207 protein-coding genes, 1 other RNA gene and 6 pseudogenes (1 of these 214 cut by a window edge) are annotated in these 230,686 nt (G+C 33.3%); 120 read left to right on the top strand and 94 right to left on the bottom strand.

Annotated features, from left to right (window positions below):
* A protein-coding gene (locus tag AMQ68_RS09840) for an efflux RND transporter permease subunit (RefSeq protein WP_054510458.1) crosses the window boundary here: on the top strand, positions 1–1,624 show its 3' portion. 1,568 nt of this gene lie to the left of the window's left edge; only the last 1,624 of its 3,192 coding nucleotides appear in the window; its start codon lies beyond the left edge, outside the window; its stop codon occupies positions 1,622–1,624.
* Positions 1,596–3,053 carry a TolC family protein gene (locus AMQ68_RS09835; RefSeq protein ID WP_054510457.1) on the top strand — a complete coding sequence of 486 codons (1,458 nt, stop codon included), beginning with the start codon at positions 1,596–1,598 and terminating at the stop codon, positions 3,051–3,053. The genes AMQ68_RS09840 and AMQ68_RS09835 overlap by 29 nt, the downstream gene beginning before the upstream one ends.
* Positions 3,054–3,300: 247 nt before the next feature.
* Here AMQ68_RS09835 and AMQ68_RS09830 read toward each other — a convergent pair whose 3' ends face one another.
* A complete protein-coding gene (locus AMQ68_RS09830; protein WP_123905654.1) occupies positions 3,301–3,552 on the bottom strand; it encodes a hypothetical protein in 252 nt (83 codons plus the stop codon).
* 283 nt (positions 3,553–3,835) lie between these two features.
* On the opposite strand from AMQ68_RS09830, the gene AMQ68_RS09825 reads away from it, so the two are divergent.
* A complete protein-coding gene (locus AMQ68_RS09825; RefSeq protein ID WP_054510455.1) occupies positions 3,836–5,557 on the top strand; it encodes an AraC family transcriptional regulator in 1,722 nt (573 codons plus the stop codon).
* Positions 5,558–5,564: 7 nt separating this feature from the next.
* Here the strand turns inward: AMQ68_RS09825 and AMQ68_RS25075 are convergent.
* From AMQ68_RS25075 to AMQ68_RS09705, 24 genes and pseudogenes are all read right to left on the bottom strand, one after another.
* A pseudogene (locus AMQ68_RS25075) lies at positions 5,565–5,873 on the bottom strand (RHS repeat-associated core domain-containing protein); the annotation flags it as partial.
* A gap of 286 nt (positions 5,874–6,159) precedes the next feature.
* Positions 6,160–6,648: a hypothetical protein gene (locus AMQ68_RS09820; RefSeq protein ID WP_054510454.1), complete on the bottom strand. Its 489-nt coding sequence runs from the start codon at positions 6,646–6,648 to the stop codon at positions 6,160–6,162.
* A gap of 18 nt (positions 6,649–6,666) precedes the next feature.
* Positions 6,667–7,122, bottom strand: coding sequence for a hypothetical protein (locus AMQ68_RS09815; RefSeq protein WP_054510453.1), 456 nt, complete (start codon positions 7,120–7,122; stop codon positions 6,667–6,669).
* A 318-nt stretch (positions 7,123–7,440) separates the two neighbouring features.
* A pseudogene (locus AMQ68_RS25600) lies at positions 7,441–7,757 on the bottom strand (RHS repeat-associated core domain-containing protein); the annotation flags it as partial.
* 188 nt (positions 7,758–7,945) lie between these two features.
* Positions 7,946–8,362, bottom strand: a complete 417-nt coding sequence (locus tag AMQ68_RS09805; RefSeq protein WP_054510451.1) for a hypothetical protein — start codon at positions 8,360–8,362, stop codon at positions 7,946–7,948.
* The gene (locus AMQ68_RS09800; RefSeq protein WP_054510450.1) at positions 8,362–10,176 is read right to left on the bottom strand and encodes an RHS repeat-associated core domain-containing protein; all 1,815 of its coding nucleotides are present in this window, start codon (positions 10,174–10,176) and stop codon (positions 8,362–8,364) included. The genes AMQ68_RS09805 and AMQ68_RS09800 overlap by 1 nt, the downstream gene beginning before the upstream one ends.
* Before the next feature lie 214 nt (positions 10,177–10,390).
* A complete protein-coding gene (locus tag AMQ68_RS09795) occupies positions 10,391–11,095 on the bottom strand; it encodes a hypothetical protein (RefSeq protein ID WP_123905653.1) in 705 nt (234 codons plus the stop codon).
* 8 nt (positions 11,096–11,103) lie between these two features.
* Positions 11,104–11,334, bottom strand: a complete 231-nt coding sequence (locus AMQ68_RS09790) for a hypothetical protein (protein WP_054510448.1) — start codon at positions 11,332–11,334, stop codon at positions 11,104–11,106.
* Positions 11,331–12,239, bottom strand: a complete 909-nt coding sequence (locus AMQ68_RS09785) for an RHS repeat domain-containing protein (RefSeq protein ID WP_082384011.1) — start codon at positions 12,237–12,239, stop codon at positions 11,331–11,333. Before AMQ68_RS09785 ends, AMQ68_RS09790 begins: the two co-directional genes overlap by 4 nt.
* Positions 12,240–12,398: 159 nt before the next feature.
* Complete coding sequence (locus AMQ68_RS09780) at positions 12,399–12,764, bottom strand: hypothetical protein (protein ID WP_123905652.1); 366 nt, start codon at positions 12,762–12,764, stop codon at positions 12,399–12,401.
* Positions 12,765–12,781: 17 nt separating this feature from the next.
* Positions 12,782–13,720: pseudogene (locus tag AMQ68_RS09775) on the bottom strand (RHS repeat-associated core domain-containing protein); the annotation flags it as partial.
* Positions 13,721–14,486: 766 nt separating this feature from the next.
* Positions 14,487–15,410 (bottom strand): annotated as a pseudogene (locus AMQ68_RS09765) (RHS repeat-associated core domain-containing protein); the annotation flags it as partial.
* A gap of 311 nt (positions 15,411–15,721) precedes the next feature.
* Positions 15,722–16,105: a hypothetical protein gene (locus tag AMQ68_RS09760; protein ID WP_054510442.1), complete on the bottom strand. Its 384-nt coding sequence runs from the start codon at positions 16,103–16,105 to the stop codon at positions 15,722–15,724.
* 9 nt (positions 16,106–16,114) lie between these two features.
* Complete coding sequence (locus AMQ68_RS09755) at positions 16,115–19,750, bottom strand: DUF6443 domain-containing protein (protein WP_054510441.1); 3,636 nt, start codon at positions 19,748–19,750, stop codon at positions 16,115–16,117.
* A gap of 105 nt (positions 19,751–19,855) precedes the next feature.
* Positions 19,856–22,693: a hypothetical protein gene (locus AMQ68_RS09750; protein ID WP_123905651.1), complete on the bottom strand. Its 2,838-nt coding sequence runs from the start codon at positions 22,691–22,693 to the stop codon at positions 19,856–19,858.
* 215 nt (positions 22,694–22,908) lie between these two features.
* A complete protein-coding gene (locus AMQ68_RS09745; RefSeq protein WP_054510439.1) occupies positions 22,909–24,531 on the bottom strand; it encodes a T9SS type A sorting domain-containing protein in 1,623 nt (540 codons plus the stop codon).
* A 284-nt stretch (positions 24,532–24,815) separates the two neighbouring features.
* The gene (locus tag AMQ68_RS09740; RefSeq protein ID WP_054510438.1) at positions 24,816–25,547 is read right to left on the bottom strand and encodes a porin family protein; all 732 of its coding nucleotides are present in this window, start codon (positions 25,545–25,547) and stop codon (positions 24,816–24,818) included.
* A 121-nt stretch (positions 25,548–25,668) separates the two neighbouring features.
* Positions 25,669–26,958 (bottom strand): TolC family protein, encoded by a 1,290-nt coding sequence (locus AMQ68_RS09735; protein WP_054510437.1) that lies wholly within the window; start codon positions 26,956–26,958, stop codon positions 25,669–25,671.
* A 3-nt stretch (positions 26,959–26,961) separates the two neighbouring features.
* On the bottom strand, positions 26,962–30,054 hold the full coding sequence (locus AMQ68_RS09730; RefSeq protein ID WP_054510436.1) for an efflux RND transporter permease subunit: 3,093 nt from the start codon (positions 30,052–30,054) through the stop codon (positions 26,962–26,964).
* A gap of 18 nt (positions 30,055–30,072) precedes the next feature.
* Positions 30,073–31,227 carry an efflux RND transporter periplasmic adaptor subunit gene (locus tag AMQ68_RS09725; protein ID WP_241775093.1) on the bottom strand — a complete coding sequence of 385 codons (1,155 nt, stop codon included), beginning with the start codon at positions 31,225–31,227 and terminating at the stop codon, positions 30,073–30,075.
* A 310-nt stretch (positions 31,228–31,537) separates the two neighbouring features.
* Positions 31,538–34,240 carry a magnesium-translocating P-type ATPase gene (mgtA, locus tag AMQ68_RS09720; protein WP_054510435.1) on the bottom strand — a complete coding sequence of 901 codons (2,703 nt, stop codon included), beginning with the start codon at positions 34,238–34,240 and terminating at the stop codon, positions 31,538–31,540.
* A gap of 100 nt (positions 34,241–34,340) precedes the next feature.
* A complete protein-coding gene (locus AMQ68_RS09715; protein WP_054510434.1) occupies positions 34,341–35,045 on the bottom strand; it encodes an MgtC/SapB family protein in 705 nt (234 codons plus the stop codon).
* Positions 35,046–35,141: 96 nt separating this feature from the next.
* Positions 35,142–36,509, bottom strand: a complete 1,368-nt coding sequence (locus AMQ68_RS09710; protein WP_054510433.1) for a cell wall metabolism sensor histidine kinase WalK — start codon at positions 36,507–36,509, stop codon at positions 35,142–35,144.
* Entirely contained in the window at positions 36,509–37,189 is a 681-nt protein-coding gene (locus AMQ68_RS09705) for a response regulator transcription factor (protein ID WP_054510432.1), read from the bottom strand. Before AMQ68_RS09705 ends, AMQ68_RS09710 begins: the two co-directional genes overlap by 1 nt.
* Positions 37,190–37,348: 159 nt before the next feature.
* Between AMQ68_RS09705 and AMQ68_RS09700 the strand changes: the two genes are divergently transcribed.
* Positions 37,349–38,035 carry a hypothetical protein gene (locus tag AMQ68_RS09700; RefSeq protein WP_054510431.1) on the top strand — a complete coding sequence of 229 codons (687 nt, stop codon included), beginning with the start codon at positions 37,349–37,351 and terminating at the stop codon, positions 38,033–38,035.
* 58 nt (positions 38,036–38,093) lie between these two features.
* On the opposite strand, the gene AMQ68_RS09695 is transcribed toward AMQ68_RS09700, so the two are convergent.
* Together AMQ68_RS09695 and AMQ68_RS09690 are read right to left on the bottom strand one after the other, a co-directional pair.
* Positions 38,094–38,678 carry a DUF3109 family protein gene (locus AMQ68_RS09695; protein ID WP_054510430.1) on the bottom strand — a complete coding sequence of 195 codons (585 nt, stop codon included), beginning with the start codon at positions 38,676–38,678 and terminating at the stop codon, positions 38,094–38,096.
* Positions 38,679–38,685: 7 nt separating this feature from the next.
* Complete coding sequence (locus tag AMQ68_RS09690) at positions 38,686–39,591, bottom strand: DUF6427 family protein (protein ID WP_054510429.1); 906 nt, start codon at positions 39,589–39,591, stop codon at positions 38,686–38,688.
* A 42-nt stretch (positions 39,592–39,633) separates the two neighbouring features.
* Between AMQ68_RS09690 and AMQ68_RS09685 the strand changes: the two genes are divergently transcribed.
* Positions 39,634–39,867, top strand: coding sequence for a hypothetical protein (locus tag AMQ68_RS09685; protein WP_054510428.1), 234 nt, complete (start codon positions 39,634–39,636; stop codon positions 39,865–39,867).
* 75 nt (positions 39,868–39,942) lie between these two features.
* On the opposite strand, the gene AMQ68_RS09680 is transcribed toward AMQ68_RS09685, so the two are convergent.
* The 6 genes from AMQ68_RS09680 to AMQ68_RS09655 all read right to left on the bottom strand — a co-directional run bounded on the left by AMQ68_RS09680 (position 39,943) and on the right by AMQ68_RS09655 (position 43,954).
* The gene (locus AMQ68_RS09680; protein WP_054510427.1) at positions 39,943–40,389 is read right to left on the bottom strand and encodes a universal stress protein; all 447 of its coding nucleotides are present in this window, start codon (positions 40,387–40,389) and stop codon (positions 39,943–39,945) included.
* Between the two features lie 60 nt (positions 40,390–40,449).
* The gene (locus tag AMQ68_RS09675; RefSeq protein WP_054510426.1) at positions 40,450–41,055 is read right to left on the bottom strand and encodes a fumarylacetoacetate hydrolase family protein; all 606 of its coding nucleotides are present in this window, start codon (positions 41,053–41,055) and stop codon (positions 40,450–40,452) included.
* A gap of 367 nt (positions 41,056–41,422) precedes the next feature.
* A complete protein-coding gene (locus AMQ68_RS09670; protein ID WP_054510425.1) occupies positions 41,423–41,980 on the bottom strand; it encodes a hypothetical protein in 558 nt (185 codons plus the stop codon).
* Positions 41,981–41,989: 9 nt separating this feature from the next.
* Positions 41,990–42,388, bottom strand: a complete 399-nt coding sequence (locus AMQ68_RS09665) for a DUF2007 domain-containing protein (protein WP_054510424.1) — start codon at positions 42,386–42,388, stop codon at positions 41,990–41,992.
* Between the two features lie 4 nt (positions 42,389–42,392).
* Entirely contained in the window at positions 42,393–43,157 is a 765-nt protein-coding gene (locus AMQ68_RS09660; RefSeq protein ID WP_054510423.1) for a 3'-5' exonuclease, read from the bottom strand.
* 83 nt (positions 43,158–43,240) lie between these two features.
* Positions 43,241–43,954: a phosphatidylcholine/phosphatidylserine synthase gene (locus tag AMQ68_RS09655; RefSeq protein WP_054510422.1), complete on the bottom strand. Its 714-nt coding sequence runs from the start codon at positions 43,952–43,954 to the stop codon at positions 43,241–43,243.
* A gap of 115 nt (positions 43,955–44,069) precedes the next feature.
* Between AMQ68_RS09655 and AMQ68_RS09650 the strand changes: the two genes are divergently transcribed.
* The 17 genes from AMQ68_RS09650 to AMQ68_RS09570 all read left to right on the top strand — a co-directional run bounded on the left by AMQ68_RS09650 (position 44,070) and on the right by AMQ68_RS09570 (position 61,577).
* On the top strand, positions 44,070–46,001 hold the full coding sequence (locus AMQ68_RS09650; RefSeq protein ID WP_054510421.1) for an LTA synthase family protein: 1,932 nt from the start codon (positions 44,070–44,072) through the stop codon (positions 45,999–46,001).
* A gap of 151 nt (positions 46,002–46,152) precedes the next feature.
* A complete protein-coding gene (locus tag AMQ68_RS09645; protein ID WP_054510420.1) occupies positions 46,153–46,569 on the top strand; it encodes a DUF2147 domain-containing protein in 417 nt (138 codons plus the stop codon).
* A 101-nt stretch (positions 46,570–46,670) separates the two neighbouring features.
* The gene (locus AMQ68_RS09640; protein WP_054510419.1) at positions 46,671–47,168 is read left to right on the top strand and encodes an RNA polymerase sigma factor; all 498 of its coding nucleotides are present in this window, start codon (positions 46,671–46,673) and stop codon (positions 47,166–47,168) included.
* A 1-nt stretch (position 47,169) separates the two neighbouring features.
* Positions 47,170–47,772, top strand: coding sequence for a hypothetical protein (locus tag AMQ68_RS09635; RefSeq protein ID WP_054510418.1), 603 nt, complete (start codon positions 47,170–47,172; stop codon positions 47,770–47,772).
* Between the two features lie 106 nt (positions 47,773–47,878).
* Positions 47,879–48,859, top strand: coding sequence for a pyruvate dehydrogenase complex E1 component subunit beta (locus AMQ68_RS09630; protein ID WP_054510417.1), 981 nt, complete (start codon positions 47,879–47,881; stop codon positions 48,857–48,859).
* 116 nt (positions 48,860–48,975) lie between these two features.
* On the top strand, positions 48,976–50,970 hold the full coding sequence (locus AMQ68_RS09625; RefSeq protein ID WP_054510416.1) for a KUP/HAK/KT family potassium transporter: 1,995 nt from the start codon (positions 48,976–48,978) through the stop codon (positions 50,968–50,970).
* Positions 50,971–51,037: 67 nt separating this feature from the next.
* The gene (locus AMQ68_RS09620) at positions 51,038–51,511 is read left to right on the top strand and encodes a Fur family transcriptional regulator (RefSeq protein WP_047399628.1); all 474 of its coding nucleotides are present in this window, start codon (positions 51,038–51,040) and stop codon (positions 51,509–51,511) included.
* 3 nt (positions 51,512–51,514) lie between these two features.
* Complete coding sequence (locus AMQ68_RS09615; protein ID WP_054510415.1) at positions 51,515–53,263, top strand: OstA-like protein; 1,749 nt, start codon at positions 51,515–51,517, stop codon at positions 53,261–53,263.
* Between the two features lie 306 nt (positions 53,264–53,569).
* Positions 53,570–54,430, top strand: coding sequence for a hypothetical protein (locus AMQ68_RS09610; RefSeq protein WP_054510414.1), 861 nt, complete (start codon positions 53,570–53,572; stop codon positions 54,428–54,430).
* A gap of 1 nt (position 54,431) precedes the next feature.
* Positions 54,432–55,256 (top strand): hypothetical protein, encoded by an 825-nt coding sequence (locus AMQ68_RS09605; protein WP_054510413.1) that lies wholly within the window; start codon positions 54,432–54,434, stop codon positions 55,254–55,256.
* A gap of 41 nt (positions 55,257–55,297) precedes the next feature.
* Entirely contained in the window at positions 55,298–56,026 is a 729-nt protein-coding gene (locus AMQ68_RS09600; RefSeq protein ID WP_054510412.1) for a hypothetical protein, read from the top strand.
* A 252-nt stretch (positions 56,027–56,278) separates the two neighbouring features.
* A complete protein-coding gene (locus AMQ68_RS09595) occupies positions 56,279–57,181 on the top strand; it encodes a hypothetical protein (protein WP_054510411.1) in 903 nt (300 codons plus the stop codon).
* Positions 57,182–57,185: 4 nt separating this feature from the next.
* Positions 57,186–58,013, top strand: a complete 828-nt coding sequence (locus AMQ68_RS09590; protein WP_054510410.1) for a hypothetical protein — start codon at positions 57,186–57,188, stop codon at positions 58,011–58,013.
* Positions 58,014–58,015: 2 nt separating this feature from the next.
* Entirely contained in the window at positions 58,016–58,792 is a 777-nt protein-coding gene (locus AMQ68_RS09585) for a hypothetical protein (protein ID WP_054510409.1), read from the top strand.
* 145 nt (positions 58,793–58,937) lie between these two features.
* Positions 58,938–60,113, top strand: a complete 1,176-nt coding sequence (locus tag AMQ68_RS09580) for an aspartate aminotransferase family protein (protein ID WP_054510590.1) — start codon at positions 58,938–58,940, stop codon at positions 60,111–60,113.
* Between the two features lie 190 nt (positions 60,114–60,303).
* Positions 60,304–60,690 (top strand): START-like domain-containing protein, encoded by a 387-nt coding sequence (locus AMQ68_RS09575; RefSeq protein WP_054510408.1) that lies wholly within the window; start codon positions 60,304–60,306, stop codon positions 60,688–60,690.
* A gap of 77 nt (positions 60,691–60,767) precedes the next feature.
* The gene (locus AMQ68_RS09570) at positions 60,768–61,577 is read left to right on the top strand and encodes an aminotransferase class IV (RefSeq protein WP_054510407.1); all 810 of its coding nucleotides are present in this window, start codon (positions 60,768–60,770) and stop codon (positions 61,575–61,577) included.
* Positions 61,578–61,907: 330 nt separating this feature from the next.
* On the opposite strand, the gene AMQ68_RS09565 is transcribed toward AMQ68_RS09570, so the two are convergent.
* Entirely contained in the window at positions 61,908–62,456 is a 549-nt protein-coding gene (locus AMQ68_RS09565; RefSeq protein ID WP_054510406.1) for a YqgE/AlgH family protein, read from the bottom strand.
* 24 nt (positions 62,457–62,480) lie between these two features.
* Between AMQ68_RS09565 and pdxH the strand changes: the two genes are divergently transcribed.
* Complete coding sequence (gene pdxH / locus AMQ68_RS09560) at positions 62,481–63,122, top strand: pyridoxamine 5'-phosphate oxidase (RefSeq protein ID WP_054510405.1); 642 nt, start codon at positions 62,481–62,483, stop codon at positions 63,120–63,122.
* A 127-nt stretch (positions 63,123–63,249) separates the two neighbouring features.
* Here the strand turns inward: pdxH and AMQ68_RS09555 are convergent, their stop codons facing one another.
* A complete protein-coding gene (locus tag AMQ68_RS09555) occupies positions 63,250–63,564 on the bottom strand; it encodes an HU family DNA-binding protein (protein WP_054510404.1) in 315 nt (104 codons plus the stop codon).
* 398 nt (positions 63,565–63,962) lie between these two features.
* Here AMQ68_RS09555 and panD point away from each other — a divergent pair, with 398 nt between their 5' ends.
* From panD to AMQ68_RS09510, 9 genes are all read left to right on the top strand, one after another.
* Positions 63,963–64,313: an aspartate 1-decarboxylase gene (gene panD, locus AMQ68_RS09550; protein ID WP_054510403.1), complete on the top strand. Its 351-nt coding sequence runs from the start codon at positions 63,963–63,965 to the stop codon at positions 64,311–64,313.
* A 3-nt stretch (positions 64,314–64,316) separates the two neighbouring features.
* Entirely contained in the window at positions 64,317–65,387 is a 1,071-nt protein-coding gene (locus tag AMQ68_RS09545; protein ID WP_054510402.1) for a lysylphosphatidylglycerol synthase transmembrane domain-containing protein, read from the top strand.
* 187 nt (positions 65,388–65,574) lie between these two features.
* Positions 65,575–66,150 carry a TerD family protein gene (locus AMQ68_RS09540; protein ID WP_054510401.1) on the top strand — a complete coding sequence of 192 codons (576 nt, stop codon included), beginning with the start codon at positions 65,575–65,577 and terminating at the stop codon, positions 66,148–66,150.
* Between the two features lie 32 nt (positions 66,151–66,182).
* The gene (locus AMQ68_RS09535; protein ID WP_054510400.1) at positions 66,183–66,860 is read left to right on the top strand and encodes a TerD family protein; all 678 of its coding nucleotides are present in this window, start codon (positions 66,183–66,185) and stop codon (positions 66,858–66,860) included.
* Positions 66,861–67,499 (top strand): VWA domain-containing protein, encoded by a 639-nt coding sequence (locus AMQ68_RS09530; protein ID WP_054510399.1) that lies wholly within the window; start codon positions 66,861–66,863, stop codon positions 67,497–67,499.
* The gene (locus AMQ68_RS09525; protein ID WP_054510398.1) at positions 67,499–68,137 is read left to right on the top strand and encodes a VWA domain-containing protein; all 639 of its coding nucleotides are present in this window, start codon (positions 67,499–67,501) and stop codon (positions 68,135–68,137) included. Before AMQ68_RS09530 ends, AMQ68_RS09525 begins: the two co-directional genes overlap by 1 nt.
* A gap of 20 nt (positions 68,138–68,157) precedes the next feature.
* Positions 68,158–69,201, top strand: a complete 1,044-nt coding sequence (locus tag AMQ68_RS09520; RefSeq protein WP_054510397.1) for a TerY-C metal binding domain-containing protein — start codon at positions 68,158–68,160, stop codon at positions 69,199–69,201.
* A complete protein-coding gene (locus AMQ68_RS09515; RefSeq protein ID WP_054510396.1) occupies positions 69,201–70,577 on the top strand; it encodes a PP2C family serine/threonine-protein phosphatase in 1,377 nt (458 codons plus the stop codon). The genes AMQ68_RS09520 and AMQ68_RS09515 overlap by 1 nt, the downstream gene beginning before the upstream one ends.
* A 2-nt stretch (positions 70,578–70,579) precedes the next feature.
* Complete coding sequence (locus AMQ68_RS09510) at positions 70,580–72,091, top strand: helix-hairpin-helix domain-containing protein (protein ID WP_054510395.1); 1,512 nt, start codon at positions 70,580–70,582, stop codon at positions 72,089–72,091.
* A gap of 27 nt (positions 72,092–72,118) precedes the next feature.
* Here AMQ68_RS09510 and AMQ68_RS09505 read toward each other — a convergent pair whose 3' ends face one another.
* The 4 genes from AMQ68_RS09505 to tyrS all read right to left on the bottom strand — a co-directional run bounded on the left by AMQ68_RS09505 (position 72,119) and on the right by tyrS (position 75,046).
* Positions 72,119–72,556 carry an N-acetyltransferase gene (locus AMQ68_RS09505; RefSeq protein WP_054510394.1) on the bottom strand — a complete coding sequence of 146 codons (438 nt, stop codon included), beginning with the start codon at positions 72,554–72,556 and terminating at the stop codon, positions 72,119–72,121.
* A 25-nt stretch (positions 72,557–72,581) separates the two neighbouring features.
* Positions 72,582–73,244 carry a hypothetical protein gene (locus tag AMQ68_RS09500; RefSeq protein WP_054510393.1) on the bottom strand — a complete coding sequence of 221 codons (663 nt, stop codon included), beginning with the start codon at positions 73,242–73,244 and terminating at the stop codon, positions 72,582–72,584.
* Between the two features lie 5 nt (positions 73,245–73,249).
* On the bottom strand, positions 73,250–73,771 hold the full coding sequence (locus tag AMQ68_RS09495; RefSeq protein WP_054510392.1) for a 3'-5' exoribonuclease: 522 nt from the start codon (positions 73,769–73,771) through the stop codon (positions 73,250–73,252).
* Positions 73,772–73,846: 75 nt separating this feature from the next.
* On the bottom strand, positions 73,847–75,046 hold the full coding sequence (gene tyrS, locus AMQ68_RS09490) for a tyrosine--tRNA ligase (RefSeq protein ID WP_054510391.1): 1,200 nt from the start codon (positions 75,044–75,046) through the stop codon (positions 73,847–73,849).
* A 552-nt stretch (positions 75,047–75,598) separates the two neighbouring features.
* On the opposite strand from tyrS, the gene cobA reads away from it, so the two are divergent.
* Entirely contained in the window at positions 75,599–76,393 is a 795-nt protein-coding gene (gene cobA / locus AMQ68_RS09485; protein WP_054510390.1) for a uroporphyrinogen-III C-methyltransferase, read from the top strand.
* Between the two features lie 27 nt (positions 76,394–76,420).
* On the opposite strand, the gene AMQ68_RS09480 is transcribed toward cobA, so the two are convergent.
* The 11 genes and pseudogenes from AMQ68_RS09480 to AMQ68_RS09430 form a co-directional block, all read right to left on the bottom strand.
* Positions 76,421–77,860, bottom strand: a complete 1,440-nt coding sequence (locus AMQ68_RS09480; RefSeq protein ID WP_054510389.1) for a rubredoxin — start codon at positions 77,858–77,860, stop codon at positions 76,421–76,423.
* Positions 77,861–77,864: 4 nt separating this feature from the next.
* Positions 77,865–81,383 (bottom strand): nitrate reductase, encoded by a 3,519-nt coding sequence (locus AMQ68_RS09475; RefSeq protein WP_054510388.1) that lies wholly within the window; start codon positions 81,381–81,383, stop codon positions 77,865–77,867.
* Between the two features lie 663 nt (positions 81,384–82,046).
* Complete coding sequence (locus AMQ68_RS09470) at positions 82,047–83,309, bottom strand: alginate export family protein (RefSeq protein WP_054510387.1); 1,263 nt, start codon at positions 83,307–83,309, stop codon at positions 82,047–82,049.
* 43 nt (positions 83,310–83,352) lie between these two features.
* A pseudogene (locus tag AMQ68_RS09465) lies at positions 83,353–84,830 on the bottom strand (nitrate/nitrite transporter).
* Positions 84,831–84,995: 165 nt separating this feature from the next.
* Positions 84,996–85,655: a response regulator transcription factor gene (locus tag AMQ68_RS09460; RefSeq protein ID WP_054510386.1), complete on the bottom strand. Its 660-nt coding sequence runs from the start codon at positions 85,653–85,655 to the stop codon at positions 84,996–84,998.
* 145 nt (positions 85,656–85,800) lie between these two features.
* Entirely contained in the window at positions 85,801–87,606 is a 1,806-nt protein-coding gene (locus AMQ68_RS09455; protein ID WP_054510385.1) for a type IV pili methyl-accepting chemotaxis transducer N-terminal domain-containing protein, read from the bottom strand.
* A 12-nt stretch (positions 87,607–87,618) separates the two neighbouring features.
* Positions 87,619–88,203, bottom strand: a complete 585-nt coding sequence (locus AMQ68_RS09450; protein WP_054510384.1) for a DUF4202 domain-containing protein — start codon at positions 88,201–88,203, stop codon at positions 87,619–87,621.
* Positions 88,204–88,238: 35 nt separating this feature from the next.
* Entirely contained in the window at positions 88,239–88,616 is a 378-nt protein-coding gene (gene nirD / locus AMQ68_RS09445) for a nitrite reductase small subunit NirD (protein WP_054510383.1), read from the bottom strand.
* Positions 88,617–88,714: 98 nt separating this feature from the next.
* Positions 88,715–91,228: pseudogene (gene nirB / locus AMQ68_RS09440) on the bottom strand (nitrite reductase large subunit NirB).
* A 172-nt stretch (positions 91,229–91,400) separates the two neighbouring features.
* Positions 91,401–92,315, bottom strand: a complete 915-nt coding sequence (locus AMQ68_RS09435; protein ID WP_054510382.1) for a hypothetical protein — start codon at positions 92,313–92,315, stop codon at positions 91,401–91,403.
* 532 nt (positions 92,316–92,847) lie between these two features.
* Positions 92,848–95,505 carry a glycoside hydrolase family protein gene (locus AMQ68_RS09430; RefSeq protein ID WP_054510381.1) on the bottom strand — a complete coding sequence of 886 codons (2,658 nt, stop codon included), beginning with the start codon at positions 95,503–95,505 and terminating at the stop codon, positions 92,848–92,850.
* Between the two features lie 70 nt (positions 95,506–95,575).
* On the opposite strand from AMQ68_RS09430, the gene AMQ68_RS25310 reads away from it, so the two are divergent.
* Positions 95,576–95,737, top strand: coding sequence for a hypothetical protein (locus AMQ68_RS25310; RefSeq protein ID WP_160317984.1), 162 nt, complete (start codon positions 95,576–95,578; stop codon positions 95,735–95,737).
* Between the two features lie 11 nt (positions 95,738–95,748).
* Here AMQ68_RS25310 and AMQ68_RS09425 read toward each other — a convergent pair whose 3' ends face one another.
* From AMQ68_RS09425 to AMQ68_RS09405, 5 genes are all read right to left on the bottom strand, one after another.
* Positions 95,749–96,783: a hypothetical protein gene (locus AMQ68_RS09425; protein WP_054510380.1), complete on the bottom strand. Its 1,035-nt coding sequence runs from the start codon at positions 96,781–96,783 to the stop codon at positions 95,749–95,751.
* Positions 96,774–99,548: a peptidoglycan DD-metalloendopeptidase family protein gene (locus tag AMQ68_RS09420; RefSeq protein WP_054510379.1), complete on the bottom strand. Its 2,775-nt coding sequence runs from the start codon at positions 99,546–99,548 to the stop codon at positions 96,774–96,776. The genes AMQ68_RS09425 and AMQ68_RS09420 overlap by 10 nt, the downstream gene beginning before the upstream one ends.
* Positions 99,549–99,561: 13 nt before the next feature.
* Entirely contained in the window at positions 99,562–100,065 is a 504-nt protein-coding gene (locus AMQ68_RS09415) for a DUF4280 domain-containing protein (RefSeq protein WP_054510378.1), read from the bottom strand.
* A 46-nt stretch (positions 100,066–100,111) separates the two neighbouring features.
* Entirely contained in the window at positions 100,112–101,170 is a 1,059-nt protein-coding gene (locus AMQ68_RS09410; protein ID WP_054510377.1) for a hypothetical protein, read from the bottom strand.
* 515 nt (positions 101,171–101,685) lie between these two features.
* A complete protein-coding gene (locus AMQ68_RS09405; protein ID WP_054510376.1) occupies positions 101,686–104,061 on the bottom strand; it encodes a TonB-dependent receptor in 2,376 nt (791 codons plus the stop codon).
* An 84-nt stretch (positions 104,062–104,145) separates the two neighbouring features.
* On the opposite strand from AMQ68_RS09405, the gene AMQ68_RS09400 reads away from it, so the two are divergent.
* Together AMQ68_RS09400 and AMQ68_RS09395 are read left to right on the top strand one after the other, a co-directional pair.
* Entirely contained in the window at positions 104,146–104,754 is a 609-nt protein-coding gene (locus AMQ68_RS09400) for a Crp/Fnr family transcriptional regulator (RefSeq protein WP_241775092.1), read from the top strand.
* A gap of 61 nt (positions 104,755–104,815) precedes the next feature.
* A complete protein-coding gene (locus AMQ68_RS09395) occupies positions 104,816–105,826 on the top strand; it encodes an NAD-dependent epimerase/dehydratase family protein (protein WP_054510374.1) in 1,011 nt (336 codons plus the stop codon).
* 23 nt (positions 105,827–105,849) lie between these two features.
* On the opposite strand, the gene AMQ68_RS09390 is transcribed toward AMQ68_RS09395, so the two are convergent.
* The 3 genes from AMQ68_RS09390 to ampC form a co-directional block, all read right to left on the bottom strand.
* On the bottom strand, positions 105,850–106,479 hold the full coding sequence (locus AMQ68_RS09390) for a hypothetical protein (RefSeq protein WP_054510373.1): 630 nt from the start codon (positions 106,477–106,479) through the stop codon (positions 105,850–105,852).
* Between the two features lie 103 nt (positions 106,480–106,582).
* Positions 106,583–106,969, bottom strand: coding sequence for a VOC family protein (locus tag AMQ68_RS09385; protein WP_054510589.1), 387 nt, complete (start codon positions 106,967–106,969; stop codon positions 106,583–106,585).
* A gap of 212 nt (positions 106,970–107,181) precedes the next feature.
* Entirely contained in the window at positions 107,182–108,387 is a 1,206-nt protein-coding gene (ampC, locus tag AMQ68_RS09380; protein ID WP_071254752.1) for a class C beta-lactamase, read from the bottom strand.
* 219 nt (positions 108,388–108,606) lie between these two features.
* On the opposite strand from ampC, the gene AMQ68_RS09375 reads away from it, so the two are divergent.
* Positions 108,607–109,167 carry a TetR/AcrR family transcriptional regulator gene (locus tag AMQ68_RS09375; protein ID WP_054510372.1) on the top strand — a complete coding sequence of 187 codons (561 nt, stop codon included), beginning with the start codon at positions 108,607–108,609 and terminating at the stop codon, positions 109,165–109,167.
* A 41-nt stretch (positions 109,168–109,208) separates the two neighbouring features.
* Positions 109,209–110,606, top strand: a complete 1,398-nt coding sequence (locus tag AMQ68_RS09370) for an MFS transporter (protein WP_054510371.1) — start codon at positions 109,209–109,211, stop codon at positions 110,604–110,606.
* Between the two features lie 266 nt (positions 110,607–110,872).
* Here AMQ68_RS09370 and AMQ68_RS09365 read toward each other — a convergent pair whose 3' ends face one another.
* The 9 genes from AMQ68_RS09365 to AMQ68_RS09325 all read right to left on the bottom strand — a co-directional run bounded on the left by AMQ68_RS09365 (position 110,873) and on the right by AMQ68_RS09325 (position 117,675).
* Positions 110,873–111,073, bottom strand: coding sequence for a YqaE/Pmp3 family membrane protein (locus AMQ68_RS09365; RefSeq protein WP_054510370.1), 201 nt, complete (start codon positions 111,071–111,073; stop codon positions 110,873–110,875).
* A gap of 64 nt (positions 111,074–111,137) precedes the next feature.
* Entirely contained in the window at positions 111,138–111,521 is a 384-nt protein-coding gene (locus AMQ68_RS25430) for a tetratricopeptide repeat protein (protein ID WP_054510369.1), read from the bottom strand.
* 38 nt (positions 111,522–111,559) lie between these two features.
* Positions 111,560–112,399 carry a prolyl oligopeptidase family serine peptidase gene (locus tag AMQ68_RS09355; protein ID WP_054510368.1) on the bottom strand — a complete coding sequence of 280 codons (840 nt, stop codon included), beginning with the start codon at positions 112,397–112,399 and terminating at the stop codon, positions 111,560–111,562.
* A gap of 44 nt (positions 112,400–112,443) precedes the next feature.
* Positions 112,444–112,890 carry a nuclear transport factor 2 family protein gene (locus AMQ68_RS09350; RefSeq protein WP_054510367.1) on the bottom strand — a complete coding sequence of 149 codons (447 nt, stop codon included), beginning with the start codon at positions 112,888–112,890 and terminating at the stop codon, positions 112,444–112,446.
* A 114-nt stretch (positions 112,891–113,004) separates the two neighbouring features.
* A complete protein-coding gene (locus AMQ68_RS09345) occupies positions 113,005–113,553 on the bottom strand; it encodes a GNAT family N-acetyltransferase (RefSeq protein WP_054510366.1) in 549 nt (182 codons plus the stop codon).
* 12 nt (positions 113,554–113,565) lie between these two features.
* The gene (locus AMQ68_RS09340) at positions 113,566–114,228 is read right to left on the bottom strand and encodes a hypothetical protein (RefSeq protein ID WP_054510365.1); all 663 of its coding nucleotides are present in this window, start codon (positions 114,226–114,228) and stop codon (positions 113,566–113,568) included.
* Between the two features lie 62 nt (positions 114,229–114,290).
* A complete protein-coding gene (locus AMQ68_RS09335) occupies positions 114,291–115,022 on the bottom strand; it encodes a bifunctional 2-polyprenyl-6-hydroxyphenol methylase/3-demethylubiquinol 3-O-methyltransferase UbiG (RefSeq protein WP_054510364.1) in 732 nt (243 codons plus the stop codon).
* A 24-nt stretch (positions 115,023–115,046) separates the two neighbouring features.
* A complete protein-coding gene (locus AMQ68_RS09330; RefSeq protein WP_054510363.1) occupies positions 115,047–115,463 on the bottom strand; it encodes a hypothetical protein in 417 nt (138 codons plus the stop codon).
* A gap of 193 nt (positions 115,464–115,656) precedes the next feature.
* Positions 115,657–117,675 (bottom strand): M3 family metallopeptidase, encoded by a 2,019-nt coding sequence (locus AMQ68_RS09325; protein ID WP_054510362.1) that lies wholly within the window; start codon positions 117,673–117,675, stop codon positions 115,657–115,659.
* A 179-nt stretch (positions 117,676–117,854) separates the two neighbouring features.
* Between AMQ68_RS09325 and AMQ68_RS09320 the strand changes: the two genes are divergently transcribed.
* Positions 117,855–118,358, top strand: a complete 504-nt coding sequence (locus tag AMQ68_RS09320) for a DUF2867 domain-containing protein (protein WP_071254768.1) — start codon at positions 117,855–117,857, stop codon at positions 118,356–118,358.
* Positions 118,359–118,592: 234 nt separating this feature from the next.
* Positions 118,593–119,126 carry an SRPBCC family protein gene (locus tag AMQ68_RS09315; RefSeq protein WP_071254751.1) on the top strand — a complete coding sequence of 178 codons (534 nt, stop codon included), beginning with the start codon at positions 118,593–118,595 and terminating at the stop codon, positions 119,124–119,126.
* A 38-nt stretch (positions 119,127–119,164) separates the two neighbouring features.
* Here AMQ68_RS09315 and AMQ68_RS09310 read toward each other — a convergent pair whose 3' ends face one another.
* A complete protein-coding gene (locus AMQ68_RS09310; protein WP_054510360.1) occupies positions 119,165–119,527 on the bottom strand; it encodes a DUF805 domain-containing protein in 363 nt (120 codons plus the stop codon).
* 87 nt (positions 119,528–119,614) lie between these two features.
* Between AMQ68_RS09310 and AMQ68_RS09305 the strand changes: the two genes are divergently transcribed.
* The 4 genes from AMQ68_RS09305 (at position 119,615) to rimM (ending at position 121,964) form a co-directional block, all read left to right on the top strand.
* Positions 119,615–120,064, top strand: coding sequence for a hypothetical protein (locus tag AMQ68_RS09305; protein WP_054510359.1), 450 nt, complete (start codon positions 119,615–119,617; stop codon positions 120,062–120,064).
* Between the two features lie 123 nt (positions 120,065–120,187).
* Positions 120,188–120,700, top strand: coding sequence for a nitroreductase (locus AMQ68_RS09300; RefSeq protein ID WP_054510358.1), 513 nt, complete (start codon positions 120,188–120,190; stop codon positions 120,698–120,700).
* Between the two features lie 144 nt (positions 120,701–120,844).
* Positions 120,845–121,411, top strand: a complete 567-nt coding sequence (locus tag AMQ68_RS09295) for a 30S ribosomal protein S16 (RefSeq protein WP_054510357.1) — start codon at positions 120,845–120,847, stop codon at positions 121,409–121,411.
* 10 nt (positions 121,412–121,421) lie between these two features.
* A complete protein-coding gene (rimM, locus tag AMQ68_RS09290; protein ID WP_054510356.1) occupies positions 121,422–121,964 on the top strand; it encodes a ribosome maturation factor RimM in 543 nt (180 codons plus the stop codon).
* 75 nt (positions 121,965–122,039) lie between these two features.
* Here the strand turns inward: rimM and AMQ68_RS09285 are convergent, their stop codons facing one another.
* The 3 genes from AMQ68_RS09285 to AMQ68_RS09275 all read right to left on the bottom strand — a co-directional run bounded on the left by AMQ68_RS09285 (position 122,040) and on the right by AMQ68_RS09275 (position 125,569).
* On the bottom strand, positions 122,040–123,686 hold the full coding sequence (locus AMQ68_RS09285) for a serine hydrolase (RefSeq protein ID WP_054510355.1): 1,647 nt from the start codon (positions 123,684–123,686) through the stop codon (positions 122,040–122,042).
* A 153-nt stretch (positions 123,687–123,839) separates the two neighbouring features.
* On the bottom strand, positions 123,840–124,643 hold the full coding sequence (locus AMQ68_RS09280; protein WP_054510354.1) for an AraC family transcriptional regulator: 804 nt from the start codon (positions 124,641–124,643) through the stop codon (positions 123,840–123,842).
* Positions 124,643–125,569 (bottom strand): hypothetical protein, encoded by a 927-nt coding sequence (locus tag AMQ68_RS09275; protein WP_054510353.1) that lies wholly within the window; start codon positions 125,567–125,569, stop codon positions 124,643–124,645. The genes AMQ68_RS09280 and AMQ68_RS09275 overlap by 1 nt, the downstream gene beginning before the upstream one ends.
* 106 nt (positions 125,570–125,675) lie before the next feature.
* On the opposite strand from AMQ68_RS09275, the gene AMQ68_RS09270 reads away from it, so the two are divergent.
* The 4 genes from AMQ68_RS09270 to rpoN all read left to right on the top strand — a co-directional run bounded on the left by AMQ68_RS09270 (position 125,676) and on the right by rpoN (position 130,161).
* Complete coding sequence (locus AMQ68_RS09270) at positions 125,676–126,350, top strand: hypothetical protein (RefSeq protein ID WP_054510352.1); 675 nt, start codon at positions 125,676–125,678, stop codon at positions 126,348–126,350.
* 4 nt (positions 126,351–126,354) lie between these two features.
* Complete coding sequence (locus AMQ68_RS09265; protein WP_054510351.1) at positions 126,355–126,954, top strand: CDP-alcohol phosphatidyltransferase family protein; 600 nt, start codon at positions 126,355–126,357, stop codon at positions 126,952–126,954.
* 135 nt (positions 126,955–127,089) lie between these two features.
* The gene (gene asnS, locus AMQ68_RS09260; RefSeq protein WP_054510350.1) at positions 127,090–128,538 is read left to right on the top strand and encodes an asparagine--tRNA ligase; all 1,449 of its coding nucleotides are present in this window, start codon (positions 127,090–127,092) and stop codon (positions 128,536–128,538) included.
* Positions 128,539–128,697: 159 nt separating this feature from the next.
* Complete coding sequence (gene rpoN / locus AMQ68_RS09255; RefSeq protein ID WP_054510349.1) at positions 128,698–130,161, top strand: RNA polymerase factor sigma-54; 1,464 nt, start codon at positions 128,698–128,700, stop codon at positions 130,159–130,161.
* Between the two features lie 133 nt (positions 130,162–130,294).
* On the opposite strand, the gene AMQ68_RS09250 is transcribed toward rpoN, so the two are convergent.
* The 4 genes from AMQ68_RS09250 to AMQ68_RS09235 form a co-directional block, all read right to left on the bottom strand.
* On the bottom strand, positions 130,295–131,323 hold the full coding sequence (locus AMQ68_RS09250) for a hypothetical protein (RefSeq protein WP_054510348.1): 1,029 nt from the start codon (positions 131,321–131,323) through the stop codon (positions 130,295–130,297).
* 521 nt (positions 131,324–131,844) lie between these two features.
* Positions 131,845–133,467 carry an AMP-binding protein gene (locus AMQ68_RS09245; RefSeq protein WP_054510347.1) on the bottom strand — a complete coding sequence of 541 codons (1,623 nt, stop codon included), beginning with the start codon at positions 133,465–133,467 and terminating at the stop codon, positions 131,845–131,847.
* Between the two features lie 61 nt (positions 133,468–133,528).
* Positions 133,529–134,203, bottom strand: coding sequence for a hypothetical protein (locus tag AMQ68_RS09240; protein ID WP_054510346.1), 675 nt, complete (start codon positions 134,201–134,203; stop codon positions 133,529–133,531).
* On the bottom strand, positions 134,196–134,687 hold the full coding sequence (locus AMQ68_RS09235; RefSeq protein WP_054510345.1) for an RNA polymerase sigma factor: 492 nt from the start codon (positions 134,685–134,687) through the stop codon (positions 134,196–134,198). Before AMQ68_RS09235 ends, AMQ68_RS09240 begins: the two co-directional genes overlap by 8 nt.
* Before the next feature lie 154 nt (positions 134,688–134,841).
* Here AMQ68_RS09235 and rnpB point away from each other — a divergent pair.
* From rnpB to AMQ68_RS09225, 3 genes are all read left to right on the top strand, one after another.
* An RNA gene (gene rnpB, locus AMQ68_RS10500) (RNase P RNA component class A) lies at positions 134,842–135,165 on the top strand.
* 40 nt (positions 135,166–135,205) lie between these two features.
* Entirely contained in the window at positions 135,206–135,520 is a 315-nt protein-coding gene (locus AMQ68_RS09230; RefSeq protein WP_054510344.1) for a hypothetical protein, read from the top strand.
* A complete protein-coding gene (locus AMQ68_RS09225; protein ID WP_369678634.1) occupies positions 135,403–136,098 on the top strand; it encodes a PKD domain-containing protein in 696 nt (231 codons plus the stop codon). Before AMQ68_RS09230 ends, AMQ68_RS09225 begins: the two co-directional genes overlap by 118 nt.
* Before the next feature lie 28 nt (positions 136,099–136,126).
* On the opposite strand, the gene AMQ68_RS09220 is transcribed toward AMQ68_RS09225, so the two are convergent.
* Positions 136,127–136,996, bottom strand: coding sequence for a PPK2 family polyphosphate kinase (locus AMQ68_RS09220; RefSeq protein WP_054510342.1), 870 nt, complete (start codon positions 136,994–136,996; stop codon positions 136,127–136,129).
* Positions 136,997–137,127: 131 nt separating this feature from the next.
* Complete coding sequence (locus AMQ68_RS09215; protein ID WP_054510341.1) at positions 137,128–137,595, bottom strand: DUF1573 domain-containing protein; 468 nt, start codon at positions 137,593–137,595, stop codon at positions 137,128–137,130.
* Positions 137,596–137,723: 128 nt separating this feature from the next.
* Between AMQ68_RS09215 and AMQ68_RS09210 the strand changes: the two genes are divergently transcribed.
* The 6 genes from AMQ68_RS09210 to AMQ68_RS09185 all read left to right on the top strand — a co-directional run bounded on the left by AMQ68_RS09210 (position 137,724) and on the right by AMQ68_RS09185 (position 144,242).
* On the top strand, positions 137,724–140,339 hold the full coding sequence (locus AMQ68_RS09210; RefSeq protein WP_054510340.1) for a valine--tRNA ligase: 2,616 nt from the start codon (positions 137,724–137,726) through the stop codon (positions 140,337–140,339).
* Positions 140,340–140,423: 84 nt separating this feature from the next.
* Complete coding sequence (locus AMQ68_RS09205; RefSeq protein ID WP_054510339.1) at positions 140,424–141,059, top strand: DUF4241 domain-containing protein; 636 nt, start codon at positions 140,424–140,426, stop codon at positions 141,057–141,059.
* 82 nt (positions 141,060–141,141) lie between these two features.
* Complete coding sequence (locus AMQ68_RS09200; RefSeq protein ID WP_054510338.1) at positions 141,142–142,032, top strand: ribokinase; 891 nt, start codon at positions 141,142–141,144, stop codon at positions 142,030–142,032.
* Between the two features lie 89 nt (positions 142,033–142,121).
* Entirely contained in the window at positions 142,122–142,967 is an 846-nt protein-coding gene (locus tag AMQ68_RS09195) for an alpha/beta hydrolase (protein ID WP_054510337.1), read from the top strand.
* A complete protein-coding gene (locus tag AMQ68_RS09190) occupies positions 142,964–143,608 on the top strand; it encodes an HD domain-containing protein (RefSeq protein WP_054510336.1) in 645 nt (214 codons plus the stop codon). Before AMQ68_RS09195 ends, AMQ68_RS09190 begins: the two co-directional genes overlap by 4 nt.
* 40 nt (positions 143,609–143,648) lie before the next feature.
* Entirely contained in the window at positions 143,649–144,242 is a 594-nt protein-coding gene (locus tag AMQ68_RS09185; RefSeq protein ID WP_071254750.1) for a hypothetical protein, read from the top strand.
* Between the two features lie 46 nt (positions 144,243–144,288).
* Here AMQ68_RS09185 and AMQ68_RS09180 read toward each other — a convergent pair whose 3' ends face one another.
* Together AMQ68_RS09180 and AMQ68_RS09175 are read right to left on the bottom strand one after the other, a co-directional pair.
* Complete coding sequence (locus tag AMQ68_RS09180) at positions 144,289–145,179, bottom strand: DUF72 domain-containing protein (protein WP_054510335.1); 891 nt, start codon at positions 145,177–145,179, stop codon at positions 144,289–144,291.
* Between the two features lie 101 nt (positions 145,180–145,280).
* The gene (locus tag AMQ68_RS09175) at positions 145,281–147,362 is read right to left on the bottom strand and encodes a T9SS type A sorting domain-containing protein (RefSeq protein WP_082384009.1); all 2,082 of its coding nucleotides are present in this window, start codon (positions 147,360–147,362) and stop codon (positions 145,281–145,283) included.
* Between the two features lie 432 nt (positions 147,363–147,794).
* Here AMQ68_RS09175 and AMQ68_RS09170 point away from each other — a divergent pair, with 432 nt between their 5' ends.
* Positions 147,795–150,980 carry a TonB-dependent receptor gene (locus tag AMQ68_RS09170; protein WP_054510333.1) on the top strand — a complete coding sequence of 1,062 codons (3,186 nt, stop codon included), beginning with the start codon at positions 147,795–147,797 and terminating at the stop codon, positions 150,978–150,980.
* A gap of 119 nt (positions 150,981–151,099) precedes the next feature.
* On the opposite strand, the gene AMQ68_RS09165 is transcribed toward AMQ68_RS09170, so the two are convergent.
* The 3 genes from AMQ68_RS09165 to AMQ68_RS09155 form a co-directional block, all read right to left on the bottom strand.
* A complete protein-coding gene (locus AMQ68_RS09165) occupies positions 151,100–151,468 on the bottom strand; it encodes a hypothetical protein (protein WP_054510332.1) in 369 nt (122 codons plus the stop codon).
* A gap of 230 nt (positions 151,469–151,698) precedes the next feature.
* Entirely contained in the window at positions 151,699–153,360 is a 1,662-nt protein-coding gene (locus AMQ68_RS09160; RefSeq protein WP_054510331.1) for a ribonucleoside-diphosphate reductase subunit alpha, read from the bottom strand.
* 433 nt (positions 153,361–153,793) lie between these two features.
* Entirely contained in the window at positions 153,794–154,768 is a 975-nt protein-coding gene (locus AMQ68_RS09155; protein ID WP_054510330.1) for a ribonucleotide-diphosphate reductase subunit beta, read from the bottom strand.
* Between the two features lie 427 nt (positions 154,769–155,195).
* Between AMQ68_RS09155 and AMQ68_RS09150 the strand changes: the two genes are divergently transcribed.
* The 7 genes from AMQ68_RS09150 to bla all read left to right on the top strand — a co-directional run bounded on the left by AMQ68_RS09150 (position 155,196) and on the right by bla (position 163,239).
* Complete coding sequence (locus AMQ68_RS09150; protein ID WP_054510329.1) at positions 155,196–155,885, top strand: ABC transporter ATP-binding protein; 690 nt, start codon at positions 155,196–155,198, stop codon at positions 155,883–155,885.
* 88 nt (positions 155,886–155,973) lie between these two features.
* Complete coding sequence (locus tag AMQ68_RS09145; RefSeq protein ID WP_054510585.1) at positions 155,974–157,203, top strand: ABC transporter permease; 1,230 nt, start codon at positions 155,974–155,976, stop codon at positions 157,201–157,203.
* Positions 157,204–157,323: 120 nt separating this feature from the next.
* On the top strand, positions 157,324–158,595 hold the full coding sequence (locus AMQ68_RS09140; protein ID WP_054510328.1) for an ABC transporter permease: 1,272 nt from the start codon (positions 157,324–157,326) through the stop codon (positions 158,593–158,595).
* Between the two features lie 7 nt (positions 158,596–158,602).
* On the top strand, positions 158,603–160,027 hold the full coding sequence (locus AMQ68_RS09135) for a hypothetical protein (protein WP_054510327.1): 1,425 nt from the start codon (positions 158,603–158,605) through the stop codon (positions 160,025–160,027).
* A gap of 16 nt (positions 160,028–160,043) precedes the next feature.
* On the top strand, positions 160,044–161,243 hold the full coding sequence (locus AMQ68_RS09130; RefSeq protein ID WP_054510326.1) for an efflux RND transporter periplasmic adaptor subunit: 1,200 nt from the start codon (positions 160,044–160,046) through the stop codon (positions 161,241–161,243).
* Positions 161,244–161,430: 187 nt separating this feature from the next.
* Positions 161,431–161,997 (top strand): hypothetical protein, encoded by a 567-nt coding sequence (locus AMQ68_RS09125; protein WP_054510325.1) that lies wholly within the window; start codon positions 161,431–161,433, stop codon positions 161,995–161,997.
* Positions 161,998–162,486: 489 nt separating this feature from the next.
* The gene (bla, locus tag AMQ68_RS09120) at positions 162,487–163,239 is read left to right on the top strand and encodes a subclass B1 metallo-beta-lactamase (RefSeq protein ID WP_054510584.1); all 753 of its coding nucleotides are present in this window, start codon (positions 162,487–162,489) and stop codon (positions 163,237–163,239) included.
* Here bla and AMQ68_RS09115 read toward each other — a convergent pair whose 3' ends face one another.
* Positions 163,240–163,614 carry a Fur family transcriptional regulator gene (locus tag AMQ68_RS09115; protein WP_054510324.1) on the bottom strand — a complete coding sequence of 125 codons (375 nt, stop codon included), beginning with the start codon at positions 163,612–163,614 and terminating at the stop codon, positions 163,240–163,242. It lies immediately after the preceding gene.
* A 143-nt stretch (positions 163,615–163,757) separates the two neighbouring features.
* On the opposite strand from AMQ68_RS09115, the gene AMQ68_RS09110 reads away from it, so the two are divergent.
* From AMQ68_RS09110 to AMQ68_RS08940, 35 genes are all read left to right on the top strand, one after another.
* Positions 163,758–164,657 (top strand): NAD(P)/FAD-dependent oxidoreductase, encoded by a 900-nt coding sequence (locus AMQ68_RS09110; RefSeq protein ID WP_054510323.1) that lies wholly within the window; start codon positions 163,758–163,760, stop codon positions 164,655–164,657.
* Positions 164,658–164,782: 125 nt separating this feature from the next.
* Positions 164,783–165,109 (top strand): helix-turn-helix transcriptional regulator, encoded by a 327-nt coding sequence (locus AMQ68_RS09105; protein WP_054510322.1) that lies wholly within the window; start codon positions 164,783–164,785, stop codon positions 165,107–165,109.
* Positions 165,110–165,167: 58 nt separating this feature from the next.
* Positions 165,168–165,641, top strand: a complete 474-nt coding sequence (locus AMQ68_RS09100) for a DUF6428 family protein (RefSeq protein ID WP_054510321.1) — start codon at positions 165,168–165,170, stop codon at positions 165,639–165,641.
* An 18-nt stretch (positions 165,642–165,659) separates the two neighbouring features.
* Positions 165,660–166,280, top strand: a complete 621-nt coding sequence (locus AMQ68_RS09095) for a low molecular weight phosphatase family protein (RefSeq protein ID WP_054510320.1) — start codon at positions 165,660–165,662, stop codon at positions 166,278–166,280.
* Positions 166,270–167,304: an ACR3 family arsenite efflux transporter gene (gene arsB, locus AMQ68_RS09090; protein ID WP_054510319.1), complete on the top strand. Its 1,035-nt coding sequence runs from the start codon at positions 166,270–166,272 to the stop codon at positions 167,302–167,304. The genes AMQ68_RS09095 and arsB overlap by 11 nt, the downstream gene beginning before the upstream one ends.
* A gap of 133 nt (positions 167,305–167,437) precedes the next feature.
* On the top strand, positions 167,438–168,703 hold the full coding sequence (gene glyA, locus AMQ68_RS09085; RefSeq protein WP_054510318.1) for a serine hydroxymethyltransferase: 1,266 nt from the start codon (positions 167,438–167,440) through the stop codon (positions 168,701–168,703).
* A gap of 57 nt (positions 168,704–168,760) precedes the next feature.
* The gene (locus AMQ68_RS09080) at positions 168,761–169,219 is read left to right on the top strand and encodes a regulatory protein RecX (RefSeq protein WP_054510317.1); all 459 of its coding nucleotides are present in this window, start codon (positions 168,761–168,763) and stop codon (positions 169,217–169,219) included.
* A 50-nt stretch (positions 169,220–169,269) separates the two neighbouring features.
* Positions 169,270–170,358: a DegT/DnrJ/EryC1/StrS family aminotransferase gene (locus tag AMQ68_RS09075; RefSeq protein ID WP_054510583.1), complete on the top strand. Its 1,089-nt coding sequence runs from the start codon at positions 169,270–169,272 to the stop codon at positions 170,356–170,358.
* A 128-nt stretch (positions 170,359–170,486) separates the two neighbouring features.
* The gene (locus AMQ68_RS09070; RefSeq protein WP_054510316.1) at positions 170,487–172,415 is read left to right on the top strand and encodes a nucleoside-diphosphate sugar epimerase/dehydratase; all 1,929 of its coding nucleotides are present in this window, start codon (positions 170,487–170,489) and stop codon (positions 172,413–172,415) included.
* Between the two features lie 36 nt (positions 172,416–172,451).
* Positions 172,452–173,270 (top strand): polysaccharide biosynthesis/export family protein, encoded by an 819-nt coding sequence (locus AMQ68_RS09065; protein WP_054510315.1) that lies wholly within the window; start codon positions 172,452–172,454, stop codon positions 173,268–173,270.
* Between the two features lie 68 nt (positions 173,271–173,338).
* Positions 173,339–174,640, top strand: coding sequence for a nucleotide sugar dehydrogenase (locus AMQ68_RS09060; protein WP_054510314.1), 1,302 nt, complete (start codon positions 173,339–173,341; stop codon positions 174,638–174,640).
* Positions 174,641–174,661: 21 nt separating this feature from the next.
* Positions 174,662–177,034 (top strand): polysaccharide biosynthesis tyrosine autokinase, encoded by a 2,373-nt coding sequence (locus tag AMQ68_RS09055; RefSeq protein WP_054510313.1) that lies wholly within the window; start codon positions 174,662–174,664, stop codon positions 177,032–177,034.
* Positions 177,035–177,167: 133 nt separating this feature from the next.
* Positions 177,168–178,481, top strand: a complete 1,314-nt coding sequence (locus tag AMQ68_RS09050; RefSeq protein WP_054510312.1) for an oligosaccharide flippase family protein — start codon at positions 177,168–177,170, stop codon at positions 178,479–178,481.
* A 53-nt stretch (positions 178,482–178,534) separates the two neighbouring features.
* On the top strand, positions 178,535–179,173 hold the full coding sequence (locus AMQ68_RS09045) for a DapH/DapD/GlmU-related protein (RefSeq protein ID WP_054510311.1): 639 nt from the start codon (positions 178,535–178,537) through the stop codon (positions 179,171–179,173).
* Between the two features lie 71 nt (positions 179,174–179,244).
* The gene (locus tag AMQ68_RS09040; RefSeq protein WP_082384008.1) at positions 179,245–180,615 is read left to right on the top strand and encodes an O-antigen polymerase; all 1,371 of its coding nucleotides are present in this window, start codon (positions 179,245–179,247) and stop codon (positions 180,613–180,615) included.
* A complete protein-coding gene (locus AMQ68_RS09035; protein WP_054510309.1) occupies positions 180,605–181,699 on the top strand; it encodes a glycoside hydrolase family 99-like domain-containing protein in 1,095 nt (364 codons plus the stop codon). Before AMQ68_RS09040 ends, AMQ68_RS09035 begins: the two co-directional genes overlap by 11 nt.
* Before the next feature lie 12 nt (positions 181,700–181,711).
* Positions 181,712–182,836 carry a glycosyltransferase family 4 protein gene (locus tag AMQ68_RS09030; protein WP_054510308.1) on the top strand — a complete coding sequence of 375 codons (1,125 nt, stop codon included), beginning with the start codon at positions 181,712–181,714 and terminating at the stop codon, positions 182,834–182,836.
* Positions 182,836–184,056 carry a glycosyltransferase gene (locus AMQ68_RS09025; RefSeq protein ID WP_054510307.1) on the top strand — a complete coding sequence of 407 codons (1,221 nt, stop codon included), beginning with the start codon at positions 182,836–182,838 and terminating at the stop codon, positions 184,054–184,056. Before AMQ68_RS09030 ends, AMQ68_RS09025 begins: the two co-directional genes overlap by 1 nt.
* A 151-nt stretch (positions 184,057–184,207) precedes the next feature.
* Positions 184,208–185,242 (top strand): polysaccharide biosynthesis protein, encoded by a 1,035-nt coding sequence (locus tag AMQ68_RS09020; protein ID WP_054510306.1) that lies wholly within the window; start codon positions 184,208–184,210, stop codon positions 185,240–185,242.
* A gap of 9 nt (positions 185,243–185,251) precedes the next feature.
* Complete coding sequence (locus AMQ68_RS09015; RefSeq protein WP_054510305.1) at positions 185,252–185,677, top strand: WxcM-like domain-containing protein; 426 nt, start codon at positions 185,252–185,254, stop codon at positions 185,675–185,677.
* Positions 185,677–186,795: an NAD-dependent epimerase/dehydratase family protein gene (locus tag AMQ68_RS09010; RefSeq protein ID WP_054510582.1), complete on the top strand. Its 1,119-nt coding sequence runs from the start codon at positions 185,677–185,679 to the stop codon at positions 186,793–186,795. The genes AMQ68_RS09015 and AMQ68_RS09010 overlap by 1 nt, the downstream gene beginning before the upstream one ends.
* Positions 186,796–186,815: 20 nt before the next feature.
* Positions 186,816–187,949: a non-hydrolyzing UDP-N-acetylglucosamine 2-epimerase gene (gene wecB, locus AMQ68_RS09005; RefSeq protein ID WP_054510304.1), complete on the top strand. Its 1,134-nt coding sequence runs from the start codon at positions 186,816–186,818 to the stop codon at positions 187,947–187,949.
* Complete coding sequence (locus AMQ68_RS09000; protein ID WP_198408881.1) at positions 187,937–189,166, top strand: glycosyltransferase family 4 protein; 1,230 nt, start codon at positions 187,937–187,939, stop codon at positions 189,164–189,166. Before wecB ends, AMQ68_RS09000 begins: the two co-directional genes overlap by 13 nt.
* Positions 189,167–189,208: 42 nt before the next feature.
* A complete protein-coding gene (locus AMQ68_RS08995; RefSeq protein ID WP_054510303.1) occupies positions 189,209–189,436 on the top strand; it encodes a hypothetical protein in 228 nt (75 codons plus the stop codon).
* Entirely contained in the window at positions 189,437–190,183 is a 747-nt protein-coding gene (locus tag AMQ68_RS08990; protein ID WP_054510302.1) for an SDR family NAD(P)-dependent oxidoreductase, read from the top strand.
* 5 nt (positions 190,184–190,188) lie between these two features.
* A complete protein-coding gene (locus tag AMQ68_RS08985) occupies positions 190,189–191,187 on the top strand; it encodes a 3-oxoacyl-ACP synthase III family protein (protein ID WP_054510301.1) in 999 nt (332 codons plus the stop codon).
* 1 nt (position 191,188) lies between these two features.
* The gene (locus tag AMQ68_RS08980) at positions 191,189–192,148 is read left to right on the top strand and encodes a GNAT family N-acetyltransferase (protein WP_054510300.1); all 960 of its coding nucleotides are present in this window, start codon (positions 191,189–191,191) and stop codon (positions 192,146–192,148) included.
* Positions 192,145–192,984, top strand: a complete 840-nt coding sequence (locus tag AMQ68_RS08975; protein WP_054510299.1) for a polysaccharide deacetylase family protein — start codon at positions 192,145–192,147, stop codon at positions 192,982–192,984. The genes AMQ68_RS08980 and AMQ68_RS08975 overlap by 4 nt, the downstream gene beginning before the upstream one ends.
* Positions 192,984–193,877, top strand: coding sequence for an NAD-dependent epimerase/dehydratase family protein (locus AMQ68_RS08970; RefSeq protein ID WP_185113395.1), 894 nt, complete (start codon positions 192,984–192,986; stop codon positions 193,875–193,877). Before AMQ68_RS08975 ends, AMQ68_RS08970 begins: the two co-directional genes overlap by 1 nt.
* The gene (locus tag AMQ68_RS08965; RefSeq protein WP_054510298.1) at positions 193,877–194,839 is read left to right on the top strand and encodes a glycosyltransferase family 4 protein; all 963 of its coding nucleotides are present in this window, start codon (positions 193,877–193,879) and stop codon (positions 194,837–194,839) included. The genes AMQ68_RS08970 and AMQ68_RS08965 overlap by 1 nt, the downstream gene beginning before the upstream one ends.
* A 20-nt stretch (positions 194,840–194,859) precedes the next feature.
* Complete coding sequence (gene rfbC, locus AMQ68_RS08960) at positions 194,860–195,405, top strand: dTDP-4-dehydrorhamnose 3,5-epimerase (protein WP_054510297.1); 546 nt, start codon at positions 194,860–194,862, stop codon at positions 195,403–195,405.
* A gap of 94 nt (positions 195,406–195,499) precedes the next feature.
* Positions 195,500–196,801 (top strand): 30S ribosomal protein S12 methylthiotransferase RimO, encoded by a 1,302-nt coding sequence (gene rimO, locus AMQ68_RS08955; protein WP_054510296.1) that lies wholly within the window; start codon positions 195,500–195,502, stop codon positions 196,799–196,801.
* A 411-nt stretch (positions 196,802–197,212) separates the two neighbouring features.
* Positions 197,213–197,872, top strand: a complete 660-nt coding sequence (locus tag AMQ68_RS08950; protein WP_054510295.1) for a hypothetical protein — start codon at positions 197,213–197,215, stop codon at positions 197,870–197,872.
* Positions 197,873–197,887: 15 nt separating this feature from the next.
* Positions 197,888–198,631, top strand: coding sequence for a hypothetical protein (locus AMQ68_RS08945; protein WP_054510294.1), 744 nt, complete (start codon positions 197,888–197,890; stop codon positions 198,629–198,631).
* A gap of 520 nt (positions 198,632–199,151) precedes the next feature.
* Positions 199,152–199,523 (top strand): septal ring lytic transglycosylase RlpA family protein, encoded by a 372-nt coding sequence (locus AMQ68_RS08940; protein WP_054510293.1) that lies wholly within the window; start codon positions 199,152–199,154, stop codon positions 199,521–199,523.
* A gap of 45 nt (positions 199,524–199,568) precedes the next feature.
* On the opposite strand, the gene AMQ68_RS08935 is transcribed toward AMQ68_RS08940, so the two are convergent.
* From AMQ68_RS08935 to AMQ68_RS08920, 4 genes are all read right to left on the bottom strand, one after another.
* Positions 199,569–200,333, bottom strand: coding sequence for an exodeoxyribonuclease III (locus AMQ68_RS08935; RefSeq protein WP_054510292.1), 765 nt, complete (start codon positions 200,331–200,333; stop codon positions 199,569–199,571).
* Between the two features lie 78 nt (positions 200,334–200,411).
* Positions 200,412–201,956 (bottom strand): bifunctional response regulator/alkaline phosphatase family protein, encoded by a 1,545-nt coding sequence (locus tag AMQ68_RS08930; RefSeq protein ID WP_054510291.1) that lies wholly within the window; start codon positions 201,954–201,956, stop codon positions 200,412–200,414.
* Between the two features lie 259 nt (positions 201,957–202,215).
* Positions 202,216–203,856: a S41 family peptidase gene (locus AMQ68_RS08925; protein WP_054510290.1), complete on the bottom strand. Its 1,641-nt coding sequence runs from the start codon at positions 203,854–203,856 to the stop codon at positions 202,216–202,218.
* A gap of 130 nt (positions 203,857–203,986) precedes the next feature.
* A complete protein-coding gene (locus AMQ68_RS08920) occupies positions 203,987–204,760 on the bottom strand; it encodes an NYN domain-containing protein (RefSeq protein ID WP_054510289.1) in 774 nt (257 codons plus the stop codon).
* A gap of 217 nt (positions 204,761–204,977) precedes the next feature.
* Here AMQ68_RS08920 and AMQ68_RS08915 point away from each other — a divergent pair, with 217 nt between their 5' ends.
* The 8 genes from AMQ68_RS08915 to AMQ68_RS08880 all read left to right on the top strand — a co-directional run bounded on the left by AMQ68_RS08915 (position 204,978) and on the right by AMQ68_RS08880 (position 212,846).
* The gene (locus tag AMQ68_RS08915; RefSeq protein ID WP_054510288.1) at positions 204,978–206,195 is read left to right on the top strand and encodes an HD domain-containing protein; all 1,218 of its coding nucleotides are present in this window, start codon (positions 204,978–204,980) and stop codon (positions 206,193–206,195) included.
* Positions 206,196–206,275: 80 nt separating this feature from the next.
* Complete coding sequence (gene lpxD / locus AMQ68_RS08910; protein ID WP_054510287.1) at positions 206,276–207,307, top strand: UDP-3-O-(3-hydroxymyristoyl)glucosamine N-acyltransferase; 1,032 nt, start codon at positions 206,276–206,278, stop codon at positions 207,305–207,307.
* The gene (locus tag AMQ68_RS08905; RefSeq protein ID WP_054510286.1) at positions 207,300–208,697 is read left to right on the top strand and encodes a bifunctional UDP-3-O-[3-hydroxymyristoyl] N-acetylglucosamine deacetylase/3-hydroxyacyl-ACP dehydratase; all 1,398 of its coding nucleotides are present in this window, start codon (positions 207,300–207,302) and stop codon (positions 208,695–208,697) included. Before lpxD ends, AMQ68_RS08905 begins: the two co-directional genes overlap by 8 nt.
* Positions 208,698–209,492 carry an acyl-ACP--UDP-N-acetylglucosamine O-acyltransferase gene (lpxA, locus tag AMQ68_RS08900; RefSeq protein ID WP_054510285.1) on the top strand — a complete coding sequence of 265 codons (795 nt, stop codon included), beginning with the start codon at positions 208,698–208,700 and terminating at the stop codon, positions 209,490–209,492.
* Between the two features lie 27 nt (positions 209,493–209,519).
* Positions 209,520–210,086 carry an elongation factor P gene (gene efp / locus AMQ68_RS08895; RefSeq protein WP_054510284.1) on the top strand — a complete coding sequence of 189 codons (567 nt, stop codon included), beginning with the start codon at positions 209,520–209,522 and terminating at the stop codon, positions 210,084–210,086.
* A 207-nt stretch (positions 210,087–210,293) separates the two neighbouring features.
* Positions 210,294–211,196 (top strand): LpxD N-terminal domain-containing protein, encoded by a 903-nt coding sequence (locus AMQ68_RS08890; RefSeq protein ID WP_054510283.1) that lies wholly within the window; start codon positions 210,294–210,296, stop codon positions 211,194–211,196.
* Between the two features lie 92 nt (positions 211,197–211,288).
* Positions 211,289–212,161 (top strand): succinate--CoA ligase subunit alpha, encoded by an 873-nt coding sequence (gene sucD / locus AMQ68_RS08885; RefSeq protein ID WP_054510282.1) that lies wholly within the window; start codon positions 211,289–211,291, stop codon positions 212,159–212,161.
* 16 nt (positions 212,162–212,177) lie between these two features.
* A complete protein-coding gene (locus tag AMQ68_RS08880; RefSeq protein ID WP_054510281.1) occupies positions 212,178–212,846 on the top strand; it encodes a porin family protein in 669 nt (222 codons plus the stop codon).
* A 79-nt stretch (positions 212,847–212,925) separates the two neighbouring features.
* Here AMQ68_RS08880 and AMQ68_RS08875 read toward each other — a convergent pair whose 3' ends face one another.
* The 3 genes from AMQ68_RS08875 to AMQ68_RS08865 form a co-directional block, all read right to left on the bottom strand.
* Positions 212,926–214,236 carry an ABC transporter permease gene (locus AMQ68_RS08875; protein ID WP_054510280.1) on the bottom strand — a complete coding sequence of 437 codons (1,311 nt, stop codon included), beginning with the start codon at positions 214,234–214,236 and terminating at the stop codon, positions 212,926–212,928.
* Positions 214,237–214,240: 4 nt separating this feature from the next.
* Positions 214,241–215,152 carry an ABC transporter ATP-binding protein gene (locus tag AMQ68_RS08870; protein ID WP_054510279.1) on the bottom strand — a complete coding sequence of 304 codons (912 nt, stop codon included), beginning with the start codon at positions 215,150–215,152 and terminating at the stop codon, positions 214,241–214,243.
* A 105-nt stretch (positions 215,153–215,257) separates the two neighbouring features.
* Complete coding sequence (locus tag AMQ68_RS08865) at positions 215,258–215,608, bottom strand: T9SS type A sorting domain-containing protein (RefSeq protein WP_054510278.1); 351 nt, start codon at positions 215,606–215,608, stop codon at positions 215,258–215,260.
* A gap of 119 nt (positions 215,609–215,727) precedes the next feature.
* On the opposite strand from AMQ68_RS08865, the gene hemB reads away from it, so the two are divergent.
* The gene (gene hemB, locus AMQ68_RS08860) at positions 215,728–216,717 is read left to right on the top strand and encodes a porphobilinogen synthase (protein WP_054510277.1); all 990 of its coding nucleotides are present in this window, start codon (positions 215,728–215,730) and stop codon (positions 216,715–216,717) included.
* A gap of 46 nt (positions 216,718–216,763) precedes the next feature.
* On the opposite strand, the gene AMQ68_RS08855 is transcribed toward hemB, so the two are convergent.
* Positions 216,764–217,492 (bottom strand): hypothetical protein, encoded by a 729-nt coding sequence (locus tag AMQ68_RS08855; RefSeq protein WP_054510276.1) that lies wholly within the window; start codon positions 217,490–217,492, stop codon positions 216,764–216,766.
* Between the two features lie 198 nt (positions 217,493–217,690).
* On the opposite strand from AMQ68_RS08855, the gene lptB reads away from it, so the two are divergent.
* The 4 genes from lptB (at position 217,691) to AMQ68_RS08835 (ending at position 221,740) form a co-directional block, all read left to right on the top strand.
* The gene (gene lptB, locus AMQ68_RS08850; RefSeq protein ID WP_054510275.1) at positions 217,691–218,500 is read left to right on the top strand and encodes an LPS export ABC transporter ATP-binding protein; all 810 of its coding nucleotides are present in this window, start codon (positions 217,691–217,693) and stop codon (positions 218,498–218,500) included.
* Between the two features lie 35 nt (positions 218,501–218,535).
* Positions 218,536–218,751, top strand: a complete 216-nt coding sequence (locus AMQ68_RS25595) for a hypothetical protein (RefSeq protein WP_054510274.1) — start codon at positions 218,536–218,538, stop codon at positions 218,749–218,751.
* 104 nt (positions 218,752–218,855) lie between these two features.
* On the top strand, positions 218,856–220,664 hold the full coding sequence (locus AMQ68_RS08840) for an ABC transporter ATP-binding protein (RefSeq protein WP_369678627.1): 1,809 nt from the start codon (positions 218,856–218,858) through the stop codon (positions 220,662–220,664).
* A 125-nt stretch (positions 220,665–220,789) separates the two neighbouring features.
* A complete protein-coding gene (locus AMQ68_RS08835; protein ID WP_054510273.1) occupies positions 220,790–221,740 on the top strand; it encodes a YafY family protein in 951 nt (316 codons plus the stop codon).
* Positions 221,741–221,871: 131 nt separating this feature from the next.
* On the opposite strand, the gene AMQ68_RS08830 is transcribed toward AMQ68_RS08835, so the two are convergent.
* Entirely contained in the window at positions 221,872–222,363 is a 492-nt protein-coding gene (locus AMQ68_RS08830; protein WP_054510272.1) for a DinB family protein, read from the bottom strand.
* 685 nt (positions 222,364–223,048) lie between these two features.
* Here AMQ68_RS08830 and AMQ68_RS08825 point away from each other — a divergent pair.
* The 4 genes from AMQ68_RS08825 to AMQ68_RS08810 all read left to right on the top strand — a co-directional run bounded on the left by AMQ68_RS08825 (position 223,049) and on the right by AMQ68_RS08810 (position 226,628).
* Positions 223,049–223,618 (top strand): cob(I)yrinic acid a,c-diamide adenosyltransferase, encoded by a 570-nt coding sequence (locus AMQ68_RS08825; protein WP_054510271.1) that lies wholly within the window; start codon positions 223,049–223,051, stop codon positions 223,616–223,618.
* Positions 223,608–224,255, top strand: a complete 648-nt coding sequence (locus AMQ68_RS08820; RefSeq protein WP_054510578.1) for a thiamine diphosphokinase — start codon at positions 223,608–223,610, stop codon at positions 224,253–224,255. Before AMQ68_RS08825 ends, AMQ68_RS08820 begins: the two co-directional genes overlap by 11 nt.
* The gene (locus AMQ68_RS08815) at positions 224,252–225,127 is read left to right on the top strand and encodes a tyrosine-protein phosphatase (RefSeq protein WP_054510270.1); all 876 of its coding nucleotides are present in this window, start codon (positions 224,252–224,254) and stop codon (positions 225,125–225,127) included. Before AMQ68_RS08820 ends, AMQ68_RS08815 begins: the two co-directional genes overlap by 4 nt.
* A 109-nt stretch (positions 225,128–225,236) precedes the next feature.
* Positions 225,237–226,628: a decarboxylase gene (locus tag AMQ68_RS08810; protein WP_054510269.1), complete on the top strand. Its 1,392-nt coding sequence runs from the start codon at positions 225,237–225,239 to the stop codon at positions 226,626–226,628.
* Between the two features lie 153 nt (positions 226,629–226,781).
* On the opposite strand, the gene AMQ68_RS08805 is transcribed toward AMQ68_RS08810, so the two are convergent.
* A complete protein-coding gene (locus AMQ68_RS08805; RefSeq protein WP_054510268.1) occupies positions 226,782–227,441 on the bottom strand; it encodes an HAD family phosphatase in 660 nt (219 codons plus the stop codon).
* Positions 227,442–227,613: 172 nt separating this feature from the next.
* Here AMQ68_RS08805 and speB point away from each other — a divergent pair, with 172 nt between their 5' ends.
* From speB to AMQ68_RS08790, 3 genes are all read left to right on the top strand, one after another.
* On the top strand, positions 227,614–228,468 hold the full coding sequence (speB, locus tag AMQ68_RS08800; RefSeq protein WP_054510267.1) for an agmatinase: 855 nt from the start codon (positions 227,614–227,616) through the stop codon (positions 228,466–228,468).
* A 68-nt stretch (positions 228,469–228,536) separates the two neighbouring features.
* Positions 228,537–229,397, top strand: coding sequence for a methylated-DNA--[protein]-cysteine S-methyltransferase (locus AMQ68_RS08795; protein WP_054510266.1), 861 nt, complete (start codon positions 228,537–228,539; stop codon positions 229,395–229,397).
* A 188-nt stretch (positions 229,398–229,585) separates the two neighbouring features.
* Entirely contained in the window at positions 229,586–230,194 is a 609-nt protein-coding gene (locus AMQ68_RS08790; RefSeq protein WP_054510265.1) for an alpha-ketoglutarate-dependent dioxygenase AlkB, read from the top strand.
* Positions 230,195–230,392: 198 nt separating this feature from the next.
* Here AMQ68_RS08790 and AMQ68_RS25305 read toward each other — a convergent pair whose 3' ends face one another.
* The gene (locus tag AMQ68_RS25305; protein WP_160317983.1) at positions 230,393–230,533 is read right to left on the bottom strand and encodes a hypothetical protein; all 141 of its coding nucleotides are present in this window, start codon (positions 230,531–230,533) and stop codon (positions 230,393–230,395) included.
* Positions 230,534–230,686: the final 153 nt, after the last annotated feature.

The following is a 230,686-nucleotide window of genomic DNA, read 5'->3' as shown; positions in this document are numbered from 1 at the left end:
TACAAAAGGTGCAGGGAAATATGAGAAGTTACTGAATAAAACGGTGACTAAAAAAGCATTTACATTGCCATTATTATTGGCTTTTTGTGTGGGAACTTTCTTCCTGAGCAACTCGCTTCCTTCAGGATTTATTCCAAGTGAAGATCAGGGGATGATCTATGCGATTATTCAGACACCTCCGGGTTCTACCTTAGAAAGAACAAACCAGATTGCCAAAGAATTATTGAAAGAATCTGAAGATATTGACGGCGTACAGTCTGTTTCTTCATTGGCAGGGTACGAGATCTTGACGGAAGGTACAGGTTCCAACTCAGGGACTTGTTTGATTAACCTTAAAAGCTGGGAAGACCGTAAAGAATCTGCGGCAGAGATTATAGAAAAGCTTGAAGAAAAGGCTAAAAATATTCCGGGAGCCAATATTGAATTCTTCCAGCCACCATCCATTCCGGGGTATGGAGCCGCAGGTGGTTTTGAGCTTCGTCTTTTAGATAAAGCAGGAAGTGGAGATTATCAGAAAATGGAGAAAGTAAGTAATGACTTTGTAAAGGAACTGAAAAAACGTCCTGAGCTGGGTTCTGCCTTCACCTTCTATTCTGCGAGTTTCCCTCAGTATATGTTGAAGATCGATAATGATCTGGCAGAGCAAAAAGGCGTTACTATTGAAAATGCGATGGATAACCTTTCTAATTTAATAGGTTCCAACTATGAAACCAGTTTCATCCGTTTCGACAGACCTTATAAAGTGATTGTTCAGGCAGGTCCGCAATATAGAGCGTTGCCAAGTGACTTATTAAAGTTATATGTTAAAAATAATAAAGATCAGATGGTTCCGTATTCAGATTTTATGCATTTAGAAAAAGTGTATGGTTTATCTGAGATTACGAGACATAATATGTATAACTCTTCTGAGGTGAGTGGTACTCCTGCACCGGGCTACAGTTCCGGACAGGCGATTGCGGCCATTCAGGAGGTTGCTGATAAAACACTTCCGAGAGGCTTTGGGATCGACTGGGCAGGGATCTCAAAAGATGAGGTAAGCCGTGGAAATGAAGCAGTGTATATCTTCTTAGTATGTTTAGGGTTTGTTTATTTAATTCTTGCCGCTCAGTATGAAAGTTTCATCCTTCCGTTACCGGTAATTCTATCGTTGCCAACGGGTATTTTCGGAGCTTTCTTATGTTTGAAATTATTAGGATTAGAAAACAACATTTATGCGCAGGTGGCGATGGTCATGTTGATTGGTCTTTTAGGTAAAAATGCCGTATTGATCGTTGAATTTGCCGTACAGAAGAAGGCAGAAGAAGGAATTCCAATCGTGCAGGCAGCTATTGAAGGGGCTACAATCCGTTTTCGTCCGATCTTGATGACTTCATTTGCATTTATTGCAGGTTTGATTCCATTGGTAATGGCAACGGGGCCGGGTGCAACAGGAAACCGAACAATTGGTACAGCAGCAGCAGGAGGAATGTTAATCGGAACTATTTTCGGATTGATGATTATTCCTGGATTGTATTACATCTTCGGAACAATTGCAGATAAGTCTAAACTGGCAAAATATGAAGAAGAAAATCCTCTAACAGAACAAACAGAACCTTATGAACACGATGGAAAATTTGAAGACTAAAAGTATGATCACAGCCATCGCTTTATCGCTTGTTGTAGCAAGTTGTAAAGCGCCGATGGCGACCGTTATAAAAGATGAGGTTAAAACAAATATACCTCAAAACTTCCAGCAGGAAGAGCAGCAAGATGCCAATAACAACAGTGGAACGACCCCTTGGAGACAATTTTTTACGGATCCTAATTTGGTGAGTTTAATTGAAACAGCTTTAAAAAACAATCAGGAGCTGATGATCACTTTGCAGGAAATTGAAATTGCAAAAAGTGGGGTATTGGCGAAAAAAGGAAGATTAACACCAACGGTTTCTGCAGGAATAGGAGCCGGAGTGAAAAAAGCGGGGCGTTATACCAGTGAAGGAGCCGGTGATGCCACCACAGAGATTGAACCTGGAAGAGAAATGCCCGATCCGCTTGGGAATTTTGAAGGAGGCCTAACAGCCAACTGGGAAATTGATATCTGGAAAAAACTGAGAACGGAAAAAGAATCTGCAGTAGCACATTATCTTTCTACGGTTGAAGGAAAAAACTTTGTTCTTTCTAATCTTATTGAGGAAGTTGCCGATAATTATTACGACTTATTGGCGTTGGATAATCAGTTGGATATTATTCAGCAATATATTAAGCTTCAGCAAAAAGCGCTGGAGATTTCTAAAATTCAGAAAGAGGCGGCAGCTGCTACAGAATTAGCGGTGAAAAAGTTTGAAGCTGAATTGGCAAAATCAAAAGCGTCGGAATACACGATTCGTCAGAGTATTACTGAAAAAGAAAATCAGATCAATGCGCTTTTGGGAAGGTATCCTCAAACGATCGTAAGAACGAAGGAAAGCTTTATGTCTACCATTCCGCAGACTGTTTATACAGGAATTCCGTCACAATTATTGGCGAACCGTCCGGATATTAAACAAGCTGAGTTAGAATTAAAATCATCAAAACTGGATGTAGAAGCGGCTCGAAAAGAGTTTTATCCTTCATTGGAAATTTCTGCAACCTTAGGATTAGAAGCTTTTAAGCCTTCTTATTTAGTGAAGTTACCGGAATCATTGGCTTCAAGTTTAGTCGGAGAATTGGCCGGACCACTTATTAATAAAAGTGCCATTAAAGCAAATTTCCAAACGGCTGATGCCAGACAGATTCAAGCATTGTATGAATATGATAAAACAATTCTGAATGCGTATCTGGATGTGGCAAATTTGATGTCGAAAGTAAAAAACATAGATCAGTACTATCAGCTAAAGTCTCAGGAAACAAAGGCTTTGGATGAGTCTATCGATATTGCGAATCAATTATTCCGAAATTCAAGAGCAGATTATCTGGAAGTTCTTTTGAACCAAAGAGATGCTTTAGATGCCAAAATGGAATTGGTTGAAGCAAAACAAAAACAGCTGAGTACAGTTGTGGATATTTATAAGAGCTTAGGCGGAGGCTGGAAGTAATTATAAATCATTAATGTTTTAATAAGAAAAGAGGCTGCCTGCAATAGACAGTCTCTTTTCGATTATTATAGACGTTGATTTGGTAAAAGTGAGGTAAAAAGGGCCCAGCTAAACTGAACCCTTGCAATTCATTTGCAAAATAAAGCAACTAAATTATATGTTTTCATGGTTACTAGTTTTTATCATCTTAAAATTTAAAAAGGATATTTGGCTTGCATTGTCTAAGATTAAGATGATAATTCGGTTGTTAGTTTTTGGTTCTCCAGTGGGTTCCGTTTTTTACAGGAGGGTCTACTTCTACAAGATCAGGTTTTATTTTGATGTTGTTTGAGGCAGTCTCTGCTTCGGTTTTACCGGATACTTCTTTATTTATATTTATAATCGTGTTTTTCTCTGCTGTAAATTCATTGTCGTTGTCTTGCCTGCAAGATCCTAAAGTCATAGATAAAATGGGTATCGCTATTAATGAAAATATTTTTATTGAGATAATCTTTTTCATAAAATTTCAATTTTAAAAGGTTATCCCGGCCAGGTTTTCGATTTGAATTCTGGGTTCGAAATTATCCTCATAAATCGATATAAAAAAGCACTTGTTGTCACTATTCGGAAATTAAGACGTCCTTATTTACGAATTAGGACATATTTATTGTATTGATAATCAATTGTTTAATTATTTATTTTAAAGCTTGATGAATATTGATATTAATTCATCAGCGAATGATAAAATTTCATGGATTTTCTGTATTTTTGGATGAAAATTATATAGCGATTAACAATTAAAAGTGATTAAAAAACTACTATTTATATTTCCTTTAGTAATTTTTCAACTTTTTCTTTCTCAGAAAGGATATAGTGACTATTATAAATTGAGGGCAAAATATGAGAATTTCGAAGAAAATGATGCGAAGGCATTTCCCTTTATTCAACCTTATATCAACAAAGCAAAAAAAGAGAAGAACTATGAAAAACTGGTTCAGGGGTATAAAGACGCCGTTTTTTATGCGGTTTCCAAAGAGAGAAAACTGATCTACGCTGACAGTACAATCTGGGCTGCGAAATTATCTGAAAATAAAGATCTCATAAGTATTGCTTACCTTGAAAAAGGGGTGGTGTACTATTACCATTATAAAAAATACCAGCAGGCGCTGAATGAATATCTGTTGGCGTATGAATATTCAAAAGATACCCAAAATGAGTTTTTAAAATATCAGAATATATATCATATCGGCGTTGTTAAAAGTTACCTGGGATACTATCAGGAAGCTTCAGAATTATTCAAACAATGTATTGATCATTACAGTATTCAGGCAAAATCAAATCTGCATCCTAACGAGATTTTCAATAATAAAAAAGGGTATTTGAATAGTTTGCGACAGTTAATTATCTGTTACCGACATTTAGGCAAAAACAAAGAAGCAGATTCCGCAGTAGAAACCGGATTATCGGAAGTTGGAAATAATAAAGAGTATGCTCAGGAAAAAGGATATTTTCTTTTGTCTAAAGGAATTTCCAGTTATAAGAAAAATGAATACGGCGATGCCATAGAAAGTTTTAGGCAATCTTTAATTCCTGTTAAAAACAGTGATGATTTTGCGTGGCTGTCTGTAGATTATTTTTACATGGGGAAAAGCTACCTTGGGTTGAAAAATAATTCGGAATCTATTTCATACTTCAAAAAAGTAGATTCTATCTTTCAAAAAAATCAGTTTATTCTTCCTGAATTAAGGGAGAATTATGAATTACTGATCAATCATTATAAGAAAGAAGGAGATAAGGAGCAGCAGCTTTATTTTACAGGTCAGTTGCTAAAAGCAGACAGTATTATTTCAAAAGATTTTATATACCTGTCTTCGAAAATCCACAAAGAATACGATACCAAAACTTTATTGGACGAGAAAAATAAACTGGAGAAAGCGAATTCCTGGGGAAGCTTTATCATTGTCGGTTTGGTGATTCTTGCAGGAGCTTTGGTAATTCTATTAATCATAAGATACAGAAGAGAGAAAGATATTCAGCGGAAATATATTCTATTGGAAGAGAAATTTTCATCCCATCATAATGCATCAGAAACACCACTTCCAATTGTTGAAGATAAAAGAATAGGCCTGGATGAAGGAAAAATTGAAGAGCTCCTCAAAAAACTAAAATCATTTGAAGACAAAAAAGAATTTACCCAAAAAGGATTAACCATTAATAAGCTGGCGGGTCAAATGGGAACTAATTCCAACTATCTTTCTCAGGTCATCAATGATTGTAAAGGAATGAATTTCAATAAATACCTGAGCGAATTGAGAATTAATTATATCACCAATTTGCTATTTGAGAATAAAGAATACCTTAAATACGGTATTGAAACACTAGCCAAAGAATGTGGGATTGCCTCAAGACAGAACTTCTCTGATCTTTTCTATGAACTCAACGGAATCCGTCCCACCGATTTTATCCGAAAAAGAAAACAGGAACTGGATAGTAAGAATAATTTTACAGGTTTGAATCCTGTGTAGATATTTTTTAAAGCTTAATTCTTCGGAATTGAGCTTTTTTATTAGGTTTGAAAATGAAATAAATAGAGTATAGAGATTTTTTTATCTTAAATGTGAATCTGGTTAAACTTATCAAAGTAAAATTGTATTTGCATATCCAAGGCGAGAACCTTCTCATCTGTTCCGCTAACGCATCTACAACGCCCCATCTTCCAAGATCCGGCATATACAATCTCGCTCCATAATCGTACATGCCACTTTCCTGTAATTCTTTCCCGTTGTATTTATAATTAAAATACCCTCCTAAATTACTTTTAGCAGCTCCGATATGGTTTAATCCAAAGGGGTAAAAGTTATTGGTATCGGTAACCTCAAGAACGCCTGCGCTTTTTTTTGCAAAACTTACGACTAAATATAATTATTATTTTTAAATTTTTCTATCACTAACTCTAAAACACTTGTTATGATCCTCAATCATTTAAATATGTTTTTTTAGACAAAAAAAAATCAGAGTAGATAATTTTTACTCTGATTTTTAGATTTATAGGTTGAAGTTTTATTTGAATTTCAATGAGTTAGTGTTTGGGAATGTTCTCGTCACTAACTTTGGAACATTATCCATTTTATTTATTACAGTAGATTGATGAAGATTTTGGAATTGGTTTATTTTCTTCAATATACATATATTTCACTCCTTCTTTTGCACCTTCATCTCCCATCTCATATGCCTTCAAAAATGAATATGTTCCCAAAGTACTTGAATATTTATACTTTACACTTAAAGGATTGTCGGTTCTTAATGCTAAGATTCTAGATATATCAAAATATGCTTTTTTGTAATTATTTTTTTCAGCCATGAGAATAGCATAATATAAAAACTCTTTATCGTGTCCATTAGTTACATATTTCTTGTAACATTTTTGGTATAAAAGAGTATCTCCTTCCAAGATTGCTTTATCAAGATCCTCATGTAATTTCTTATCAGGAAAATCTATTTTTTTAATATTACCTGTTGTAATACTATCTTTATCTATAATTATCTTTATTTGTTTATCAACTTTATTACAGTTAAATAATGAAAATATTATTAGAAATAATGCTACTTTTTTCATAGTCTTATCTTTTTTTATTTATTGAAAATTAGGATATTTTTTAAGAAATTCTGAATATGCTTGCCTTTTTAAAACTTCACCATTTCTATAAAAAATAATTGATCCGAGACCATCTCCTTTATTTTGTCCCTTATTTATATTTTTCATCCCTTTTATAGAATTATCATAAGTTACATATTCATCAAAAGCAATAACTGTAAGGTTAGGATGTGCTTTTGACACTTTGGAACCAAAAGATTTATAAGTCTTTTGATCAATAATAACATCTGTTCCTGTATGACAAACATATAAAATTAAAATTGCATCTTTAATTTTATCCACATTTTTCCAATTATTATTTCGTTGCCCCATAATATCATTGAATCCTTTTGCATTATGGATCTCACGTTCACCATCCCATATTGAACCAATACCTCCATGTCCAAATGCTCTAAAAACACCATCCCCTGCTGTACCTTTAAAAATATCATACATTTCTTGAAACTTTTTTTAAAACGGTGCATCTTCTCCAGTTTTTCCAAAGAAATTCACAGGTTCTTCATCATTATATTTTCCCCCATATTGAGTAAAATCAAACTGGTCAAAATTACTTTGTGGATTTAAATAACTCTGCAATACATTATAAGCCTCTTGCCCATAGTAAGTTTCTCCACCAGCATTTCCACCACCACCTGTACTATTTGCAAAATAATTACCGGCAGACCCCATTCCGTTGGATCCAGACAACGTTGAATTAGGATCATAATCACCATTAAATGCAGAATGTTCACCATATGTATCTCTTGGACTATTCCCATCAGGATCTGTAAATCTGATCGGATTATTAAACGCATAATTATAGGGTGAAAATCTCCTCATCTTTTCTGCAAGCGCATCTACAACACCCCATCTACCAAGATCAGACATATACATTCTGGCACCAAAATCACTGTAGCCGCTTTCTTTCTGAAGTTCTTTGCCATTGTAACCGTAATTATAAGCAGGATTTTATAGCCTTCATGTTTTAATCCAAACGGATAATAGTTGTTTTCTTCAATGATCGCAGCTCCGGAACCGTCATTGGTGTAGCTTACGCGTACATTTCCTAAATGTTCTGTATAGCTATATACTTACTATTCTCTTTTTTTCTAATGCTAACTCTAGAATTCAGCAACTATTATCAATCATTTGAATATGTTTTTTTCGATAAAAATAAACCAGGGTAGGTTATTCTACTCTGGTTTTAAAATTTAATATTCTTGATTTTCAATAAACTATTTGATTGAATTGATTCTGTGACTAGATTTAAAATATTTTACTAATTCATTGAACCTTTGTATATACTTAAAATGTTCCACCATTTATCATCACTATTTTTGCGTTTCAAAGTATATATAATATACTTTTTGCGATTAGAAGTAGCAAAAGAAATAACTGCGAGATTTTCGTTAATTATATAATCTGATAATAATAAATAATTTTTCACATTAGGAATATTATGAACAATATTTATTTTTTTTAAAATTGAATTTTGATCATACTCATATTTTAATTCGTTGGGATTGATTTTTTTAGTCTTATCATATATGAAAATTTCATTGTTCTCTATAAAATTTCCTAATGAATAAAACGTAACATGATCATTGAAAAAACTATTAAGATCACTAGTTTGAGCTTTCACTAAACGAGTTGAAACAATAGTAAAAATTAATATTAACAAAACAAAATTTTTCATTATTTTTTATTAAAAATATTATACAATACATTAAAGTTTTTCTTTACATAAGCATCAATACCTGGTGAAGAAGAACCAGCATTACCTATTCCTCTTTTATAAGTATCATTTAAAAGTTTATTTTCAAAATAGTCACCTGCATCATTATAGCCCATAGAACCTAATCCTGTTTTTGAAAATGGCACTCTTCCCCCAGTTGCTTCTCCCCAATGATTAACCTCATGACCAATTAAAGTAGTCATGTAGAATAAATTTTTGATACCTTCTAAAGTTTTAGTGTCACGATTTGCTGATTCAAACCAGTCTAATACTTCATTATTTACTCTTACTAAGTTAATAGGGAAAGATTTATCCTCTGCATGTGGATAATCTGCATTTGAATATCCAAGTGTATTATGGGCAATTAATCCATAATTTGTATCACTCTTAAACATTTTAGTGAGTTCCTCCATAGAAAATCCACTTAAAGTACTTAATACCTTCATGAAATTGTTGTCAGCAACCATTTTTGGCAAATCAGTCATTACAAAATCATAAAAAGCAGGATAATTCTTTTTATAATATTCTTCTTTACCTTTTGGAAATTGGAAAGTTGGACTTCCACCACTGTCGCCCGAATGATCTCCCCAATTTTTCCACTCATTTGCTTCTCCACCACCACCTGTACTATTTGCAATATAATTACCAGCAGCACCCATTCCTGAAGAACCGGATAAAGTTGAATTGGAATTATAATCACCATTAAAAGCAGAATGTTCCCCATAGATATCTCTTGGATTGTAAGGTGCATTTCCATCAGGATCTATGAAACTAACAGGGTTATTAAATGCATAATTGTAAGGCGAGAATCTTCTCATCTGTTCCGCCAATGCATCTACCACGCCCCATCTTCCGAGATCCGGCATATACAATCTTGCTCCATAATCATACATGCCACTTTCCTGTAATTCTTTACCGTTGTATTTATAATTAAAATACCCTCCTAAATTACTTTTAGCAGCTCCGATATGGTTTAATCCAAAGGGGTAAAAGTTATTGGTATCGGTAACTTCAAGAACGCCTGCGCTGTTTTTTGCAAAACTTACCCTTGTATTTCCTAAGTGGTCTTGATACTGGTAAATATAGCGGTTTTCAGTAAAACTGTAAAATCCTTCTGCAGTTGGGACTAAATCAAGAGTCCATTGTGTGGTAACAGGCGGGTCAAACGTTTTAAAAGCCTGCTGCTCATAGGCAACCTCTGTTCTGCACCATAAACAAGGACCTGTGGTCTCATTAAAGCTGTATTGAAAACCGTCTATGTAATCTGTTACAATTTTTGTTGTAGAAGATCCTTTTCCACCTCCACTGCTGTATGTTTTACGAAGTTTGGTACCATCGGCTCTGTACAAATAATTTAAACCAAAGCTTACAGGGGTCCCGAAAAGATTATTCTGAGTGATTGAATACGAATTCGGTACATCCAGATAGTTGTAACCAATAGATTGGATCCCTTTATCTTTCATATTGGTCATATTTCCATTGAGATCATAGTCAATGAAATTATTTCCACCTTCGTAACCGGTGTCATTTAATGCATTCTCGATCACTCTGTCTAAACGGTTTCCTGTGTATTGATACACCAGATCATCCACCAATGTTGAAGTAGTTCCTCTAATGGGCGAAGCGTTTCTTTTTAAAGTCGCAATATTTCCGTTGAGATCATACGACAGCCTTTCGTTAAAATAATTATTAAACGGTGTGGTAGCATTAGGCTCTGAATAGATGGCATCTGTTAGCCTGTTGAGATTATCATAAGAGTAGGTATATCTTTTCAATACATCTTCAGATGAATTTTTCCAGTCTACTTCAGCAATGTTTCCATTGTATTTCCCTCCTGCAATATTGGTATATATTATTCAGGATTATACTTTTATTGACAAAAAAAACAAGAATAGGATTACCTATTCTTGTTTTTAAATTTCAATGGATAATGATTTAAATCTATTTAATCACGAATGTTGGGACATTATCTACTTCCATAACTCTTTATTATTTGTATGCTTCAAAAGAAAAATAATTACTTTTTATAAGTCCACTAAATAGTTTATATTTTTTTAATTTGATCTTTTGACTTTTAGTTAAATCTAAATAAATATTTTTGTTAATACACATATCTAGTGAGAGCGAATAATTATTAAACCCCAAGATATAGTAATCATAAGTCGTCGATAGATCAGAACGCAAAATTTCGTTGATATCTAATTCTATGTTATAACTGATATTCTCTTTTGGTTTAAGCAATAACAAATTATTCATCAAATAAAAATTTCTCTTTGCACTCAATATATCATCAATATTATTCTTATACATCCAATTGAAAATTACCTTTTCTCTTTCTTTTTTATTAAGTTCTACTTTTTCCATATAACTATATCTTTGATCATCAACGATATCAAGCATTCGGCTTGAAGCCTCTAATAATTCATTTTTAGAAGTTTCTTTTATCATTATAGTTGGAGAGAAATATCTATAAGAAGTATCTATATTATTGCGTTCTTCACAGTATTCTGATAAATAATAAGCTTTAAAACCACTTTTATCAAGTGGTAATGCATAAAAATCATTTGTTTCATTAATAATTGTTAATTTTAATAAATAATTTCCACTACTTATCTTTTTTTGGACAAAAAAATGAAATTTAATTTGTGAGTTATATAATGTACTAAAACATAGCATTAATAATATTTTTTTCATTTTTAAAATCATTTTTTCAAGTTATTATAAAATTTAGTATATGCATTGATTAATGGGCCTAAGTTTTGTTTTACTTGGTTAATTGCATTTTGAGGATAGCGAAAAAGAGCAGGTATATTATCAGCTCCATGTTTACTATATGTATAGCTCCATGCGTCAGATATTCTTTGGTTACCCATTCTTGATTCCCAAGAATAAGATATATATTCATTAAAATAGCCAAATGCATCTCTACTCATTTTATTATTTTTATTTGATCTAATTGTATCATAAAAATCTTGTCCAAAATAAAATGTGTTAATTCATGCCCTATCGTAAAAGCATATTCAAGTACACTTGATAGATTTCTTGAACTTATTAATATTTCAAAACCATTGGATTTGGCATTATATAGAAAACTATTGGTTTCTTTAAACCTTACCTCTTCATCAGGTTTAGTATTTCCAGCTATCAATAATCGCCCCATTATATCAGAAATTGATTCTATTGTAATTATTTTTTTATAGTTGTCAAAACTTGCTTTATCATTTACTGGATCACTAAATGCAGCTTTTTTTAATTGATTCACAAATAAAAATAAATAATCGACAGAATTTCCACCTGAAAAGTAGGATTGAAGAAACCTAATTCCCATTTTACTGCTAAATGAAAGATTTCCCTGAGGTGTAGTAGTATCTTTTCCTTCTTTATTTTCTCCCTCAGCGTCTCCACCGCCTCCATCACTATTTGCAAAATAATTACCGAAACTACCACTTCCTGAAGAACCGGATAAAGTTGCATTCGGGTCATATTCTCCGTTAAAAGCAGAATGCTCACCATACATATCTCTTGGATTGTAGGGTGCATTTCCATCGGGATCTATAAAACTAACAGGGTTATTAAATGCATAATTGTACGGAGAGAACCTTCTCATCTTTTCAGAAAATGCATCTACAACGCCCCATCTTCCCAAATCGGGCATATACATCCTTGCACCATAATCATACATGCCATTTTCCTGTAATTCTTTCCCGTTGTATTTATAATTAAAATACCCTCCTAAATTACTTTTAGCAGCACCGATATGGTTTAATCCAAAGGGGTAAAAGTTATTGGTATCGGTAACCTCAAGAACGCCTGCGCTTTTTTTTGCAAAACTTACAATGTAAAATTAGGGTATTGAAACCAATACCCTAATTTTGAATAACATCTTCTTACTTCAGACAGTATAAGAAGTATAAGTTTTTTGTCCTAAAAAAGGTAGCAACTCCAAATATTGGATACCAACACATCTGGAAAATTACCTATAAATTCTTTACTATTTTTATAAACCATTACCTTTCGTGACATGTCTTTTCATTTTATATTTGAAATCCTCAAAGTTAGAATCCCAAAAAAATGGTGGATGATAAGTATATAAAATCGCTAATTCATCCATAAAAAATCTTATTCGTTCGCCACAATTATCTTCATAACCATCATCTTCATAATTAAATATAAAATCATTTGCAAATTCCCTAAAGTCTAAGGATGTTAAAAGATATTTATCTTTATATGAATTTATATACTTAAACATTGAAATAATAAAATCTCTATATTCATTCAAGGTCATCTTGGAAATATTTTCTGGTCTTAGTTCAATTTCTAATTTTTCTTGAATCTGTTTTATAATTACGTCTCTTTCTTCCATATAATTTATTTTACAGGTTACCAAGCTGGGGCAGTGGTTTGAATTAATGCTCTAAATGTTCCTACATTCATAGGAATTGCAGGTCGTATTTGTCCATAAAAGGGATTTGAAGTATTAGGGACAGGTGTTCCAATCAAGCCATAAGATACCAATGAGCTTGCTGGTATTCTAAATAGAATTTGTTTTTTATGAGTATCAGGAACATCTGATGGTATTGTATTTCCGTAACCAACAGTAACAGACAAACCATTTGAGAAAAGAGGCGTTATCATGGTAGAATTAGAAAGAAAATTAACATCTTTATCTCTTAACCCTAGTTTATCTAAACCTTCTCCAACCATAGGTATACCGTTTACACTTCTCATATTTCTATATAAATATAAATTTTCAGATTCAGGTCTAGTAGTTTCATCAGTTGTACCCGTAAGAGGTATATCATAACCACGAGCATGAGAACTATCCCCATTTAAAATTAAAGGTAATCCCAAAAGCCCCTTACTAAGTACACCAGCTATAGTAGTTCCGCCACTCCCAATCGCAACACAATCATAAATTACTTGACCTACTATTAACGGACCGTACATATTAGCTTTGGTTGATTTAGAATCTTTCTTCCCACCAAATAACCAATCAATAGCTTTTTCTAGAAAACCTTTGTTAGGCGGATCATTAAATCCATTAAAACTAAGCCCTGTAAAGTAATTACTTCCTGAAGATTCAGAACTTATAGACATGGTAGCTTTGTAAGCCGTAAATGCTCGTTGTGCAGCTTCTCCTGAATAAACAGTTTCATTACCATCCGGATCAATAAACATGATTGGGTTGTTAACGGCATAATTATAAGGGCTGTGTCTTCTGTACTTCTCAGCCATAGCATCGATGACACCCCAACGTCCAATATCAGACATATACATTCTTGCGCCGTAGTCGTATTGTCCTGTCTCCTGAAGCTCCTTACCGTTGTATTTTTAATTATACAATACCGCTCAACTTTTCAGGATTTGCCTACTTCATTTTTCCTCACGCGAACACTTACTTTTTGAGCGCTCCTCTGTTCGACGGTTCCCAAAATAGGGATTTTCCTACTTTAAACTTCAATTGAAAAGTTTAAAGACTTCTTTAATAAAAACGTAGCAGCACTATAGTTTCGTTTTCCATTTGAAAACGAAACTACATACAAAAACAAAAACCACCGCAATAGCGGTGGTTTTCTATTATAAATTTCATGTGGGATACGAGCAAGATGCTCGCACCAGCGTGGGGGTATGATAAAAAATAATCTTATAAATCTTACCGCTTTAAAATTCAGATTTGTTATGATTTTCTACTTTTTAACTATTTAACATTCGCTTTTGATTAATAGAAATAGAGTAGAACGCTAGTGCAAAAGCAATTATACACAAAATGAAAAAGTATATATAATATTTTATATTATAATTCTTAAATGTATCCAATTTCTCAAATCCTTCGAAAAAAACAACTTTGCCAACATAAAAACCTATTATTAGATAAATCGTAATATAGATTTTATTGGACTTTGTGTAATCTGGACTGTTATCAAAAGTTAGGCGAAAAGATGTATAACCAAAGTATACAATAATTCCAAAAATTAATGTAAAAATTAACCATGTTGTAAACTTAGCAAGTGCTTTATTTCCATCATCTACCTTATAAAAATATAAGTATATATGATAAAAAAGTAATTTTATAAATTTAATCATTTTAAAATGTTGATTTGTCATCGTTATAATAATGTTCATAAACTGCCATTCCACCAAAATAAACCAATGATGCGGCAGCTCCCCAAGGTCCAATAAAGCCTACAACTCCCATCACAGTGTCTACAGCTGCACGAGTCGTTGAAATATTTCCGTTGTACCCTTGATATAAACTATTTGCAATGCCAACGGCACCGACAGCTCTACCACCCCATTTCAAAACTGTAGAAAATTTCCCTAATGCTTGAGCGGAAGCAGGCAGCCTTGTACTTATTACTTCTGCAAAAACATGGCTTTTAGTAATGCTTGATGGAGCATTCCAATTCTTTAGTCCATTAGCAACTATCTGTGAAGATCCTTCAATAGCCCCCGCTATTGATGTAAATTCTCTAGGATGGCTTTGGATCCAGTTAAAAGAATTATCTATAAAGGAATTAACATTATTGCCATTCAATTTTACTCTATTCAAAACTACTTCTGTACCTCCCACTTCCATCTCGTCGTTTGTGACTCTTCCAAAGCCTTGCATATCTCCATTTGTCCAAAATATTGCATATCCATTGTTAAAAGAAAGCCCATTAATATCTCCTCCATTAGCAAAATAATTAAACATAGAGACTGCTCCATTTCCGGAAAAGTTATAACCACCAGCACCTTGATCAATTGTTTGCCCCATAAATTGCGTCATTAATTGCCTCCCTCCAAAGTAAATTTTCCCTTTACCGGAGACATCAATATGACCTGCTTCATCCATCCATCTTCCGTCGGGATCTACAAAAGAGATGGGGTTATTAGCTACATAAGCATACGGACTTGTTGAGAGATATTTTTCAGACAACTGATCAATGCCGTGCCATCTTCCAAGATCCGGCATGTACTGCCTCCAACCATAGTCATAAAATCCGGTTTCCTGAATCTCTTTTCCGTTGTATTTGTAATTCCTACAACATCACTCAACTTTTCAGAACTTACCTACTTCATTTTTTCTCGTGCTAACATTTACTTTTTGAATGCTTCCCTGTTAAACGGCTTCAAAAATATGGATTTTCGTTTGAAAAAAAATGTATCCCCCTCATTTTAAGCTTCAAATGAAAAAATGAAAAAATTTTGTTGTATAAGATATTATTACTTTTATAACACAAAAAACCACTGCAGCTACAGTGGTTTTTTGTGTTATAAATTTACTGTTGCGTACGAGCGAGATGCTCGTAGCAGCATATTGAAACTCTATCTATAATCCTATTTAACACTATTAAGGATAATCATATTTATGAATATTAAAGACCATGCAAAAATGATTGTTAATATAACCAAAATACCATTTATTGCTTTCTCTCTTTTTTTTTCATTGATCCATTTATCTCTAAATTGTAGATATTTGTCTTTATATCTATTTTTATTATAAAAAATAATTCCAACCATTATAAGTATAAAAAAAATCCAACCATATTTGAATTTTTCGGTCTCAAAAAAAAATTCTTTAATAAAAAGTAAAATATTTACAATTATCCATCCCTGTACAGAAGAAACACTAATTAAAGCAGTTGTTGCATCAGAACCATCCCTTTTATAATAAAACTTTGCAATTCTGTAATAATGGTAATCAAAAAAATTCTTTATCATATTTATAATTTAGTCATTTATTCTATTAAAGATATTAAAGTCTGTACCAAAACGACTATTCTCTATACCTGAAGCAATTCGATCGGTTATTGTTGTTCCTGTAACAATTCCAACCGCTAAATCAGTAACTCCATAAGCCAAGCCAATTGGCCCAGCATATATAAGTGCAACACCTAATCCTACTTTTGCTACAGTTCCCCATCCAATCTTATTTTCTGAATAATCTTCAACAATACTAGCAGCAACACCTAAATAGCCTAGGTATTGACCTGCTTTTCCAACTGTTTTTAAGTTTTTGGACAGCTGTCTTAAAGTGCTAATTGAACCTCCTTTAGAAGAAAACTTTAGAAAAGCTTCATATTTATTTAAATTAAACCCTCCATATCCTATAAATGCTGATGTAGATGTAAAATTACTTTTATCAGCATATCTAGCACCTTCTATAAAATCTCCAAAAAAACTAGGTTCGTAATTACCAACTAATTTTGCTGAATGTAAAGTTACTCCACCTGTATCCCCAGTCCTCATACCGTCTGTATCAAGATACATTAAATTATTTGAATTATCTAAGGTAGTCCAACTTGCATATCCATTGTTAAAAGAAAGTCCATTCATATCTCCGCCAGCAGCAAAATAATTAAACATAGAGGATGCTGCACTTCCGTTAAATGAATAACCGCTGCTGCCCGAATGATCTCCCCAATTTTTCCAATCTCCACCGCCTCCATCACTATTTGCAAAATAATTACCGAAACTACCACTTCCTGAATGGCCGGATAAAGTTGCATTCGGGTCATATTCTCCGTTAAAAGCAGAATGTTCCCCATAGATATCTCTTGGATTGTAGGGTGCATTTCCATCGGGATCTATAAAACTAACAGGATTATTAAACGCATAATTATAAGGTGAGAACCTTCTCATCTTTTCAGAAAATGCATCTACTACGCCCCATCTTCCAAGATCCGGCATATACATCCTTGCTCCATAATCGTACATGCCACTTTCCTGTAATTCTTTACCATTGTATTTATAATTAAAATACCCTCCTAAATTACTTTTAGCAGCTCCGATATGGTTTAATCCAAAGGGGTAAAAGTTATTGGTATCGGTAACCTCAAGAACGCCTGCGCTGTTTTTTGCAAAACTTACCCTTGTATTTCCTAAGTGGTCTTGATACTGGTAAATATAGCGGTTTTCGGTAAAACTGTAAAATCCTTCTGCAGTTGGGACTAAATCAAGAGTCCATTGTGAAGTAACAGGCGGATCAAACGTTTTAAAAGCCTGCTGCTCATAGGCAACCTCTGTTCTGCACCATAAACAAGGTCCTGAGGTCTCATTAAAGCTGTATTGAAAACCGTCTATGTAATCTGTTACAATTTTTGTTGTAGAAGATCCTTTTCCACCTCCACTGCTGTATGTTTTACGAAGTTTGGTACCATCAGCTCTGTACAAATAATTTAAACCAAAGCTTACAGGGGTCCCGAACAGATTATTCTGAGTGATTGAATATGAATTCGGTACATCCAGATAGTTGTAACCAATAGATTGGATCCCTTTATCTTTCATATTGGTCATATTTCCATTGAGATCATAGTCAATGAAATTATTTCCACCTTCGTAACCTGTGTCATTTAATGCATTCTCGATCACTCTGTCTAAACGGTTTCCTGTGTATTGATACACCAAATCATCCACCAATGTTGAAGTAGTTCCTCTAATGGGCGAAGCGTTTCTTTTTAAAGTCGCAATATTTCCGTTGAGATCATACGACAGCCTTTCGTTAAAATAATTATTAAAAGGTGTGGTAGCATTAGGCTCTGAATAGATGGCATCTGTTAGCCTGTTGAGATTATCATAAGAGTAGGTATATCTTTTCAATACATCTTCAGATGAATTTTTCCAGTCTACTTCAGCAATGTTTCCATTGTATTTCCCTCCTGCAATATTGGTATACACAGGATTGTTGTATTTTATTTCATATCCGAATAACTTACCGTTAAGATTGGCGGGATCGTTAATTTTAGTTAGCCAGCCACGGATATTATAGGTATAGTTCATGGTTTGAAGGGGCTGGCTCACATTGGTTCCTCCAACTTTTTTTACTTTTACCTGAGACAGCTCGTTGTATTCGTTCTGTGCCAAAATTTCTTCAGGATTATTATCGATTTGATGTTTCTGAACTAATATCCTGTTTTGGCTGTCGTAGGTAAATGTTTGTGTGATTACTTTTTCTGTATCTGTACTGAGCCTTTTGTGAAAAAGCTTGGTTTGTTTCGGCATTCCTGCAAAATCCAGTTCACTCTCTGTTTTGGTATATCCTCCCAAATGATTGATAGAATAGCTTCCAATGGTTCTGCCATTGGTATCATACCAAATATAATTTTTCGTCCAGTTATCATCTTCTATATTTTTGACATAAGAAGCAACAGGCATACTTTTCGTATTTCTGGCTGTTGTACTTTGGCCAAGAGGTTTCAAAACATTCTGCCCTATAATCTGCGAAGGAATGGCTGGGGAACCTGTAGGGTAACTATCGTAATAGTTCACAGATAATAAGGTTTCAATCACATGAAAATGGACGTTGGTATAATACACCTGCATCCCATTTTGCGTAAAGCCCACTGCATCTTTAGATTCAGTGATGATTAAGCTGCCGGCCTGGCTTTGCATATTTTCTCTTGTTCCGCCCAAAATAATCCCCGTATAGAGTGGTCTTCCGAGTTTATCAGATTTGGTGATCACCCATTTTCCGGCTTTTCTCATATTGGCGTCCTGAGCTAGGATCAGTCGGTCAGCTTTATCGTAGACCATATATTCCCAGCCTTTTCCGGGAACTTTCTTTTCAACCTGTCTACCCCAACCGTCATATCGGTACTGGTAGCAGAGATCATTCAGTAATTGATCTGTAACGGGTTGGTTAACGGCTTTGGGAGGTAGGACAAACGCAAGCTGGTTGTATTCATTGTACACATAATAGGTGTCCACCGAAGTGCTTCCGTCAAACTTTCTTACGAGAATTACCTGTCCTTTTCCATTTTTATATTGTACGGTTTTATTGCCATCTTCATCAGTAACAGAATTTTTAGTCAGTTTTTCCGCTGCATAGCTTCCCGGATTGGAAAGTACAGTTTTAGTAGCTCCGTTTTCCCAAGTGGTGGAAGTTGTAAATTGAGAGACCTCTCCTCCGGCATTGGCTTCATACGTAAAGTTGGTGGGTTTGGAAGCCCAATCTGTTCCTACCTGTATTTGTTGCAATACCTTACTTAAAGGGGAATTATCTAAAATACTTTCTGAATAGATTTTCTCGGAACCGTAGATTGCAGAAGCGTTAGAAAGAGGAGCGGTATAAAGCTGTCCTTGCTGAGTTCCGGCTTGGGGAATAGGAAGATAATTCTTTACCTTTCTTCCGAAAGCATCATATTCTATATGCCCTACGATATCTTTTCCTGTGGGAGTTCCTTTGATATCGATTACCTGAATGGGTTTTCCCCAACTGTCAAAATACTGTACGCTTTCAGATTTTTTTGAACAGTCGTCATTCAGACATGTTTTACTGTATATATAGTTTTCGGTATTGGTGAGATTGGTCTGTGCAGAATAGAATGCCACAAACAATATGCCCAATATATTTAGAATTTTTTTCATATGTTTTAAAAATTAAAAGGTAGAGAAGAGAAAATAGTACGAGCGGTAATCAATCATCATTGCTGAATCAACGATCACATTACCCCATTACTCATCACCTATATATTATTTGTAGTTATACTGATATTCTTTTACTTTTTTCGGTACTGAAGTTCCACTGTTATCTTCATCCACTCTCTTGGTAATTTTTAGTCTTCCCGCATCATCATACTCGTACATTTCTCTCATTCCTGATGGTGAAGTCATGCTGGTAAGGCCAATTAATGGATTATAGGTATATGTCGTAATTAAATAATCAGCGAGTGCCGGATTCTTTCTAAAATTATCCAATGCTAATATTAATGCAGGCTCGGTATTTCCATTAAGATTATCATTATCTGAAGCCGTGATAATTGCAGAGACCAATGATGAGATCTGAGCGTAGATTGCTCCTTCTACTTTTGCAATAACCTGTGTTTTATTATAACCATATACAAAAGCCGTAGGGAAATCTGCGGCATTGGTAACCTGCAGTAAATTACCTTTATCATCATACAGATCCATTTTCATGTGTTCTTTGATGCTTCCGTCATTGATATTGGTTGATACAATAGAAGAAGGAAGCAGAGAAGAAGCGTTATATTTTGTTGTTGCCTTTGAAAGCGTTTTGCCATTCTGCTTTTCTTCCACAATCACCGGACTTCCGGTCATATACGCCGTTTCAAGCTGATTATATCCCGGTAGATTCACAGGATAGGTCATCAATCTTTCACTTACATCACCGTCTACTACAGATTTTGTATAAACCGGTTTAAAGCTGTTTCCTTCAATTTGTGTTTCAGAAGAGCTCTCCAGCTTTTTTCCATCATTATAGTAGGTGATGCTTTTATTGACTGATTTTTTCACATAGGCAGGTTTAGAAAAAAACTGTCCGTTAGCTGTGCTGATTTTATACTCATCTGTCGAATAATAATCCAGTTCAAACTCACTTTCTTCAGAAGCTAATAAATGATTTTGCTCGTCATAAATTTCCTTTTTAAAAGGAAGCCCCTGTTTGCTAACTCTGTAATAAGGCCAGAAATAGATAGGTTCCTGTGTTGTCCCTCCGGTTTGATATTTAGGATAATCATTCGCTGTTTTGAATCTGTTCTTAATGTATCCTTTTCCCGTTTCCGAAACTTTTACATTCTTATAGATGATATAGGAAGAACTGCTGTACTCATTAGCATCAGCTTCATTGTAAAATTGATACCCGCTGGTACTGTTGGGTTGATCAAATGAATCATACTCGTAATTGATTGTTCTTTCAGGAGAAGTATCAGCTGCATTTTTATAAAATTTTGTATTTCTTATTCTGTATCCACTAGCTGTTGATGCATTTCTAAAAGGGCCGGGCTTTAAATTAGCACCAAATATTTTGAAATCCCCTATCCCTTTTACTCCCCCATTAGAAGTGATTTCAATGGTATAGTTACCGGGCTTTTTTGAAATATTAAAGTAGTTTTTATAGGAATTTATGATGAGAGGACCTTGAACTTTTTCATTATCTCTTTTCAGGGTAAATCGAAGGTCTTTACGAACGGGTGCTGCAGAAGGAGCTACAGAATTGGGATTCTCCGGTAAACCTGTGTCTCCGCCTCCAGAAGGAGGAAATTCCACATCCATAGTAAGTTCACATCTTAAATATTTATTTTTGGTAATATCTCCCGGAACAGTAAAATGATAGGTAAGATTCTGATCTGAATTGAGTGAAACCTCATTAAGTAATACACTTGTCTGTAAATTAGGATCATATACATACTGATCTATGTAATCAAGATAGGCAGGATCATTAAGATCAAAAAACTGTTCGTTATTTTCATACGTATATTCTGTAGTCCCACCAGTAGGAGAAATAACTTTAGTTAACATCCCTTTCTCCGAGGTATATACAAATGAAGTCTGTTCTGTTTTCTGTCCGTTTTTATCGTTTTTACGGATAAAATTCAGCATTCTTTTTCTTTCAGAAACTGTACTGGGGCTTGTAGCAATACTGTAACTAAGATCGTAAGAATAGATGTTCTGACCTGCCGGATTTTTCACCGTTATTTTCTGTAAACTATAAGGATCATTGACAGTCTTTTTTAAAGCATCTTCATATACATAATCCAACAGAACCGTACCACTTGATGTCGTCACAGATTTTAATTTACAGTATTGGGAAAATGTTACTCCATTATTTATTTCACTTTTCTTTTCATACTCCATATTGGCGACTTCTATCCCCAGTGGGCTGATGATTTTAGTTAAAAAGTAAGCAGATTTAAACCCTAATGATGAGCCTTCATAATAATTGGAGCATCCGTACTGCCCATAATCAAACTCATTAAAAATATACTTATACCCATTGTCTGTAGTAATAGAAAAGCTGTTTGCCTTGAAAGTGGAGGTATTGGTATTATCCCTTAGATATTCAATTTTCGTATGATCGGGGGTAAGGTTGATAAGTGAAAATGTATTATTAGTTACATCTCTTTTTATTCTGAACTTACCGGATGCACCAGGAAAATTATAATAATAAACATCATCAAATTCATTATTGTAATGAGTAGGCCATGAGGGCATATCGTAGCACTCGTCTAACCCGTCAACAATTTTTTTGTAGATAACTCCCGTTCCAAAAAATGACCACCCCGCACCAACATCACCTGCAGTTTCCGATTCGATAAGATTATTCAGATTATAGCTTATACTTAAAGGATATCCAATGGCTTTATCTGCCATTGGTACACTGAGCAACGGAATATTAATCTCCGGAAGTCCGCTTGCTAATGACACCGGAATATCAGAGTATGTAGACATGGAGGACATCGAAGGTGAGGCAATAGGAGTGGTAACCATCCCACCGCCTACTCCCTGTTGTGAATAGTAATTATTGATAGATGCCGATAATAACGACAGTATTAAAATCTTTTTTTTCATCATGTATTAGATGATATGGATGGTATGCTTATTATATGTGTATGATCATGAATATATCATGATATTGATGGGTGTAATTGGTTTTGTGTGTATGGAATATTGATGTTGTTATAGTTGGATGGATTTATGTGTTTCATTTAAATGATTAATATGGGTGTGGGACATCATGTGTGGTTGATTGGAAATCAAAGAATTATTAAAATTTTTTTCATCATGTATTAGTTTTTTATGAGTTTAGCGTTAGCCGTTTTATTCGTATCCGTTTTAATAGTAATCAGATAAGCCCCTTGAATGAGTGGCTGAGTATTAATTTTGGTAACCTTATTTTTAGTTTTCAGACTTTGCAATTGTCTTCCACTCATATCATACAAAATAATATCAGCTTCCTTAAAATCAAACCCAATTTCCACATAGGCATAATCTGATACCGGATTCGGATAAATTTTGATATTCTGTTTTACAATCAACTGGTCAATCTGCTTATCTCCAAGCTTTATAATTTTCCAGTTTTCTTTTCCTAACTCATCTGCACTTGTACCCGCCAAAACGATCGAACCGTCTCTGTTAAGCTTTATATCTGATAATCTTTCCTCTTTCTTGCTGGATTCTCCTTTTACATGTTTTCTCCACTGCTCATTCCCATTTTGATCCAAATACAACATCCAGAAGGTCTCATCATCGGTTTGTATTCTTCCCTCGGCTTGTGTGTAACCTCCAATCAAAATTCCTGTCGAAGTTTTATCATCCGAACCATGTAAAACACTCATTCCCATCAATACATCTCTGTTTTTGAAGTTGTAGGATTTCTGCCAGATTTCTTCGCCTTTTTCATTGAGCGATATCAACCATAAATCAGTTCCTTCTTCAATACCAACCGTTTTATTTCCTGATCTTTCAGATCTCGATTCTCCTCCAATTAAAAATCCTGTTGAAGTTAATGCCAGTGTTCTTAAATGGTCGTCACCTTTTCCTCCAAAATTCTTTTCCCATTCAACTTTGCCGTCCTTATTAAGTTTGATAATCCAATAATCACCTTCACCTTCATTATGAGTTGTTTTGGAATAATAAGTAATCGGTAATGAGTAATCAGTAATTTTTAAAGCAGCCGAATTGGCATTACCCATTACCAATTGCTCATTACTCATCGCTGTAGCTCCGCTACGCGAATATATCCCAAGCAAAGCACCTCCGTCGCGCGTTGGAATCATTTTCTCTACTTCATCTAATCCTTTTCCTCCAAAAATCGATTGTGAGACTTCTTTTCCGTTTTTATCCAGTTTTATAATTAAGATATCTTTAGATCCATAACCTTTAGCTGAGTTTTGCATATTTCCAGCCACAAAGAATCCTAAATCGGTCGTTTGAATAACTGATCTTGCTTCTTCATCTGCTGAACTCCCTAAAGTTTTTTGAAATAATTCGTCTCCGAATTCATTTAATCTTATGAGCCAGAGATCTGAACCTCCTTTGGAATCGTCTTTTTTATCCAGCCCTTTTCCCGAATAAGAAGTTCCTGCTAAAAGAAATCCACCATCTTGGGTTGATACCGTTGCTGAAAGGAAATCATGATTATTTCCGACAAAGAACTTTTCCCAGACTTCTTCGCCTTGCTGGTTAAGCTTGACTAAATGGAAATCATAGCCGTTATTTTGTTTATTATCCGTAGAAAGTTTTTTAGATTGAATGGAGCTTCCCGTAATTAAATACTGTCCATCGATTGTTGTGGTGACCTGACTTAGAAAATCCTGTGTTGAGGATTTAATGTCCTTTTGCCAAACCACCTCTTGAGCATAGCTCAAAATTGAGCATATCGAAAATGCACTCATGTAGAGTTTTCTCATTCCTATGTTTTCTTAGTGTTAATAGCTTATTTTAAAATCGTGCAAATTTAATGTTTCCCGTTGAATAATAGAATTCTATTTCATAGAGTTAATTTTTCATTGTTTTATTCTTGTGCAAAAATATTCTACCATCACGACAAACCATGTCGTATTATATGATAGATGCAATTTTATTTCTTGGGGTTGGAAAAAATAAAAGAGAAATATTAGAAAAGAGAACATAATAATTAACAACCCTACCAAATCAATTTGATGGGGTTGTATGTTACTTTAGTAAAAAATATTTACTTAAAACTATATACTACAGAAGCCATAAAACCTCTATTAAAGATCTTTATTTTATCATTTTTGGAATCTTCATTGGTATAGCTGTTGGCGTATTGAAAAAGATCTAGGAATCCGTGGGTGTATTTTAATTCCATCGCTAAATTATGCTTGATCTGATATTGCGCACCAATATTCACCCCAAAATCAAATTTTTGAAGATAGCGACTTTCTTTTTCGTCATTGGAAGGATCTCCATAAATACTTTTGTCTCTAAAGATATTTCCGTTTTCGTCTTTTAGTTTAATATTCGCAGCTACCAAGGCGCTTACGTAAGGTCCGGCGTATATCTGAATATTTTTTGATACTTGATACGTAAGGTTGGCAGGAACCACATCAATAAAATACATCGTAAGTGTAGATTTATAAATTCCGTTAATAGAATCGCTAACATGAACGCCTGCTTTTCTTTGACTGAGGATCAATTCATGTCGAAGACCTAATTTTTCATTAATTCTGGTATCTACAAAACCTCCGATATGAAAGCCTAGTTTATATGATGTTTTCTGATCGGCAAAAATGTAATCCCTCTCTTTTCCGTATAGATTGTACATATTAATGCCTGCTTTTATTCCCCATGACAATTGATACGTGTCGGGTGATGAAAGTTCATTATTACTGTTTTCTTCTACCTGAGCATACGAAACTGAATAGATAAAAAATGATAGGAGTATGATGAATGCTTTTTTCATATAATTTGAATTTTAAAAATTTTGATTGTAATTAATTCTTTTATAACCTTTTGTTTTCAAAATAGTTTAACAATCGCTTTTGTACTTTTTGCGGTTAAATCAATTTAAATAAGTCTATCTATTAAAAATTAATATCCCAGATTCCGGCTGTTCTTTCCAGTTCTACTAAGGCTGCGGCAAATTCGTAATTCACTTCGTGATAGTTTTGTTTGACTTCATTATACGTCTTTTGGGCAGTCAACAATTCCAAAATGGAAGATTCCCCTCTTTTATAGCTGTAAATTTTACCGTCCAGGATTGTTTTTGCTTCTTTCAATAATCCGGTATTAAATTGCTTAACTTGTTTCTGAGCCGCTATGTAAGTAAAATACGCCTGTGTTACTTCACTTTGAATTTCCAGTTCAGTCTGCTTGTATTGCTGTTCCGACTGTTGCAACGTATATTTTGCAGCGAGCAATTCTCCGGGTCTGTTATTTGAAAATTTTAAGGGAATACTTACTCCAATATTGACGCTGGTGGTAGATGGAGTAGGCGCAATGGCATTACGAACATACGATGCATAGTTGGCTCCCATAGATAGCCCAAGGTCTATGGCTCTGTTGGCTTTGGCTAATTTTAATACGCTGCCGGCAATACTTTTATTTTGTAAGGCTACTTTAAGGTCTGACCTGTTATTTTGTGCGGTAAGAATAAGTTCCTGCAATGAAAAATCACGATCGAAATCTGAAAAATCACCTTTGGGATCAATGAAGACATCATTTTGAGATCTTCCTAGCAGTAAAGAGAGGTTGGATAAAGAAGCTTTCCATTTCGCTTCTGCTGCAAATACGTCATTAAGCATTGTTCCTGCTTCTAATTTGCTTTGGCGGGAATCAACTTCTGAAATAGCGCCCAACTTAAAACGGATATTATCCGATTCTGCCAATTGCTTCATTTGTTGATAAGAGGAAGATTGAACTTCCAACAGCAAGCGGTTTTGAATTCCCGACAAAAAAGCCAGCGTAGCATCAGCACGCAGATTTCGGAAATAATCATCGAGGAGGAGATGAGCCAATTCTTTTTGATTTTTGGCAACATCTATTCGGGCTTTTCTTTTTCCGCCAAGTTCGAGCGTCCACGTGAGTTCAGAATTAAATCCATACCCCATATTCATTCTTCTTTGTCCGTTATCTACCCATCCGAAACCCAATTCCGGATTAGGAAATATACCGGCTGTCTGTATTTCTGCATCAGCGATATTCAAATTAAATTTCTCTGCGGAATACGCCAGATTATTTTTACCCACAAGACTCAAATAAGTAGGGTAGTCTAAAGGTTGCTTGGCAAAAGCAGTATCAATAATTTGAGCATGTAAACTAGATATTGAACCTAAGATTATGATACCGAAAAATGATTTTATATATTTTTTCATTTTTTAATCTTTTTGTGTATTAAAATTTTGTCCCCATTTTCTTTCTATCAAATAATACAAGGCCGGCAAAGCAAACAGCGTAATAATGGTAGAAAATAATAATCCGTACACAATTACGGTAGCAAGAGGTCTTTGTACATCAGAGCCAATTCCTGTGGCTAATGAGGCCGGAAATAATCCCAATATGGCAACGGTGGCTGTCATTAAAACAGGACGAAAACGGTCTTTTGCTCCTTTTATGACGGCTTGCAGTAAATCTGTTCCTTCTTTTCTTAAATGATTAATATGCGAGATCATCAAAACTCCATTTTGAATAGCCACACCAAAGAGGGCGATAAATCCTACTGCGGAGGATACATTTAAGGTCATCCCACGAATATTTAAGGCTAGCATTCCACCAAATAAAGCCAACGGAACAATACTGATTAACAGCCCGGCCTGACGAAACTCTCCAAACGCTGCATACAATAAGATGAACATAATGGTTAATGCTAAAGGAACAATAAATGCCAATCTCGTATACGCTCTGTTTTGGTTTTCAAACTGGCCTCCCCAAACAATATTGTACTTGGAATGATCATACTTCACATTTTTTTCAATACTGCTTTGGGCTTCTTGAAGCAATGAATTAAGATCACGGTTTCTTACATTTAATTTTACAGTTAAATGTCTTTTATTCATTTCTCGGGTGATGGTACTTTCTCCGGTACTCAGCTTTATATCTGCTACCTGAGAGAGTGGAATTTTAGCTCCTGTTTCTGAGGTCAGCATCAGATTGGCAATTTTATCAGGCGTATTACGGCTGTCATCATTATATCGGCAGATGATGTCGTAAACTTTATTTCCGATAAAAATTTGCGAGACGGCTTTCCCTCCGATGGCAACTTCTATTAATTCGGCAACCTTTGAAACATTCAATCCATATTGTGCAATTTTCTCTCTGTTGGCATGAATCTGAAGTTGAGGAAGCGGCGGTTCCTGATCAATGGCTAAATCAACCGCACCCGGAACTTTTTTTAATGTTTTCATCACGTCATCTGAAATCCTGCGGGTTTCTTTAAAATCGGTACCATAGATTTTCACTACAAGTTCACTGTGAGCTCCTGAAATTTTATCCATTACGCCATCAATCATTGGCTGAGAAAAACCTACAGAATAACCGGGTAGCTGTTTGTATTCCTGAGAAAGTTCTTCAATAAGATCATTTTTAGTTTTACCTGATGGCCAGTCTTTATAGGGTTTTATTCCTACAGAAACTTCGAAGTGTGATGCTGTCCATGGGTCGGTACCATCATCATTACGGCCTGCCTGCACCATGATATAGGTGACTTCTTTGTGTTTCATTGTTCTTGCCCGAAGCGTATCACTCAATTCCTTAGATTTTTCAACCGAAATTCCGGAAGGCAATTGTACTTGTAGCCAAATGGAACCTTCATCTAAAGGAGGTAAGAAATCTTTGCCTACAAAATAGCTTAATGCTGCCGTTAACGATAAAATGATCCCTAACGGAATAAATACTTTCTTAGGGTGACTCATTATTTTTTGAATCCTACTGTAGTAGATATTCGTTAATTTTTCGAGCCATTTGTTATGGTATATTTTCTGTGGCTTGCGATAGATCATATAAGCTAATCCCGGAATTAACAATAAAGCAACTCCTAATGCGCCCAATAAAGCATAACCTACGGTAAATGCCATCGGTGTAAATAATTTTTTCTCTACTCTTTCAAAAGCAAACAAAGGAAGATAGGCGGTGATGATAATAATGGTGGCGAAGAATATAGGCTTTGCCACCTCTGCAGCGATATTGGCAATGCTTTTTTCCTTTAATTCTTCCTCTGGGTTTTCTTCTCTTTTCTTTAAAATAGCTTCCATCATAACGATAGCTCCATCTACAATAATCCCAAAATCGATGGCTCCCAATGAAAGTAAATTGGCCGGAATATTTGTGAAATGCATTAAAATAAAGGCAATTAATAAAGATAACGGGATGGTAATAGCGACTAATAAAGCGCCTCTCCAGCTTCCTAAGAAGATAATTAAGATCACAATAACCAATGCCACGCCTTCTAATAAAGTATGAGATACGGTGTCAAGAGTCGTTTTTACAAGATCGGTTCTGTCTAGGAATGCGTGTATTTTTACTCCTTCCGGAAGTTCGCCATTGTTTAAGTCTTTTATGGCTTGATGAATACCTTCCAAAACAACAGAAGGGTTTTGGCCTTTAAGAAGCAAGACAATTCCTTCTATGCTTTCGGAATAATTTCTTTTTCTGTCGCTATAGCCTAATGCGCCTTTTCTTTCGAGGTTACCATATTTTAATTTACCGATATCATTCAGGAAAATAGGAACTCCCTGTTCTGTTTTTACGACAATTTTTCCAAGATCTTCAAGATTTTTTACGAGCCCTATTCCTCTTATCACATATCCTAAATCTCCTCTTGGAAGCACGCTGCCTCCTGCATTGACATTATTTTCTTCAATGGTGGCAATCACTTTATCTAATGAAAGGTTGTATTGCTCTAGTTTTCTGGGATCAACTTCAATCTGAAATTGAGTCGTAATCCCTCCAAAATTGGTGACATCCGCAACTCCCGACACTTGTTTGATGCGTGGAATGATTGTGAAATTTTGTAGATCTGTTAATTGGCGCAGATCATGATGATCACTTTCTATAATATACCGATAGACTTCTCCTACAGGCGAGGTGAGCGGATCAAGACCTGGTACAGCACCATAAGGTAGCGCTACATCTCCAAGTCTCTCAGTAATACGTGCTCTGGCAAAGTAATCATCTATACCATCATCGAAAACAATGGTAATCATTGATAATCCAAAGGTGCTTTTACTACGCATAACGTGCATTCCCGGTAGTCCGTTTAAGGCCCGTTCTACAGGAATGGTGATCTGTTGTTCTACTTCTTCTGCGGCTAATCCGGGAACCTGCGTTACGACCTGAGAGGTAACATCTGCAATATCCGGATAGGCCTCAACTGATAATTGTTTCCATGAGTAATATCCAAAAAATCCCAACAGAAGAAAAAGGGCCGCCATGACCATGCGTTTTTTTATCGAAGTATTGATAAGTTTGTTCATGTGATTTTTTTTAAACAGTTATTTAGCTTCCAATAAATAGATCCCACCGTTGGATACAATGGTTTCTCCTGCTTTTAGCCCTGATTTCACTACGATTTTTCCGTCAGAAGTTCCCTGAGTTATAATCTTTCTCTTTTGATATTTGTTTTTTCCTACTTCCACAAAGACAAACTCATCATCATTTTCCTGAAGCACTGCTTTTGAAGGAAGCAATATAGCAGATGAAGGCGCGTCGGTAAGATGTACGGTAGCATACATCCCCGGTTTTAGATCTCTGTTTTTATTATCACATTCTATTAATACTTCAATGCTTCGGGTTTCTTCGTTAACGATATCATTGATGTGATATACTTTACCGATGATTTTTTTGTCCGGGAAAGCATCTATATTTACCTCAACATGATCCAGTTTGTGGATAAACCGAATATCTTTTTCTTTAACCTGAGCTACCACCCAAACTTTGGAGAGCTCGGCTACGATGGCTACAGGATCCGCATCTTCTTTTGAATAATTACCGATGACCATTTTGTTGATTACAACTTCTCCTGCAATAGGAGAGGTAATGACTAAAGGTTTTCCTAAACTTGCTTTTTCAGGATTTACATTGAAGATCTTTAAAGCGGCGGCAGCATTCAGCATTGCCGATCTTTTGATCTCATATTCGGTATTGGCTTCTTCTAATATACTTTTGACTCCCACGCCATGTTTGAAGAGGTCTTGTTGACGTTTTTTCGTTAATTCTGCTTGTTTTAATTCTTGCTTGCTGTCGAAATATTCTTTTTGCGCAGTGGAATAATCGGGTGAACTGAATTCAAAAAGAGGAGAACCAGGTTGCACGGATTGTCCTAATCGAACAAAAGATTTTAAAATTCGTCCCGTAAAAGGAACTCTTATTTCCGCAAGATTGTTCGGGATAGATTGTACGGTTCCTGCGGTTGTTAATTCTAAATTAAAAGATTGTTCGGATGTTTTTAAAAGGCTCAGACGGCTTTTAATACTTGATTTGTCAACAAGGGTAATAATACTATTACTCACCGTGTAATTTTTAGTGTTCTCCTGATCATCCTTTTCCTTACTTTCATTTTTACAAGAATATAAAGCAAAAGGAATCACTGCCAATACGACAACAGTTTTCATGTTGCTGATGATTTTGACTAATGTATTATTCATCATATTTTTAAATTTTATTGATATAAATTAATTGTCCCATATTGGGAGTTGATTTGCTTTGTGAAATTTAAAAGCTGAAATCAGTTAAATTTTTAATTGATTATTAACCACAAAAGAATAGACGTTTTATGTGAACACTTTAGAACACTTAAGAGTTTAGTAGTGTTGATAATGAGTAAAGCTCACATAAGAATAAAATCATTGATTTTCAAAAACAGATGTTTACTTAATCATAGCATAGATTTTAACTTCAATACGCTTGAGGATTAAAAGCTTTTTTATCTTTTGTGGTTTAATTTTTTTATTGTGATTATTACAACCAAGTCGTAAACCTTTTGATAAACCAGTTTTTTACCAACTGGGTCAATAAACAATAGGATAAAAGAATCCCTACCAACCATGGGAAATAGCTTAAAGGCAGAGGCTGTAATTTTAGTCCGGCAGCAAATGGTGAAAACGGAATAAAAATTCCAATAGCCATAATTAAAGAAGTTAATGCAACGACTGGCGTAGAGGCCCAACTTTGGATAAATGGTATTTTCCGTGTTCTTATCATGTGAATAATCAGGGTCTGAGAAAGCAATCCTTCCACAAACCATCCACTTTGAAATAAAGTCTGATGTTCAGGACTGTTCGCTTTAAAGAAATAATACATCACCGCATACGTGATAAAATCAAATATGGAACTGATCGGACCAATAAAAAGCATAAATCTTCTAACGTCCACTGCATCCCATTTTTTAGGTTCAGTTAAAAATTCTTCATCCATTTTATCCCAGGGAATAGAGATCTGAGAAACATCATACAATAAATTTTGTATCAAAAGATGCACAGGCAACATCGGAAGGAAAGGTAAAAAAGCACTGGCTCCCAACATACTGAACATATTTCCGAAGTTGCTGCTGGCAGTCATTTTGATGTATTTAATAATATTTCCAAAGGTTCTTCTCCCGTAGATAACTCCTTTTCGAAGAACCATTAGATCTTTTTCCAACAGAATAATATCTGCGCTTTCTTTGGCAATATCTACGGCGGTATCTACGCTAATTCCAACATCAGCTTGTTTCAAAGCGGCAGCATCATTAATTCCGTCTCCCATGAAACCTACCGTATGTCCTTTGTCTCGTAAAGCTTGTACCACTCTTACTTTTTGTAGCGGATTCAGTTTTGCAAATACAGAAACTTGATCTATTTGTTCAGTTAATTCTTCTTCTGACATTGCATCAAGCTCATGCCCATTGATGATATGATGAACCGGAATACCTACATCTTTACATATTTTTTGTGTAACGATCTCGTTATCTCCCGTTAGTACTTTCACGGTAACACCCAGTTTGTGTAATGCTTCAATAGAAGGCTGGGCAGAAGGTTTAGCAGGGTCCAGGAAACCAATAAATCCGGTTAAGGTCATATTTTTTTCATCTTCAATGGAGTAGGTTAACGGATGAAAAGGATCAAATTCTCGGATGGCCACCAATAATACACGAAGTCCTTCTTCATTCATTTTTTTTGACGTGTTGAGAACGGTATTGCGCATGGTATCATCCATTTTAACGGCTACATCATTTTCAATATGTACGCTGCGGTCTTCTCCCGGATCAAAGGCATGGCTGCATAATTCTAACATTTCTTCTACGGCACCTTTACAAATCAACAAATGTTTCCCATTGTGCATTTTAAGGATGACAGACATTCTTCTTCGTTGAAAGTCAAAAGGAATTTCATCTGCTTTCATGTATTGTTCATCTGCTTTCAGATAATCATGAAGTTCAATATGCTCCAGAATGGCTTTGTCCATTAAACTTTTTAATCCTGTCTGATGAAAGCTGTTCAGATATGCCCATTTCAATACTTCATCATCTTCAGCGCCTAATACATTCAAATGCTTTTCAAGAACAATTTTGTCAAGGGTTAAGGTTCCTGTTTTATCGGTGCAAAGAATATCCATCGCTCCAATATTTTGGATGGCATCTAATCTTTTTACGATAACTTTATGTTTACTCATATTTACCGCACCTTTAGCAAGATTGGCAGTAACGATCATGGGTAACATTTCAGGGGTTAATCCTATGGCAACGGCAACTGAGAATAATAAAGCTTCTAACCAATCGCCTTTTACAAATCCGTTAATCAGGAAAATAACAGGAACCATGACAAGCATAAAGCGAATCAGAAGAAAGCTCAGTTTATTAATTCCTTTATCAAAAGCTGTTTCCGGTCTTTCAGTGGTAATCGATTTACTGATGCTTCCAAAATAGGTGTATTTTCCTGTAGCAACAATCAAAGCGGTTGCAGAGCCACTTACCACGTTGGTTCCCATAAAGCAAAGATTATTAAGCTCAATGATCTGCTTTTTGTCTGCATCCCGAATCGGCAGGTGATTTTTTTCTACCGGAAGCGCTTCACCCGTCAACATACTTTCGCTAATGAAAAGGTCTTTGCTTTGCATAATGCGGCAGTCGGCAGGAATCATATCTCCGGCAGATAGGTGTATCACATCACCGGGTACCAATTCACTAATCGGGATTTCTTTTTTTTCTAAAAATTTACGTTTTACCGTAGCGGTGGTTTTCACCATGCTTTTTAGTTTATCTGCAGCGCTGTTGCTTCGGAATTCCTGAATGAAACGAAGCAGCGCACTAATAAGAATCATAATAGAAATGACGATCAATGTTTTAAAATCCCGTTCTTCTTTTGCGGGTAGCCAGATATCAATGATAAATGAAACAATGGCGATGATGATTAATATATAGATAAACGGATTTAAAAATGATTTTAATAACTGTCGGTACCATGCAGGTGCTTTTTGATGTTGTATTTCGTTGGTTCCAAAGGTTTGGATACGGTCATAAGCTGTTACCTCACTGATTCCTTCTTCGCTTGTTTCAAGCATAGCATAGATGAAATTCTCATTTTGTTTGGACGCATTTTGAAGCTTAGTGATGGTTCCTATGTTCATTCCGTTGGATGTAATCGCAGAATGAAAAGGATGAGTTGCTTTAAAGTTTAGTTTCATAATAATAGAGTGTATTATTAAGTAAGAATTAGTAAGAATTGTAGAAAATAGAAGAGCTGAATAAAAGGGAAATCAATAGACAATAAGTAAATAGGAGGGTCTACAAATCAGATTGTGTGCCTATGATTTCCCAGCTGACTTTCACTACCTTGTCTTCTATGGTGAGCCTGCTGGCGGCTTTTTCTATTAAACTGTCTTGGGCAGTCAACGTTGTGATAATCGCCGTGATGATAACGCTTGACAAATCATCAGTATCGTCACTGGATAATGATTTCATCAGAAGTTTCTCATCATTTCCCAACATCTGCATAAGCAATATTCGAATATGATTTTCTACTTCAGGTCTGCATTTTATGGTGAATAGATAATCGGTTTGGGCACCGTTTGAAGTATGAAAACTTAATTTATTTAATAGAATACCCAAAGGTCTTAAGATGATATGAGAAAGCATAATAGCGGCCGTAACAATGGCTGCCTGACCATATAATCCCATCCCGCATAATGTTCCTACCGCAGCGGAACACCAGATGGTGGCAGCGGTATTGAGGCCATAAACATTCAGGCCATCTTTCATAATGACTCCGGCACCAAGAAAACCAATGCCACTTACGATGTATGAGGCTATTCTTCCTACAGCATCCCCTCCAATTTCTAAGGAAAGTAAGAGGAAAGCGGTAGAGCCAAGAGATACCAATGTGTTGGTTCTTAGTCCTGCACTTTTTTGTCGCCATTGTCTCTCGATGCCAATAATAGCACCAAGGAGCAGACTGCTAAAAAGTCTTGTAGTGAATTCTAATAGTTCCATTTGCTACCGTTTTTAATGATGGTGCAAAGGTCTGTATCCCTTTCTTGAAAGGCAGTTAGAGAATCTACAGAAAAAAATTAGAATTTTATTAGAGAATTATAGATGCGGTAATTCAATGATAAAAGTAGTACCTTGATTGAGTGAAGATTGTACGCTTATTTTTCCTTCATGAAGGTTGATGATCTTTTGGGTAAGAGATAGGCCAATACCATTTCCGTCTGCAAACGTTTTATTTTCTCCGCGGTAGAAAGGGGTAAATATGTTTTCCAAATCGTTTTCGGCAATACCGATTCCTTTATCAGAAAACTTCAGGATTATTTTTTCAGCATCAAATAAAATAGAAACAATGCTCTGTTTGTCATTGGAAAATTTACAACCGTTTTCGAAAATATTAATAAAAGCTACGTTTAAAAGGTATTCATTTCCGTTCACTGAAATCTGATGATCATCTTCAAAATCATTTTCAAAGTGAATATCAATTTTATAGTCGGAGTTGGCTTGAAGGGTTTGTTTTCGGGCATCCAATAAAACTTCATCAATACGGATGGGTTTAAAACCGATCTCTGAACGGTCATAATTGGCTTTTGCTAAATCTAATAAGCTGTTGGAAAGACGTACCAGTTTTTTAGCATCCGTTAAAACATTATGGATAACTGTTTTATACTCTTGAATATTTCGTTCTTTATTGGTAGAAATTTCAAGCTCTGCAATCATAGCCGAAAGGGGAGTTCTGAGCTCATGAGAAATGTTAGAAACAAAATGTTTTTGAGAATCAAAAGAGTTTTCTAGTCGGTCCAGCATTTCATTGAATGTGTTGGCGAGTTGGGAAAGCTCATCTTTACTATCATAGCTTACCAGACGGAGATCCAAATTGGTGGCAGAAATGGTTGTTACCTTTTCCATCATTTTCTTGATAGGCATTAATATCCTACTTGAAAATAGTGTACCTGCAATATAAATAATGACTAAAGACGTGAAAAATACAATGATGATGGTCTTTAGAAGATCGTTTAGCTTATTATAACCGTAAAGATCATACGCTGCAGAAGTAATTAAATATTCTTTGTTTTTGTATTGGTAAACAATCCCTACGACCTGCCATTCTCCCTGATAAAAGCTGATTTGCTTTTTTAACCGAATATTTTGCAACATTTCAGGAGTCTCTTTTACAATGTCGATATCTACAGCATCGTGATAGATGAGGTTAAAATCGGTATCATAAATGGCGACTTCTACTTCATTTAATATATTTCGATTGTTATGGTAGATTTCCTGGAGTGTCTTTTTATCCACATGAGCATTGAGAAAGATATTGGCTTTGGTATAAGCTTCCTTTTTCAGGAGATTATAGAATTCTTTTTCCCGGCTTTCTTTGGCAGAAGTATACACCACTAAAGCAAACACCAATAGAATAGTGACTGTAATTGCGGTAAACAATAAGGTGATTCTTGTTTTAATCTGCATTATTTATTCTTTAAGATAAATCCCATCCCAGATTTGGTATGGATCAGTTTTTCTTCAAAATCTCTATCGATTTTTTTTCTTAAATAATTGATATAAACATCAATAAAATTGGTGCCTGTGTCAAAATGCGTATCCCAAACTTTTTCTGCAATTTCTACCCGTGATAATACTCTTTCCGGGTTTTGAATCATGTATTCCAACAGCTTAAATTCTTTGGGGGTGAGATTGATTTCCTGAGTTCCTCTTTTTACAATTTTAGTGCTTAAGTTCATCTCAAGATCGGCAAATCGGAGAATAAAACCGGTGTTGTTTACGGTTTTATGATTGCGTTTAAGCAAAGCACGAATACGAACTAGTAATTCCCGCATTTCAAAAGGTTTTACCAGATAATCATCAGCTCCGGCATCGAAACCTTCTACTTTATCATCTGTAGTCCCTAACGCAGTGAGCATAATGATAGGAAGTTCAGGCTTGGTTTGGCGAATCTGTTTGCAAAGATCAAGACCATCCATTTTGGGGAGAATAATATCGGTAATAATGAGATCATAATCGTTTTGAAGCGCCAGTTTTTTTCCTGAAAGCCCGTCATAAGCTAGGGTTGGGGTAAAACCATGCTCCTGCAATCCTCTGTGAATGAGATCTGCAACACGTAGGTCATCTTCTATTACCAGTATATTCATGCAAACAAATTTAAGATTTTATTATATTGTTTTAAGAAAGTAAAGGAAAGTTATCATTATAATGGACTTAATAAGACCGATTTTTAACACTTTTTTATTACCAAACGAGCAGATTTTATATCAGTCAATATCCCTATATTTACGCTTTAAAATTTGTATATGAAAAAGATCATCATCCCGTTTTTCTGTGCTGTACTATTTTCCACGTCAGTAGCTGCGCAAAAAACAACTGCTGCTCCCGCTAAAACGGAAGCTGTAAAATCAAAACTAACATCCAAAGAAGTTATTGATAATTATATCAAAGCTTTGGGTGGAAAAGATAAATTAGAAGCTGTAAAAAGTACCATCACAGATAATACCCTTTCTGTACAAGGAATGGAAATTGCCATGACGACTAAAAAAATGGGAAGTAAATTCAAATCTGTACAAACCGTAATGGGACAAACGATGACTCAGCTTTTTGACGGTGAGAAAGGATATTTTGACCAAATGGGACAAAAAAATGATATTCCTGCAGATAAAATTGCTGAACTTAAAAAGAGCAAGACAATTGATGCATTAGGATATGATCCTGCCAAATTTCCAAACGTTACGGTAGAAAAAATGGATGGAAAAGATTACAATGTTTTAGCTTCAGATAAAGGAAAGTATTATTTTGATGCTTCTACTTCTTTATTGCATAGATCTACTTCTGATGAAGGTTCGGCTACAATTAAGAGATATATGACGGTAGATGGTATCCAATTTCCGTCTGAGATCGAAGCAGAAGGAAAAGGTCAGAAAATCACGATCAAAACAACGAAAATTGTAATCAATTCTGGAGTTACAGATGCAGATTTTAAATAGGAATATTTAATTTTAAACGATAAAAAAACCGCAAATCACTGATTTGCGGTTTTTATTTTTAGTTGCCATATTCTTTCTTCCATTCATCTGCGGCTTCGCTCAGAACATCGTAGAACTCTTCACCATATTTTCTAATTAATGGTGTTTTTAAGAATTTATAGATAGGAACCTGAAGTTCTTTTCCTAGCGTACAGGCATCGCTGCACACATTCCATTCGTGATAATTCAAAGCGGTAAATGCAGAATATTCTGTAATACGGATAGGGTAGAGGTGACAAGAGATTGGTTTTTGCCAATCCACAGCGCCATCTTCATAAGCCTTTTCAATTCCACATTTGGTAATTCCTCTTATATCATACGTTACATATGCACATTCACGATCTTCCACCATTGGTGTTACATACATTCCGTCTGAAGGATCTGTTGTCCACGTTCCTTGCTCTTCAACAGCCTTGATTCCTTCTGGAGTAAGGTAGGGTTTTATTTTATCAAAAATTGAATCTAAAACTTCCAGCTCATCTTTATCTAACGGAGCACCTACATCTCCTTCCACACAACATGCACCCTTGCATTTGCTAAGGTTGCAAACAAATTCTTCGGAAAATATATCCTCGGAAATCAATTTTTCGTCTATCTGAATCATAATTTTTTTAAAATAAATCGAAATAAGTACCTGCTTTAAAGGTAACTAAACTAATAAGGATAAGCCATACGCTTACTTCCTGCATCCAATATTTAGGTAAAAACTTCAGCATCCTGCTCAAAATAATACTTGCAGGAAATGCCAAGAGAAGTAAATATTCATATCTAATATTCATATAAAGAATAATAGTAACCAGCTGAGCCAAAGAAAATACAAGGAGAAAAGTATATTTGTATCTGCTTATCGGGCTTTTCTTATTATAATTTTTAAAATGGTCGTATACCGCATAAATCAGCATTAAAGCAATAGGAATTAAAGGAAACAGTTCTGTATAATCTGTTACCAATTTCATTTTTCCAAACGGGAAATAATCAAGATTCCAGGAAGTAAACCTAAAGAAATACATAATGCAGAAATAACTGAATGCGATTAAGAGAACTCCTAAAATAAATCTGAAGATATTTAATACGATTTTTTGTGAAGTAGCAATCAGGTGAATGATCACAAATACGGCCATCGGCCATGTTGTTGGCAGGAAAATAAAATTTAATGCAATGATGGAGCCCACCAGTACATAAGATTTTTTTCTGAGGTCTTCATCTGTACTTGTCAAAAGCATCAAAAGGAAAGAATTGGTAAGCAGTGCTACGGCAATCCCAATGTCTATATTACCAGGATACAACCCGAAAATAAAAAATGTATAGAGAAATAAAGGCAGATGCGTTTGATAATTAAGAGCAATGCTATGAAAACAGAAATATCCCAAGGCAATTCCCAGAAATGTTATTCCGGCTACAATTGTCTCTTTTGTATTGAAATTCAGTATGTTAAATAATATTACTATTAAAAGAAGAAAACCAATATAAACAGGAATTGAAAAAATATTGCTTTCTTTTGAAAGTAATCTAAACATTTTTTATAAATTTGTACAAAGTTAATTTAAAAAAGGAAAATAATGACGTCTTTCTTTCTATTCTTAAGCAAAGTTTTCAAATGGACTTTTGGTTTTTTTGAAACTTTCGGAAATGTTTTAAACTGGATCTTATTTGCTGTTTGCTGCGTAATGTTCACCTATTGGTGTTATGTTTTAGTGGCGACACTAGGTGGCGACAAAGATAAAGACTACTATTCTCCAACTGAGGGTAAAAACCCTTATTATGATCCTACGATCTACAAAAAAGAAGGTTAATTAATTGGTTATATAGTAAAAAACCGATCAAAACGCATGTTTTTGGTCGGTTTTTTTATGAGTAACGATTAAAATTTAATGGGTATTCTCGTGAATTGGAAGCACCAAAACCGGGATATGAGAATCTTTCGTCAATCCTTTGGTTAAACTTCCTACAAATACATCATAGATTCCACTTCTTCCGTGTGAACCCATTACGATGTAATCGGCGTTTTTTGTTTTACAGTATTCCAGAATAATATCTTTGGCGATACCTTGTTTCAGAAGGTGTTCGCAATCTACATCATGGGCGATAATTCTTTGCTCGATTGTATTCAGCTGAACCAACTCTTCTCTGATTTCATTGGCCTCCACTTCAGGGAAATATTGGAATCCCATATCTCCGATGGCAAAACCAATATCTGAAGGTGCTACATGAATTAGAAAAATTTTACCGTTGATTTCTTTTGCGAATTTTATAGCCCCATCTACAAGCTGTTCTGTTTTATCCCCAAAATCTACGGGTAGTACAATATTTATCATATCCTTTAATTTTGTTATTTAAAGATAATGAAAAATTGTCAAACCCTCATGTTAAATTACTTATAATATTCGGATGTCTATAATTTTTTCATCTTCAAGATACGCTTCCAGAATGTCATTTTCATCTACTTTTCCAACTCCTTTTGGAGTACCGGTAAAAATAAGGTCGCCCACTCTTAACGTGAAATATTGAGAAGCAAATGCAATGATGTCATCAAATGAAAAGATCATATCTTTTGTATTTCCGTCCTGTACTTTTTCTTTGTTTTTTAATAATGAAAATTGTACTCCTTCAAGATTATAATTTTCTTTTTTAAAGAAATTTCCAACCACTGCAGAACCGTCAAAACCTTTGGCAAGCTCCCATGGAAGTCCTTTAGATTTTAATTCACTTTGAAGATCTCTGGCCGTAAAATCTATTCCCAACCCAATTTCTTCATAATGTTTATGAGCTGTTTCTTTCTGAATGTATTTTCCACCTTTTGAAATTTTCAAAACAACTTCCAGTTCATAATGAACGTCATTTGAAAATTCAGGAATATAGAAATCATTTCCTTTCAAAACCGCAGTGTCGGGCTTCATAAAAATAACGGGTTTCTCAGGAATTTCGTTTCCTAATTCTTTTGCGTGTTCACTGTAATTTCTTCCGATGCAGATTATTTTCATAACTTTTTATTTAGGTCATTGCGAGAAGCCAATGCAAGTTTATGCTGAGCTTGTCGAAGTAAAGCAATCTCACAATTATTTTTACTTTATTTTTTTGAGCTATTTAATTACTTTAAATAGCTGTTTTATTTATTTTTGAAGCAATTTCCCGCTTTCTGCTCTATCTTTTATTCCGCTGCGCTACACAAAAGGATGCCGCTGCAATCGGGGCTAGGGTTTTAGTCTTTATTTCAATCTATCACCATCAAATCAGCATTCCGTTTGTCATCTTGAAAAGAGGATCTAAACAAAAGAAGCAGAGAACAGAATATTGCGAAGAGCAAAGCAATCCGGAAAGCTGTCTCAACCTTATTTAATGATAATGATTTTATTCAACAACTGCTTTAAAATAACAGTTACGGTCTTCAATATAGTTTTCAGAAATGCGTATTTTTTGTATCTTAAAATTTACATAACCGTAAATAGTATCACCTTTTTTATAAGTGCTTTTATTCAGCTTTAATTCACTTTTTAAAACATTACTATCATCTTCTGGGACATTTAACTTTATGTCTGAATATGAATAATCGAAAAGTTTATACCAATTTTCAAACATGTATATATTATAGCCTTCGCCACTAAAGCCATCCCCAAACTGAAAATTAATTCTTAAATAATATTTTTCATCATATACATTACAAATATAAGGCTCATTGAAGGGAAATTCAGCATCACTAATTTTTAAATTATTAGTTTTAGGTTCCTCCTCTAATACATAAAAAGTTTTCTGTTTTTTATGATCAAACGTTTTATAAATTGCTTGTTTAGGTAAGTTTTCATCAATGATAATACTTTTCCATGTGATGTAAAAGTAAGCAACAACAAAAATAGGTATTGATAAAATACCTATTAAGATAAACATAAAGATTCGCTTGGTAATCTTCATACTTTTATGTTAGTGCGTAAACTCGTTCTCGCAATAATAGCAAATGAATTTATGACTTGTTAAAATTGAAACTCCAAAAAAGCTGGTGGCACTATCATCTCTGTAAATATGATTAGAACCACATTTTGGGCATACAAAATCAAACTTAGGATCTGGAATCGTATGTTCTACTTCTAATGAAACTTTTTCGTTTTCAGAGTAGTCTTTCAAAATTTCTTTTGCTTTTTCTACGTCTTCTTCAAAAACCTGCAACTGAATTCCGCCTACAGCCTGCGAAAGCAACCAATCTGATTGGATAAGCTGTTCGTTAGCAATGAAACTATTGATTTCATTTTCAGCCAATATTTGTTTATCTCTATTGGCTTCAAGAGCGGTTTCGTAAAATTTAAACTTAACTAATTCTGACATATTATTAGAATTTACCTGATAATTGTATTTTAGTGAAAACCTTCTTGGTATAAAGAGGGAAATCAGCGTTTTGAAGCCATCCGAAATATCCAAGATCTTTTTGGAATACTGCTTTTACCCCTTGACCTTTATATTTTCCAAAGTTAAAAACGGGTTCCATTTTATCATTAAGACCTATAAAACCTGCAAGATCTGCATTCTTATTATGGAAGGTGAATTCACTTAAAGGAGCAATCTCATTCGGAATATCGTCATATTTTCCAATTTGAGCGTCCAAAACTTCAAAAGTTGCCATTACATCAGCTTCAGCCGAATGTGCATTTTCAAGGACTTTGCCACAATAGAATTGGTAAGCAGCGCCTAAATTTCTAGGCTCTTTTTTATGGAAGATGGTTTGAGCATCAACAAGTTTAAATTTACTTAAATCAAAATCAAGTTCAGCTCTTAAAAGTTCTTCTGCCAATAAAGGGACATCGAATCTGTTGGAATTAAAACCACCCAAATCAGCTCCTGAGATCATTTCCATTACTTTTGACGCAATCTCTTTGAAAGTCGGGGCATCCTTTATATCTTCATCATAAATTCCGTGAATTTGGCTTGATTCTAATGGAATCGGCATTTCAGGATTTACTTTCCATGTTTTGCTTTCTCTTGAAGCATCAGGATTTACTTTTAAAATACAGATTTCAACAATTCTGTCTTTAGCGATGTTGGTTCCTGTTGTTTCTAAGTCAAAAATACAAAGAGGTTTATGCAGTTTTAAATTCATTTTTTTTAATTTGAAAATTTGATAATATATTAATTTGAAAGGGGGTGAATGGAAGCTGATTTTCTAGCTCCAACATCTACTTTCTAACTAAGTTGTTTTTGAAATACTAATGATACTAAGATATAATAAATAACAAGCATTGGAATTCCAACAATCTGAAAGATAGCTAAAATAGCAATTCCGCCTACGACTAATATAAGTTTAGCATAATTGTCCTGAATCTTTTTTGATTTGAATTTCATTGCCATCATTTTTATCGGACTGATCAATAACCAAGAAGTAATAATGGTTAAAAGAACCAATAACAATTCATTTTCAAAAAGGAAACTGAAAGAATTGGTTTCTTTGAATGCATAATACAGGCCAAAAAGCAAAACGGTATTGGTGGGTGTATTTAATCCTTTGAAATAATAGCGCTGTTCTTCATCCAGATTGAAAATTGCCAGTCTTAAACAAGAAAAAAGAGTAACAAGCAATCCGAAATATTTAATCTCAAAAGGAAGGTGAATTCCTAATAATTCTGTTCCGAAAGGCTCTAAAGCTTTATACATCGTTAACCCGGGAATCAAACCAAAACTCACCATATCAGCAAGAGAATCCAGCTGAAGTCCCAAATTTGAATTTGATTTTAACGCTCTGGAAACAAATCCATCAAAAAAATCAAATATTGAAGAAAGAATAAGGCAGATCGCAGTCGTCTGATAATCACCTAAAATAAGATGAATGGCACCCACACAACCTGCAAATAGATTTGCCAGCGTTAAGGCATTGGCAAGATTATTTTTAATGAAATTCATAATCGCAAAATTAAAACAATAAATCAGTTTAGCAATGTAACAATTTAACAATGTACCAGTAATTGTTACACTGCTACATTGTTAAATTGTTACATTAATTTGGTAAATTTGCCGAATGAAATTTTTTAAAGAATTTAGAAAACAGGAAGTTCTGGTACTTTTATACCGGATTTTTTTAGCATACTTTTTTTATCAGATTGCAAGATTTTTATTTTGGTACTTTAATAAAGAACTGATAAAAGTTGATTCTGTTGCAGACTATTTCAGTTTGGCATTTCATGGAATTGCGTTTGATACAACGGCAATTCTATATGTGAACGCGCTGTTTATTCTGTTAAGTTTAATTCCGATTATTATCAATACCAAGAAAGGCTATCAGAAAGTGCTTTTCTGGCTGTATTTTATTACCAACGGAATTACGTACGCCATGAATTTTGGTGATTTTGTGTATTTTAAATTTTCGCAAACAAGGCTCACTTCGGCTGCGTTACAGGTGGCGCAACACGAATCTAATGTTTTTAAAGTTTTTACAGCGTCAATCGCACAAAATCCTTTTATATTAATCTGGTTTATTGTTTTGATGGGTCTTTGGGTTTTTCTTTATAAAAAAGTGAAAATTGAAGAACGTAAACCTGTAAAATTAGTTCCTTATTTTATTTTATCGATTGTTACAGTTTGTCTGACGGCTGTTTTATGTGTTGGGGGAATTCGTGGAGATTTCAAGCACAGCACAAGACCAATCAATTTGGTGGATGCGAATCGTTTTGTAAAGATTCCATCACAGGGAAATCTTGTGCTAAACAGTACTTTTTCCTTTTTCAGAACATTGAATACAAATAGTTTTAAGGAAGTTCATTTTGTAGATGAAAAATTTATTGATGACAATATTCAACCTTATAAGACCTATGACAGAAAGGTTGCCAACAAACCCAATATTGTCATTTTTATAGTTGAATCATTAAGTAGAGAATATATAGGCGCTTTTAATCAAAACACGAAGATAAAAGATTACGTTTCTTACACACCGTTTCTTGATAGTTTGGCGGGTCAAAGTTTGATTTTTCCTAATACTTTTGCGAACGGAAGACAGTCTATTCACGGAATGAGCAGTGTTTTGGCCGGAATTCCGAGTTTGACGGACGCTTTTACAAGTTCACCATATTCTAATCAGAAAATACAGTCGATTGTTTCAATCTGTAATGAGATGGGTTACGATACTTCTTTCTATCACGGGGCACCAAATGGTTCTATGGGATTTTTAGGATTTGGAAATATTTTGGGTTTTAAACATTACTTCGGAAAAACAGAATACAATCATGATGAAGATTTTGACGGAATGTGGGCCATCTGGGATGAACCTTTTTTACAGTATTTTGCTAAAAATGTAGGAAAAACACAACCTTTTATGGCGACGGTTTTTACTGCATCTTCTCATCATCCATTTAAGATCCCTGAAAAGTATAACGGTAAGTTTAAAAAAGGCACGAATCAGATGCATGAGCCCATGCAATACACTGATTATTCAATTAAAAAATATTTTGAGACTGCTAAAAAACAACCTTGGTACAACAATACTATTTTTGTTTTCACAGGAGATCATACCAATGAAATTTATTACCCAGAATATCAAAAAGCGATGAATCGTTTCGCGGTTCCCATTATTTTATATTCGCCGAATCCTGAATATAATTTAAAAGGAATTAACCTTGAAGAGGCACAGCAGATTGATATTTATCCAACATTAGCTGATCTTATTGGATATAATAAGAGAATCAGAAGTTGGGGAAGAAGTTTGGTGAGCGATAAAAAATATCCATCCATTATAGCCAATTCAGATGGTGGAGTAGAGCAGTTTATTATTGGGAATTATATTTACCGTTTTGATGGCAAAAATGTAGTCGGAATCTTTGATAAATCAGATCTTGGTTTAGAAAAAAACCTGATGGATCAGTTGAAGGGTAACCCAGAGGTTCAAAAAGGACAGCAGATTGCAAAAGGATGGTATCAGGATTATATGAATAGAATCATTAACAGGAAGTTAGATTAGCGTTTAATAGGTGTTTAATTCTAAAAGTTGGTCTGTGTCTTGTTATATATGCTTTGGATAATAAAATTTTTTGTTTGTTTGAAATTAATTTATATTTTTAGCATTAATATAGACAACAAAATATTGTATTGGAATTAAAACGATAAGAAATATGAAAAAATTATTATTAACATTAGTATTTTCTTTATTTGGCGTATTATCTTTTGCCCAAATTGAAGGTAAATGGAAAACAATAGATGATGAAACCAAACAGGCAAAATCTATCGTAGAGATCTATAAAAAAGGAGATCAGTATTATGGAAAGGTTTCTCAGTTACTGATTAAACCAACAGATCCAAACTGTACTGTATGTAAAGACGACAGAAAAGGAAAGCCAATTTTAGGGTTGGAGATCATTAGAGGTTTGAAAAAAGAAGGTGACGAATTCACAGGAGGTACTATCACAGATCCTAAAACGGGTAAAACGTACAAATGTACTATCACAAAAAGTGGAGATAAACTGAACGTGAGAGGATATGTAGGAATATCTTTAATGGGAAGAACTCAAACTTGGCAGAGAGTTAACTAATCAAGTTTATTATACAATTTACAACGGCATTTCATTATTGAGATGCCGTTTTTATTTTGCAAAAATCTGTAACGAAAAAATAAAGTGCACACTTATAGTATATGACCACAAATTTGGAAAAGACATTTATACATTTTTTGAAAGAGAATCAAAGGATTGTACATAAGATATGCAGGATATACACTGATAATTTACAAGATCATGAAGATCTTTTTCAGGAAATTACCATTCAGCTTTGGAAATCTTTCCCAGGTTTTAAAGGGGAAGCAAAATTTTCAACATGGATGTATCGCGTAGCCTTGAATACAGCAATCACGTTGTTTAAAAAGCCTAAGAAAAAAGATTTTCAACATTCGGATATAGATATTTCAACATTAAAAATAGAATATGAAACCTATGAATATGATGAATATAAAATCAAAAGAATGTATAAAGCTATTTATGAATTATCAGACATTGAAAAAGCTTTGATCATGATGTATCTGGAAGATAAACCCTATAGAGAGATTGGCGAAATTCTGGGAATAACAGAAGGAAATGCGAGGGTGAAAATGAATAGGGCTAAAAATAATTTAAAATTAAAACTCAGCACAAAATAAGATGGAAGAATTAGAACTTTTAAAGAAAGATTGGAATAAAGAGTCTAATGGGTTTAAGGATTATTCTGAAACGGAGATTCATGAAATGATCAAACATCAGTCTATTTCAATTACCAAAACTTTATTTATTATTGGCTTAATAGAAATTATGCTATGGGCTGTCTACGGATATTTTGATGGTGAGTTTCCTTATATAAGAATGTCTTTGTTTGCTGTGTTTTTTAGTTTGGTAGTTTACTTATATAATAAAATAAAGACGGGTGAAAATTCAGTTTCATTAATGAAAAGCATTTTAAACTTAAGAAAAGTAATTTTTGGATATGCCGGAATTTCTTTCTTTTTAATTCTTTTCATGAATATTATGAAGTTTGATCATTATACAAAAGATTTTATAGCAGGTTTTCGAGATGGGAGCAGATTAAATCATTATCACAAGACAAATCCAGAGACGCTTACTCCAGAATTGATAAATTATATTATTTTCGGGATTGTAGTAATCTTTACGATGTATTTAATGTATATAATCTACAAAAAAACATACGGGAAAATACTCATCGATCTCCAGAAAAATTATAAAGAATTGAGTAAAGTAGAGGAAAACTAGCTTTAAATAAAATGAATAAAGCGATATTTCGTTCAATGAGATTTCGTTTTTGTGATGTTAATAATAAAAAAACACTATTTTTGTAGTCTAAATTTTTCAAATAAATATGGCAGAATATACTTTTCGTGAGGTAATTGCGCAAGCAATGAGCGAGGAAATGCGTAAAGACGAATCCATCTTTTTAATGGGGGAGGAAGTTGCAGAATACAATGGTGCGTATAAGGCTTCAAAAGGAATGTTGGATGAATTTGGTCCTAAGAGAGTAATCGATACACCAATCGCTGAGCTTGGTTTTACAGGGATTGCTGTAGGTGCTGCGATGAATGGTAACAGACCAATTGTAGAGTATATGACGTTCAATTTCTCATTAGTAGGTATTGATCAGATTATTAATAACGCGGCTAAAATCCGTCAGATGAGTGGTGGTCAGTGGAACTGCCCTATCGTTTTCAGAGGTCCAACGGCTTCTGCAGGACAATTGGGAGCTACACACTCTCAGGCTTTCGAAAACTGGTTCGCAAACGTTCCTGGTCTTAAAGTAGTAGTTCCTTCAAATCCTTACGATGCGAAAGGATTGTTGAAAACAGCTATTCAGGATAATGACCCGATCATTTTTATGGAATCTGAGCAGATGTATGGTGATAAAATGGAAATTCCTGAGGAAGAGTACTATTTACCAATCGGAAAAGCAGATATCAAGAGAGAAGGTACAGATGTTACTTTAGTTTCTTTCGGAAAGATCATGAAGTTGGCTATTCAGGCTGCTGAAGATATGGCTAAAGAAGGAATCTCTGTAGAGGTAATTGACCTTAGAACAGTTCGTCCTTTAGACTTTGATACAATCTTAACGTCGGTAAAGAAAACAAATAGATTAGTTATTTTAGAAGAAGCTTGGCCATTTGCTTCAATTTCTTCTGAAATCACGTATATGGTACAGCAAAAAGCATTTGATTATTTAGATGCACCAATCAAGAGAATTACTACTCCTGATGCTCCTGCACCATACTCTGCAGCATTATTTGCAGAATGGTTCCCTAAACTTGAAAAAGTAAAAGAGGAAATCAAAAATGCGATGTACGTTAAATAGATATAATAGAAAAAAGCTTCCGAAAGGAAGCTTTTTCATTTATTCTATGCATGAAGAAAAGCACCTAAGGTCATAAATTTAGTATAAATTTGCGCACTTAAAATATATAAGCTGATATGGCAGAAGTTACAGAAGGTGGTCATCATTTTGACATTAAAAAACTTTCTTTTTTTGGAGTTCTAGTTTCTTTAGGAATTGTTTTTGGAGATATTGGGACATCACCGCTTTACGTAATGAAAGCAATTGTGAATGCAAGAGGTGCAAGTAGTAATATGCCTTTCAATGAATATATAGAAGGCGCTCTTTCTTGTATCATCTGGACGCTTACCCTTCAGACTACCGTAAAATATGTTATCATTGCCTTGAGGGCAGATAATAAAGGAGAGGGTGGTATTTTGGCTTTATTTTCATTAGTTAAAAACCTTAAAAAGGGCTGGCTTTATCTCGTAGCAATTGTTGGTGCCGCCGCATTGGTTGCAGATGGTGTTATCACCCCCTCACTTACCGTAATGTCGGCTATTGAAGGGTTAGAGATTTATAACCCTCATACACCTGTTGTTACAATTACTATTGGAATTCTGATTCTAATATTTGTGGTGCAACAATTTGGAACAAGCTTTATCGGGAAGTTTTTTGGCCCTGTAATGGTGGTTTGGTTCTTGGTATTGGGAGGTTTAGGCGTTATGCACTTAACTGAGAATTTCGAGATATTAAGATCTTTTAACCCATATTATGCTTACAAGCTTATTGCCAACTCTCCGAGTGCAATTATTATTCTTGGAGCTGTTTTCCTTTGTACAACTGGGGCAGAAGCTCTTTATTCGGACTTAGGACATTGTGGTGCTAAAAATATTAGAGTAAGCTGGGCTTTCGTTAAGATCATGCTTATTTTAAACTATCTTGGGCAAGGCGCTTGGCTTTTAACGAATTATGCAAAACCTGGTTTCTCTGTAGTCAATCCGTTTTTTGGAATTATGGAGGAATGGATGATTGTTCCGGGAGTAATTTTAGCGACTGCTGCAGCAATTATTGCGAGTCAGGCTTTGATTACAGGTTCATTTACCATATTTTCTGAAGCAATGTCACTTAACTTATGGCCTAATCAAAAAATTGATTATCCTTCAGGAGTTAAAGGACAAATGTATATCCCAAGAATCAATTGGGGACTTCTTATTCTTTGTATCATTGTGGTTCTTCACTTTAGAGAATCGGGGAAAATGGAAGCAGCTTATGGTCTTTCCATTACAGTAACGATGCTAATGACAACGATATTGTTAATTTTCTGGTTGCTAAAACATAGAATAAATAAGTTGTTAATTCTATTTTTCGCTTTAGTTTATTTATCTATAGAATTAGGATTCTTTAGTGCTAATATTATCAAATTCTTCGAAGGAGGTTGGATTACGGTTATCTTGGCAGGATTCATTGGAATTTGTATGTATGCTTGGTACAACGGAAGATTAATTAAAACTAAATTCATCAACTTTGTAAAGATAGATAGCTATGTTTCAATCATAAAAGATATGAAATTGGATGAAACGATTCCTAAATATGCTACTAATCTTGCCTATTTAAGCAGAGCGAAAAGAAATGATGAAGTAGAATCAAAAATTATCTATTCTATCATCAAAAAACAGCCGAAAAGAGCAGATCATTATTTTATATTAAGTATTGTAAATCAAGAAGATCCGTTTACATTTAAATATACAGTTGATGAGATTTTACCAGGTACGGTTTATAAGATCAACTTCCTTTTAGGGTTTAAAGTAGACAGAAGGATTAATGATTATTTCCACATGGTTTTAAAGGATTTAATGGCAGATGATGTCATTCCATCGAAAAGCAGCCATCCATCATTAAGAGCTCATAATATCCCACCAGATTTGAAATATGTTGTCATAGACAATACCTATATCAACGATATACTTTTAACTGTTAAACAAAAGATTACGCTTAATATTTACAACTTTGTGAAGTACATAGGAAGTGATGATTTCAAGTCTTGGGGAGTCACTTCACACAACGTGGTAGTAGAGTCTGCGCCCATTACAGAGTTAACGGTTTATGACAATAAAATTGAACAGGCAGAGTTTTTAAGACATAACAGTTAAGATCCTTTAACAAAAGACTTTGATATTTATTTAAATAAAAATCGATAAATTTGTAGATAATTTTTTAATGGATACTTTACAAAAAGAAAAAAATATTGCTTTAATAAAAGATGTTTTAAGAAACTACTTGCTAGAAAAGGGTTTCAGAAACACGCCGGAACGATATACAATATTAGAAGAGATTTATAATATGGATCATCACTTTAATGTGGATGATCTGTATCTTCTGATGATGCAAAAGAAATATCATGTTTCTAAAGCTACAATTTATAACACCATCGAAATTTTCCTTGATGCAGGATTAATCCGTAAACATCAGTTTGGAGAAAAAACATTGACGTCTTCATCGTATGAAAAGTCTTATTTTGATAAGCAGCATGACCATTTGGTGATCTACAAAAAAGACTCGGATAAGGAAATTGAAGAGATCATAGAATTTTGTGATCCACGAATTCAGGGTATTAAAGAAGCAATTGAAGGAGCGTTTGGCGTAAAAATTGATTCTCATTCGCTATATTTTTATGGCACTAAGAATGATTAATCAATGAGACTGATTTTTTTTCTATTCATTTTTATTTCAACGATTACTTTTGCGCAAGACAAACAAAAGCCTGCGCAGAGGGACCCGTATTTACAAAACCCCGTCAAAAATCCACAACAGGTTCAGCAAGCAAAGCCTGAAGATAAGGTGAAGATCATCAATGCTGATAAAATTATCAAAGACCCTGAAATATATGACGGTAACCGTTATATGAAAGGGAATGTAAAATTAGAACATCAAGGTTCTATTGTTACTGCTGATGAAGTGATTTTATATGAGGAAGAAAATTTTGTAAAAGCAATAGGAAATGCAAGGCTTCAAAACCCGGATGGTTCTGTAATTACTGCTGGCGAGATGGAGTATGATGCAAATACTCAAAAAGGGGTTGCAAGAAAAAATGTAGTACTTACCGATCCAAAGCAGACGATTAAAACAGAAATTCTGTACTATGATAAGCTTGCGAATCAGGCCTACTTTAATACTGGAGGGACTATTTCTGATGCTCAGAATACCATGTACACAAAGTCTGCAACGTATTTTTTGGATACAAAACTAATAGACTTTGTTGGTAATGTGAAAATTGATACTCCAGATTATGTCATAGATGGTGATAATATTAAACAGAATCAGCTTACTAAAGTGGCTGAATTCTTTGGTCCTACAACGATCACCAATCGTAAGAATCCTAAAAACCGTATTTATACTGAAAGAGGTACTTATAGAATGAACACTAAAGAAGCTTTTCTGAATAAAAATTCTAAGATTTTTTATAATGATAAGATTCTCACCGGAGATGATATGTATTTTAATCAGTTAACGGGTTTTGGAAAAGCGACAGGAAATGTAACTTTAGATGATCCCAAAGAAAGAAGATGGATAAAAGGAGGGTACGGAGAAATTTTTGAAAAGAAAGATTCTGCGATGATGACCAAGAATCCTTATGCTGTGAGAGCTTTTGAAAAAGATTCAATGTATTTTGCGGCAGAGAAAATTATTTCTTACCAAAGACCTGACTCTTTAGATATCAAAGTTAAAAAAAGTTTCTTGAGAGCTTTCAGAAAAGGAAGATTCTATAAATCTAATGCCCAGGGAAGAGCAGACTCTCTTGCTTTCAATGAGACGGATGGAGTAATGCATATGTATACTAAGCCTATTCTTTGGAGTGGAGAGAAACAGGTGACAGGAGATAAAATTGAAGCCTATTTTAATACGCAAAATGAAAATATAGATTCATTAAAAGTAATAGGAAACTCCTTTGCGATCAGTAAGGTTGATTCATTAAGTATGAAAGATGAATTTAATCAGGTAAAAGGAAGATTAATGACGGTTCATTACCAGAATAATGATATTAAAGAAGTTACTGTAATAGGAAATGCACAGGCGATAAGTTATGCAGATGATGTTGATCAGGCTACAAAACAACCGGAAAGGATAGGGATTTCTCTTACTTCTTGCGGGATTATTGATGCTCTGTTTGAAGAGAAAGTTATGCAAATCGTTTCTTGTAATATCGGAGCTACTTCAGATACCTATCCTATGAGTAAAATTGAGCCATCCAAACGGAAATTCTCAGATTTTAATTGGAATACAAAAGATAAAATAAGGAAATGGCAGGATATATTGGTGGATACACCAAATTATGAGGAAATAAAGTATGAAACTGAAAGCTCTCTTTATGATAAAGCTCAGGAAGCTATAGACAAAGAGAAAGCGAAAGAAGAAGCCAAAAAACCTAAACGTACCAGAAAATAATAAAATAGTATAGATTGTAAACGATCAGAATAATTATTTTTTGTCTATAATCTAAAAACACCCATTTCTAATTTGAAATGGGTGTTTTTTTTTTGATTATAAAAAACGTAATATTCATAATTTTTCATTTTTCTCCCTGTTAATTATCATTAACTATTTAACAATAATTATTTATTGGTATGTTTTTAAGATTTTTAATACGTATTTTTAATTAATATTGTATGATTCAATTCATATTGATGATTTCTAACCAAAACATAAATGATGATAATAAAAACCTTTTTATTATTTTTTATGCTCTGTAGTATGAAAAATAATGCACAATTAGGGATTTCTAAAGATCTTTCTTTTAAACCTGATCCCAGAGTTCTATTGCATGTAAAGCAGGATAATGCTGCTATTCGTTTACCCAGAGGGATGACTTCTATATTGCCACTTTCAAATATGGGTACTACCGGCCAGGGTACACAGGCTTCAATAATTTTTAATAAAGAGACAGGAAGTATTGTTCAGAATGATGGTGCCAGATGGAATATATCGGACTCTATTGTTGTTAGACTTAAAAATAATAAAATGGCTCGTTTTGTACGTACGGGGGCAGTTACCTCTACTTGTGGAACTTGTGGTTTGGCGTGTGCGCTTACCGTAAAGAATTGTTCTTCTGAAGATATCAATTTTACAGACAGTAATCCAAGTTTTAACGAAATTACCTCAAGCGTTTCATTGGCTGCTCCTAGTAGTAACATTATAACGATTAATTCAAAAGGATTGTATAGGGTTTCGTTTAGAGGGGGTATAATAGGAATTAGTACACCACTTTGTTTAGGGGTTGTTATTAATCTGCAATCAAGGATTAATATGGAAGTTAGTTCTACTGTAGATACTACATGGAAACCTATCAATAAAACAGTAAGTAATTCTACAGCCGGAGTCTTAACGATGAGTATGATGGCTCCGGGATCTATTGATGTTGGGCAGTCGCTGGCATTTACGTATGTGGGTGTTTTTAATATAGGTGATAAATTGAGGTTTAGACTTGATGGAAGCCAAAACATAGGAAGTGGAGCATGTTCAGGATTATTAGGAGGAAATAATATGTTTTTTTCGATGGATAAAACAGGAAATGCCTTGACAGAAGTAATTGTTGAAAAAATTAATATGCAGTAAAATGAAAAAGAGCTTATTTATAGCAATATTGTTTTTTCAATATTGTATTTACGGACAGATTGTTATCGGAAACGCTATACCCAGTGATAATAATATACTGAAAATAGCTGATGGAATAAAAGGAGTAATATTTTCACATTCGGATGTGCATACTTCATTTCCTATGTATAACGCTTCGATGTCAGATTTGTATGATGATAGCCCTAACCTTAGTGGAGGACTTATATATAATAAAAATGATGATCAATATTATAAATATGATGGTCATTCTTGGATTCCTTCTCGTCAAATACAGGGAGTTTTTCAGCCTAAAGCTTCTAGGCTGGGGGTTTCATCAGGAACTACTATTCCTTGTATGTCAGCTGTGGTTGGTCTTTGTTTTGTTCAAAATACCCCTGTATATCTAGCAGCAGATAATATAAAAAAATTATTGATAGATAAATTAACACTAAAAAATCCGAGCACGGTAACGGTAAAGCAATCAGGTATATACGAGGTGGGTCTTAGTTTGGGCTTTACTGGTGGGAGTTTTGGTGCAATGATAGGTATTATTGAGTTTAAATTAACTCTGCAAGCTAAATATACACCTGCTTCACAATGGGAAACCGTTTTTACTAAAAGCAACTATGACTTAGTTTTTGTGATAGGGGCCGAGCAGGGAAAAGCGTCAAGCTTTACTCAAACAATATCTTTACCTGCAGGAGCCGAATTAAGAGTAGTTCCGGAAATAAATAGTACTGCTGTTGCGGCGGATCTTGCTGCCTATGGAACAGATATGAATCCTGCTAGTTCCTATATTGTAACCCGTTTAATTAAAGCATATTAGTTATGAGAAAAAGTATATACTGCTTGTTTTTGTTAAATATAATGAATGCACAAGTTAATTTTACAAATGATCCAAATGCGGGTTTAAGTGTGGATACAAATGATCAGGTGATCATGTATGTTACCAATAAAAGTGAAACAGCGGGAGTAAAAGGCTTTGGGCTTCCAGCGGTACAATCAGAAACGGATTTGCCCTATACAGGAGTCAATGCTCCTTCAATCAAAATAGAAATACTTCGGGGAATGCTTTTGTTCGTGAAAGATACCGGGCAGGCAATGGTTTTTGACGGTTTGGTTTGGAGTAAAGCTTTTGAAGTAGAAGCGGATAATATTTCCAGATTTCAAATAGATACTATTTCTACAACCTCAGGCGTAGCACTATTACCAATTAATTCTCTTATTGACAAAGCTAATTATATAGCAGATCCTCTAAAACTTAAAACGAATTTAGGGAATGCGGGCACTGATTATAATAGACTATATATCAGACAAACCGGAGTGTATAGAATCAATATTAAATTAAACTTAACTGGACCTAATAATTCGTTCAATAAAAGACTTGGAGCTGGTTTATATGTAAACGATGTAAAAAAGCTTGAATTATTAGAAGGAGCAGTGAACCATGATGGGACTAACATGAGAGTTAATTTAGATTTTTCAATATATGCTATGCAAGGTGATTATATTACTTTAAAAGCAATTTCTGAAATGCAAGGAACATCATATAGTGTGACTAATAGTAGCTATGTAACAGTAGAGAAAATTTTGTAACGTAGCTTTTAGAAGTTAATACAGTTCTGAACTTCAGTTAAATTTATAGATCTAGAATAATAATACCCGTTTTCATCATGGAAATGGGTATTTATTTTTTATCCTTTTTTAATTATAACTTTTTTTTGATTTTATTCATTACGACTGTATTGATGGATTTGTTTTATTGTTAGTTATTATTTATTGAATTATTTACATTAAATAAGATAATTGTATGTATATTAGGTTAATAACTAATGACAACAATAGCCAATGAAAACAAAAATTATCATTTTTATTTTTTTGATGTGTGGTCTTAAAAATAATGCACAAGTGGGAATTTCAAAAGAACCTTCTTTTCAGCCCGACTTTAGAACACAATTGCACGTAAAGCAGGATAACAGTGCTGCTCGTTTGCCTCGAACAAATTTGGCATCTTTGCTGCCAGTTTCAGTAATAGGAACAACAGGTAACGGAACACAAGCTTCTATAATTTTTAACAGAGAAACCGGAAGTGTTGTGCAGAATGATGGAACCACTTGGAAAATATCAGATCCTATAGTTTCAACGATGAAGAATAATAAGATGGCTCGCTTTGTAAGAAGCGCAACCGTTGTCTCATCTTGTGGAAATTGCGGATTGGCGTGTGGACTTAGTGTTAAGACATGTGCTACCCAAAATATTAGCTTTACAACAAGCAGCCCAAGTTTTAATGATATATCTTCTGATATTTCATTAGCGGCAGCAACCAGTAATGTCATTAATATCAATACAAAAGGATTGTATAAGATTTCCTTTAAAAGTGGAGCGATCGATATAAGTACACCCTTATGTGTAGGAGTGGTTATCAACTTACAGTCAAAATTGAATATGGAGATGAGTACATCATCAGATGCTACTTGGCGACCGATCAATAATACATCAAGCAGCTCTACAGCAGGTGCTTTATCTGTAACGACATTGGCTCCGGGATCTATTGATGTGGGACAGTCTTTGGCATTTACGTATGTAGGTGTTTTTAACGTTGGAGATAAGCTGAGATTAACGCTTTCTGGAACACAAAACATTGGAACGGGTGTTTGTACCGGGCTTTTGGGTGGAGATAGTATGTCTTTTACCATGGGTAAAACAGGAAATGCAGTGTCAGAGATTATTGTTGAAAAAATAAATATGTAATACGATGAAAAAATATATAGTAATAATCATGGTGTTTTTTCAATATTTCATTCATGCCCAGGTGGTTATCGGAAGCGATGTAAGTAGTCTGAAAAATGTATTGAAAATTCAAGATGGCACCCGAGGTGTAATACTTCCTTATGCAAATATTTATACTTCTTTTCCGAAGTATGATGCGGCGGCACCCGATATATTTGATGATTATCCTAATCTTATAGGTGGACTTATTTATAGTAAAAATGATGATCAATATTATAAGTATGATGGCTATTCATGGAATCCTTCCCGACAGATACAAGGTATTTTTCAGCCTAAAGTTTCGAGATTGGGGGTTTCAACAGGAATTACCATTCCTTGTATTTCTTTTGGGATAGGTTTTTGTTTTGCAGGAAATACGCCGGGATATATCGCTGTAGATAATAAAAGCCAGGTTTTGGTAGATAATTTAACATTAAAAAATACAAATACAGTCACCATAAAACAAGCAGGTATTTATGATGTGGGGGTGGCGCTTGGCTTTACAGGAGGGAGCTTAGGTTTGCAGGCAGGAATTACAGAGTTTAAATTAACACTTCAAGTTAAATATACCGCTGCTTCAGATTGGGAAACGGTAGTATCTAAAACAAATTACTCCATCGTTTTTGTAGTAGATATACAGGGCAATAAAACGTCAAGTTTTGCACAAACCATCTCTTTACCTGTGGGTGCAGAGTTGAGGGTCGTTCCGGAGATCAGTTCTAATGCTATTTCTGGCGGCGCTTTGGCTGCTTACGGAACAGATTCAAATCCTATCAATTCATACCTTGCTGTTCGTTTAATTAAACTCTATTAATTATGAAAAAATATATATTCTGCTTGTATTTATTTGTATTAAATAGCTACAATGCACAGGTGAACTTTACCAATATTCAAAATCCTGACTCCAATGCAAACGGAAATGATCAGGTGATGATGTATGTTACCAATACAAGTGAAGCAACAGGGGTGAAAGGTTTGGGGCTTCCTGCGGTAAATGCAGATGTAGATCTTCCTTTTACAGGGGTGAATGCTCCGGCAGTAAGAATAGAAAACCTGCGCGGAATGCTTTTGTTTGTAAAAAGTACAGGTCAGGCAATGGTTTTTGACGGGTTGGTTTGGAGTAAAGCTTTTGAAGTAGAGTCTGATAATATTTCAAGATTTCAGATCAATGCAGTTGCTACCACTTCGGGATCTGTTTTACTTCCTATTAATTCTTTAATTGATAAACCTAATTTCTTGGCAGATCCTTTAAGGCTTAAGACCAATGTTTCAACCGTTGCTCCTAATCTTAACAGGCTTTATGTTCGCCAAACGGGATTGTATCGAATCAATTTAAATTTAAACTTTACAGGACCTGCAGGATCATTCAGTAATAGATTGGGAGCAGGATTGTTTATAAATGATGTACAGCGATTCCAATTGTTGGAAAATACAGTAAACTATGATGGGACGAATAGGAAAATTAATTTAGATTTTTCTGTGTATGCAGTTCAGGGGCAGTATATTACTTTGGAAGCACTTTCCGAGGTTGGAGGCACTACCAGCTATAATGTTACTAATAATAGTTTTGTAACGGTAGAAAAAGTGTTATAAAAAATAATGAACATTACGCATATATTGTTATTTGATGATGGATAGCCCTTAATTTTTATTAAGGGTTATTTTTTTATTCTATCAGGATAATTTCGGGTATTGATGAATGTTTTTTAGCTTTGCTAAAATTTTTTACAAAATGGAAATACAAAAGGATTTTTTTGCATACCAAGCGCAGACTACAAAATTTGCAGCGGGTTTTGAGGTTGAAAAGGCTGAAGGAAGCTATATCTATGGAAAAGACGGAAAAAAATATCTAGATTTTGTAGCGGGTGTCTCTGCCAATACATTGGGGCATTCTCATCCGAAAATTGTTAATGCGATCAAAGAGCAGGCAGATAAATATCTTCATGTGATGGTTTACGGAGAATATGCTCAGGAAAAGCCTGTGGCATTATGTAAATTATTAGCAGAAGCTACTCCGGATCCCTTGGAGATTACCTATTTGGTTAACAGTGGTGCAGAAGCTATAGATGGAAGTTTAAAATTAGCTAAAAGATATACAGGAAGAGAAGAAATTGTTTCTTTTAAAGACTCTTATCATGGTAATACCCATGGAGCCTTAAGTGTTTCAGGAAATGAAACGCACAAAAGAGAATTTCGTCCGTTATTGCCTATGATTTCTTTCATCGAGTTTAATAATGAAAATGATTTCGACAAAATCACTGAAAAAACAGCATGTGTTATCTTGGAAACAATTCAAGGAGCTGCGGGATTTCTGGTTCCGAATGATGATTATTTAATGAAATTAAAAAAGAGATGTGAAGAAGTGGGAGCTCTTTTAATTTTAGATGAAATTCAACCTGGGTTCGGAAGAACAGGGAAATTATTTTCTTTTGAGCATTTCGGTATCGTTCCTGATATCTTAGTGATGGGAAAAGGAATGGGAGGCGGAGTTCCTGTGGGAGCTTTCATGAGTTCAAGAGAAATTATGGAATCATTATCTCATTCTCCGAAGCTTGGCCACATTACAACGTTTGGAGGGAATCCTTTAATTGCAGCTTCAAGTCATGCCACTCTAAAAGAAGTACTGGAAAGTGGTTTAATGAATGAAGTGGATGAAAAAGAAAAATTATTCAGAGAGCTTTTAGTTCACCCTAAAATTAAAAATATTAATGGGAAAGGATTGATGTTAGCAGTAAATCTTGGCTCACCTGAATATACGTTGGAAGTAGCTAAAAAGTGTATGGATAAAGGGCTTATTGTTTTCTGGCAATTGTATAGAAACGAATATTTAAGAATTTCTCCACCATTAACACTTTCTCTTGATGAGATCAGAGAAGGATGTAGTATTATTTTACAGGTTTTAGACGAAAATTAAAACAAAAAAACGCTTTCAATAGCAAATATGCCATTGTTTTTAATGCTTTAAGTATCAGTTTAAAGAATAAGTTAAACAACCATTTAATTTTTGTGATAAATATCATGAAGATTACACAAAAATGTATTTAGTTTTTTGTGTAATAAAAAAATTAATTTATATATTGCGGGACGATTAAAACAAAGATTATATGGCTAAACATAAAGTCCATTACGAATTTCCAATGCATTGTCTTTCAGAGATTTTATATGAATATCTGGCGACTGCGGAGGGGTTGTCTGAATGGTTTGCGGATGAGGTAGTAGAGAAAGGCGACGATTTCTTTTTCAGTTGGGGTGGGGGTCCTGAAGAAAAGGCCACTTTGATCAGATATAAGCCTGAAGGCTTCGTTCGTTTCAGATGGGAAGAAGACGAAGGAACTAAGCATTTCTTTGAAATGACCATTACCATTGACGATATTACCGAAGATTTGGCCTTAAATATTACAGATTTCTGTGAAGAAGGAGATGAAGAGGAAAACGCAATGTATTGGGAAAATCTTATTGAAAACCTTAGAATTAAATTGGGTGCATCTTAATTTAAATTGCATTAAATGATAAAACTGATGAACGATTTATCGTTCATTATTTTTTTATAAATAAATCAGATCAGACATTGGAAAATCAATATTTTACATCAGACGAATTAAATGTAAAGAATAGAGCGTTTCTTATGGGCGACGCCGTAAAAGTTTCTTTTTTTGTGAGAGAGGGAAAACTCATCATGGATGAAGAATGTTATTTTTATTTGATGGCTTCCATGAGAAAGATGAGACTGAATATTCCGCTTACCTATACGTTGGAATTTTTTCAGTCGCTTTTTCAAAAAGATATTATTGAAGGAAAAGGAATCAATAACGGAATTATTAACTTCCAGGTTTTTAGAAATACAGACGGAATTACATTATCCAAGTCATCAGTTTCATATTATTATGAAGTTGATGAAATGGATGATATTCTGGCAGTTCATCAAAGACCTTTGGAGCTTGATTTAATTAAAGAGATCAATGTTAATAATAATTTGCTGAGCAACATCAGAGTTCACAGCCCGGAAAATATCTATGGCGGAATTTACGCTCAGGAAAATGATCTGGATGATGTGATCTTGCTTAATCCTAATAAAAGGATTGCACGCTCTACATCTGGAAATCTATTATTTTTAGAAGGTGATGTTATTAAAGTTCCAAAACAGTCAGAAGGGGCTTACATTTCTCCTTTATTAGAGAATTTTGTAACTTTTTTACATAAAAATAAGCTTGCCGATACGCAAGAGCACGAGATTATTGCATTTGAATCTCAGAAGGCCGAAGAAATATTAATGATTTCTGACGAGAAAGGCATATTTTCTGTAGGTAAGATAAGAAATAAGACTTTTGAAAACGTTCGCTTTTTAGAATTAGTAGAAAGCTGGAAGCAAAGTTTTTAAATTGACAAACCCGGTAAACAACAAAAGTTCCAAAGTCCTTTACCGGGTTTTATTCTGAATAGATCAGAAATTGTATTGTTTAATAATTCATTGGAATGACTCCACGAATTATTGAGCAATTTTTTTTGCTTATTTAAATTTTCGTCTTGTTTTAATAGGAATTAGAGCGACATTCACTCTTGGAAAGAAAAATAAAATAAGGTTTGTAAGTACTTTCATTTTCTTGTTTTTGGTTTATCAAATAACGGGAATATTTTCCTAAAAATTGGTTAAGAGAATCTTAAAGTTTGTTAATGTTTTATTTCTCGTTGAGTAGAATAATATTATGATTTAATTCAGTGAAATATCTTCAGGCGAATTGGCCCAAAGTAAATATTCACCTCCTAAATTTTGCATGATAGATTTCCATAGAGTTTGATCATTGGGTAAGGTGTAATCCAGGTTATAGATATCAACCACGGTCCACATTTTTCTTTCAACCTCCTGATCAAGCTGGTTGGCTGCCCAGCCTGAGTACCCTGAAAAAATTTTAACATCATCAATATTCAGTTCTCCACTAAGAACAGCGCTGATAATATTTTCTATATCTTCCGTTAAATAAAATTCATCAGAGATATCAGAATAGAGTTCTGTAACCTTTTTGCCTTTTACAATAAAGAAAACCTTGTCATTCTCCACAGGGCCGCCGTCATAGACCTCAATTTTGAAATCAAAAAAGTTTTTGAACTTACCACTCATCTGGTTGTTTTTCTTGTTTAATATCAACCCAAATGCACCGCCTTCGTTATGTTCAACAATAAGCACTACAGATCTGGAAAAAATATCCCCGGAAATGTCAGGTGTGGAAATTAATATTTTACCTTTGTATGAGTAATTCATACTCAAATTTAATAAAAAATATTTATGGAAAACCTGCACGACAAAAGAAAAGTGTACGAGAAATCCCAACTTATTGAAAGTGAGATAAAACAAAATCCAATAGAACAATTTAGGAATTGGTTTTTGGAAGCAAGCGAGAATCCTGCTATTTCTGAAGCCAATGCTATGGCGGTTTCTACATTAGAAGATGATGGCTGCCCGCGAACAAGGATGGTTTTGTTGAAATCTTATACATTTGAAGGGTTTATTTTTTATACCAACTACGACAGCCGTAAAGGAAAAGCAATAGAGAAAAATCATAAAGCTTGCCTGCATTTTTTCTGGCCAAACCTGGAAAGGCAAATCATCATTAAAGCGAATCTGGAAAGAATTGCTGATAATTTAAGCGATGGATATTTTCATTCCAGACCAAAAGGAAGCCAGCTTGGTGCTGCAGTTTCGCCGCAAAGTGAGATTATTCCCAATAGAGAATTTTTGGAAGAAAAATTAAAGGACTTAGAAAAAGAGTTTGAGAACAGTGAAGTTCCAAGACCAGAAAACTGGGGCGGCTACATTGCAAAACCTTATGAGATCGAATTCTGGCAGGGAAGGCCCAATAGGTTGCATGACAGAATAATCTATACATTAGAGGATCTCGACTGGAACATTTCTCGTCTGGCACCGTAATGTTAATATTATAGATACAAGCCTGTCGAAACATTTTTAAACAATAAGAAGTGTTTAATTCTTACAATATAAGACATAAAAAAACCTCATCAATCGGTGAGGTTTGAATTTTGTATAATCTGAATGATTATTTTTTCTTTTTAGCAGCAGCAACAGGAGTGTTCGCAGTAGCTACAGCAGTAGATAAATCAGCTCCAGCTTTGAACTTAGCAACTGTTTTAGCTTCGATATTAATTGGCTTTTTAGTTGCAGGGTTGATACCTTGTCTAGCCGCTCTCTCAGCTACTGAGAAAGTACCAAAACCTACTAAAGAAACTTTTCCGTCTTTTTTCTTTAAAGTAGTAGTTACGTTACTGATGAAAGATTCCAGAGCAGCTTTAGCTGCTACTTTAGTAATACCTGCATCTTTTGCAATTGCGTCGATTAATTCAGACTTGTTCATAATTTTTAATATTAAAGTTAGTTCGTAATTATAGCAAATATAATACTATTTTCTAATTGTGCAATTTTTTTATAAAAATATGTATAATTTTTTTGATTTTGGGTGGAAATGGTTAAAATATGATAATTTGACATTTCACGTAAAATCTACGTTACCCGTTACTAAAATCATGCCAAATGCTTATGTGCATTGACTTTAGCAAAAACTTAATATTATTTTTTGTGTTTATCAAATCCCAAATTGAGCGAAAAGAATTAGTTTTTTGATAATATGTTTGTAAATTCTGCAAATAAACTGAGAAAATTTTAAATTATTAAAATTAAATAACTGTGTATCTGAGAGTTTTAAAAATGGCATAAAACCTTATTTTATTTAATTTTTATTAATAAATTTGCAGTATGTTAATAGAAGTTTTCAAGTCTAAGATTCACAGGGTAAGAGTTACCGCTTCGGACCTTAATTATATAGGTAGTATAACGATAGATGAAGATCTTATTGATGGTGCCGGTTTGGTCGTTGGAGAAAGAGTGTATATCGTAAATGTGAACAATGGTGAGCGTTTTGATACCTACGTTATTAAAGGAAAAAGAAAATCAGGAGAAGTATGCCTGAACGGTCCTGCTGCAAGGAAAGTTCAAAAAGATGACATCATCATTATTATAGCATATGCTCAGATGACTCCTGAAGAAGCGAAGGATTTTCAGCCGAAGATTGTTTTCCCGGACGAAAAAACGAACCTTCTTACTTAATTCATGGCAAAAAAATCATCAAATCCATTAAAATCAATAATTACAATAGTTGTTTCCCTTGCTTTTGCAGGTTTTTTTTTGTGGCTTGCTCTTAAAGGGCTCGATTTTAAAGTAATTCAGAAATCTCTGGCAAAGGCTAATTATTTTTGGGTAGCATTTGCTGCTGTATTTGGACTTTTGGCGTATTGGTTCAGAGCTATTCGCTGGAACCTGATGTTGGAGCCAATGGGGCACAGGATTTCAAATTCTAATGCGCTTTGGTCTATATCTTTTGGATATTTAATGAATCTTACCATTCCAAGAAGTGGTGAGGTAGCAAGAGCAACTGCCTTATATGGAGTAGAAAAAGTTCCGGTGGATAAATCTTTTGGAACAATTATCCTTGAAAGAGTAGTAGACCTGATGTGTATGATCGGGTTCTTAGGATTGACCTTAGTTTTTAAGTTTAATGCAATCCTTTCTTTCTATAATTTTGTTGTTGCAGAAAAAGGTAAAAAGGAAAGGTTTGAACCTAATTTTTTTGAGAGACAATTAATGAAAATAGGAGTAAATGATTTTGATACATTTTATTTATGTTTAAAAATTATAATTGCTTTATTATTTATTTTGGGGTTGATTCTTATTTATAAATATAAAAAAGAAAAACTGATAAGTTTCGGAAAAGGAATTCTTCAAGGTTTAACATCTATATTTAAATTAAAGCAAAAAGGAAAATTTATCCTTTATACATTAGGAATTTGGATTTGCTATTATTTTGCAGCTTATTTAGTATGCTTTGCTCTTCCAGAAACTTCTAATTTTACAATTGCTGACGGTTTTTTTATTATTGTAGTTGGAACTTTGGGAATGATTATTCCTGCAAGTGGTGGAATAGGAGCTTTTAATCTGGCAATGAAATTGGGCTTTATGGCCTTATTTATTGCAATGGGAAAAAGTGCTGAGCTGGGCGGAGAAATGGGGCTTATCTATTCATTTATCTCATTACCGTTACAGATTATGATTATGCTTGTGATGGGATTAATTTCTATTCCGATGTTGGCTAAAGCCAGAAATAAAGTGGCAGATAAGGAGTAATAATTTTCATTAGATACTTTAATCTTTATAATATAGGATCTTAACTTTAAATAGTTGAGATCTTTTTTTTGCTCTATATATAAGGATGTGATTTTATGGGAAACCGTAAATTCTGGATTATTTTTATTAATATATTTGGTCGTTTCATAAATCAAATTTATCTTAAGGGAAAATAATTATATACGTTATGGCGATTAATTTACAAAAAGGACAAAAAATTGAATTAGGACTTACTAAAATGACCATTGGATTAGGATGGGACCCGAATGATGGTACAGGATATGATTTTGACCTTGATGCTTCTGCGATCATGATAGATTCCGACAGAAAACTGGTAAGCGAAGAATGTTTTGTTTTTTATAATAATCTTCATTCACCAGATGGGGCGTTAAGCCATACAGGAGACGATCCAAACGGTAAAAGCAGCGACGGGGATGATGATGAAGCAATTATTGTAGACTTGGAAAAGGTAGATCCAAGAGTGGAGGAAATTCTATTTGTGGTAACCATAGAAGATTTTGAAAGAAGAAAACAAAATTTCGGGCAGGTAAGAAATTCTTATATCAGAGTAGTAGACAATTCTAACCACCAGGAAATTGCAAAATATGAGCTTGATGAAGATTTCTCTATTGAAACCGGTGTAGAATTCGGAAGGCTTTATAAAAGAAATGGAAGCTGGAAATTTGAAGCATCAGGAATCGGATACAGAGCAGATCTTGGATTCTTTTTAGAAAAATATTATAAAGGACAAATCATTAAATAAACCATATATACAAACTAAAAAAAACGAGAACTATGGCAATTAACTTACAGAAAGGTCAAACGATCGATTTAAGGAAAAACGACCGTGGAGAAAGTGTTTATGATCTATCCAAAGTAACGATTGGACTAGGATGGGATGTTAGACAGCAAGGTGGTTTTTTCGGAAAAATATTCAATAAAGAAGCAGAATATGATCTGGATGCCATTGCTTTTCTTTTGGATGCAAACGGAAAGGTGGCTAATTTAGGAAGAACCGGTCAGACAAATGATGGCAGACAGGTAGCTCTTTATCAAGGAGATGTTATTTATTTTAATTCGATGCAACATCCAAGTGGAAATGTCTGGCTTACGGGAGATAACAGAACCGGAGCAGGAGATGGGGATGATGAGCAAATTATTGTAAAGCTTGATCAACTTGACCCGAGTTACCAAAAAATACTATTCGTAGTTTCCATTTATCTGGGAAGAAAAAATAATCAGCATTTCGGGATGATAGACAATGCGTTCATCAGAGCAGTAGACGCCAACGGAAAAGAAATTACAAAATACAGTCTTTCCGGAGATTCTAGTATGAACGGAATGTGCTCTATGGTTTTTGCTGAGGCTTACCGTCATAATGGTGACTGGAAATTCCGTGCATTGGGAGAGCCACATTCTTCAGACAATTTCGTAGATATTCTTAAAAATTACACCTATTCAAATACAAAATAGATGAGAAGATTACCAGTTTATTTATTACTAGATACATCCGGTTCGATGACAGGAGAACCTATTGAAGCTGTAAAAAACGGGGTGCAGATGATGTTGCATTCTTTAAGGCAGATGCCTCAGGCATTAGAAACAGCGTATATCAGTATTATCACATTTGATACAGAGGCTAAGCAGATTATTCCTTTAACGGATTTGGTGAGTTTCCAAATGGTAGATATTAAAGCTTCAGGAGTAACTTCTTTTGGTGGAGCGCTATCATTATTGGCAGATAAAGTTCAAAATGAGGTAACGAAAACAACCTTAGAACAAAAAGGAGATTGGAAACCCATGACATTCATTATGACAGATGGAGTTCCCACAGACGATTGGCAATCTGGCTGGAATAAATTAAAACCAGTGTACAAAGGTTTTATGGTAGGTTGTGCAGTAGGAGGAAATACAGATACTTCTATCTTAAAACAGATTACCAATGAAGTAGTAAGTTTACAAAATGCAGATTCAGAAAGTATTGCTCAGTTTTTTAAATGGGTAACAGCATCTATTTCTACAACTTCTACCAAGCTTGAAGAATCAGGAAAAGAGGTATTTGGTTTAGATCAATTGCCGCCGCCGCCATCAGAACTAACATTTGTATCCTAATGACCAGGCGGTTATTAGCCTACTTTCTGCTGGATACTTCAGGTTCTATGAACGGTGAACCTATTCAGGCATTAAATAATGGTTTTAACGGATTGATTAGTATGCTTCGTGCAGATCCGCAGGCGATGGATACTTTACATCTAAGTGTGATCACATATGACAGAGACGTTAAAAATATTGTACCATTAATTGATCTGGCGAGTTTTCATCCGATGGAAATTACCTGTCCGGATAGCGGGCCTACTCATACTGGCGCAGCACTGGAAATGGTTTCAGATCTTGTTCAGCAGGATTTGGTAAAAGGCTCTCTCGACAGAAAAGGAGACTGGAGGCCTTTGCTTTTTATTTTTACCGATGGTAAACCTTCAGATATTCAAAAATACAGACAAATGATTCCGGTTATTAAAAATCTGGATTTTGGAGTGATTGTTGGATGTGCGGCAGGCCCGAAAGCAGATGAACAATTTTTGAAAGAACTCACAGATAACGTGGTGAAGCTGGATGCAACAGATGCTGTAACACTTTCGTCATTCTTTAAGTGGGTAAGTTCTTCGATTACGATGGGTGGAAAAACCCAGGGAACAGGAGAAAGTATGACGTTGCCACCTCCGCCTTCGGAACTCAATATTATTGTCTAATAACTATTAAAAACTAAACCATGAGAAGACTGCCTATTTATTTTTTAGTCGATATCTCGGAATCTATGGTGGGCGAACCTATTGAGCAAGTACAAGAGGGAATAGCCACTATTATTAAAGAATTAAAGAAAGATCCTTATTCATTAGAAACAGTTTGGATTTCCATTATAGGATTTGCCGGAGAGGCTGAAGTCATCACTCCGCTTCAGGATATCATCAGTTTTTATCCGCCTAAAATTCCCATTGGGAGCGGAACATCCCTGTCTAAAGGTTTGTTTAAAGTAATGGACTGTATAGACAAAGAGGTCGTAAAAACGACCTATGAACGAAAAGGAGACTGGAAGCCTATTGTTTTTCTTTTCACAGACGGAATTCCTACGGATGATGCCACAACCGCAATCGATCGATGGAACCAAAACTATCACGGAAAAGCAAATACCATTGCGGTATCTATCGGCGATAATACCAATTACAAATTATTAGGATCGCTATCCGACAATGTCTTGTTATTTAATAATACAGACGAAAATTCTTACAAAGAGTTTTTTAAATGGGTTACAGATTCCATTAAAACAACAAGCCAGAGCGTTAGCGAAACGAATAAAGAAGGAATTAATCTATCCAAAATAAATTCTATTATTTTAGAAAAAGTAAATCCTGAAACCCAGCAGAAATTTCCGGATAATAATTTTGTGGTGTTAAATGGCAAATGCTCTGAGACGAAAAAGCTTTATTTAATGAAATTTAAAAAAGCACTCACAGACTCAGGTATTGAAGGAATGTCTACAAGATATTACAGATTAGACGGCGCTTATAAGATTGATGAAAATTCTTATTTCAGACTTTCGGCATCGCATAAAAATAATTTAAAAATTTCCATTGAAGAACTGCAAGGAAGCCCATCTTGTCCTCATTGTGCAAATTCTATCGCACTGGCAACCTGCTCGTGTGGAGGAATTCATTGTATAAAAGGTGAAGGAGAAAGTTTATGTCCATGGTGTGGCACTTCAGCATATTACGGTTTCTCTAGCGAAGGATTTGATATCAACAGAACATTGGGATAATGAGAGAACATGCGATTAAAGAGATCTTAAAAGATGACCTCAGTCTGGACGGCAAAATGATCGATAAGGTTATTTCTAAATTGATCAACAATGCCAATGTGCATGAACAGCTGCAGTGTATTTCAAATGCTAAACAAAAAATTATGCAGGAAGCTACTATTTATAAAGAGAAAGAAGAGTTTAAAGAGGCTCATTTCATGATAAAAAATGCAAATTCAAAACAGGCTTATGAATTTGTTTTTGACATGGAAAAGTTTCCGAATATTACAATAAAAAGCATCAGTAATCTTGAAAATATAGGATTAACTTTTGAAAACAATGTGATCAAAGGAATTCCTGCAATCAGCAATACTTTTGATTTAGACATTGCCTTTTTTCATGTAAATGATGAGAAAAATATAGACATCAAAACGGTACAATTGTTTGTAAATGCAGATCCTAAAGATTTGTGGAAAAATATTCCAAGTCCTGAAAATGCAATTTTTTATAAACCTGAAGAATCTTCTCATAAAGGAATATTTCTAGATAAAAAAATTGTGATCGCTTCCAAAAGAGGCAGATCTCATGCTCATGAAGCAACTTTTAGAGATGATGATTTTGCAGTTGATCAACTTCCTGCTGAATGGAATATTATTTCGGTTTCAGATGGTGCCGGTTCTGCAAAAATGGCAAGATATGGTTCTCAGTTATCCACACAATCCATCAATGATTTCTTTAAAAATGAAGAAGTTTTAAACGAGATTGAAAAAAACGCTATTCTTATTTATAATCCTTCAGAAGAAACTTCGAAAGAGATAGAAACTGAAGCCAAGCAAAATATCATCAGGCTTTTGTACAAAGGTGTTTTGAATGTGTATCATCTGTTAAATGAAACGGCGAAGGAGCATTCTTTTTCCATAAAAGATCTGCATGCGACTTTAATTTTTACTTTGGTTAAAAAGTTTGATTTTGGATATATTATTTTAGGTTTTGGGGTGGGAGACTGTCCGATTAATGTAATTAATCCTGAATTTTCGGAAGTTAAGTTGCTCAACCAAATGGATGTTGGAGAATTTGGTGGTGGTACCCGTTTTATCACCATGAAAGAAATTTTTAATGATCAAATCAGTTCGCGTTTCGGGATCAATTGTGTGAAAGATTTTTCTAAACTTATTTTGATGACCGATGGTATTTACGATCCAAAATTCGTCACAGAAAATAAACTGGAAAACCTGGAAAGCTGGAAATCATTTTTTCATGATTTAGACGGAAATAACGAAGACGGCATGAAGGTAGATTTTGAAAACGATGAGACCATCGATCAGCAATTACTTGAATGGACCGACTTCTGGAGCAAAGGAAATCACGACGACAGAACATTGGCTATAATTTATTAGGTATGAAAAAAACAGTTAAGGTTTCTTCCGTTTTAGATACAACCAAAGCCTATGAATATGTGGAAGGAAATCCTGTGCAGGGTGGAGTGAAAGATGTGTATTTTTCTCCCGACAGAACGTATGTGGTTGCGTTTTACAGAACTCCATTGGAGGTCGACCAAAAAGAGAGAATTAAAAGAATTGTTACCACTTATCTAACCAATATAAAAGGAGGAAATGCCTCAGATTATTTTCTGAATGATATTTTCAGATGGCCTTATGATATTGTTCAAAAAGGAGACTTAACAGGTATTATTGTTCCTATTTATAATAAAAAATTCTTTTTTGCTAAAGGCTACGTAGGTTCTGATATTATTTTAGGGGGTGACAAAATAGGAAAATGGTTTACGGCACCAATGTTTAGAAACCAGCAATATCCGTTGCGACTTGATCATACAGAATTAGGAGATTGGCTGAGCTATTTTCAGATTGCCGTTAACATCAGCAGAGGTGTGAAAAAACTTCATCAGATGGGGTTGGCGCATTCGGATTTATCTTACAATAATATTTTAGTAGATCCGGTTACAAAATCTGCCTGTATTATAGATATTGATGGCTTGGTGGTGCCTAATTTATTTCCGCCTGAAGTAATCGGAACGGCAGATTTTATAGCGCCTGAGGTTTTGAAGACAAAACATTTGAATATAAAAGATACCAACAGGCAGTTGCCGAATCAGAAAACGGATCTGCATGCATTGGCGGTGTTAATTTATATGTATTTATTAAGAAGACATCCTCTAAAAGGCGGCAAAATATGGGATTTAGATTCTGAAAAAGATGATTTGCTTTCGATGGGAGAGAAGTCAATCTTTGTTGAGCATCCTAATGATACAACCAATTACGTAAAAGCTGATCATCTTAAAAAGTGGGATGCTTTTTGGGGCGATCCGAAGAAAATATCGTACACCGCAACAGGCCCTTATTTATCTGCATTATTTAAAAGAGCCTTTGTAGATGGTCTTCATGATCCTATCAGACGGCCTATTGCGAATGAATGGGAAACAGCTTTACTGAAAACGGTAGATCTGATACAGCCTTGTCTTAATCCGAGCTGTAATGAAAAATGGTATGTCTTCGACAATACCAATACACCAAAATGTCCGTTTTGTGGAATGCCTCATAAAGGAACGCTTCCCGTGTTGGATTTATATTTTAAGTTTAAAGATGATGTCTGGAAACCTGAAAATCATAGATTAATGGTCTATCATAATCAGTATTTATTCAAATGGCATGTATCTAAAAAGGTGATCAGAAATGAGAACCTTACGGCTGAAGATAAAAAGCCGGTGGGATATTTCACTTTCCATCAGGGAAGATGGGTTTTGGTGAATCAAAGTCTCACGAGTATGAAGGATGTTACGGAAGGAAAAGAGGTTCCGCCTAATTCTATGGTTGAACTCACAGAAGGTAAAAAAATACTACTGTCTAACGAGGAAGGAGGGCGATTGATTTATGTAACCCTCGCGAATAAATAAAAAAAAGTATGCTTTTGAGCATACTTTTTATTGTTGGCATTCCATGATATAAGAATGTTCATTTTTATCTATGGTTACAAAACCTAGGCTCGAATATAGATTTTGTGCTTTATTGGTTTTTAAAACACTCAATACAACAGGCTTTTGGGAAGATAATGCTTCCGCAATAATTTCTTTTAAAATCATTTTTCCAAGTCCTTTTCCTTGTTGGCTGGGATCAACCTGAAGTTGAAGCACCTCAATTTTATCTTTACTTCTGTCGATTTTTAATAATCCGATAGGTTCATTGTTGAAAAGAATAATATTAGCCTTCTCAAACTGATAAAGGACTCTTTGTAAAGTAGATTCTCTATCTGTAGGAAGACTGGAGTTTGCATAATGCTCATTCATGGTTTTCATTCTCAGATTTAGTAAGAAATCGAGATCGCTTTCTGAGGCTTTTCTATATTTCAGTTTTAAATTCATTTAAGTTGTATTTTTAACGTAAATATTACAAAATCCTATGTAGTTTATCGTTCAAAAAATATCTTATTTTATCTCCAATGTATGATTGTTTGTATGAAATTTTGGATTTTTCAAATGCAGGTATGCCTGTTTTGTATGTTTTTTCTGAAGGATCATAGTATTCTTGAGCTATTAATCCTGTATGAATATAATTTCCATGAAAATTTTCTAAAATATTCTTAATTGAGTTTTCGTTAATGAAATAATTTAGATCAATAATATTAGTTTTATTAATACAGTTTACACTTCTAATAAAGTCATTATAATTAAGGTTTTTATTTATAAATTCTTTGTATAATTTTCCTATATATTTTGCTTTTTCACAATCATCACTTTCATTAATTATAAATAGTAGTTTTTCGCCAACTTTTGTTTTGTAACTAGGATCATTATCAATTTTTTCTGTTTCCTTTTTTCTATCTTCTGCAGATGTTTGTTCAAGTTCTTTTAAAAAAGTGAATAATTTTTTGATGAAGAGTTTGTCTTGAATTGTATTAAGTAGATTTTTTCCTTTGAAAAAGATGCTGAAAATAGGAATGTCTTTAGCTAAACCATCATCTAAAATAGAGTCTAAAATTATTTCATTTATATCTGATATTAAATCGTTAAAGTCTTTACTTTTAATTATTTGTATTAATTCTGATTTCATATTCTCTATTTTAACCCAATCTTCAAACCCATTTCATTTTTCATAAGTAATAGAACCTCAGCATTTCCTCTGGCATCGTCAACGGGATGATGCGTATGTGCTGTTTTACGCAGATGTTTCCATTGGGCAAAAGCATCTTTTTCGAGTCCGCAATAAAGGTCCGATAATCTTCTGGAAGAATACCCAAAAGGATTTCGTTGAATAAAATGGTGAAAATACCAGCAGATGAACATCCAGTCGAAACCATTATTATCACTGATAAAAATAGGCCTTCCTTTAGAATTGGTTTTGATCCATTCTTCAAATTTTAGCATGACTTCTTTTGGATCATCAAAATCCATTGTTTCTTCTCTGTTAAATCCGGAAACGGCTAATGCATCAGCATTAAAATGATCAGAAATAGGTTTTAGTTTTCCATAAAAAGTAGTCTCCAGATCTTCATCTACAAGCACCGCTCCAAAACAGATCATCGAAAAATCTCCCGGAATCGGACCGTCAGATTCTATATCAACCATAATGTAGCTCATCTTAATGCGTTTTTCTATTTAAATTATTTTATGCAAAACGAATATATCAAAAAATTATTCTTTACCCAATCATCCTTATACCAGTTCAATGAAATTTCTTCTGCCAATCTTTATTTTTAGGTGTGGCTTTAATTCAATTTCTTGATTAGGATTTGTTATTTTTAATGTATTAATCTGTATTCCGCCACTTTCAATTAATCTTTTCATAGCAGATTTACTTAGATCATTTTTGAGCTGATGACAAAGTTCAATCAACAATATTTTATTTTGATTATGGTGTAAAGAATCAATAAGAACGGGTTCAAAAACTTTCTCCTCAAAATTTTTATTCTGAAACTGATTGCTAAAAAACTGTTCTGCATTTCCCGCTGATTCCAGATCATGGTATTGCGTGATAATATTTTTGGCGATCACTTTTTTAATGTTCATTGGGTTTTCTCCGTGTTGTATTCTTAATTTTAACTCTTGTTTTTGTTCAATCGAAAAATCGGTGGTCAGATCAATAAACTCATCGATTAAACTATCGGGAATTGACATTGTTTTTCCAAATATTTCATTCGGTTCATCGGTCAGTCCAATGGTATTATTTAAAGATTTACTCATCTTTTCTTTTCCGTCAAGTCCTTTTAATAAAGGCATACACATGACGATTTGCGGGGAAATATGATGGGTTTCCTGCAACTGTCTTCCCATTGTGCAGTTGAATAGCTGATCGGTTCCGCCCATTTCAATATCGCATTCAATTTTCACAGAATCAAACCCTTGTAAAATAGGGTAAACAAGCTCATGCATGGCAATCGGAGTATTTTCTGTAAACCTTTTGTTGAAATCATTTCGATGCATCAGCTGGGCAACAGTTACTTTAGACATCAATTGGATAACTTCCGAAAAACTCAGTGTATCCAACCAATCAGAATTGAATACAATTTTAGTTTTTTCAACGTTTATTATTTTTGAAAGTTGAGTGATGTAAGTCTGTGCATTATGCTGAACATCCTCCACGCTTAAAGGTTTTCTAGCTTTGTTTTTACCTGTAGGGTCACCGATTCTTGCGGTAAAACTTCCGACAATGATGATGATTTGATGGCCAAAATCCTGAAACTGTTTCATTTTTTTAAGTACCACTGCGTGTCCCAAATGCAAATCAGGTGCGGTGGGATCAAACCCCAGTTTGATTATAAGCTTTCGTTGCTCTTGTTCGGCTTGTTTTATTTTGTGTTCCAAACCGTTTTCTGGTAGAATAATTTCTACATTTTCTTTTAATTGATTAATCATTGTTGTTGAATTTTTAGCATGAAAAAGCCCGAACAAAACTGTTCGAGCGCTATACTATTTTTAAATAAGTTGTATTGAATTACAGATATAGAAGTCTTCCCGAACGATAAGTCGGGTAATAATACTCGTTAAAAAACGGAAGACGTAATATGTTGTTTAAGTGCTTCATTGCTTCATTGCTTTACAAAGATAGAAGTTTTTTCCAAATAGGAATTTTTCAATCTGTTCTTTTTTAATTTCAAGATCTTTTGGGATGGCTTTTGAATTGATATTTTAGATGCGAATTGCTCTCGCTGTAAATCTAAACCTGTTAGGTTTGTACTCTAAGCTGTCCTTTCAATGGCAGATTGTATTATTTAATATCAAAATTAAAATAAATTATTTTTTTTATTCGTATTAATACTTATATTTGTTTTAAGTAGTAATACTTAGTTTTGTTTTTTTTGGAAATGATTCGAATAAGAAGAAGTAGTAACGATTATGGAAAATAATAGTTCGAACATAACAAAACAGAAAGCTCAATGATGTAATCATCAATAACACTATTGGAATATGAAAAATTTTAAAATACCAAAATTAACCGTTGTGGGCGCAGGACCGGGAGATGTAGAATTAATCACTTTGAAAGCCATTAAAGCGTTAGGAAATGCAGATGTAGTTTTGTACGATGCATTGGTAAATGAAGAATTACTGCAATATGCTGCAAATGCAAAGGTTGTTTTTGTTGGTAAGCGGTTGGGGTGTCACGCTTATACACAAGACCAGATCAACGAAATGATTGTTGCGATGGCGAAACGTTACGGGCACGTAGTGCGTTTAAAAGGTGGTGATCCATTTATTTTTGGTCGTGGAAGTGAAGAATTAGAATATGTGGAAAAATTTGGTTTAGAAACAGCGGTTGTTCCCGGAATTTCATCGGCATTAGAGGTTCCCGCTTCGGTAGGAATTAGTTTGACGCAACGAAAAATTGCAGAAAGCTTTTGGGTAATTACTGGTACTACTTCCAATCATCAACTTTCAAAAGATATTCACTTAGCATCAAAGTCTACTGCAACGGTGGTTATTTTGATGGGAATGCACATGCTAAACAAAATTATTTCAATTTATAAAGAAAATAGAAAAGGCAATTTACCCATTGCCATTATACAAAACGGTACTAAAAATTCGGAACATAGAGTGATAGGAACTACCGATTCAATTTGTAAGTTAGTTGCTGATAAAAAAATTTCGTCGCCGGCAATTATTGTAATTGGGGAGGTGGTGAAAAATATTTCAAAGCTAACGTCTTATTTTCATGAGCATTTTGAAGATGAATTTATTTTTCAGAATTTAAATTTAGAATCATAATCGAGATAGAGGATGTCATTATTTACATCAAAAAATATCATTGTTCACGGCTTCCAAACTTCTAAAATTACTTTTAGGGCTTTCACATAAGGAACAACAATAGTTTTCAGGTAAATCTGTAAATAGAATGCCCTTTGCAATGTTTTGGCTTTCATCTCCATATTCTGGATTGTATGTCGTTAAGCATTCCTTACATTGATAAATAACCCATTTAGGTGTTTCTTTTTTCTGCGTGTTTTCTATTATTTCAGGAGACGAATTTCCAAGTCCTTCAAAATATTTCCGACTTAATTCTATTAAAATTGTTGGCAATTCAAGCTTATCAATATCTTGCGAATGCACAACATATTCTCGGGTGTTTGGGTCGAAATTCTTAGCAAATAAAACATTGTAAGTATCTCGGATTTTAATAGATTCTAACTCTTTGGGTAAGTCATTTTTTTCGACTACAATTGAAGTGAAATAATGGCCATCGCGATTGTATTCAGATAAACCAAAAGTTAAACCATAGGTGCTGATATCAAATTGATCAAGAGTACGCACCAAGAACGTTTTTAAGTTCAAGGCCCATTCTGTGGCGACAGGGAGATGCCAGTTTAGCTCTATTAATGAGTGACGGATATTGATTCCCTTTTTACCTAAAAACTTCTCCCATTCGAGCTTTCTGTCTTTCGGAATTCCTTTTACAATAAAAGATTTCCAAGTGGTAATGCATATTTTTCCAATTTTACAATCAAAACATAAATCGCACATTTGTTTTAGAAAGTCTAAATCATACAAGTTATTTCTCCAATACAATCCCAGCCAATATTGGTCTATTCCCATACGATTCATGCCTTCGTAATAGGGGAAAGGGTAAAAAGGAATATTCAGGGGTTTATCAATTGTTCTGTTATTTGTATCTAAAGCTTCGCTAACCAAACTAAAAATTAAATCGATTCCGATAGATTCTTCGGCAACAATTTTTTCTATTTCGTAATAAAAATCAGCGATGTCCCAACTGTAAATCAGTACAGGGTAAACTTCCATACGCTGCCATTTCGGTAAACGAATGTACAAGTACCAATAATCTTCATGCTCCGAAGCTATAAAATTGAGATGACCGGTAAACAGCGGAACCAGCTGCTGCTTTGGATCGGTAATATTAACCTTTAAGGTGGGTTGTTTTTTGAATGATTCTAATATATATAAAAAACGGTTTCCTGTAAGCCAATTGGTATTTCTGAAAATATCGGTTGAAACATAGGAAGAAACGATATTGTTACCACTTTTTTCATCTGGAAAAACAAAGTGATGTTTGCCCATTTTTTCTTTATCTAAAGCTTTAAATTCTTTTGGGAAAATAATGTCTTGTCTTGAGCCAAATGAAATTGAATCTAAGCCTTGTTCCGCAGCCATATTAACCACTTCAAGAAGTTCTCCCGGCGAAATAACGCCTCCTTTTACTATTAATCTCGTTAACTCCATAACTTTAAATTTTGCAATTCGCGAGTATCTCTTTAACCTCAGTTTTACAACTTCCACAACCTAATCCTGCTCCTGTACTTTTGCATAACTCAGTGAAATTATTGACACCACTTTTAATGGTTTCTTCAATGTTTCCTGCACCAACCTGACTGCACGAACATACCAATTTTCCTAGAACGGGTTTTGCATTTGAGCTTCCTCTCAGTAAAGAATTTCGTTTGTCTGATAATTCTATTTTACTTTCAATCATTATTTTAAACTCGGAAAACTCATTTTTATCTCCCATCAAAATGGCACCAACTAGCAGATCATCTTTTACGATGCATTTTTTGTAATAGCGTTTTTTCAAATCGGCAAAAATAATTTCTTCATACGAATCATCATTTTCAGGAATTTCAACAGCGCCAATACTGCACAGATTGATATCTTCGAGTTTTAGAATATTCATCAAAACCGAACCTTTGTAAAAACTGCTGATATCGCCAGCTAAAAAGTTCGCTAAAACATCGGCTTGCTCCTCAGCTGCAGAAGTGATTCCAAATAATTGATTATTGAATTCGGCTATTTCTCCAATCGCAAAAATATCCGGATTTGAAGACTGTAAATATTGGTTTACTTTTACTCCACGTCCGCAGGCTAGACCGGTTTCTCTGGCAATTTCTATATTGGGAATTGTTCCAATGGTGTAGACTATTGCATTGGCAGTAATGATTTTACCGCTTTTTAAAGCAATTTCGATTTCATGAGCATTATCAGTTTCAAAAACAGTACTTACTTCATTATCAAAGTAAATTTGTATATCCCGAAGTTGTACTTCTTCGGCTAATAATTTACTCGAAATTAGGTCTAGTTGGCGTTCCATCAAACGGGAAGCTCTTTGAATAATAGTAATTTTTACTTTTTTATGTTTTAAAGCAGCCGCTAATTCCAACCCTAATAAACCGCCACCAATGATAACTACATGTTGTTCTTCATTAGGTAAATTGGTGCTGTCAAGATGTTTTTTTAATTGGTCAGCATCTTCTTTTCTTCTTACTGTAAAGCGTCCTGGAAGATGTAAATTTGCATCTTCTGGCACAAAAGGACGACTTCCGGTTGCCAAAATAAGAGAGTCATAAGAATGTAAATTTCCTTGACTGTCGAGAATCGTTTTTTGAGCTGCATTGATATTTTCAATAGCAACACTAGTGTTCATGGTGATATTCAGCTTACTTAGCTCGGCACCATCTTTAACTTTTAATAATTGCTCCCATGTAAATTCACCAGTCATATATTCAGGCAATAAAACGCGATTATAAAATGGATTTGCTTCATTTGAAAAAACAATAATCTCATCGGTTGAATTAAACTCACGATAGTTTTGAATAAATCTAAAAGCGGCAGCTCCAGCACCTACGATGGCAATTTTTTGAAAAGGTTTTACATATTTGGAAATGGCAACAGTAGTGTATTTAAAATCGGGTTCTTTAGAAATTGGGTCAACAATAGTGTTGGTTAGGTTATTGGCTCTATTTAAATCGTTTTCTAGCTGTTTTCCCCAATGCATGGGTAAGAAAAGGACTTTTTCTTTTATAATATCTGTTATTTTTGCTTTTACTCGAACTTCACCATTTTTGCTTGAAACAATCACAATTTCGCCATCCTTTATATTGTTTTTAAGAGCATCAATAGGGTTTATTTCCAAAATAGGACTAGGAGAGTGGGTCATCAAACGGGATACTTTTCCTGTTCTTGTCATGGTGTGCCATTGGTCGCGAATCCTACCCGTGGTTAGTACAAAAGGGAATTGTGGACTTGGTGGCTCCGATGTATTTTCAATAGAAGTAGGTAAATTAAAAATTGCTTTTTGTGATGGGGTATAAAATTTTTTATCGGTAAAAAGTCGGGGAGTTCCCGGATGTCCGTAATCAGGAACAGGCCATTGAAAAGTACCTTCGGCTTTTAATCGATTGTAATTTAAAAATGAAATGTCGATGTTGGTATTTTTGGTGAGTGCGCAATGTTCTTTATAAATTTCTTCGGCATTATTAAAATTGAAACCATTAAAATTCATTTTTTTAGCAAAACGAATGAGGATCTCAATATCTGGAAGTGCTTCCCCCGGAGCGTTAATTCCTTTTGGTAAATAGGAAATACGACGTTCTGAGTTGGTCATCGTACCTTCTTTTTCTAACCAACCAGCGGCAGGCAACAGTAAATCGGCATATTTTGTAGTATCAGCATGATGCGAAATGTCCTGAACAACGACAAATTTTGCATTTTTCAGGGCTTTTTCGATACGACGGGAATTAGGTAAACTGACTAAGGGATTCGTACAGATTATCCATACAGCTTTCATTTTACCGGATTCTAGTGCATCAAACATTTCGGTAGCTGTGAGCCCTGGCTTGTCAGGGATTTCATCAACACCCCAAAAATCAGCAACTTCTTTTCGGTGTTCAGGATTTGATAATTCTTTATGGGCAGCCAATAGACTTGCCATTCCACCTACTTCGCGTCCACCCATCGCATTGGGTTGTCCTGTTAGCGAAAAAGGACCGGAGCCGGGTTTTCCTATTTGTCCTGTTAATAATGATAAATTCAATAATGCGGTATTTTTATCAACCCCCACAGCACTTTGGTTGAGTCCCATGGCCCACAGCGAAATAAATCCTTTTGCTTTTCCAATAGTATCCGCGGCAAGTTTTATGTCGTTTACGGAAATCCCGCATAGTTTTGATGCTTTTTCAAGCGATGTGTTTAAAACTAAATCTTTATATGGCTTGAAGTTTTCGGCGTGATTTTTCACAAAATCATGGTCAACATACCCTTTTTCGATAATTATTTTTGCAATAGCGTGATATAAAATAATATCCGAACCTGGAAGAATCTGCAAATGCAAATCTGCGAAAGCAGCCGTATCCGTTCGTCTAGGATCAATTACGATTATTTTTATGTTTGGGTTTTTCTCTTTGTGTTTTTCAATTCTGCGAAACAAAATAGGATGACACCAAGCCGGATTAGCTCCTGTAATCAAGAAAGTATCTGCTAATTCTATATCATCATAGGCAATAGGAACCGAATCTTCTCCAAAAGTCTTTTTATAACCCACCACTGCAGAGCTCATACAAAGCCTGGAATTGGTATCGATATTATTGGTTTTTAGAAACCCTTTTACCAATTTATTGACGAGATAATATTCTTCTGTTAAACATTGTCCTGAAACATAAAAACCAACGCTGTCGGGTCCGTGTTTTTTAATTATAGAAGTGAAAACAGCAGCAGCGCGTTCTAAAGCGGTGTCCCAACTTACACGTTCAAGTGGGTATGACTTGCTTCCGCGCATTTCAGGATATAAGATCCTGTCTGAAGTATCGTTGACTACATAATGCAAATTCATTCCTTTCGAACATAACATTCCTTTGTTTACAGGATGGTCTTTGTCTCCGGTTACCATTACATTGTTTTTTGCATCGTTGGTTACGATGATTCCACACCCAACGCCACAGTAAGAACAAGTTGTTTTGATTTTGGTATTTTGCATTGCAATTCTCTTTAAGATCCTATTTCACTAAACAATAATTTGCTTTTTAATCTCTTTAAAAATAAGTATTTTTTAAGTATGAATACTTATTTTTTTTAATTTATTTTTAGAAAGATTACATTATAAATCTATTTTTTTGAATAATAAAAACTGTTAAAACTATCTACTCTCGTATGTTTTGCGTGGGATTATAAAAATGAAATGCCACATATTTTCACTGATTAATTTGTAAAAATCTTATTTAATCTAGCGAAGCTAAAAAGCTTTATAATTTAGAGCCTGTGATAATTTCTAAATTTGATTTTTGTGTACCATTCAAATCTTTATCTAAATCGCATTCTTTAAGGATTTTTTGATTAAAAAGATCATGTACTGATGACTTATTTTTCTAACGCAAAGCTTTAGCTTTATTATACCTATTTTAGGGAGAAAGGATAGAATCAACGAAGTTGCATCACTTTGCCCACTTAAAATAAAGCAAAATTATTCATCAACTTTGCGTTCATCTTTTTAATCAAAAAATAATTTCAAACAGGATCTACTGAGTCTTATCAAAAAAAACATGATAACCAAACAGATGAAATTTCTGAATAAAATGTAAACGGGTTCTTAAGGTTTTAGTCTATTTCTCAAAACGAATGAATTTTCAGTTCGTCGAGGGGTTTATTTCTTAAAAGTAAAAATTCGTGGATTTACAGAAACCATTATCCAGGCCCAATTGTTGGTATGATTTGCATTACCCGTTTTTAGAAGTTCTAAAGTTTTTGTACCAAACATTTGAGAATATCCTCCGGAAAGAGTAATTTCTTTCTTAAAGTTGAATGTTGTTGTAAAATCAATTTCAGTTCCTAAATAAGAATTAAGTTCATTGTTTTGTGGTGTGATCACTTTATTGGGAGCATTAAAAAAATGGGGAATCAAAGCAAATTGAAACTTTTTTATATTGTAGTTCAATTTCAAATAAGCATCTTGCAATCCTACGTTATTTTGATGATTTCCAACATAAAAATAATCCATATAACCATTAAAAGCATGGTTGGTTCCGAATATAGGATTAAACGATTTTATATTACTACTACCATCATTCATATCTTTTCCTGATAGAAATTCATATCCCAAACTAGCTTTGAATGAATCGGTAATTGCATAGCCAACATTTGCTCCTGCATACCAAGCGCTAACCGTTTTGCTGGTACTTTTCCCGGTTTGCCCATAGAAACCTAAGTTACTATCTATTTTTTTTGTTTTGAAAGTGAGATAAGTTCCGAAAGTCTGCTTGTTGTCTACCAATAGTTTCGTTTCAGCATCAGCATATTCGTAACCGGTATTTAATAACAATACACTTACTCCTAAGTTGCTTATTTGGTTGTGATACCAAGCGTATTGTAGAGTTTTGTAGTTGGCAACTGTATATGGTGTTTGAACGATGTTTTCCCCAGTAGAGTTGTATGCTGCTCCTATGTCAAGTTGTTGGTTTTTTGGGTGGAAACTTACCATTAATGCGTCGTGACTTTGTCCTTGTTGTGCCCAATCTATTTCACCCATAATACGTTGGTTATCGTATGAGAGAACCTGTCGGCCAGCTCTTGCGCTCCATTTTTCATTTAGATCGTATTGTGCCCAAGCTTCAAAAACGGCAACTCCATTTTTATCAGACGTTGTGGTGGTAGGTACGTCACCCCAAGTTCGGGTATTTTGAAAGGTTAATTTTGCAGAAAATTGTTCTTGTTTGTAATTGAAATTTAAGCGAGAACGCTGAGAGGTTTGCGAAGTTCCTTTCTGACCTTCTGGCAAAAGTGTTTTATAGCCATTTCGATATTCGAAACGTGGTCTTATTTGTAAATTGACGTCTAATTCTTGAGAATATAGGTTTGCATTACTCATGATGATTATTCCCAGGGTATTTATTTTCAGTAGTTTTCTCATAACTTTTTAGCTTTAAATACAGTTGTTATAAATGAATTTAGAATTACTTTCTGTCTATCACTTTAGATAAGACAGGTTGTTTTTCGTTCATGATTTTGGTAATGGTATAATGCATCCAAATCAAACAAACAATAGAGAAAACTAAAATGAAAATCCATGAACTAGACCATATTCCAGTGGCAGTCAGGAGATAACTGAAAATAATGGGTCCGAAGAAACCGCCTAGTCCGCCTAACATTCCAACCATTCCGCCTACAACACCCACATCTTTTGGGAAATATTCAGGAATGTATTTGTAGACAGCAGCTTTTCCGATTCCCCATGAAATACCGATGAGGCTTACCAATACTATAAAAACATACATATTGGCATCAAACTTAATTAAGGTCACTCCTTTGGCAAGTAATTCTTTTTTCTTGATGGTTTGATTTTGATTTACCACCACTTCTTGCCAAGATGTTTTTGTCGGAAAAATCTTATTTTCAGCGTTGTTGTCTTTTTTTTGAAGAACGGCAAAGTTTGTTTCTCCGATTTTAATATTTTCTTTAGAAACAGAAGTTACAGTCCCTTTTTTGGTGGCAACTACTCCGGGGCCTGTCGTTTTTATTTCCATTTTGGGAATCATCAGTAAAGCGCTCAAAACAACCGAAGAACTCAATACCCAATACATCACTTTTCGAGCTCCGAATTTATCGGATAAATAGCCGCCAAAAGCACGGATAACTCCGGATGGTAAGCTGAATATGGTTGTAAATAAGCCCCCATAACAAGAGTTGTTTGATACACATTCATAAAATTGGGTAAGAGCCATTGTGAGTACGCCACAAAACAGCCAAATACTAAGAAGTAATACGCTCCAAATCTCCATACTCGAGCAGATTTTAAGGATTTAAGCATTTCAGTAACTGTTCTTGTATCGTTTTCTAATTTTTTATTTTTAGTGAAAATTAAAAAGGCAATGCCAATAACCAGAAGCACTATCGCATACAGGACAGGAAGTGCTTTCCAGCCGTTTTGAGGATCTTCTACCGAAAAATGATTCAGTAATGAAGGGGCAAAAAATGTTGTTATTGCAGCGCCTGCATTTCCGACTCCGAAGATACCTAAAGCTAGTCCCTGCCATTCTTTTGGATACCAAATAGAAGTATATCCAATTCCGACTGCGAAACTTGTACCTACCATTCCGAAAAGAAAACTAAGGAGTGCAAAAGTTAAAAAGCTTGTTGCGTAAGGAAGTAAAAATAAGGGGATCGAACAGAGGATAAGCAATAATGAAAATACATATTTCCCCCCAAATTTATCCGTAAGTATCCCAATGGGTAAGCGCATAATAGAACCTGTAAGAATAGGGATTCCCAGGAGCCAGCCAACTTGTATAACAGTCCAGTGAAAAATGCCATTATCAACCAAAAAGGTTACTAATACACCATTTAATGTCCAGCAAGCAAAACATACGGTGAAGGCTAAAGTATTCAGAAATAAAATCTTGTGTGATTGGGATAAAGAGTTCGTATTTTTCATATCACTTATATTTGTTTTCCAAATATAAGTATATACAAGTATTAATACGTATTTTTAATTAAGTATTTTAAGTGATGTAAATCGATTTATCAACACCACAAAATTGATTCTCTATTTTACTGAAATACTATTTTTAGAAGTAATTTTTTAGCTTTTAAACAGAAATTATAGTAATGAAAATTCTGTAGCTTTATTCGAAAGTTCCATTAAGTTCTTTACTTTTAGCTTTTTCATTAAGTTAAAACGGTGAACTTCAGCAGTACGTTTACTGATTTCTAATGCTTCGGCTATTTCTTTGTTTCCTTTTCCAGATAACAAAAGGGTCAGAATTTCTTTTTCTCTTTTGGTAATCATCATTTCTTCACCTAGACTTTGTTTTGATTCTAATGAAACTGATGAGTTTGTGAGTTGGCTGATTAAAATTGATGAAATGTCACCACTAAAATATTTTCCACCAGATGCTACCGTGTGCAAGGCTTTCAAAAATTCTTCTTTGCTAGAGCCTTTCAGTAAATACCCGTCTGCTCCGGCTTTTATTGATTTTAATACGTATTCTTCCGATTCGTGCATCGAAAGCATGATGATCTTTACAGGATTTTTTTCGCTTCTAAGTTTTTCTACTACCTCAATGCCGGTTAAGTGGGGCATACGGATATCTAATATAAGTAAATCTGGTTTGCTGGTCATCACAACTTCAAGCGCATGGGCACCATCTACAGCTTCACCCACAACCTCTATGTTTACTTCGTTTTCTAATAATGATTTTATTCCATCTCGAACAAATACATGATCATCTGCCAATACAACTCTAATAATAGCGCTCATATTTACTTAATTTTTTTTACGTAGTATCATCTATAAAGATGGTGCTAAGGTACGTAATTTTTGAATTTGGTGATTTTTAAATACTATAATTTGAAAGAAATTAAATTCAAGAAGAATTTGTTTTATTGATGCATTTTCTAATTTACTACAGCGGGATATTAAAAGTAATTCTAGTGCCTTCACCTAGAATAGATTTGATGAAAACGCGTCCGTTTATGTACTGAATTCTTTCTTTCATAAAAAGTAAGCCCATACCAGATTTGCTGTTTCTTTTTTTATAGACAGAATTGATGTCAAAACCTTTTCCGTTGTCGTCAATAATAATGCTTAACAAGGTTTCACTATGCGAAAGTTGCACAATAATATGGGATGATTCGGCATATTTTATCGAATTATTAATAGCTTCCTGTGTAAGGCGATAGATATTGATTTCTATTAAAGAATCCAGGCGTTTATCAAAATCAGTTTTGTTGTAAAAAAGGATTTCTTTTCCTGTTAGTTTTGAAAGTTCCTGAGTCAGTTTTGTAATGGAAGAAACAATTCCATGGTCACTCAATTCCGGAGGCATCAAATTAAAAGTTGCTGTGCGAACTCCTTTGATAATATCAAGTGATAATTTCTTAAGATATTCTATTTTTTGAGCCGATTTTTCTTTGTCCTCAAGGTTTATGCTTTCCAAACTAAATTTCAAACCGGTGAGCATTTGTCCAATTCCGTCGTGAATTTCTTTGGCAATTCTGTTTTGTTCGTTTTCCTGATTTTCGACTATCTTGCTCGAAATAATCTTTTGTTGATTAATTTTTTCGGTACTATTTTCAATGCTTAATCTTTCTACTTCTTGTTGCGCTTTATTGCGGTCGGTGATATTAAAACAAACAATTAAAAGTTCCGATTTGTCTTTTTTAATAGTTACCGGAACCATTGATAAATCAAGGCAAATTGTTTGTTTATCATAGGTTGTGATCTTAATCTCGCCTTGCCAGCCACTGCGTTGTTTTTCAGAAATAATACGATCAATAATGATTTGTTCTTTTTCATCGGAAGTTAAAACCTGGGAAAATGGTTTGTTCGATGCGAATTTGGTATAATTAAGAAGTTTAGCAAACTTTTCTCCAATATGAATAATAGAGCCATCAGGAGCAACGCGACAGTAAAGTAGCATGTTTTCCATGGCGTAATTCAGCGATTTTAACTCGTTAACTGAATTTTCCTTGATTTCGCTAATAATTTCTGTGTCGTAAGCAAGTTTTAAGGCTTTCTTTTCCGAAGTTAAAAGTTTTGAAATTAGTTTTTCAATTTTTTTATTGGTAGGTTTAAAAATGAATATAAATTCTAATAATAAAACAAGCAAGGTAAAGCCAAAAATCCAATATTCTATTTTGCGTTGTTGGGTGACTTTTTCGTGTGCTTCTTTATCATATTGAAGTACAATTTCATTCATTTTTGAAAGAAAAGCAGTTTCATTTTTTAAAATTATTTCAACTAATTTTTGATTTTCGCTAAGATTCTTTTTTTGTTCTACATTCGATAAAAACAAATCGGTTGTCTGAACAATTTTCAAGAAAATGGGATTTATCTGAAGATATAATTTCGAAAGCGTTATGCTTTTTTCTTTCGGGAAATCTAAAATAGGGTTGCCATTTTCTAAAGCATTTTGATTGGTTTCCCACAATGAAATTACATTTTTTAAATGCTTGATTTGATCTTCTTTGGTATTGTTGGAATCGTAATGTAGGATTAGAATTTCTTTTGCAATCTTCTGACTCAACATTCTCTGTTTACCGGAAATATTGATGATTTTTGAATCGCTAAGTTGTTTCTTTAAATTGTATTGAACTAAAATCTGACTTAATATAATAGTTAGAGCAATGGTGAAAATTGCAAAAAAATACAGACTTCTTAAATTTTTGAAATTTATTTTATCTGCGGCTTCTGGACTGCTTTTTTTCATTAAATAATCAGATTATAATCCTAAAGATGCTTTTATCAAATGTAAATTATCTTCAGAATAATTGATTTTCAAGGCCTCTTGATGTCCTTTATCAGACATCTTATCCCATGTTTTTTTTATGATGTTTTTTAATTTCTCTTCATCATGTTTTTGAACAAAAGCCTCTAAATAATATTCTAAAAATACCAAACAAATAACATCTTCCAGTAATTGGGTCTCCGCATCTTTTTTAAGTGATTTCTTTTCGATTAAAAATGAAACTCTTGCAATAAATTCATCGGTATAGCCCGCTTTTTCTAATATTGTTGCCGTAGTTTTTGCATGGAATTTTTTAAGATTCTCTCTCCATTTCAAATACCCAATGCGGTCCATCGGATACGTTTCACGCGCCACTTTCCAACGACAAATATGTTGTGCTTTTGATGCAATCTGCACTTCTTCCGAAGCGTTAGGTTCAAATTGCATCAACCTTTCATACATTCTGTTTGAATATAATAATTCCTTAGGATATTCAATATTTTGCTCAATTTCGATGTTGGGATCTTGTGCATTTTCTGCATCAATCCACTCGCTTGCTTTTTGAAAAGGCATAGGCATTTTTTAGTCAGATAATAGATTTCAAATATACGGAACTAATCTATAAAGCCAACGAATACTTCGTCTTCAATCACTTTTATAGGGTAGGTTGCAATGTTAAAATCGTCACCATTTAGGTTGGAACCATCCACTAGTGAAAAGTTTTTTTTATGGATGGGGCAGGCGATTTTTGGAATATCATTTGCGGATCCTATTATTCCTCTTGCCAGAACCATTTCTATTTTATGCGGACAGGCATTTTGGCAAGCATACCATTCGTTTCGGTGCGTAAAATTAAAAATCGCGATTTGTTTGTCTTTGTATTTGATACAGCCACCGCTATTCGTCGGGAAATCTTCAATGTTGCCTGCTTTGAACCAGATTTTAGCATCATTTGGATGTACTGTTTTGTATTGATTTAATATTTCTTCCATTTGTTTGTGTTTTGTCTTCGTGTATCTTAATTCCTCTTTTTGCAATCGAGTAGGAAAGAGGGTAGGAGAACGGTAAACGTTAGTGATTTTTTCTTTTTTTACGACCAGGCTTTTGGCATTTTTTGATCTCTTAACGGAACAAAAGCAATATTGTCATCTTTCTCTTCCGAGTTGATAAAATGGTTGAAGCGTTTTAATAATTTTGGATTTTCTAATACTTGTGTCCACTCGCATTCGAAAGTGTTTACCAAAGTCTGCATTTCAGCTTCTAGTGTTTCGCATATGCCTAAACTATCTTCTATAATCACTTCTTTTAAGTAGGATAAACCTCCGTCTAACTTTTCTAACCAAACCGATGTTCTAATCAGCGGGCCGGCAGTCCGGATGTAATACATTAGAAAGCGATCCATATATTTAATAACTGTTTCTTTGTCTATTTTTTCAGCTAGTAAAACAGCATGTTTGGGGTTAGCGCCACCATTTCCGGCGATGTATAAATTCTAGCCTCCTTCAACGGCAATTAATCCAAAATCTTTTCCACGTGCTTCGGCACATTCACGGATACAGGCCGAAACACCACCTTTTAATTTATGAGGAGAACGAATTCCTTTATATCTGTTTTCTAACTCAATGGCAAACCCTGTGCTGTCGTCCATTGCATAGCGGCACCAAGCATTTCCAACGCAGCTTTTTACCGCACGAAGTGATTTCCCGTATGCATGCCCGCTTTCAAAACCATTGTCTATTAAGATTTTCCAGATTTTAGGAAGATCGCTTAAATGGGCTCCAAATAAATCAACTCTTTGTGCTCCGGTAATTTTGGTATACAAATCAAATTGTTTTGCCACTTCACCAATAACGATTAATTTCTCTGCCGTAATTTCTCCTCCGGCAACTCTAGGAACTACTGAATAGGTTCCGTTTCGCTGAATATTTGCTAAAAATTTATCGTTTGTATCTTGTGCTGCAACATGTTTATTGGCTGTATCGTTATAAATACTTGAGAATATGGATGCGACAACCGGTTTACAAATTTCGCATCCGTCGCCTTTTCCGTGATGATCAATTACATCATAGAAATTCTCATATTTATTGATTTTTATCAAGTCGAATAATTCCTGACGGGTATAGCTAAAATGCTCGCAGATAACTTCTTTTACTTCTTTTCCGAGTGATTTTTGAGTTGCTTTTACTAAATCGGAAACCATTGGCTTACACCCGCCACACCCAGAAGTGGCTTTTGTATGTTTAACAACATCTGAAAAGTTTGAACAAGTTTCATCTAAAAGCGAACAGCAGATGGCGCCTTTTGTTACATTTTCGCAAGAACAAATGACAGCAGTCTCAGGTAAATCCATCACAGTTCCTAAACTTGAACCTTCAGAACCGTCGCGAGATCCTAAAATTAAATCCTCAGGATTTTTTGGCAAGGCCATACCATTGCTGTAAATCTGGAAAAGTGAATTATAATCGCTGGAATCTCCCACTAAAATACCACCTAATAACGTTTTAGAATCTTTTGTAACGTTTATTCTTTTGTAAATACCACTTAGTTTATTCTCATAAATAATGGCAGTTACCTCATCATTTTCGATAAAAGGATCACCAAAACTTGCTACTTCAACACCAATTAATTTTAACTGCGTCAACATATCGATGGTTTCTCTCATGACTTTAGAGCCTTTTAAGATTTGCTCAGCAGCAACATCGGCCATTTCGTAACCTGGAGCAACAAGTCCGTAAATATTATGATTGTAAAGTGCTGCTTCACCAATAGCATAAATAGAAGGATCTGATGTCTGCATTTGATTGTTTACTACAATACCACCTCGTATACCGACCTCAAGTCCTGAAACTCGGGCTAGTTCGTCGCGGGGTTTTATTCCTGCGGAAATTACCAACATGTCAACTTTCAGTAATTCGTCATTGGCAAACATCATTCCTGTTATGCTTTCTTTTCCATCAATATATTGCGTGGCTTTATTGAGATGAATGCCAATATTTAATTCCTCAATTTTAGATTGCAGCATATCGCTTGCGCCTTTGTCTAATTGTCTCGGCATCAAACGGGGAGCAAATTCTACCACATGCGGGTTCAATCCTAAATCTCTAACTGCTTTAGCCGCTTCAAGACCTAGTAAGCCTCCACCTAAAACTGCCGCTTCGGTTGCCCCTTTTAGTTTTATTTTTTGGGCATAGGCCATAATCGCATCCAAATCTTCAATAGTTCTGTATACGAAAACGCCCTCTTTTTCAACCCCTTCAATGGGAGGTACAAAAGCCGATGAACCCGTTGCTATAACTAAATAATCATATGTATGCGTTTTTTCTAAATGGGTGTGTATTGTTTTTTCTGCACGATTAATATCTGTAATGAGTTCAGAAGTATTTAAAGTAATATTATTTTCTGCGTACCATTCGGAAGTTGAAAGTGATAATTCATCTGCTGTTTTACCTCCGAAGTATTCGCTTAAGTGCACACGATCGTAAGCGCGCCTTGGTTCTTCACCAAAAACCGTAATCTGATACTTTTCCTGTTCGGGCTTTGCAATGAATTTTTCGCAAAATTTATAACCAACCATTCCGTTTCCAACTACAATTACTCTAATCATGACTTCTTAAATTAAGTATTATTGTTCAAAAATAAGTATTTATACTTATTTTTATACTTAATTGTTTAAGTTTTTAAAATTATTTTTTGTAGTACTATTTAGAGTTGTGATTTTGGTGGTAGGGAATTGCATATCCAATTGCCTCATATAAATAGTTTTAAATTAATTTTTATTATGGAACTATTTTACCAGCTGTAGTAATTTTAAACTTTTTAAAAGGAATGGCACCATCTTCATTTCCGTTGTACATTTCTAGAGTAAAATTTGGCAATACTTTAAACGTAATAGGATCATCACCTCCTATTGATCCTATTTCTTTAAAATCAATAATTTTACTTTTATCAGATGTAATTAATAAAAAATACTCGGAATCTCCTCTAGAAATTGAGGTAATTAAATAAAGATATTCATCATCACATCTAATGACAAAGCTTTTATAAGATTCACCTTCATAGTTTTCATTCTTTAAAAATTCTATTAAATTTGAAGTAGGTTCATAAGTGGGATATTTTATTGATGAGTAATCATCTTTAAAATATTGATAGAAACTAAATGGGAGACCAATCTTCACTAGATTTTTTCCAATTATATACTTGTTTTCTTGTATGTTTCCATTATTAACTCCCAGATAATTAATTAATTCCTTACTGAAATCTCTAAATGATTTCTGAGCACCCGTAGGTAAAGTTTCTAATGCATCTCGTTTTGTATTTTCAAATAGAATTTTATTGATGCCATTAAATGTGTCATAAATGAATAAATAGTTTTCTTCATAAGTGTCTGATAAGACTTCATTAATATACATTTCTACTTTAAATTTTACTTTAATAGAAGATTTTTCTTTTATTATTTGTTCCGCAGTATAAGTCATTGCACAACCAGAACCACAACTAATTACGAATGATTTATTTTGTATTTTTTCTAAATAATTAATTTTACTTAGCAAAGGTTCTGTTTTCTTAACTTTACTTGTATCTAAAACACTATAAGTATTTTGTTTATTTATTTTTTTTTCACATGCTATAAATAGAAGCATAAAAATATTTAATAATAAAATTTTATTTAATTCTATTCTCTCCTTTATCATTTTTTTATTTATCAATAATTAATAAAGCACGGAGTATGTAATTTATTTAATAGTGCCATCTTCTTGAATTTTATATATTTTATTTAATACTCTTTTTTCATCTGTATTTTTTCTTGAATATAATTCAATTTTAAAGTCTTTTGTAATTATAAAGTCATTTACAGATTTTCCGTCAAATTTTGCTATTTGTAATGAAGAAATTACTTTCCTTTTTTTTTAGAAATTGTCAAATAATAACCTTCAACATCTGAATCTGTATAGCCAAGAATAAAAGGTTGTGAATTATTTATTTTAGGTAACATGAAAAAAATAGTTGGATTTTCTTTTATGCCATAATCTTCTAATATTTTTCTATCTTCAGGAAAGTTATAGGATGGGTAATTATCATGACAGCTTTTTTGATCCTCATAGCAAGCCTTATAATATCTATCAAAGTCAAAAGGTTGGATATACTAATTTAGTGTCCAGTAAAATTTAGGCATACAACTGAAGTTGCAAGCTTCGGAGAGTGATATTTTTATACTTTTTTGAATTATTTAAATTTCTCTATTTTATAATTTAATGAGTTTATCACATATTTTTCTGTTCTCAATAATTTTTTCGAATTGATATCTTTTCCTGTACTGTAATCTAAACTAATTTTAAAATTTTGATCGATGCTAAAGTCAATATAATTATCAATTGTTCCATTTTCACTTTCAATTGTTTCGTTTTTACCTATTAAAAGTTGTGATACAGGTTTGTTATCATTATAGGTTACGAGATACCATCTTTCATTATCACCATCAAACCATGCTATAAAAATGTGATCACTTATTTGATATGCTGTAGTTGCCTCGCTATCATCAATGATTATTTTTTTATTTATTTCAGTGAATTTTGAATTTATACTATCAAAATCTTCTTTTGATAGTAGCTTTGATATTTGTGATGCATCATTAGATGTATTAGCCTTTTTAAAACATATAATACAGCCATTATCATCAAAAAACATATAATTTTGAATAAAAAAAGCATTCTCAAAATAATTATTTAGCAAAGATGTTTTATCATAAGATTTCTTATTTCTAATTGATTTTATTTCCAAAGGGAAATTTATATCCAATTCTTCCTTTAACCTCTTTTTATAAGCTTCATATAAATATTTATGATCAAAATAAGATGTAGATAATATTAGATTTGTGTAAACATCATCGGTATGTTTACCATTAATAAAAATAGAATCCTGAGATAATCCCAATTTAACATTTTCATATTTTTTATAATCGCAGGAATAATTACTTTGGGGAGATAAAGAAAATATTTTAAAAAATTTCCATGTATCTGTTGTTGCCTGTTTTTTAGTGATTATATTTTCTGTTATTTTCTTCTCGCTTTCTACTGAAGATACTTTCTTACAAGAAAAGAAAGTGAAAAATAATAGATAAAAAATTATTTTAAATTTATTATTAATGTTTTGAATCATATATATTTTTTTAAACATGTTTATTTCTGCTTTTCTTCTTAATACAAGCCCAGTTAAGCCATCATTAGTAACATCTCTAAATTCATCAGCACCTCCATCATAATTACTATTATTTATATTTTTTTTGATTTTAGTTTCTCCACCATTCACTCCACCAATATTTAAAAACTCAGCTCCTGTGTTAAATAATAAACTAACAAGTGCATCAAATTCATGTTGATGTAATTTAACCGTTATATCTCTTTGAACAGCTTTTTCAAATTTTTGGATTTTATCTTCAAATAATTCTAGAGCCCTTGCTTTAGAGATTCCTTTTTTAAATTCTTCTGGTTCAGACCCATTACACGGTCCTTTATGAACTAAATAACCATAACCAATTGTACAATTTCTTTCTTTTGCATCGTCATTATAGAGTTTAGTACTAAATTTTTCAAAATCTTTTATAAAATCTTTACCTTTTTCGGAAGTTTTCAAGGTTTTGGGATCAACTCTACTATCATTATCATCTTTACTTGCATCATCCGTATTTAAATTGCCAGAACAACTACACAAGTTTTTAAAACCTAATTCTGTAGCAAAATCAAGTATTGATTTTCCCTTAACATCTTTTTGCTGTTTAACAAAAAATTTATTATCATGATATTTTAGTTCAAAGTCTCTACAATCTACATGTACATAAGTTACCGCTCCATCTGATTCTTTTTCTAAGGTGAAGAAGTTAGGGTTTCCCCACCACTTTGCATTAAGGTATTTTTTAAAAATATTTTCCCTAATAGCATTTGCATCACTAACATCATGTGTTCTTATTCCATTTTTTGTAAACCGTATATCAGCAGCTTTGCCAAAATGATTTGTTGATTTTCTATGATTGTGAAAATCATTATCTGCCCAACATCTGTATCCTCTGTTAACATCAAATTTTCTATATTTGGAATTGCTAAAATCTAAATAAAACTTCATTGCGCTTACCGCCCATAGTGTAGAGCGATGCATCCCGGGATATTCATATTTCCTTTGCGATTCTCTTATCTTGGAATCCATTGATTGATTAGTATATAAGCCTTTTCCCCAACCTTCTGGACATCTATTGATCTTAGGAGCTTTCTCTTTTTCTTTAGAATTATTAGGATTTTGGCAAGGACATTTATAATCATTTACTTGCTCTATATATTTGTTGCAAAACTCATCAATAGCCTTTAAAACATTTCCACAAACCTTTCCTGTTTCTGGAACTTTCATATAATCTCTTTGGAATTGTTTAATCATTTTTTCGGTATTGGCAGTAAACTCATTGGTAGGTACATTTCCTCCAAAACCTGAAAGGTGGATATTAATTTCTCTTATAAGTTCATTTTTATCTCCTTTTTTAATACAATATTTTTCACCACAATTAGAAACAAGCTCCTTCGGCTTTTTAATAATCGCCACAGATCGACTATTCTCCACCTCCAACTTTTTAGCACTCTTTGTAATTGGTATAACCTGTGAGGTGACATGCGTATTATCAGGTTCCACTTCAATAAAGTAGACTTGAAATTTGTAGTCATACTTTTCGGTTGCCATGTCCTCAGGAGTGATGCCCAACTCATAGATCCTTTTGGTAATAGGAACTTTAATGAAATTTTCATTACCGGGAAGTACCCATTTCTTTTCGTATATTTTATCGTGGGTTTTATAGCCTGTTTCTTCCTCCCAAATTCTTACCGTTACATTTCTACCTTTCATATGTTGCGTGGTAATTTTTATAATAACGGTATCGCCAACCTCAGCTTTTTCTATAGGTTGCGCTCGTTCATTGAGAAATTCGGCGTTTAGAATTTTTGCGTCCGGATCAGCCTGTTTCTTTCCGCTGGATGTGATCGGGAATTTTGGAGTATCAGCCTTAGGTTTTGGCTTTGACGGCTTTGTTTCAGAAGTGTTGGCACTTGTTTTTGAAGGCGGTGCTGGCGGAATATAGATTAGCTAGCTCTATCTATTTAATAGCTTTATCAAAAATTCTCTATCCACATTTTCAAATTTGACTTTACCAAAATCTTTTGAGGTATAGTTTTTATTAGGTACACTTTTGTCAGGATCATGTTTGTCAGTAAACTCTAGATCATATCTATGTAGAACTAGATCATTATCGAATTTAAACGTAATATACTCTTTGAGATAGTATTTGTCGTTACAGTTATATTTTTCTATAGTAAAATAATTCTTTTTTAAAGCTATTTTATCAACACTTGTATCTGGGCAACTCATATTTCCATCTAATATTTTTGTGTTGACAAATTTCTTATTATCATTATTTAGATTTACTGTAATTTCATCATTTGAGTTTAAATCAATTGAAAATATATCATTTTTGTATTCAACTTGATTAGATTTATTTGATTCTGAACTTAATTTTAGATTAGTATTTACTTTAGTATACTCATTAATATTACTGTAATCTCTATATATTCTTAAAGGATTTTCAAGCTTATAATTTGATGTTGAAAAATATTTTCCATTTAACAAAGATTTAATTGAAATATTATTTTCTGTTTGGATAATTTCAAATTTAATATTTACGTTTTTGATATTCTCTATTATTTTAGATAAATCAATATTATTTTGCCCCAAATAATAAAGAGAATTATTTTGATGTATGTATATATTGTATGTTCGAAAACTGTAATCATCTAACTCAACAAGAAAAATTTGACTTTTTGTATTTACATTATCATATCTTAATAAATCCAAATCTCCTAAATCTAGGTCATAAAATGCTTGATAGATATTAAATTTTTCAGCTCCATATCCAAATAATGTACTCTTGTCATATTCAATTGTTATTTTCCTATCATTATATTCAAAAACATTGATTTTATTATCATTGACTAATTCTCTCTTCTTATATGAAATATATTGATACCCTTTAACCTCTTTTGTAGTAATAGGTAAATACTTTCTTTCTTTTTCACATGAAAGAAAGCTAAATAAGAAAATTAATATATATATACACTTTTTTATTTCCATATTTTATTTTTTATATCTAATTGTAATTTCTTATCCACAGCTGACATTTCGAATTCTGTTTTGAATTTGAAATAAACCATTGGATTACATTTTCCTTGAATTCCAGCCTTACTTCCAACATTATTTACTTCAAAATGTAAATGTGGATTTTTTGCTTCAAAATTAACCCCATTTTTTCCAGAAATTCCAGTATAACCTATAACATCATTATATTTAACAGATTCTCCTTCTTTGAATTGTCCAAATTTGCTTAAATGCATAAAGACTAGAAAAATTTCTCCATTAGGATTAAATCCTTTTTCTGAAAGCTCTCCTTTGTTTTTATATATTGGAGTATAGTTATTTTTAAGACTTTTAAATGTTTCTTTATCTGTAACTTTAATAACAATTATTCTTCCTGCGAGTGATGTAGAGGTATATACTCTATCAATTTTGCCATCTAAACAAGCATATACAGGTGTTCCAGGAATAGCAAGTAAATCAGAGCCAGCGTGATTAGTTACTCCATCCCTAATTTTTTCACCAAATGAACCATGCCAAGGTTTTTCTGCCCCTCCTTGGGAATATAAACAAAGCATTGGATTATCTATAGGAAATCTCCATTTACCTGTAGTAATAGTTTCATTTTTCTTGATAGGGTTACACTTATCGACCTGAAAAATAGAATATGTTTTATCAAAATTTTCTTTTCTATGATTATAAGTATCAGTTGCTTCATTTACAATCTTAGTTATATTATCAACAATTTTTTTTCCGCCTTTTGATTTTAGCTGTAAATCCTTCCAATACCAAAAAGCCATTGCCGATAAAACACTTTCTTTATGTTTTAGAACAATTTCTGGATTAGTAACAATGTCAAAATCATATCCTTTTTTTATTAATCTTTTATTAACTTCAGTATAATTCGTTCTACCTGTAATCTGTATAATTCCTTTTCCCATAAATTTCCATCCATCTCCTTTGTAAATATTACCAATTTTGTATTTTGCTTCTCTATTTTTGTCATCATATACAAGATTTGCAATTGCAATACTATTTGCCACCTGCATTCCTTTATCATTATATGTATTAAGATCTTTTCTACCATATAGCTCTGCTTCTTTATGGTTTTTTTTGAAATAAGAAAAAGGGGTAGATTTCCAATCTTTCTGATTACCTGCTGAATAATATCCTCCTTCTGCAGGGTTTCTATTTCCTTTAACCCAATTAGAACCTTTAACGTAATCTCCACCCTTCAACCTCCTAACACTATAATTGAAACCTTCAGGTTCGTTTAATTTTAAATCAGTACCTACCTCTGCTAAAACTTGAGCGAAAAAATGTGCTTTACGTAAGCAAGTATTAATTTCAAATTTTTTATTAGCATCATTGAATGCATCTATTAAAGCCTTTTTGTTTACATTATTTGCAGTAGTGAATATCTTATTTACTTCCTCTTCAGTTAATTTTTCACATCTTGGACATTTTCCGTCTGTATGCTTCTCCCTTGGTTCCTTAATAATAGCCACAGACGGACTATTTTCCACCTCCAGTTTTTTAGCACTCTTCGTTATGGGAATAACTTGCGAGGTAACATGCGTATTATCGGGTTCCACTTCTATGAAGTAAACTTGAAATTTATAGTCATACTTTTCGTTCTTAAAGTCTTCAGGGGTGATGCCTAGCTCATATATCCTTTTGGTGATGGGAACTTTAATGAAATTTTCATTACCGGGAAGTACCCATTTCTTTTCGTATATTTTATCGTGGGTTTTATAGCCTGTTTCTTCCTCCCAAATTCTTACCGTTACATTTCTACCTTTCATATGTTGCGTGGTAATTTTTATGATAACGGTATCGCCAACCTCAGCTTTTTCTATTGGTTGCGCTCGTTCATTGAGAAATTCGGCGTTTAGAATTTTTGCATCCGGATCAGCCTGTTTCTTTCCGCTGGATGTGATCGGGAATTTGGGAGTATCAGCCTTAGGTCTTGGCTTTGACGGCTTTGTTTCAGGGGTGTTGGAACTTGTTTTTGAAGGCGGCGTTGGCGGAATGTGGGTCGGATTTATCACGTTCACATTCGGACTTGCCTTCATGATATGCTTGGCAACATACTCTGCCGTTACATAATATTCATGGGTAGGACCTTCATCTGTTTCTCCTGCTGCAATACGGGCATTGGCAATCTGTACCGCCATGGTATAGAACGGTAATCTGAAAATAGCTTCCGCGACTCCGTATTCATCTACAATTCCCATGATGGGAACAGGATTTATTTTGTTCATCATATTGATGACAGGATCATGACCTTCTCCTTTCGCATCATCTTCCCAAAGCGTAAAAGAAACGTTTCTTTTGTACATTTCTATGCAATGCGCTCTGGCAATAATGGTGTCTTGGTAGCTTATTTTTTTTCCTTTCGGAAGCGGAAGATAATTGGCATCCAACAATTCTACCTTTGTAATTTTAGGTTCTTTAGCCTGTTGAGGATGGATGATAAGTTCGCCACTTTCGTTGCCTTGCTGTGCAACGATTTTAATGGCTTTAAAGTGCAGGCTTTTCTGCCCGAAAGTATAAGGAACCGCTTGCCCTTTTTTATTATCGATGGTTCTTCTCCATGTATTTTTTTCCTGCACAAAAATTCCCCAATGAATGGGAGTTTGTGGATTGAGCAAAGGTTGGGTAGGAATAATTTGTTGGAAATAATCATTAATCGTAGAAATGGTATACATCTCCTTTTTTCCTACTACAGGACTTGGGTTTCCTATGATGGTTAGTTTGGCCATGTTGATTCAGTTTTTATTCACAAATGCTATTATTTTCTTCCGTACTCTCCTGAAATTTTTTAAAATCTATAAACGGATTGATCATGTGCTGTTCTTGTACATCTGCATTTTTGATATTCTGTTTATTCAGGTGCGCAGTTTGTCCATGATCTTTTACGGTTATTTTTCCTCCCGTACTGCACATCAGTTCTGAGATTTCTGAAAGACAAGGTTTACCATCTACTTTGGTTTTCTCATAGGTTTTTTGCCATTTTCCTGCGGCGGCAAAAGCACAGGGAAGATTTCCGCCTGATGAGGGTTTCAGTTTACATTGTCCGAAACTGGGTCCGGGAGGGTTAAATTGCAGATCGTCTTCTGTAACAGCCAGATAATCAGGGTTACCGTCAGGATCATTAAAATAATGCCTTTGCTGAGAAGTGACTTTGAATTGTGGATATTGATTTCCCTGGTTACACTCGGCTTTGCCTTTTTGAATAACGAAATGTTTCCCGTCATGCGGGGAAGTATTTTTTGACATATTTTGTGTTTTTATGGGTGTAAAAATCAAATATACTAAATTGTTTTCATACTTTAACTAAGGTAAAGGTCTGATGTTCTGTGATATCATCAATTTGAATGCTAAAATCTGCTTTGATTTTTTGAATACTCAAATCTGTTCTATGGAAATGATATTCTGCTTCATGAAAACAGTTTTTAGAACTTTTATTGAGAGTAAGCTCTTTCTTATCTTTTGGGTTAGGATCTAATTGAGCAAGGTTTTGTTTTGTAAGATAATTACCCTTTTGAAATATTTTTAACAGATCATGATCTTCATCTTTTGGTGCCATACGGTTGTAGAGCTCAAGAGAAATCGGAGAAGCATTCACTAACCACGGAAAATAATCAGGGTAGATTTCAGAATCTGTCCAGTCTCCATAGGTTGCGCTATAAAAACTTCCCAACAGAAAATGAATAGGGAGTATATTTTTAAGCTTTTCAAGAAGTTGTTTCTTATCTTCTATGATTAATTTTAATTGATCAATGTAAGAAGCTGCATATTGATCTGTAAAGTATTTTTTTAAGGCTTCCAATTCATTTTTAAGCTGGAGTGGAGGAGTATGTAAACCAACTTCTATCAATTGCCTCGTTTTATTGATGCTAATTTCTAAAGGATAAATGATTTTCATACAAGCAATAGCTAAATCGGACGTTTTATTGTCTGATTCTATTCCATCTTTATTAAAATCAAATAGTTCTATTGTGAAAATATGATTCTCTTCTTCATATTTTAAATATTCCAGCGTCATGTTGAATTCATACGCTGCAAGACTTTCATCATCTCTGAATTGTTGGTGATGTATGGTATAGGTGCCGGCTAATAAAGGAATTTCAAACGGAATTTTACCTTGTGGAGGATGATAATATAAATTGTCACCATTTTCAATGATCTCTTGGTTCAGTTTTTTTATTTCGTCACCAAACGGAAGACAAAGAAGGGTTCCTGTTTTTAAAATTCCATCCAACGGATCAAATAACGAACTGTATTGATGATGAAATCCTTTGATGTAGTTAGGATTTTCAATTTTAAGATCAGAGGAAATTTTTTCTAAAGTATCGCCGGGAAGCGTTAAATATTTTATCATATCATTGGTGTTTCAATCCCAAATTAGTCAATATTTTTCAGATAACAAAAAATAGGAAAAAGTGTTTACATTTCTTATGAACCACAAAAGTGACAAAAGTTTTTGTAGTAAAGCTCAATGTCTTGAATGTAGAAAAGTTTACACAAGAAGAAAATCAAAGATTTTCAAAGAACTCAAGTGTTCTTGTCAACAGCATGATTTTTACTTAAATACATCTTAAGTGTTAAAGTCTGTTGTACCTTTTGTGGTTGAATTTTTAATGAATTCTGAAACAGTTAATTTTTAAATAGGAAGCTATTTAGATTTCTTATGAACCACAAAAGTGACAAAAGTTTTTGTATTAAAAGCTCAATGTCTTGAATATTGAAAAGTTTACACAAGAAGAAAATCAAAGATTTTCAAAGAACTTAAGTGTTCTTGTCAACAGCATGATTTTTACTTAAATACATCTTAAGTGTTAAATTCTGTTGTAACTTTTGTGGTTGAATTTTTAATGAATTTAAAGAGACATATTTTTAATTTCCACCCCCAGCTCTATTAGATTCCTCAAATTTCACTTCTTTCGTACTTCCTTTTACATCATTATTCCCGAATTTGTAGGTTACCGAAAGATAGATATTCCTTGTGATGCCTTTGTAATAATATTCTACATTATAGTTAGGATAATATTCTATCCCTTTGGAACGGTTGGTATTCAGAAAATCATTGACATATAAATTGATCAAAAGATTTTTCTTCATCAGATTCAGTTTCACTCCGGTGTACAGGGAAGCGTTTCCATAATAATAGGTATTTCCATCTCTATTTGGAATATTACTCCACAAACCAAGCATTAGCGTAACCGTTTTATCTTTGTTGAGGAAGAAATTATTATCAAGATTAAAGTTAGCGCTATATCCTGCAGGCGCTGAAACGGCTTCCGGCAGATAAGATTTTGATTTAGCATAAAACCCATTCACGAAAATATTAGATTCCAGCCACTTCAACTTGTTGTAATTATAACTGATATTGATTCCGGCTTGATCTTCATTGTAGAAATTCTTTACAATGCTGTATTTTAGATTGCCTTCCACCATTTGAATTCTATCCCAGTTATCTTTATTTCTGTTGTAGTATAAGGTAATATTGAAATTGTTTTTGATGACATATCCAAATTCAAAATTATCAGAAAATGAGGGAAGCAGATAAGGATTTCCTGTATTGTATTCGAACTCGGAGGTGTAGTATCTGAACGGATTCAGGTTTCCAAAGTACGGACGGGTAATTCTTCTTGAGTAATTTAAAGAAAAGGTATTGTTTTCATTCGGTTTATAGCTCACATAAGCTGTTGGGAAAAACTTTCCGTATTTGAATTTTGCAGAATTGTCATCGTTTAAAGAAATCCCCTCCAGATTGGTGTATTCATAACGAAGTCCGGCTTTTGCATCCCATTTATCATTGATTTTGAAACTGGTAGAAACATACGCTGCGTAGTTCTCTTCATTGTAGAAGAAAGTATTCGTTCTGTCTTTGTTTACAATATATTCTCCGTTGTTGATGTTGAAAAAATTAAACTCAGAATCATTTTTGATCTTGGTATATTTTAGTCCGGCTTCTGTTTTTATTTTAGCAAAATTTTTCTCTAAATCTGCCTGCCCGGAATAAATTCTGTACTTACTGATAGGATTGGCAAAAGTAGAAATAGTATTTGAGGTTACGGTATTATAAAAGTTTCTTGCGTTGGCATCGTTCATCAATAGGTTGGCAGAAATACTCAGCTTGCTTCCCAACGTATCAAGTTTTACATCATAAAAAGCGGTGGTATTGTGAACATTTCTGTGGTTTCTGTTTTTACTGTCTGAAAATAAATTAGTCATTCCTTCTTCATTGGAAATAGATGTATAATTTTTTGCCTGTTCCAGTGGATTGCTAAACGAATAATTATAATTAATTCCTACCAGATTTTTATCATTGATTTTATATTCTGCTTTTACATTTCCGCCTTTATATTTGTAGTTGTTTGAGCTTTTGCTGTCGGTTTTCCAGTAATCGGAATTTCCATTTCCTGTTAAATAATTGTAAGAGGTATTTTCCCAGTAATTATCACCAACCGATAAATTGGCGGTAAGAGATAATTTGCTTCCTTGATAATTAAAAGCCAATCCGCTTCTAGTAGAAGTGGCTGGTCTTCCACCGTAATAACTTCCTGAGGTTTGGATAGATCCGTTCCAGCCGAGGCTTGTGTTTTTCTTTAAAATAATATTGATCAATCCACTTTTTCCTTCCGCTTCATATTTGGCAGGTGGAGTTGTGATGACCTCGATTTTTGCAACATCATCGGAACGCAATGTTTTTAAATAATTGATAAGTTCCTGCCCTGATAAATTTAGCGATCTGTCATTCACCATAATGGCAACATTGCTTTTTCCCGCAATGGTAATGGCGTCATCTGTGGTACGTACCATCGGAGTTTTTGCCAAAGCTTCTATGACGTCAATTCCTTGTGAAGCCACAGAATTTTCAACATTAAAAACCAATCTGTCAACTTTTCTTTCAAATAGTTTTTTCTTAACAGTAATCGTTACGCCATCTATTTTTTGTTCTGTAACAGGAGCTTCTTCCTTAATCTGAATATCTTTCTTTTCGTTTCCTTTTACAGATATATTTTCGCTGTTGGTTTTTATGCCATCTTTGATGATCTCTAATACATAATTCCCATTTTCTTTAAGTGCAATCTTAAACATTCCTTTTTCGTCTGTGATGGTAGAAAATTTCACATTGTTTTTTGTAACAAGAACTTCTGTATCTGCAACCGGTTTATTTTCTTTATTGGTAATTGTTCCTTCAATGCTCTGAGAAAAGAGAAACGACGAAAAAACGAAACTTAATAGAAATAATATTTTTTGATTCATGATGATGCTTTACTCTAATGACAGTTAATCGAAGAGAAATATTACATGATTGAGTGAAAAATTTTAAAATTTAGTTTTTTAGTTTTGAGTAAATTTGCACATAATTCCACAAAAGCAATGCACGAGAAACTTTTGAAATTCATAGAATCCGGTTACCACTTCAATACTGATGAGGTTGAGAGACTCAAGCTTTATTTTGAGCCCGTTGAATTTCCCAAGAATACAATTATTGAAGCCGAAGGAGATATTCCGAAGTATTTGTATTACATTGTTTCAGGCTATTTGAGGTTGTTTCATTTTGACGAACTTGGAAATGAAATAACAACTCATATTAACTGCCCACCAGGATTTTTCACCTCTTATTTTAATTTTATCAATCAAACCAAATCTGGGGAAAATGTAGAGTGTATTACAGCGTGTGAACTATTAAGGATAACAAAAGAAAATCTGGATAAACTCACCAGCGAATGCCCTGCCATGAAGGATTTTAGTATTTCGGTATTTCAGGAATCGATTACCTATAATGAAAATCGGTCCAAAGAATTATCTACTTTAAATGCTGAACAGCGGTATGTAAAACTCATTAAAAATTATCCCGGAATTATTCAAAATGTCCCTATCCAATACATTGCTTCATTTTTAGGAATGAAACCAGAAAGCCTCAGCCGAATCCGAAGAAAATTAATTAACTAACAAAAGTCAAGTGCTTTTTATCCTGTGAGAATGAACTTTGTATCATCAAAAATTACTTAAAATGATACAAGATAATTTAAGTTTAGTTTCAGGTGCAAACGGACATTTAGGAAATAATTTAGTGCGGTTTTTATTGCAAAAAGGGATTCCTGTTCGTGCAACGGTGAGAAATATCAATAATAAAAAACCTTTTGAAGGATTAGACTGTGAAGTGGTACAGGCTGATATTACTGACAAAGCATCATTTATAAAAGCGCTTCAAGGCGTGGAAACTTTCTATGCTGTGGGCGCTTCTTTCAAATTATGGGCAAAAGATCCTAAAAAAGAAATTTACGATGTGAATATCGAAGGAACGCGTAATACCATTGAGGCAGCTGCAGAAGCTGGTGTAAAAAGAATTGTTTATGTAAGTTCCATTGCAGGATTAGATTATACAAAACTTCCAACAAAGGAAAGCTATGGATATAATCCGGACCGAAGAGATATGTATTATAACTCTAAAAATGACGGCGAAAAACTGGCTTTTGAATTGGCAAAAAAACTGGGAATAGAATTGGTTGCTGTGATGCCTTCTGCAATGATCGGAAGTGAAGCTTTTCTTCCTTTGAATGTTTCGTATGGTGTTTTAAAATTAATCATCAACAAGCAAATTCCTGTTGATACCAAGATAACCCTGAACTGGATTGATGTAAAAGATGTCGCTGAAGGCTGCTATCTTGCTGCCCAAAAAGGTCGAAGTGGAGAGCGCTATATTCTTGCCAATGAAAACTGCATGACGATTACCGATACAACGATTTTGGCCCATAAATTATATCCTGAGCTCAACCTGAAAGTTCCGAGTGCTGTACCCAAATTTTTGCTGTATACGATTGCCGGAATTATGGAATTTTCTGCAAAATTAAATAGCAAAGCTCCCGTTCTCACCAGAAAGGATATTGCCATGTTTTCAGGATTGCAGCAGAATTTTGATATTTCTAAATCCAGAAATGAATTAGGTTTTAACCCTAAAAAACCTGAACAAGCTGTAAAAGAAGCGTTGGAGTATTTTATGAAACATAAAGAATTACTGTAAAGAGACCACAAAAAGGTCTCTTTTTATTTTGGGATATGAAGTTTGATAATAGATCCTTTGTAATATTTAGTCATGTCATATAAATCGGAGAAGTAATTGTAAATCGTAAAAGCATCATCTTCCATTGTTAAATTTCCCCCATTTGCGTTGAACTGGCTTTCAGCAAAAGCATAAAGATCTTTATAATCTGATTTTAGAAAATCTCTGAGAATATTTTTCTCATCCCGTTTTATCATATCTGTATAAAAAATTCCGTAGATCAGAAACTGATTAAATTTCTGAGCGTCGGTAATGTAATTTAAATGATGTTTAGAATATTTTTCGTAATCATAAAGTATTTGATGGAAATTTTTAACGTGATTCTCTGATAAAATTTCATAAAAAAAATCAAACCCATTAATGAAAAGTTGGGTTTTTAATTCTTCACGATCTGTTTTATATTGACTGTTAAACCATGAGAAGATGGGCAATAATTCTTCTCTGGTAAGGGTTTCAAGAGAATCGGTTATTTTATTTTTAATAATTTCCAGACTTGTCTTTTTGTCGTCAGGTAAGAAATCTAGTATATTTTTTTCTTCACGACACAGCTTATTGTACAAATTTATTTTCGCAATAGTAGGATTGGTCTTTATAAAATAAAGTTCTTCTGGCATATATTTTTGCCAATTATGTTGTTAAAACTGGTATAACGGCTAATAAAGATACAAAATATGTATTCATTTCAGTCAAAAAAATAATATGCTATGCGTTGGATTTTTATTTAAGGTGAATCGTCTCATGCAAAGCAATCCTGTTTCCTTCTGAATCTTCAAATTCAGCGACGGCAAAACCTAGTTTTTCATTGATTTTTTTAGGATATAAAATAGTGCCTCCGTTTTTTATCACTTTCTGCAAAGTATGATCAATATTTTCTGTTTTGAAATAAATAATTACACCTTCTTTACTGGGTTTATAGACATCGCCTTTTGCCAAAGCGCCCGTGATTCCGCTATTTTTTTCTTCAAAGGGAAATAATGCCATTTCATAGTTATCAATGATTTCTTTTTCAAAACTAAAATTGAAGACTGATGTATAAAATTTTTCTGCACGTTCCAGATCATTCACAGGAATTTCAAAATAGATAACAGGATTAGAGGTATTCATTGGTTTTATAATAGGTTGTTTTTCGGTTGGTTGGCATGAATAAAAGAAAAATAGCAATAAGCAAGCTAAGGTGAGCAGAGTATTTTTGATGGATGTCATATAACAAAAATACCATTTTATAAAATGTAATAAAGTATGTATGAGACGGTTCTTATAAGAAAAAAGACAACCGCTAAGTTGTCATTTTTCGATGTATAAAAAAATTAAATGTATTACAGCTTGTTTTTAGGATTATCCAGATATGATAGGATTTTATAAGCGGTTTCCACCCTTGGCTTAATGGGATAATTTTTATTGGCCAGTATCACAATACCAATTTTTTTTGATGGAATATAGATGACGTACGATGCAAAACCGTTTGTAGAGCCTGTTTTATTGATCACCACATTGGGCTGTGGCTTCATAGGAGGGACTAATGGCTTAGTGTCACTGGCTTTGTATGCCATCTCAGCTGCATTTCCTTCAAGCAGTTGAGATAAAGACGCTGGATAATTGTATTGCTCCCAAATAAGATCCTGTGTCATTACTCCGGTTGTAAAATACCCCGTATGGGTGGCTTGTAAAGCTTTAGACAATGTAGCATCTAGATTACCAATTCCCATATTGCGATCTACAAATTTCAGCATGTCTTGTGTACATGATTTTATTCCATAAGCTTCATTGGCCAGTACGGCAGGGTTTAGTCTTACAGGTTGATCTTCTTTATTATAACCTTGTGCATAATCACCCATTTTATTTTGAGGAACATCATAAAAAGTATTACTCATTCCTATTTTTGAAAAAACATGATCGGTCATCGCTTTGGTAAAAGGTTCATTCATTGTTTTTCCTGCTATAACTCCCAATAAGCCGATACTGGGATTCGAATAGACTCTTTTTGTGCCGGGAGCATACAGTGGAACCCATGTTTTATAGTAGTTCATTAACTGTTCATCAGTGGTAATATTATCTGGTAGTTGCAAAGGAAGTCCTCCTGCGATATGCGTTCCTAAATAATACAGTTTTACAGAATCAAACACCGTGTTTTTTAGATGAGGTAAATAGTTACTTACGGGAGCTTGCATATCAAGATTACCATTGATTTGGGAGAGGCTCGCCAAGGTTACGGTAAACGTTTTACTTATTGAGCCCAGCTCAAATAAAGATTGATTAGTAACGGGTTGATTACTTTCTTTAGAGAGTATTCCGTAATTGAAAAACGAGTGTTTACCCTCTACCGTTACGGCGATACTCATACCGGGAATCTTATTTTCGCTCATGAGAGATTGGGCAAGACTGTCTACCAATATCTTAATATCTGTTGATGCTTCTTTTTTCGTTGCCTTACAGCTATAAAGATTTAGTAATAGACAGATCATTAAAAAGCCTGTAATTTGTCCTATAATTACGTTGGGCTGAATGGTTTTTCTTAGATTCATATCGTTTTTTATATGATTATATTCTTATGACGATAAAATTACGGCGTTTATTTTAATCGCTTTGCGATATAGAAAATTGTCTTAATTTCTCTTTTGTTGATTATTTCTTATGCTATTTTAAATAATTGATGAATAAGTACTTGGAGTGATTGGCTCTTTCTAAAACATAAAAATAGATAGACTTATCTATTTTTAATGTAGATTTGTAAAAAATTTAAGATGAAGACTGAAAAAGTTAAAGACAGGATTATTAGAGTTGCCTCAGATTTGTTTTATAAGCAAGGTTTTAATTCAACGGGAATTAATCAGATTATTGCAGAAGCTGATATTGCGATTGGTTCTTTGTACAATCATTTCTCATCTAAAAATGAACTCCTTCAGGCGTATCTTATCAAGGAAGAACTGGGATGGTTCAATGGTTTCGAAGATCATACTGTAAACCTTTCATCTCCGAAAGATAAATTGTTGGCGTTAGTGGATTACCGTAAAAAACTTCAAGATTCTACAAATTTTGCAGGTTGCCATTTTATAAAGATCATTTCAGAAGTGGGAGAGAGCAATCCTGCGATAAGTGATTTTGTAAAGAAACATAAAGAAAAACAGAAAACATTAATTAATGATATTGTACGTGAATTGCCTGAACAAGAATCCATCAATATTAATGAAATCACAGAAACTATTTTTTTAGTATTGGAGGGGGCATTGGTAGTTTCAACAATTAATAAAAATACAACAGGCTTTGACCACGCCAAAAAAATAATTCAGGAACTAGTTTCCTAATTTTTTTTTACTTTAAAATAAATAGATAACTCTATATAAAAATGAAATCAAACTATCTGAAATTAACCATTATTCTTTTCGCCCAGCTTCTCAGCATTATGGATATTTTTATTATGAATGTTTCCATACCGTCTATTCAGCGGGATATTCATGCTTCCAACGGACAAATGCAGTTAATCATTGCTGCTTATCTTATCGGTTTTGCTTCCTTTCTCATTACCGGAGGAAGATTGGGAGATCTCTATGGTAGAAAACGATTGTTTATTGTAGGGTTGATTCTTTTTATGATTAGTTCTATCACCTGTGGATTCTCAACCAATTCCTTATTTCTTATCATTTCAAGGTTTATGCAAGGGTTTAGTGCGGCCTTAATGTCACCGCAAGTATTATCTATGATTCAGATTGTATTTCCTGAACATCAAGAACGTACAAAAGCAATGAGTTGGTACGGAATTACGATTGGAATCGGAACGATTCTAGGCCAATTTTTGGGCGGCTATTTTTCCTCCCTAACATTCATCAATGAAGCGTGGAGACTGATTTTCTTTATTAATATTCCTATTTGCCTTTTCGCTGTTGTTCTGGGGTTTAAAATATTAGATGAATCTAAAATAAAAATTATAGAACGGTTTGATTTCTTCGGAGTTGCTTTATTAGCGGCAGGATTATTCTGCTTTACGTACGCCTTAACCATTTCTGAACATGGCCGTTTTGGTATTGAAAGTATTGTTTTGATGGCTATTTCTGTGATACTTTTGGCTTACTTTATTAAAAGTCAAAAAAATAAAATATTGAAAAATAAGCCGTATTTAATTGATTTTAAATTATTTACCTTTAAAAATTTCAATATAGGAATTCTTTCCGTTTCTTTTTTCTTTATTATGCTGGATTCTTATTTCTATGTGTTGTCTATTTTCTTTCAGGAAGGATTGAAAATTAATCCGTTAGATTCAGGAGAAATCATTGTTTTTCAAGGGTTTGGTTTTATTTTGGCCTCTGTTTTTTCTGCAAAACTCATTTTACGATATGGTAAAAAGGTCTTGATCTTGGGATTAGTATTAATTATTGCTGTTTTAATGCTCCAAGGATATTTTTTCACAGAAACTCCCTCAATTTCTATCCTGTATTTGTTACTGTTTATGCATGGAGTAGGAGTGGGAAGTATAATCCCGTCCTTAGCCAATATCGCCTTATCTGGAATTCCGAAAGATCTTATGGGAAATGCTTCAGGCGTATATATTACGTTACAGCAAACCGCAGCGATTATCGGAATTATCATCGTTGGAAGTCTGTTCTATTGTTTTTTAGGACAGCAGCCTTTAGTGTCAGATTATCAAAAAGCTTTCAAAATTGCTTTAGCCACAAATATTATATGCTTAATTGCAGTGATCGTTTTGATGGTAAAAGTCCCCGAAAGTATTTTGCCTGTGAAAAAGTAAATTCTTTAAAAATTTTGCTTTTTAGAAATAATTTATCATAGTTGTCCACGAATTTCCACCATTAAGATCTTATTTAGAAGTGAAGAATATTAAGTTTCGCTTTGTTTTAAGGCTTAAAAAAAGCTGCTTGATTTTTTCTTACTTAAGCTGAACTTCTTCAATGTTCTTAATGGATTGAATATTTTTTTAGCGGATAAAAACGACATTAATTATTGGCTAAATTATAAACTGCCTCTAAAAGGTTTATCGTATTTTATTGAAAGCTTTTACCTTTCATTATCTCGCATGGCTTTAATCAGTTTATCATTTCGATCTTCTGCTCTTTCGTTGTTTAATGATAAAACGGCCCAGATTGCAGCCGGAATCCAACCGATTAAAGTAATTTGTAGAATTAAGCAGATAATTCCTGTTAAGATTTTTCCACGAACCATAAAGGATAAAAAGGGTAATAAAATAGCTAGTAACATATCTTTGTGATTTTAAATTATTAATAAAAATAGGTAATTTTTTTTTAATAGTTAAAATGAACTCTTATTGAGAGTTAGGATCAAAATATGCTTTAAAAGTCAACGGATCTTCTATTTTATTTTCAGCTGTTTCAAGGTATTCGTGATATTCTTCCTGATGCATTTCCATGTAAACCATGACGATGGCCAAATTGATGTATAAATTTTTATCTACTGAACCTAAGTGGAGGGCAGTCTTCAAATATTCTATGGCTTTTTCATTTTCTCCCATATCAGAATAGACCGCGCCGATATTAATTAAAGCTGCTGTATTTTCAGGTTCAATGAGTAAAATTTCATCTAATTCTTTAACTAAAAGATCATTGATATCGTCCCAATGATCCTCATTTTCCCATCTTTTTGCCTGAAGTTTTTTTACGTTTTCTAATCTTTGGGTGATGTTATTCATGGGGCAAAATTACGGAATTGCAACTATGTATTTTTCTTTTATTTGCGTTTTTCAAATAACCATTTCGGAATTTCATCTGTAATCAAAAACGGAATCACAATATTGTTATGATTAAGATTGGTGAATGTTGTGAAAATCATTTTTTTGTCGGAAGGAAGTTTGTTAAATAATTCCACGCTGCCAACGTATGGGTTGTCATCATCTTTTTTACCGTGAATTAACCAGATATTTTTTTCTTTAATTGCATTAAGATTCGATAAATCCGGAACGGCGGCAACAGAGACCATCGCAGCAAATGTATTCGGTTGCAAACTCATTAAATTTTGAGCGGTGGAGCCTCCCATTGAATAGCCAATCAGATAGATTCTGTTGGTATCTATATTGGGATATTCTTTTTCAAGATTTGTAATCAACTTCAATAAAGCAAAAACATCGTTGGATGGTTTTGAAATTTGGACACCATCGCTGTTCATCTCATAAGTTGTAGAACGTTTACTAAATTGTGGTGCTACAACATAACAAGGATATTTCTCATAAATTTCATCGCGTAGCCAGATTTTAGCAAAGGGCTCAAGCTGATTTTCATTATCATTTCCAATTCTTGAAGAGTTATGAAAGGTAATAACCAACGGATATTTTTTCTTTACGAGGTTATTTTTAGGCATTAAAAATCTGTAAGGAATTTGAATGTCATTATCTACGAATATTTTCTTTTGAAATTTATCGGTGTTTAAGCTGTTTAATATTTTTCTATTGTTTAAAAAGGTAAGCGTATCCACTTCTGTATTCCTAACTTCTTTCTTTTGTCCAAAAATGGGATTGATGGTGAACATTAATAAAAGGATGATTATATGTTGTTCAAGTTTTCTTGTATGCATACTATTTATAAAAGTTAGGGATAAATTTCAGGTTGTTTTTTTGATTATTCAATATTGTCGTAATACGTAAAATCTTTGGTGATTTTTCCATTTTCTATAGTGAATATCGTACAAATGGGAAGTTCAAATTTTGAATTACCAGGCCCTGACCCCGTAGAAATAAACTCTACGATGATGTTATTTTCTCCGGATGGATAAACCTGAATGATTTTATCTTTTAAATCAGGGAAGAGTTGGTTTAGTTCTGAATATTTTTTCACAAAATCTTTCTTGGTTTGTTTTACAGTTCCGGTTCCTAATGAAGGATCTTTGAATTCTGCATTGTCAATATATAAATTTGATAGATCTTCCCATTGATGCTTGTTGAAGAGCTCAAAATAATGGGTAATCAGTTTTTCGTTTTCACTTATTTTATTTTCAGAAACTGTATTGCAGGAGAATAAAAGAAACGAAATAAAAAATAAAGGAATTAATTTTTTGATTGTTTTCATGGGTTAGATTTTCACCTGTTTGTGTTGACGGATCTTGGAACTAAAGTTATAAAAAATCAGGATATATTTATTAAAAAAGAAAGCCTCTGAATACTCAAAAGCTTGTTGGTGATATTAGACATGAGATCTAGTTTCCCATTCCTGTTTATAGATTTGAAATAAATCCATATTATTTCCTGAATAGCTAATTTGTTTTTTGAAAATCATTCCGTTTTTCAAAGCAACTTTTTTAGAGCTTTCATTTTCGGGGATAATGATGGAAACAAGCCTGTCATGAAAATTATTTTCAAAAGCAAAGTCTCTGCATTTTCTGGATGCTTCAATGGCGAAACCTTTGCCTCGAAATTGAGGGAGAATAGAATACGCGATTTCCAACTCAAAATTATTTTCAACTTCCCTTACCAATAATCCAGATTGACCGATCAATTGATTGTTTTCCTTTGAAAGCAGTACATTTTGGCCGCCAAGATTGTTTTCATATCGATGAAAAGTCGCTTCAAACCATTTTTCGCAACGCTCTTTTGGTGTTTTAAAGGTTTCCATCCCTAGCATCTTTGCTGTATGTTCATCTTCAAATAAGCTGAGCCAATGATCAAAATCAGAATTTTCTAATTTTCTGAAAATAAGCCTTTCAGTTTCCTGATGGGTGAGAAGATATTTCATGGGTTTTTACAATTATTTAAAAGCAGGAAGATCTTTTATTTCAGGTTTGAAAACGACTTCCTGAATGGCTTTGTTAATTGAAATCCGAGCAATGGTCAAAGGATGTTGAGGATATTCCGCATCATATTGTTCCTGCTCCGATTTGTTCATTAACGTTCCTTCTTTAAAAGTAGGATCATAAGGATCTTCGAACCAGTTTTGAAGATCATCATTATCAAAAGAAACTTCTTCGCTTTCTAGCAATTTACTTAAGATAACGGTATCTCGAATTCCGGTTGTTCCCGCTTCAACCGCTTGTACTTTAATCACGAAACTGCAGTTTTTAAAAGGAATCGTCACGGAAGCAATATAAGTCATTCCACTTTCGGCCTGAGGAACTTTAAAAATAGTTTTTACACTGGGGAAATTTTGTACTTTGAGAGTGTTTACTTCAATAATTCCACCGCCTGATGCAGCAATAGATTTCCTATGAAAATCTCTCAGATGATCAGTATCTTTTATGGTAGGTAGATCAGGTTGAAGGTCGAAAAAATATAATGAAATTAAAGCACTTTGTTCAGGATTTACCCAAATAATTCTAGACTCATTTTCTTCTACTTTATCCCATCCGAAATGAGGAATAGAAACAGAATTAATATGTACTTTAGCTTTCTTTTTCTTGAAGAAGTTGAACATAATGGTTACGTTTTTTAGATAAATATAGTTTTTTTCCGTCTAAGTTAATTTTAAAAACTGAGTTACTTTTTTACAGAAATCAATAGCATCATCGGTCTGCGTAATTCATCTTTCATTTCTGAAAACTCTTTCAGCATTTCTTCACTCGGTTCTGGTTCAATTACTTCTTTGATTTTAAACCCTAATATTAAAAGGCTGTTCAGATACGTTGTTAAAGTTCTGTGGTATTTTACAACATCTTCACCTAAAAAGGTAGTATTTCTTTTTCCTTCTACAAAATAATTGTCCACAGGCCAATGTAGCTTTTCTCCATTTTCATGGTAAGCCCAATCCTGATTTCCCTGTGCTGTAAAAACAGGATGTTCCACTGAAAATACAAAATTTCCGTTCGGCTTCAACCATTTGTAAATGTTTTGTACCAACGTATCAAATGATTCTATATAATGAAAAGTCAGCGAGCTTACAATAATATCAAATTTCTCTGCAGGATAGTCTACCTCTTCAAGGGCTTTTCTTTCATAGTAAATATCTTCCAACGCGTTGATTTCTCTTGCTTTTTCAAGCATCTTTTCTGAAAGGTCAATTCCAATCACAGATTTTGCTCCATTCTCAATGGCATATCTGCAATGCCAACCAAAACCACAGCCCAAATCAAGAACATCTTTCCCTGAAAAATCAGGCAACATTTTTTTCAAAGCAGGCCATTCTCCTGCACCTTCCAATCCTTTTTGAGAGCGGAGCATTTTTTCGTATTGTTTGAAAAAGGAGGTGTTGTCGTATTTGTTTTGTTGCATACTGTTGTGTTTTTTAAATATAAATTAATATTTATTTTTAAAATCTATTCCATTATCATATTCTATAGGATTGATAAAACTAATGAAACCTATATCGGAATCAAGTTTTTGTTTTAATTCAATCAAATAGATTTCGGCCTGTTCAATTGTTCCATCAAATGTTAAACTAAATATTGTTTTGTTATCATTTGTCATATCAACACCAAACATAACTTTCTCAGGATTATTAATGTATTGATTCCAATAAAAAGTTTGACTTATATTATTTGTATTAACGAAATAATCAATCATTTCTTGGTTACTATTAAATTCCCCATCAATTTTAGAAGTATAGTCTAATTTTAAAGGTTGATATTGAGGTAAGTAAAAGTTAAGAAGTTCAAATATTTTCTCTGATGATTTAGAATCAAAATAGACTTGACAAATAATATCGCTAATCATACTTATGTTTTTATTTGAACGGGTTAAAACCCGTTTCTATTGATAAAGACTCTATAAACCATGTCAAGGTTCAAAACCTTGACATGGTTTTACAAATAAAAAGATTAAAAATCTTTGATTTTTTAAAAACGTATATGTTAATATTTTACCTCTTTTGTGGTTAAATATAAATTTCAAAAGCTCTAATTATATTTTACCCAAACGCCCTCTTCAACAAACTCTCCACTTTCGGCTCACTTCCTCTGAAATTCTTATACAATTCCATTGGATCTTTTGTTCCGCCGGAAGAAAGAAGTATTTTATATTTTGCGGCAATTTCAGGATTGAAAATTCCGTTTTCTTTAAAATAATGGAAAGCATCAGCATCCAAAACTTCTGCCCATTTGTAAGAATAATATCCCGCAGAATATCCACCTTGGAAAATATGGGAGAAGCTTGGGCTCATTGCTGTTTCAGGATTTGCAGGATACAATTGTGTTGCTTTGGTGTACTTATCTTCAAACTCTTTTACAGTTTCATTCTCCAACTCTGCAACTTTTGTGTGATAATTCATGTCCAAAATTCCGAAACCTAATTGTCTCATCGTTTGGTAGCCTTCCATAAAGTTTTTAGACTGTTCAATCTTTTGAATTTTTTCATCGGGAAGAACTTCACCTGTTTTATAGTGTTTCGCGAAAGTTTTTAAGAACTCAGGTTCGTAACAGAAATTCTCCAAAAACTGAGAAGGCAATTCCACAAAATCCCATTTTACAGAAGTTCCTGAAAGGGTAGGGTATTGGGTGTTGGCCAACATTCCGTGAAGGGCGTGACCAAACTCATGGAATAAAGTCGTCACTTCCTGAAACGTTAATAAACTCGGCGTATCTTTTGTCGGTTTGTTGAAATTACAAACGATCGAAATATGTGGACGGGAGTTTTCACCGTCTTTTTTATACTGATTTTTATAGCTCGTCATCCAGGCTCCGGCTCTTTTGCCTTTTCTTGGGAAATAGTCGACATATAATAGCGATTTGTACTCGCCATTCTCTTTGACCTCGTAGACTTTCACATCTTCATGATATTTAGGAATGTCGTTTCTTTCTTCAAACGTTAATCCAAATAACTGATGAGCCAAACCAAAAACAGCATTCTGAACCTGATCTAACGGGAAATAAGGTTTTAATTCCTCATCGTTTAAATCATATTTTGCTTTACGAAGTTTTTCAGCGTAAAAAGTATGATCGTATCCTTGTATTTCGTCTATTCCATAAGCTTTTGCTAATGATTTTAATTCTTCAATTTCTTTTTCGGCGTAAGGTTTTGCTTTCGTTAGCATCTCATTTAAAAAGTCCAATACTTTGATTGGAGATTTTGCCATTCTTTCTTCCAATACGTAGTCTGCATAATTAGCATAGCCTAATAATTCAGCTTTTTGTTGTTTTAGAGTAAGCAATTCTTTGATGAGATTTTGATTATCAAATTCACCACCATCAAAAGATTTTTTACCATTGGCTAATGCAATTTCTTTTCTTAATTCACGGTTTTCAGCGTAGGTCATCAACGGAAGGTAACTTGGATATTGCAATGTTACAACCCAACCTTCAAGATTTCTTTCTTTCGCTTCTTCGGCGTATTGTTCGATAATGGCTTCGGGAATTCCTGCCAGATCTTCTTTATTGGTAATATGTTTGAAATAATTATTGGTAGAGGCCAATACATTTTGTCCGAATTGCAGAGATTTTAAAGATAAATCCATGCTGATATTCTTTAATTTTTCTTTGTCTTCTTCATTCAGTAAAGCACCGCTTCTTACAAAACCTTTATAAGTTTCATTTAAAAGCATGTGTTGCTCTTCATTAAGATTATATTTTTCTTTCTCGTCGTACACCTTTTTGATCTTGTTGAAAAGCGCTTCGTTTTGAGAAATTTTTGATGAATATTCTGTTAAGATCGGAGAAACTTCCTGAGCGATCTGTTGAAGTTCGTCACTTGTTTCGGCTGAATTTAAATTGAAAAAGATATTAGAAACGGCATCCAATTGTTCTCCCGAATACGCCAATGCTTCAATCACATTTTCAAAAGTGGGTTCTTCTGAATTATTGACAATGGCATTAATTTCTTCTTCTGATGTTTGAATTAATTCTTTAAAAGCGGGAAGATAATCTTCATTTTTAATAGAATTGAATGGTGCTGAATGATATGGTGTGTTAAATTTTTCTGTTAAAATATTCATTGTTTGATTTTTAATGATTGTAAATGTAATAAATCGTATTGATTTGGTTGTTGAAATCTCAAAAATAATGCCTTAATGAGATGGTGTGACAAAAAGTGTGTCATCTTTAATAATCTTGTCATAGGGCAAGTCATCCTACTGTCAGAATAATTAGTTTTGAGTACAAGTAAAATGATATGATGCTGAAAATACCCGAAAAGTCATTATTAAATAATCAACATTTCGATTATGGAGATTCTTTTGTGAAAAAGTTTATCCATAAAGACCAAAATCTGAACTCAGGACAAATAGGAAAGCTGTTCTTCACGAGCAGTTCAACATGGATCAAAAAACTGTTTTCGTTGAGAAATAGGATTGTCAAAATTTTTGGATTAAAAATTCCTGAAGGTCAAAACGAACATGCGACAGATCTAAAATATGAGCCGGGAGATCAAATCGGACTTTTTAAGATTTTTAACAAAACCCATAATGAAATAATTATTGGGGAGGACGATAGCCATTTGAATTTCAGGGTTTCCTTATTGTTGGATGATCATAATTCGCTAAATAAAAAAAGGAAATTAACCATTACGACTCTTGTGCAATACAATAATTGGTGGGGAAGACTATATTTTTTTCCGGTTAAACCTTTTCACAAAATCATAGTTGCTGCTAAGATAGATGCAATCATTAAAAATTTATAGTAACCGATACAAAAGAAGAGTGTTTACTGTTTTAAATCCTGATTTGATGAGTTGTATTGATGGAAGGAATAGAGTAATTCTCAAAAATAGTACCTCCGTATAAAGTTGCAACAAAATGTTTTATCTTTAATGATCTTGTCATAGGTAAAGTTGAGATAGAGGCGGAATGATTAATTTTGACAACATATTCAAAACTTAATGATGTTAAAAATTTAACCTAAAAATATTCAAACTATGAAAACGATCTTAAAAATTATTGGTGGAATTGTTCTTTTACTTATTGTATATGCTGTAATCGCCATGCTCGCTTTTGGTAAAAATTACCATTATGAAAAATCTATAGTACTTAATGCTCCGAAAGAAAAGGTATGGCAGCAGATAAGTTCTATGAAGGCATTTAATGAATGGAATCCCTGGATGAAATTAGATAAGACGATGAAAATTACGTATACCGGAACTTCCGGAGAAGTGGGAGATAAATACTGTTGGGATAGTAAAAATGATGATTCTGGTGCGGGTTGTCAGGAAATTAAAGAATTGGTTTTAAATCAAAAACAAAAAACAGAAATGATCTTTGCCAAACCTTTTGAAGGGCAGGCAACCTCTGAGATTGTTTTGTCTTCTGAAGGAAATTCTACAAAAGTGTTGTGGACGATGGATACCGAGCAAGATCCTATGATGAAAATAATGAGACCGATGATGGATTACCAAATGGGGAAATCCTACGAAGAAGGTTTGAATAATTTGAAAGCATTGGTAGAAAAATAAAAAAATAGCCTTGTAGATTTTACAAGGCTATTTTTTGTTTAGTATTCTTTTTTGCCAATTTCATTAATCGAATCTTCGTTTCCTATTCCTTTAGGATTAGGTCCGTATTCATTGGAGCCGGGGAGACTATCAGCAAAAAGCATCCAAAGTGAATAAAAAGGGATTAATTGATACCAACCGCTGTTATCTCTGTCATGACATCTTTTTGCCCCCTGAGCAATCAGAAACCAAAAAAATGGAATGAGTAAAATAAAAAAGAGTGAAAGAACAATAGTGGAATCTTTTCCAGTAGAGGATATGGCAAACTGAAATGGAATACTAAATGCTAAATAAATAAGATAGGATAAACCATACTCTTTGCGTCTGATTCTTCCTTCAAAAGAAAAGGGTTTTTTAAACATGATCTGTATTTTTATCTACTAAAAATATAAAATATTATTTAAAAAAAACATTATCTTTATATTAAGTTTATGTAAAGAATTCGATTTATGGAGAAGATTGTATTTGAGAAAAATGATATAAGAAATTATGTAAAAACCGTGATTGCAGAAAAGATTGAAAAGTTGAAAAACTTTATCGAGTTTACATTGGATGCAAGCCGTGATATCAAAAAAACTCCGAAATATGATAGTATGAGAGAAGAAATGCAGGAGGAAATTTACCAAATGCAGAGACAGCTTGCAGCTTTGAATGATCTTCAACGCAACATGGCAAAAGTACTAAATAAGAGTACAGAAAGAGTACAGTTGGGGTCTATTGTGATTACCAATAAAGCACGTTTTTATATCTCAGTTTCCTTGGGAGAGTTCTTTTTTGAGGGCGATCGTTTTTATGCTATTTCCTCGGAAAGTCCGATGGCAAAAAAAATGATGGGCATGAAGTCCGGAGATGATTTTACATTGAATAAAATTCATCAGGAAATTGTGGAAGTGTTGTAAAAATTATGAATTGTTTCCCTACTGTCATTCTAACGAAGGAAGAATCTGAAAACTTATTAAATCATACCAGAAAACCTGCAATTAACAACCGTGAGCGATCAACTTTTTCGTAATTTTGCACCTATGAATAAAGCAGAAGTTTTAAAAGAAATCATAGAGCAAAGAAAAAGCATCTTTCCAAAAGATTACACTGAAACCGAAATATCTCAGGAAATTATTAATGAGATCTTGCATTCAGCAACATTGGCTCCCAATCACAAACGTACAAAACCTTGGCGTTTTAAGATCTTCAAAGGAGAAGAAAAGGCAAAATTAGCGTTGGAAATGCAGACTATTTACAAAGCTTCTCAGCCTGAACATCTTTTCTTAGAGAAAAAATATAATGATATTGGCTTTAAAATTACCAAAGCGGATGCTGTAGTTTCAATTATTGTTAATTTCAGCGGAATGGTTCCTGAATGGGAAGAGATTGCTGCCGTTTCTATGGCGGTTCAGAATATGTATTTAACGTGTACAGCAAATAATATCGGCTGCTATTGGAGCTCTCCTAATATCGTAGATCATTTGAAAGATTCTTTAACAATCGAAGAAAATCAAAAATGTCTGGGACTGTTTTATCTAGGAAAAGTAGATTAATTTATCAATCCAAGCTCATTAAAGTATAATTACATGGATAGGTTGGTAAATTGTTACATTTATTAATCGTAGAATTGAAAATTTTATTTATCTTTGCACTCTTAAATATTTAACTGGGACGAGTTCCCGTAAAATTCAAACATTATGTCAGTAAAAATCAGATTACAAAGACACGGATCAAAAGGGAGACCTTTTTTCCACATCGTGGTTGCAGATGCTAGAGCTAGAAGAGATGGTAGATTCATCGAAAAACTAGGTACTTACAACCCAATTACTAACCCTGCGACTATCGATTTGAACGTTGATTCTGCTGTAAAGTGGTTAAACAACGGTGCTCAACCAACTGATACAGCAAGAGCTATTCTTTCTTACAAAGGAGCACTTTACAAAAAACACTTACAAGGTGGTGTTGCTAAAGGATCTTTTGACGAGGCTGAAGCTGAAAAGAGATTTGCTGCTTGGTTAGAAACTAAAGAACAAAAAGTACAAGGTAAAGTAGAAGGTTTAACTAAAGCTCAGTCTGACGCTAAGAAAGCTGCATTAGATGCTGAAGTTAAAGTAAACGAAGCTAGAGTTGCTGCTGCTGCACAAGTTATTGCTGATGCTAAAGCTGCTGAAGAAGCTGCTAACGCACCTGCAGAAGAAGTTGTTGCTGAAGCTACTGAAGGTGAAGCTCCTGCTACTGAAACTCAAGAAAACACTGAAGCTTAAAAATCCAGATATGCGTAAAGAAGATTGCTATTTATTAGGAAAAATCACACGCAGACATGGGCTTGCGGGTAATGTGATCCTTAAATTGGACACAGATCAACCCCAGCTTTACAATAAACTGGAATCAATATTCGTTGAAATCAACGGATTATTGGTTCCTTTTTTCATTGAAAAGTCATCTTGGAGCAAATTAGATGCTCTGAATCTTGCTTTTAAAAACTCTTCTGAGGCTTTAGTAGACCAATCTTTGGGAAAAAGCGTATTCTTACCGCTTGCTACATTGCCAAAACTTACAGGGAAACAATTTTATTATCACGAAATCATAGGATACAATATTCTTGATGAGCATGATAATGACTGTGGTGTTATCCGATCAGTAAATGATCAGACCGCTCAGGTGTATTTCGTTACAAACTTAGACGGAAAAGAAGTTGTGATTCCTATGATCAAAGACTGGATCCTGGAAGTTGATAGAGAAGAAAGAACCATCAAAATGATCCTTCCTGAAGGTCTTATTGATGTCTTTTTAGTGCCTTCTAAAAAAGACGAATAAATTTTCACAAAAAAAGATGATAAGTTAATCAACTTTCATCTTTCCATATTATTTTAATTACTTATTACCAATTATTTATTGCTCATAAACTGCGGGTAATAGATATTCCTGAACTATTTTTTCTGATTGCGAATGGGCATATGCTTTATTATAAGCTTTTGCTGTAACTACGATCACTAAAGGGATTTCCGTGAACATGATAATTTTGTTACCGCCATTTCCGCTGCATTGATAGGCCTCAAAACTTTTGTTTCCTACTTTATATATCTTTCTCCAAAATAGGTATCCATATCCTTCAAAGTCTTTATTGTCAGAGAAATAATTACTGAATGATTTCTTGATCCAAGCTTTGTCGATTACTTTTTTGCCTTTCCATTCTCCGTTATTTTTGTATAGTTGACCAAACTTAGCAAAGTCTAAGCTATTCATCCTCATACCTCCGGCTAATGAAATTTTATGCTGTGGCGTATATTGCCATTGGTAAGTTGTAATTTCTAACGGATTAAAAAGTTTTTCTTTGGCATAAGATTCGAGCCCTTTTGGAACCTTCTGATCTAAAATATCTCCGGTAACAACAACTCCCGCCGTGAAATAACTCCATTTTTTACCAATCTTATGATCGGTCATGGGAACATCGAGCGCAAATTTCACCCAGTTGTCGGTAGGGTACATATTTTCTTCATTTCCCGGAGAATCATCGTCGTCGTCATTGCCTTCAAAAGATGAACTCATCGTCAAGAGACTTTTAAGCGTTACGCTGTCTTTCTTTGGGTTATAATGTTGGAATTCTTTTAAATGATAAAACTCTCCAAGGGTTTGATTTTCATTCTTTAAATAGCCTTCTTTAATGGCGATTCCCGCTAATGCCGATGCAAAAGACTTTCCTACAGAACGGGTATCTTGTAAACTGTCTCTTCCGGAACTGTTGAAATATTCTTCAATAAGCAATTTTTTATTTTTAATAACTACAATGCTGGTAATCTCTCTGAATCTGTTTTCTGCAATTTTTTGATTTAAAGCTTTAATTTTTTCTGTTTTGAATTGGTCTTTGGACACTTCCCATCCGCTGTTAGGTTTGATAGGTTGAAGGGCAATTTGTTGTTCGCTGATATTTTTTTTAGGAACCGAAAGATTAATTTCGCCTTTCGCGATAAGACGCCCTGTTTTTACTGATGTTGATTTTAAATAAGGACGGATTTCTATTGTTAGAAGATGGTTTCCCGCAGTTAGAGCATCAATTCCTCCATGAACTAAATAAAAACGAGACCATAAATATTTTCCCCAGGAATCTTCATTACCAGAACTTATTAAAGGAATTCTAAAGTTTGTTTTTATCTTTTTATTTTCTACAGTTCCGGCGCCTGTATTTAGATTTTCCACATAGATCACTTTTCCATCAACTAAAAAAGAGAACTGGTAATTTCCTTTTTTGAGCAATTCATCAGCGGTTAAGGTAGGATCAAGTTCATGTAAATAATTTACCAATGAGTTATCCATAAAAACTCTGAGGTCGAGGTCTTTATCTTCTTGGAAGTTGATGTTTTTAGGAATGTCACTTTCTTTAAGATTGTCTAATGGAATTACTTTGTCTAAAAGAAGGATGCTATTCAAATGGTTTTTCTGCACCGTATTTTCAATTTTCTCAGGAGTAACAAGGTTCTGAGTTTGTCCAAAAGATAAATTAAATATCAAAGACAGCGTAAGTATAGTTATTGGTTTCATTTCAATTTTAAATCTAAGCAAAAATATAAAGCTTAGCTTAGTAAAAATAGAATAAAATTAGCATTTGTGATTTTCCCACAGATCTCACAGATTTTCATGACCCTTGACAAGGGTTGTGCTGAAAAAGAAATATAAATATCTGTGGGAGAAAAACTACTTCAAAATCTTTCTATATTTCAAAGGTGTCAGTCCCATGTTTTCTTTAAAACAGCGGATAAAATGACTTTGATCCGCAAAACCACATTCTAAAGCGATTTCAGTTAAAGATTTTTCGTTGGAGGTAATAATCGACAAAGATTTATTGATCTTTAATTTTCGAACATAATCTCCGAGATTGCAATGAAAATACTTGTGGAAATCTCTGCTAAGATGAGTCGGGTGGATGTTGATAGTTTGGGCAAGCTCAGCTAAATTCAGCTTTTCATTACAGCTTTCATGAAGTAGTTCGTTGATTTGTTTCACCCAAATGGGTTTCTTTTCTGAAAGAATTTTTTGAGGAGATAACTGATTGAAAATAGTCAATAAAAGCTGATGAGTAGACGTTTCTGACGCATTATCATTGATCTTACTTTCTTTGAAAATTTTATACATCAACAACTTTAATTCCGGATCTTTAAGATTAAAACTCCCTTCAATATTATCTTTTGAAATATTGAGATCTTCAAACCATTCTCTCGGGATTTCAATATGAAAACCTCTTGTAAAACCCTCTGGCTTAATATTGTAATGTGGATCTTCCCAATGGTGATAAAGCAGAGTTCCGGCAGAACATTCATAGATTTCCTTTTTGTTTCCTTCGATCACATTTCCCTCAAGGAGAAAGGTAAAATATGCATTTTCATGATAATGCCAATCAACATACGGATGGGTGTATTCCGTATCTGTAATAATCAATCCGTCGAAGTTGAGCGTCTTATTGGTTTGTCCAAAAAATTGGCCGTTTCGGAGCGTATTCATTATAATTTTAGTTTTAAATTTTCAATCTGTCCGTACATTTTATTGAAAAATATTTTTCTGTCGCGGTTTCCTGAAGTACTCATAGACTTTGAATTTTTAATCTGATGCTCGAAATAATTTTTTGTTTCAGTGCAGGTTTTAGCATCATTAATCAAAATATATCCAAACATATTGGTAGGCAATGCAAAAAGAGATTGCTGTGGATGGTGAAAAAAAATGTCATTGGAAAGATGCATCAATTCATTTTCATATAAATGGAATTTAGGATTGCTTTCCGTTTTTTGTTCAATATATTGTATTAATTCTTTCAGTTCTTTCAGAATAATTTGGGCTTCGTTTTTTTGTAAAAGTCCGGTATCATAATAAAAAGAAATCTGTTGTAAAATACTGGTAACGGTCATGTCATTCCATAATTCTACCACATTTTGGTCCTCGTACTTCTTTTTTAATTCTTTGGTATTCGTTTCAAAATGGGGAGGTGAAAACTCTAGAAAAGGAATGAAAACCTGTTTGGCGTTTAATAAATTCATCCAGACATATACTTTGAAACGAGAAAGAAGTGTATCGGAAAGTGTATAAAAAAACGGAATATCTTTCGCCGAATAATAGATAGTCATTCCATTGGCAAGTGGTAGATTTTCAAAAATGCTGAGATTATTTTTAAAAAAAGTTTGCAGATCTTCAGTGTTGCTTACTGTCGAAGTTTTCTGTACTACGATCTGATGGTCTGTGGTTATAAATTGATTAAGCGAAATTTGGTAATGTTTTGCCAGTTCCAAAGCTTCCTCAAAACTAAACTTTGCCTTTAGTGAAGTCCTTCTGTGGGCAGCATCATAACTTATATTCAAGATATTGGATATCTCGTCATTTAGAGATTTTTCTCCAATTCTTTTACGGATTTCCTTAAGCAAGCGTTCCTGATGCATTGTTTTGTGATTTTCACAAATGTACTGTTTTATTTTAATTCCTTTTCACATTCATTTTTGTGTTTTCTGCGGATAATTTTGAAGTATAATTTTAAAACAATTAATTATGAAAACACGGTTAATAGTAATAATAGGATTGTTGATCAATTGTTTGGTCTTCGGTCAGGATAGTATTTTAGTAAATCAGAAAACGAGATTAATTGCTCTAACTCCTTTAAAAGATGAGATTACAACAGTAAACGGGTTAACATTAGGTTTAGGACTTGATCCCAAATTTAATTTTAAAGGAACTGGCCACGGAAATTTTCAAAAAGTGAATGGAATTAATCTGGATGTAAATCCATTAGGACTTCTAATCTGGATGTTTTATGATCCGTCTAAAAGTGAAAAGTCTGAATTTATAAAAGTTAATGGACTTACTATCTCTGCTGCGGGGTATCTGCGAGGGGTAAGTCATCAAGGACTTAATATTTCTATGTATAATTATGGACATACAATGAATGGAGTTATGGTTTCTGCGCTTTATACTGATATTGAAAAAGGAAAAGGAATTTTTATTTCAGGATTACTTATTTCAGCAATAGAAATGAAAGGATTAAGTATTTCCGCAGCTAATGATACTGAAATGTTGAAAGGGATACAGATTGGGATTTATAATAAAGCAATAAAAGCAAATGGTTTACAAATTGGTTTGATCAATAAATCTAATAAAATACGTGGTTTACAGCTAGGTCTTTGGAATAAGAATGATAAAAGATCTTTACCTCTTATAAATTTTTAAAATCATGAAAACAATACCTTATATTTTAATCGCTACAAGATTCATATTAGCGCCCATTATCATTTCTTTAGCCTATTATAAAGGAGAAGAATCGAAGTTTTTAATTCTCCTATTAATGTACTTTGGATTATTAACAGATATTTTTGACGGTATCATTGCGAGGAAAGTTGGCGTTTCATCAGAAAAACTCAGAAGATTAGACAGTCAAACCGATTTGGTTTTCTGGTTGTCATTAGGTTTTGCCGCCTATTTCCTGAATCCTGAATTAATCAAAAGTGAATGGGGAAGCATTCTTTTAATCTTTAGTATGGAAGCGCTTTGCTACATTATAAGTATTTGGAAGTTCGGAAAAGAAACCTGCACTCATGCATTTATATCGAAAATGTGGGGACTCAGCCTGCTGATCGCGTTTACGTATTTAATAGGATTTCAGCAGGCAGGCTGGGCTTTCTACCTCACCATTGGGTTAGGACTTGTCTCTCATATTGATGTCATCCTGATTGTTTTAATCCTTCCGAAATGGCAGTTTGATGTACCAAGTTGCTATCACGCCTGGAAAATTAGAAACGGAAAGCAAAGAAAAAAGAGCATATTCTTTAATTAAATACTATTTAAAGCATTGTTCTTCGTTAAATAATTGATAAATGATTTTGTAAAAACACAGCGTAATATTCAAGTTGCGCTGTTTTTTTGTAACTTTGCAGACATTAATTTTTATATAAAAATTTATAGTCAACAAATGAAAAAGCAAACAATTAAAGAAATCCTACAGGATTACAAAAAGGTATTACATCATGACATTACAGTTTACGGTTGGGTAAGAGCTTTCCGTTCAAATCGCTTTATTGCGCTTAATGATGGTTCTACAATTAATAATTTGCAAATAGTTGTTGATTTCGAAAATTTTGACGAAGAAATTATCAGTAAAATCAGTACAGCTGCATCTTTAAAAATTGTTGGAGAAGTTGTAGAAAGCCAAGGAGCAGGGCAAACCGTGGAAATTGTAGCTAAAAAGATCATCATTTTAGGAGATAACTTCACAGAAGATAGAGACAAAACAATTCTTCAGCCTAAAAAACATTCTTTGGAAACGTTGAGAGATCAGGCGCATTTAAGATTCAGAACCAACTTGTTTGGTGCTGTTTTCAGAGTACGTCACGCAGTAAGCTTTGCGGTGCATTCTTTCTTTAACAAAAACCAATTCTTTTACATCAACACTCCGGTAATTACAGGAGCTGATGCAGAAGGAGCAGGAGAGATGTTCGGAGTAACCAACTTTGACCTGAACAATATGCCAAGAACGGAGGAAGGTGAAATTGATTTTGCACAAGATTTCTTTGGTAAAAAAACGAACTTAACGGTTTCCGGACAGCTTGAAGGTGAAACGGCAGCAATGGGATTGGGAAGAATTTATACTTTCGGACCTACTTTCCGTGCGGAGAACTCAAACACAACGCGTCACCTTGCAGAATTCTGGATGGTAGAGCCGGAAGTTGCGTTCAACAACCTTGAAGATAACATCGACCTGGCGGAAGATTTCTTGAAATATGTTATTCAGTATGTATTGGATAACTGTAAAGATGATCTTGATTTCTTAGATAAGCGTTTTGCAGAAGAGCAAAAATCTAAACCAGAAAAAGACAGAGCAAAAGAAGGTCTTATTGAAAAATTAGAAAATGTTATTGCTAAGCGTTTCATGCGTGTAAGCTATACAGAAGCTATTGAGATCTTAATGAACTCAAAAGAAAATAAAAAAGGAAAATTCCAATATCCAATTGAAAGTTGGGGGACTGATCTTCAGTCTGAGCACGAAAGATTCTTGGTTGAAAAACACTTTGAAAGTCCTGTCGTGTTGTTTGATTATCCAAAAGATATCAAAGCGTTCTATATGAAACTGAATGATGATAACAAGACGGTTGCTGCAATGGACGTTCTTTTCCCGGGAATCGGAGAAATCATCGGAGGTTCAGAAAGAGAAGCAAGATTGGATGTGTTAAAGCAAAAAATGGCAGAAATGCATGTAGACGAACACGAACTTTGGTGGTATCTTGATACTCGAAAATTCGGTTCTGTGCCTCATGCAGGATTTGGATTAGGATTAGAAAGGCTGGTTCTCTTCGTAACAGGAATGACAAATATTAGAGATGTAATTCCTTTCCCAAGAACACCGAAAAACGCTGAGTTTTAGATATAAAAAAAAGCCTTAAAATTTATTTTAAGGCTTTTTTATTTTTTAATAACTTATTAGGTACCATATCTACTACAAAAATCGTGCTAAATGCTTTTTTTCCTGAATAAATTTATTTAAATTCGTAGAATATGTTATGTTAAAACACAAAATATTAATATGCTTAGACAACACTTACAACTCAAATTAGGACAGAAGCTAGCGCCTCAGCAAATCCAGTTGATGAAGTTGATTCAGCTTCACACGTTGGAATTCGAAGAGGAATTGGAGAGAGAATTAGAAGAGAATCCTGCTTTGGAAGTCGCAAAAGAAGAGTCTAAAGAAGATGATTATTCTTCTTTGGAGGAGGCTTACGAAAACGAGGGTACGGAAAGCATTGAAACAGATTTTGATGTGAACGATTATCTTTACGATGACGAGCCCAACTATAAAACAGCTTCCAGTAACTACTCAGCAGACGATGAGGAATTTGATAACGAAAGTCTTTTAACAGAAGGCCAATCTTTATATGATTATTTATTAGAGCAGATACATCTTGCGAATATCAACGAGGAAGATGTAAGAATTGCTGAATATATTATTGGAAATCTAGATACAGACGGATATTTAAGAAGAGAGGTCAAAGCGATTGTTGATGATCTTGCCTTTTCTCAAGGGATTTATACTACTAAAGAGAAAGTAGATGATATTCTTGAAAATTATGTTCAGAAATTAGATCCGCCAGGAGTAGGAGCAAGAGGTTTGCAGGAGTGTTTATTGTTGCAGATCGAGAAAAAAGTAAGCTCTGATAAAGCGGTTTCTTTGGCTGCTAATATTTTGAGACATCAGTTTGATGCCTTAACGAATAAGCATTACAATAAAATCATTCAGAAATATGATATTGAAGAAGAAGATCTAAAAGATGCATTAGAAGAGATCTCAAAGTTATCTCCAAAAGTAGGAGGGAATTTTGATACGCAAACGATTACGATCAACCAAGAGATTATCCCGGATTTTGTAATTCAGGTAAAGGATGGAATGGTTATTCCGATGCTTAACAGTAAAAATGCACCTACTTTAAGAGTTTCTGAAGAATATAAAGATATTCTAACGACGTATTCTCATGATAAGAACTCTTCTGAACACAAGCAGGCTGCCTTATTTATCAAGCAAAAGCTAGATGCGGCAAAATGGTATATTGATGCAATTAATCAGCGTCAGAATACCTTATTACAGACCATCACAGCTATCGTTAAATTCCAGAAAGATTATTTCATTACCGGAGACGAAAAATCTTTGAGACCAATGATCTTAAAGGATATTGCGGATATTACAGGTTTTGATATTTCTACGATTTCAAGAGTTGTAAAAAGTAAATACGCAGACACTTCAAATGGTATTATTTACCTTAAGGATTTATTCTCGGATAGTTTAACAAACGATGATGGAGAGGAAGTTTCTACTAAAGAAATTAAAAACCATCTTCAGGAAGTGATCAGCAAAGAAAATAAAAGAAAACCATTGACAGATGATGCGTTGGTAGTCATTTTAAAAGAGCAAGGATATAACATTGCAAGAAGAACGATTGCAAAATACAGAGAACAGTTGAATATTCCTGTTGCCAGATTGAGAAAAGAATTATAAAAAATTCTATAAAATATTTAAAATGCTCAGAGAAATCTGAGCATTTTTTGTTTAAATATAAAAATGTAAAATATTTTGTAGCCTTTACTTTTATGATGTAATTGAGACTTGTTAACTAAGTCTTATCGGTCTGTTAAAAAATTCTTGTAAGGACTATCCTGTAATCTAAACTCACGTTTCCGTTATTAGTAAGATTTATCGTTCCCGATGAAGGCATTGTTAATGTATAATTAAATTGTGTATTATTTCCACCTCCTGCGCAATTTGGTACTCCTGTCCATACAACGGTTGTGGTGGTTCTATCTACTTCTGTAAAAGTAGGGGCTTTGTTGGTAGTATCGGTATTCAGTAAACCATCGGAGCCCTTTATGGAGAAAGAATTATTAAGGTTTACATTAGTTACATAATAATCTGCAATACCTCCACGACCACAATTATTGCTCACATAGACAACTGCTTTATACACGCCATTATCAATGATTCCAGTAATAAGAGTGCTTGTGGCTCCTGATGCTATATTAACGGTGTTATTAATTACAGTTCCGTATACATTACTCACTGCCTTATTTAGAACTCCATTAGTATCAGCATACACAGGAGTAATGATTGTAGGCCCTGTTGCAATATCTAAAGTTCTTATTCTGGTACTACCAGCCACATCTAAAGTATTTGTAGGAATATTTGTGGCGACTCCTATATTACCTGTGGTTAAATCCATGGCAAAATCAGATCCACCAACACTACGGGAAATAATAAAGGCTCCATTATTTCCATTGAAATTTGGATTGATCCCCATTACAGCCTGTTTGACTCCTGTAGTTCCAGTTGTTCTTAAGATTGATAGTATGGAATTGTTAACGATAGGGTTTTCTACCAAAAGTCCTGTATTTGTTGCCTCACCACCTCCAATGCTTGTAGCAATACCATTATTTACGATATGAAGGTTTGATGAAGGAGTAATAGTTCCAATTCCAACTTTTCCTACGGAGGTTACTGTAAAGTCATTAGCTTGTTGTGTCGTGCTGGGAATTCCTGTTTGAGGGTTGTCTTTTGCTCCATCCACATGTAGCATACCTTGGGGATTGGGAGTATTAATCCCGATTTGGGAGTACGCCAATGACAGGGTTGTCAAAAGACATAAAAGGATAAGGTTTTTTTTCATTGCAATCAATTTTAATGTTTGTATTATTTAATATCTCTTTAATGCGATTTCAATTAAAAACTGTTGTTTAGTGAAAAAAATAAATAACTCTACTTTTTCACATTGCGGAATCAAAGCTAAAACCATTTATTAAAAAGTAAAATACTGCAATTATACTTCATTGTATTAATTAATTGAAAACTAGGTATTTTCAATAATTAAAATTAAAGATATAGTATATAAAATTATAAAATTTAACAATACGAAAAATACAAATAAGATTTTTTTAGACCTTTTGCATTTGTTTTTTATTCATAATAATTTCAAAATTTCAGGTCTTTTTTCATAGTTCTAATTTTCTGTTTTTATGTAATTTTATTTAAACTGGTGTATAAAACAATAAAAAGCATTTCACACAGAAATGCTTTTCATTGTTTTAAGTTTTGCCAAAGCCAATGGGTTAGTTTTCTTTATTAAATAGGCTGAAATCCGTTTCTATTGATTCGATTTTTAGTATTTAAGAGTGAATGAGAGCTCTGACATTAGTGTTTGTTTTTCTCCAATCCGAGCTCTTTCACAGAAATTTCACGCATTTCTACTTTTCTTATTTTTCCTGAAATGGTCATGGGAAATTCCTCTACAAATTTCCAGTATTTCGGAACTTTATAATGAGCAATTTTTCCTTGGCAATAATCGAGAAGCTCTTGTTCGGTTACCCCAAAACCTGTTCTCACTTTTACCCAAGCCATCACTTCTTCTCCAAATCTATCACTTGGAACACCAATGATCTGAACATCCAGAATATTTGGATAGGTGTATAAAAAATCTTCAATTTCTTTGGGTGAGATATTCTCACCTCCTCTTATAATAAGATCTTTGATTCTTCCTGAAATGGTAATATAGCCTTCATCATCCATCACCGCCATATCTCCGGTATGCATCCAGCGGAAATCATCCAATACTTTTCTCGTATTTTCAGGATCATTCCAATATTTTAACATGACAGAATATCCTCTGGTGCACAATTCACCATGCTCACCCCGTTGTAAAACTTTTCCATTTTCATCGATGATCTTTATTTCAAGATGATCTTGTACGGTTCCAACGGTGCTCACTTGCTTTTCCAGCGAGGTTCCAATTAAAGTTTGAGTAGAAACAGGTGATGTTTCGGTCATTCCATAGCAGATGCTCATTTCTTTAATATTCATCAGACTTTCCACCTTTTTCATGATCTCCGGCGGACAAACAGAGCCTGCCATTACGCCGGTTCGTAAGCTCGAAAAATCATATTGATCAAAATTTTTGGCTGCTAATTCTGCGATGAACATCGTGGGAACCCCATACAAAGAAGTACATTTTTCATCGGAAACAGTTTTTAGCGTAATATCAGGGTCAAAACTGTCATTAGGAATCACCATACAAGCACCGTGCGCAACACAACACATATTTCCAATCACCATTCCGAAGCAGTGGTAAAAAGGAACAGGAATGCAAACGCGATCTTTTTCGGAATATTTTAATCTGATCCCAATGAAATATCCATTGTTTAAAATGTTATGATGAGAAAGGGTGACTCCTTTCGGAAAACCTGTAGTTCCAGAAGTATATTGAATGTTAACAGGATTATCAAACTGTACTTTTTCTTCAAAATCATTTAAAATTTCATCAGAAATAACTTCTCCATTTTTTAGAAATTGATTCCAATTTTCATCAAAGAAAATTTTATTCTCAAGCGTAGGGCAGACTTCTTTTGCATATTCTACCATCTCTTTATAATTGCTTGTTTTGAAGTGTAATGAAGAGAAAATAAAACGAATTTCAGATTGATTGATCACATACGTGAGTTCGTGCGCTCGGTAAGCAGGATTCATATTCACTAAAATAGTTCCTATCCTTGCAGTAGCAAATTGCAATACAACCCATTCATATCGGTTGGCAGCCCAGATCCCGATTCTATCACCAGATTTTGCCCCTAAATGGATCAGTGCTTTCGCAACAGCTGTTGTCTGGGTATAAAACTCTTGGTAAGTCGCACGATAGTTTTGATGAACAGAAATTAATGCTTCTTGATGAGGATACTTTTCAACCGTATTTTTTAGAGTACCTCCAATCGTTTGCCCTAATAGTGGGATATCCGAAGCACCATGTACATAAGATAAAGCCATAATGAATAATTTGCTTATATAAAATTAGCAAATAAATCTTAAGATAATGGGCTGTGAAATGTTAATTTTCCTGAGAATCGATGTCTTGAAGTTGAGTTAAATTTCGATCTAATTTTCTCATGATAATTCCGTAAACCAATCTGTAATATAGCCAGATTAACAATATACAAAGTCCTGTACTTACTGCGGTTACAATAACAAAAATCGTCAATGCAGAATTGGTAGGTTCTACGTTTTGTGAATTTAAAGCATAGAATATAAAAACAGTGAAAATTGAAGTAAACACTACCAATAAAACGATACTTATCAAGATAAATGCATTAACGGTTTTCTTGAATTTAATAATTCTTGTGATGAGACCTTTAAGATTTTCTTCAATCTTTATTTTACGGTAATTTCGGTAAAATTTATATACGAAATAAGCAGTGATTAATAAACTTAAAACTTTTATAATTAAATAAGTAATTCCAAAATTATGTTCTACTTCAGGCGTTTTTTGCGCGCCTAATTTTTCCAGTACATTTAGAAAACCATTGGTTTCTTCTCCTTGAAAGAAGTAAAATAGTCCCATTACAGAAAAGAGTAAAAACTCAAAAACACTGATCCAGAAAATATACTTCACATAGTTGCGTGATTTTCTATTCAACATCTTAAGGATCTCGTTATTGTCGTATTTCTGCTGAACAGGCTGTTCTTGCCATGTTTTCTTAAAGCTGTCTAAATCAAATTCAGGCATATTTTTCCATCTGTTCTTTAAGGGTTTTCTTTAATCTGTTCATTTTCACACGCGCATTTACTTCGGTGATCCCGAGGTTTTCTGCAATATCCTTGTAAGGCAAGTCATCCAGGTACATGGTTACGATCGCTCTTTCTACATTGGGAAGGGTCTTTATTACCGTATACAAAAGGGATACCTGCTGCTGCTTATCATCCTCATCTTCGATAAAATCTCTGTGGTTGATATCTAACTCGTTAGTGGGTAAACTTTTGCTTTTTTTCCTAAAAAGGGTAATAGCGGTATTAAGAGCTACACGATACATCCAGGTAGAAATTTTAGAATTCCCTTTAAAGGAATCATAACTTCTCCAGAGCTGTAAAACAATCTCCTGGAAAAGATCTTCTTCGTCTTCCAGAGAGTTGGTATAAAGACGCGATACCTTGATAATCAAACCCTGATTATCTTTTATCAATTGCGCAAATTCTTTTTCTCTAGAGATCAAAATGGATGTATAATAATGGCACGAAGATAAAGACAAAATATCAATTTAACAATTTACCAATCTAAGAATGTAACAATTCTTAAAACAATATAATTTTTCATTGTTATATAGGTACATTGGTAAATTGTTACATTAAATTGTATCTTTGCAGCCACGAGAAAATCGGCTTGTTGATTCTTGTTTCGGCAAGGGTAGGAAAGTCCGGACACCATAGAGCAGCAAAGCGGATAACATCCGTCACCCGTGAGGGTAGGACAAGTGCAACAGAAAGTATGTACAGTTCGGCTGTAGTGAAACCAGGTAAACTCTTTGCGGTGCAATGGTAAGTATATCGGTTCTTTCCAGTAATGGAAATAGGAGCGGCTCGCTCTGAAAACCGAGGGGTAATCAGCTCAAGTTGTATAGCAATGTACGACGTAGATAAATAACAGGCACTTCTTCGGAAGTACAAAATCCGGCTTATAGATTTTCTCGTGATTTTTTCTATTTTTGCAATCATTTAAAAAATAAAAAAGATAATGAACAAAAATTTACTAAATTTATTAAAAATAAGCATATTCTCTGCTGTTTTTATGTCTTGCTCTGGAGGCTCTGATAATATTTCTGAAAATTCTAATCCAAATAATGGAAATTCTGGAAACAATAGCATTGCATTAGTTTCTTCAAAGACTCAAGCATCTATTGATACTCCTTTTCAATTTTATTTTACGGGGGGATCAGTGATCAGATTAATAATATTAATTGGGATTTTGGAGATGGTAAAACTTATTATGGTAATGGTTCTTTATCAGCTATTTATCATAATTATAAAACTGCGGGCACTTATACTATAAAGGCTACATTATTATTAAATAATGGAAGCAGTATTGTGAAAACAGTGAATATAACTGTAACGAATACCAATTTATTGAAAATTAATAAAATTACGATTATTTCGATTCCACAGAAAACGAATAATAAAAGATGGGTTTCTGTAGGTACAGGTGGAATGTGGCAGACTTTTACAGGTGCTTGGGATGAAAGCGAAAGCTATGGAACAAATAATATGAATAAATTTGCAGATATATTTGTTTATATTACTAAAAGTTCCAGTGTTCCAGATCCTACGAATCCTCATAGTGTAACAACTGCTTATCCAGAGCATTTATTTACAACAGGCATTAATCCAAATCAATTAAACTTGGTATTTGATGTTTCTGCGAATAATTTGATTATGGGCTATGATGCATTAGAAAATATTAAATTTACTTTTAAAGATAGTGATGCCCTTAATTCATTATTAGAAGATGGAGGAGCTGATGAAATAATAGACAGCTATAATTCTTATACATCACAATTTACTAATACTTCAAATTCAGTAACATTTACACAAGGTAGCCTATCATTTAAAGTTGATTTTCAAAAATTATAAATAAAAAAGCCTCAATTTGAGGCTTTTCTTATTCGTTTTCCAATTGCTTTTTAGCATCTTTCAAGCCTTGGCTGTCTTTCTCAGAAAGTTGTGGGAATTTCAGATCCATTTTTTCCAATGTATCAATAATGATCTGTACAGCAGCAACTCTGGCAAACCATTTATTATCTGCGGGAAGTACATACCATGGAGCGTCTTTTTTATTGGTTTCATTAATCGCTGTTTCATAATGTTCCATGTATTTATCAAACAAAGCTCTTTCAGGAAGATCGGCGCTAGAGAATTTCCAATTTTTTTCAGGTTCGTTGATTCTGTCTAAGAGTCTTTTCTTTTGCTCTCCTTTAGAAACATTTAAAAATATTTTTACGATCGTTGTACCGTTTTGAGCAAGATGCTTTTCAAAATTTCTAATGCTTTCGTATCTGTTCTCCCAGAATTTATCATCGAAATCTTTCACAGAGTCCCATGTTTTTTCGCTTAAATTGTATTCAGGATGAACTTTACATACCAAAACACTTTCATAATGAGAACGGTTAAAAATCCCGATCATTCCTTTTTGAGGAAGCGCTAAATAATGTCTCCACAGAAAATCATGGGAATATTCTTTTGAACTTGGAGTTTTAAAACTGGTTACATTACATCCCTGTGGATTTACGCCACCGAAAACGTGTTCAATTAAACTGTCTTTTCCTGCTGCATCCATAGCCTGAAGTACAACTAAGAGTGATTTACTTCCGTCGGCATATAATTTTTCCTGAAGGTCACGAAGTTTTTCTTTTTCCTGTATTAATAATTGGGTGCCTTCGTCTTTAGTAAGTTTTCCTTTATATTCTGTTGAAGCTTTTTTGATTGAAAATTTTCCTTGTACTAAGAAATCATCTGAGAAATTGGTGTCCATATAGTATATAATTATTATTTGATTAAAAGATTAAAATTAAACAGTTAGAAGTAGTTCATCAACTAATCTCAAATAAATATAATAAAAAAACCGCCTCGATGGAGACGGTTCTTATTTTTTTTGAGTAGAGCTTACTTGGCAGCAGCTACTTTTTTTGCAGCTTTAGCAGCTTTCTTAGCAGCTTTAGCATCTACAGGAGCAGCAACTGCAGCCGCAGCAACTTCTGCTGGTGCGTTAGCGTCTACATTTCCTTTAATATAAATTACACTTCTGCTGTTTGCAGGGTCATTAGAGAAAACTTCAATCATTTTGTTGAATCCTCCATTAAGCGTTGTGTTGTATCCAACTTTAATTTTAGCAGATTTCCCAGGCATAATAGGGTCAGTGCTGAAATCTGGAGTTGTACATCCACAAGAAGCTTTTACATTCGAAAGAACTAGAGGCTTATCACCAGTGTTCGTTACCGTAAAGAATCTAATACCGTCAGATCCTGGCTTTACATTACCATAGTCAAAAGTAGTTTTATCAAAAGTGATAGTCTGTGCAGATGCAATAGCAAATGTTCCAAATAGTGCAATTCCTGCAATTAATTTTTTCATATTCTTGAATGTTAACTTATAAGTTAGATAAATTTTGAGAAACAAAGTTAAAAATTATTTTAATTCATACTCAAAATTTTTTTTCTTTAGACTATTTTTGCAAATTGTAAGCTAAAGAAATAGAATTTATGCAGATTTCAGAAAAGTATAATCCACAAGAGACAGAACAAAAATGGTATAGCTACTGGTTGGAAAATAAATACTTCCACTCAGAGCCTAATGAAAAACCACCATATACTATTGTAATTCCTCCACCAAACGTTACGGGGATCTTACACATGGGGCATATGTTGAATAATACCATTCAGGATGTTCTGGTCCGCCGTGCAAGAATGCAGGGCTTTAATGCTTGTTGGGTTCCGGGAACAGATCACGCTTCAATTGCTACTGAAGCGAAGGTTGTTGCTAAACTGAAATCAGAAGGAATTAATAAATCAGACATTACTCGTGAAGAGTTCTTGAAACATGCTTGGGAATGGACAGATAAATACGGAGGAACAATCCTTGATCAGTTAAAAAAACTGGGATGTTCTTGTGATTGGGATAGAACCCGTTTTACGTTGGAAGATAAAATGTCTGAGCAGGTTATCAAAAGTTTTGTTGATCTTTATAATAAAGGACTTATTTATAGAGGCTACAGAATGGTAAACTGGGATCCTGAAGCGAAGACCAATATTTCTGATGAAGAAGTGATCTTTAAAGAACAAAACGGAAAACTATATTACCTTAAATATAAAATCGAAGGAACAGAAGAATTCCTTTCAGTAGCTACAACGCGTCCTGAAACGATTTTTGGTGATACTGCGGTATGTATCAATCCTAATGATGAGCGATATGCTCATTTAAAAGGTAAAAATGTAATTGTACCGATTGTTAACAGAGTAATTCCGATTATTGAGGATGATTATGTGGATATTGAATTCGGAACAGGTGCGTTGAAAATTACGCCTGCCCACGATATCAATGACTATGAGATTGGTAAAAAGCATCAGTTGAAAATGATTGATTCTCTTGACGATGACGGAAACTTAAATGAGCATGGTTTACATTACGCAGGAAAAAACAGATTTGATGTAAGAAAGCAAATCGCTAAAGAATTAGAAGAAAATGGTCTTTTGTTAAAAGCGGAAGATTACGTAAATAAAGTAGGAACATCTGAAAGAACGGGAGCGGTTATCGAGCCTAAGGTTTCAGTTCAGTGGTTCTTAAAAATGGAAAATATTGCGAAACCAGCTTTGGATGTCGTAATGGATGATGAGGTGAAGTTTTATCCTGAAAAGTTTAAAAATACCTACAAACACTGGATGGAAAACATCCGTGACTGGAATATCTCTCGTCAGCTTTGGTGGGGACAGCAAATTCCTGCATTCTTTTATGGAACTGGAGAAGAAGATTTTGTAGTAGCTGAAAATATTGATGATGCTTTAGTGTTAGCGAAACAAAAAACAGGTAACGATCAATTAACAGTTAACGACTTAAAACAAGATCAGGATGCTCTTGATACTTGGTTCTCATCTTGGTTATGGCCAATGTCAGTTTTCAATGGTCTGCTAGATCCTGAAAATGAAGAAATCAAGTATTACTATCCGACTTCAGATTTGGTAACAGGTCCGGATATTATTTTCTTCTGGGTAGCAAGAATGATCATGTCCGGATTAGAATATAGAAAAGAAGTTCCGTTCAAGAATGTTTATTTTACAGGAATTGTAAGAGATAAGCAGAGAAGAAAGATGTCTAAGCAATTAGGAAATTCGCCGGATCCATTAGATTTGATTTCTAAATATGGGGCGGATGGAGTTCGTGTAGGAAGTTTATTAAGTGCACCTGCAGGAAACGATTTATTGTTTGATGAAGAGTTGATGGTTCAGGGAAGAAACTTTATGACGAAGATCTGGAGTGCATTCCGTTTGATCAACATGTGGAACCATGAAGATAAACCAGCGAATGTTGCCGACAAACAAGCTATTGAATGGTTTGATAATAAATTAAACAAAACGATTTTAGAGATCGATCAGCAATTCGAGAAATTCAGAATTTCTGATGCATTACATTTGATCTATAAATTAATTTGGGATGATTTTTGCGGTTGGTATCTGGAAGCAATCAAGCCTAACTACGGAGAAGGTATTTCTAAAGAAGTATATGACAGAACGGTTATCTTCTTTGAAGAATTGATGAAGCTTTTACATCCGTTCATGCCATTTCAATCAGAGGAAATTTGGCAATTGATCTCGGAAAGAAATGTTGATGAAGCATTGGTTATTGCTCAACAGAAAAAAGCAGGAGCGTTTAATGAAGCAATCATTAAAAACTTTGAAACAGCTGAAGATATTATTTCTGGAGTAAGAAATTATCGCCAGACAAAAGGTATTTCTCCAAAAGAAGCGGTAGAAATATATACAGGTGCAAGTGATTTTGAAAATGAAGCAGTTATTAGAAAATTAGCGAATGTTTCTGATATTCACTTTGGTGAAAAAACAGATAAGCCAAGCTTTACTTTCCTGATAGGTTCTACGGAAATTTCAATTCCTTTAAGTGAAAATTTAGATTTAGGGGAAGAGAAAATCAAAACAGAAGAAGAAATAAAATATTTAAAAGGTTTCTTAATTTCTGTAGATAAAAAGCTTTCTAATGAAAAGTTTGTTGCCAATGCAAAACCTGAAGTAGTAGACAGTGAGCGTAAGAAACAAAAAGATGCGCAAGATAAAATTGCAATTCTGGAAGAGAAACTGAAGAGTTTGTAAAATTAAAATATAAAATAAAGTATGAAATTGTCAGGCTGAGTTATCTCTAAGTCTGGCAATTTTTAAATATATTTCAAGACTGAAATGACACACATAGAAAACATACAAAAACTATTCTCAAAAGACTTTGTAGAAAGTCCGTTATTGGAAAGTTTTGAAGTTGGGAAGATCTATCTTTCCAGTGGGAAATTGGTTGCTTGTGATCCGTTGATTACGAATGATATGAAACCTTTTTCTACAGAATTTCCAAAAGGAGATTTTTCTGTTTTATTGCATAAAGAAAGAGAAAGTAATTGTGTAGCGTATGCTGAAATTATTTTCAGTAAATCTGCAATCACCGAATGGGAATTAGCGACTACAGCTGATCAAAATGTAAAAGATTTGGAAGAAGGAGAGGTTTTCGGATATCCTGTTGAAAGCGGAATGGGCTGCTTCATGGATGTAGATACGCAGCAAAGTTTGAACGATCTGGAGCAAAGTTTATATAAAAGTAAAGGCGTTGATTTTCAAGGGATTTATGAGGAGTTTTTCCATGAATATTTCTTTGATGAAAATGGAGCAATTGATCAATATGCATTTTTAAAGCCTTCAGAAGAGCATCCTGGAACTATTTTTGGTTTTGAAACGGGATATGGTGAAGGTTTTTATGCAAGCTATATTGGGTATGATGCAAATAAAGAGCCTGTAAAAATCGTTACTGAATTTATAGAAATTAGTTAATTAACGTTAATTATTTTTGAAACAAAGCTTCTTTATTCTAAATTACCATAAAAACAAAATTAAAACTAAGACAAAACACATAATGAATTTTTCCTCAGAACAACCCAAAATTATAGTGGTAGGCAGTTCGTCTATTGACTTACTTCTAGAAACCGAAAAAATACCCTGTCCCAATGAAACTGTTTTGGCCACCAATTCTGATAGTTATTTCGGAGGTAAAGGAGCTAATCAAGCTGTTGGAACGGCAAGATTGGGGGCTAGTGTTTATTTTGTAGGCTGCGTGGGTATGGATCCGCTGGGTCAGCAAATCATGAGAAATCTGGTAAGTGAAAATGTAAATGTAGGATTTGTTTATGAAACAGATAGACAGTCAACAGGAACAGCTTATGTAACTTCTTCCGGTGGAGATGCGGCGATCGTTGTGGTTCCGGCTGCAAATAAATGTTTGAGTATTGAACATATTGAGGCAGCTGATAAATATTTCCATACGGTTGATCTTGTTCTTGTTCAGCTGGAAGTTTCTCTGGAAGTGGTAGAATACACCATCAGAAAAGCGAAAAAATATGGTAAAAAAGTAGGCTTGTATGCATCCCCGGCAATGAGACTGAGTGATGAATTGTTGGAAACGATAGATTTTGTAGTGGCTAAGAGCAGCGATTTACATATTGTTTTTGGCGAAGAGCAGCGAGAAGATATTCTTAAAAAATATTTTAATAAAGTTTTTGTGAGAGATGATACCAATTCTACCATTTATTTTGATGGAACAGAAATGAAGTATTACAGAAATGATAAAGATAAAACCGTCTATAAGATGGGAATGGGAGATGCTTTTACTTCAGGATTTGCCATTGCACTGTGCCACGGTAATTCTATTGAAGAATGTGTGAAATTCGGAAATGAAGTTTCTTCAAGGATTTCAGGATCGAAAGGTTCACAAAGCGGATTGCCCACAGTTTCAGATTTCTTTTCTTAAAGCTATTTACTACATATCGAAAACTAAAAAGATAGTATAAAAATATTAATTAAATATCCACTTTTATAGTGGATATTTTCTTTTAACCTATGGAGAAGTTAGTTCTTACGACCCAAGATCATATTGCTATCACGGCACATCTTTTTTTGCCTGAAAAAAGCAATGGTAAATTTTTGCTTATTAATTCTGCAACAGGGGTTCGGCAGCATATTTATTTTTCTTTTGCACAGTTTTTTTCTGATAAAGGATTTACGGTTATTACCTATGATTATCGCGGAATCGGGCTTTCAAAACCTGAAAATATGAAGGGTTTTAAAGCATCCATGAGGATTTGGGGCTCTGAAGATTATAAAACACTCACAACCTATATTAAAACAAGATTCTCAGACTATGAGAAGTATTGTCTAGGACATTCAGTTGGAGCTTTGATCTTGGGAATGAACAAAGATTCTGAAATGTTTAAAGAACTTATTTTTGTAGGAACGCAGAATGCTTTTGTTGGAAATTTAAAATTCAGGACTAAAATTGAAGCCTATCTCGGTTTCGGAATTGCTCAGCCTGTAACCACCACTTTATTAGGATATTTCCCTGCAAATTGGTTTGGGCTCGGAGAAAGTCTTCCAAAAAATTGCGCTTATGACTGGAGAACCTTAATTTTGAATAAGAAATCAACCAATGGTTTATTGGATAAAATTGATGATTTTTCTAAGGAATTAACGCAAAAAGTATTTGTCATTCGTGCCGAGGATGATGTATGGTTAACGGAAAAAGGGGTAAAAAGTCTTTTGAATGATACGTATCCTAATCTTAAACCTACCTACAGACTAGTTCGGGTTTCCGAATCTGAGAAAGGAGAAATAGGACACGTTAATTTCTTCAGAAGCTTTAATAAAAAACTTTGGAATATTATTTTAAATGAATTAATAGATAAATGAAAAATATAATTGATAACACGGTAGAATTTGTAAAGCAAAAACTAGAAGGAGCAGAAGCTGGTCACGATTGGTTCCACATTGAAAGAGTCTGGAAGCTTTCAAAAAAAATAGCTGAGGATGAAGAATGTAATCATGATGTGGTAGAGCTTTCTGCATTGCTGCACGATATTGCTGATCCTAAATTTCATAACGGGGACGAAACATTAGCTTTAAAAGTTTCCCGTGAGTTTTTAGAAAGTCAAGATACACCTGAAGATGTTATAGAGCAGGTTTTATTTGTTATCAAAAATATCTCATTTAAAAATAGAAGTGAAGTTCCGCAAAACCTTCCGATTGAGCTTAAAATCGTTCAGGATGCAGACCGTATTGATGCTATTGGTGCAATCGGAGTTGCCAGAACATTTAATTTTGGTGGATTTAAAAATAACCTGATGTATCATCCGGATATGAAACCTCAATTGAATATGTCTAAAGAAGAATACAAAAAATCTAACGGGACAACAATCAATCATTTCTATGAAAAACTGTTGCTATTGAAAGATCTTATGAATACTGAGAAAGGGAAAAAAATAGCCGAGGAAAGACATGATTTTATGCTGCTTTTCCTCGACCAGTTTTATAAAGAATGGAATATAGATTAGCCCTCTTCTTAAAGACTTTCGAAATCTGTATCTTTGCAACATGGGATTAGTCATTTTTATTATTTTTTTAGCTTCCATTATTTCTCTTATTTTATCAAAAGTAAAAAGGGGAAAAGGTGCCGAGTGGGCGAAGATATTCCGTATTGTTACTGTTGTATTTTCAATTTCCGTTTTTACGTATTGGTTTATTAAAAAAAGTACGGTGGGAATTGTGAAAGATTCATTGTCCCTACAGGTTATTAATAAACTTCCTCAGACATTGGATTTTTATGTGATCAACAATTATGATGATGATAATGATGGGATCTTAGAAGCGAAACATATTGGAAAGATCCGTCCGGAATATTACAGGATTGAGCATCTTGAAATGGATAAATCTGATGAATATTGGATTGTAGGATATTTAGGTAAAAAGAACCTGGTGTACTTCTCTCAACATTCTGTTCCGAATAAAAATATGGATCAGATGATTGAAATCAGAAATTATATCAACCAAAGTGTAAAGCTTTCTGATATTGCTGAAAAACAGGTTGAAGTTTATAATTATGAGAATGTAAAACTGGGAATCTGGGTAACACTGGACTTTCTGTTGCTCTTCCTAAATTTAGTATTGCTGCTGAGAAAGAGAAAGTAAAAAATATAAAAATCCCCTATTATTTAGATTAATAGGGGATTTTGTTTTAAAATAGGGTAGCGGTAGTTTCCGTTGCCATTTTAGGGATCTGAAGATCGGTTTTCCATTCTTCATTGAGTTTATTGATGAAATAAGCCGATAATAAAGGAGATGCTTTTTCAATATTTTGATGCACAAAAAAGTATAAATTTTGAAGACCTTCTTTCTTCCATTTCGTAAGATGTTTCATCCAGTCGTCTAGCCTAGCATAATCACTTTCAGCGTTAGCTCCCACATATCTTATGAATGCGTTAGGTGTTGTGAGACGCATATGAAGCATATCTCTTCTGCCTGCTGTATCTACAATGATGTTGGTGATATGGTGAGCTTCAAAAAGCTCGCAAGTGGTATTAAAAATTTCTTCATCTGTAAACCATTCTGTATTTCTCAATTCAATGGCTAGAGGAACTTCTTTAGGCCATTCTTTCACAAATTTTTCTAATCGGTCGTAATCTTTAGGTTTAAAATTATCGTGAAGCTGTAGAAAAACCATTCCTAATTTTTCGTTGAAGTTCATCACGGAAGTCGCAAAGTTAGTGACAGGATCTGTAACGTCAATCAATCTTCTGAAATGCGAAACGGTGTTGGTTATTTTTGGGAAAAATTTAAAGTTTTCCGGTGTTTTTTCTTTCCAGGTAATGACCTGCTCCGGAGTAGGCATTCCATAAAAGGTGGCATTTAATTCGATGGAATTAAATTGGGTTCCATAATAAGTGAGCTCATCTTTAGTTCCTTTTGGATAAAATCCTTTAAGATCTGTTTTATTCCATTTTGCACATCCAATAGAAATATTTTCTAAGCCTTTTTTATTTTGACTTAAAATTTCCTTAGTTCTTGGGTGATCTTTTGGTAATGTGAAATCTATTTTAGAAGGATCTTCTACTTGTCCGAATTTCATATTTGAAGTTTTTAATAATTAAACTATTAACAAATATAAAACAAAAAGCCATAGAAATTTCTATGGCTCTTATTCATTAAAATAGATGGATATTAATGTAATTATTCTTTTATTATCTTTTTCGACTTTTCTATTTTATCAGTTTTTATTACAAAGGTATAAATCCTTTGTATATAAGTAGATAAATCGATTTGTATTAATTTTTTATTATAGTCCTTACTTAATAATATTTTTCCTTGTGCATCAAATATTTTTATGTTTTTAATATTATCTGAAGATTTTATTTGTACTAAATCTTTTACAGGATTAGGAGAAAGAATGATTTCGGGATTATTTATTTCTAAATTGTTTGAACGTAGGGTATTGCCACAATTAGTTGTGAAACCGATGCCAGAATATAAATTTTGTAAATTAATTAGCTGAGCTGGATCTACACACATTGTTAAATTACTATTGTAGTTTGTAAAAGAAGTATTTTCTATTGAATTATTTTTAATGTTAGCATAAACTAATCCGGTCATATTATTTAATGTGAAATTTTCCAACTTTATACTATTTGAAAGATCTAAATGACTTATTAATGGGCAGTTTATTGTAGTGAAATTTTTTAGTTGTCCATTATTTGAAGAGTTTAAAATTGATAATAAAGAATTGTCACCTATTGATAATGATTCTAATGCGGGACATTGGGATAAGTCTAATGATGTTATTTTTGTATCATGAATAATTAAATCTTTAAGACCTGTGCATTGTTTTACATTGAGATTATTTAAATTATATAGTGATGAATAATATCCTATACCTTCAATATTCAAAGACTGGATACTAGGGCAGTTTTCTAAATTTAATTCTTTCAGATCATAATTTCCAGTAATGAATAAATTCGCTAAAAGGGCACAGTTTTTTGTAATAATCTTTTGTAAATCATTATTGCCTGCCGTTCCTAATGTATGAATTCTATCAGTTTTAAGTGTATGTAGATGAGCCATATTGCTTACATCGACAGTGTTCATGTAGCCACAAGAATTAGTGATATCTATATTCTCCAATTGATTTGCAATACCGAAATTTACATTGTGAGCAATTGGTTGATTAAATGCTGTTAATATTTTAAGTTTAGGTAATCCGGCTAAATTTAAAGATGTTAAACTCCCAAAATAGATTCCGGAGTTTGCAACGTAAAAATTTTTGTTATAAAATGAACAATCAAGCTCTTCCAAATTAATTAAACCTGCATTGGAGAAATTAATTGAAGAGGTATTGAGACCTATAATTTTCTTTAGATTAGTGCAGCCGTTTACGTTAATACTATCAACATATACCTCAGTTCCATAATAATGATCAGGATCAATATTGATTTCTTGTAAATTGGTACAGTTATTTGCTTCAATTAAGTCTATAATTTGATTGGTAAACTCGGGTATTCCTAAAATAGAAATCTTTGTTAAAGTATTTAAATTAGATACTGATATTTTTTTTAGAAAGTTACAAGTATTAAAGGTCAAAGTCTGAATATTTGAATTTTCGATCGACAATTCTTGAATTCCTGATAAATTGATAACTGCATTACTATTGATTTGTGAACAGTTTTTTATTACTAAGGCATTTTCAATGCTAGGATTTGATAAAGTACTTGATATCGATTGATATGCAATAATATCATTAATATTGCCAATACCTGAGCAATTATCAAACGATAAATTAATAGGAGCCAACGTATAGAAACCTGATTGCGAAAAGTCATAATAGAATGGTCTTCCTTGTACTTTCTTTATTTTAGTACTGTTTACAAAATTTATATTTGCCGTCTTTGTATCCCAAAAATATAGTTCTTCTACATTTGAGAAAAGTAAAACATCCGTGATTCCATCTGGCAGATGATTGTTATAATAAGCAGTATTTATATTATCAGGATCAAAAGTATTTCCATTTGGATCAATATATTTTTGAGTGGGATCTTGTTCTAGATTTAAAATTTTTACTTGCTGTGCTTCTGAAGCTTGTATTTCCCCATCTCCATTTGTATCTATGGCGATTGCATTCCCATTGCTATCTTTTGCAATATCATTGGTTGGGCTTGAGCTTAAAATCAAAGCCTTAAACTTTGCATCTGTAAAAGTGAGTGTTTGAGAATAAGCCATAGAAGAAAGGCTTAGACATAATGTAAGTAAAATTTTGTTCATTTTTTTTGTGTTAATTAATATTTATTAAAAAATAGACTTGATTTTGTAAATATATTATTTTTTTAAATCGTAAATTTTAGTGTTTAGCGAAATAAAAACAGGGTATATTTATTTAAATAGGATAAGTTTTTATTTTTCGAACTTAAACTGAAAATAAAATCTATATTTTTTTATAAATAATGAACTTAACAAAAATACAATTGATCCCTATAAAAATTGGGAAACATTTTTTTAGTATACTTTGTTAATAGTTTAGGGCTATAGGAGCTATTTTTGGTAAAAAATTTAAATAGCTTTATAAATTAAACTAATAATCCTATTAAGTTTTTTTTAAGGAAATGTTAAACATTAGGTCACATAATGTTAACTGTATGTTACCATACTTGATCTTTTTGCGATATAATTTTGCTCCAGAAAATAGAAGTAAAAAATATGAAGAAAAAAATTATCTGTGCTTTTGCTTTATTGTCCTTTGGGTTTGCATTTTCACAGGAGACCAGCTCTAAAATTTTTGGCCGGTTAAAAGGGATCACTTCCGAAGTTACTGTGAAAGTAGTGCACGTACCTACGAACAGTACTTTTGAAACAAAAAGTAATAGTAAAGGGCAGTTCAGCTTAGATAATTTGCAACCGGGAGGGCCTTATACGATAGAGGTTTCGGATGGTTCGCAGGTCATTTATTCTAATACGAATATACAGCTTTCATTGGGTAATAATGATTTACCGGTTGTGGAAGTTAACAACAGAGAAAAGGTGATTGATGAGGTGAAATTAACCTCCAAAAGAACCACTGTAAAAAACGGAGTAGGTATCAGTCAGGCACAGATCGCAGGGCTTCCTAATATCAACAGAGGAATTCAGGATGTGACAAAACTGGTTCCACAGAGTGCAAATAACTCTTTTAACGGAACCAACTTCCGTTATAACAACGTTACCATTGACGGATCTATTAATAATGATGCGATCGGATTTAGTCCGTCTTTAGGAGGTCAAACGGGAACATCAGGAATGCCGGGAAGTAGCACGCGTTCCAACTCCATTAGTTTAGATGCTATTCAGGATGTACAAGTTTACATTGCTCCTTATGATGTAAAGTTGGGGAATTTCTTAGGAGGAAGTATCAATGCAGTAACACGAAGTGGAAGTAATGATATTACCGGATCTTTGTATGCTTATGGAAGAAACGCTTCTATTACAGGAAACAACAGAATTGGTGATAATTCAAAAATGCCGAGTTCTTTTGAAGATTTTATTTATGGAGGTAGAGTAGGTTTACCTGTTGTAAAAGACAAAGTATTCTTATTTACCAATTTAGAATATACGAAAAGAACAGATCCTGTTTTTTATAATGCGAATGATCCTAATGCATTGGTGAATGATGCGGTGGCTCAGCAGATTTCTGATTTTGTTCGTAATAAATATAATTTCAATGTAGGAAGTTTCAATCAATATAATAATTTCTCAGAAAGTTCTAAGCTTTTTAATAAATTAGATTGGAAGATTAATGATAAGCATACCTTATCCATTAAAAATAATACGGTATTCTCGCAGGCTTCAAACCTTGAAAGAGATGGCGCGAACTTCAGATTCTCCAGTATGGATTATATCCAGAAGAACACGTCTTCTTCTACCACATTGGAATTGAAAAGCCGTTTTAATGATAAATGGAGTAATAATTTAATATTAGGATATTCTTCTATTCATGATTATAGAGATCCTACTTCTTCCAATGCGATGTTCCCACAAGTGGAAATCGCTTATAATGGCGGAACTATTTTATTAGGAAATGACAGAGAAGCAACTGTTTTTAATATGAAGCAGAAGACTTTTGAAATCACCGATAACCTAACGTACAAAACAGGAGTTCATACCTTCTTATTAGGAACGCATAATGAATTGTATAATATTGATTACGGTTTTGTAAATGCTTTAAACGGAAGAATTTCTTATAAAAGCTTAAATGATTTCTATAATGCGAACCCTTCAAGAATAAGAGGTACCTATCCATTCAACGGAGACAGCAGAGAAACGATTTTTAATAATCCTTATGCTTCGTATAAAGTTAATCTACTCTCCTTATATTTCCAGGATGAGATCAATTTAGGAAGAGTGAGAATTTCACCGGGAGTAAGAGTAGATTACACGGATCTGCCTAATAAACCTAATCTAAGCCCACAGGTAACCAATTCTCCTCAAGATCCTAATTATGGAAATACCTATACGTATACGCCATTAAGCCAATTGACCAATAACTATCTTAATAAACCTACTTTCTCTCCAAGAGTTGGATTTACATGGGATGTTACAGAAGACAGATCTGTGGTGTTGAGAGGAGGATCCGGTATTTTTGTGGGAAGAATTCCTTTTGCATGGTTAGGGTATGCTTATTATAATGATGGTGTAGGTTTTGGAAGTTATGATTATAATTCGCCTACAGCAGCACAGTTGGCAGCTAATGGAGATCCTTTGGTAAGCGGTAATTTCCCGAAATGGCAAAACTCTTCTAAAGTTCAGGTAGATCTTATTGATAATAACTTTAAAATGCCAAGAGTATGGAGAAGTTCATTGGCTGTTGATTATACTGTTTCCGGATATAAATTGACATTAGAAGGAATCTATACAAAAGTATTATACGATCTACAGTTCCAGCAGGTTAATAAAACGGATAAAGTGACGTATTACAGTTATGATACGAATCATGAAATGCCGATTTATACTACCAACATCAACAGTAATTTTTCTAACGCTTATCTTTTATCTAATACCAAAGAAGGATACCGATATAATTTAACGGCACAGCTTTCTAAATCATATAATTTCGGATTTAATTTCTTTGTTGCGTATACCTATGGTGATGCAAAAGATATTACCAACGGAATCAGAAACTCTATGGAGAGTAACTGGCAGATGAACCAGTCTCTGACACCGAATAATCCACAGCTTACAACTTCTAACTTTGCCATTAAAAACAGAGTAGTGGCCAACCTTGGTTATTCAGTGAATGTTTCGCCATCCAATAGATTATCTGCTAACGTATATTTCAATGCACAATCAGGAAACCCTTTCTCTTGGGGATTTGTAAACAGTACAATTGCAAATACAGGACAGGCGGCCGGACTTTCTTACATCTTCAAAGATGCTAATGAAGCGGCTAAGTATATTGTTGCTATAAAAGATGCTGCCGGAAATGTTTTGGTTTCTGCACAACAGCAAATTGCAGATTATGAGAAATTTGTGGACAATAACAAATACCTGAGCTCTCGAAGAGGGAAGTTTACAGAAAGAAACGGTGATGTAACTCCATGGAATATACAAGCCGATTTCAAAATTATGGATGAAATAAGATTGAGCCCGAAATCTAAAAATAACATACAGATCTCATTAAGCATCATCAATCTTACCAACCTACTGAATAAAAACTGGGGTAAAGTGTATTTTGTACCGAATACCTTTAACTCTACAGCGAGTACAGGGTTAACAAAAGTAGGAAACGTAGCTGCAGGACAACCTTCGGCTGGTGATCCAACCTATAACTTTACAACTCCTGGATTGCCTTATACCATTGATCAGTTTGCATCAAGATTCCAGGCTCAGCTAGGAGTGAGATATAACTTTTAATTTTTATTTTACTATATATTCTTTCAATAGTCCAGAATCTAATTCTGGGCTTTTTTTATGATGTAATGACAAAAAGGAGCTGATGATATTAATGAGCTCCTTTTTGTACTTGATTTTATTTAATTCAGGAAAATAGTCCATCTATCTTGTTCAACAAAAAAGTTATCTTTTTCTACCAGAGGCAAAAAATGTTGTAATGCTTTCTGAAGCATACCTTCTATATCACCGGTTATGTAGAGGTTATCTATTCCATAGGCTCCATCTCCGTTGCCTATCATAAGATGGGTTAAATCTCTATTAGCAGATATGGGTCCCTCACTATGAGCCCATTTATTACCATCTGCATCTTTAAAAGTGGTAATATCGAATTCGTTGTTTCTCGTAAATAAAGCTCCTGTTATTTCGTCAATAAGAAATAAAGTATTGTCTACTTTCTTTTTGGTAACGTGGTTTTCGTACCGTAAATTCATTAGGTCTATTTTTTTCATAATGTGTGTGTTTTAGGGTTAATCTTACTATAAGTTGATACTAATATTATAGATACCAGCCTTATATACTATTAAAGTTAAAAAAAAATATTAAAATTATTTATATAATGAAGGCGAATTTTTGCTTTCTATCTAAGTTTTCTAAATATTTTGTGAGTACCATCAACGAAAAAAGCACGCTAAAAAAGCGTGCTCTTATCAATAATATGTTAAAATTTATTACTTGTATCTTATGCTTCACAAGCGGAACAAGAAACGAAATTCACCATCATTTCTTTAGAAACAGATGAACTTCTTTGGTAGTATAATGTTTTCACTCCTTTTTTCCATGCTTCAATGTAAAGATAGTTTACATCTTTTACAGGCATTGTAGAAGGAATTTGTAGGTTTAATGATTGTGCTTGGTCAATATACTGTTGTCTTTGTGCAGCCTGAGAAATGATCTCCATTGGAGAAATCTCTTTAAATGTTTTGAATACTGCTTTCTCTTCTTCAGTTAATTCAGCTAAGTGTTGAACAGAACCGTGATTTAGCATGATCGTTCTCCAAGTTTCCTCGTTGTCAAGACCTTTTTCTTCTAATAATTTAGCCAAGTATTTATTCTTACGCATAAAGTTTCCTTTTGCAAGACCTGCCTTGTAATAGTTAGAGGCAAAAGGCTCAATTCCAGGAGAAGTTTGTCCTAAAATGGCAGAACTTGAAGTGGTAGGAGCAATAGCCATTGTGGTGGTATTTCTCAATCCGTACCCTTTCAATAATTCTGGTTCACCGTAGATGTTCGCTAATTCTCTTGAAGCTAATTCTGCTTGTTCTTTGATATGTTTGAATGCTCTTGCATTGAATTGAGTGGCCTCAAAACTTTCAAACGGAATCATATTTTTTTGTAAATAAGAATGGTATCCTAAAACTCCTAAACCAAGCGCTCTGTGACGCATAGCGAAGTTTCTTGCTCCTTGTAGGTAATAGTTTCCTTCTGTTTTTTCGATAAATTCAGTTAGAACTGCATCTAAGAAGTATACGGCTAATTTTACAGCGTCTGTATCTTTCCATTCGTCGTATAGCTCTAAATTCATAGAAGATAAACAACAGATGAAAGATTCTTCTCTTGTAGAAGGAAGCATGATTTCAGAACAAAGGTTACTTGCGTTGACAGGCATTCCTAAGTCTTTATAAACCTGAGGCTTATTTCTGTTCACGTTATCGGTAAAGAATATATAAGGTAGCCCTTTTTGTTGACGGCTTTCCAATACTCTTGCCCAGATCTTACGTTTGTCCATATCACCGTCAATCATATCCTGCATCCAGTAATCAGGAACACAAATTCCTGTAAACAAGTTCTGGATCGGACTTCCGATGTCTTTAATAGATAAAAATTCTTCAATATCTCCGTGGTCAATATCCAAATAAGCAGCAAAAGCACCTCTTCTTACACCGCCTTGAGAAACGACATCCATTGCTGTATCAAACAATTTCATGAAAGAAACAGCTCCGGAAGATTTTCCGTTATCGGTTACCGCAGTCCCTCTGTTACGAAGTTCTCCGAAATACCCTGAAGTTCCCCCGCCAATTTTCGTCTGCATGATTACTTCACCCATTTTGTGGGTAATTCCTTCAATGCTGTCCGGAATGTGAACGTTGAAACAAGAGATAGGAAGACCTCTCTGCGTTCCCATGTTTGCCCAAACAGGAGAAGAGAAACTGATCCATCCTTTTACGATCATTTCCTTGAAAGCGGCTTGTAATTCCGGCTTGTATAATTTTTTTGCAGCCGCCATGGTGATTCTGTCGATAGCTCCATCTACAGTTTCTCCTTTCAACAGATATCCTCTGTTAAGCATTTGCTCAGACTCTTCATTGAGCCACCATATATTTGAATTTTTTTGGTCTTCCATTTTTTATCTTGTAAAATGTACGGTGTACATTGTATTGTTAATTTTTTCTAGGAGCAGAAAATTTTGTTCATCTCCTCACTTTTCTACCTGCTTTCGCTACTCGCTTTTTTCTTTTGCAAAGAAAAAGAGCTCAAACAGGCCGCTCTATCAGGGCTAAGATAAAAATCTGTTTCCCTTAGGATTGTCATTGCTAAAAATGAAACAATCTTCTTTAGTAATAAGTTTTGGCTATAACCAAATACTTTTATACTTTATTTAATGGATTAAAATCCATTCTATTGAGGTTTTAAATTTCTCAATATATTTATTTTCATGTCATTCTGAGGAACGAGAAATTTCTATTCTCTTGAACGAGATGCTTCGACTTTGCTCAGCATGACAACGCTAATACTATATGTTTTGACGCTCGCTTCGCTCGCGCCTACTCTAAAATCTAGAACAAATCGTTTGCTGTAATACTCTTATCGTGCTTCGTGTAATCCACCGGTCTTTTTGCAAAGAAATCATCCATAGAGTTCGCGAAAACTTCTTCTTCAAACCATTTCATTGGACGGTATTGCTCCGGAGTAATATTGTAACGGGTATCCATATTGATTTTCTTTAAACTGTCGTCAACACGGTATTTCATAAAGTTTAATAGATCTTCTTTTGAGAAGAAGCTTAATTCTCCTAATTCAAAGATCCAGTCGATGATTTCACCTTCTAATTCTACAGACTGATCAACTAAAGTATAAATATCTTCAATATCAGAATCAGTTAATAGATCTGGTTGCTCTTCACGGATTTTGTTGATCAAATAAATTCCTGCATTTGCGTGAATCTGCTCATCAATAGAAGTCCAAGCGATGATGTTAGAAACATTTTTCATGTATCCTTTAAACCTTGTGAAAGAAAGAATAATCGCAAATTGTGAGAAAAGCGACACGTTTTCAATCAGGATACTGAATAATAAAAGAGAAGAAACATATTCTTTCGGTGTTGTAGAATTCGCATGCTTTAAAACATTTGATAAGAAATCAATTCTCTTTTTAACAGCAGGAATTTCTATCACGTTAGAGAATTCTTCGCTATATCCTAATACTTCTACCAAACGGGAATAGGCTTCAGAATGACGGAATTCGCATTCTGCAAAAGTAGCTCCAAGACCATTCAACTCAGGTTTTGGCATATGATTATATAGGTTTCCCCAGAATGTCTTTACAGACACCTCGATCTGTGCAATGGCTAGAAGCGCATTTTTCACAGCGTGCTTTTCGTGTGGTTCCAATTGTGAATGAAAATCCTGAACATCTGCGGTAAAATCCACTTCCGAATGTACCCAAAACGATTTGTTGATAGCCTCTACAAATTGAAGAACCTCAGGGTATTCAAATGGTTTGTAGCTTACTCTTTTATCAAAAATTCCCATATTAAAAATGTCTTTAAAATTAAAATAATTAGATCACTGCGATAAGATGCAAGAAATAATTAACGTTCTGATTATTTGAAACTTATATTTCAAAGTTATTCACATCAATGAAACAGTTATCTCTTGTTACGTGCGAAGCACAAAGGTCGAAAAAAAGAACTGATTTTAAAAGAGGTAAATACTAATTGGCTGACTTTTAACCTTAAAAGTTTTCCACATTTACATGAAACTTGCTCTGATACTGACTTACACCCACTTATGAGGCAAAAATAAATAAAATTGGGCAATTACAGTTAAACACTTTATTGTAAATATCTATGAATAAAGTAGAAAAAGATTAAACACTATTTAATTTGAATAAATTTTTATTCTTGTAACAAATCGAAAATTACTTCTACTTATTAGGATATAAAACATACATCACTTAATGTTAGTAATTCAGGATTTACATAAGTCATACGATACAGGAAAAAGCAAGTTGCACGTTCTCAAGGGTATTAATCTTAATATCTCCGAGGGCGAGTTTGTTTCTATTATGGGAAGTTCCGGTTCCGGGAAATCTACCCTCCTTAATATTATTGGTATTCTGGATGAAAAAGATTCGGGGACTTATGAACTGGATGGGGTTCCGATCGAACATTTATCAGAAATAAAAGCGGCAGAATATAGAAGTAAGTTTCTTGGTTTTATTTTCCAGTCTTTTAATTTAATAGGATATAAGACGGCTTTGGATAATGTGGCTCTTCCTTTATATTATCAAAATGTGCCGAGAAAAGAGCGTGACAAGAAAGCGATGGAATATTTGGAGAAAGTAGGTCTTGCACAATGGGCAAACCACCTTCCTAATGAACTTTCCGGAGGGCAGAAACAAAGAGTTGCGATTGCTAGAGCTTTAATCACTAATCCTAAAATTGTTTTGGCGGATGAGCCTACGGGAGCATTGGATTCTAAGACGACCCATGATATTATGAAACTTCTTCAGGATATTAATAATGAAGGAAAAACTATCATTGTGGTAACCCACGAACCAGATGTTGCAGCACAAACAAAAAGGAATGTCATTTTAAAAGATGGAATCATTGAAAGCGATGAATTTATAAATCAGATTGTTCTTTAGAAGGAGGCTGGAGTTCTAAAAATTAAATAAAAATAAATGTGCGGAAAGTTTGAAAACTTCAATCTTCCCGCTTCAAACCAAAAAATATATGTTTGACTTAGATCGTTGGCAGGAAATATTCAGTTCTATTCGCAGTAATATATTGCGAACAGTGCTTTCGGGATTTACCGTGGCTTTGGGTTTATTTATCTTCATTGTTCTTTTCGGAATTGGTTCAGGATTGCAAAATGCTTTTACAGAGGGTTTTGCAAGAGATGCTCAGAATCTGATTACTATTTTTACAGGGAAAACTACTCTTGCTTATAAAGGGCTGCAGTCGGATAGATTGGTGACAATGAATAATGATGATTATGATTTTCTTGTTAATGCAGATAAAGAAAAAGTAGGAGAAGCGAGCCCAAGATATCAATCAAGTTTATTGGTGAAATACGGTAAAGAGAGTGGAACTTACCAGGTGAACGGAACAGACGCCGAAGAAAAATATATCGAAAACCGTAAAATGCTTGAAGGCCGTTATCTTAATTCTGCAGATTTAGCCAGAAAACAAAATGTAGCGGTAATCGGGAGAATGGTTCAGAGAGATTTAATTAAAAATGGAAGTCCGGTAGGAAAAGACCTGAATATTAATGGAACCATGTTTAAAGTAATCGGGGTATTCTCTGATGACGGGGGCGACTGGGATGAAAGACATATCTCGGTTCCTATTACTACGTTGCAGCAAATGAAAAAGGGCTCAGATACAGTGAGTACAGTATTTATTGCCTACAATGATAAATTATCTCCTCAGGAAGCTATAAAATATGGTGATGAATTACAGGATAGATTAAAGGCAAGAAAAAATGTTTCCCCGGATGACGAAAATGGAGTTCGTGTACGGAATAATGCAAAGAACATGAATGAGACTTTTATGTTTATGGCCGTAATTACCGCTATTGTAACATTTATCGGATTGGGAACTTTGCTAGCCGGAATTATTGGAATCAGTAACATCATGGTGTACATCGTAAAAGAAAGAACCAAAGAAATCGGAGTAAGAAAAGCGATTGGGGCAAAACCCAGAAGTATTGTTGCTTTGATTGTTCAGGAAAGTGTGGTGATCACCGTAGTTTCAGGATTTGTGGGAGTAGGTGTCGGTGTATTGGCTTTACATTTAATCGGTGACAGTCTTGAAGAATATTTTATAAAAAGCCCAAGTGTAGGTTGGGGTACGATCTTGATGGCATTTATTGCTCTTGTTCTTTCAGGATTAATTGCCGGATTTGTGCCTGCGTACAGAGCTTCGAGAATCAGACCAATTGAAGCATTAAGAACAGAATAATTTGAAAATTTGATAATGATATAATTTGAAAATGCATCGCTGTAATAATTAATAAAGAATTGCAATTAACGATTTACTTTCATCATATCATTTATAACATAAAACTCATCATTAATAAAAATGAACATCTTATTTAAAAAGGATACTTGGCAGGAAATTTATTATTCATTGAAGAATAATAAGCTTCGAACATTCCTTACCATGATTGGTGTGGGATGGGGGATGTTTTTATATGTGAGTCTGCTGGGAGCAGCAAAAGGAATGGAGAATGGCTTTGATAAAGTATTTTCAGGATTTGCAACGAATTCTATTTTCCTTTGGGCACAAAAAACAAACATTCCTTATGAAGGTTTCCCGAAAGGAAGAGAAGTAGATCTTAACCTTCCGGATATCCAGATGCTTAAAAATAAAATCTCGGAAATTGATTATATCTCTCCACAGAATGCGAGAGGAAGTTTTACAGGAACACCGGGAGAAGCAATGTCCAGAAACGGTAAAAATGCAACCTATTCTCTTACCGGAGATTATCCGATAGGAAATAAGATCTCTGAGAAAAAACTGATTTTCGGAAGATATATTAATGATGCAGACGTATCGGGAAATAAAAATGTTGTAGTGATTGGAGAAGAGGTTTATAAAAACTTTTTCGATGCTAAAAAGAATGAAAACCCTATTGGAAAATCAATCAATGTTAAAGGGATATTCTTCAATGTAATTGGAGTTTTCAGAGTGAAAAAAGGAGGCGGATTTGAAAATGATCAAACTGTTTTTATCCCTCTTTCTACGTATACTAAAATGTATAATGCGGGAGATAAGATTGATATGTTTGCGATTGTCAGCAAGCCTAACGCCAATGTAAATGAAGTGGAGGAGAAAGTGAAACTGGCTTTAAAAGCTAAAAATAAAGTATCACCGGAAGATACCAATGCTTTTGGTAGTTTCAATCTTGGAAAAGAATTTAAAAAACTGACAGGTTTCTTAACCGGAATGCAGTTGTTGACAATTATAGTAGGTTCTTTAACCATTCTTGCAGGGGTAATTGCTATATCAAATATCCTATTAATTACAGTAAAAGAACGAACAAAAGAGATCGGAATCAGAAGAGCTTTAGGCGCTAAACCTTCTGAGGTAAGAAATCAGATCTTGCTTGAAAGTGTTGTTATTACGCTGTCTTCGGGAATACTTGGTTTTATATTCGGAATTTTTGTTTTAATTATTTTAAATATGGCTACTCAGGGTCAGGATGATTTTCCATTCTATAATCCAACGGTAAATTACGGAAACGTATTTGGGGCGATGGCAGTAATGGTAATCTTAGGATTAATTATTGGGATGATTCCTGCGCAGAGAGCAGTAAAAATTAGACCTATTGAAGCATTAAGATCAGAGTAATTTAAAGATGAAAAGACTTTTTTTAATTATAATAATTTTCTTTTTTGGCTCTGTTTCAGGACAGCGCAAAGAGTTTTTTATCTTTAAAGAAAGTGAAGTATATAGTCTTTTTAATTTTATGGAGACCACAGCAAAAATGCCGGGAACTTCATCAACCTACAGGAAATTTATTACTGAGAAGTTAGCGGATAATAAAGATTTTCAAAAGTTGGTTCAGGATTTCAAGTCTATTGATTATAATGAAAGTATCTCAAGACAAGATTATCCTGCAGGACGGAATTATAGAAAAAGTTATTTGACATTGCTTGTGGTAACAACTTTAAAGTCTAAAGATCTTGAAGATTTTAATGAAAGAATAACAGGGATTTTGCCAATCAATGAGCAAATGAAAATTTATAATTCATTGAAAAAAGCACAGCCGTATTTCAGACAGTTTGTATGGAATGAAAGTGAAGCTAAAATTAAAAAACAGATCAATGAACTTAAGAAATACAATGATGTTAGCTCAGAGCTATTTTTAAAGTTTAATCATTTTTATAAGTCATCTTGGGATGTGCAGGTGCCGTTTTATGTTACCTTATATCCAATCCCTGGAAAAAAGGGAAATACCACTGCTACACCTCACGGGAATGCCTTGTGTGTAGGAAGTATGACAGATTCAAATGATACGATTGGGACTTTGGGGGTAACTTTACACGAGATGTGCCATATTTTATACAATGAGCAGAGTAAAGAAGTTCAGGCAGAATTAGAAAAATATTTTATAGAAAATAAATCGCGATACTCAAAACTGGCTTACTCCTATTTTAATGAAGCAATGGCTACAGCATTAGGAAATGGGTATGGATATAAAATTTTAAATAAAGGGAAGTTAGATAAAGGCGAATGGTATAGTAAATCTACCATTAATCTTTTTGCAAAAGCAATTTATCCTTTAACAGAAAAATATTTAGAACAGAATAAAACGATTGATAAGAATTTTGTTGATGAAATAATTAAAAGTTTCGAGCAGACATTTCCAAACTCAATTTATGAATATGGTCCTAATTTTAATACATTGAACCTATATGCGGATCAGTTAGATGGGAATGATATTTTTGATAGTTTTTTTAAATATTTTAGTGCCAATAGTGTGCATGTTTCAAGCCCGCTGAAGGATGTTTCACAAAGTCATAGATTATTGGAAGATGATTCTTCTTTTATCATATTATTAGATAAAGACCAAAAAGAAAATCTGGAACAATTGAAGAACGTATTTCCTGAAATCCAGAAAATAAAATACGATAATAAGATCAATAACATAAGTTTTTTTGATGCTAAAAACAGAATGATTGTTATTCTTTTTATTAATAAACCGGAAGATTTAGATCAGGCATTTGATAAGCTTGAAAAGCATAAACAATTAGATAAAGATAAATTAATTCAATATTAAAAAATAAACTAGATATATGAAAAAGAAATTCACTTGGAAAAAAGCCATTTATATATTTTTGGGGCTTTTATTTGCAGTGGCATTATTCTCAGGGATTGGTTACCTTGTAAAATCCAATTCTAAAGAAAGTGAGACTTTCCTTACCCGTAAACCTTCCATTCAGAATATGGATGATAAAGTAATGGCCACAGGAAAAATTGTTCCAAAAGAAGAAATTGAAATCAAACCGAATATTGCAGGGATCATTGATAAGATTTTGGTAGATGAAGGAGATAAAGTAACTGCAGGGCAATTAATTGCTACCGTAAGAATTATTCCGAGTGTGAGCGATGTGAATAATGCGCAGCAGGAGGTTCAAAATTCTCAACTTCAAATCAGCAACTCTAAAATGAATGTTGAGAATATGCAAAAGCAGTTTTCAATGCAGGAGAGGTTGTTTAAACAAGGCGTTATTTCTAAGCAGGAATATTTGAATTCTCAGCAGCAATTATATACGCAACAGCAGAATCTTAAAAATGCCAACCAACAATTGGTAACGGCTCAGAAAAGATTACAGATTGTAAAAACAGGAGCTACTCCGGAGCTACAAGGTTTTGCAACAACTCAGATTCGTTCTAAAGCTGCAGGGACGGTGCTTGAAGTTCCTGTGAAAGTGGGAAGTCAGGTGATTGAAGCCAACTCATTTAATGCCGGAACAACGATTTGTTCTATTGCAGACCTTAGTGCTTTGATCTTCCAAGGAGAAATAGATGAAGCTCAGGCTGGAAAGTTAAAGCAAGGAATGGATATGAAAATCGTAATCGGAGCTTTACAGAACAAAACATTCCCTGGAAAACTGACAATGATTGCTCCAAAAGGAAAAGACAACAACGGAACGATCAAGTTCCCAGTTGAAGGTGATGTTCAGAATCCTAATAATGACTACATCAGAGCAGGATTCTCTGCGAACGGAGAAATCGTTCTAAGTTCTCAGAAAAATGCTTTATTATTGGACGAATCATTGGTTCAGTATGAAAAGAAAAATGGTAAAGACGTTCCTTTTGTTGAGGTTAAACAAGCTAATGGAACATTCAAAAAAGTATATGTAAACTTGGGAGCTAGTGATGGAATCAATGTTCAGATTCTTTCAGGAATTGATAAGAATTCTGAAGTAAAAGTTTGGAACCCTTCTGATAAAGATAAAGAAGAGCTTAAAGAAAAGAAAAACAAGAAATAATAAACTAACGAGATATATTTTATCTGAAGTCCCGATTTTTTCGGGACTTTTTATTTTTATAAAAGCTGTCATTCCGAGGAATGAAGGAATCTCTACATTTCATTTAATAAAAGATAATTAATTTTAATTGAGAAAGTTTTATTGAAACCGATTTTATAATTTTGAACTATTCATAAAAATATAAGACATGTGTCGATATGCCAGAAAAACATATAAATCTCATTACGTTTGTTTTGAATGCAGAAAATCATTTAAACAAGCGCACTCAGATGATATTTTGTTGCGAATAAAAAAAGATAAGGTATATCATGAGCTTAACGGAAAATCTATACAAAAAGTAGGGCAGGTTTTTACAAAATTAGAAAGGAATAAATTAGCCGAACTAGTAAGCGAAATAGAAAATAGAGATAGAAAATGTCCTGAATGTAGAGCAGCAATGGCTGATTTAGGGCTTGATTTCAAGGCTCCAAAGAAAACCGCAATTAAAGAATGGAAAATTGTAGAAGGGCTTTTTAAATTAGGGAAATGTTTTCTTAGTTGTGGTTGTGATGGGATAGGTTACATTCCTCAAAATCCAAAAGATTATGAAGTATACTTACAGAAAGTTTTGAAAGAATATGAGGACTCTATTGTATATTATCAAAACAAAACTGAAACAGAATATCCTGATAAGATGGAAAGAATTAACTATTGGAATGAAAGGATATTGAATGTTAAGAACGAAATTAAATTTCAAAAATTTGACTTGAATTAAATAAGTAAAGAACAGGCTTAATATGTAATGATTATTTGAAATTTCATAAAAGCTAATTAATTTTTTATCAAAGAGAATATCTGGAAGCTTGAAGTAAAATTTCTTCAGTTGAATACTTTATATTTAATTTTACGCACAGTTGGGTAAGCGAGACTGATCTTATCGACCTAGGAAGCTGTAGCATTAAGAAAATGAGTTTTGTTAGCGTTAAAAAAATTCTAATGTTTGAAGCGCGACCTTAATATAGATTCGAAGAACTAATGTTGTTATTGCGCAAGTTTTAGAATTTTTAGTGAGCAGAAATCATTTTTAGCGGAAGATTCCAGTCTTGAAATAGCATTCGCCGACTTTTCGAAGGCAATTTTTGGTCCGTTTGTTTCAAGACAAATGGACAGATACAGAATAAGCATTAACACTTAATTAACCATTTGAAATTTCAATACAGATGATTAATATTCTATTTTAGCTGGAATGAAAAGTATTAAACCTATGAAGCCAATATCTAAAATTCTGCTTTTATTTTTAGTGATGTTTACGATGTTTTGTAACGCCCAGAATAGCTTTAAAGTACCGAAAGTACTTTTTAAATCGGATGATTTAATCATTAAGCAATTATCTAAAAATGTTTATCAGCATATCTCATTTTTAAATACCGATTCTTTTGGGAAAGTAGAATGCAACGGAATGATTGTAAAAGACGGTAATGAAACTATTATTTTTGATACTCCGACCGATGATAAAAGCTCGACAGAATTAATTAGCTGGATTAAAGATAAGTTACATTGCAAGATAGACGCTGTTATTGCCACTCATTTTCACATTGACTGTCTAGGAGGTTTAAAGGTGTTTGAAAAGAATAATATTCCTTCTTATGCAAGCAATAAAACGATTGAATTAGCCAAAATAAATGGCTCTAATATTCCTGATCATGGGTTTGATAATAGTTTGACTTTACAGGTTGGAAAGCAGAAAGTATATGCTACATTCTTTGGAGAAGGACACACAAAAGACAATGTAGTTGGTTATTTTCCTAATGAAAATGCCATGTTTGGAGGATGCTTAATTAAAGAAATAAATGCTTCAAAAGGTTATCTTGGTGATGCCAATGTTCAAGCTTGGGCAGCAACGGTTGAGAAGGTTAAAAAAGCATATCCAAATGTAAAAACCGTCATTCCCGGACATGGAGAAATAGGTGGTAAAGAACTGTTGGATTATACCATTACTTTGTTCAAAAATAATTAATTACGAACAATCTGCACAATAGCCTGAAATAAATCCGTTAAAGTTGACAGATTGATAGCCTGCCGGTAATTTTACCTCAATTTCATTGGGAATACATTCTATTTTTCCACAGCTTAAACATCTGAAATGAAAATGATTATGTTGATGTGATTTTTCTGAACAGTTGACGCAGAAAGCAAAATAATATTTTCCATCGTCGCTTAAAATTTTATGCACAATTCCATCATCACAGAAACTGTTTAAAACTCTGTAAATAGTAGCTCTGTCTACTTCATCTCCCAATTCTTTTAATAAAATATCCTGACTAACCGCTGATTTTGAATTCTTTAAAGAATCCAGGATCAGCTGTTTTGTTTTTGTATTTCTCTTAAGCATTTACAAATATATAAAATATTATTGCGATTAAGTCGCATTAATGAAAATTTGTTTTACATTTGCAATAAGCAATAAGCAATAAGCAATAAGCAATAAGCAATAAGCAATAAGCAATAAGCAATAAGCAATAAGCAATAAGCAATATGAAAAACTTTGATGTAATAATTATTGGAGGCAGCTATTCCGGACTTTCAGCAGGAATGACTTTAGGCAGATCTTTGAGAAACATTTTGATCATTGACAGTGGAAAACCTTGCAATAGACAAACTCCGCATTCCCATAATTTTCTGACTCAGGATGGTAAAACTCCAAAAGAAATAAGGACGATTGCGAGAGAACAAGTTGAAAAATACGATACGGTAAAATTTCATGATGGAGTAGTGTTGAAAACTAATAAACTAGATCTTGGTTTTGAAGTTGAAACTGAACAAGGTGAAAAATTTACGGCTAAAAAACTCATTATTGCTACAGGCATAAAAGATATCCAACCCAATATTCCAGGGTTTTCTGAATGTTGGGCAATTTCCGTTTTACATTGTCCGTATTGTCATGGATATGAAGTGAAAAATGAAATCACAGGAATTCTTGCCAACGGAGATATGGCTTTTGAATTTTCAAAAATGATCCTGAACTGGACAAAAGCTTTAACCATATTTACCAATGGGAAATCAAGCTTAAGTGAAGAGCAGACTCAAAAGCTAAAAGAGAAAAGCATCAACGTCAATGAAAACGAAATTGAAGAAATAATCCATGAAAACGGACACATTCAAAAATTACTTTTCAAGAATAGACAAGAGTTTTCACTAAAAGCATTATATGCAAAGATCCCATTTCAGCAGAATATTAACGTATCAGAGGATCTCGGTTGTGAAATGACCGAACAGGGCTTTATTAAAGTTGATCCTTTCCAAAAAACAACTATGTATGGTATTTATGCTTGCGGAGATAATGTAACGATGATGCGCTCTGTTGCCACTGCGATTGCTCAAGGAAACTTCGCGGGAGCTATGGTGAATAAAGAATTAGTAGATGAACATTTTTAATTATATTATATTTTTTTAATCCTTGTTGTACTTTCAGCAAGGATTTTTTTTTGTTAAAAGTTGAAAAAATATTTGTTGGTTTTATTTATTATCGTAATATTGCGATATAAAATAAGCCACAAAAAATGGGTGCTACTAAAACAGATTTTTTTACCGAACAACAAAACCAGATCGCTACCATTGCAAAAGCTTTGGGACATCCTGCCAGAATAGCAATCATAGAATATTTATTGAAAGTGAATGAATGTATCTGTGGAGATATTGTTAATGAGCTACCACTTGCCCAACCAACAGTTTCTCAACATTTAAAAGAGCTTAAAAATGCGGGATTAATTAAAGGTAATATTGAAGGAAACAAAATTTGCTATTGTATTGATGATAAAGCTTTCGAAGTTTTGAATACCTATTTCTCGAATATTATTTCCACGGTGAAAAAGCAAAACTGCTGTTAAAAAAAATTTGACCAAGTTTATCGTAATATTGCAATTTAACAATTTAAAATACATAAAAATGACTTTAGAACAGATTAAAAATATTCTACCATCATTAGAAAACGTAGAATTTCAATTAGAGAATGGAAAGTTTGTCCCTGAACATTTCCATGTCACAGAAATCGGAATGGTGACCAAAAACTTTATAGATTGCGGCGGTACCATGAGAAAAGAAGAAAGAGTGAATTTTCAACTTTGGGATGCTGATGATTTTGAACATCGTCTGAAACCAGGAAAGCTTTTGCATATCATTACGCTTTCAGAAGAAAAACTAGGCATCGGAAATTTTGAAATCGAAGTGGAATACCAAGACACAACCATTGGAAAGTATGATCTTGATTTTAATGGAAAGAATTTTATCCTTAAAAATAAAGTAACCGCTTGTTTAGCACAGGAGGCTTGCGGAATTCCTCAGGAAAAACAAAAAATAAATCTGAGCGAATTGAAAAGTGATAAAGATTCTTGTTGTACCCCAGATTCAGGATGTTGCTAATCTTTTAAAATAACGGATATGAATGCTAATTTATCAAAATATATAGAAGTAATTCTTACTAAAGAAATCAATGCAGAAAGAAAAATTATCTTACAACCATTGATCGATTTTATACAGGAAAAGGTAAGGTATCAGAAAGCGATTAACATCAATTTTATTTGTACTCACAATTCACGCAGAAGCCATCTTGCGCAGATTTGGGCACAAACAGCATCGGTGCATTTTAACATTCTGAATGTAAACTGCTATTCCGGAGGAACGGAAGCGACGGCTTTATTTCCTAAAGTCATAGAAACATTGGCAAATGCAGGCTTTGAGAGTTGGAAATTAAGTGAAAATGAAAATCCGGTTTATGCCATAAAATATGCTGAAAACGCTTTACTTATTGTTGGGTTTTCTAAAAAATATGATGATGTTTTTAATCCGGTTAGTGATTTTGCTGCAATTATGACGTGTTCACAAGCAGATGGAGATTGTCCTTTTATTCCGGGAGCAGAAAAACGTATTCCTATTACATTCGAAGATCCAAAAATAGCAGATAACACTTCTGAGCAAAATGAAATATACGAAGAAAGAAGTCTGCAGATAGCGGCTGAAATGTTTTATGTTTTTTCTAAAATAAGTAAAAATGAAAACTGAATTAAAATTTCTTGATAGATATCTAACTCTTTGGATTTTTCTGGCAATGCTGATTGGAGTAGGATTGGGGTATTTTTTTCCTGCCATTGCGGTGGTTACGAACTCACTTTCTGCAGGCACAACCAATATACCTTTAGCGATTGGGTTGATTTTAATGATGTATCCTCCGTTAGCAAAAGTAGATTATACTTTACTGCCAAAGGTTTTTAAAGATAAAAAAGTCATCTCAATTTCTTTATTCTTGAACTGGATTGTCGGCCCTGTTTTAATGTTTGCCCTTGCAGTTATTTTCCTTAGAAATGAACCTGATTTTATGATAGGTTTGATTTTAATAGGTTTGGCAAGATGTATTGCGATGGTAATTGTTTGGAATGATCTGGCAAAAGGAAACAGAGAGTACGCCGCTTTGTTGATTGCTTTAAATAGTATTTTTCAAATCATATCCTACAGTTTTTTAGTTTGGCTATTCATTAATATACTTCCACAGAAATTAGGGTTAGGCAATTTTAATGTTTCTGTTTCGATTGGGGAAGTAACAGAAAGTGTGCTGATTTACTTAGGAATTCCTTTCTTAGCCGGCTTTTTAACGCGTTATTTTCTCACTAAATCAAAAGGAAAAGAGTGGTATAACCGAAAATTCATTCCTACAATTTCACCCATTACCTTATATGCGTTACTATTTACCATTGTGTTGATGTTTAGTTTAAAAGGCGATAAGATTATAGAATTACCAATGGACGTTGTAAAAGTTGCTATCCCATTGATGATTTATTTTGTATTGATGTTTTTCATTAGCTTCTTTATCAACAAATTTTTGAAAGTTCCTTACGATAAAAATGTTTCAATAGCTTTTACCGCAACAGGAAATAATTTTGAGTTGGCAATTGCGGTTAGTATTGCAGTTTTCGGAATTCATTCGGCTCAAGCTTTTGTCGGGGTCATTGGTCCTTTGGTCGAAGTTCCTGTCTTAATTTTATTGGTAAAAGCCAGTCTATATCTTAAAGAAAGGTATAAACTAATATGAAATTTGAAACGAATGTTGAGTAAATCAATGAATAATAATAAAAATTTTAGTCCAAAAATCATAATCCTGAATGATAAAATCTTGTCTAAAAATCCGTATATTTGGGGTGAAAAATTTCAAAATCTAAAAGTAAATGGACATTATTTTCGACCTTATTGAAAAAGAAAGACAAAGACAATCCCATGGATTAGAGTTGATTGCATCAGAAAACTTTGTTTCTGAAAATGTAATGAAAGCAATGGGAAGCGTATTGACTAATAAATATGCAGAAGGATACCCGGGTAAAAGATATTACGGAGGATGTGAAGTAGTAGATGAGGTTGAAACATTGGCAATCGATAGAGCGAAAGAGCTTTTCGGAGTTGATTATGTAAATGTTCAGCCGCATTCTGGTTCTCAGGCTAATGCAGCAATTTACTTGGCAGTTTTGAAACCTGGAGACAAAATCATGGGAATGGATCTTTCAATGGGAGGTCACCTTACTCACGGTTCTGCAGTTAATTTCTCAGGAATTCAATATAACGTAGTTTCTTACGGAGTTCAGCAGGAAACTGGTTTGATTGATTATGATCAAATGAGAGAAGTTGCTTTAAGAGAAAGACCAAAAATGTTGATCGCTGGTTTCTCTGCGTATTCAAGAGATTTAGATTATGCTAAATTCAGAGAAGTTGCAGATGAGATCGGAGCTACTCTTTGGGCAGATATTGCTCACCCTGCAGGATTGGTTGCAAAAGGATTATTAAATTCTCCATTCGCACATTGTCACGTGGTAACAACAACTACTCACAAGACGTTAAGAGGTCCAAGAGGAGGAATGATCATGATGGGTAAAGATTTTGAAAATACATACGGTCACAAAACTCCAAAAGGAGAAACTAAAATGATGAGCCAAGTATTGGATGGAGCTGTTTTTCCAGGAATTCAAGGAGGTCCATTAGAGCATGTTATCGCTGGTAAAGCTATTGCTTTCGGTGAAGCTTTGGATGTTCAGTTTGAAACGTATGCTAAACAAGTAAAATCTAATGCTCAGGCGCTAGCAAAAGCAATGGTAAGCAGAGGTTTTGATATCGTAAGTGGAGGAACAGACAATCACTTAATGTTGGTAGACCTTAGAAATAAAGGGGTAAATGGTAAAGAAACTGAAAAGGCTCTTGTAAAAGCTGATATTACTTGTAATAAAAATATGGTTCCTTTTGATGATAAGTCGCCATTCACAACTTCTGGAATCAGATTGGGAACTGCTGCGATCACAACAAGAGGATTGAAAGAAAACGATATGGAAACAATTTCAGAATTAATCTCTGAGGTGGTTGATAATATTAAAAATGAAGAGGTTCTTACTTCTGTAAGAAAAAAAGTTAATGAATTAATGGAAGGTAAAGCGTTGTTTAATTACTAACATTTATCGAACTTAAAATATAAAGAATGGGCTTATGCTCATTCTTTTTTTATAGCTATGGAAAAGAAAACTTTCACTTTTGATGAGATTAAGCTGAAACTGGTAAACTATTGTGTTTATCAGGATCGTTGTCATGCAGAAGTAGAGCAGAAAATGCGGGAATTTATGTTGATTGATGAAGCTAAAGACGAGATTATTCTTTATCTTTTAAAAGAAAATTATTTAAATGAAGAAAGATTTACCCGAAGTTACATTCGAGGTAAGTTTTATATAAAGCATTGGGGGAGAAATAAGATCAAAATTAATCTGAAACAGAAGCAAATCTCAGAAAAACTAATGAATAGGTGTTTTGATGAGATTTATGAGCCAGACTACGAAAAAACATTAAAAAAAATGTTTGAAGATTATTATTCTAAACAACTGGGAATAAAGGAATACCAAAGGAAATCAAAAACTATTAAATATTTGATGGGTAAAGGCTTTGAATATGAAAAAATAAATGATATTTTTGAGTAAACATAAAATAAAGGTTGAAAGAAGAAAAAATTTGGCTTTCGCCTCCACACATGGGAGGGAACGAGTTAAAGTACATACAGGAAGCATTTGAGACCAATTGGGTTTCACAATATGGTTCCAACATTGATGAGTTTGAAAAAAGCCTCGAAAATTATCTTGGAAACAACTCGTTTGTTACTGCTTTGTCTTCGGGGACTGCAGCTATTCATTTAGCGTTAAGCCTATTAAATGTAGAAGAAGGCGATTTTGTAATCTGCCAATCTTTTACTTTTGTAGCATCTGCCAATCCTATTTTATATTTGAAAGCAATTCCTGTTTTTGTTGACAGTGAAAGTTCAACTTGGAATATATGTCCCAACGCATTGGAGGATGCCGTTAAGTATTGTCTTAGTAAGGGTAAAAAGCCTAAAGCAATTATTACTGTTTCTTTGTATGGAATGCCTTTTATGGTAGATGAAATTCTTGAAATATCCAGAAAATATGAAATTCCTATTATCGAAGATAGTGCGGAAGCTTTAGGAAGTAAATATAAAAATCAACCTTGCGGAACATTTGGAGATCTCTCAATAATTAGTTTTAACGGAAATAAAATTGTTACAACTTCTGGAGGTGGAATTTTGGTTTCAAGAAAGGAAATTGACAAAAATAAAGCACTTTTTTTGGCTACACAAGCCAAGGATAATAAAGATTATTATAGTCATTCTGAAGTTGGATACAATTATAGAATGAGCAATATTTCCGCTGGAATAGGCCGAGGACAGATGGAAGTCCTAGAAAATAGAATTAAAGAAAGACGGAAAAATCATGACTTTTATCAACAAATATTTAAAGATAAAGAAGGGATGGATCTATTTTCAGCTCCCAACGAAGATTTTTATTCTAACTATTGGTTGAATACAGTTTTGATAGAGAATGATATTTTATCAAAAGAAGGTTTGAAAGATTTTTTTTTACAAAATAATATAGAAACCAGATGTTTATGGAACCCAATGCATTTACAGCCTTTATATAATACATGTAAATTTTTCGGGAATGATTTTTCTGGTACAATTTTTGCGAAAGGTTTATGTTTGCCATCAGGAACTAACCTTACTGATGATTGCAAAAATAGAATTGCTGACGTTTTAAATAAACTTTAAAAACTAAATTTATTTTTTAAATAGTAAGTATAGATGAAATTTTCTTTAATTTTGCAAGAATACTTGTAAATTATCACTAATGAATATCAGGTTTTGCACCTTATTAAATATGAACACAAATAACGACAATGTACAATTCTCTTAGGAACAAAATATTTGGAGGAGATAATGTTGTCAATCTCTCAGATGTAAGATATCTTCCCAGATGGATAATACTTGTAATAGATATTATTATTCTGGTTATATCTTTATTTCTTTCTACTTATATTATTGAAAAAATCAGTGTAAAAGAATTTATTTATCACGATAATGAAAGCATTGTTTTCCTTTCTATTATTGGAGTGAACGTCATATTCATGTATGTTTTTAAGACCTATGCAGGGATTATAAGACATTCTACATTTATAGATCTATTTAAATTACTGATCTCGTGCTTTTGTACAATGTTCGTGGTGGGTGTGATCAATATTGTTTATTTCTGGACTACTGGCGAAAAATTCATACTTACTCCTTATCTAATTCTTTATTTCATCATCTCCTTTATGGGACTTTTTCTCTTTAGATTATATGTTAAAGAATTTTTTCATATTGTTAGAGAATATAGAAGAAGTGCTTTAAAGAAAAGAATTTTGGTGCTAGGGATTGATGAGCAGTCTATTGCTATCGCTAGAGCTATTTTAGATAATCCTAGTTTACCCTATCAAGTAGTAGGATTTCTTACGCAAAGAACAGATTCTAAAAGAGCATCCTTATTAGGAAAACCTATTTTTGAAAAGAAAAAGATTGAGGAGAATTCAAAAGAAGATCTTATTATAGACGGTGTGATTATCGTTAAAGAAATGATGTCTAAAGACGAAATGAACTCTTGGGTGAATTTATTTTTAGAAAAAGATTTAAATATTTTTAAAGCACCATCGGTGCAAAAATTAAGAGATAATGATCTTGGGGTTTCTATCAAAAATCTTCAAATTGAGGATTTACTTAATAGAAGGCCTATAAAAATAGAAAATGAAGAGGTTAAGAGTAGACATTATGATAAAAATGTATTAGTAACGGGTGGCGCTGGCTCTATTGGTAGTGAAATTGTAAGGCAAGTAGCACAATTTAATCCTTCTTTAATCGTTGTTTTAGACCAAGCTGAAACCCCGCTCTATGATATAGAGTTAGAAATGAAGGAAAAATTCCCTCATATCAGATTCAAATTTGTTTTAGCTGATGTTTCTAATAGACATAGGATTGAACCATTGTTTCAAATGTATAACTTCTCAATGGTTTATCATGCTGCGGCTTATAAACATGTTCCTTTAGTTGAAGAGAATCCTCATGAAGCTATTCTGGTTAATATTTTAGGATCAAAAAATGTTTCAACGTTATCAAGCAAATACAAAGTGAACAGGTTTGTTATGGTATCTACCGATAAAGCTGTTAATCCTACGAATGTGATGGGAGCTTCTAAAAGAGCATCTGAATTATTTGTACAGTCATTACAAAATGTTGAAGGAAATGTTACAAAATTTATTACAACAAGGTTTGGAAATGTTTTAGGGTCTAATGGTTCTGTTATTCCTCATTTTAAAAGACAAATTGAAGCAGGAGGGCCTGTTACCATTACACATCCTGATATCGTAAGGTATTTTATGACGATTCCTGAGGCATGTGAATTGGTATTGCAAGCCGGAACAATGGGGCAAGGAGGCGAAATTTTTGTATTTGATATGGGAGAACCTGTTAAAATATTAGATTTAGCCAAAAGAATGATAAAATTATCAGGTTTTGAGCCAGAAATTGATATAAAAATAATTTATACGGGATTAAGGCCTGGTGAAAAATTGTATGAAGAGCTACTAAGCGATAATGCAAAAACGCTTCCTACTCACAATGAAAAAATTATGATATCTAAGGATCCAACAATGGAATTCTCAGATATTGAATCATTAGTTAATTTAATCACGAAAGCTTCTTTAAGAAGAGATAAGGTAGATGTGGTTAAAATGCTAAAAATAATAGTACCCGAGTTTAGAAGTAATAATTCTGTCTATGAGGTATTAGATAAATAGAAAAATATAAATGTATATTTGTACAATTTTTAAAATATGAAGGGAAAAATTTTAACTATATTTTGTGCGTTGGCATTAGTTTCTTGCAGAGTTAAGCAAGATGCAAAGAATGATCTGAATTATATGCAAAATATAGAAAATGTTGCAATTGAGTCATCTGCAAAAAACTCCAGTTCTACGATTCAAAATGGAGATCAGTTGGTTATTCTTATAACTGCTAAAGATATGGATGTCGTAAAGCCATTTAACCAGAACTATTCTTCGTCTGAAGTAATTCAAACTAATGCAAGTGCAGGTGGAAATACTCCTAATCAAGGGTCTTTAAGTGTTTCCGGACCTACTTATATAGTAGATTACGAAGGGAATATAGATTTCCCAGTATTAGGAAAACTTAACACAAAAGATAAGACCCTTCCTGAATTTAAAGAATTAATTAGATCAAAAGTATCGCAATACGTTATCAACCCTACAATAAATGTAAGACTTGCTAATTTTAAAATTACAGTATTAGGGGAGGTAAACAAGCAAGGAGATTATATAATATCTAATGGCCAAGGAACGATATTAAATGCATTGGGGATGGCAGGAGATTTAACGATGTATGGTAAAAGAGATGATGTTTTAGTAATAAGAACTGAGAATGGAGTTGTAACTCATGGAAAAATTAATTTGCATGATGCTAATCTTATAAACTCTCCTTTTTATCACTTAAAGCAAGGAGATGCAATTATTATTGCGGCTAATAAAGCAAAAGATGTTTCATCTAAGCAAAATCCCAATACAGGAATTTATCTAACAGCCGCTTCAATCGCTTTAACAGCCGCAGCACTTGTTATTAGTTTAATCAAGAAATAAGATTGAATGAATAATTATCTCATTATCTTTTTGAAATTGTATTTATAAAAGCGATATTGACTATTGAAATGAATGAAAATAAATTATATAAAATAGCCATTATTGGTCAAGGTTATGTGGGCCTACCTTTGTCTTTAGAGTTTGCTATGTATTATTCAGTTTTAGGATATGATATTAATACAGAGCGTGTTGAAGAGTTGAATAATTGTGAAGATAGCACTTTAGAAGCTGATTTAGACAAACTGAATGTATCCTTGAGTAGGTATAAAGAATCTCATGGCAGTATAGGATATAAAGCAACTTCTAAGCTTATTGAAATATCTGGATGTAATATTTTCATAATAACAGTTCCAACACCTATAGATAAGTATAATGCACCAGATTTAGGACCGCTTACTTCTGCCTCAAAGATGTTGGCAGAGATTATTAAAAAAGGAGATATTATAATCTATGAATCTACTGTGTTTCCTGGTTGTACAGAAGAAGAATGTGTTCCTATTTTAGAAAAATATTCTGGATTAGTTTATAATCTGGATTTCTTTGTTGGATATTCTCCTGAAAGAATCAACCCTGGAGATAAAGTAAATACGCTAACATCGATTAAAAAAGTTACTTCAGGATCTACACCAGAAATAGCTGAAGAAGTTGATCAATTGTACGATAAAATTATTACCGCTGGTACTCACAAAGCACCAAGTATTAAAGTAGCAGAAGCCTCAAAGGCGATTGAAAATGCTCAAAGAGATGTTAATATATCTTTCGTAAATGAACTAGCATTGATTTTCGACAGAATTGGAATAGATACAAGTGACGTTCTTGAAGCTGCAGGTACAAAATATAATTTTTTAAAATATAAACCAGGATTGGTTGGGGGGCATTGTATTTCGGTTGATCCCTATTATTTATCTCATAAAGCTGAACAACTAGGATATCATCCAGATGTTATTTTATCAGGTAGAAGAGTAAATGATTCTATAGCAAAATTCATAGCTTCAAAAGTTGTCAAATTACTTATAGCAAAAGGTGGTGTAATCAAAAATTCTGAAGCATTAATATTAGGTGTAACATTTAAAGAAAACTGTCCAGATGTAAGAAATACAAAGGTTGTTGATATTTATACAGAATTAAAAGATTATGGAATAAATGTCGATATTTATGATCCTTGGGTAAATAAAGCAGAGGTAGAGAATGAATACGGAATAAATATCTTGGAAAATTTAGAAGACAACAAAAAGTATGATTCGATAATAATTGCAGTTGCACATAATGAGTTTCTTAAAATAGACATTCAAGGATTAAAAAATGAGAATGCAGTCGTTTTTGATACCAAATCTTGTATAGATAGGAAATTAGTTGATGCAAGGTTATAATATAAAGTTTAAAATTAAATAATGAATAATTCGATTATTGAAGGCAGGGAAAAGGAAATAAATATTAGCGATATTCTAAAACCTTATGTAAGGTATTGGATATGGTTTATCATTGTACCCATTATATCTTTAGTTGTAGTTTATTTTTACATAAGACAGGTGACTCCTGTCTATAAAATCCAATCTTCGGTACTAATCAAAGATGCAAAAACCTCACCTTCATCTTCTGCTAGTGGAGAGTTTGGCGTATTGCAAGATCTTTCTGGTTTAGGAGGTATGGGAACAAATAGTATTGAAAATGAAATAGAAATTTTCAAATCTAAAAAAATGATGCATGATGTAGTTCAAAAATTAGAACTGCAAAATTCAATTTATTCAAAATCAAACTTTAATACAAAAGAACTTTATAAGGATACTTCTCCTATTATTATTCATACGATTAATGAAAAACCATTTACAGACTCTCCTTCTAAGCCTATTTCAGTAAAAATATCAGGAGATAATATTACTTTAAGTTCAGAAGAATTGCATAATGATATTAAAACAAGTTTTAATAAAACAATTAATCTTCCTTATGCTAATTTAATAATTCAAAAAAATCCCCAGTTTAATAAAAATAAAGCAGGAGAATTAGATGAAATTTATTTTACATATTCTACCTTAGAAAAAACAGTAAACAAGTGGCAGGCTACCTTAGATGTATCGTTGGTAAATAAAGATGCAACGGTTATAGGATTATCATTAAATTATCCAAGTACTGATAAGGCAAAGGATATTCTGAATAATTTAGTACAGGTATATAACAATGAAGCTATTAATGATAAAAATTCTGAATCTAAAAAAACAAAAGATTTTATTGATGACAGAATAAATATTATATCCAATGAGTTAGGACAAGTAGAAAATGAAAAAGAAACTTTCAAAAGTGCTAATAAAATTACAGATATTGAAGCTGAAGCCAAATTGAACCTTGAGTCTTCTGCACATGCAAGAGTAAAAGAATTAGAATTAGAATCTCAATTAGAATTAACTAATACGCTTATCAATTTTATTGGTAAACAAAATGACTCTCAGATATTGCCAAGTAATGTTGGATTAGAGAATTCTAGTGCAATGTCTAACATCTCTGCGTATAACCAATTGGTTTTAGAAAGAAATAGATTATTAGAAAATGCTACGGCACAGAACCCCGTAGTTATTGATCTTACTAAACAGATTACTTCCTTGAAAGGATCTGTAATGGAAAGTTTAATCAAAAATAGAACGGGTATTCAGTTAACTAAACAACAATATGAAGGTGAACAAAGCAATATCAATTCTAAAATTCTAAAAGTACCTGCACAAGAGAAAAAGTTCAGAAGTATTGAGAGACAGCAGCAGATAAAAGAAAGTTTATACTTATTATTACTTCAAAAAAGAGAAGAAACTGCTATTTCCTTAGCGGTAACGGCAAATAAGGCTAGAATAGTAGATTATGCTTACATTTATCCTGAGCCAATTGCACCGCGTAAACAGGTGTTCCTTTTAGGAGGATTGTTATTGGGGTTAATTATTCCTTTTATTGTTATTTATTTTAAAGAATTATTTAATAATAAAGTAAAATCTAAACATGATCTTGAAGACCTGTTAAATGATAGATCTGTTATTGGAGAGGTGCCAAGCTTAGAAAAAGGCCAGGATGAACTTGTTAAGGCTAATGATATCACTCCTATGGCAGAAGCATTTAGAATATTGATTACTAACATGAATTTTATGTTGGTAAAGAAAAAAGAAGCACAAGTAGTATTTGTAACTTCCACTGTGAAGGGTGAAGGAAAAACATTTGTTTCTGTAAATCTTGCTTTAACTCTTGCTACGCCAAGTAAGAAAGTAATTATCATTGGTTCGGATATACGAAATCCTCAGCTACAAAGATATAATCCTTCGAAAAAAGGATTAATAGGACTTACTGAATATCTACATGAGAATAAAACAAATATCGATGATATTGTACATGTTTCTAATTTCATCAATCCAAATTTAGATGTAATATATTCAGGAACTATACCTCCAAATCCTACTGAGCTTTTTACGAATGGCAGATATGAAACGCTTATAGATGAATTAAAAACTAAATATGATTACATTATTTTAGATACAGCTCCATTAATGTTGGTTACAGATACCTTCCTTTTTGCTGAAATGGCAGATGTTACACTTTATGTTTCTAGATCTAACTATACAGAAAAAGCATTAATAGAGTTTGCGAATAATAGCATAGACTCTGGTAAAATTAGGAATGTAGGTTTTGTACTGAATGATGTTAACAAAAACCATTTAGGTTATGGAAATAAGTATGGTTATGGATACCATGCGGAAGAAAAAAAATGGTGGGAAAAATTTTTAAATAGATAATATTACTTTATAATAAATATTTATATATAGAAAATAACCTTTGTGAAAAAATATAAAGGTTATTATTATTATTATTATTTAAATATAATATCAATTGAGAATATAAAGCTTAAATATATTAAACAAAATTTCAATGTTTAAAAATAAAGTATTTGAAAATATTTTTTCTTTAGGAATAAGTCAAATAGCAAATGTTGCTTTTCCTTTAATTACGATGCCTTATGTATCGAGAATTATTGGTCCTGAAGGTTATGGTGTTTTAAATTATAGTACTGCTTTTATAGGATATTTTACATTATTTATTTTATATAGCTTTGATTTATCAGGCACTAAAATAATTTCTAGAAATATTCAGGATAAAGAATTGGTTAGCAAGGCATTTTCTGAAATATTATATTCTAGATGTATTTTGTATCTTATTTCTTGTTTACTATTTATAATATCTCTCTTCTTTGGTAAAGTTTTTCACAAAGATTATTTGGTAAGTATTATTTTATTTATAGGTTTACTTTCTTCAGTTTTTTCGCCACAATTTATATATCAAAGTTTTCAGGATTTAAAACTTTTTTCTAAAATAAATGTGATTAGAGGATTTATTAATATGATTCTCATTTTTCTGTTTGTAAAGACAAAACAAGATTATTTTTTTATTCCATTATTTGCTACCATTTTTAATGTTATCATAAATATTGGTTTGCTGATATATGCAAAGAAAAAGTTTTCTTTAAAATTAACTAAACAACCACTGAATGGACTGTTCAATTTAATATTTATTGATAGGTTTATATTTATATCCAATGTTTTAGGAGCATTTCGTGCTACTACAAATACAATTATTTTAGGGTTTTTTGTAACAACAAAGGAGATAGGATATTTTACGACGAGTATTAATTTCTTGTTTGTTGTTGTAAATGTTCTTTTCATTCCTATATCAACAGCAATTTATCCTTTTATATCAAATGCATTCTCAAAGTCAACAGAAGTAGGAAATGATATAGTGAAGAAAATTGTTCCCATTATAATATATTTTTACTTTTTCACCTCTTTTTGCTTGCTTGTATTTTCTCCTTTTTTAATTACACTGATTTTTGGAAACAAGTTCAATGAGTCGATTAAAATTTTGGAGATTATATCATTTGCTCCTTTAACTATTGGACTATGTAATTTATTAGGTGTACAGGTCTTACTCAATTATCATTTTGATAAGCTGTATTTTAGAATTAATTTATTATGTAATGTAATTGGGGTGATCTTAAATTTTTATTTAAGTAAATACTTTGGTTATTATGGTGCAGCGTGGAATATTATCTTTATTGATATTATGATAATTATTGTGTGTTTTTTCTTTCTTAAGAGATTAAAAATTAATATAATAAATTGGAAGCACTTTAGTCCTAAAATGATGAAAACTAATTTAATTAGCATTATGAAGACTAAAAGTATTTAATTGAATCTAGAAATCCGATCTAAGTATAGGGTTGTTAAATTAAAGGTAATGATATGAATAAAGCATCTAAATTTTTAAAAAAAATATTATTTAAAATAGGGGCAGTGTTAAGTATATTTTTTCCATTAAGTTTTTATGAAAATAAAGATGCAATGTTGGGCATTCTTCATACTGGAAGTCTATCTCGATATTTTAAATATTTTGGAGAAAATGTATTTATTCATTATTCCAGTAAGATAATAGGATTTAAGGCTATAACTATAAAAGATAATGTTACATTAGCTGCGAATGGAACGCTTGCTGCATGGAATGAATATAATGGAGATATTTATTTTCCTGAAATTATTATAGATGAAGGTGCTATCCTTGGGGAAGGGTTTCACATTACGAGTATAAATAATATATATATTGGTAAGAATGTATTAACTGGAAAATATGTTACAATTAGCGATAATTCGCATGGCTTTATGAATAGAGAAGAATTGGATACTATCCCTGCCAAAAGAAAATTATTTTCAAAAGGTACTGTTTATATAGCGGATAATGTGTGGATTGCTGATAAAGTAACAATATTACCAGGAGTAAAAATTGGAGAAAACTGTATAATTGGTTCTAATAGTGTATTAACTAAAGATATTCCGGCTAATTGTATCGCTGCTGGTAACCCAGCACGTATAATAAGAATGATATAAATGTTAAAGAATGATTTTAAAGATTTGTAATAATAGTAGTAATATCCAACAAAAATATAATATTTAGAAACATGAATCGATTGTTATGGATTTTCATATCAGTACTTTGTATTACTGCAATGTTTTTTGCGGGAAGTGATTCAGTGTATTTTTCAAACAAGGTATTTTTTACCAGCTGTATTATTCAAATCATATCTATTTATAATATTTTTTCAAGAGAAAATGAACCCTATTCTTTGGAGAAAATGTTTTATCTATTTTCACTTTTCTTTTTTGGTGTAGCGCCATTATTACAATTATTTGATAATTCTAAATTTTGGTATTATAGGCCACTTCGTGAAGAGGAATTTTTTTTTCTGAATATCCTGATAATATGTATACTTATTTTGTATAAAATTGTATACGGAATTTTCAGAAAAACAATAAAAGTACCAAGAATAGAAAAAAAGCTTAATAGTTTTAAGGTAACAGATAAAATAAATTTTCTTAATTCTCTTATTTTAATAGGCTTGTCTTCATTATCCTTTTTATTAGTATTTGCATCCAATAACTTCAATATTTTCCCTATGCTTGTTCGTGGTGGCGAATTGGTGGCTGATGCAATGAAAAATGTAGAGATAGATGAGAGTCCTACAAAATGGCTTATCGTAAACAATTTTATACGACCAATTTCCATCATGTGCTTTCTTTATTATGCTATTTCTAAGGAGAAAAATAAGTTCGTTTTTACGGTATTAGGGCTTTTAGCTCTTATCACATGTTTTCCTGCTGCAGTGCCACGTTTTGCAGCAGCGGCTATGTATATTCCTGTGATGTTAGTATTGATTTCCTTTGTAAGGAAAAAAAATGTGTTTTCACTTATTTTTATTGGAGGACTACTATTTCTTTTTCCTTTTTTAAATATTTTCAGAAATTTTGGGAATCCTGATGAAGAGAAATTTAAATTGGATTTTAAAATGTTTACTGAACCACATTTCGATACTTATCAAAACTTTGCTTTATTGCTTTCAAATGACATTATCACCTATGGAAGACAATTATTAGGAGTATTCCTATTTTGGGTGCCCAGATCTGTTTGGCCAGATAAACCTATGGGAACAGGAGCTTTCACTGCAGAAAAAATGAATTTCTTTTTTAGTAACGTTGCTGCCAATTATTTTGCAGAAGGATATGTAAACTTTGGATATTTAGGAATTATATTATTTTTGATATTTTTAGCATATCAAACTGCATTAGTAGATAAAATTTATTGGGGGACAAAAAGAACAACAACTGGTGATTTTTTTTCCGTATTGTATGCAATTTCATTAGGATTTCTCTTTTTCATTTTGAGAGGTGATTTACTGAGTTCCGTGGCCTATATGTTTGGGTTTCTTTTTGCTGCAATATTTGTATATAGAATAACAACTTTTAGAATCAAATTTATAAATAATGAAAAATAAAAAAGCTCGTGTTATAGCTTTCTATCTTCCGCAATTTCACCCTGTCCCTGAAAATAATGAATGGTGGGGTCCTGGTTTTACAGAATGGAATAGTGTTGCTAATGCAAAACCTCTATTTAAAGGACATCATCAACCCAATATCCCTGCTGATTTAGGGTTTTATGATTTAAGGGTTGCGGAAACTCGAAAGTTACAAGCTGAAATGGCGGAGGAAGCTGGGGTTGAAGGGTTTTGTTATTGGCATTATTGGTTTGGAGATGGGAAGAGACTTTTAGAGAGACCTATAAATGAAGTTTTGGCGTCTGGTGATCCTGATTTTCCTTTTTGCTTTGGTTGGGCCAATCATAACTGGTATCAGAAACTTTGGGATCCTTCCGGAAGTGGAGATAAGTTATTGATTGAGCAAAAATATCTTGGTAGAGAAGATTATGAAGAGCATTTTATGAATGCTTTATTACCTGCATTTAAAGATAAAAGATATATTCAGGTAGATGGAAAACCTCTATTTGTGATTTATGATATAAACAAAAAAGAGAAGATAAAAGAAATAATTGATGTTTGGCGCGAGCTTGCATTGGAAAACGGGCTGGATGGAATTTATTTTGTAGCGGTACAAAGAGGAGAGACAAGAGAAGAGATAAAAGCCTTAGGTTTTGATTCTATGTATAGGTTACAAGATTATCTAAAAACTTATGTCAATCAGCCATATCTTGTAAAAGCATTACAGTTTTTAAAAGTTAAATTATTTAATTCTCCTAGAAGAATTGATTATGAAAGGTTATCTGATAATCTTTATATAGACCAGCATTACGGTGAGGATACAATTCCTACAATTATACCAAATTATGATCATAGTCCAAGATCTGGTAGTAAAGGATTTGTAATTTCAGGATCAACACCTAGTTTATTTGCCAATCAGGTTTCAAAGGCAATTCAATTTTTAAAAAATAAAGAAGAAGATAAAAAGATTCTATTTTTAGTTTCTTGGAATGAGTGGGGAGAAGGAAATTATATGGAACCTGATCGTCGCTTTGGAAAAGGATATATTAAAGCTTTAAGAAAAGTTATATTGAACGACCAATAGAACACTGATAAGATGAAGAATAAGAAAGTGTATTTTTTTACAAATATAATTCCTCCATACAGGGTTTTCTTTTATAATGCATTAGAAGAAGCCCGTAAGAGTACTAATTTTGATTTTGAAGTTTTTTTCATGAGAGAGACCGAGTCCAACAGAAATTGGAATATTGATCTAAATACTCTTAAATTTAAATATAAAATTGGTAGCGGATTATACTTTGTTATTAAAGGTTTTTTTTTCCATTTTAATCCTCTTTTAGTACGTGACCTTATAAGATCTAAGGACGAAATTATTTTAGGAGGTAGCTGGAACAATCCAAATATAATGTTAATAGCTTTTTTAAAAAGTATAGGCTTGGTAAAAAATAAATTATCAGTATGGAGTGAAGCGAACAGTTTAACGAATGAAAGTCAGAAGAAAAATAAGCTGAGAGACTTTTTAAAAAAATGGTTCTTCAAACAAGTAGATGGTAAATTTATTATCCCAGGTGAGATGTCAGTAAAGTCTTTTGAAAAATGGGATATACCAATACATGATATCGTATATCTGCCTAATATAGTATCTACAAATGTTTTTAATACGAATAAAGTAGTATCTAAAGAGAATGAGTTACCTATTTTTTTCTTAGTTGCAAGATTAGAAGAAAACATAAAAGGAATAAAAAACTTTATGGATGCAATTGGTATTGAAAATCTTAAAAACATTATTTTAAGAATTGCAGGTACTGGAAATTCTTATGATGATTATGCAAAATATATTAAGGATAATAATTTAGAAAATAACATTAAGTTGCTAGGAAATCTTTCACAGGAACAAGTAGGAGAAGAATATAAAAATGCAAATATTTTTTTACTTCCTTCATTTTCAGATCCGAGTCCGTTGTCTATTGTTGAAGCAATTTCATCAGGTTTGCCTGTATTTGTGAGTAATCGATGTGGTAATCATTTCGAAACTGTCACAGAAGGTAAGAACGGCTACGTCTTTGATCCTTCCAATCATGTTGAAATTAGGGATAAATTTAATATACTGATGAATAGAAAAGAAGATTGGAAAGTATTTTCAGAAGTCAGCTTGCAGCTTGCAGAACAGAATTTTAATCCAGATATTATCTTGAGAAGATTTGTATCAAGTTACGAATAATGAAAAGAGTTTTACAGATCAATGGAGTTTCAAATTTTGGCTCTACAGGTAAGATTGTTAAAGGTATTGAAAAAGAAATTCTAAACGAGGGATGGGAGTCTTTCGTTGCGTATGGAAGAGATGCAGGAAAACCAGATACAACCGACATCAGAATAGGAAGTAAACCAGATAATATCTTACATGCATTATTTTCCCGTCTAACAGATAAACATGGTCTTTATTCAAAAAAAGCCACAGCAGATTTTCTTAAAAAGATGGATAAGATTCAACCAGATATAATACATCTTCATAATATCCATGGATATTATATCAATTATGAATTGTTATTTACCTATATTCAGCAGAGAAAGATTCCCGTAGTATGGACTCTGCATGACTGTTGGTCTTTTACAGGACATTGTGTCCATTTTGAATATATCAATTGCAATAAATGGGAGAATGAATGTGGAAGTTGTGCTCAAATAAGTAATTATCCCAAATCATATGTTGACAATTCTAAAAACAATTTTTTCATAAAGAAAACAATGTTTAATTTACCCGAGAAACTTATTTTAGTTCCGGTTTCTGAATGGTTGTCAGGTTTGGTAAAAAGATCATTCTTAAAGAATAATACTGATGTCGTTATACATAATGGGATTGATTTGAATAAGTTTAAAATAATTAATAATTTTGAGGATACCTTAAAAAAGTATGGTCTTCAGGAGTGTAAATATGTGTTGGCAGTTGCTAGTGTATGGGATTTTAGGAAGGGATTAAATGAACTGAGTAAATTGGCAGGATTGCTTTCTGAAGATTATAAATTAGTTGTTGTAGGTCTTACCAAAGAACAGATAGAAAAACTTCCTCAAAAAATTATAGGTTTACAAAGAACAGATAATGTAGAGGAACTTGTAGCACTTTACAATGGCGCTCACGTTTTTGTAAATCCTACATTAGAAGATACATTTCCTACGACCAATCTTGAAGCTATGGCGTGTGGTACACCTGTTGTAACCTATAGATCAGGCGGAAGTCCTGAAAGTATTGATGATAAAACTGGAGAGGTTGTTGAAAAGAATGATGTAGATTCTCTATTAAAGGCTACAGAAAGATATTTAAAGAGTAATAAGAATAGTTTTAAAACAGATTGCAGATCGAGAGCTGAAAAACTTTTTGATCAGAATATAAATTTTAAACAATATATAAATTTATATAAACAATTGTTTGAAAGTACTATATAAAGCATTATTCTAAAATAAAAGAAAGTGGGGTAGCTTTTTTGAAACCCAAACCATTTTATTCCTTAGTATAAAGAAAGAATAGAATTATTGTACAGTAAAGAATACGTTTTTTAGAATATGTACATTTATATCACGAAACATTAAATACAATATGCAAATCAAAAATAAAACCCTCCTTATCACCGGCGGAACAGGTTCATTCGGAACGGCTGTTTTAAGGAAATTCATTCATACAGACCATTTTAAAGAAATACGGATTTTTTCTCGTGACGAAAAAAAGCAAGATGATATGAGAAATCAGTTTAAAAGTGATAAACTGAAATTCTATATTGGTGATGTGAGAGATTATAGAAGTATTGAGCCTGCCATGAGAGGGGTTGATTATGTTTTTCATGCTGCAGCTTTGAAACAAGTTCCATCTTGTGAATTTTTTCCGATGCAGGCTGTAAAGACGAATGTAGAAGGAACACAAAATGTTATTGATGCAGCAGCTTCAAATGATGTGAAAAAAGTTATTTGCTTAAGTACAGATAAAGCGGCATATCCTATTAATGCAATGGGAATTTCTAAGGCAATGATGGAAAAAGTGGCAGTTGCTGCTTCCAGAAATTTAGAAAATACCACCGTTTGTCTTACTAGATATGGGAATGTAATGGCTTCAAGAGGCTCTGTAATTCCTTTATTTGTAAAACAAATTAAAAATGGGGAATCTATCACAATAACAGACCCAAATATGACAAGATTTTTAATGTCATTGGAGGAAGCTGTAGATTTGGTCCTGTTTGCTTTTGAACATGGAAATTCTGGTGATTTATTTGTAAATAAAGCTCCTGCCGGAACTATCGGAGATTTAGCTCAAGCAATAAAAGAAATGTTTAAAGCTGAAAACCCTATAACAATTATCGGGACTAGACATGGTGAAAAATTGTATGAAACACTTTGTACAAGAGAAGAAATGATTAAGGCTGAAGATATGGGGGACTTTTATAGAATACCAGCCGATAATAGAGATTTAAATTATGCTCAGTATTTTTCAGAAGGATTAGAAGATATTTCTAAAATAGAAGATTACCATTCTCATAATACGAAACAAGAAGACGTAGAAGGAATGAAAGAACTTTTATTGAAACTTCCCTTAATAAGAAAAGAAATTTTAGGAGAAGATGTAATGCAATATCCTGATTAATAATTTTTTATGAGTATTCCTAGAATTATTGAAGGTGGAAAATATTCTGATGAAAGAGGAAATTTATTTTTCAATAATAATTTTGATGCCTCTGAAATAAAAAGAATCTATTTTATTGAAAATAAAGATATAGATTTTATCAGAGGATGGACGGGGCATCAAATAGAACAACGATGGTTTAGTGCAGTACAAGGAAGCTTTATTATAAGATTACTGAAAATAGATAATTGGGATAATCCAAATAAAGAAGTTGAAATATTAGAATTTGAACTAAAGAGTCAACAACTTAATGTCCTTCACATTCCAAAAGGATTCGCTACTGCAGTTCAAGCGAAAGATGATGGCTCAAAATTGATGGTAATGGCAGATTATTCATTAGGAGAAGTAAAAGATGAATATCGTTTTGAAATAAATTATTTTGAAAAATTAAAATGATGAAAAAAATAGGTATCACGGGGCAAAATGGTTTCGTTGGATCACATTTATATAATACATTAGGTTTATATCCGGATAAGTTCGAAAGAATAAACTTCGAAAGAGAATTTTTTGATAATCAAGAAAAATTAGATGAATTTGTCGCACAATGTGATGTGATTATTCATCTCGCTGCAATGAACCGTCATCCTGATCCAGAAGTTATTTATAATAATAATATTGATCTTGTTAAAAAATTAATAGGTTCTCTAGAAAAAACAAATTCTAAATCCCATATTCTCTTTTCATCCTCTTCACAGGAGGAAAAAGATAATTTATATGGGAAATCCAAAAAGGAAGGGCGAGAATTGCTTGCCAATTGGGCAGAAACATCTGGTGGGAAATTTACAGGGATGGTAATTCCTAATGTTTTCGGACCTTTTGGGAAGCCAAATTATAATTCTTTTATTGCTACTTTTTGTTATAAACTTACACATGGTCAAACTCCTGGGATTGATAATGACGGCGAAGTGAAGTTAATTTATGTAGGAGAACTTGTTCAGGAAATTATCAGCCAAATTGAAAGTGAGGAATCTAATATATTATATGAAGTGTCAAGTACTTCTGTAAATAAAGTTTCTGAAGTACTTCTGAAACTAGAAAATTATAAGAATTTATACTTTGACAACGGAGAAATTCCTGTTTTGGCCAGCAGATTTGATTTAAATCTTTTTAATACTTTCCGTTGTTATTTTGATATTAAAAATCATTATCCGGTTAAGTTTCCCCAACATATAGATCCCAGAGGGGCATTTGTAGAGATAATCAGATTGGGAATTGGCGGACAATGTTCATTTTCCACTACAGTTCCAGGAATTACGAGAGGAAATCATTTCCATACAAGAAAAATAGAAAGATTTTCTGTGATTAAAGGGAAGGCGTTAATACAATTAAGAAAAATAGATACAGGAGAAGTTTTTGATTATTATTTAGATGGAAATGAGCCTGCCTATGTAGATATGCCGATTTGGTACACCCACAATATCAAAAATATAGGAGAAGAAGAATTATATACAATTTTTTGGATAAATGAACCTTTTAATTCAGAAGACGCAGACACTTATTTTTTGGATGTTTAGACAAATTTTAAAATATTAAGATGAAAAAATTGAAAGTAATGACGGTCGTAGGCACTCGTCCCGAAATTATTAGACTCTCAAGAGTACTATCAGCTTTGGATGCTTCTAAAGCTGTTGAACATATTATCGTTCATACAGGTCAAAATTATGATTACGAGCTTAATCAGATCTTTTTTGAAGATCTGGGACTTCGTAAACCTGACCATTTTTTAGAAGCGGCAGGAAAAACAGCGACAGAAACCGTGGGGAATATTTTAATTAAAATAGATCCGCTTTTGGAAGAATTACAACCTGATGCATTTTTAGTTTTAGGAGATACGAATTCTTGTCTTTGTGCAATTCCTGCTAAGAAAAGACAAATCCCGATTTTCCACATGGAAGCCGGAAACAGATGTTTTGATCAGAGAGTACCAGAGGAAACGAACAGAAAAATTGTAGATCATACATCAGATGTTAATATGACATATTCTGATATTGCAAGAGAATATTTGTTGAGAGAAGGGCTTCCTGCAGATAGAATTATTAAGACGGGTTCTCCAATGTTTGAGGTATTAAATCATTATTTACCACAAATTGAGAGTTCGGATGTCTTAAACCGCTTGAATTTAGAAGAAGGGAAATATTTTGTAGTTTCATCTCACAGAGAGGAAAATATTAATTCAGAAAAGAATTTTAATGGCTTAATGGAAAGTCTTAATGCTATTGCTGAAAAATTTGGTTATCCAATCATTGTTTCTACTCATCCGAGGACCAGAAATATGATTGATAAAAAACAAGTTGAGGTAAGACCGGAAATTCAATTTTTAAAACCACTTGGTTTCCATGATTATAATGCTCTTCAAATGAGAAGTTATGCTGTTTTATCTGATTCTGGAACAATCTCTGAAGAATCCTCTATTTTAAATTTCAGAGCGCTAAATATCAGAGATGCTCACGAAAGACCGGAAGCAATGGAGGAAGCATCTGTAATGATGGTAGGCATGTCACCTGAAAGAATTTTACAAGGACTAACGCAGCTTCAACAGCAAAAAGTAGGTAAAGAGAGAAACTACAGACCTGTAGCAGATTATTCTATGCCAAATGTTTCTGAAAAAGTGGTAAGAATAATTTTAAGTTATACAGACTATATTAATAGAGTAGTGTGGAGCAAATAACGAAAAAGAGGGTATTGCTGGTTACCCAGAATTTTTATCCGGAAAATTTCAAAAGTAATGATATTGCATTTGAACTGAAAAAAAAAGGCTATGATGTAACGGTATTAACAGGGATTCCAAATTATCCTCAAGGGAAATATTATCCTGGATATGGATTGTTTAAAAGAAGAATTGAGACAATAGATGGGGTAAAGATATACAGATGTCTGCAAATACCTAGAGGTAAAAAGTATACTAAATTTTTACTGCCTTTAACTTATTTAAGCTTTATGTTTTTTGGTTCGCTTTGGGCGATTTATCTTAGTTTTTTTAAAAAATTCGATTCTATTTTTGTTCATCAGGTATCGCCTATTACTCAAACTCTTCCTGCAATTATTGTAAAAAAAATGCAAAAAAAACCATTAATACTTTGGGTGTTGGATTTATGGCCAGATGCATTTATATCGGGATCAGGAATTGATAATAAAGCAATTATTTCTTTGCTGGGAAAATATGTGGATTTCAGTTACAGAAACAGTGATAAAATTCTTATCAGTTCTAAAGGATTTAAAGAATCTGTTTTGGAAAGAACGGCAGATGAAAAAAAGATACAATATTTTCCTAACTGGGCAGAAGAATCGTTTCAAGATACTATAGAGCATGAAATTCCGCAACTACCAGATGGCTTTAAAATAATGTTGGCTGGAAACCTAGGTGTTTCTCAGAATTTAGAAAATATAATGTATGCCGCGTTGAAGCTAAAAAGTGAAAATGTAAGATGGATTATATTGGGAGATGGAAGTAAAAAAGTATGGATGGAAAACTTTGTAAAAGAAAATTCTCTTCAAAATAGTGTTTTCTTAATGGGAAAACATCCAATTGAAACAATGCCTGCTTTTTATGAAAATGCAGATATTATGCTTTTAAGCCTTAACAATAAATATGATGATCTAAAGAAAGTGGTGCCTGCAAGATTACAATCCTATATGGCAGCTGGAAAACCAGTATTAGGTTTTATTGAAGGTGCAGCAGCAGATGTAATAAAAGAAGCCGATTGCGGATATATAATGAACCCTGAAGATGTAGACGGATTGGTAAATTTAATTCAGAATAAAATAGCTCAGAATTCTGATCAGCTGGCTTCACTTGGAGCCAATGGTAAAGCCTATTTTGATGCTTATTTTACAAAACAAAAATGTATGAATAATCTAATAGAGGCGATTGAAGAACTAAATTAATAATTAGTATTTTTGCTTCTAAAATTAAAAAAAATATATAATATGAATATTACAAATTTTATTTTAAAATTTTCAGAACAATTTGACGATACGGATACGTCCGAATTTTCAGCAGAAACAAAATTTAAAAATCTTGATGAATGGTCTTCTATGCTTGCTCTTTCAATCATTGCTATGGCAGATGAAGAGTATGAGAAAGAAGTAACAGGTGAAGACATCAGAAATAGTGAGACTATACAGGACTTGTTTGATATTCTAAGTAAGAAATAAATGCATAATCCATTTTCTCTTGCTGGAAAATCAATTCTAGTTACAGGTGCATCATCCGGAATTGGAAAGTCTATTGCAATTGAGTGCTCAAAAATGGGTGCTAAATTGATTATTCTTGGTAGAAATGAAGAAAGATTAAGAGAAACATATAATGATCTGGAAGGAGACGATCATCAGATGTTTTCTGCTGAATTAACCTCGAAGGAAGATATTCAAGTGGTAATAAATACTTTACCCTTTATAGACGGATTGGTAAATGCGGCCGGCATTTTAAAAAGAGTTCCGTTTAAATTGATGAGTTCGGATATTTTGGAGGAAGTTATGGGGGTGAATTTTTTTGCACCGGCAATGTTTACAAAAGAATTGTTACATCATAAAAAAATTGGAAAAGGGGCATCTATTGTCTTTATTTCTTCAATTTCAGGAAACTATTGTTCCTCAGTAGGAAATACAGCTTATTCCTCTTCTAAAGGTGCACTCAACTCATTGTCCGAAAATATAGCCCTTGAATTGTCTGCAAGAAATATAAGAGTTAATACGGTCAATCCGGGTATGATTGCTACCGACATGCTTTATCAGAAAGCAATGTCGGTAGAGCAGATAAAAGAAGATTTAGAAAACTATCCTTTGAAAAGATATGGGAAGCCTGAAGATGTTGCATATGCAGTAATTTATTTACTTTCAGAAGCAAGTGCTTGGGTTACTGGTTCCAGCCTTTTAATAGATGGAGGTTTTACATTAAAATAAACATAATGAAAGCATATATAAAAGCTATTTCGTATTATTTGCCGGAAAAAATTTACACCAATCAGGATCTTGTAAAAGATTTTCCTGAGTGGTCGGTTGATAAGATAGCAGAAAAAGTTGGAATTGATGAAAGGCATATAGCTGCCAAAGATGAAACAGCAGGAAGTATGGCTGAAAAAGCAGCATTAAATCTTTTTAAAGAATGGAATATAGATCCATCAGAAATTGATTTTGTAATGCTTTGCACGCAAAGTCCTGATTATTTTTTACCGACAACTGCTTGTGTTATACAGAATAACCTCAATATACCTACCAATTCTGGAGCAATTGATTTTAACCTTGGCTGCTCAGGATATGTCTATGGTTTAGGTTTAGCTAAAGGATTGATTATTGCCGGACTAGCAAAAAATGTACTTCTTTTAACGTCTGAAACATATACAAAGCATCTTAATCCAAAAGATAAAGGTAACAAAACCATATTTGGAGATGCAGCGGCAGCAACATTAGTATCTACAGATGGTTTAGCCGAAATTAAAGAATTTGTTTTAGGAACAGATGGTAAAGGTGCAGAAAACCTTATGGTAAAAACCGGGGGAATGAAATATAAGGATAAATTGGATTTGGTATCAGAAGATGAAAATGGAGCGGAAATACATTCTGATTATCTTTATATGAATGGCTCGAAGATCTTTAATTTTACTCAAAATAATGTACCTAAGCTTACCCAACAGACATTAGAAAAAAATAATCTTGAAAAATCAGATATTGATTTATTCGTTTTTCATCAAGCTAATAAGTATATGATGGATTTCTTGAGAAAGAAAATGAAAATTGAAGAGGAAAAATTCTATTATTACATGAATAAAGTAGGGAATACTGTTTCCTCAACAATTCCAATTGCACTTTCTGAAGCAATGAAAGAAGGGAAAACAGAAGGAAAAAAGATTATGCTTGCTGGTTTTGGTGTAGGATACTCATGGGCGGGAACCGTATTAGAATACTAGAATGACAGTAATATATAAGAAAACAACTGAACTTTCCGATATAGAAATACAAAGTATCTGTGATGTTTTTTCACAGGTATTTCCTGAGCATACCAGATCAGTATCAGATTTTAAAAATGAATTTTTGAATACGGATCATGGGTATTCTTTGCATGGATTATTAATGGATGGTGAAAAAATTGTTGGGTCACAAAGCTATATTCCTTTTATATACTTAATAGATGGTATTGAGACAGAAGTAGCTTTGAGTGTTGATACAATGATCTTAAAAGAATACAGAGATTTTGATAATATTTTCGATTTATTATCAAAGGGACATAAATTATTAAAAGAATCCGGTTTTTCTTTTGTATTCGGTTTTCCTAATGATAATGCATATCCACTTTTAACGAAAGGTCTTAGAGAAAAAGATATTGGGGATTTGAGTACCTATGTACTTCCCTATAAAATCGGAGGGATTAAAGAAAATTTAAAAGGTTTTAATTTTATATCAAAAATTTTCTCAGCAGTTTTAGTCAAACTATCTTTATTTTCACAAGATCGAGAAACAAAAGAATATAGAATTCAGAAAAATCGAGCAAAATTTAATAGCTATCGATATAAATGGTTCGATGCTAATTATAAAAAAATTGTAAAAAAAGACTTTGAATTTTTTTATAAGATTAAAAAACATCAGGGAGTTGATACTGCATTTTTGATTGATGTGAATCCACTTAATAAAAAGAATTTTGATGAAGCTGTTCGATATATACATAAATCAGAAAATAAGAATTTTGATATTATTTTATATATAGGTAACCTTCATTTTAAGCCCTTAAGTTTAATTAAAATACCTAAAAGTAAAGAGCCTAAAACTTTTCATTTTACGGCAAAAATTTTAAATTCAAAATTAATAACACCAGAGATTCTATACAACTTAAACAATTGGGATGTAAACCTTTCTAATTATGATTTATTATGAGATTACTTACTTTTGATATAGAAGATTGGTATAATTGCGATTTTATTGATAATGATTTTAATTGGGATCGGCATGAGGTTAGGATATATGACAGTGTTCAGCGTATCTTAGATGAATTAGAGAGAAGAAAGATAAGAGGAACTTTTTTTTGTCTTGGTTGGTTGGCAGAAAAACACCCCGATGTTATCAAAAGTATTGATCAATATGGTCATCATATTGGATGTCACTCATATCAGCATGAATTATCATTTAGATTTACTCAAAATGAATTCGAACAAGATACAAACAAAGCAAAAAAACTTTTAGAAGATATTATTGGAAAAGAAGTAAATGCTTTTCGTGCACCTGGTTTTTCAATTACATCTAAAAATCTTCATTGTTTTGAAACGCTTCTCGAGTTAGGCTTTAAATATGATGCTTCTGTTTTTCCTGCAAGTCATGATTATGGAGGATTGCCGGAATTTGGTATATCGGAACCTTTTATTATTGAAACCAAATCGGGTATTTTGAAGGAATTTCCTATGAATGTTCATCAGGTTTTCAATAAAAATATAGTTTTTTCTGGAGGTGGTTTTTTCAGACTACTTCCTTATCCACTTATTAAGAAGTTTACAAACGATACAGAATATTTAATGACTTATTTCCATCCTCGAGATTTTGATACGGGGCAACCTGTCATTAAAAGCCTTCCTGCAATGAGGAAATTTAAATCATATGTGGGTATAAAAGGAGCATTTAAAAAATTCAATAGATATTTAAGTGATTTTAATTTTTTGGATATTGAAGAGGCTGATAAACAAATTGATTGGAAGAATTCAAAAATAATAAAGTTATAATGAAAATTATAATTACAGGAATTTCGGGCTTTGTCGGCCAAAATTTATCAAAATACCTTATTGAAGAAAGATTGGAGGTTTCTGGGCTTTCTTTGCGTAATAAATGGGTTTTGCCAAAAGAAGCTGATGCAATAATTCATCTTGCAGGTAAAGCTCATGATACCGCAAATACTTCTGCGGATGAAGAATATTTTAAAATAAATACAGAGCTTACAAAAAAACTTTTTGATGAGTTTTTAGGCTCAGATATTTCGGATTTAATATATTTCAGTAGTGTAAAAGCAACAGCTGATACAATTGATAACGTTTTGGATGAAGAGCATTTTTCAGATCCTCAAACTCCTTATGGAAAGTCAAAGTTTCTAGCTGAAGAATACATAGTGTCTAAAAAACTTCCTGAAGGAAAAAGGTTGTTCATTATTCGCCCATGTATGATTCATGGTCCAGGAAATAAAGGGAATTTAAATCTTTTATATAAAATTGTAGAAAAAGGAATTCCTTGGCCTTTGGCTTCATTTGAGAACAAACGCTCATTTTTAAGCATAGATAATCTTAATTTTTTAGTATTACAAATTCTTAAAAATAAGAATATAGCATCTGGAATTTATAATTTTGCAGATGATGATTTTATCTCAACAAACGATCTTATAAAAATTATAAGTGAAGCTTCCGGAAAAAAAGCTAAATTATGGAAAGTTTCTGCCAATTTAATTTCTTTTGTTGCTAGAATCGGAGATATCATTAAATTACCATTGAATTCTGAGAGATTGAAAAAACTAACTGAAAGTTATATGGTTTCTAATAACAAAATTAAAAATGCTTTGGAAATAGATAAACTGCCTTTAACAGCTAAAGGAGGTTTAATAAAAACGATCAAAAGCTTCAAAAAATAATGGAATATATTTATGCCACAATAATATTATTTATCTCAATATTAGGGTACTTCAAGATTGCAGATAAATATAATATTATAGACAAACCCAATCATCGAAGTGCACACACTCAAATTACGCTTCGTGGTGGCGGAATTATTTTTCCGATTGCCTTTGTTGTTTTTTGCTTGTTTAATTTTCACGAGGTTAGTGACAATTATTGGTCTTTTGGATTAGGATTATTAGCAATTTGTACCATCAGCTTTATCGATGATATTAAAACGTTGTCAAGCAGGATAAGGCTGTCTATTCATCTGGTTTCTGTCATGTTATTATTATATTTTACAGGTGCTTTTACTGTAATGCCTTATTGGGTATGGCCCATATTATTTATCCTAATTATTGGAACATTGAATGCTTATAATTTTATGGATGGTATCAATGGTATGACGGGGCTTTACAGTTTGGCTACTTTGGCATCATTGCTTTATATTAATAAAGAAATAATTTCCTTTACAGATAGTAATTTTATTATCTATCCTATTCTTGCTTGTGTGGTATTTTTGTTCTTTAATTTCAGAAAAAAAGCAAAATGTTTTGCAGGAGATGTAGGGAGTATAGGAATAGGGTTTTGGGTTATTGGTCTTATTACTTTATTGATTATGAAAACCCAAGATTATAAATATATCTTACTATTATCAATTTATGGATTGGAAGTAGTATTGACTATCATTGAGAGATTAATGCTAAAAGAAAATATTTTTGAGGCACACAGAAGACACTTATATCAATTATTTGCGAACGAAAAGAAAGTATCTCATTTAGTGATAAGTTGCGTATATACATTTTTTCAAATATTGGTTAATATATTTTTAATAAATTCGCAGCTTCCAATTTGGAGCATTCTTCCTATAATATTTATTCCCATTGGAGGAATCTATTTAGGACTAAAATGGAGCTTAAAAAAAGAATATAACTTGTAAAAGTAAAAAAGAAATAAATTATGAAAATTAAAGAAACTCCTTTAAAAGACTGCTATATCATAGAACCAACTATTTTCGAGGATGATAGAGGGTATTTTTTTGAAAAATTTAATGAAAAAAAATTCGAAGAATTAACAGGAATGAACGGGCACTTTGTTCAGGATAATATATCGAAGTCTTCTTACGGAGTTTTACGAGGTTTACATTTACAAAAAGGAGAACATGCTCAGGCTAAACTTGTTTCATGTTTAGAAGGTAAAGTTTGGGATGTTGCAGTAGATCTGAGGGAGGATTCTCCATCATTTGGACAATGGTTCGGAATTGAACTTACTGAAGAAAATAAACTTCAATTATATGTACCGAGAGGATTTGGCCATGGTTTTTCAGTTTTAAGTGAGACTGCGGTATTTGCATATAAATGTGATAACTTTTACAATAAAGAATCCGAAGGAAGTGTGAAATTTGATGATTCTGAACTTAATATCGATTGGAAAGTTAATCCCACTGATATGATTCTTTCAGATAAAGATAAAAATTCGCCCAGCTTTAAAGATAATAACTTTTAATTAGCATATTGAAAACCAATTTATTAAAGTGGTTTTCTTTTTTTAATCCATACTCTTCAATATTTCGTATCTTTGCAGACTCAAAATCAAAAAGATGCGTACAAAATCCATAGGTAAAAAGAAAATTAACATTGTCACTCTTGGCTGCTCAAAGAATGTATATGACTCTGAAGTGTTGATGAGCCAGCTGAAAGCTAATGGGAAAGAAGTAGTACATGAAGACCGTGGAGATATTGTCGTAATCAATACTTGTGGATTCATTGATAATGCTAAAGAAGAATCTATTAATACAATTCTTGAGTATGTAGAAGCTAAAAATAGAGGAGAGGTAGAAAAAGTTTTTGTAACAGGATGCCTTTCTGAAAGATATAAACCGGATTTGATTAGGGAAATTCCCGATGTTGATCAGTATTTCGGAACAAGAGATTTACCCATTTTATTAAAGCATTTAGGGGCAGATTATAAGCATGAATTAGTGGGAGAGAGATTAACAACTACTCCTAGACATTATGCTTATTTAAAAATATCTGAAGGTTGCGACAGACCATGTTCTTTTTGTGCCATCCCTTTGATGCGTGGTGCTCACATTTCTACTCCTATTGAGAAATTAGTTTCTGAAGCTCAAAAACTAGCAAAAAAAGGGACCAAAGAATTAATCTTAATTGCTCAGGATCTTACCTACTATGGGTTAGACATCTATAAAAAACGAGCACTTGGTGATTTATTAAAAGAATTGGTAAAAGTCGAAGGGGTAGAATGGATTCGTCTTCATTACGCTTTCCCAAGTGGTTTTCCTGAAGATGTGTTAGATATTATTAGAGAAGAACCTAAAGTATGTAATTATATAGACATTCCGCTACAGCACATCAATTCAGATTTATTGAAATCAATGAAAAGAGGGACTACTCATGAAAAGACGGATGCACTTCTTGCTAAGTTCAGAGTAAAAGTTCCGGATATGGCCATTAGAACTACTTTAATCGTTGGTTATCCTGGGGAAACTGAAGAAAGATTTCAGGAGTTGAAAGAATGGGTAAGAGAACAAAAATTTGACAGACTAGGTTGTTTTACTTATTCTCATGAAGAAAATACCACAGCTTATGTATTAGAAGATGATATTCCTCAAGAAGTAAAAGAAGCTAGGGTAGAAGAAATCATGGAATTACAGTCTCAAATTTCTTGGGAAAAGAACCAAGAAAAAATTGGGAAGGTTTTCAAATGTGTATTTGATAGAAAAGAAGGAAATTATTTTATAGGTAGAACAGAATATGATTCTCCCGATGTAGATAATACAGTTTTAGTTTCTGCAGAAAATACTTACGTTTCTATTGGAGAATTTGCAGAGGTAAAAATCACATCCGCAGAAGAATTTGATTTATATGGAGAATTAATCTAAAATATATCATTTATTAGTGATTTTTTTAATACATTTAACCTATTCTATTTAAATAATTTATTATTTTAGAGCATTAATAAAATTTAACATATTTTATTCAGTTTTAACAAAGTGTTTAAGTTGTTGTTTATCAATTGATTAAATTTTATTATTGTTGATTAGAAAAAACTCCTTATACAAAAATATTGCAATTAAATAATAAAGTACTAACTTTGCAACATGAATAGATTTTTATAATGCTATTTATTGAACGTTAGGTATTTAAAATTAAATCGAAACAAAAAATAATTTTGAGAGTGTTCTCCTTATAGGTTATTTTATTTTGAATTTAAATAAAGAGCAAGTTGGGATAAGTTGTCCCTTTTGAAAATATCATTGATGAAAAATGTAATTTAAAATCTTTAAAAACTTATGAAAAAAATTTTATTAACAGCGTTTGTTCTTGCTAGCATGACAGCGCTTACTAAAGCTCAACAGGGGCGTGTGGGTATAAACACAACCACACCTGCCGCTACTTTAGATGTAGTTGCTACAACTACTGATAATACAAGACCTGATGCGCTTTTAGTCCCTCGTTTGACAAGAGCTCAGTTAGCAGCTAAAGATGCTGCATATACTGCAACTCAAAATGGAGCACTTACATTCGTAAATACCCTAGACGGTACTGCAGCTGGTAAAACAGCAAATGTAATTGCAACAGGATTCTATTATTATGATGCTCCAAACAATGTTTGGGTGGCTGTTGGTGGTGGAGGTGCTGCTACTCCTCAGAGGTATGAAGGTACTAGAGGTAGTGTTAGTATTTTAACAACAACTGCTACTTATACAGCTACAGCTACAGACTTTTTTATTATTACTAAAGCAGGAGGAGCAATGACTATAGAATTACCTAATCCTACTGCTAATACTGGAAGATTAGTTTATGTGGCTAATAATAATACAGGTACCGGAGCGGTTGTTGTTCAATCTGTTGGAGGAGCTCCTACTTTATTAGTTGGAACTTTGGCACAGAATAGAGCTAAAGCTTTTGTTAGTGATGGTACTGCATGGGTAGCTATTTCTTTTAATTAAAAAACATAAATAATAATGAAAAAATTTAGTCTTTATATAGTCCTTTTTGCTTCTGTATCTTTAGCAAAAATTTCTGCACAAGTTAACTCTAATCAGTTAGTAGCGAATAATATAGCTAATTCCAATGCATTTTTAGACGCAAGTACAAATTTTGATACTTCTGCTTCTTCATCAAATAGCATAGGAAAAGGTTTGGTTTTCCCTGATACAAATTTGGCATTGTATAGATTTGATACAACTGCTGCAGATGGTATTACTTTCCCTTCTTACTTTGATGGAATGTTAGTATATAATACAGGAACAGGTTCTACTGCTGATCCAGCATTAACAACTCAAACAACAGGTTTAGTTAGAGGATGGTATTATTTTTCTAACCCTAACGGTGCTGCAAATGGTAATGTAACATCTGGAACTTGGCAACCAGTAGGTGGAAATCCGAAATTCAATGTAACAACTGCTGAAACATCTACTAATACTTTAGTAAATGGTGGTCAGGTGTATGCTAAAAAAGGAACATTTACAGTAAGTGGAACTTCTACAGCTCCTACAACTTACTCGCCAGCTGCTATTACAGTTCCTGCTAGTGGAACAGCTAGTATCTATAGAGTAACTGTTTTTAAAGCAGGGACAGGAAGTGTTTTTGCAAACGGAGTTTATTCTTATGATATTACTAATGGTAACCTTATTACAGGTTCTCCAAGTATGTCTGTAGTTTATCCTGCCGGAGTTTATGACTATGTTGTAGAATATACTAAATAAAGTATACCTACATTCTAAATATAAAACCAATGAGATTTCTCATTGGTTTTTTTTATTTTTAAAAAAATGTGTCATAGCTACTTAAATTAAATAATGATTATTCTAAGTAAGCTTTTCCTGCAAATATATAGTATGAATCTATTCTGCTGGTTGAAATTAATTATTATGGTATTTTTTAAATGGAATAAATCTACTTCCTCACTAAAGCCTAAGCACAATGAGGATTTCTGATTACTTTTTTAATTTTTCTTAAATTTTCAGTAAAAATGTTAAAATATTGATTTTCAGTAATTTTTAAAATTCAATTTTTTAAATTATGCTTAGATTAGTTAATTATGTTAACTTTTAACCCTATTTTTTAACACTTTTTAACAACCTACTCTAAAAAGCCTATTAATAGGGACTTACAAGGGTTATTATGATATAATTAAGGTTTTATTAACGTTTTTTAACATTTGGAGTGTGGACTTTGTCATATTCATGATACATTTGCTGAGTCAAAACCAATTAAAATTTCAACATGGTGAAAAGATTCATTCTCGTAATCATAATGATGATTTCAAGCTTTGGTATTTATTCTTTCAAGAATAATGCCACAGATGCGAAAAGAACAAGTTATGCATCGTACTACCACGATAAGTTTAACGGTAGAAAAACAGCCAGCGGAGAGATCTTTGATAATTCAAAGCTTACTGCAGCTAACAGAACGCTTCCTTTTGGTACAACCATTAAAGTGACCAATCTGAACAATGGAAAAGAGGTGATAGTGAAGATTAATGATAGAGGACCTTTCCATTCATCAAGAGCCTTAGATATGTCTAAAGCCGCGTTCGAAGAAATCGGAAATGCCGATCATGGTACGATTCCGGTGGAATATGAAATTGTCGATTAAAATTTATGATTTAAATTTAAAGCCAGCTTAATAAGCTGGCTTTTTTTATATATTAACTTCTACTAATGCAGGGCAATGGTCCGAATGTACAGCTTCTTTTAAAATAACAGCCCTTGAAAGCTTGTCTTTTAATGAATAAGAAGCAAAGTTATAATCTAATCTCCAGCCTTTATTGTTAGCTCTTGAATTCTGTCGGTAGCTCCACCAAGTATAATTATCGGGTTCATTATTAAAGAACCTAAAGCTGTCAATCAATTCGCATTCTTCCATAAAGCGAGTCATCCATTCTCTTTCCATTGGTAAGAAGCCGGAAGTATTTTTTAATCCAACCGGATTGTGAATATCAATAGCTTCATGACAAATATTAAAATCCCCGGAAATAATAAGATTAGGAATTTCTTTTTTTAAGTTTTTAATATACTGTAGAAAATCATTGCAGAACTGCATTTTAAACTCCAGCCTTTCAATATTCGAAGCAGAGGGAACATATACAGAGATTACAGAGTAATCATCAAAATCAGCACGTATAATTCTTCCTTCATTATCATAGCTTTCAATTCCGCAACCATACTCTACATGATTAGGTTTTGTTTTTGAAGCTATTCCGACACCACTATAGCCTTTTCTTACTGCAGAATGCCAATAACTATGATAACCTGATTTTTCAAGACTTTCAATGTCTATTTGATCGTTTCCTGCTTTACTCTCCTGAATACAGATAATATCGGGATCGGCAGTTTTCAACCAGCCTAGAAAATCCTTGGTGAAAGCAGCCCTAATTCCGTTTACGTTGTAAGTAATTAATCTCATGCTTCAAAAATATAAAAAAGAAGCGGAAAAAATCAATTGATTTTTTCCGCTTAAGATTATAATGAAATAAACTAAAAACTATTTGGGTTCCAGAATGCTTATTGGAATAATACACTCTTCCAGAGAAATTCCACCGTGTTGGTAGGTTTCTTTATAGTAGTTTACAAAATGATTATAATTTTTAGGATAAGCTAAGAAAATATTATTCTTAGCGAAAATATATTTAGAGCTTAAATTTCCTTTTGGTAAAAATAACTTTTCAGGATTAGTAACTGCCCATACATCTTTGTCATCATACGTTAAGCTCTTACCCGTTTTATAACGGATATTAGTTGATGTTTCTCTGTCTCCAACTACTTTGCTTGGCTTTTTAACGTAAACAGTTCCGTGGTCTGTTGTGATCACTAATTTGAAACCACTTTCCGCTGCAAGTTTTATTATTTTTATTAAAGATGAATTCTCAAACCAATTCGACGTTAGAGAACGGAAAGTTTTATCATCACGAATTAATTGATCAACAATATGATTATCTGTTTTCGCGTGTGAAAGAATATCGATAAAGTTGTAAACAATCACTAAAAGATCATTGTTTTTATGTTGATTGAAATCGTCATAGATCTTTCTTTCAAAATCGGCATTCAATACTTTTAAATATTTCATTGATTTAGAGCCTAAACCAATTCTCTTCATTTGATCTTCTAGGAAATCGCGCTCAAATTCATTCTTATTTCCTTCTTCATTATCATTAAACCATTTGTCCGGAAAACGTTTTTCAATCTCAGAAGGCATTAATCCTGCAAAGAAAGAGTTTCTGGCATATTGAGTGGCTGTTGGAAGAATACTGTAATAATAATCTTCTGAAACTTTATTGTAATATTTGGTGAATAATGGCTCAATTACTTTCCATTGGTCATAACGAAGATTATCTACCATCAGTAAAAGAACTTTTTGTTTTTCTACTTCCTGTTTTATTTTTTCTTTGAAAAGGGTATGGCTCATTAATGGTTTTTCATTTCCATTTAACCATTCTTCGTAATTATTTTCTATAAATTTCGAAAACTGAATATTTGCCTCTTCTTTTTGAGATTGTAAAAGATCTGCAAATTCATTATCAGCAACTTTATCAAACTTAAGCTCCCAATTAACGATTTTCTTATAATATTCAGCCCATTCTTGGTAGGTTCTTAAATAAGAAAGCTCCATAGAAAGATTTCTGAATTCCTGCTGATATTGCAAAATTGTTTTTTGCTCTACCAGATTATCTTCCTGAAGATTTTTCTTTAGTGATAATAAGATCTGATTAGGATTTACAGGCTTTAAAATATAATCTGCGATTTGAGAACCTATGGCTTCTTCCATAATATGTTCTTCTTCGCTTTTTGTAACCATTACTATTTTCAAAGAATTATCTCTTTCCTTGATCATGGGAATGGCTTCAAGCCCAGAAATACCAGGCATATTTTCATCTATTAAAGTAAGTGCAAATTTTTCTGATTCTATCAATTCTAATGCCTCGTTCACATTATTTACAGGAGTTACATGATACCCCTTTTTTTCTAAAAATACGATATGAGGTTTAAGTAAATCTATTTCATCATCTATCCATAATATCTTTTCCGACATAATAATTTAATTTTTCATGGTGAGTACATCAAAATTGCGACCAAAAGCTTTTAAAATCTGCGAAAACAGAGACTTTAAAAGTTAAATCTTAGTTAAAAAAATGATGTAATTTTTATTAAAATAACTGACTATGAAGATAGAATATTTGTGTGATAAAAAGAATTGTTTTTCATGGAAAAATCAATTGTTATTTTTAAGATTATTTGGTTGTGATATTTGCGATAAAAATATTCTTTGCAAGGTAAATTGTAATGAATATTTATTTCCCTTTTTTTATATATTCCAAAGCTCTCTCCAAAACTTCATCTTTTCCTTTTTTAATACCTTCTACGGTAGGTTTTATGATAATGTCGGGGATAATACCGATTCGTTGCGTTTCTTTCCCATCAGGATAATAGGCTCCCAAACCGGTAAAACTTGTTTCAAGATCGGCAATATTAAATCGAATAATATCTCCATTAGCTCCCGAAGTATTGCTGCCAATAACTTTTGACTTTGGATGTTGCTTGAACATCATAGTGGTAGTTTCAGCTTGGCTCTGGGTATTTTCGTCAACCAAAACCACTACATTTCCTTTGTAATAATCGGCGTTTTTGTGGCCGATACTATTTTTTCTACTGTAAAACTGACTTAAATAATGGGTTTCCGGAAAATTAAACAAATAATAAATGCTATTTTCGGGAAGTAGTAGCTTACTTAGTGGCAAGATGGTCTGGTTTGGATAATTCCTTAAATCAAAAATAATGGATTCTGTTTCTTTTAAGTTTTTATACATCTCATCCAGATCTTTTCTTTCAATAATTCCCATGTTTACATATCCAATTTTATTTTCATTGTCAATGAATTTCCACTTTTCGGGTATAGCGGGTTTATTATTGATAATATCCTTGAGTAGATATGTTTTTACTTTAATCGCTAGGTTTTTTCCTTCTCTTTCAAGTTTAATATCAAGTGAATCTTGATTGGTGAAAAGAAATAGAATTTTCACTTTTTTGATTTTCCCCCAAGAATTGGAAGCAGGAATGTATTTTCCAAAACTATTAACCATTTGTGGAATAGTTTTACCATTGATATCATAAATAACATCTCCAATTTTTAATAAATTTTCTTCATTCAGTTTATTGGAATTGATTTTAGTAACAATTAATTTTCCTTCTGCATAGCTATATTCCACCGGAACCTTTCTTCTCCCATATTGATGTAAACTAATGAAGGGTGAAAATAAAAAAGCATGAGAATCGTCTGTTTTGGTGACCAATTCTGCCAATGTTAAATGATAAATTTCGGTAGTATTAATATGGATAAACTTAGGAATCATTTCTGCTAAAACATCATTCCAGCTTTGATCTGTTTTATATTTATAAGGAAAAAAATATTCCACATAATTCCAATATCTGAATAACTCTAAAAGACTTATTTCTTTTGAGGTAAACTTAGATCCATAAGAATTTTCATTTCTGAAAAATACTTTTCTTCCGCCGGTTCCGAAATAATAATTGTCGCCGAGGTTTCTATTATTTTGAATATAACTCAGTTTTTGAGTCACATTTTGATTAAATATAGTTTGATCATTAATCCAGTTTAGATCAAAATTTTTGAGAAAATAGACTTTGTTTTCTTCTTTTTTACACGGTTCACAAACTTCAACTTTTCCCAGACTGTCAATCCAATGAGAATACAATTCGTTTAATTGATTTCTATCGTTTATTTTTTCAATTTCGTTGAGCTTCTGAAAAAGTTGATGATCCCAATCCAGATTTCCCTTGGCAACATTTGGATGATAATATTTTAAAAAACCCCAAACTTTACAAAGCGATTCTAACTTTTGAGTTTCAGATAAAACTTGTGCAGAAAAATTGATACTTAAAAATAATAGAATGAAAATAGAGAAGCTTCTCATTAAAAATATTGTTTTATTAAAGCAGTCAAAGATAAATATAGAAACACCCGCTATGCAAAACGCATTGTGGAAAATATTCTAAAAGTTTAAAAAAGTAGATTTCAGTTTTTACCAGAACAATCTGTAAATATTATTTTCTTTTTAATAATGGATGATTAGTTTCATTTCTTACCACTTCAAAATGGGTCAGATCATCAAATAACTTTGAAAGAGTAGAGTAGCCATAGGTTCTGGGATCAAAACTGGGATCAATCTTTCGGATATTAGTGCCGAGTGTTGAAATAAAAGCCATATCATTTTCATTAGCAGAAATCTCGAATGCTTTTGAAATTATTTCTTCATCTTTTGGAGATAAAAAACTTGGATGCTGATAGGGCTTAGCATGAAGGGCTTCTTTTTTTGGATTATCTTCTATTTTATTTTCCTTTGTCTTTTGAGTTTCTTCTTTTGGCTCTTTTTTGATTTTAGGAGAAATATTTTCGGTGTAAGTAAATATGTCGCAAGATTTTACAAAAGCTTCAGGAGTCTTTTTTTCTCCAATACCCATTACAAAAAGGCCTTCCTCACGGATTCTTTTAGCTAAACCGGTATAGTCGCTGTCACTTGATACAATACAGAAACCCTCCACACTTTTTCCGTGAAGAATATCCATGGCATCAATAATCAACGCTCCATCAGTAGAGTTTTTCCCGCTGGTATAGGAAAATTTTTGAATAGGATTGATAGAATAAAGGTTAACAAGATCTTTCCAGGAATTCATACCTTGAGATGTCCAGTCTCCGTAAATCCTTCTGATTGTGGCTTTACCATATTTTGAAACCTCTTCAATGGTTTCTTTTAATAATTTGGCTTGCGCATTGTCACCATCAATAAGAAGGGCAATATTGAATTTTTTGTCACTCATAGTTGTGTGTGTATTTTGAAAAATAATTGAAGTGTAATTTGACCAATTTTGTACTACAATACATTATGAAGATTAATGTAGCCAAATTTAATGAAACGGATAGACTTATTCTGAAAAATATTATGATTTTTAGCGAGTTGTAAGATGATTGTGAACGAAAATTAAACAATCCTAAAATTTAAAATCCCTAACTTTGTGTACAAATACTGACGTTTCAATGCAGAATAAGCTTAAAATCATCAATGATCCTGTTCATGGATTCATCAAAATTCCTCACGAAATTTTATTCGACATTATAGAACATCCATACTTTCAAAGGTTGAGAAGGATTTCTCAGACTGGTCTTTTGAGTTTAATCTTTCCTGGTGCGACTCATACAAGATTTCATCATGCGTTGGGAGCAATGCATTTGATGTTTACCGCTTTGGAAACTTTAAAGCAAAAAGGAGTTATGATTTCTGATGAAGAGGAAAAAGGAGCGATGTTGGCGATTTTAATGCATGATATTGGCCATGGTCCGTTTTCTCACGCATTGGAAAGTATGTTAATGGATGATTGGCACCACGAAAATCTTTCATTATTATTGATGAATCGATTAAATGAAGAATTTAATGGTGAATTGAACGTTGCTATTGAAATGTTTCAGGGGAAATATCATAGGAAGTTTTTCAATCAGCTTATTTCTTCTCAATTAGATGTAGACAGACTTGATTATTTGAAGAGGGATAGTTTTTTCACAGGAGTTTCGGAAGGAAACATCAATACCCAAAGGATTATTTCGATGATGAACGTTTGTGAAGAAGGCGAATTGGTCATCGATGCAAAAGGAATTTATTCCATTGAAAATTTTCTGACCGCGAGAATGTTTATGTATTGGCAGGTATATTACCATAAAACTTCGGCGTTGGCAGAGTTTCTTTTGGTTAAAATCTTAGAAAGAGCAAAATATTTAGTTTCTCAAGGAATAGATTTACCAGCTACAGAAAATTTGAAATATTTTTTATATCGAGGAAAAAGCTCAGCAACGGATGAAGATGTTGAAAGATTTACACAAATGGATGATAATGATGTTATCCAAGCAATGAAATCATGGCAGAACTCCGATGACATTATTCTTTCATATTGGTGTAAATGTGTGATAAAGAGAAATCTTCCAAAAACAATTATCTCTTCTCATCCATTTGATCCTAAGCTTATTGAAGAAAAAATAAAAAAGACTAATGAATTTTTTGGAATTGATAACGGTAAAGACTTGGTACATGAGATTAAGAGAAAATTATTGCCTTATGACACCGAAAAGCAACCTATTTATTTATTGCAGAAAAGTGGGCTTAAACTAAGGCTTGATGAGTCTGAAGACCAGCTTTTATCAGGGTTAATCGTCAATAAAACCACCAGATATATTCTTACTTTTCCAAGAGATTTATTGAGTTAATTTCTTAAATAGTATTAAAATTCACAATCCTAAAACTAAAAAATGTTTGCGAATTATAGAATTTCTTATCTTTGCAGAATATGGAATTTACAGCTTCGCAAATTGCAAGTTTTATCGACGGAAAAATAATAGGTGACGAAAACGCACTTATTACTGGAGTTTCACCCATTGAGAACGGGGAATCAGGACATCTTTCTTTTATAGCACAAGAAAGATTTTCTCATTATTTAGATACTTCACAATGCTCTGTTCTTATCGTTTCGGAAAACATTGTAACAAAAGATAATTATAATCCAACCATCATTGCCGTAAAAGATGCTTATCTTTCGTTCCAGGTTTTAATGAATCTGTATCAGGAGATGCAAGGTAGAAAAGAAGGGGTCGAAAATGGCTCTTCAATTCACGAAACAGCTGTTATTGGCGAAAAAGCTTATATCGGTGCGTTTACTTACATCTCTGAAAAGGCAAAAATTGGTGAAGGATCACAGATTTATCCTCAAGTTTATATAGGTAAAGGAGTAAAGATTGGTAAAAACTGCAAAATTGACAGTGGAGCCAGAATTTACGATTACTGTATTGTTGGTGATAATTGTGTCATTCATTCTAACACGGTGATTGGAGGGGACGGTTTTGGTTTTCAGCCTACTGCTGAAGGATTTAAAAAAATACCTCAGTTAGGAAATGTAATTATTGAAGATGATGTTGAAATAGGCTCTAACTGTAGTATCGACAGAGCTACGATAGGATCTACCATTATTGGAAAAGGAACTAAAATAGATAACCTTATCCAGATTGCCCACAATGTGAAAATAGGACAGAATAATGTAATTGCGGCACAAGCAGGAATTGCAGGATCTACGACTATTGGCAATTGGAACCAAATTGGTGGCCAAGTGGGAATCGTTGGGCATATTAAAATAGGAAGTCAAGTAAAGATTCAGGCTCAGAGTGGTGTGAATTCTAGTGTAAATGATAAAGAAACGATGTACGGTTCACCTGCGATAAATTATAATGATTATCTTAGAAGCTACGTACATTTCAGGAATTTACCTGAAATTGTAAAAAGAATAAATAATCTTGAGAATACCTCAAAAGATCATACTAATGAGTGATATGCAAAAAACACTTCAGGAAGAGGTAACACTTTCCGGAATTGGCCTTCATACTGGTAAAGAAGTAAAATTGACCATAAAACCTGCTAAAGAAAATACAGGTTTCGTTTTTGTGAGAACAGATTTAGAGGGACACCCTCAGGTTGAAGCTGACGTAAACTATGTTGTAGCAACAGAAAGAGGAACTACTTTAGAGAAACTAGGAGTAAAAATCAATACTTGTGAACATCTTTTAGCAGCTTTAGTGGGTTGTGATATAGATAACGCAATTTTGGAAATGGATGCTTCTGAAGCTCCTATCTTAGACGGATCTTCAAAGTTTTTCGTAGAAGCTATAGAAAGTGTAGGTATTGTAGAACAAAGCGTTGCCAGAGAATATTTGGTGGTAAAAGAAGTGCTTAGCTACAGTGATCCTGCAACAGGTTCAGAAATTACAATTATTCCTTCGGATAATTACGAAATTACTACAATGGTAGATTTTGGGACTAAAGTTTTAGGAACTCAAAACGCTACGTTAAAACATATTTCAGAATTTAAAGAAGAGATTTCAGCTGCAAGAACGTTCAGCTTTTTACATGAATTAGAAATGCTTTTAGATCACGGTTTGATCAAAGGTGGAGATATTTCTAACGCGATCGTTTATGTAGATAAAGATCTTACTCCTGAAACTACAGAAAAATTAAAGAAAGCTTTTGGTAAAGAGAAAATTTCTATCAGACCAAATGGTATTCTTGATAACCTTACTTTAAATTACCCTAACGAAGCCGCAAGACACAAATTACTTGATGTGATTGGTGATCTAGCATTGGCTGGAGTGAAGATAAAAGGAAAAGTTATTGCTAATAAGCCAGGACATTTTGTAAATACTCAATTTGCTAAAAAATTGAACCGTCAGTGGAAATTACAAAAGAAAAAAAATGTTCCTGATTTTGATTTAACGAAAGAACCGGTATTCGACATCAACGGAATTATGAAGTTGATGCCTCACAGACCTCCGTTCTTATTGATTGATAAAATCTTAGAATTATCAGATTCTCATGTTGTAGGATTGAAAAATGTGACAATGAATGAACCTTTCTTCGTTGGACATTTTCCTAAAGAGCCTGTAATGCCAGGTGTTTTACAAGTGGAAGCGTTGGCACAAACAGGAGGTATCTTAGTATTGGCAAGCGTTCCGGATCCTGAGAACTATTCTACTTATTTTATTAAAATTGATAAAGTAAAATTCAAGAGAAAAGTAGTTCCTGGGGATACTATGATTTTCAAAATTGAATTAATAGAGCCTATCAGAAGAGGTATTGTTCATATGCAGGGATACGGATATGTAGGAGATACTGTAGCAGTAGAGGCAGAATTAATGGCCCAAGTTGCAAAAATTAAAGTTGATTAAATGATTCATCAATTAGCAGCCGTAGATAAACGTGCGAAAATCAGCAAAAATGTTATTGTAGAACCATTTACTACAATTGCAGGGGATGTAGAGATCGGAGAAGGAACTTGGATCGGCCCTAATGTTACCATCATGGATGGAGCTAGAATAGGTAAAAACTGTAGAATTTTTCCGGGAACGGTAATTTCTGCGATCCCTCAGGATTTAAAATTTGATGGTGAAGATACTCAGGTAATTATCGGAGACGAAACTACAATCAGAGAGTGTGTAACGGTAAACAGAGGGACAAAAGCCCTTGGATTTACCAAAATTGGTAAAAACTGCCTAATTATGGCAACTTCCCATATTGCACACGACTGCGTTATCGGAGATCACGTTATCATTGTAAACGGTTGTGGTATTGCGGGGCATGTAGAAATAGGAGACTATACTGTAATGGGAGGTCTTAGTGCGGTGCATCAATTTGGTAAAATCGGAAAACATGTAATGATTTCTGGTGGAACGTTAGTGAGAAAAGATATTCCGCCTTATGTAAAGGTAGCAAGAGAACCGATGTCTTACGCAGGAATCAATTCAGTAGGTTTAAGAAGAAGAGGATTTACGAATGAGAAAATTTTTGAAATTCAAAAAATCTACAGAACTATTTTTCAAATGAAAATGAACGTTTCTCAGGCGGTAACTTACATTGAAAAAGAAATGCTTCCAACGGCTGAAAGAGATGAAATTCTTCAGTTTATTCAAAACTCTCCTCGAGGTATTGTAAAAGGATACGGAACAGGAAAAGAAAGTAATTAATACAAATTAAAAGATAATATAAAATTAATGGCAACAAGTAACGATATAAAAAAAGGTCTTTGTATAGAATTCAGCAATGATATTTTTAAAGTAGTTGAATTTATGCACGTAAAGCCAGGAAAAGGACCAGCTTTCGTTAGAACAAAACTAAAATCAGTAACCAACGGTAAAGTACTTGATAATACTTTCTCTGCAGGTCACAAAATTGATGAGGTAAAAGTAATTACAAGAAAATTCCAATATCTTTATGATGATGAGAATGGTTTTCACTTCATGAATAACGAAGATTTTACTCAACTTTACCTTGATAAAGAAATGATTGAAAACTCTAATCTGATGAAAGCAGGTGAAGAAGTTACTATCATTTTAAAGGAAGCTGATGAGACGCCTTTGTCTGCAGAACTTCCTCAATCTGTTTACTTAGAAGTTATCGAAGCAGATCCGGGAGTAAAAGGTAATACTGCTACCAACGCCCTTAAAAATGCAATCGTTGAAACAGGAGCAAGAGTAATGGTTCCTTTGTTCATTGAGGCAGGAGACAAAATCAAAGTGAGTACTGAAGACGGTTCTTACTTAGAAAGAGTAAAAGAATAATTTTAAATAAAATTTACATAAATTCGGTTTGCATAAGCATTCCGAATTTTGTTTTTTGTGAAAACTAAGAAGTCTTGAAGGGGCGACTTAGCAGAGAATTGGATAAAATCCAATGCAAATAAGATCGGGAATACAACCTAATTTAAAACTGTGTCAAGGGTCAAAACCTTGATATGATTGATAAAATTTAAACATCATTCAAAAAATATGACGTTTCATCAGCCACAAAAACTAAAAACTATTGCAGATCTTATTGGGTCTAAATTTGTTGGTTCTGAAGACTTTGAAGTGTTAGGAACTAATGAAATCCATATGGTAAAACAAGGCGAGATCGTTTTTGTTAACCATCCAAAATATTACGATAAAGCTTTAAACTCAGCGGCAACAATTATTTTAATTGATAAGGAAGTTGAATGTCCGGAAGGGAAAGCGCTCTTAGTTTCTGAAGATCCTTTCAGAGATTTTAATAAGATCAATACTCATTTTACGAGAATATATAATTTCACAGAAGAACTTCACGATGTAGAAATAGGGGAAGGGACAAAAATTCATTCTTCAGCAGTAATTGGTAATAATGTGATCATCGGAAAGAATACACTTATTTTTCCTAATGTTGTCATTGGTGACAGAACAGTAATTGGTGACAATGTGGTTATTCAGTCCAATACCGTTTTAGGAGGTGATGCTTTTTATTACAGAAAATTAAATGGAAATTTTGACCGTCTGATTTCTGTAGGAAATGTTGTTATCGAAAACAATGTAGAAATCGGAAATGGCTGTACCATCGATAGAGGAGTTACTGATTCTACGGTTATCGGAGAAGGTTCTGTGTTAGATAATCAAATCCAGATCGGGCATGATACCGTCATTGGGAAAAAATGTTTAATTGCTTCACAAGTAGGAATCGCAGGATGTTGTGTGATAGGAGATGAGGTAACATTATGGGGGCAAGTAGGAATTGCTTCCGGGAATAAAATTGCCGATGGATCTGTATTACTTGGTAAAACCGGAGTCAACAGAGATCTTGAAAAAGGGACTTATATCGGGATGTTTGCAGAAGATTTTAAAACTTATTTGAAAAAAGAGGTAAAACTGAGAAATCTCAAATAAACAATTCTTAAGGTTTTATCTAAAATCAAAGAAAAATAAGTAAATTTGTGAGCATTAATAGAATAATAAAAATAAATTAAAACAACAATAAAATGTCAATTTTAGTAAACAAAGATTCTAAAGTAATTGTACAAGGATTTACAGGTAACGAAGGTACTTTCCACGCAGGTCAGATGATTGAATACGGAACAAACGTAGTAGGTGGTGTTACTCCAGGAAAAGGAGGAAGCGAGCACTTAGGAAAGCCTGTATTTAACACTGTTGCTGATGCTGTTGAAAAAGCTGGAGCTAACGTAAGTATCATTTTCGTACCACCTGCATTTGCTGCAGATGCTATTATGGAAGCTGCAGAAGCTGGAATTAAAGTGATCGTATGTATTACTGAAGGTATTCCTGTAGCAGACATGGTAAAAGTAAAATCTTACATCGCTGACAGAGATTGTAGATTGATCGGGCCAAACTGTCCTGGAATCATTACTTCTGAAGAAGCTAAAATTGGTATTATGCCAGGTTTCGTTTTCAAAAAAGGTAAAGTAGGTATCGTTTCTAAATCAGGAACTCTTACTTATGAAGCTGCTGACCAAGTTGTAAAAGCTGGTTTCGGTGTTTCTACTGCTATCGGTATTGGTGGTGACCCAATTATTGGAACAACTACAAGAGAAGCTTTAGAGTTGTTTATCAACGATCCAGAAACTGAAGCTGTTGTTATGATCGGTGAGATCGGTGGTGGTCTTGAGGCAGAAGCTGCAAGATGGTATAAAGCTAGTGGATCTACTAAACCGGTTGTAGGATTTATCGCTGGACAAACAGCTCCTAAAGGAAGAACTATGGGACACGCAGGTGCTATCGTAGGTGGTGATGAAGATACAGCTCAGGCAAAAATGGAAATTATGAGAGAAAACGGCATCAATGTTGTTGATTCTCCAGCTGATATCGGTGCAACCGTAGCTAAAATTTTAGCTTAATTATAAAACCCAACATATGAAAAAACTTTTATTAACCTCTGCTTTAGCCATTTCTACGTTATCAATCGCCCAGATTAATTTCAAAACTACAAGATTTGGTGTTACTGCAGGAGGTAACCTCTCAGGAGTAAAAAATGCCCATAATCCTTCAGGAAAAAGATTCACTATGCAAGCAGGCGTGCTAGCTCTGATTCCGGTAGGAAAAGCAAATCAGTTCTTTATTCAGCCGGAAGTATTATATTACGGAGCCGGAGAAACGGGTAAAGATAAAGATGCTAAAGGGAGAGATGGTTATGATGCTGTTTATGCAAATGACTACATCAGTGTTCCAATTTATTTCAAAGGATACTTTTCAGAAGCTGCATCAGAATTCTTTGCAATGGCAGGACCTAGATTTAATTTCTTAGTGAGCCAGAAAGTGAAAAATGCTCCGATATCCAGACCTTATTATAATCCGGATGTTACGGATCCTAAATATCCTGGAGTAAATGGTAAAGCAGCTAGCTTTAACTTTGGTTTAGGAATTGGTGTAGGATATAGCTACAAAAGACAAGTTGAATTTGCTTTGAATTATGACTTTGGTCTTTCTAATACCTATCCAGGTCTTGCGAATGAACCTCAGGGAACTTCAAAAGGGAAATCTGAACAGGTTGTTAGTGCTAAAATTAGCTACATCTTTAAATAAAAAGATTTCTAAGAAATATAAAAAAATCCCGAGAAGTAATTCTCGGGATTTTTGTTTTATAGTATTTAGAAGGTTTTAATTATCCTCTAATCCATTTCCAAAGCTCTTTTACAGTAGCTTTGTTTCCGTACATTAAAATTCCAACTCTATAGATTTTTCCTGCAACGAATATCATGAAAACGGTTGTTCCTAATAGTAGCACAATCGACAAGGCCAACTGCCAAATAGGGACTCCAAAAGGAATTCTTGCAATCATAGCAACAGGTGAGGTAAAAGGAATAATAGATAACCAGAAGCCTAAAGGTCCGTCAGGATTATTCATTAATGAAAAACTTCCATACATTCCCAAGGTTAAGGGTAAAATCGCAAATAAGGTGAATTGCTGAGTTTCAGTTTCATTGTCAACAGCCGAACCAATAGCAGCATAAATAGAGCTATAAAAAATATATCCCAAAAGGAAATAAATAATAAATACCCCAATAATCAATGGGAAATTAAGCTCTAATAAACTGTGTGAAACCTGTGTTGCAATTTGAGCAATATCAAGTTTACTGATTATTTCTTCATTTCCACCAGGAATATTTTTCTGTATCGAATTAAATCCTGTATTTAAAACCAATGCTCCAATAACCGACATCGTGATCCAAATAATAAATTGGGTTAAAGCAACCATTGTTACGCCCAAAATCTTACCCATCATTAGTTCAAATGGCTTCACAGAAGAAATAATAATTTCCACTACACGGTTGTTTTTTTCCTCCAAAACACTTCGCATGACTCTTACCCCATAAATAAGGATAAACATAAAAGTAACGTACATTAAAACCATGCTTAATCCTGTTTTTACGCCAAAGCTAAGATCAGAATCTTCCTTATTGTTTTCAGAAACGTTAATTGTTTTTAGGGTAAAGCTTTTATCAAGATTCTCCAATTGAGTTTCTGCGATGCCTAAATGTTTGATCTTTTCTTTTTTGATAACATTGATGATGTCAGAAACAATTCTTTGCTTGGTATCAAAACCAATTTTAGTATTAACCACCAATCTTGAATTTTTTTCCAGATCATCAAAGTTCTGATCTTTTAATTCCGGTAGTACTAAAATACCGTCTAAAGATTCATTTCCTTTTAAATTGTTGATTTTTGACTTTTCATCAGCCGTGGAAACAAATACATAATTAAGTTTATCATTTGATTTTAGTTGATCTTTAAATAATCCACTTTTATCAACCACTTCAATGATGCTGTGTGATTCATTAGCTTTAAACATTAATCCGATAACTGCTCCAAAAGCAATGATCATAACAGGAGCCAATAAAGTCAATATAATGAAGGATTTTTTCTTAACCTGTGTAAGAAATTCCCTTTTTGTAATTAAAAAAATATTATTCATAAAATTAAAAATGGTTACTTACAGCGTTAATAAATACTTCATTCATACTTGGGATTCTTTCGTCGAATGATCTCACTTTTCCAACATGTACAAGATCTAAAATGATGTTATTCTGCTCACTTTCATTTTTAAGATCAAATGAAACTAAATTATTCTCATGAGTATAATTAAAGATCTCATACTTATTTTTGAAAGTTTCAAGTTGATTTTCATTCACTTCAGAAAGGGTGATTCCGAAAATATTTTTCTTGAATTTTTCTCTTACGTCGAAAACCTTGCCGTCAATTATTTTTTTAGAATTATTAATCAATGCTACATAATCACACATTTCTTCCACACTTTCCATTCTGTGAGTCGAAAGAATAATGGTTGTTCCGTTGTTTTTAAGCTCTATGATTTGGTCTTTGATCAAATTAGCATTCACAGGATCAAAACCGGAGAAAGGTTCGTCTAGAATTAAAAGATGAGGTCTGTGAAGCACAGTCACAACAAACTGAATTTTCTGAGCCATCCCTTTTGACAGTTCGGAAAGTTTTTTCTTCCACCATTGATCGATGTTCAGTTTTTCAAACCATTTTTTGGCTTCAGTCAGCGCATCATTTTTGGTCATTCCTTTTAATTCACCAAAATATAGAATCTGGTCACCAACGGTCATGTTTTTATACAAACCTCTTTCTTCAGGCATGTAACCGATATCTCTGATGTGGTTTTGATTAAGCTTTTCTCCGTTGATGAATACATCTCCGGAATCCGCCTGAGTAATTTGATTGATAATACGGATGAATGAAGTTTTTCCGGCTCCGTTTGGGCCTAAAAGACCATAAATACTCCCTGTTGGGACATGTATACTGAAGTCATCCAATGCTACTTTTTTACCTGCATTGTAGGTCTTCGTAATATGTTCAGCTTTTAGCATTAATTTGTTTTTCTTTATTAGTATAAAAGTATCCCGAAAGTTACGGAATAATTGAAACAGAATTAATGTAAAAGAAAAAATCCTGATGATTATCAGGATTTAATTTTATTGTTTTACGATTTGAGTAACCTTTTGCGTATTATCGCTTAAAATGTAGCGAATTAAATATTTTCCGGGTTTCAATTTTTCAATATTGATCTCTCCCGAATTCATATTCACTGTGTAATTAGCAACTTGTGTACCCAAAATTGAATAAAAAGTCACGCTTTTAACTCTTAAAGAAGAGTCTTTTGCCTTAATGACAAGGAAATCCTTTGCAGGATTTGGATAGGCAACAAGCACACCATCATCTGCTTTTTGCGAGATGGAACCAGGCTCTCTTAGTTGAGCTTTAAAATTGTTGGAAAACCCAACAAAAGTGCCTATAAATAAAAATAAAAGTAAAAGTTTTTTCATCAAATTATAATTTCTCAAAGTATTTCCTAACAAAAATAAATAATTCTATAATCTCTTGCAATAGTTTTTTATAGAACTTGTATTAAATTTGCAGAAACTTATTCAAAAAGTATTCCAAAATGATACATTCAAGAAATAGAAGACTTAGAGTTAGTGAGTCTATGAGAAGTTTGGTAAGAGAAAGTATCCTTACAACAGATGATTTTGTAATGCCGATCTTCGTGATGGAGGGCGAGAACAAGGAAGAGCCTATCCCATCGATGCCGGGAATTTTCAGAAGGAGTATAGATCTGACGGTGAAGGAATGTAAAGAATTATTTTCTTTAGGCGTAAAAGCTGTCAATTTGTACATGAAAGTGTCTGATCATTTAAAAGACAATACAGGAAAGGAAGCATGGAATAAAGACGGTTTGATGCAAAACACCATTAAAGCGATCAAAGATGCAGTTCCTGCAATGATCGTAATGCCTGATGTAGCACTGGATCCTTATTCAATTTATGGTCACGATGGAATCATCGAAAACGGTAAGATATTGAATGATGCTACCAATGATGCATTGGCAAGAATGTCTGTGTCACTTGCTGAGGCTGGAGCTGACATTGTGGCACCAAGCGATATGATGGATGGAAGGGTGTTGACGATTCGTGAGGCATTAGAAGAAAACGGATTTACTGATGTAGGAATTTTAAGTTATTCTGCAAAGTATGCAAGTTCTTTTTACGGACCGTTCAGAAGTGCGTTAGATAGTGCACCGAAGGATGATATGGAGATTCCGAAAGATAAAAAGACCTATCAGATGGATTTCCACAATTCCCGCGAAGCGTTGAACGAAGTTTTTAAAGATATTGATGAAGGAGCAGATATCATTATGATTAAACCGGGACTTCCTTATTTAGATATTGTTGCTAAAGTTCGTGAAGCGATCGACCTTCCAATTGCTGTTTACAACGTGAGTGGTGAATATGCCATGGTAAAAGCAGCAGCTCAAAATGGTTGGTTAGATAATGATAAAACAATCATTGAAAGCTTAACGTGTTTCAAAAGAGCAGGAGCAGATATGATCTTTACGTATTTTGCGAAAGAAGCTGCTATTCTTTTAAATAAATAATCAATAATAATTATACAAGCAAAACACCTCAATTTGAGGTGTTTTTTTATGAAATATCAAAATCTTTTCCCTTTGTAAACTTTGCGGCAAATGGTGCCTGATTTCCTGAATATTTTAAAACGAAATGTTTCTTGGTATCGGTATCTAATTTAGCTTCAACTTCTACATTTTGCGTTTGAAAATTAATATCTAACCCAACTGTAGATTCCTTTTCCAAATAAATTTCTACGCTTTCTGCATAGAATAGGGAAGTACTCAGGTAATTGAACTTAATATTTTTTCTATAGGTTTTAGATTGGTCTTGCGTGAATTCAGAATAGCTTTTTAAAATCTCAATTCCCGGTGAATCTATATTGGTAATTCTTGATTTTGTAACCCCGTTTACTTTTACTGAAAAATCTTTAGCATTTTTAATATTTCCATTAATTCCAATATTGAATAATGAAGGGAGCGAAAGACCATATTCAATCATGCTGTCTTTGGTGAATTCAAAGTCTGGAATTAAAGCCGGATGTTTAGGAATATTAATGAGTTGATCTTTTACTTTTGCTAAATTTTCTTCAGAAAACAAAAAGCCAATTAGGTTATTTTCTGTTGTTCTCCAATTTCTCCCGTTCCATTCAAAAATCTCACAAAGAAGAGTGTCTACGGATGAGTGAGGAAGTAGCTCCATATCCTGCCATTTGAAAACTTCCTTAGCGTAAGGTCTTCGGTTAATTAGGTTAATACCTAAGTCTAAAGCTAATAAATCGGTTAATTGCTGATTACTTTCCATAATAATATAATCGTTATTTAGTGGGCTAAAAATAGGTAAATATTAACGTAACCAAGATGTATTATTTTGAATAAATTTTCAAAACATGTGATTTTTTTTAAAATGGAATTGCATAAAAAGAATTAAAATATCATAAAACTAATGTATCGTCTTTTCTAATATAAAAATTCAATTCAAAAAAACTTTATCTTTGCCCTTATGATTTTACGAGGAGAAAACTTAATCAAGGAATACGGTCCTAAAAAAGTTGTAAAAGGCGTTTCTGTACAGGTTCAGCAGGGAGAAATTGTTGGTTTGCTTGGTCCGAATGGAGCAGGAAAAACCACGTCGTTTTATATGATTGTAGGTTTGGTTAAGCCCACTTCAGGAAAAATTTTCTTAGAAAACCAGGAAATTACCACGGATGCGATGTATCGCCGAGCGCAAAAAGGAATCGGTTATCTGGCTCAGGAGGCGTCTGTTTTCAGAAAACTTTCCGTTGAAGAAAACATTATGGGCGTTTTGCAATTGACGAAACTTTCAAAGCGTGAGCAACAGATGAAATGTGATGAATTGGTTGAAGAATTCTCATTACAGCACGTTCGTAAAAACAGAGGAGATCTTCTTTCCGGAGGAGAACGACGTAGAACAGAGATTGCACGTTGTTTGGCAACCAGCCCGAACTTTATTCTTTTGGATGAGCCTTTCGCTGGGGTTGACCCGATTGCGGTTGAAGATATTCAGAAGATCGTAAGAAGCTTGGTTGACAAAAATATTGGGATCTTAATTACCGATCACAATGTTCAGCAGACATTAGCTATTACCAATAAAACATACATCATGTTTGAAGGAAGAATTCTAAAAGAAGGTCTTCCGGAAGATTTGGCAAACGATCCACAGGTAAGAGAAGCTTATCTAGGGGAGAATTTCGTTTATCAGAGTATTTTAGATAAACCGAAAAAGAAAAATACGCATACAATATCTGGGCAGGAAATTTTGAGTCTAAACCTCAATTTCAAAGTTTTGTAGATGAAAACTTTGCTAAGTTTAAGGACCTGAAATTGATGTACGGAATTGAAGATATCGGTTTTTCTTCGATGGGGAATTCAGAAATTCAGCATATTTTCAATGATGTTGTTGATAAAAATGCCAATAACTCTTTTGTATTTCAGAAAAAAGAGATTAATTCTCAATATCCTTTAGAACAGGCAGAAGCAGAATCTAAAGCAGCCAGTAAATCTGAACTTCATTATTTGACGACTTATATTTACGAAGGATAATATTACTATGTTATTTTAAAAACGAGCAAATCATTTGCTGAAAAATATAATAAAACGTACCTTTTCTCTTTGAAACGGTACGTTTTTTAGTTAAAATAATTCCTATGGCAAAACCTTTTAACAGAACAGTTACTTTATTTGGAATTTATCAACAACTTATTCCGTTTATCAGACCATATAGGGTAATGATCTATGGAACATTATTCCTTACTTTCTTAGGAGCATTGGCTGCACAGGTCAATCCGCTTGTGTTAAAATATACGGTAGATGAGGTCACAAAATTAACAGGATTACCACATCCAATGTCTGAAGGAATTCATGTATTGGTGGTTATTTCCATTATTTTATTGGGAAAGGAATTGTTGAATATTTTCATCAATTTTGGGCAAAAATTTTATGGCGAAAAGATTAGAATTAATGTAAGTTCTGTTTTAGCACAGTCTGCCATCGATAAAATTTTGACATACAGAGTTGCTTATTTTAATGATGAAAATCACGAGTCCGGAAAACTTCAGATAAGAATTGATAGAGGAATTGAAAGCTTAACAAAACTGGTCCAAAACTTTTTCATCGATATTCTGCCACTTTTCTCTAATGCATTCATTGCACTGATCATTATGTATATGCAGAATGTGTATGTGGGGATGGTTTCTACGATCATTGTGCCTATTTATTTTTATATCAGTTCACTTCAGGCAAAAAAACTGGGTGGTGTTCGTCGTCAATTGAGAAATCAGAGAGAGCAGAAAACTTCAGGATTGTTGAATTTGATCAATTCTATCATGGTGATTAAAAGTTTTGTCCGTGAAAAATTTGAAGGCAAAAAGCAATATGATCTTCAGATGCAGTTGATGGAAAGCCAGATGTTCACCAGAAAAACCAATTTCATTTATGATGGATTAAAAACTTTTATAGAACAATTTGGTGTCGTGCTTATCATTCTTTTGACAGTTTATCTTGTTTTGGATCAGCAAATGACCATTGGAGCGATTATGCTTCATATCATGCTTTTTAATAATGTTTCATCGCCAATTCGCCAGTTGCACCGTATTTATGATGATATGAATGATGCGATGATTTATGCAGAAGGCTATTTTGATATTTTAAATGCAGATCAGGAAACAGAACAAAATGGAACTTTTGTAGAAAAAGAAATCAAAGGGAATTTTGAATTAAAAAATATCAATTTTTCTTATCCAAACGGAACCCATGCCTTACATGACATTTCTATGAAAATTGAAAATGGAAAAACAACGGCATTAGTGGGGTTAAGTGGCGCCGGAAAGTCAACGATTATTAATCTTCTATGTAAGTTCTATCCGCCAAATTCAGGAGAGATTTTGTTGGATGGAGTTAATTTAAGTGAATTCGATAACACCTTTTTGAGAAATGATATTGGTTTAGTACTTCAAAGAAATCACATTTTCCAAGGAAGTATTGAAGATAACATCCGATATGGTGATATGAATGCCAGTTTTGAAGAGATTGAGAAAGCAGCTAAAAAAGCGTATCTCCACGATCAGATTCTAGAATTACCCGAGCAATATCAGCATGATGCCACTCAACTTTCCGGAGGTCAGCAGCAGAGAATTGCGATTGCAAGGTTATTCTTAAAAAATCCACCTATTATTTTCTTGGATGAACCTACTGCCAGCTTGGATGCCATCGCAACAGAACAAATCAAAAATTCTCTGGATGCTATAAAAGAGGGAAGAACAGTGGTTATTATTTCGCATTCTTTATCCCAAATTTTAGATTCAGATAAAATTTATGTAATGAAAAAAGGGAGAGTTGTAGAAAGTGGAAGTCACGATGAATTGGTTCAGATGAACGGAACCTATCGTGAAATTTTTGATGCTTCTGCTAGGAGCTTAAATCTAGATAAATTGATGAATACCTTTAAAGATAATTAATTTAAGGAATTAGGAATTACTTTTGCTAAAACGCTAAAACGCTAAAACGCTAAAACGCTAAAACGCTAAAACGCTAAAACGCTAAAACGCTAAAACGCTAAAACGCTAAAACGCTCAACACCTCAATGAACGATCATTACCTAAAAAAGCTCGATAGAGTTACTGCTATTCTCACTCAATTACAGTCAAAACTGATTGTCAGAGCACAAGATCTAGCTGCAAAATTTGATGTAAGTGTAAGAACGATTTACCGTGATGTAAAAACATTAGAAAATGCAGGGATTCCCATTGTTGGGGAAGCGGGAAGTGGTTATTCTCTGATGGATGGTTATAAACTTCCGCCGGTAATGTTTACCAAAGAAGAAGTACTGAGTTTTATTACGGCTGAAAAGCTGATGCAGAAATTTTTACACCAAAGTTTGGGAAATCATTATCAGACGGCAATGGAGAAAGTTCGTTCTGTGCTGAAATATTCTGACAGGAATTTAATTCAGAATATTGAAAAACAGATTGATGTTTTTAACTATCACCCAAAAACAGAAGACAACATTCGGAATATCATTCCGATTATTCTCGAGAGTATAGCAGAAAAGAAACAGATAACGTTGGAATACACTACTGTAGATTCCAAAATATCTATGCGAACTATTGAGGTCGTGGGTGTTTTCTTTGAATTCAATTATTGGTACATTATGGCTTTTTGTACACTGAGAAATGATTTCAGACAGTTTAGGGTTGACCGAATTTTGCAAATCATTAAAACTGAAAATCCTTTTCTGCAGGAATACGGTCAGATTAATGATTATCGACAAAATCCGAACGGAAATAAAACCAAAGTCAGACTTTTGGTTGATAAAAAAATTATCGGACATCTCAGTAATTCAAAAAAATATTACGGCTTAATTGAAGAGATTGAAAGAGAAGATGGAGTAGAGCTAATCTTTGAAACCGATTGGATCAAAGATGGATTTCCACGCTGGCTGATTACCTTTGCAGATTATGCCGAAGTGTTGGAGCCTGAATCTTTGAAAGACAGTATCAAAAAAATAGTGGCAGATATTTCAAGAAAAATTTAGAATATTCTTCCCAATTAAATAAAAAAAGAAAAGCTTTCAGAAATCCTGAAAGCTTTTTTGTTGAGAAATAATTGACTCCTTTTTATTGTTTTGTATTAATAATTTTAGTCTCCATAAAGGCATTAATGATCCTAAAATCTCTCCCAAAAAAAAGGGGGTTCAATTCCCAACGCTCTTAAATACGTATATCCCTGACCTCTGTGGTGAACTTCATTATCAACGAAATATAGAATATTCTGATAAACAGGAAATTCATATTGTCCGAATAAATTAAACGTTTCCTGAAAACGCTCTTCAGAAATTTGAGCAAAATAATGGTTGATTACTACTGTTTCTTCATCCCATTTTTTCAAAATATCTTCTTTGGTTTGTGGCTTGAAACCGTCTTCGGTATAAGCTCCCATGTTTTTATCGATGATTCCTTTTAAAGCAGGTCCTGCGATACCAATTAACTCAGCTGCCAATTTTGCGAACGGTCTCATTCCTCCAATTGAAAATTCAAATAAATCTTTTTCAGGGAAAGCTTCGATTACTCTTCTTGTAAGGTTTCTGTGACCTTGCCAATGTTCCAGTAATTGTTCTGAAGACATGAATTGTTTAGTAAGTGTTGCTGTAGTTGACATAATTTTTAATTTTGTTTGTTATTGTTGATACAAAGGTATGACCAGGTAATGACAACAGCTTGTCAGTAGGAAATTCAAATTGAAAATTTATTTTGTTACGCCTAAAATATCATTCAATATTTCTCGTTCATTGTATATCCGATACATCACAAGATCATAAAATATGTAGAGGTAGATAAATAATTTGTAGATGACCGATTTTTTAATCGGTCATTTTTTTGTTTCAAGCTAAAAATGAATTTTAAAGACAACTTTATAAACTTCGACAAAAACCCTAGCCCCGATTATAATGAAAATCCTTTTTTGAAAAAAAGATTGTAATGGAAAGCGGGAAACAGCTTCAAATAATATTGATTTTGTTTAAACTTTTTATTTTAACCACAAAAGATTAACACATTAGTATTTTAAGTTTATCATTAAAACGCAAAATAAAACCACATAAGTTTTTAAAAATCTGTGATTTTTATTCTTTTGCGAGCTTTGTTTTCAAAATAATTAAACTTTAAATAATTCAATAATAGCTTTTGTTTCTTTTGCGGTTTAATTTTTCACTTAGTTTTAACAGGCTTAAAATAAAAAGTGGGTGTTCGATGGAGTTGAATAGCTACTAAAAAAGAGTTTCGAAATTTGTGTATTTAAGGACATTTTCCTTTTTACATTGTACAAAATGAAGTATTTTAGTCCTATGAAAATTTACACGAAAACAGGAGATAAAGGGCAAACTGCCTTGTACGGTGGAACGAGAGTTTCAAAAGCCAGTGCAAGAGTTGACAGTTACGGAAATATTGATGAATTGAACTCGTTTATAGGGATTACGAAAAGTCATATTGAAGATGAAGAAGTGTTGAAGCAATTGAAAAAAATTCAGTTTGACTTGTTTACGGTAGGTTCAGAAGCGGCAACGCCGGTGGATAAATTGATGTTGGCGAATGGGAAATCTCGTCTACCACTAATTATTTCTGACACAGAAATTGAAGAATTAGAACATTGGATGGATGCTTTTGGTGAAGAACTAGAGCCTCTACAATATTTTATCCTTCCGGGTGGCGGAAAATCGGCTACATTTTTACATGCAGCAAGAACAATTTGCAGAAGAGCAGAACGTTCTCTGGTATTCTTAAATGAATCTGAAGAAGTGCGTCCTGAATTGATTAAATATCTAAACAGACTCTCAGATTATCTTTTTGTATTGGCAAGGTATGTTTCAAAACTGAATAATGAACCGGAAGAATACTGGAACCCGAATGAAAGATAAAGTACTGCTTTTTATCAATGGAGATGCGCCCGAATCTTTTCCGGGTTTAGATGATTATGGTTTAATTGCCTGTACAGACGGTGCTTTTCATTATTTGAAAAGACAAGGTTTTCCTTTAGATCAACTGGATTTTATTTCAGGTGATTTTGATTCACATATTGGGTCGGATGAAAATGTTTATCAGGATAAATTTATTCTTACGCTGGATCAGGATAAAACAGATTTTCATAAAGCGTTAGAAATTATTCTGGAAAAAGGCTTTCACGATGTGGATGTTTTAGGAGGAAGTGGAGGAGAACAGGATCATTTTTTAGGAAATATTACGGTGGCTTATCATTTTAAAGATCAATTGAACATCAAATTTTATGATGCTTTTTCTGAATATTATTTTGTTCCGAAAAATTTCACGCTGAAGAATATTAAAAACAAAATGATTTCTCTGTATCCGTTTCCTTCCGTTGAAAATATTACGACAAAAGGACTGAATTGGCCATTAACCAATGGAAGTTTAAGCATAATATCAAGAATCGGGACCCGTAATTTTGCAGTGGAAGATGAGGTTTCTATTCAGTATGAATCTGGAGATCTGTTGTTTTTTGTGGGCATAAATGAAATAGAATACCCAAAAATATATTGAGAAAATTAATAAAAATATCATTTCTAATTATTGTGATTTCTTGTGTTTTTTCCTGTAAGACACAAAACTTTACTGCGCCCGAATATGGTAATGCAAAAATTGGAGATGATATTAGAATAAAGAAAGTAAACAACTTTCGAACGTTAGGAAGCCTGAAAAATACTGAAGGAAAAACGTTAAAAGAAGGGACGTTTTACCGAAGCGGAGATCTTTATCATCTTAAAAACAGTTCTTTTAAAGAATTTGAAAAACTAGGTATTAAAGAAATTATTGATCTCAGAAATGAGAAAGAAATCTCCAAAAAGCCGGATCATCTTCCTGAAAATATCATCTATAAAAAGTATTCTGCTTTTGATGACCAGGGTGATCAATTATCTCAGGCTAAAAAATTGGTTTTAAAAGGAAAGGTAAATGCTTCTGATGCAGATAAGAGAATGGTAGATTTTTATCGTGATTATGTAACAGAAAATCCTGAAACCATTAAGAAAATAATTACTGAAATTTTAGAATCTAACCAACCTATTTTATACCACTGTACCGCAGGAAAAGACCGTACAGGGATTGTTACAGCGCTTATTATGAGTGTTCTAAGATTTGATAAAGAAACCATTTATAACAATTATCTGCTGTCTAATAATTACAGAAAACGATTGGTTGAAAAAAGGCTTAAGCTTGCCAATACCTTACATTTTATTTATCCTAAAATGGATTTGAAAGTGTTGGAAAAACTGAGCTGGATTGAAAGGAATTATCTGGATGCTTCTTTTGATGAAATTAATAAAAAATATGGTTCAACTGATATTTATATTCAACAAGTGTTAGGTATTTCTGAGAATAAGAGAGAAGAATATATTAGTAAGTTTATGTATTGATAATCATATTCAGATTTCGATTGAAAATTGCTTGAAATTTATAATAATTTTAACATATAAAAATCAAACTTTTTTAGCAATTTTGCATTCTTAATTCACTTGTCAAAAAATGAAAATAAAATACTCGGAACTTATTGATCAGACATTGTATTTTCCTACGGAAGAATTTAATGTATCTGAGAACAATTTGTTGTTTCACGATATTCCTTTAATGGAAGTTGTTGAAAAGTTTGGAACGCCTTTAAAGGTAAGTTACCTCCCGAAGATTTCTCAAAATATTCAGAAAGCAAAAAGCTGGTTCAAAGAAGCCTTTGAGAAAACCGAATATAAGAAAAACTACAGATATTGCTACTGTACAAAATCCAGTCATTTCAATTTTGTGATTGAAGAGGCGTTGAAGAATGATATTTCTATGGAAACTTCTTCTGCGTATGACATGGATATCGTAAAAGCTCTTTATAAAAAAGGAAAGGTAGATAAAAATATTGAAGTAATCTGTAACGGTTTTAAAACTGATGATTATCTGGCGAAAATTTCAGATATGATCAACAGCGGTTTTGAAAATATCACGCCGATCTTGGATAATTACCGTGAGCTGGATAAGCTTACTGAGAGCATCGATACAACCTTCGATATCGGAATCAGAATTGCTTCTGAGGAAGAGCCTAAGTTTGAATTTTATACTTCACGATTAGGGATCGGATACAAAGACATTATTCCTTACTACAGCCAAAAAATTGCTGAACACCCGAATGCAAGATTGAAAATGCTTCACTTCTTCATTAATACAGGGATCAAAGACACGGCATATTATTGGAATGAATTGTATAAATGTCTTCGTGTATACGCACGTTTGAAGAAAATTGCTCCTGAAGTAAACTCTTTAAATATTGGTGGAGGTTTCCCAATCAAAACTTCGTTACAGTTTGATTACGATTATCAATATATGGTTGAAGAAATCGTTTCTCAGATTAAAAAATTCTGTGAAGAAGAAGGAGTAGAAGAACCTAACATCTATACTGAATTCGGAAGCTTTACCGTTGGAGAAAGTGGAGCGAATATTTATAAAATTATTTCTCAAAAACGTCAGAACGACAGAGAAAAATGGAATATGATTGATTCATCTTTCATGACAACTCTTCCTGATACTTGGGCAATCTCAAGACACTTTATCATGCTTCCGTTGAACCGTTGGGATGATACCTATGAAAGAGTATTTTTAGGTGGATTAACTTGTGACTCAGATGATTATTATAACTCTGAACAGCATACCAATGCGATTTACCTACCTGTTTTCAGTGATACAAAACCTTTGTACATTGGTTTCTTCCATACCGGAGCATATCAGGAAACAATTGGTGGTTATGGTGGTGTTCACCACTGTTTAATGCCTCAGCCAAGACATATTTTGATCCAGAAAGATGAAAATGGAGATTTCCAATATGAAATTTTCCGTGAGAAACAGGAACCGGAAGATGTTTTAAAATTGTTAGGATATTAATAAAGTCATTGCGAGAAGCGAAGCGAAGCGACGAAGCAATCTCATCAATAGGAACGGGTTTTAATCCGTTTATAAATGAAAAACAATCATTTGGCTTTAGCCAAAACGTTTTAAGATATATAGAACAGCCATCAATTTGATGGCTGTTTTTCTTTAAAAATATTTTGATATTTTATCCAGTTCAAGTTCCACATAATCTGCAACTACAATATTTGCCAAGGTATAATCCTGATTTTTAGAATGTGGGCTTCTGTACGCTGCACAGAAAATATTAGCTCTGTGAGAAGCCAGAATTCCATTAGTAGAATCTTCAATAACCATACAGTTTTCAACAGATTCAGGAGCCATTTCTGCAGCTAAAAGGAAAACTTCTGGATGAGGTTTTGATTCCTTTAAATCGGCACCACTTATTTTTCCACTGAAATATTTATCCAATTCGAATTTTTCAAATACCATATTAATGGTGTTCATCGTTGCAGACGAAGCCAGAATTAAGGTAATTCTGTTTTCATAATAATGTTCGATCAATTGTTTTACGCCTGGAATCAAATCAAATTCTTCATCATTATAAAAATATTCTTTGAAATAATCTCTTTTTGTCTTTGCGATTTCTTCGTAAGTCTGACTTAAATTAAATTGATTGATTAGTATTTCACAAACTCTTTTAGTAGAAGCTCCGGTAAAAGAAGTGTATAGATCTTCTGAAACGTCAATTCCCAATTCGTTGAATGTTTTGAAATAAGCTTTTCTATGTAAAGGTTCAGTATCTACAATTACCCCATCCATATCGAAAAGAACAGCTTTTAAAGACATATTTTGAATTTTTTTTATAAATATAATGATTTTGAATGGAAGTCTGAAGAGTGAAGGAGGAAGTTTAAGAGTGGACTTTCGTTTTTATCTTTTTATGAAACTTTCGGCTCCTATTTACTTTTCCCAACTTCTTTGTATCTTTGCAGCAATCATTTAAATTTTTCAATAAAACATGAAAACATACGCAGGAATTCCTGAAGAAAACGCATCGTTAGAAAGTTCAAAAGTAGTATTGGTAACGGTTCCTTATGACGGAACTTCAACTTGGGGAAAAGGGGCAGACAAAGGTCCTGAATTGTTCCTTGATGCTTCTGAGAACATGGAGCTTTATGACATTGAAACAGGAACTGAACCTTATTTGGAAGGTGTTTATTTAGCTGGAGAAATTACAGAAAAATCTTCACCTGAAGCAATGACAGAAGCTGTTTATCAAAAAACAAAAGAGCTTTTACAGAATGATGACAAATTATTTACCCTTTTCGGAGGTGAGCATTCTGTTTCTATCGGTTCAATCCGTGCGGTGGGTGAAAAATATGAAAACCTGACTGTACTTCAGTTAGATGCTCACACAGATCTACGTCCTGAATTCCATGGTTCTACTTCTAATCATGCTTGTGCGGTTTTTGAAGCCAACCAAAAGCATAATTTAGTGCAAGTGGGAATCCGTTCTATGGATGCGGAAGAAGTTGAATATTTACCGGAAGGAAGAGTGTTTTTCGCTCATGAAATTGCCAACAATAAAAATTGGGTGAATGACGTATTAGAAAAAGTTTCAGGAAACGTTTATATCACTATTGATTTGGATGCTTTTGATCCATCTATCGCTCCATCAACAGGAACTCCTGAGCCAGGTGGTTTACAGTGGTATCCAACACTGGAATTATTAAGAAAAGTATTTGAAAAATGTAACGTTGTAGCATTTGATATCGTAGAATTAATGGATTCTCCTTATGCAAAACCAAGTGCATTCTTGGCAGCTAAGTTATATTACAAAATGCTTGCGTATTACCACATCAACAAAGACTAAAATTCCGCAAGATTCGGATTTTTTCTGCAAAGAATTATTTGGAAATTTGTGAGGTAAAATAAAATGATATGTCCACACAAAATCAAATAGATTACGAAAGAATTGCTAAAGCGATAGCGTATATCCAAAGCAATTTTAAACTTCAACCGAATTTGGATGAAGTGGCAGAGAAGATTCACTTGAGTCCGGCTCATTTCCAGAAAATATTTACGGATTGGGCAGGAACAAGTCCGAAGAAATTTTTACAGTTCATCAGTCTTGAACATGCTAAAAATTTGTTGAAGGAAGAAAAAGCGAGCTTATTTGATACCGCCTACGAGACAGGTTTTTCAAGCACAAGCAGATTGCACGATTTGTTTGTGAACATTGAAGGAATGTCTCCGGCAGAATATAAAAACGGTGGAAAAAGCCTTACTATCAATTACAGTTTTTCCGAAAGTCCTTTTGGAGAAATAATTACAGCTTCCACAGAAAAAGGAATCTGTTATATGGCTTTTGAAAACGATAAAGAAACAGCATTAGGGAATTTGAAACATAAATTTCCTAATGCTTCTTTTTTTGAAAAACAGGACGGATTTCAGAAAAACGCCTTGTCCATTTTCAATCAGGACTGGACGAAACTCAATACCATCAAACTCCATTTAAAAGGTACCGATTTTCAATTAAAAGTCTGGGAAAGCCTTCTTACAATCCCGATGGGAAAATTATCAACGTACGGAAATTTAGCCGAAAAAATTGGAAATCCAAATGCTTCACGAGCGGTCGGAACAGCAATAGGGAGCAATCCTGTGGCTTTTCTGATTCCTTGCCACCGTGTGATTCAATCTTCGGGAAATATTGGAGGTTATATGTGGGGTAGTGATAGAAAGCAGTTGATTATTGGCTGGGAAGGTTCTCATGTTTATGCTGAGGATTCTATTTTACTTTAAATTTTTATCCCATAGATTTTCACAGATGTTTATATCTTATTTTTAGATTTTGGCTAAAGCCAATTGATATTTTGTGTATTTAAAAACGGACTAAAGTCCGTTCCTATTGATGTAAGGTTTTGTATTTATTTGTGAAAAATATTTGTGTAATTTGTGTTTAAAATATAGTTTTAAATGTTATTAAAATGATGAGTCTATTCGAAGATATATCAGATTATCCATTAAATATCCTTCCCAACGATGGAACGGTTAACTATTACGGTAAAGTTTTCTCCAAAGAAGAATCGGATTTTTATTATGATTATTTATTCAATCAGATTCCTTGGGAAAATGATGAAGCGGTGATCTTTGGAAAATTAATTTTAACCAAAAGAAAAGTCGGTTGGTTTGGAGAAAAGCCATTCGAATATACCTATTCAAAACGAACAAAATTAGCAAAGCCTTGGACTCCCGAATTATTAGAATTAAAGAAAAAATGTGAAGAAGTTTCAGGAGAAACCTACAACTCTTGTTTATTGAATTTATACCACGACGGAAGTGAGGGAATGGCCTATCACAGCGATGGCGAAAAGGATTTGAAAAAACATGGAGCGATCGCTTCTCTCACTTTTGGAGCAGAAAGAAAGTTCTTGTTTAAACATAAAACCAGTAAAGAAAAAGTAGAAATATTTCTGGAAAACGGAAGTTTATTGATAATGAAAGGAATCACGCAGGAAAATTGGATGCACAGACTTCCACCGACAACAAAGGTGAAAACTCCAAGAGTGAATCTGACGTTTAGAACGATTGAGGAATAAAATTTTGTTTCAGTAGGACCTGAAAGAATCCAAAACATCATCAGAAAAGAATTATTCTAAGGAATATTTTCAAATAAATTTAAAAGAGACTGTCAATGATTGATAGTCTCTTTTTTCGTCATTGTGAGAAGCGAAGCGACGAAGCAATCTCATAATATAATTCCATTATCCAACATATTACTCATTACTCATTACTCATTACTTATTTTTTTTGGAGCTATTTCCCGCTATCCACTCATACTCCTCGCCCCAATGCTCCCCAACTCCTAAACCCTTCCGCTTTTCCAATGCTTGCTGTGGGGTAACCGTTCCTATCGTGGCTAGGGGTTTTGTCGCCATTTCAATTCTTCGCAATGTAATCAACAATTATAGTTAATCATCTTGGAAGGATTTAAACATTGCAATTTAAAAACTTTACATGCGTCTGTAAAAACAAGCAGAAGACACTCACATAAAACGAGATAAATTCTTTATTTACACGTAGAATATACC

The organism is Chryseobacterium sp. ERMR1:04 (assembly GCF_001297705.1).
Lineage (GTDB): Bacteria > Bacteroidota > Bacteroidia > Flavobacteriales > Weeksellaceae > Chryseobacterium.
Note: the sequence above shows the minus strand (reverse complement) of the source record. Positions and strands in the feature narration are given on the sequence as shown.

What these genes read in the sequence shown, in the direction of transcription:
- AMQ68_RS09200 (WP_054510338.1), top strand. Translation starts at nt 141,142, where the DNA reads ATGAATTTTTCCTCAGAACAACCCAAAATTATAGTGGTAGGCAGTTCG.
- AMQ68_RS09725 (WP_241775093.1), bottom strand. Translation starts at nt 31,227, where the DNA reads ATGATGAATAATACATTAGTCAAAATCATCAGCAACATGAAAACTGTT.
- rfbC (WP_054510297.1), top strand. Translation starts at nt 194,860, where the DNA reads ATGAAAATTAAAGAAACTCCTTTAAAAGACTGCTATATCATAGAACCA.
- rimM (WP_054510356.1), top strand. Translation starts at nt 121,422, where the DNA reads ATGCGTAAAGAAGATTGCTATTTATTAGGAAAAATCACACGCAGACAT.
- AMQ68_RS09735 (WP_054510437.1), bottom strand. Translation starts at nt 26,958, where the DNA reads ATGAAAAAATATATAAAATCATTTTTCGGTATCATAATCTTAGGTTCA.
- AMQ68_RS09675 (WP_054510426.1), bottom strand. Translation starts at nt 41,055, where the DNA reads ATGAAAATAATCTGCATCGGAAGAAATTACAGTGAACACGCAAAAGAA.
- AMQ68_RS09240 (WP_054510346.1), bottom strand. Translation starts at nt 134,203, where the DNA reads ATGCCTGAATTTGATTTAGACAGCTTTAAGAAAACATGGCAAGAACAG.
- AMQ68_RS08875 (WP_054510280.1), bottom strand. Translation starts at nt 214,236, where the DNA reads ATGAATAATATTTTTTTAATTACAAAAAGGGAATTTCTTACACAGGTT.
- AMQ68_RS09820 (WP_054510454.1), bottom strand. Translation starts at nt 6,648, where the DNA reads ATGAAAAAAGTAGCATTATTTCTAATAATATTTTCATTATTTAACTGT.
- lpxD (WP_054510287.1), top strand. Translation starts at nt 206,276, where the DNA reads ATGGAATTTACAGCTTCGCAAATTGCAAGTTTTATCGACGGAAAAATA.
- AMQ68_RS25430 (WP_054510369.1), bottom strand. Translation starts at nt 111,521, where the DNA reads ATGAATAACATCACCCAAAGATTAGAAAACGTAAAAAAACTTCAGGCA.
- AMQ68_RS08925 (WP_054510290.1), bottom strand. Translation starts at nt 203,856, where the DNA reads ATGAGAAGCTTCTCTATTTTCATTCTATTATTTTTAAGTATCAATTTT.
- AMQ68_RS09750 (WP_123905651.1), bottom strand. Translation starts at nt 22,693, where the DNA reads ATGATGAAAAAAAAGATTTTAATACTGTCGTTATTATCGGCATCTATC.
- AMQ68_RS09280 (WP_054510354.1), bottom strand. Translation starts at nt 124,643, where the DNA reads ATGAATACGCTCCGAAACGGCCAATTTTTTGGACAAACCAATAAGACG.
- AMQ68_RS09250 (WP_054510348.1), bottom strand. Translation starts at nt 131,323, where the DNA reads ATGAAAAAAAACCTTATCCTTTTATGTCTTTTGACAACCCTGTCATTG.
- AMQ68_RS09220 (WP_054510342.1), bottom strand. Translation starts at nt 136,996, where the DNA reads ATGGACACCAATTTCTCAGATGATTTCTTAGTACAAGGAAAATTTTCA.
- AMQ68_RS09335 (WP_054510364.1), bottom strand. Translation starts at nt 115,022, where the DNA reads ATGCAACAAAACAAATACGACAACACCTCCTTTTTCAAACAATACGAA.
- AMQ68_RS09705 (WP_054510432.1), bottom strand. Translation starts at nt 37,189, where the DNA reads ATGAATATACTGGTAATAGAAGATGACCTACGTGTTGCAGATCTCATT.
- AMQ68_RS09210 (WP_054510340.1), top strand. Translation starts at nt 137,724, where the DNA reads ATGCAGATTTCAGAAAAGTATAATCCACAAGAGACAGAACAAAAATGG.
- mgtA (WP_054510435.1), bottom strand. Translation starts at nt 34,240, where the DNA reads ATGAAACTAAACTTTAAAGCAACTCATCCTTTTCATTCTGCGATTACA.
- bla (WP_054510584.1), top strand. Translation starts at nt 162,487, where the DNA reads ATGAAGCCAATATCTAAAATTCTGCTTTTATTTTTAGTGATGTTTACG.
- AMQ68_RS08825 (WP_054510271.1), top strand. Translation starts at nt 223,049, where the DNA reads ATGAAAATTTACACGAAAACAGGAGATAAAGGGCAAACTGCCTTGTAC.
- AMQ68_RS09265 (WP_054510351.1), top strand. Translation starts at nt 126,355, where the DNA reads ATGAAAACAATACCTTATATTTTAATCGCTACAAGATTCATATTAGCG.
- AMQ68_RS09435 (WP_054510382.1), bottom strand. Translation starts at nt 92,315, where the DNA reads ATGATAAAGGAGAGAATAGAATTAAATAAAATTTTATTATTAAATATT.
- AMQ68_RS08840 (WP_369678627.1), top strand. Translation starts at nt 218,856, where the DNA reads ATGGCAAAACCTTTTAACAGAACAGTTACTTTATTTGGAATTTATCAA.
- panD (WP_054510403.1), top strand. Translation starts at nt 63,963, where the DNA reads ATGTTAATAGAAGTTTTCAAGTCTAAGATTCACAGGGTAAGAGTTACC.
- AMQ68_RS09230 (WP_054510344.1), top strand. Translation starts at nt 135,206, where the DNA reads ATGAACAAAAATTTACTAAATTTATTAAAAATAAGCATATTCTCTGCT.
- AMQ68_RS09095 (WP_054510320.1), top strand. Translation starts at nt 165,660, where the DNA reads ATGAATGCTAATTTATCAAAATATATAGAAGTAATTCTTACTAAAGAA.
- AMQ68_RS09385 (WP_054510589.1), bottom strand. Translation starts at nt 106,969, where the DNA reads ATGAATACCTCTAATCCTGTTATCTATTTTGAAATTCCTGTGAATGAT.
- AMQ68_RS09330 (WP_054510363.1), bottom strand. Translation starts at nt 115,463, where the DNA reads ATGATTAGCGATATTATTTGTCAAGTCTATTTTGATTCTAAATCATCA.
- AMQ68_RS09160 (WP_054510331.1), bottom strand. Translation starts at nt 153,360, where the DNA reads ATGGAAGACCAAAAAAATTCAAATATATGGTGGCTCAATGAAGAGTCT.
- AMQ68_RS09780 (WP_123905652.1), bottom strand. Translation starts at nt 12,764, where the DNA reads ATGGAAGAAAGAGACGTAATTATAAAACAGATTCAAGAAAAATTAGAA.
- AMQ68_RS09815 (WP_054510453.1), bottom strand. Translation starts at nt 7,122, where the DNA reads ATGTATGATATTTTTAAAGGTACAGCAGGGGATGGTGTTTTTAGAGCA.
- AMQ68_RS09020 (WP_054510306.1), top strand. Translation starts at nt 184,208, where the DNA reads ATGCAAATCAAAAATAAAACCCTCCTTATCACCGGCGGAACAGGTTCA.
- AMQ68_RS09350 (WP_054510367.1), bottom strand. Translation starts at nt 112,890, where the DNA reads ATGAAAACAATCAAAAAATTAATTCCTTTATTTTTTATTTCGTTTCTT.
- AMQ68_RS08975 (WP_054510299.1), top strand. Translation starts at nt 192,145, where the DNA reads ATGAGATTACTTACTTTTGATATAGAAGATTGGTATAATTGCGATTTT.
- AMQ68_RS09365 (WP_054510370.1), bottom strand. Translation starts at nt 111,073, where the DNA reads ATGTTACTAGCTATTTTATTACCCTTTTTATCCTTTATGGTTCGTGGA.
- AMQ68_RS09515 (WP_054510396.1), top strand. Translation starts at nt 69,201, where the DNA reads ATGAGAGAACATGCGATTAAAGAGATCTTAAAAGATGACCTCAGTCTG.
- AMQ68_RS09805 (WP_054510451.1), bottom strand. Translation starts at nt 8,362, where the DNA reads ATGAAAAATTTTGTTTTGTTAATATTAATTTTTACTATTGTTTCAACT.
- AMQ68_RS09075 (WP_054510583.1), top strand. Translation starts at nt 169,270, where the DNA reads ATGGGAGGGAACGAGTTAAAGTACATACAGGAAGCATTTGAGACCAAT.
- AMQ68_RS09640 (WP_054510419.1), top strand. Translation starts at nt 46,671, where the DNA reads ATGACCACAAATTTGGAAAAGACATTTATACATTTTTTGAAAGAGAAT.
- AMQ68_RS09270 (WP_054510352.1), top strand. Translation starts at nt 125,676, where the DNA reads ATGAAAACACGGTTAATAGTAATAATAGGATTGTTGATCAATTGTTTG.
- AMQ68_RS09450 (WP_054510384.1), bottom strand. Translation starts at nt 88,203, where the DNA reads ATGCCTATGCCTTTTCAAAAAGCAAGCGAGTGGATTGATGCAGAAAAT.
- AMQ68_RS09420 (WP_054510379.1), bottom strand. Translation starts at nt 99,548, where the DNA reads ATGGCCAAACTAACCATCATAGGAAACCCAAGTCCTGTAGTAGGAAAA.
- AMQ68_RS09585 (WP_054510409.1), top strand. Translation starts at nt 58,016, where the DNA reads ATGAAAAAATATATATTCTGCTTGTATTTATTTGTATTAAATAGCTAC.
- arsB (WP_054510319.1), top strand. Translation starts at nt 166,270, where the DNA reads ATGAAAACTGAATTAAAATTTCTTGATAGATATCTAACTCTTTGGATT.
- AMQ68_RS09520 (WP_054510397.1), top strand. Translation starts at nt 68,158, where the DNA reads ATGAGAAGACTGCCTATTTATTTTTTAGTCGATATCTCGGAATCTATG.
- AMQ68_RS09110 (WP_054510323.1), top strand. Translation starts at nt 163,758, where the DNA reads ATGAAAAACTTTGATGTAATAATTATTGGAGGCAGCTATTCCGGACTT.
- AMQ68_RS09685 (WP_054510428.1), top strand. Translation starts at nt 39,634, where the DNA reads ATGACGTCTTTCTTTCTATTCTTAAGCAAAGTTTTCAAATGGACTTTT.
- AMQ68_RS09665 (WP_054510424.1), bottom strand. Translation starts at nt 42,388, where the DNA reads ATGTCAGAATTAGTTAAGTTTAAATTTTACGAAACCGCTCTTGAAGCC.
- AMQ68_RS09345 (WP_054510366.1), bottom strand. Translation starts at nt 113,553, where the DNA reads ATGAAATATCTTCTCACCCATCAGGAAACTGAAAGGCTTATTTTCAGA.
- AMQ68_RS09530 (WP_054510399.1), top strand. Translation starts at nt 66,861, where the DNA reads ATGAGAAGATTACCAGTTTATTTATTACTAGATACATCCGGTTCGATG.
- AMQ68_RS09390 (WP_054510373.1), bottom strand. Translation starts at nt 106,479, where the DNA reads ATGCCAGAAGAACTTTATTTTATAAAGACCAATCCTACTATTGCGAAA.
- AMQ68_RS09310 (WP_054510360.1), bottom strand. Translation starts at nt 119,527, where the DNA reads ATGTTTAAAAAACCCTTTTCTTTTGAAGGAAGAATCAGACGCAAAGAG.
- AMQ68_RS09175 (WP_082384009.1), bottom strand. Translation starts at nt 147,362, where the DNA reads ATGAACAAAATTTTACTTACATTATGTCTAAGCCTTTCTTCTATGGCT.
- AMQ68_RS09755 (WP_054510441.1), bottom strand. Translation starts at nt 19,750, where the DNA reads ATGAAAAAAATTCTAAATATATTGGGCATATTGTTTGTGGCATTCTAT.
- tyrS (WP_054510391.1), bottom strand. Translation starts at nt 75,046, where the DNA reads ATGATTAATCAATTAAAAGAAAATGTAGAAATTATTCTACCAGAAAAC.
- AMQ68_RS08950 (WP_054510295.1), top strand. Translation starts at nt 197,213, where the DNA reads ATGAAAAAAATTTTATTAACAGCGTTTGTTCTTGCTAGCATGACAGCG.
- AMQ68_RS09295 (WP_054510357.1), top strand. Translation starts at nt 120,845, where the DNA reads ATGTCAGTAAAAATCAGATTACAAAGACACGGATCAAAAGGGAGACCT.
- AMQ68_RS09670 (WP_054510425.1), bottom strand. Translation starts at nt 41,980, where the DNA reads ATGAAGATTACCAAGCGAATCTTTATGTTTATCTTAATAGGTATTTTA.
- AMQ68_RS09320 (WP_071254768.1), top strand. Translation starts at nt 117,855, where the DNA reads ATGCTGAAAATACCCGAAAAGTCATTATTAAATAATCAACATTTCGAT.
- AMQ68_RS09470 (WP_054510387.1), bottom strand. Translation starts at nt 83,309, where the DNA reads ATGAGAAAACTACTGAAAATAAATACCCTGGGAATAATCATCATGAGT.
- AMQ68_RS09595 (WP_054510411.1), top strand. Translation starts at nt 56,279, where the DNA reads ATGAAAACAAAAATTATCATTTTTATTTTTTTGATGTGTGGTCTTAAA.
- AMQ68_RS09655 (WP_054510422.1), bottom strand. Translation starts at nt 43,954, where the DNA reads ATGAATTTCATTAAAAATAATCTTGCCAATGCCTTAACGCTGGCAAAT.
- AMQ68_RS09630 (WP_054510417.1), top strand. Translation starts at nt 47,879, where the DNA reads ATGGCAGAATATACTTTTCGTGAGGTAATTGCGCAAGCAATGAGCGAG.
- AMQ68_RS09165 (WP_054510332.1), bottom strand. Translation starts at nt 151,468, where the DNA reads ATGAAAAAAATAGACCTAATGAATTTACGGTACGAAAACCACGTTACC.
- AMQ68_RS09370 (WP_054510371.1), top strand. Translation starts at nt 109,209, where the DNA reads ATGAAATCAAACTATCTGAAATTAACCATTATTCTTTTCGCCCAGCTT.
- AMQ68_RS09275 (WP_054510353.1), bottom strand. Translation starts at nt 125,569, where the DNA reads ATGCATCAGGAACGCTTGCTTAAGGAAATCCGTAAAAGAATTGGAGAA.
- AMQ68_RS09355 (WP_054510368.1), bottom strand. Translation starts at nt 112,399, where the DNA reads ATGCATACAAGAAAACTTGAACAACATATAATCATCCTTTTATTAATG.
- AMQ68_RS09650 (WP_054510421.1), top strand. Translation starts at nt 44,070, where the DNA reads ATGAAATTTTTTAAAGAATTTAGAAAACAGGAAGTTCTGGTACTTTTA.
- AMQ68_RS08865 (WP_054510278.1), bottom strand. Translation starts at nt 215,608, where the DNA reads ATGAAAAAACTTTTACTTTTATTTTTATTTATAGGCACTTTTGTTGGG.
- wecB (WP_054510304.1), top strand. Translation starts at nt 186,816, where the DNA reads ATGAAAAAATTGAAAGTAATGACGGTCGTAGGCACTCGTCCCGAAATT.
- AMQ68_RS09100 (WP_054510321.1), top strand. Translation starts at nt 165,168, where the DNA reads ATGACTTTAGAACAGATTAAAAATATTCTACCATCATTAGAAAACGTA.
- AMQ68_RS09325 (WP_054510362.1), bottom strand. Translation starts at nt 117,675, where the DNA reads ATGAATATTTTAACAGAAAAATTTAACACACCATATCATTCAGCACCA.
- AMQ68_RS09700 (WP_054510431.1), top strand. Translation starts at nt 37,349, where the DNA reads ATGAAAAAGATCATCATCCCGTTTTTCTGTGCTGTACTATTTTCCACG.
- AMQ68_RS09695 (WP_054510430.1), bottom strand. Translation starts at nt 38,678, where the DNA reads ATGATTCAGATAGACGAAAAATTGATTTCCGAGGATATATTTTCCGAA.
- AMQ68_RS09425 (WP_054510380.1), bottom strand. Translation starts at nt 96,783, where the DNA reads ATGGAAATAAAAAAGTGTATATATATATTAATTTTCTTATTTAGCTTT.
- AMQ68_RS08930 (WP_054510291.1), bottom strand. Translation starts at nt 201,956, where the DNA reads ATGTCGGAAAAGATATTATGGATAGATGATGAAATAGATTTACTTAAA.
- AMQ68_RS09615 (WP_054510415.1), top strand. Translation starts at nt 51,515, where the DNA reads ATGAGACTGATTTTTTTTCTATTCATTTTTATTTCAACGATTACTTTT.
- AMQ68_RS09635 (WP_054510418.1), top strand. Translation starts at nt 47,170, where the DNA reads ATGGAAGAATTAGAACTTTTAAAGAAAGATTGGAATAAAGAGTCTAAT.
- AMQ68_RS09055 (WP_054510313.1), top strand. Translation starts at nt 174,662, where the DNA reads ATGAATAATTCGATTATTGAAGGCAGGGAAAAGGAAATAAATATTAGC.
- AMQ68_RS09620 (WP_047399628.1), top strand. Translation starts at nt 51,038, where the DNA reads ATGGATACTTTACAAAAAGAAAAAAATATTGCTTTAATAAAAGATGTT.
- AMQ68_RS09030 (WP_054510308.1), top strand. Translation starts at nt 181,712, where the DNA reads ATGAAGAATAAGAAAGTGTATTTTTTTACAAATATAATTCCTCCATAC.
- AMQ68_RS09285 (WP_054510355.1), bottom strand. Translation starts at nt 123,686, where the DNA reads ATGAAACCAATAACTATACTTACGCTGTCTTTGATATTTAATTTATCT.
- AMQ68_RS08915 (WP_054510288.1), top strand. Translation starts at nt 204,978, where the DNA reads ATGCAGAATAAGCTTAAAATCATCAATGATCCTGTTCATGGATTCATC.
- AMQ68_RS08905 (WP_054510286.1), top strand. Translation starts at nt 207,300, where the DNA reads ATGAGTGATATGCAAAAAACACTTCAGGAAGAGGTAACACTTTCCGGA.
- asnS (WP_054510350.1), top strand. Translation starts at nt 127,090, where the DNA reads ATGAAAAAGCAAACAATTAAAGAAATCCTACAGGATTACAAAAAGGTA.
- AMQ68_RS08890 (WP_054510283.1), top strand. Translation starts at nt 210,294, where the DNA reads ATGACGTTTCATCAGCCACAAAAACTAAAAACTATTGCAGATCTTATT.
- AMQ68_RS09835 (WP_054510457.1), top strand. Translation starts at nt 1,596, where the DNA reads ATGAACACGATGGAAAATTTGAAGACTAAAAGTATGATCACAGCCATC.
- AMQ68_RS25595 (WP_054510274.1), top strand. Translation starts at nt 218,536, where the DNA reads ATGTACGGAATTGAAGATATCGGTTTTTCTTCGATGGGGAATTCAGAA.
- AMQ68_RS09140 (WP_054510328.1), top strand. Translation starts at nt 157,324, where the DNA reads ATGAACATCTTATTTAAAAAGGATACTTGGCAGGAAATTTATTATTCA.
- efp (WP_054510284.1), top strand. Translation starts at nt 209,520, where the DNA reads ATGGCAACAAGTAACGATATAAAAAAAGGTCTTTGTATAGAATTCAGC.
- AMQ68_RS08935 (WP_054510292.1), bottom strand. Translation starts at nt 200,333, where the DNA reads ATGAGATTAATTACTTACAACGTAAACGGAATTAGGGCTGCTTTCACC.
- nirD (WP_054510383.1), bottom strand. Translation starts at nt 88,616, where the DNA reads ATGGAAGAAATATTAAATCAATACAAAACAGTACATCCAAATGATGCT.
- AMQ68_RS08810 (WP_054510269.1), top strand. Translation starts at nt 225,237, where the DNA reads ATGAAAATAAAATACTCGGAACTTATTGATCAGACATTGTATTTTCCT.
- AMQ68_RS09015 (WP_054510305.1), top strand. Translation starts at nt 185,252, where the DNA reads ATGAGTATTCCTAGAATTATTGAAGGTGGAAAATATTCTGATGAAAGA.
- AMQ68_RS09740 (WP_054510438.1), bottom strand. Translation starts at nt 25,547, where the DNA reads ATGAAAAAAGCATTCATCATACTCCTATCATTTTTTATCTATTCAGTT.
- AMQ68_RS09180 (WP_054510335.1), bottom strand. Translation starts at nt 145,179, where the DNA reads ATGAAATTCGGACAAGTAGAAGATCCTTCTAAAATAGATTTCACATTA.
- AMQ68_RS09190 (WP_054510336.1), top strand. Translation starts at nt 142,964, where the DNA reads ATGAAAAATATAATTGATAACACGGTAGAATTTGTAAAGCAAAAACTA.
- AMQ68_RS09105 (WP_054510322.1), top strand. Translation starts at nt 164,783, where the DNA reads ATGGGTGCTACTAAAACAGATTTTTTTACCGAACAACAAAACCAGATC.
- AMQ68_RS08995 (WP_054510303.1), top strand. Translation starts at nt 189,209, where the DNA reads ATGAATATTACAAATTTTATTTTAAAATTTTCAGAACAATTTGACGAT.
- AMQ68_RS09080 (WP_054510317.1), top strand. Translation starts at nt 168,761, where the DNA reads ATGGAAAAGAAAACTTTCACTTTTGATGAGATTAAGCTGAAACTGGTA.
- rpoN (WP_054510349.1), top strand. Translation starts at nt 128,698, where the DNA reads ATGCTTAGACAACACTTACAACTCAAATTAGGACAGAAGCTAGCGCCT.
- rimO (WP_054510296.1), top strand. Translation starts at nt 195,500, where the DNA reads ATGCGTACAAAATCCATAGGTAAAAAGAAAATTAACATTGTCACTCTT.
- pdxH (WP_054510405.1), top strand. Translation starts at nt 62,481, where the DNA reads ATGGAAAACCTGCACGACAAAAGAAAAGTGTACGAGAAATCCCAACTT.
- AMQ68_RS09065 (WP_054510315.1), top strand. Translation starts at nt 172,452, where the DNA reads ATGAAGGGAAAAATTTTAACTATATTTTGTGCGTTGGCATTAGTTTCT.
- AMQ68_RS09660 (WP_054510423.1), bottom strand. Translation starts at nt 43,157, where the DNA reads ATGAATTTAAAACTGCATAAACCTCTTTGTATTTTTGACTTAGAAACA.
- AMQ68_RS09035 (WP_054510309.1), top strand. Translation starts at nt 180,605, where the DNA reads ATGAAAAATAAAAAAGCTCGTGTTATAGCTTTCTATCTTCCGCAATTT.
- AMQ68_RS08945 (WP_054510294.1), top strand. Translation starts at nt 197,888, where the DNA reads ATGAAAAAATTTAGTCTTTATATAGTCCTTTTTGCTTCTGTATCTTTA.
- AMQ68_RS09300 (WP_054510358.1), top strand. Translation starts at nt 120,188, where the DNA reads ATGAATAAAGCAGAAGTTTTAAAAGAAATCATAGAGCAAAGAAAAAGC.
- AMQ68_RS09135 (WP_054510327.1), top strand. Translation starts at nt 158,603, where the DNA reads ATGAAAAGACTTTTTTTAATTATAATAATTTTCTTTTTTGGCTCTGTT.
- AMQ68_RS09475 (WP_054510388.1), bottom strand. Translation starts at nt 81,383, where the DNA reads ATGCAAAATACCAAAATCAAAACAACTTGTTCTTACTGTGGCGTTGGG.
- lpxA (WP_054510285.1), top strand. Translation starts at nt 208,698, where the DNA reads ATGATTCATCAATTAGCAGCCGTAGATAAACGTGCGAAAATCAGCAAA.
- AMQ68_RS09590 (WP_054510410.1), top strand. Translation starts at nt 57,186, where the DNA reads ATGAAAAAATATATAGTAATAATCATGGTGTTTTTTCAATATTTCATT.
- lptB (WP_054510275.1), top strand. Translation starts at nt 217,691, where the DNA reads ATGATTTTACGAGGAGAAAACTTAATCAAGGAATACGGTCCTAAAAAA.
- AMQ68_RS09525 (WP_054510398.1), top strand. Translation starts at nt 67,499, where the DNA reads ATGACCAGGCGGTTATTAGCCTACTTTCTGCTGGATACTTCAGGTTCT.
- AMQ68_RS09690 (WP_054510429.1), bottom strand. Translation starts at nt 39,591, where the DNA reads ATGTTTAGATTACTTTCAAAAGAAAGCAATATTTTTTCAATTCCTGTT.
- AMQ68_RS09600 (WP_054510412.1), top strand. Translation starts at nt 55,298, where the DNA reads ATGAATGCACAAGTTAATTTTACAAATGATCCAAATGCGGGTTTAAGT.
- AMQ68_RS09115 (WP_054510324.1), bottom strand. Translation starts at nt 163,614, where the DNA reads ATGCTTAAGAGAAATACAAAAACAAAACAGCTGATCCTGGATTCTTTA.
- AMQ68_RS09410 (WP_054510377.1), bottom strand. Translation starts at nt 101,170, where the DNA reads ATGATAAAATATTTAACGCTTCCCGGCGATACTTTAGAAAAAATTTCC.
- AMQ68_RS09215 (WP_054510341.1), bottom strand. Translation starts at nt 137,595, where the DNA reads ATGAAAAAATTAATTGCAGGAATTGCACTATTTGGAACATTTGCTATT.
- AMQ68_RS09010 (WP_054510582.1), top strand. Translation starts at nt 185,677, where the DNA reads ATGAAAAAAATAGGTATCACGGGGCAAAATGGTTTCGTTGGATCACAT.
- AMQ68_RS09340 (WP_054510365.1), bottom strand. Translation starts at nt 114,228, where the DNA reads ATGTTCAACTTCTTCAAGAAAAAGAAAGCTAAAGTACATATTAATTCT.
- AMQ68_RS08880 (WP_054510281.1), top strand. Translation starts at nt 212,178, where the DNA reads ATGAAAAAACTTTTATTAACCTCTGCTTTAGCCATTTCTACGTTATCA.
- AMQ68_RS09130 (WP_054510326.1), top strand. Translation starts at nt 160,044, where the DNA reads ATGAAAAAGAAATTCACTTGGAAAAAAGCCATTTATATATTTTTGGGG.
- AMQ68_RS09455 (WP_054510385.1), bottom strand. Translation starts at nt 87,606, where the DNA reads ATGAAAAAAAGCAGTCCAGAAGCCGCAGATAAAATAAATTTCAAAAAT.
- ampC (WP_071254752.1), bottom strand. Translation starts at nt 108,387, where the DNA reads ATGAATCTAAGAAAAACCATTCAGCCCAACGTAATTATAGGACAAATT.
- AMQ68_RS09830 (WP_123905654.1), bottom strand. Translation starts at nt 3,552, where the DNA reads ATGAAAAAGATTATCTCAATAAAAATATTTTCATTAATAGCGATACCC.
- AMQ68_RS08970 (WP_185113395.1), top strand. Translation starts at nt 192,984, where the DNA reads ATGAAAATTATAATTACAGGAATTTCGGGCTTTGTCGGCCAAAATTTA.
- AMQ68_RS09555 (WP_054510404.1), bottom strand. Translation starts at nt 63,564, where the DNA reads ATGAACAAGTCTGAATTAATCGACGCAATTGCAAAAGATGCAGGTATT.
- AMQ68_RS09045 (WP_054510311.1), top strand. Translation starts at nt 178,535, where the DNA reads ATGAATAAAGCATCTAAATTTTTAAAAAAAATATTATTTAAAATAGGG.
- AMQ68_RS09170 (WP_054510333.1), top strand. Translation starts at nt 147,795, where the DNA reads ATGAAGAAAAAAATTATCTGTGCTTTTGCTTTATTGTCCTTTGGGTTT.
- AMQ68_RS08940 (WP_054510293.1), top strand. Translation starts at nt 199,152, where the DNA reads ATGGTGAAAAGATTCATTCTCGTAATCATAATGATGATTTCAAGCTTT.
- AMQ68_RS09510 (WP_054510395.1), top strand. Translation starts at nt 70,580, where the DNA reads ATGAAAAAAACAGTTAAGGTTTCTTCCGTTTTAGATACAACCAAAGCC.
- AMQ68_RS09405 (WP_054510376.1), bottom strand. Translation starts at nt 104,061, where the DNA reads ATGAATCAAAAAATATTATTTCTATTAAGTTTCGTTTTTTCGTCGTTT.
- AMQ68_RS09565 (WP_054510406.1), bottom strand. Translation starts at nt 62,456, where the DNA reads ATGAATTACTCATACAAAGGTAAAATATTAATTTCCACACCTGACATT.
- AMQ68_RS08965 (WP_054510298.1), top strand. Translation starts at nt 193,877, where the DNA reads ATGGAATATATTTATGCCACAATAATATTATTTATCTCAATATTAGGG.
- AMQ68_RS09315 (WP_071254751.1), top strand. Translation starts at nt 118,593, where the DNA reads ATGAAAACGATCTTAAAAATTATTGGTGGAATTGTTCTTTTACTTATT.
- AMQ68_RS09760 (WP_054510442.1), bottom strand. Translation starts at nt 16,105, where the DNA reads ATGATAAAGAATTTTTTTGATTACCATTATTACAGAATTGCAAAGTTT.
- AMQ68_RS09500 (WP_054510393.1), bottom strand. Translation starts at nt 73,244, where the DNA reads ATGAAATCAGAATTAATACAAATAATTAAAAGTAAAGACTTTAACGAT.
- AMQ68_RS09395 (WP_054510374.1), top strand. Translation starts at nt 104,816, where the DNA reads ATGATACAAGATAATTTAAGTTTAGTTTCAGGTGCAAACGGACATTTA.
- AMQ68_RS09540 (WP_054510401.1), top strand. Translation starts at nt 65,575, where the DNA reads ATGGCGATTAATTTACAAAAAGGACAAAAAATTGAATTAGGACTTACT.
- AMQ68_RS08790 (WP_054510265.1), top strand. Translation starts at nt 229,586, where the DNA reads ATGAGTCTATTCGAAGATATATCAGATTATCCATTAAATATCCTTCCC.
- AMQ68_RS08830 (WP_054510272.1), bottom strand. Translation starts at nt 222,363, where the DNA reads ATGTCAACTACAGCAACACTTACTAAACAATTCATGTCTTCAGAACAA.
- AMQ68_RS08805 (WP_054510268.1), bottom strand. Translation starts at nt 227,441, where the DNA reads ATGTCTTTAAAAGCTGTTCTTTTCGATATGGATGGGGTAATTGTAGAT.
- AMQ68_RS08870 (WP_054510279.1), bottom strand. Translation starts at nt 215,152, where the DNA reads ATGCTAAAAGCTGAACATATTACGAAGACCTACAATGCAGGTAAAAAA.
- AMQ68_RS09070 (WP_054510316.1), top strand. Translation starts at nt 170,487, where the DNA reads ATGTACAATTCTCTTAGGAACAAAATATTTGGAGGAGATAATGTTGTC.
- glyA (WP_054510318.1), top strand. Translation starts at nt 167,438, where the DNA reads ATGGACATTATTTTCGACCTTATTGAAAAAGAAAGACAAAGACAATCC.
- AMQ68_RS09610 (WP_054510414.1), top strand. Translation starts at nt 53,570, where the DNA reads ATGAAAAATAATGCACAATTAGGGATTTCTAAAGATCTTTCTTTTAAA.
- AMQ68_RS08990 (WP_054510302.1), top strand. Translation starts at nt 189,437, where the DNA reads ATGCATAATCCATTTTCTCTTGCTGGAAAATCAATTCTAGTTACAGGT.
- AMQ68_RS09480 (WP_054510389.1), bottom strand. Translation starts at nt 77,860, where the DNA reads ATGGAGTTAACGAGATTAATAGTAAAAGGAGGCGTTATTTCGCCGGGA.
- AMQ68_RS09150 (WP_054510329.1), top strand. Translation starts at nt 155,196, where the DNA reads ATGTTAGTAATTCAGGATTTACATAAGTCATACGATACAGGAAAAAGC.
- AMQ68_RS09125 (WP_054510325.1), top strand. Translation starts at nt 161,431, where the DNA reads ATGTGTCGATATGCCAGAAAAACATATAAATCTCATTACGTTTGTTTT.
- AMQ68_RS09040 (WP_082384008.1), top strand. Translation starts at nt 179,245, where the DNA reads ATGAATCGATTGTTATGGATTTTCATATCAGTACTTTGTATTACTGCA.
- AMQ68_RS08835 (WP_054510273.1), top strand. Translation starts at nt 220,790, where the DNA reads ATGAACGATCATTACCTAAAAAAGCTCGATAGAGTTACTGCTATTCTC.
- AMQ68_RS09495 (WP_054510392.1), bottom strand. Translation starts at nt 73,771, where the DNA reads ATGAGCTACATTATGGTTGATATAGAATCTGACGGTCCGATTCCGGGA.
- speB (WP_054510267.1), top strand. Translation starts at nt 227,614, where the DNA reads ATGAAAACATACGCAGGAATTCCTGAAGAAAACGCATCGTTAGAAAGT.
- AMQ68_RS09680 (WP_054510427.1), bottom strand. Translation starts at nt 40,389, where the DNA reads ATGATAAATATTGTACTACCCGTAGATTTTGGGGATAAAACAGAACAG.
- AMQ68_RS08985 (WP_054510301.1), top strand. Translation starts at nt 190,189, where the DNA reads ATGAAAGCATATATAAAAGCTATTTCGTATTATTTGCCGGAAAAAATT.
- cobA (WP_054510390.1), top strand. Translation starts at nt 75,599, where the DNA reads ATGAAAAATTTTAAAATACCAAAATTAACCGTTGTGGGCGCAGGACCG.
- AMQ68_RS09645 (WP_054510420.1), top strand. Translation starts at nt 46,153, where the DNA reads ATGAAAAAATTATTATTAACATTAGTATTTTCTTTATTTGGCGTATTA.
- AMQ68_RS09505 (WP_054510394.1), bottom strand. Translation starts at nt 72,556, where the DNA reads ATGAATTTAAAACTGAAATATAGAAAAGCCTCAGAAAGCGATCTCGAT.
- AMQ68_RS08795 (WP_054510266.1), top strand. Translation starts at nt 228,537, where the DNA reads ATGTCCACACAAAATCAAATAGATTACGAAAGAATTGCTAAAGCGATA.
- AMQ68_RS09745 (WP_054510439.1), bottom strand. Translation starts at nt 24,531, where the DNA reads ATGAGAAAACTCTACATGAGTGCATTTTCGATATGCTCAATTTTGAGC.
- AMQ68_RS09715 (WP_054510434.1), bottom strand. Translation starts at nt 35,045, where the DNA reads ATGGAACTATTAGAATTCACTACAAGACTTTTTAGCAGTCTGCTCCTT.
- AMQ68_RS09545 (WP_054510402.1), top strand. Translation starts at nt 64,317, where the DNA reads ATGGCAAAAAAATCATCAAATCCATTAAAATCAATAATTACAATAGTT.
- hemB (WP_054510277.1), top strand. Translation starts at nt 215,728, where the DNA reads ATGATACATTCAAGAAATAGAAGACTTAGAGTTAGTGAGTCTATGAGA.
- AMQ68_RS09575 (WP_054510408.1), top strand. Translation starts at nt 60,304, where the DNA reads ATGGCTAAACATAAAGTCCATTACGAATTTCCAATGCATTGTCTTTCA.
- AMQ68_RS09245 (WP_054510347.1), bottom strand. Translation starts at nt 133,467, where the DNA reads ATGGCTTTATCTTATGTACATGGTGCTTCGGATATCCCACTATTAGGG.
- AMQ68_RS09625 (WP_054510416.1), top strand. Translation starts at nt 48,976, where the DNA reads ATGGCAGAAGTTACAGAAGGTGGTCATCATTTTGACATTAAAAAACTT.
- AMQ68_RS09460 (WP_054510386.1), bottom strand. Translation starts at nt 85,655, where the DNA reads ATGAGCGCTATTATTAGAGTTGTATTGGCAGATGATCATGTATTTGTT.
- AMQ68_RS09195 (WP_054510337.1), top strand. Translation starts at nt 142,122, where the DNA reads ATGGAGAAGTTAGTTCTTACGACCCAAGATCATATTGCTATCACGGCA.
- AMQ68_RS09155 (WP_054510330.1), bottom strand. Translation starts at nt 154,768, where the DNA reads ATGGGAATTTTTGATAAAAGAGTAAGCTACAAACCATTTGAATACCCT.
- sucD (WP_054510282.1), top strand. Translation starts at nt 211,289, where the DNA reads ATGTCAATTTTAGTAAACAAAGATTCTAAAGTAATTGTACAAGGATTT.
- AMQ68_RS09305 (WP_054510359.1), top strand. Translation starts at nt 119,615, where the DNA reads ATGGAGAAGATTGTATTTGAGAAAAATGATATAAGAAATTATGTAAAA.
- AMQ68_RS09185 (WP_071254750.1), top strand. Translation starts at nt 143,649, where the DNA reads ATGGGATTAGTCATTTTTATTATTTTTTTAGCTTCCATTATTTCTCTT.
- AMQ68_RS08820 (WP_054510578.1), top strand. Translation starts at nt 223,608, where the DNA reads ATGAAAGATAAAGTACTGCTTTTTATCAATGGAGATGCGCCCGAATCT.
- AMQ68_RS08855 (WP_054510276.1), bottom strand. Translation starts at nt 217,492, where the DNA reads ATGGAAAGTAATCAGCAATTAACCGATTTATTAGCTTTAGACTTAGGT.
- AMQ68_RS09375 (WP_054510372.1), top strand. Translation starts at nt 108,607, where the DNA reads ATGAAGACTGAAAAAGTTAAAGACAGGATTATTAGAGTTGCCTCAGAT.
- AMQ68_RS09025 (WP_054510307.1), top strand. Translation starts at nt 182,836, where the DNA reads ATGAAAAGAGTTTTACAGATCAATGGAGTTTCAAATTTTGGCTCTACA.
- AMQ68_RS09730 (WP_054510436.1), bottom strand. Translation starts at nt 30,054, where the DNA reads ATGAACAAACTTATCAATACTTCGATAAAAAAACGCATGGTCATGGCG.
- AMQ68_RS09535 (WP_054510400.1), top strand. Translation starts at nt 66,183, where the DNA reads ATGGCAATTAACTTACAGAAAGGTCAAACGATCGATTTAAGGAAAAAC.
- AMQ68_RS08980 (WP_054510300.1), top strand. Translation starts at nt 191,189, where the DNA reads ATGACAGTAATATATAAGAAAACAACTGAACTTTCCGATATAGAAATA.
- AMQ68_RS09795 (WP_123905653.1), bottom strand. Translation starts at nt 11,095, where the DNA reads ATGAAAAAAATATTATTAATGCTATGTTTTAGTACATTATATAACTCA.
- AMQ68_RS09710 (WP_054510433.1), bottom strand. Translation starts at nt 36,509, where the DNA reads ATGCAGATTAAAACAAGAATCACCTTATTGTTTACCGCAATTACAGTC.
- AMQ68_RS09205 (WP_054510339.1), top strand. Translation starts at nt 140,424, where the DNA reads ATGACACACATAGAAAACATACAAAAACTATTCTCAAAAGACTTTGTA.
- AMQ68_RS09790 (WP_054510448.1), bottom strand. Translation starts at nt 11,334, where the DNA reads ATGAGTAGAGATGCATTTGGCTATTTTAATGAATATATATCTTATTCT.
- AMQ68_RS09060 (WP_054510314.1), top strand. Translation starts at nt 173,339, where the DNA reads ATGAATGAAAATAAATTATATAAAATAGCCATTATTGGTCAAGGTTAT.
- AMQ68_RS08920 (WP_054510289.1), bottom strand. Translation starts at nt 204,760, where the DNA reads ATGAGTGACAAAAAATTCAATATTGCCCTTCTTATTGATGGTGACAAT.
- AMQ68_RS09605 (WP_054510413.1), top strand. Translation starts at nt 54,432, where the DNA reads ATGAAAAAGAGCTTATTTATAGCAATATTGTTTTTTCAATATTGTATT.
- AMQ68_RS09430 (WP_054510381.1), bottom strand. Translation starts at nt 95,505, where the DNA reads ATGAAAGGTAGAAATGTAACGGTAAGAATTTGGGAGGAAGAAACAGGC.
- AMQ68_RS09050 (WP_054510312.1), top strand. Translation starts at nt 177,168, where the DNA reads ATGTTTAAAAATAAAGTATTTGAAAATATTTTTTCTTTAGGAATAAGT.
- AMQ68_RS09145 (WP_054510585.1), top strand. Translation starts at nt 155,974, where the DNA reads ATGTTTGACTTAGATCGTTGGCAGGAAATATTCAGTTCTATTCGCAGT.
- AMQ68_RS09415 (WP_054510378.1), bottom strand. Translation starts at nt 100,065, where the DNA reads ATGTCAAAAAATACTTCCCCGCATGACGGGAAACATTTCGTTATTCAA.
- AMQ68_RS25305 (WP_160317983.1), bottom strand. Translation starts at nt 230,533, where the DNA reads ATGGCGACAAAACCCCTAGCCACGATAGGAACGGTTACCCCACAGCAA.